Below are 230,686 nucleotides of genomic sequence, written 5' to 3'. Positions count from 1 at the left end.
CGACGTCGACCGCGTGGTCGGCGTGGACGTGGTGCCGCCGCGCGGTGACATCGCGCGCATGCAGTTCGTACGCGCCGACATCCGCAACCCGGTCATCGCCAAGGTGATCGCCCGCGAGGACGTCGACACCGTCGTCCATGCCAGCGTGCTCCCCACCTCGGCCGGTGGACGCTCCTCGATGAAGGAGATCAACGTCATCGGCACGATGCAGCTGATGGCGGCGTGCCAGCGGTCGGCGACGATGAAGCACTTCGTGCTGAAGTCGCACGCCGCGGTGTACGGCTCCTCACCGCGTGACCCCGCCATGTTCACCGAGGCGATCGCGCCGCGACGACCGCCGCGCACGGGGTTCGCGAAGGACATGGCCGAGGTCGAGTCCTACGTCCGCGGTTTCGCGCGGCGGCGTCCCGACGTACGCGTCACCGTCCTGCGCGGGGCCCACATGGTGGGACCGACGCTGGAGTCGCCGATGTCGGCGTACTTCCGGCTCCCCGTGGTGCCGACGGTACTCGGATTCGACGCGCGGCTGCAGCTGCTTCACGAGACGGACATGCTGGCCGCGATGCAGCACGCGTGCGTGACCGACGTGCCCGGCGTCTTCAACATCGCGGGCGACGGCATCGTCATGCTGTCGCAGGCCATCCGTCGCCTGGGCCGCCCGAGCGTCCCGGTGCCGTCCTTCGCGGTGGGGTCGTTCGGGTCGCTGTCGAGGTCGCGATCCTCGGACTTCAGCGCCGACCACGTCGCCTTCCTCTCCCGCGGGCGTGGTCTCGACACCACCGCGATGCGGGAGACCCTCGGCTTCACGTGCGACTACTCCACGCAGGAGGCGCTGGCCGACTTCGGTCGCAGCCTCAGCCAGGGGCTGCCGAAACCGACCCAGGCCGTCCTGGGCACCCGGGCGGAGCCCGGCACGGTGCCGGGCGCGGTGCCCGGACGGGGCGCCGAGGTCACCGAGCTGACGCAGAAGGGACTCTGATGGGCGACGCCGACATCATCCCGATCGGCACCCGGGGCCGCCCCGGGCGTGGCAGCGGCAACGCCCGACCGAGCACCGCAGCCCGGGGGCTGGCCCCCGGCGCCACGCCTCGCGTGAGCGGGCGCGATGCCGCTCAGGACGACCTGGACACCGTCGAGGGCGCGCAGTCGGGCGTGGACGAGCGGCCGACCGCCGACGCGACGACCGACGTCGGGGGCGAGCCGGCGGCAGCGCGGGAGGTCGCCGAGTCCTCGGACGCTCCTGCCGCACGGCTCGACGCGACCCCCGCGTCGCCGTCGCGAGGCATCCCGGTCGTCGAGTGGATCAACGCGGCCACCGCGGCCGCGCGCGAGACGTTCGGTGATCACTGGGAGCCGCGGCTGGCCGAGATGCTGGCGTTCCTGCGCCGCCGCGTGACCGGTGAGTACGTCGTCGACGAGTACGGCTTCGACCCCGAGATCACCGAGCGCTTCTTCCTCGCCATGCTGCGCCCGATCAAGGACCGGTGGTTCCGGCTCGAGGTGCGCGGCGCGGAGAACATCCCCTCGGTGGGCGGCGCGCTGATCGTGTCGAACCACTCGGGCACCGTGCCCGTCGACGGTGTCATGACCGGCGCCGCGATCCACGACGAGACCGGACGATTCCTGCGTCCCCTCGGCGCGGACCTCGTCTTCCAGCTGCCCGTGATCAGCGAGCTCGCTCGCAAGAGCGGTGCCACCCTCGCCTGCAGCGAGGACGCCGAGCGCATGCTCGGTGGCGGCGAGCTGGTCGGTGTCTGGCCCGAGGGCTTCAAGGGCATCGGCAAGCCGTACGCCGAGCGCTACAAGCTGCAGCGGTTCGGCCGCGGCGGCTTCGTGGCCGCTGCGATCCGCACCGGCGTGCCCATCGTGCCGGTCTCGGTCGTGGGTGCGGAGGAGATCTACCCGCTCGTGGCGAACCTGCCGTCGCTGGCGCGCCTGTTGGGGCTGCCGTACCTGCCGATCACGCCGCTCTTCCCGCTGCTCGGCCCCCTCGGGCTCGTGCCGCTGCCGTCGAAGTGGCTCATCGAGTTCGGCGAGCCCATCCGCACGGACTCCTTCGAGCCGCGCGCGGCCGAGGACCCCATGCTCGTGTTCAACGTGACCGACCAGGTGCGGGAGTCGATCCAGCAGACGCTCTACTCGCTGTTGATGCAGCGCACGTCCGTCTTCGGCTGATCCGCCCCTCCGGTCCGGACTGCCGGCTCCCGAACGCCCGCGTACGCGGGTGTCCGGAGCCTGCGCGGGGTTGTGAGCCCGCGTAGGTCCGGAGTTGCCCGCGTACGCGGGCGTTCAGGGAGCGGTGCGGGGGAGACCGCGGGGGACCGTCAGGGCAGGAGGCCGCCGAGGCCTGTGCCGCCTGAGCCGCCTGAGCCGCCCGATTCTCGGCTGCTGCCGCCGCCGGTCAGCCCGCCCAGGGTGTCACCGAGGCGCTTGCCCAGATCGTCGGTGAGGGTCCCGACCTGCTTCTCGACCTCGCGGACGACCTGCTTCTCCACGACGTCGGTGACCTCCTCGAGCGTCGAGCCGACCACGGGGACCTCGGAGAGCGGGAGGTCGGAGACGGCGGGCAGGCGCGGACGTGACGGGGCGGTGGGGCTTTGCGCGGGCTGCTGCTGACGAGGGGTGTCCGCGCGGTCGCCGGGCCGTGATCCGCCACGGTCACCGCGGGCGCCGGCGCGGCCTTCGCGCTCGTCGACCTCGACGCGCGGGGTGTCTGCGGCGATCCGCTCGGCGGCCTCGCGCCTGGTCTCCTCGGCGGTCACGTCCACGCCGGAGACCCCCATCAGGATCCGGCTGGCCTGCTCGACCGCCTGGGCGAACGGCGCCAAGGGACGCGCCTCACCGGTGCACGTGGGACACAGGGCGTCGACCTGGGCGTCGAGGACGTACACGGTGTCGGCGGCCGTCTTCAGCGCCGTGAACAGGTCGCCGTCCGCGTTCTCCGACAGCGTCACCAGCTGCTGCCGGGCGTCGCGGGCGAACGCGCGGACGTCCTGGGCGGCGCCGGCCTCCCCGTCGACGTCGGCGGCGAGGAGCGCTGCCCCGCCCTGGGTGGCGCGGGCCGAGAAGTCGCTGACGGCCTCACCGGCGCGCTCGACGTCGCCGGGATCGTTGCGGGCGACCAGCTCGGCGGCCTCCGCGAGGCGTGTCGCGGCGTGGTCGAGCCGCTCGCGTCCTGCCTCGGCCGGGCTGTCGCCGACGAGCGAGAGACGCTCGACGCCGAGCTTGACCGGGTAGAGCGCCTCGCCGGGCAGCGCGCCCTGGGCGCCCACGGCAGCGGCGGCACCGGTGGTGGCGAGGATCGCCGCAGCCGTGAACCCCGCGACCAGGCGCGGCCGGCGGGTCGTGGGGCGTGCGAGCTGCAGGTCGGGACCCGTACGCACCGTCTGCGTCCGCGCGGTCGGCACGACGGCCGCGCGCTCGGCAGCCAGGCGCTCGGCCTCCGCGACGAGACGGATGCGCAGGGAGGAGGCATACGCGGGGTCCGGAGCGACGTGCTCCTCCATCGACGGACGCGCGGCGAGGAGCGTGCCGGCGGCAGCGAGCTCGGAGGCGGGCACCCTGCGTGCGGACGACTCGTCGGCGTCGCGACCGGTGAGCATCGCCTCGATCGCCTCGTCGAGGCGGTCGGCGGCACGGCGGTCCTGCCACGGCGTCATCGGCGTGCTCCTGCTCGACGGGCCGACCCGGTGCGGGTCGGCGGGTGCTCGACGGGTCGGGGTGCGACCTGTGTCCGTCTCAACGACGACCGACTCGCGGAGGTTACGGGCGGAACGAGCCGGTCTGCGAGGCTCGTGCGGCGGCTCATCGCAGGCCCTCGGGGAGGCGCTTGGCCAGGTTTCGTACCGCCCGCAGCTGCAGCTGCTTGACGGCCCCGTCGGACCGTCCGAGCGCGGAAGCCACCTCGGCGATGCTGTGTCCCTGCAGGAACCGCATCACGATGCAGGTCTGCTGCTCCTCGGGGAGGGTGCGGACGACCTCCAGCAACGTCTCGTTCGTGAGCTGCGCGAGCACCGCGCTCTCGGGCCCGTCGGTGGGGGCGTCGAGAACCCACGAGTCCTCCGTCGGCTGCTCGAGCCGGCTCCGGGCGGACTTGAAGTGGTCGGTGACTAGGTTCCGGGCGATGGTCGTCAGCCAGGCGCCGAAGTCCTTGCCCTGCCAGGTGAACCCGGTGATGTTGCGCAGGGCGCGCACGAACGCCTCGCTCGTCAGGTCCTCGGCGAGCGGCACGGACCCGGTGCGGTAGTAGACGAAGCGGTAGATCTGGGGGTGGTAGTGGTCGAAGAGCGCACCGAAGGCGTCGGCGTCGCCCTCACGCGCCTGCTCGACCAGTGCGATGAGTCTGGCGGCCTCGGTCGGGTCCGCGACGGAGGAGGTGGCGTCCTCGGCGTCGTCGCGATCACCCGGGCCGGTCTGCTGCGGCACCCGCCCGCTGCCCCCGCTCGCGCCGGCTGCGTCCCCCGTGCCTCGGTGGGGGCCGTGCGGTCGGGCGTCGGTGGTGCCCGCTCCGGTGGACGAGGCGAGGACCCACCCGGGCGAGAGGCGGCCGCGCCTGCTCGGTGCGAGGGTCGCCGACGTCGTGCCGAGCGACAGGGCGGGCTCGGCGAGGACCTCGGCGAGAGCGCGGCGCAGGGCGTCGAGACCGGCGCGGTCGTACGCAGGACGCGTCGTCATCGCAGCAGCCCCCTTCCCCCTCGCGGCCACCGAGAATGGTAGTGGCGCCGGCGGGGTCCTGTCCGGCTCATCGGACGATTGTGCAGGCAGTGCCCAGACAGTGCGCCGCAGGCGGTCGGGACGAGGTCGACCGCGGCTCAGCCGAGGCGGCGGCGTACGGACACCCCGGCCGCGACCGCACCCGCGGTCGCCCCGGCGACGGTGGCGCCGAGCAGGCCCACGCGGGCCGCCTTGCGTGCCGTGCGGTAGTCGCGGACGCGCCAGCCGTGCTCGCGGGCGTGGTCGCGCAGCACCTTGTCGGGGTTCACCGCACAGGGGTCGCCGACCAGGCTCAGCATCGGCAGGTCGTTGGAGGAGTCGGAGTACGCCGAGCACCTCGACAGGTCCAGCCCCTCCCGCTCGGCGAGGGCCTTGATCGCCTCGGCCTTCGCGGGCCCGTGCAGCATGTCCCCGACGAGCTCGCCGGTGTAGATCCCGTCCTCGTGCGCCGCGACCGTCCCCATCGCCCCGGTGAGCCCGAGGCGGCGGGCGATGATGCGGGCGATCTCGATCGGGGCGGCAGTCACCAGCCACACACGCTGCCCGCGATCGAGGTGGAGCTGGGCCATCGCGCGGGTGCCGGGCCAGATGCGGTGGGCCATGGCCTCGTCGAAGATCTCGTCGGCCATCTGCTCCAGCTCGGCGACGCTCGCCCCCTTGATGAACGCCAGCGCCTCCGCCCGCGAGGCGGCGACGTGCTCGGGGTCCTCGACGCCGGCGACCCTGAAGTACATCTGCTTCCACGCCGCCTTCACCAGGTCGCCGGTGGTGAAGAACTCGCGGCGGTGCAGCCCCTTCGCCAGGTGGAAGATCGAGGCACCCTGCATGACCGTGTTGTCGACGTCGAAGAACGCGGCGGAGGTGCGGTCCGGCTCGACCTGCAGCGCCACCTCGACCTCGGCGGCGGACGCCGCGGCCTGCCCCGCGAGCACGGAGCGCTGCTGCAGGTTGGGGCGCGAGGGGACGGGGTTGACGCTCACCTGGCCGACCCTAGTGAGCGGACCGGCCCAGCGACAGGTCACGACGACAGGGTCGTCCGCGGGTGGCAGGCTGGGACCGTGACCAGCACGGGCGCCGCCATCACCCGGCACGGGCCCGAGCCCGTCCGCGTACGTGTGCTCACCCGGGTCGGCTGCCACCTGTGCGAGACGGCCGAGCAGGTCGTCGCCACCGTCTGTGCCGAGCAGGGCGTCGGCTGGGAGGCCGTCGACATCGACCGGGCGCCCGACGCGGACGACCTGCTCGACGAGCACGGGGAGGAGATCCCGGTGACCTTCGTCGACGGTGTGCTGCACGACTACTGGAGGGTGGACCCGTCACGGCTCGCGGCAGCCCTCGGCCGCTGACCCACCACCCCCTCCGGTGAGTCGCGTCACCATGTGGTAGCCCACCGTGGCGGTTGCCACTTCTCAGTTTGGTCGCAGCCGCTCCGCGCTCCTAGAGTGAGCCTCACCTGAACGCGATTGCGCGGTCGGGACGACGTCCCCGATGCCCCGTGGCCTGCTCCGCAGGTGGGGAGCCATCGTCTCGAGCTGGCCTCGAGCCACCGGTCGACACCGTCGCCCGGGACCTGTGTGGACGACGTTCCGGACGTCCCACCGATCCCACACCGTCCCGCCTGCGAGGAGGACCCGATGAGCGTCCTGGTCGTCGGCATCTCGCACGCCTCCGCCCCGGTCGAGCTGTTGGAGCGCGTCGCGGTCGACCGCACCGCGCTGCCGGTGCTCCTGGGCGACGTCGCCGCCACCGAGCACGTCAGCGAGGCGCTGGTGCTCGCGACCTGCAACCGCGTCGAGCTGTACGCGGGCGTCGAGCGCTTCCACGGCTCGGTCGAGGCTCTCACCGGCATCCTCGCCGGTCGCGCGGGGGTGCCGGCGGAGTCGCTGGTGCCGCACCTGTACGTGCACTACGACGACGGCGCCGTCGGCCACCTCTTCCAGGTCGCCGCCGGGCTCGACTCGATGGTCGTCGGCGAGGGGCAGATCCTGGGCCAGGCCCGTGAGGCGCTGCGCGTCGGACAGGCCGAGGGCACCGTCGGCCCCTCGTTGAACGCGCTGTTCCAGCAGGCGCTGCGCGTCGGCAAGCGCGGGCACGCCGAGACCGACATCGACCACGCCACCCCCTCGCTCGTGGGGGTGACCCTCGAGCGCGCGGCGGCGTGGGTGGACGGCCTCGAGGGGCGTCGTGTAGTGGTCGTCGGGGCCGGGTCGATGGCGGCGCTGGCCGTCGCCACCGCGACCCGTGAGGGCGCCTCGGTGATGATCGGCAACCGCACCCGCGACAACGCGGATCGTCTCGCGGCCACCCACGGCGCCCGAGCGTTCGACATGACCGACCTGGCCGAGGCCGTCGTGGAGGCCGACGTCGTCATCTCCTGCACCGGCGCCACGGGCACGGTGCTGGAGCCCGGCCACCTCGCCGGTCGCGACGGCGCCCGGAGGGTGGCGGTCGTCGACCTCGCCCTGCCCCACGACGTCGACCCGCGTGTCGCGCAGCTCCCCGGTGTGGACCTCGTCAGCCTGGCCGACCTCGCCCGCGAGCGTCCCGAGGAGGGCGCCGGTGTCGGGGACGCGGGCGCGGAGGACGTGGCCCGCGTCCGCAAGATCGTCGCCGAGGAGACCGACGCTTTCCTCGCCGCCCGGCGCGCCGCCGCCGTCACCCCGACGGTCGTCGCGCTGCGCAGCATGGCCGGCGAGGTCGTCGAGGCCGAGATGACCCGGCTGACCTCGCGGCTGCCCGACCTCGACGAGGTCCAGGTCGACGAGGTGCGTCGCACGGTGCAGCGCACGGTCGACAAGTTGCTGCACGGCCCCACCGTGCGGGTCCGCGAGCTCGAGGACACCGGCTCGGTCACGTACGCCACCGCGCTCGCCCAGCTCTTCGCGCTCGACCCCGACGCCGTGCAGGCCGTCACCAAGGCCGAGGGGGGAGCGCGATGACCGCCGTCGTCGACTCCGGCACCCGCACCCTGCGCGTCGGCACGCGGGCGTCGCTGCTGGCACGGACGCAGTCGACCACCGTCGCCGAGCAGCTCACCGCGGCCACCGGTCGCGTCTGCGAGCTCGTCGAGATCACCACCGAGGGCGACACCAACCGCGCGCCGCTGGCCACCCTGGGTGGCGCGGGGGTCTTCGTCGGCGCGTTGCGGGACGCGCTGCTCGACGGGCGCGTCGACGTCGCCGTGCACTCGCTCAAGGACCTGCCGACGGCACCGGCCGACGGGCTCACCGTCGCCGCGGTCCCCCCGCGCGTCGACCCGCGCGACGCCCTCGTGGCCCGCGACGGGCTCACCCTGGGTGAGCTGCCGCCCGGCTCGAGGGTCGGCACCGGCTCGCCCCGGCGCGTCGCGCAGCTGCACGCACTCGGCCTCGGGCTGGAGGTGCACGGGCTGCGCGGCAACGTCGACACCCGCCTCGGGAAGGTCGCGGGCGGCGACCTCGACGCCGTGGTGCTCGCGGCCGCCGGTCTGCGCCGCATCGACCGGCACGCCGTCGTCACTGAGTGGCTCGACCCGCTGCAGATGCTCCCGGCCCCCGGGCAGGGCGCCCTGGCGGTGGAGTGCCGCAGCGACGACCTCGACGTCGTCGCCGCCGTCGCCACGCTCGACGACCACGCGACCCGTGCGGCCGTCACCGCCGAGCGCCAGGTCCTGGCCACGCTCGAGGCCGGCTGCTCCGCGCCCCTCGGGGCGCTCGCGGAGGTCGTCGAGGGCGAGGCGGGGGACGAGCTCTGGCTCCGCGCCGTGGTCCTGCGGCCCGACGGTGCCGTGGCCATCCGCCGCTCGACCAACGGTCCGGTCGACCGCGCCGCATCGCTCGGCGCCGACCTCGCCGCCTCCATGCTCGCCGAGGGCGCCGCTGCGCTGATGGACGAGCAGCTCGGCGACGACGAGCTCCCCCCGACGCAGCCGCACGACTCCTGAACTCCCACCCGCCGACGCCGGCGGGACCCGTACGCACCCCGAACCACCGACGAGAGGTCGAGACATGACCAAGACCGCCACCTCCAAGGGCGCAGCCCGTACGCCGGCGACGCCCGGCTGGGTGTCCTTCGTGGGCGCCGGCCCTGGCGACCCCGACCTGCTCACCGTGCGGGCCGTCGAGCTGCTGCGCGCTGCTGACGTCGTCGTCGTCGAGCTGCCTGGGCACCGCGGACTCGTCGAACAGCTGCTCGCGCCCGCCGACGACAGCCCGGCGCCGCTGTCGGGTCAGGTCGAGCCCACATTGCCCGAGGTCGTCGACGGCGGCTTCGGTGAGGACGACCAGCCCCTCACCCACGCCGCCCGCTCGAAGGTCGTCACCAAGCAGGCCAAGGCGGGCAAGCGCGTCGTCCGCCTCCTCGCCGGCGACCCGTTCCTGTACGGCTCGGGCCCCGAGGAGGCCGCCGCCTGCGTGAAGGCCGGCATCGGCTTCGAGGTCGTGCCGGGTGTCTCCTCGGTCTCCGGCGTCCCGACGTACGCCGGGGTGCCCCTGACCACCAAGAGCGACCGCGAGGTCGCCGTTGTCGGCTGCCGCGACGGCCGCATCGACTGGAGCCGGTACGCCGGGTTCTCCACCCTGGTGCTCGTCTCCGCCGTCAAGCGCCTGCCCGAGCTCTCCGAGGAGCTCGTCGAGGCGGGCCGCGACCCCGAGACCCCGGTGGCCGTGACCACCGTCGGCACGACCACCGAGCAGCGCACCCTGGTCTCCACGCTGCGCGACGTGGCCGTCGACGCCGCCGAGGCGCAGATCGCACCGCCCGCCATCGTCGTGGTCGGCAAGGTCGTCAACCTGCGCGAGACGCTGTCGTGGTTCGAGACCAAGCCGCTGTTCGGGTGGCGGGTGCTGGTGCCTCGCACCAAGGAGCAGTCCGGCTCGCTGATGAGCACGCTGCGCGGCCACGGCGCGGTGCCGGAGCAGGTGCCGACGATCTCCGTGGAGCCCCCGCGCAACCCCGCCCAGATGGACAAGGCCGTCCGCGGACTCGTCGAGGGCCGCTACGAGTGGATCGCCTTCACCTCGGTCAACGCCGTGCGCGCGGTGCGGGAGAAGTTCGAGGAGTACGGCCTCGACGCCCGCGCGTTCTCCGGTCTCAAGATCGCTGCGGTCGGTGAGAAGACCGCCGCCGCGATCGCCGCCTGGGGCCTGCGGGCCGACCTGGTGCCCTCCGGGGAGCAGTCCGCCGCCGGCCTGCTGGAGGACTGGCCGCCCTTCGACGACGTGCTCGACCCCATCAACCGGGTGTTCCTGCCGCGCGCCGACATCGCGACCGAGAACCTCGTCGCCGGTCTGATCGACCTCGGCTGGGAGGTCGACGACGTGACGGCCTACCGCACCGTGCGGGCCGCCCCGCCGCCGGCGCCGACGCGTGAGGCGATCAAGTCCGGCAAGTTCGACGCCGTCGTCTTCACCTCGTCCTCGACGGTGCGCAACCTCGTCGGCATCGCCGGCAAGCCGCACCCCTCCACGATCATCGCGGTGATCGGCCCTGCCACGGCCAAGACGGCCGAGGAGCATGGCCTGCGCGTCGACGTGATGGCGCCCGCGCCGTCCGTGGAGGACCTCGCGGCGGCCCTGGCGGACTTCGGCGCCGAGCGGCGCCTGGACTTCCTCGAGGCCGGTGAACCGGTGACGAAGCCGAGCGAGAAGAAGCCCGCCAAGACGACGAGTCGGCGCAAGAGCAGCTCGTGACCGGTCCCGGCACGGTGCCGTCAGGTCCGTCAGGTCCGTCAGGTCCGCCGGTGCCGCCCGTGCCCCCCGTGGTGCGGCCGCGGCGACTGCGGCGTACGCCGGCCCTGCGGTCGATGGTCGCCGAGACGTCACTTCGCGCGGGACAGCTGGTGCTGCCCGTGTTCGTGCGCGAGGGACTCACCGAGCCGCAGCCGATCACCTCGATGCCCGGCGTCGTGCAGCACACGCGGGACTCCCTCAAGGCGGAGGCCGCGCGGTGCGCGGAGGCCGGCCTCGGCGGGATCATGCTGTTCGGCATCCCGGAGACCAAGGACGCCACCGGGTCGGCCGGCCTGGACCCGCAGGGAATCCTCAACGTCGCCCTCGCCGACGTACGCGCCGAGGTCGGTGACGCCGTGACGGTGATGAGCGACCTGTGCCTGGACGAGTTCACCGACCACGGCCACTGCGGCCTGCTCGACGCCTCCGGTGCGGTCGACAACGACGCGACGCTGGCGGCGTACGCGGAGATGGCGGTCGTGCAGGCCGCCAGCGGATCCGCGATGGTCGGCCCGAGCGGGATGATGGACGGCCAGGTCGCGGTGATCCGGGACGCGCTCGACGACACGGGCCACCAGGACGTGGCGGTGCTGGCGTACTCGGCGAAGTACGCCTCCGCCTTCTACGGCCCGTTCCGCGAAGCGGTCGACTCCTCGCTGCAGGGCGACCGACGCACCTACCAGCAGGATCCCGCCAACCGGCTCGAGGGTGTCCGCGAGGCGCTGCTCGACGTCGCCGAGGGCGCGGACCTGGTGATGGTGAAGCCGGCGCTGGCCTACCTCGACGTGCTGCGCGAGGTGCGTGACGCCGTCGACGTGCCGGTGGCTGCGTACAACATCTCGGGCGAGTACGCGATGGTCGAGGCCGCCGCCGCGAACGGCTGGATCGACCGCGACGCCGCGATGATGGAGACGCTGCTCTCGATCCGCCGGGCGGGCGCCGACGTGGTGCTCACCTACTGGGCGCTCGACGCCGCCGCCCACCTCCGCTGAGCGGAGGTCGGCGGCGAGCCGGGCGTCGGGTCAGGTCGTCGGGTCAGGGGGTGAAGACGACCTTGACGGTGCCGTCCTGCTTCTTCTGGAACCGCTCGTACGCGCCGGGCGCCTCGCTCAGCGGCAGCCGGTGCGTGGCGAAGTCCTCAGTGCCGAGCGGGTCGGAGTCGTCCAGCAGCAACGGCATGATGTCGTCGACCCATGCCTTGACGTTGGCCTGCCCCATCCGCAGCTGGATCTGCTTGTCGAACATCGTCATCATCGGCATGGGGTCGCTCTGGCCGCCGTACACGCCGATCAGCGAGACGGTGCCGCCTCGACGCACGGCGTCGATGCCGGTGTAGAGCGCCCCCAGCCGGTCGACGCCCACACGATCCATCAGGGCCGAGCTCAACCGCTTCGGCAGCATGCCGAACAGCGCCTGCCCGGCCGCCGCGACCGGATTGCCGTGGGCCTCCATGCCGACCGCGTCGACGACGGCGTCCGCACCCCGGCCGGCGGTGCGCGAGCGCACCTCCTCGCCGACGTCGTCGACCTCGTCGAGGTGGATGGTCTCGGCCCCGCGAGCCGTCGCCCGGGCGAGGCGCTCGGGCACCCGGTCGACCGCGATCACACGCAGCCCCTGGTGCAGCGCGATGCGCGTGGCCATGTCGCCGATCGGCCCGAGCCCCAGCACCAGCAGGGTCCCGCCGGCGGGCGTGTCCGCGTACGCCACGGACTGCCAGGCCGTCGGCAGCACGTCGGAGAGGTAGACGAAACGGTCGTCCGAGGGGCCCTCGGGCACCTTGATGTGCGTGAACTGCGCCTGCGGCACGCGCAGGAGCTCCGCCTGCCCGCCCGGCACCTCGCCGTAGAGCTTGCTGAACCCGAACAGCGCGGCACCGGTGCCCTGCTCGCGCACCTGGGTCGTCTCGCACTGGGTGAACAGCCCGCGGTCACACATCCAGCAGTGCCCGCAGCTGATCTGGAACGGCACCACGATCCGGTCGCCGACGCGCAGGTCGCCGGTCTCGGAGCCGACCTCCTCGACGACGCCCATCGGCTCGTGGCCGAGTACGTCGCCCTCGCCCATGTACGGCGTGAGCGTCTCGTACAGGTGCAGGTCCGAGCCGCACAGCCCGGTGGAGGTGAGCCGCACGATCGCGTCGGTGGGCTCCTGGATCACCGGGTCGGGCACCTCCTCCACGCGTACGTCCCGTCGTCCCTGCCAGGTCACTGCCTTCATCTCGTCGATCCTCTCGTCGTTCGTCTGGTCGTCCTGTCGGGGCGGGTCACGCGATCGAGGCCTCGAAGCGCTCCCACACCCGGTGGGCCGGCATCAGGTCGAGCAGCGCCGCCCAGGCCTGGTCGGCCGAGCCGGTCGTACGCACGCCGGCCGCGTCGTCGCCGATGCCCGCTGCCTGCAGCGCCTCGACGCCGTCACGGGACGCCGAGAGCGGCTTGCCGTGCCGGAAGCACTCGGCCAGCAACAGCTCGACCCTCGGGTCGACGGCTGTGCCCTGCCCGCCGCCCGCCTTGGCGTCCCGCAGGGTGATCGCGTCCGGCGCCGGGGAGGGCGAGGCGAGCAGCAGCACGGCGTCGAACTCGACCGAGCGAGCGGTGGCGAACGTACGCTGCACCGCGCTGCCGGCGATCCGGCCGCCGTGGGCGCCGAGCACCAGCGGCACGACGCCGGCCTCGAGGACCGCGTTGCGTACGCCGGCCAGCTCGTCGCTGTCCACGTCCTCGTCGACCAGCACGGCGACCATGCGGCCGGCCACCGGCCAGGTGCCGCCGTGCTGCGACAGCGCCGGGCTGGGCTCGGGGTCCTCGAGCGCGACCGTCGGCTCGGGTGCCGTCAGGCCGAGGCCGGTCGCGACCTCGCTGCACAGGGTGGCGTCGATGTTGGCAAGCGCCTGCAGCTGCCGCACCTTGATCGCCTCCTCGAAGCACTTGCCGAGCTCGAAGGTGTACGCCCGGATCGTGTGCTCCTGCTCCTGCGGCGACAGCGACCGCCAGAACAGCCGGGCCTGGCTGAAGTGGTCGTCGTAGCTCGCCGGTGCCGAGCGTGTCTTGCGCGCGGCGGGCACGTTCGCGGCGATGTCGACGAACGCGCGGCGGGTCTCCTCGTCGACCGCCTCGTCCTGTCCCGCGGCGCTGAACGGGCAGCCGCCGTCGAGGGAGTTGGGGCGGTACGGCGCGACGCCGCTGTGCACGGCGTGCTGGTGGAAGCCGTCGCGCTGCATGTCGTTGACCGGGACGTGCGGCCGGTTGATGGGCAGCTGGTTGAAGTTCGGACCCCCGAGGCGGGTGAGCTGGGTGTCGAGGTAGGAGAAGTTGCGGGCCGCCAGCAGCGGGTCGTCGGTGTGGTCGATGCCCGGCACGAGGTGGCCGGTGTGGAAGGCGACCTGCTCGGTCTCGGCGAAGTAGTTCGTGGGGTTGGCGTCGAGCACCAGCCGGCCCAGCGGCTGCACCGGGGCGATCTCCTCCGGCACGATCTTCGTCGGGTCGAGCAGGTCGATGCCCTCGTACATCTGGTCGTCGGTGTCGGGGAGGACCTGCACGCCGAGCTCCCAGGCGGGGTACGCGCCGGACTCGATCGCGTCGGCGAGGTCGCGGCGGTGGAAGTCGGGGTCGATGCCGTTGAGCATCTGCGCCTCCTCCCAGGTCAGGGAGTGCACGCCCAGCTCGGGCTTCCAGTGGAACTTCACCAGGGAGGTGCTGCCGTCCTCGGCGACCGTGCGGAAGGTGTGGACGCCGAAGCCCTCCATCATCCGGTACGAGCGCGGGACGCCGCGGTCGGACATGTTCCAGATGGTGTGGTGCTGCGCCTCGGTGTGCAGCGAGACGAAGTCCCAGAAGGAGTCGTGGGCGCTCTGCGCCTGGGGGATCTCGCGGTCGGGGTGCGGCTTGCCCGCGTGGATGACGTCGGGGAACTTGATGCCGTCCTGGATGAAGAAGACCGGCATGTTGTTGCCGACCAGGTCCCAGATGCCCTCGTCGGTGTAGAACTTCACGGCGAAGCCGCGGGTGTCGCGCACGGTGTCGGCGGAGCCGCGCGATCCGAGCACGGTGGAGAAGCGCGTGAAGACGGGCGTGCGCCGCCCTTCCTCGAAGACGCCCGCCATGCTGATCGACGCGGCCGTGCCGTAGCCCTCGAACCAGCCGTGCGCGGCGGCCCCGCGGGCGTGCACGACGCGCTCGGGGATCCGCTCGTGGTCGAAGTGCATGAGCTTCTCGCGCAGGTGGTGGTCCTGCATCAGCACGGGACCGCGCTCACCGGCCTTCAGCGAGTGGTCGGTGTCGCGCAGGCGTACGCCGGTCGCGGTGGTGTGCCAGGGTCCCTGCTGACGTCGCGGCGTGTCGGTTGTCCGCGGGTCGGCGCCGGTGGCGGTGCGCAGGTCGGGTGCCGTCTGGTCGGACGTCGCGAAGCCGCCCTCGGCGGGTCGGCTCGGCTCGGCGACGGGAGGCGTCTCGGGCGTGGGGGCGCCGGGGATCGCGGCGTCGGCGGTCTCGTGGTCGGGGGTCCGGGACGTGGAGGACATGGCGCTCCTTCGCTGGTGCGTGGCGGCCGGGAGGTGCGGCCGATGGCGTCGAACACAGAACGTCCCCGTGACGAAAAGGGCATAACGACCCTCGCGGGTGGGTGGACTCCCGTCCTCGGTGGTGTACGCGCGCCCGCGCAGCCGCCGCGCGTGGACGGCCCCCGGGCGTGCGGCACGATGGGCTCGTGAGCGAGGAGAACCCGACCGTGTCCGGTGAGACCGAGGACCACTACTTCACGGCCGACCCCCGGGCGCCGTTCAAGCGCGTGCCGGTTCGCGCCAACGTCTGGGGCACGTGGCTGGAGCTGACCTCGGGCTCCGGTGTCTTCTCCCAGGGTCGCCTGGACTCGGGCACCGCCGTCCTGCTGCGTGAGGTGCAGCCGCCCGAGGGTGCCGCCGAGGTGCTGGACCTGGGCTGCGGCTACGGCGTCATCGCACTCGCCGTCGCCGTCGCGGTGCCCGACGCCCGGGTCACCGCCGTCGACGTGAACGAGCGGGCCCTCGCCCTGACGCGTGAGAACGCCGAGGCGATCGGTGTCGCCGACCGCCTCGAGGTCGCGCTGCCGGACGACGTCGACCCCGGGCGCACGTACGACGAGATCTGGAGCAACCCGCCGATCCGCATCGGCAAGCAGGCGCTGCACGACCTGCTGCTGCAGTGGCTCCCCCGACTGCGACCCGGGGGCCGGATGGTCATGGTCGTCGGCAAGAACCTCGGCGCGGACTCGCTCGCCGACTGGTTGACCGAGCAGGGCTACCCGACAGAGCGGCTCGCGAGCGCCAAGGGCTTCCGGGTGCTCGAGGCGCGCGCCGCGGACGAGTGAGACTGGTCGACCCGCGTACGCCGCTGCACCGCTTCCTGACCGATCGCGACCACATCGTGCGGTGGGCGTGGCGTACGCAGCCCTTGGTGGCCGGCCAGCTTGCTGACTACCTGGCGCGCCGGCCGGGGCTGACCGTCGTGAGAATGCGCAGCCACAACGAGGCGTACGTCTGGCTCGGACGGGTCGCGCAGGCCTGAACCGCCAGTGCCAGCCCTCAGTCGGCCGGCTCGCGCTGCACCATGGGCGCGGTCCCTCGGCACCCGGTGACGCGCGCCCGCGCAGACTGCTCGCAGTATCCGTCGACGAGTTCGCGCTGTCCGAGCGGCGCCTCCAGCTCGGCGACCACCTGCACCGGCACTCCTACGTCGCTGCACGCGCCGGCGAGGGACAGCTGCCGGACCGTGACGACGACCCGGTCGGGCCCCTCGTCGACGTCGACCGTCGTGCGATCCGCGCAGGCGCCGCCGGTCGCGACGAGGGTGAGCAGGGTGCCGTCCGCCGAGAGCGTCGCCGGCTTGTTCCAGCGCAGCGCCTCGCCGCGCAGGAACATCGCTGCGACGCCGGCGAGCCCTGCGATGAGCAGGACGATCGTCGCGATCGCCATTCTTCTCCTCGTCGCGACCATGCCGGTGTGACGTTCGAGAGCCGCGATCGGTTCCTCAGATGAACTGCGTCGGGTCGAACTCGTCGATCGGGATGATCCGCACACGGGGCAGCGGGGTGCGGAACGCCTGCACGTCGTACTCGAGGTCGATGAGCTCGACGCCCCGGGCCTTGAGGTCGTTGAACCCGGCGTTGCGGAACTCGGTGAAGCCGATGACGGCCAGACGCCGCTCGCCGTCGACGAGCTCGCCCATGCCCTCGAGGAAGTCGCCGTCTCCCGAGACAAGGACGACGTCGCCCTCGCGCTCGCGCAGCGTCTCCATCGTGCGGATGATGGCGATGTCGACGACCTTCTGACCGGGGTCGCCGGACAGGGGCACCGGACGCCAGTCCATGGCGAGCAGCGCCTGCACGAACGACATCGGGAGCTCGCCGTTGGCAGCGAGGAAGAACAGACCGGTGACCTCGGTGCCGAAGGACCGCTCGACGTACTTCATCAGGCGGTCCCACCGCGGGCGCTCGCCGGGAGCGGGACGGTGGCCGAGGATCGAGGTGCCGAGGGTGGCGTCGATGTTCTCGCCGTCGACGAGCACGTAGACCGGGCGGGCAGGTGCCTCGGCGTCGTCCTCCTCGACCGGGTTCAGGGCCTCGCGCGCCCGGGCGGCCAGCGCCATGTCATCTTCCCCGGGCTGAGCGTCTCCGACGGGCCGAGCGTCCTCAGCAGGCCGAGCGTGCTCGGGCGTCCCCGGAACCGGTGTCTCCGCAGCCTGCTCGGTCATGGCCCGGACTCTAGCGGCCGCCTCGGCCGAGGCGTCGTCCGTCGGCTCGGGCGTCGCCGGCAGCGGTGAGGCGGCAGACGTCGGCGGCCCCGCGGGGCGGGCTGCGCGACGGCGCGTACGGCGGACGACCACGGCCTCATCCAAGCACGACGCCCCCGCCCCGAACCGGGACGAGGGCGTCGGTGCCGTACGGACGATGCGATCGCCGCGAGGACCGCCGGGTCAGGCCCAGCGCTCCTCACGCGGGGTGAAGGTCAGGTCGTGGTCGCCGACGTAGACCTGCTTGGGACGCGCGATCTTCTGGTCGGGGTCCTGCACCTGCTCGAGCCACTGGGCGAGCCAGCCCGGCGTACGCCCGATCGCGAAGAGCACGGTGAACAGCTCGGGCGGGAACCCGAAGGCCTCGTAGATGAGGCCGGAGTAGAAGTCGACGTTCGGGTAGAGCTTGCGGTCGACGAAGTAGTCGTCCTCGAGGGCGATCTTCTCCAGCTCCAGGGCAATGTCGAGCAGCGGGTTGGTGCCGGTGACCTCGAAGACGTCGTCGGCGGCGGCCTTGATGATGCGGGCGCGCGGGTCGTAGTTCTTGTAGACCCGGTGGCCGAAGCCCATCAGGCGTTCGTCGCCGTTCTTCACGCCCTTGATGAAGTCGCCGACCTGGCTCTTGTCACCGATGCGCTGCAGCATCTCCAGCACCGCCTGGTTCGCGCCGCCGTGCAGCGGGCCGTACAGGGCGGAGACGCCGGCGGAGACCGCGGAGTACGGGTCGACGTTGCTGGAGCCGACCGCACGCACGGCGTTGGCCGAGCAGTTCTGCTCGTGGTCGGCGTGCAGGATCAGCAGGGTCTCGAGCGCCTTGGTCAGCCGCGGGTCGGTCTCGTACTTCGACTCCGACATCTTGAACAGCATCGAGAGGAAGTTCGTGGAGTAGTCGAGGTCGTTGTCGGGATAGACGTACGGCTTGCCCTGGTTGTGACGGAACGACCAGGCGCCCAGCGTCGGCATCTTCGCGATCATGCGGACGATCTGCAGGTGCCGGTTGTCTGGGTCCTTGATGTCCTTGGCGTCGGGGTAGAACGTCGAGAGCGCCCCGACGGAGGCCTGCAGCATCCCCATCGGGTGGGCGTCGTAGCGGAAGCCCTCCATGAACGTGCGGATGTTCTCGTGCACGAACGTGTGGTACGTGATCTCGTGCACCCAGGTGTCGTACTCCTCCTTGCTCGGCAGGGTGCCGTTGAGCAGGAGGTAGGAGACCTCGAGGAACGTGGACTTCTCCGCGAGCTGCTCGATCGGGTAGCCGCGGTACTCCAGGACGCCCTTCTCGCCGTCGATGTAGGTGACCTCGGACCGGCACGACGCGGTGTTCTTGAAGCCCGGGTCGTACGTCTTGAGGCCCTCCTCGCCGTCGACCACGGTGATCTGGCCGAGATCGGCGGCCTTGATCGCGTTGTCGGCGATCTGGATCTCGTACTCGCGCCCGGTCCGGTTGTCACGGATCGTCAGGCTGTCCTTGCTGGACTCCTCGGCCACGGTGCTCTCCTACTGCCCTGGGGGCGCTCGACGTGCAAGGGTTGGCTCCGGGTCACCCGTTCCCCCCGAGCAGGGCGGTAACCGCACCGCTCAGCATGCCGCAGCCTCGTTTTGACCGCACTCCACGGGGCGGGCTACGATTCAGAGTCGCTGAGTGCACCTCTGTCGAGTGTGCGCCGACAGCCGCTGCCACCTCGACGTGGCGAGTCGCGCTGAGTCACCACGACTCGTCCCGCGCGGCGACCACCAGAGACTTCGTCACACCACCGATCGATCGTGAGGCCTGCACCCGTGCGTACGTACAGCCCCAAGCCCGCTGACATCCAGCGCGAGTGGCACGTCATCGACGCCACCGACGTCCGCCTCGGCCGGCTCGCCGTCGAGGTCGCGACCCTCCTGCGCGGCAAGCACAAGCCGACCTACGCCCCGCACATGGACTCCGGCGACTTCGTCGTCGTGGTCAACGCGGAGAAGGTCGGCCTGGCCGGCGACAAGGCGCAGACCAAGATGACCTACCGCCACTCCGGCTTCCCGGGCGGCCTCACCACCACCGCCATCGGCGACGCCCTGGCCAAGGACGCCCGCGGCGTCATCGAGAAGGCGGTGTGGGGCATGCTCCCGAAGAACCGTCTCTCCCGTGCGCAGATCAAGAAGCTCAAGGTGTACGCGGGTCCCGACCACCCGCACGCCGCGCAGCAGGTCAAGCCCTTCGAGATCACCCAGGTCGCGCAGTAAGCGCCACGCGCGCACCCGGGCGTCCGTCGACGTCTCGCACACCCGCCCAGAACCATCAGTGAGGATCTGTCTTGTCTGAGAGCACCACCGAGGTCGAGGAGACCTACGAGACCAACGAGCAGGGCGTCGCCTACAGCTCGGAGAGCTCGCCGTCCGCCGACGCTCCCGAGCGTCCCGCGACGATCGCCCCCGGCGCGGCCACCGGCCGCCGCAAGGAGGCCGTCGCCCGCGTACGCATCGTTCCCGGCACCGGCGAGTGGACCCTCAACGGCCGCTCCCTGGAGAGCTACTTCCCCAACAAGCTGCACCAGCAGGTCGTGCGCGAGCCCTTCACCGCGCTCGGTGTCGACGGCCGCTTCGACGTCATCGCCCGCATCTCCGGCGGCGGCATCACCGGCCAGGCGGGTGCGCTGCGCCTCGGCGTGGCCCGTGCGCTGAACGCGATCGACGTCGAGGGCAACCGCCCGACGCTGAAGTCGGCCGGGCTGCTCACCCGTGACGCCCGCGCCATCGAGCGCAAGAAGGCCGGTCTGAAGAAGGCCCGCAAGGCGCCCCAGTTCTCGAAGCGCTGATCCGAGCGGGGGCGGCCACCGCCCCCGCCCGACGCGTACGCGACCCACGATCCCCCATGGCACGGCTCTTCGGCACCGACGGAGTCCGCGGTCTGGCGAACGGCGACCTCACCGCCGAGCTGACCGTCGACCTCTCCGTCGCCGCAGCCCACGTCCTGGGGGATCGTGGTGCGTTCGAGGGTCACCGCCCCGTCGCGGTCGTCGGCCGCGACACCCGGATCTCCGGTGAGTTCCTGGAGGCGGCCGTCGTCGCGGGTCTCGCCTCGGCCGGTGTCGACGTCAAGCTCGCCGGTGTCGTGCCGACGCCTGGGCTGGCCTACCTCACCGGCCATCTCGGCGCCGACCTCGGCGTCATGCTCTCGGCCAGCCACAACCCGATGCCCGACAACGGCATCAAGTTCCTCTCCGCAGGCGGTGTGAAGCTCGACGACGCCATCGAGCAGCAGATCGAGGCCCGCCTGCGCGAGCACTGGGACCGGCCCACCGGCCGAGACGTCGGCACGGTACGCCGCCACGACACCGCGCTGGAGGACTACTGCGCCCACCTCGTGTCCACCCTCGGTGACGGCGCCGCGAAGCCCCTGGCCGGTCTGAAGGTCGTGCTCGACTGCGCCGAGGGCGCGGCGTACGAGGCGGGGCCGTTGTGCCTGCGGGAGGCCGGGGCCGAGGTCGTCGCGATCCACGCCGACCCCACCGGCCTCAACATCAACGAGGCCTGCGGGTCGACGCATCTGGAGTCGCTCCAGGCCGCCGTGGTCGCGCACGGTGCCGACGCCGGGTTCGCCGTCGACGGCGACGCGGACCGGTGCCTGGCCGTGGACGCCTCCGGCCGCGTGGTCGACGGCGACCAGATCATGGCGATCCTCGCGCTGGCCATGCGAGACGCCGGCACGCTCGCCGACGACACGGTCGTCGCCACCGTGATGAGCAACCTCGGCTTCGGGCAGGCGATGGAGCGCGAGGGCATCGATGTCCGCCGCACCAAGGTCGGCGACCGCTACGTGCTCGAGGCCATGAAGGCCGAGGGATTCACCCTCGGGGGCGAGCAGTCCGGCCACGTCATCATGCGACGTCACGCCACGACGGGCGACGGTCTGCTCACCGCGCTGCACGTGCTGCACCGCATGGCCGCCACCGGACGCGACCTCGCCGACCTCGCCGCCGTGATGACCCGGCTGCCGCAGGTGCTCGTCAACGTCTCGGGCGTCGACAAGGCCCGTGTGCACGACGACCAGCTCGCCGCAGCCGTCGCAGCGGCCGAGGCGGAGCTCGGCTTGGAGGGGCGGGTGCTGCTCCGGCCCAGCGGCACCGAGCAGCTCGTACGCGTCATGGTCGAGGCGCCCACGCAGCAGCGCGCGCAGCAGGTCGCGGACGACCTGGCCGACGTGGTCCGCGTCCGGCTGGCGCTGTGAGGTCCGGCGCCCTCGAGGCGCCGCGTACGCAACACCGTCGTCATGCGACCGTCGTAGCCTGACGGCATGGCCAAGGAACCGGACCCGAACAGCCCCCGCTCCAAGGCGCACGTGGTCGTGCTGTTCGGCGCGGCCGGTGACCTGGCTCAGCGCAAGCTGCTCCCCGGGCTGCTGCACCTGCACGAGGCCGGGCTGCTCGACGACACCCGCATCGTGGGCACGTCCCTGGAGGACCTCGACGACGACGGCTTCCGTCGTCTCGCGGCCGAGGCCTGCCGGGAGTACGGCGGCCACGCCACGGACACCGCGACGTGGGAGGAGTTCGCCGAACGGCTCTCGTACGCGGCCCACGACGGCGGCCCCGAGGGGCTGCGCGAGGCCGTGCTGCAGCAGGAGAAGGCGCTCGCCGACTCCGGCAAGGACATCTCGCGACTGCACTACCTCTCGGTCCCGCCCAAGGCGGCCCTCTCGGCGGTGCGCGCCATCGACGAGGCGGGGCTGGCCGAGAACTGTCGGATCGTCATGGAGAAGCCGTTCGGCACCGACCTCGCCTCGGCGCGGTCGCTGAACCACGAGCTCCACAAGGTCTTCGACGAGGACCAGATCTTCCGCATCGACCACTTCCTGGGCAAGGAGGCGGCGCAGAACATCCTGGCGTTCCGGTTCGCCAACGGACTCTTCGAACCCATCTGGAACCGTCAGTTCATCGACCACGTGCAGATCGACGTGCCGGAGACGCTGGGACTGGAGACGCGCGCCGACTTCTACGAGAACACGGGCGCCTACCGCGACATGGTGGTCACCCACCTGTTCCAGGTGATGGCGTTCATGGCGATGGAGCCGCCGACGGACCTGGCCCCCGGCCCCATCAGCGACGAGAAGAACAAGGTGTTCCGCTCGATGCTGCCCATCGACCCGTCCAACGTGGTGCGGGGGCAGTACTCCGGCTACCGCGACCTCGACGGGGTCGACGAGGACTCCGACACCGAGACCTTCGTGGCGCTCAAGGTCGAGATCGACAACTGGCGCTGGGCCGGCGTGCCCTTCTACCTGCGCACCGGCAAGAAGCTCGCCGACGGTGCCCGCATCATCTCGATCGCCTTCAAGGAGCCGCCGCGCTCGATGTTCCCGCAGGGGTCGGGCGTCGGGCTGCAGGGGCCGGACCACCTGACCTTCGACCTCGCCGACGAGTCCCGGGTGTCGCTGTCGTTCTACGGCAAGCGGCCCGGACCGGGCATGCGGCTGGAGAAGGCGTCGATGCAGTTCGCGATGGAGGAGACCGACACGTCACGGTGGGCGCTGGAGGCGTACGAGCGGCTGATCCACGACGCCCTGCGCGGCGACCACACGCTGTTCACGACCTCCGAGGGCATCGAGACGTTGTGGGACCGGTCCGCCTCTCTGCTGGAGGACCCGCCGCCCGTACGCCGCTACCGTCCCGACACGTGGGGTCCCAACGCGATGCACCAGATGATCGCCCCGCGGGCGTGGCGGCTGCCGTTCGAGCGCGAGTGGCGCGAGAACGAGAAGGGCAGCCGGCGCCCCTGACGGTCCGTCGCGCCCGACGGCTCAGAGCTTGCGGAGTCGCACGTACCGCACGGAGTGGTCGGCGTCCTTGCGCAGCACCAGGGTGGCGCGGGCACGGGTCGGTGCGACGTTCTCCCGCAGGTTCGGGCCGTTGATCGAGTCCCAGATCTCGCCGGCCAACTGGGAGGCGGCGGCCTCGGAGAGCTCGGCGTACCGGGTGAAGTACGACGCCGGGTCGCGGAAGGCGGTCTCGCGCAGCCGCAGGAAGCGCTCGGTGTACCACCGCTTGATGTCGGCCGCCGCGGCGTCCACGTAGATCGAGAAGTCGAAGAAGTCGCTCAGCGCCAGCCCCATCCGGCCGTCGTCGCGGACCCGCGCTGGCTGGAGCACGTTGAGACCCTCGATGATGACGATGTCGGGGGACTCGATGACCTCGGTGCGGTCGGGCACCACGTCGTAGGTCAGGTGGTCGTAGATGGGTGCCTCGACCCGGTCGCGGCCGGACTTGATGTCGATGACGAAACGCAGCAGCGCCTTGCGGTCGTAGCTCTCCGGGAACCCCTTGCGCTGCATCAGGCCGCGACGCTCCAGCTCGGCGTTGGGGTGGAGGAACCCGTCCGTGGTCACCAGCTGCACCGAGGGGTCACCGGGCGCGTGGCCGAGCAGCTGCTGCAGCACCCGGGCGGTCGTGGACTTGCCCACCGCGACCGAGCCGGCGAGTCCGATCACGAAGGGCGTACGCGGCGGGGTGGGTCGCTCCAGGAACGTCTCCTGGGCGCGGTGCAGGTCGCCGGCCGCGGCGACGTACTGGTTCACCAGTCCCGAGATCGGCAGGTAGATCTGCTCGACCTCGCCGAGGTCGAGCGAGTCGCCCAGGCCCTGGAGGGCCTCGATCTCCGCAGCCGTCAGGGGTGACTCGGTGCGGTCGCCGAGCTTCGCCCAGTCGGCGCGGTCGAGCTCGACGTACGGCGAGGTCTCGCGGGAGCCGGGGGTCTCGCTCATGGAGCGCGACTTTTCCACACCGAGGGGGGAGGGCGCCGTACGCCGCGTCACGTCCGCGTCACGTCATGGCGTCGGTGGGGGTCCCGCCGGGCCCGGCGGGGACGTGGCGGCCCCGACGCGCCCTAGAATCCCGGTCCATGTGCGGAATCGTGGGGTACGTCGGCAGCAAGCAGGCCTGCGACGTCGTCGTCGGGGGGTTGCGGCGTCTGGAGTACCGCGGGTACGACTCCGCGGGCGTCGCGATCGTTGCCGACGGGGAGATCTCCTGCGACAAGCGTGCGGGCAAGCTGGCCAACCTCGTGGATGCCCTCGACGCCGCGCCGCTGCCGGCCTCGACGACGGGCATCGGCCACACCCGGTGGGCCACCCACGGGCCGCCGACCGACAACAACGCGCACCCGCACCTGGGCAACACCAAGCGGGTCGCGCTCGTGCACAACGGCATCATCGAGAACTTCTCCGCCCTCACCGCCGAGCTGGAGGCGGCGGGGCACGACCTGCTCAGCGACACCGACACCGAGGTCGCGAGCCACGTCGTCGAGGTCGAGCTGGAGAAGAGCGGTGACCTCACCACGGCCATGCAGGCGGCCTGCCGGCGGCTGAGGGGTGCCTTCACCCTCGTCGCGGTCGATGCCCAGGACCCGAGCCGGGTGGTGGCGGCCCGTCGCAACTCACCGCTCGTGGTGGGTCTGGGCGACGGGGAGAACTTCCTGGGCTCGGACGTGGCCGCCTTCATCGAGCACACCACCGAGGCGCTGGAGCTGGGGCAGGACCAGGTCGTCACCATCACCGCCGACTCCGTGGAGGTCACCGACTTCGAGGGCAAGCCCGCCGAGGGCACGCGCTACTCGGTCGACTGGGACCTCACGGCGGCGGAGAAGGACGGCTTCGACTGGTTCATGCGCAAGGAGATCTTCGAGCAGCCCCGCTGCGTCGGGGACTCGTTGCTGGGGCGGCACGACAACCGCGGCAGGCTGCAGCTCGACGAGATCCGGATGAGCGAGGAGGAGCTGCGCGACGTCGACAAGATCATCATCACCGCGTGCGGCACCGCCTTCTACGCGGGTCTGGTCGCGAAGTACGCGATCGAGCACTGGACGCGCATCCCGTGCGAGGTCGAGCTCGCCCACGAGTTCCGCTACCGCGACCCGATCCTGACCCGCAACACGCTCGTGGTGGCCATCAGCCAGTCCGGCGAGACCGCCGACACCCTGATGGCGATCCGGCACGCCAAGGAGCAGCGGGCGCGGGTGCTGGCGATCTGCAACACCAACGGAGCCACGATCCCGCGCGAGTCCGACGCGGTGATCTACACCCACGCGGGGCCGGAGATCGGCGTGGCCTCGACGAAGGGTTTCCTGACCCAGCTGGTGGCCTGCTCGTTGCTGGGCCTGTTCCTGGCGCAGGTGCGCGGCACCCTGTACGGCGACGAGATCGCCTCGATGGTCGAGCAGCTGCAGCGCATGCCGGACCACCTGCAGACGGTTCTCGACGACGCCGAGGCGGTCTACGAGCTCGCGCGTGAGCTGGAGAACGCGCAGACCGTGCTGTTCCTCGGCAGGCACTCCGGCTACCCGGTGGCCCTCGAGGGAGCCCTGAAGCTCAAGGAGCTGGCGTACATCCATGCCGAGGGTTTCGCCGCCGGCGAGCTCAAGCACGGACCGATCGCCCTGATCGACGAGGGCATGCCGGTCTTCTGCATCGTCCCGCCCCCGGGTCGCGACGAGCTGCACGACAAGATGATCTCGGCCATCCAGGAGGTGCGCGCCCGTGGCGCCCGCACCATCGTGCTGGCCCAGGACGGCGACGTCGACGTCGAGCGGTACGCCGACACCTTCATCCGTCTGCCGCGGGTGCCCACGTTGCTGCAGTCGCTCGTGGCCGTGGTGCCGCTGCAGCTCTTCGCGTGCGAGCTCGCCACCGTCAAGGGTCACGACGTCGACCAGCCGCGCAACCTCGCGAAGTCGGTCACCGTCGAGTGAGCCGCGCGTGATCGTCGGCATCGGGGTCGACGTCGTCGACCTGGCGCGCTTCGAGCGCGCCCTGGCGCGTACGCCCGAGCTCGCCGCGCGGGTGCTGACCCCCGCGGAGCGCGCGCTCGCCGTCGAGTCGCAGGCGGCGCGGTTCGCCGCGAAGGAGGCGCTCGCGAAGGCTCTGGGTGCTCCCGCGGGCATGGCGTGGCACGACTGCGAGGTGGTCCTCGAAGCCTCGGGAGCGCCGCGGTTCACCCTGCGGGGCACGGTGCAGGAGGCGCTGGAACGGGCGGGCGGCTCGCGTACGCACCTGTCGTTGAGCCACGACGCAGGGATCGCGACCGCCTACGTCGTCGTCGAGTCGGCCTGACCCACCCGGGTCGTGAGTCTGCCGACGCCGGGTTCCGGTGCTGTCGGACTCACGACTCGATGATCGGGACGCCAAGTCGACGCAGATCATCGGCGAGTTCGCCCGTCTCGTGCCTGACCTCGAAGGGCGTGCAGCGCACGATGACCCGGTCCTGCGTGGTCAGCCCGCGCGTGCGCTTGATGTCGACCTGCCACGTCCGGGCCTCGCGATGGAGATGACCGTCGACTTCGAGGACGAGGGTGCGCCCGTCTGCCAGCTCCCACTCGCAATCGGTCCATCGTCGGACGCCGTGGGCGTCGGCGCGGGAGATCTGACGGCGGGGCGTGACGAGACCGTGGCGGCGACAGAGGATGAGCACGTCCCGTTCGTTTGCCGACTGCGAGCCGCCCGCCAGATCCGTCAGCCACTCCCTGATGTCGGCGGCTCGCCGCAGCGGGGCGAGGGCGGTCAGCTCGGCGTGGAGCCTCACCGGGTTGGTCGAACGGTGGTCCGCCAGGTCGTGGAGGGACCGACGGGTGCGCCGATGACGGGCCCAGGGGGCGGGGCGCACAGTCGTGCGAGCGGGCACGAGCACGTCGATCGACTCGCGAGACCAGCCGCGCAGTCCGCGTGCCTCGAGAGCAGCCAGACCCGTGAGGAGCGCCGGCTCGGGAGGGTGCAGGACGGCGCCCCACCGGCGCTGCTCGCGCGTGGGTCGACCCGTGGTGGTGCAGACGACCTGACTGGAGGCGCGAACCCACCGACCACTGTTCAGCCGGCGAGCGACGACCCGTGAGTCGATGCCCAGCGCACGAAGCTGTCGTCTGGCGACGATGCCGTCCTGCTGTTCGACCAAGTGCCCGAGGTTCATGTCCGAGAGTGTGGGTCCAACGCGGCAACGGTCGGCCGACTCATCCACAGGCCGTGCATCTGGTCGGAGTCGTGAGTCCAACACGGCCGAGAGACGGTGGCTGTGGACTCACGACCCCGACGTGAGTCGCGGAGGAGAGCCCTGGGCACGGTGGGGTCATGCGTGATGCCCACACCGTCGAGCAGGTCCGTGCCGCCGAGTCCGACCTGATGGAGCGCCTGCCCGAGGGCGCCTTGATGCAGCGCGCCGCCACCGGCCTCGCGCACGAGATCGCGCGGTTCCTCACCGAGTGCGCGGGCGGCACGTACGGCAGGCAGGTGCTGCTGCTCGTCGGGTCCGGCGACAACGGCGGCGACGCGCTCTTCGCGGGTGCCTGGCTCGCCCGACGCGGGGTCGGGGTGGAGGCGCTCCTGCTCTCGCCGGACAAGGCTCACGCGCAGGGCCTGGCGGCGCTGCGAGCTGCCGGGGGTCGCGTCACCGAGCAGGCGGCAGCCACCCGGACGCCCCACGTGCTCGTCGACGGCATCGTCGGCATCGGTGCGACGGGCGGGTTGCGAGAGGACGCACGAGCCGTCGTCGCGGGGGTGCGTGAGAGGCACGGCGGACTGCCTCCCGTGGTCGCCGTCGACCTTCCCTCGGGGCTCGGCGTGGACGAGGGCACCGTCCCCCGGCACGACGACGGCTCACCCGATCCCGCGGCGGTGCTCGACGCCGACCTCACGGTCACGTTCGGCACGCACAAGACCTGCCACCTCGTGGAGCCCGCGGCGAGCCGGTGCGGGCAGGTGCGCCTCGTCGACATCGGTCTCGAGACACCCGCGGCCCCGGTGACGGCGCTCGGTCGCGACGACGTCCGCCGCCTGCTCCCGCGCGCGGGACGCCACGACCAGAAGTACGGGCGGGGTGTCATCGGCGTACGCACCGGGTCGGCGGAGTTCCCGGGCGCGGCGGTGCTCAGCGTCGGCGGGGCGAGCTGCGGGCTGGCCGGCATGGTGCGCTACGTCGGAGGCGCCCGCGACGAGGTGAACCGGGACCACCCGGAGGTCGTCGGGGCCGGTCGGGTGCAGGCGTGGACGGTCGGCTCCGGCGGTGGCGCCGACGCCGCACAGGCGCTCGAGGAGGCACGCGGCGACGAGGTGCCGCTCTGCATCGACGCCGACGCTCTCGCGCACCTCGACGGTCCACCCGGCGTGCCGGCGGTGCTGACCCCCCACGCGGGCGAGCTCGCCGCGCTGCTGGGCGTGGAGCGCGCGGAGGTCGAGGCCGAGCCGCTGGCCCACGCCCGCCGGGCGGCCGAGACCTTCGACTGCACGGTGCTGCTGAAGGGCCCTCGTACGCTCGTCGCCCGCCCCGACGGAGCCGTGCGGGTCAATACTACCGGCACCCCGTGGCTGGCGACCGCGGGCTCCGGCGACGTGCTGGCCGGACTCGTCGGTGCGCTGCTCGCCGCCGGGCTCGACCCCTTCGACGCGGGCTCGGTCGGGGCCTGGGTCCACGGACGGGCCGCGGAGATCTCCCGGCGGCGCTCGCCTGCCGGCCCGCTGGTCGCCGGCGACCTCGTGCCGGGCATCCGTACGGTGCTGCGCCGGCTGGCCTGACGGACAGGCGGCCCGCGTGGCCGCCGCCACCCCACCCGAGGGCACGCGACCTGGGAGGATGACCTCCATGCCCGGCCTCGACCCCGCCTACGCCCCTGGCGAGATCGTCGTGGATCTCGCGGCGGTGAGGCACAACGTACGCCTGCTTCGACAGGTCGCCGGGGTCCCGCTGATGGTGGTGGTGAAGGCCGACGGCTACGGCCACGGCATGGCCGAGGTCGCCGCTGCCGCCCGACAGGCGGGGGCGGAGTGGATCGGTGTCGCCACGCTCGGCGAGGCGATCGCCCTGCGGGAGGCGGGCGATGAGGGCCCGCTGCTCGCGTGGCTGATCCCACGTCACGTCGAACGGTCGCCCGCGGTCGAGACGGGCATCGACGTCGCGGTCTACAGCAGGTCCGAGCTGCGGTCGACGGTCCAGGCGGTCGAGGCTGTCGGCGTCCCCGCGCGCATCCACATCAAGGTCGACACGGGCCTGACGCGCGGAGGCGAGGCGCGGCGCTGGTGGCGCGAGCTCTTCGAGGCCTGCCGCTCGGCGCAGGATGCCGGCCTGGTCGACGTCGTCGGCCTGTGGTCGCACCTGGCGTGCGCCGACGAGCCCGGGCACCCGGCCAACGCGGCGCAGCACGCGGCCTTCGAGGAGGCGTGCACCCTCGCTCGTGACGTCGGGCTGGAGCCCCGCGTACGCCACCTCGCGAACTCCGCCGGCACGCTGCACCACCCGTCGTTGCGGTACGACCTCGTGCGCTGCGGCATCGCGATCTATGGGCGTGCGCCGGCCCCCGCCGTGGCGACCTCGGAGGATCTCGGACTGCGGCCCGCGATGACCGTGCGCAGCAGGCTCGCGCTGACCAAGAGAGCTGAGGCGGGCGACGGGGTCTCCTACGGGCACACGCACGTGCTCGAGGAGCCGACCACCGTCGGCCTGGTGCCCGTCGGGTACGCCGACGGCGTGCCACGTCATGGCCCGGCGCCGGTGCCCATGCTGGTCGCCGACGAGCAGCGCACGGTGCTGGGCCGCGTGTGCATGGACCAGGTGGTGCTCGACGTCGCCGACCTGCACGCGGCGCCCGGGGACGAGGTCGTGCTCTTCGGCGACCCCGCGACCGGCGCACCGAGTGCCCACGACTGGGCGGTGGCCGCCGGCACGATCGACTACGAGATCCTGACCGGCATGGGCGGACGTCTCGCCCGCCGGTTCATCGACAGCGAGGAGGACTCATGAGCGCCCGCGGCCGGATCGCCGGCGGACTGGCAGCACTCGGCGTCGCCGGCGTCGGTGTCGCGGTGGGCGGCGTGGCCCGGCAGAGCCGGCGCATCGCCGCCCGCGAGGGGCACGTCGAGGACCTCGGGTCGCTGCGTGGTGAGGTCAGCACGGTGGTGGCGAGCGACGGTGTCGGCCTGCACGTCGAGATCGACGAGCCCGACGAGGCGGCGACCGGCCCCACCGTCGTCCTCGTGCACGGCTACGTGCTCAACCTGGACTGCTGGCACTACCAGCGCGCTCACCTGCGCGGGCGCCACCGGGTCGTGCTCTACGACCAGCGCTCCCACGGTCGCTCGGACAGCTCCGAGGACGAGAACGCGACGATCGACCAGCTCGGCGACGACCTGCACCGGGTCCTGCAGCACGCCGCCCCGGACCAGCCGGTCGTGCTGGTGGGCCACTCGATGGGCGGCATGTCGATCATGGCGTACGCGGAGGAGCACCCCGAGGCCTTCGGCCCGGTCGTGAAGGGGGTGGCTCTCATCAGCACCACGGCCGGGGGCCTCACCCCCAGCAAGATCGTCGTGCCGTGGCTGCCCCGCCGGCTGACCTCGAAGGTCGCGGACCAGGGGGTGGCCACGCTCGCCCGGGGCTCGCGGTTCGTCGACGTGCTGCGCAAGACCGGCTCCCCGGTGCAACGCGTCATCACCGACCACTACGCCTTCGGCTCCGATGTGTCGACCGAGGTGCTCGACTACGTCGACGACATGATCGGGCAGACGACGTTCGACGTCATCTCCTCGTTCTTCCCGAACTTCGGAGACCTCGACAAGTACGACGTGCTGGACGCTCTCTCGGAGGTGCCGACCTCGATCATCTGCGGCACCGACGACAAGCTCACCAGCATCGAGCACAGTCGCACGCTCGCCGAGATGATGCCGTGGGCCGAGCTCGTCGAGGTCGACGGGGCGGGCCACATGGTGATCATGGAGCGGGAGCACACCGTCGACCGGGCCCTGGACGACCTCCTGGCGGCCGTGGAGCGCGGTGAGCACGATGCGACGACGTGGCGGGACCGCCTACGCCGACGCAAGCGCCGTGACAGGTCGGACGGCTCGGGGTCGTGACACCCGCGCCGCCCCCTCCCATCGAGGTGCTCGCCGCGACGTCGGCGGACGCCGAGGAGGTCTTCGAGGTCATCCGCGCCGCGTTCTCCGCGCGTCCGGCTGTCGACCCGCCCCCGCCGGCGCTGGTCGAGGGACTCGAGGTGGTGCGCGCGCGGCTGGACGAGTCCGGCGGTCTCATCGCGCGGCAGGACGGCCGCACGGTCGGGGCGCTGCTCTTCAACGACCACGGCCGTCTGCTGAGCCTCGAGCGGGTCTCGGTGCACCCGGGTGTCCAGGGCGGCGGTGTGGCGGGGCGGTTGACCCGGGCCGCCGCCTCGCACGCACGCCTGAACGGCTACGAGGGCATGCACATCGTGGCCCGCGCGGACCTCCCGCAGACGGTCGCGTTCTGGCGGCGTCAGCTCTACAACGTCACGGGGCGTACGGGGCCCTTCCTGTCGATGACCAGGCTGTTCGCCGTGGAGGTCACGACCCACACCGCGGAGGAGACCCGCCGCCTCGGCCGTCGGCTCGCCTGGCGGCTGCTGCCGGGCGACCTGGTGATCCTCACCGGCGACCTGGGGGCCGGCAAGACGACCTTCACCCAGGGTCTCGGGGAGGGGCTGCGCGTACGCGGACAGGTCACCTCGCCCACCTTCGTGATCTCCCGGGAGCACCGCGCGTCCGGCGACGGTCCGTCCCTGGTGCACGTCGACGCGTACCGGCTCGGTGGTGCCCCCGAGCTCGACGACCTCGACCTCGACACCCGATTCGACGAGGCCGTCACGGTCGTGGAGTGGGGGGAGGGCGTCGCCGAGGACCTCGCCGACGCCCGGCTGGAGATATCGATCACCCGGTGGCGCGGGGACACCCGCCCCCACGCACACCGAGGCTCGACGCCCAGCGCACCGTCGGCGGAGGGGCGCCTCGGGCCCACCGAGGACCACCCGGACGCGGTCGACCTCACCGCCGAGGAGACCTTCGACGACGAGCCGCGACGCTTCCGCATCAACCCTGTGGGCGACCGGTGGATCGGGGCGGGCCTCGCGGCACTGGTCCGATCGATCGAGGACGCGCAGCCGGTCGAGGAGCCCGTGCGCCGGCCACCGGCCTGACTCCCTCGCATAGCCTTCCCGTCGTGCTGCTCGCTCTCGACACCTCGACCGCGCTGGTGACCGCTGCCGTCCACAGCGGCCGCGTCGAGGAGGCGGGCGAGGGCAGCGGCGAGGTGCTCGCCGAGGCCGTCGCGGACACCCCGATGCGTCACGGCGAGCTGCTGGCGCCGCTGCTGGAGCAGGTGATGACCACCGCGGGCGTCGTACGCACCGACCTGGCGGGGATCGCGGTCGGCACCGGGCCCGGCCCCTTCACCGGGCTGCGCGTCGGCCTGGTCACCGCCCGCACCCTGGCAGCGGTGCTCGGCATCGAGGCGTACGGCGTGTGCTCGCTCGACGTGCTCGCCGCGCAGGCGCAGGCGGAGGGAACGGTGCGCGGCCGCTTCCTCGTGGCCACCGACGCGCGGCGCAAGGAGGTCTACCACGCGGTGTACGACGCGCAGGGCCGTCGCGAGGGCGACCCGTCGGTGGCGCGGCCGGCAGACCTGCCCGAGGAGCTGCGTACGGTGCCGTGCGTCGGCGCCGGTCCGGCGCTCTACCCCGACGACCTCCTCGACGCCGGGGGACCGCAGCGCCCGTCGGCGGGCTGGCTCGCCCGGGTCGTCGTCGAGGGCCTGGCACCGCGCACCGCGCCGGACCCCCTCTACCTGCGCCGTCCCGACGCGGTCGCCTCCCACGCCCGGAAGCTGGTCTCGTGAGCCTGCCCGGTCTGCGCGCCGCCGTCCCCGCCGACGCGACGGCGCTGGGAGCGCTGGAGTCCGCCACGATGGGCCGCGAGGCGTGGACGGCCGACCAGGTGGCCGAGGAGCTCGCGCCGGCCACCGGGAGAGTCGTCTTGCTGCTCCCCGACGACGACCGCTCGGTCGCCTGGGTCGACCTGGCCGTGAACGGTGAGGTCGCCGACCTCCTGCGTCTCGCCGTCCATCCCGACCGTCGACGGCGGGGGATCGGGGCGTCCGTGCTCGGCGTGGGCATCGCGGCGCTGCCTGCGACGGTGGAGCGGGTGCTGCTGGAGGTCTCCGCGGCCAACGCCGCGGCGGAGGCGACGTACGCCGCTGCGGGCTTCGTCCCGATCGCCCGCCGGGCCGGCTACTACCGCGACGGTGCCGACGCGCTCGTCATGCAGCTGACGCTGCACGAGGCGAACGTGGCAGGAGGGACACGATGACGCAGCCCGACGGCCCGCTGGTGCTCGGCATCGAGACCTCGTGCGACGAGACCGGGGTGGGCGTCGTGCGCGGGCGCACGCTGCTCGCCGACGCGGTCGCCTCCAGCGTCGATGAGCACGCCCGCTTCGGCGGGGTCGTCCCCGAGGTCGCCTCCCGGGCGCACCTGGACGCGATGGTGCCGACCATCGAGCGGGCGTGCGAGGAGGCGGGCGTACGCCTCGCAGACCTCGACGCCGTGGCGGTCACCAGCGGTCCCGGTCTCGCCGGTGCCCTGCTGGTCGGGGTGGCCGCCGCGAAGGCGCTGGCCCTGGGGCTCGGCAAGCCGCTGCACGGGGTGAACCACCTCGCCAGCCATGTCGCGGTGGACCAGCTCGAGCACGGTCCGCTGCCCGAGCCGTGCCTGGCGATGCTCGTCTCGGGCGGGCACTCCTCGCTGCTGCACGTCAACGACGTCACCCGCGACATCGACCCGATGGGCGCCACGATCGACGACGCGGCCGGCGAGGCGTTCGACAAGGTGGCGAGGCTGCTCGGGCTGCCGTTCCCCGGAGGCCCCTACATCGACCGGGCGGCACGCGAGGGCACCGTGACGATCGACTTCCCGCGCGGCCTCACCTCGCGCCGCGACCTGGAGCGGCACGAGTTCGACTTCTCCTTCTCGGGCCTGAAGACCGCCGTGGCCCGCTGGGTCGAGGCCCGCGAGCGCGAGGGCGAACCGGTGCCGGTCGCCGATGTCGCGGCGTCCTTCCAGGAGGCTGTCTGCGACGTGCTCACCCGCAAGGCCGTCGCCGCGGCCACCGCCCGCGGCATCGACCACCTGCTGATCGGCGGCGGCGTCGCGGCGAACTCGCGACTGCGGGCGATGGCGACCGAGCGCGCCGAGGCCGCCGGGCTGCGCGTACGCGTGCCACGCCCCGGCCTGTGCACCGACAACGGGGCGATGGTCGCCGCCCTCGGAGCGGAGGTGGTCGCGCGTGGTCTCGCACCCAGTCCGCTGGACCTGCCCGCCGACTCCGCCATGCCCGTGACGGACATCCACAACGACTGATACCGGCCGTACGCTGACCCGATGAGTGAGAACGAGAGAGCCTCACGCCCCAGGGTGCCGGCGGCCGCGGCACGGCTGACGCCCGGCTCGGCGCCGCGAGCCGAACCCGATGGTGGACTGCAGAACATCGCGTGGATCACCGGCGCGACGGGCGTGCTGGTGCTGGCAGCGACGCTCGCGATCGTCGAGGCCGACGCGGCCCTGGTGTGGCTCGTGATCGGTTTCGCGCTGCTGCTGGTGACCATCTGTCTGCTCGTGGGAGTGGCCATCAACGAGCAGCGCGCGATCCTGCGTGAGCAGCGAGGGCTGCTGCGACAGCTCGCGTCACGGCTGCCCGGCGACGGCTGACGCCGCCGGGCTTCCTGCGCTGCCGTATGCGTGGCTAGTGTGAGGCGGGCCACCACCCACCACACGCAGGAGGCAGAAGTGCCGCAGCAGGTCAAGGCCGTCGTCGCCATGTCGAAGGGCGCCCCGGTCGAGGTCGTCACCATCAACGTGCCGGACCCGGGTCCGGGCGAGGCGGTGGTGCAGATCCAGACGTGCGGGGTCTGCCACACCGACCTGCACTACCGCGAGGGCGGCATCAGCGACGAGTTCCCCTTCCTCCTCGGACACGAGGCGGCCGGCATCGTCGAGGCCGTCGGCGAGGGCGTCACCGACGTCGCCCCCGGCGACTTCGTGGTGCTGAACTGGCGTGCGGTGTGCGGTGAGTGCCGCGCCTGCAAGCGCGGCGACCTGCACTACTGCTTCGCGACCCACAACGCCGAGCAGAAGATGACGCTCGAGGACGGCACCGAGCTGTCGCCCGCGCTGGGCATCGGCGCCTTCGCCGAGAAGACGCTGGTGGCCGCGGGGCAGTGCACGAAGGTCGACGAGTCCGCCCGCCCCGCCGCGGTCGGTCTGCTGGGCTGCGGCGTCATGTCCGGCATCGGCGCCGCCATCAACACCGGCAACGCCGGCCGCGGCAAGTCCGTCGCGGTCATCGGGTGCGGTGGTGTCGGCAACGGTGCGATTGCCGGCGCCGTGCTTGCCGGGGCGTCCCCGGTCATCGCCATCGACATCGACGACCGCAAGCTCGCCCACGCCAAGGACCTCGGCGCCACCCACACGCTCAACAGCAAGGAGGAGGACGTCGAGTCGCGGGTCAAGGAGATCTGCGGCGAGCTCTACGAGGGCGCCGAGGGCGCCGACGTCGTCATCGAGGCGGTCGGTCGCCCGGAGACCTGGAAGCAGGGGTTCTACCTGCGCGACCTGGCGGGTGTGCTCGTGCTCGTCGGGGTGCCGACTCCCGACATGAAGGTGCCCGACATGCCGCTGCTCGACGTCTTCGGGCGTGGCGGGGCGCTGAAGTCCAGCTGGTACGGCGACTGCCTGCCCGAGCGCGACTTCCCGATGCTGGTCGACCTCTACCAGCAAGGACGCCTGGACCTGGACAAGTTCGTGACCGAGGAGATCGAGCTCGACGCGATCGAGGCGGCCTTCGACAAGATGCACGGCGGCGACGTGCTGCGTTCGGTGGTGGTCCTGTGAGCGCCGGCATGGGCCTGCGGGTCGACCACACCGTCACCTCGGGCACCTTCAGCCTCGACGGTGAGACCCACGAGGTCGACAACAACGTGTGGATCCTGGGCGACGACGACGAGTGCATCGTCATCGACGCTCCGCACGACGCCGCGGCGATCGTGCGGGCGGTGGGCGGTCGTACGGTCAAGGCGATCGTGTGCACCCACGCGCACGACGACCACGTACGCGTCGCGCCGGAGCTCAAGCGCACCGTCGGTGCGCCGATCCTGCTGCACCCGGCCGACGCGGAGGTGTGGGACCTCACCCACCCCGACGAGCGATGGGACGCGGACCTCGAGGACGGGCAGTCCATCAAGGTCGCGGGCGCCTCGGTGCAGGTGCTGCACACGCCCGGTCACGCGCCGGGCGCGGTGTGCCTGTACGTGCACGACCTGGGCTGCGTGTTCTCCGGCGACACCCTGTTCCAGGGTGGACCCGGGGCGACGGGTCGCTCATTCAGCGACGAGGACCTGATCAAGGAGTCGATCCGGGCCAAGCTGTTCGCGCTGCCGCCGGAGACCGTCGTGCACACCGGGCACGGTCCGGACACCAGCATCGGCGAGGAGCAGCACAACCTCGACGGCTGAGGTTGATGGGCGCTGCCTCGACGGCTGAGGTCGGCGCGACACCCCGTCGCGGGTTTGGGTGCGCCGGCCCAGCCGGTGAGGATGGGGCCGTGGCACGAGGGCGGAGCAGGACGAGGCGTGCCGTCTCGGCCGCGGTCACCGTGCTGGCGTTGGTGCCCGCGGGCGGGTGCGTGCTGCTCGACGACGAGTCCGCACCGCCCCCCGCCGTGGACACCGGTGCCGGGGGCGGTGGGCCCGAATCCGCCGAGCCGCGTCGCGACCCGATGCTCGGCATCACCACCGGGTGGGGGCCCTCCGCCGCGCAGATCGAGCGCGCGGTGCGTCTGGTCCGCGCGATGCCGTTGCGCGACCTCGCCGGCCAGGTCATCGTGGCCGACTACCCGGGGCGTACGGCGCCCACGGCCCTGGTGCGTGACCTGCACCTGGGTGGGGTGATCGTCTTCGACCAGAACGTCGGCGCGAGCCGCGCGCTGCGGAACGAGCTGCGGACACTGCGCCGCGGCGTGGACCGACCGTGGCCGTTGTGGGTCTCGGTGGACCAGGAGGGCGGCCTGGTCGAGCGGCTGCAGGACGACCTGACCCGCTTCCCGACGTTCATGTCCGCCGGTGCGGCCGACCGCGACCGGGTCACCAGGGCCGCAGCCCGCGGCAGCGCCCGGGAGCTCGCCTGGCTCGGCCTGACCGCCGACTTCGCCCCGGTGGCGGACGTGACGGCGGGTCCCGGTGACCCGACCATCGGGTCGCGGTCGGCCTCGGAGTTCGCGCAGCGCGCGTCCCGTGCGGTGACCGCGGCGGGCAGGGGCTTCCTCGACGCCGGCGTCGTGCCCGTGCTGAAGCACTTCCCCGGCCACGGGTCGGCCCCGGCGGACAGCCACGTCACGTTGCCCGTGCTCGACCGCCCGCTGAGCGGGCTGCGGCGCATCGATCTCGCGCCGTTCCGTGCCGGCATCGCCGCGGGGGCCCCGGCGGTCATGGTCGGTCACCTCGACGTGCGCGCCGTCGACCCGCGTACGCCCTCCTCGCTCTCGCGCCCCGTCGTCAGCGGACTGCTCCGTGACCGGCTCGGGTTCGGTGGTCTGGTGGTCAGCGACGCGCTCGACATGGCCGCCGTGACCCGCACCGCGGGCTCGTCGCGACCGGCGGTGCGGGCCCTGCGAGCCGGGGTCGACATGCTGGTGATGCCCCCCTCACCCCGGCTGGCGCGCGACGGGATCGTGGCCGCCGTACGCTCCGGAGCCCTCCCGTTGCGCCGACTGCAGCAGGCTGCCGCCAGGCAGGGGGCGCTGATGCTGCACCAGCGGGCGCTGACCCGGGAGGCGCGCGACACCACCGGCCCGCGCCCGCCGGGCAGCGCGCGTGGGGCCTCGTGGCGGCTCTCCCGGGCGGCCGTCACCCAGGTCGCGGGGAGGTGCGGCGTACGCCACGTGGGCGACCGGGTGCTGCTCACCGGCCCCGCGGACGACGTGGCACGGCTGGGCTCGGCGTTCCGCACCTACGGTGTCGACGTGGTCGAGCCGCCTCCGGCTGCGCCTCGGCGCCGCGGACCTGCACGGGGCGACGGTCGCCCGGCCACGACACCACCGCCTCCGGATGCGACCCGCGTCGCGGTGACCGGCTACCGCGGCGGACCGGTCTCGGGCGACGTCGTCGTCGCCACCGACAGCCCGTGGGCCCTGGGGTCGAGCACGGCGCCGGTGAAGATCGCCGCGTACGGCGACACCACCGGGGCCATGCGCGCGGTCGTGCAGGTGCTCCTCGGCCGTGAGGCGCCCGGCTCGCTGCCGGTCCGCGTGACCGGGGTGGACCGGGGCTGCTGAGAGGTCTCGCCCGCTCAGGACGGGATCTCGACCTCGGGCTCCTCGACCTCGGGCTCCTCGACCTCGGGATCGTCGTCGCAGGCATCCTGCAGCTGCTTCCAGGTCGACTTCAGCTCGTCCCACTCCGCCTTGAGCTCACGCCGCTGCTGCTTGACCAGCACGATCAGCTCGCGCCGGTCGGCCTTGAGCGTCATCCGGACCTCACGCATCTCCTCGCGCGCCGTCCGGAAGGCCTCGAGCGCGTCCTCGAGCGTCAGGACCTCGTCCTGGGACCCGTCCTCGGCCTCGACCGCCATGGTCGGCCTGCCACCCCGCGGGACGTCCGCCGCCGGGCCACGGCCGCCGGGCCCGCCCGCCGACGTCCCGGCGCGACGGGCCTCGCGCACCTCGGCGCGCGCGTCCTTCACGGCCTGCCGTGCGTCCGCGAAGCCTCGCCGCGCGTCCCGGCGCTGCTCCTTGGCGACCTGGGCGACCGGCCCGCGCAGGGACGTGAAGGCGCGACGCGCATCCATGGATGCGGCCTTCGCCGCCGCGACCGCAGCCGTGTCGCATGCCTCGGACTCGTCGCCGGTGTCCTCACCGTCCCCGGTCGCCTCACCGTCCCCGGTGTCGGTCGTGGTGGACGTGTCGTCCAGCACGGCGTCGTCGGCCCCCTCGGCCGAGGCAGGTGCTGCTGTCCCCACCATCGCCAGCGTCGTGACCGCCGCGACGGCGAGTGACGAGATGCGTCGTACCCTCATGGTTTCCCCCTCGGTTGTCGGTCCTCCCGGACCGGTCGTCGTCCCATGGTGGGCAACCGGGAAGGAAGGGTCGAGGGGAGCGCGGCGATTTTTACCGTCCGGGACCACAGTCCTGCGGTATCGACCGCCATCGCTTGCTCAGCCGGCGTCCACGGCATGCCGGGGATCGACGGGGTCGACCAGGAACGCCCGCGCCCCCTGGGGCGTCCGTGCCAGCACGAGGGTGGCCTCGGCGTCCCCACGCAGCGCGAGGCGAGGACGCAGCTGCTCGGGCGTGACCTGCACGCCACGCTTCTTGATCGACAGCCGCCCGATCCCGCGCTCGCGCAGCGCGGCCCGCAGCGCCTTCTCCCGGAAGGGCACCTCCTCGCGGACGCGGTAGCTGCGCGCCAGCGAAGAGACGACCGGGGCCTCGGCCGTGACGTAGGCGAGGTGGGGGTCCACGAGTCGGCCTCCGGCAGCCGCGGCCAGCGCGGTCACCAATCCGGCGCGTACGACGGCGTCGTCAGGCTCGAGCAGGAACGCTCCCACCGGCCCGGTGCCGACCGCCTCGGGTCCCGGGTCGTCGGCGTCGGTCAGCGTCGCGGGGACGTGGTCGCCGAGCACCGTCGCTCGCCGCCGACAGGTCGCCAGCGGCCCGGACCACAGCGCCGCCTCCTTGAGCGAGCCGCCGTCGCTGACGAACTCGGCCTCGACGCCGTCGGGCACCGCGTCGTGCGGCAGGCCGGGGGCGGCCTTGACGACCGCGGTGCCGGTGAGGAGCCGCTGGACGAACGACCACGGGGGGCTCCACGCGTCGGGCGACCAGGTGCGTCCGGTGCCGTCGCGCCGCGCGGGGTCGCACAGGGCGACGTCGAAGCGCCCCACGTCGACCTGCTCGGCGTCGGCCACCGTGACGGCGCCGGGTAGCGCCAGGTCCTGCAGGGTGGCGGCGGCGCAGGCGACGCGTACGGGGTCGCGGTCGACGCCGGCGACGACGAGCCCGGCTCGCGCCGCCGCGACCAGGTCGCCACCAACGCCGCAGCCGAGGTCGACCAGCGACCAGGTCGCGCCGGCAGCGCGCGCCGCCAGCGCCAAGCGGGTGGCCCGGTGGGCGGCGACGGCGCCGCGGGTGGCTTGCTCGAGCGCCTCGGCGGTGAACCACATCCGCGCGGCGTCGGCCCCGAACTTCTCGACCGCGCGCGTACGCAGCTGCACCTGGGTGAGAGCGGCCGCCGCCTGCTGCGGCTCGTACCGGCGTCGGAGCGCGGTCGCCACCGCGAGGTCGTCCGCACCGCCGGTCAGGCCGGCCCGGGCCTCGGCCAGCGCGGCAGCCCCGTCCGGCGTGCGCAACCAGGCCAGCGTCTCGACGTCCACCCCCCGATCCTCCCAGCCCCCACGCCGTCTTCTCCGCCGCGTGGACGCCGCGTGGACGCCGCGTGGACGCCGCGTGGACGCCGCGTGGACGCTGTGTGGGCGCTGTGCCGGCGCCGGGTCGGCGCCGTCGACGCAGACGGCGCGACACGCGCGGGATGCGCGCGCCGAGCTGGTCACCCGGATGAAACGCCGGGCGGCGGGGCACGGCCGGGACGGCCCCGCACACATCCCGCACCCACTCCCCAGGCAAGGACCCCACTCATGACCGCAGTTCTCTTCGGCTCCATCAGCACGATCGCCGACACCTCCGAGATGCAGCGTCACGCGTTCAACGACGCCTTCGCCGAGCACGGCCTGGACTGGAGCTGGGACCAGGACGAGTACCGCCGCATGCTCACCAGCAACGGCGGTCGCGACCGCATCGCGGCGTACGCGGAGGACCGCGGCGAGTCCGTCGACGCCGACGCCGTGCACGCCACGAAGTCACGCCTGTTCCAGCAGGCGCTGGCCGGCACCGATCTCGAACCCCGGTCGGGCGTGGTACGGACGGTGCGCGAAGCCCGCGAGGGCAACCACCAGGTCGCCCTGGTCACCACGACGTCACCGGAGAACGTCGAGGCGCTCCTCACCGCGGTCTCGGCGCACCTCGACCGCGACTCCTTCGACCTCGTGCTCGACCGCGAGACCGTCGACGGCGAGGGCAAGCCGGACCCGGCCGCGTACACGCAGGCACTCGAGCGGCTCGGAGCCGGCTCGTCCGACGCCGTGGCCGTCGAGGACAATGCCGGTGGCGTCTCCGCAGCGGTCGCTGCGGGCATCGTCTGTGCCGCCTTCCCGAACCAGAACACCGCGGACCACCAATTCCCGGGCGCAAGCAGCGTGCTCGACCACCTCGACCTCCACGCCCTGCGAGGGCTGACCCAGAGCTGACCGAGAACCTGAGAGGCCACCCATGACCAGCACGCCCGTACGCCCGGACCAGACCGCCGACCAGGCCCCCACCGAGACGCACGTACGCACCGAGGCGCAGCCCTTCGCGCCCGGCACGGCGTCCTCGACGCTGACGGCGACCCCCACCTCGATGCACGTGCACGCGCTGCACGAGGTCGACTACTCCCTCGACTTCGTCGACGGCGTCTACGACCCGGCCAACACTGCCCTGGCCGACTGCTACCGCGACTGGGGTCGCTGCCTCATGGTGGTCGACGACGTCGTCGACGACCTGCACGGTGAGGCTGCCCGCGCCTACTTCGAGCACCACGGCATCGACCTGACGGTGTTCCGGCTCGAGATCGACGAGACGACGAAGACCTGGGAGACCGTCGAGAGCATCGTCGACGCCTTCGCGGAGTTCGGGCTGGTCCGCAAGGAGCCGGTGCTGGTGGTCGGTGGCGGTCTCGCGACCGATGTCGCGGGCTTCGCGTGCGCGGCGTTCCGTCGGTCGACGCACTACATCCGCATCCCCACCACCCTGATCGGCCTCATCGACGCCTCGGTCTCGATCAAGGTCGCGGTCAACCACGGCAAGTACAAGAACCGGCTCGGTGCCTTCCACGCCAGCTCGAAGGTCCTCATGGACTTCGACTTCCTGCGGACCCTTCCCACCGACCAGGTGCGCAACGGCATGGCCGAGCTCATCAAGATCACCACCGTCGGTGACAGCGCCACCTTCGACCTGCTCGAGAAGTACGGCGAGGAGCTGCTGGAGTCCCGCTTCGGACGCGTCGAGGGATCCCGTCCCGAGCTGCGCGACGTCGCCGACGCGATCACCTACGACTCCGTACGCCGCATGCTCGAGCTCGAGACGCCGAACCTGCAGGAGCTCGACCTCGACCGGGTCATCGCCTTCGGCCACACCTGGAGCCCGATCCTCGAGCTGAGCCCCGACGTGCCGTTCTTCCACGGTCACGCCATCAACATCGACATGGCGTTCTCGGTGACGCTGGCCGAGGAGCGCGGGCTGATCGGGGCGGGCGACCGCGACCGCATCTTCGCGCTGATGAGCGGTCTGGGCCTCGCGCTGGACTCGGCGCACCTGACGCCGGAGCTGCTCGAGCGCGCCAACGACGCGATCCTGCAGACCCGCGACGGCAAGCTGCGCGCCGCGGTGCCGGACCCGATCGGGGAGTGCACGTTCCTCAACGACGTCACCGTCGAGGAGCTCGTCCGCACCCTGGAGGTGCACCGTGAGCGGGTCGCGTCCTACCCGCGCGGGGGTGGCGGCGTGCAGGCCTTCATCGACGGTTCCGACTCCGCCGGAGTCGGCGAGTCGGTGGCGTGACGACGACGGGCACCCGCCCGGTCACCCCGGTCGGTCTGCTCGACCAGCAGCTCGGGACGTTGACGGGCAAGGCCCGGGCGGCGGCCGCGTCGCTCGCCCGGGCCGGGGCCTCACCCGAGCGCGACGCGGCCCGCGCGGAGGTCACCGGCCTGCTAGACGACCTGGTCGTCGGGCTGGAGCACGCGACACGTCTCGCCGGGGGGCTGGACCCCTACCTCGTCGCCTGCACCACGCCGGAGTCCCCGGACCTCGCAGCGCTGGCGCGGCGCACGGTCGACCACGACTGGACGGCCGAGCGCGTCGACGCCCGCGTCGCGGTCGAGGCCGAGATGCTCTCCGGCCACGTCGAGGGTGAGCTGCTGGCCACGCTGGTCGCGGTGACGGGTGCGGTCGAGGTGCTGGAGATCGGCATGTTCACCGGCTACGCCGCACTGGCGATGGCGCAGGCGCTCCCCGAGGACGGTTCGGTCGTGGCCTGCGAGCTCGACCCCGGCGTGGCCGCGTTCGCCGCGGAGTGCTTCGCCGGAGCCGGCGCCGGCGACCGTGTCGACGTGCGTGTCGGGCCTGCCGGAGACACGCTCGCCGCGCTCGCGTCGGACGGTCGCGTCTTCGACCTCGTCTTCCTCGACGCCGACAAGCGCGGCTACCGGGCGTACGTCGAGACGCTCCTCGACGAGGGTCTGCTCGCCCGCGACGGCCTGCTGGTCGTCGACAACACCCTGATGCAGGGCGAACCGTGGGCGGCCGGGCCGGGAGCCGTGAGCGACAACGGGGAGGCCGTCGCCGCGTTCAACACCTGGCTCGCGCAGGAGCCCCGCGTACGCCAGGTGCTGGTCCCGTTGCGTGACGGCGTGACCCTGGTGCGCTGGGCGGACACCACCGACCGGACGGCCGGACGCGTGAGGGAGCGTGAGTGAGATGAGAGTGCAGCCCACCGAGCCGCTCGGGGCGAGACTGAACGGCGTCGACCTCGCCGAGGCCGACGAGGTTCTCGCCGCCGAGGTACGGAGCCTGCTGGCCGAGCACGGCGTGCTGGTCGTCCCCGACCAGCACGACCTCGACGACGACCAGTTCACCGCGTTCCTGCGGCTGCTCGGCGAGCTCGTGTTCACCGTGGGCGAGACACCGGTGCCCGGGCACCCGGACCTGAACGTCGTCTCCAACGTCGGGCGCACGACGCCACCACGCAGCCGGTTCCACGTCGACACCTCGTACGTGTCGGTGCCGCCGGCGTACACGGCGCTGCGCGCGGTGCAGGTGCCGGCCGAGGGTGGCGCGACGCTCTTCAGCGACCAGTACGCCGCCGCCGCGACCCTGCCGGCCGCGCTGCGTGAGGAGGTGCAGGGACGCACCGCCACCCACGTGGTGACGGGGCTGACCCCCGAGCAGCTCGGACCGGACGCGCAGACCTCCGCGCAGCACCCGCTGCTGCGGCGGCACCCGGTGAGCGGCCGGGAGACGCTGTTCCTCTCCACGCCGCAGCGGCTCGCGGCCGTGTCCGGGCTGGAGGACGAGGCCGCGGCCGACCTCGTACGGCGGCTGCTGGACCACTCCCTGCGCGAGGACAACCTGTTGCGGCACGCCTGGTCGCCGGGGGACGTCGTGGTGTGGGACAACGGCGCGGTGATGCACCGGGCCGACCACTCCGCCGTGGTCGGGGACCGCGTGATGCACCGCGGCATGGTCGCGGGCACGGGCGACGGCACGGGCGCCGGGTGAGCAAGGCGTCGGCCCGTCTGCGCAGCCTCGGGATGCTCGCGGCGCTCACCGTCGCGCTGCCCGTGGACGCCGCCGTCCTCGCCGCGGCGCTGGTGCGCCCGGCGGCCCGGCATCGTCCACCCGACCTCGGCCCGGAGCGTCTCACGGTGCTGGTATCCGGCGGCAAGATGACCAAGGCGCTGCAGCTGGCGCGCACGTTCCACGGCGCGGGCCACCGGGTGGTGCTGGTGGAGATGGAGAAGTACCGCTGGAGCGGTCACCGCTTCTCCCGCGCCGTCGACGTGTTCCGCACCGTGCCGGCACCGGACGACCCGGCGTACGCGGAGGCCCTGGAGGCGGTCGTGCGCGAGGAGGGCGTGGACGTCTACGTGCCGGTGTGCAGTCCCGTGGCCAGCTACCACGACGCCGTCGCCGGAGAGCGCCTCGCCGGCCTCTGCCGGGTGGTGCACGGCGCGCCCGAGACCATCGCCGCGCTGGACGACAAGGCCACCTTCACCGCGATGGCCGACGAGCTCGGACTGCCCGTGCCCGACTCGGTGCGGGTCACCAGCGCCGAGGAGGTCCTCGCGGCGCTCGAGGACCCGGCGCGGGCGGCACGGGTCGCGGACGGCGCGCGCTACGTGCTCAAGTCGATCGCGTACGACCCCGTGCACCGGCTCGACCTCACCCCGCTGCCACGGGAGACGAGGGAGCAGACGTACGTCTTCGCCGCCGACCGCGAGGTCTCGCCCGACCGCCCTTGGGTGGTGCAGGAGCTGATGCCCGGGCCCGAGCTGTGTGCCCACACGACGGCGGTCGCGGGGCGCGTCCAGGCGTACGTGTGCTGCTGGTCCTCGGCGTTCCAGGTCAACTACACCCACGTCGACGTGCCGGCGGTGCGCGAGTGGGTGACGCGGTTCGTGGGGGTCCACGGGTTGACCGGGCAGTACTCCTTCGACTTCATGCTCGACGCCGCCGGGGAGCCCCGGGCGATCGAGTGCAACCCGCGGACGCACTCGGCCATCACGGTGTTCCGGCACGACGACGAGGCGCTCGCGGCGGCGTACCTGGAGCGGGATCGTCCGATGCTCGAACCCGGCCCATCCGCGCCGTCGACCTACTGGCTCGCGCACGAGGTCTGGCGCCTGGTCACGGGGCAACGCACGCCGGCGGAGGCGTGGCGCGTGCTCACCGGTGGCGTGGACGCGTTGCTGGACCCCCGTGACCCGATGCCGTTCCTGACGGTGCCGCACGTGCAGATCGCCTCGCTGCTGCTGGTCGCGCTGCGCCGGGGCACCCGGTGGATCCGGGTCGACGTCAACATCGGCAAGCTCGTGGAGGCCGGGGGTGACTGACACCGGCGCCGGTCGACCGGTGCGCGTGCTGCACCTGGTCGGGTCCGCGGTCTCCGACGAGCTCGCCGACCTCTCGCTCCTCTACGCCCGCGACGCGCTCGCGACGCTGTCGCAGCCGGGGCTCGCGTACGAGCACCTCCTCGCCCACGTCGAACCGGACGGTGCGTGGTCGTTCCCGCGCGACCTCGGCCCCGCGGCGCTGGCCGCGGCGCCCCGGGTCGGGACGGGTGAGGCGCTCACGCACCTCGTCGGGCTCGAGGTCGACCTCGGGCTGCCGCAGATGTTCTGCGTGCCGGGGATGACGACCTACCGCGCCCTCCTGGACCTGCTGGGCATCCCCTTCGTCGGCAACACGGCGACGGTCATGGCGCTCGGGGCCCACAAGCAGCGGGCCCGCGCGCTCGTGGCGGCCGGTGGCGTACGCGTGCCCGTGGGCCGGTTGCTGCGGCGCGAGGAGGTGGCCCTGGAGGGGTCCCAGATCCTGGAGGACGCAGACCTGGCGGGCGACGTGGTGGTGAAGCCGGCCTCGGCCGACAACTCGACCGGGGTCACGCTGGTGCGCGCCGGTCCCTCGCGGGACACGGAGCTGCGGGCCGCTCTGGCCAGGGCCTTCGCGGTGGACGAGGAGGTGCTCGTCGAGCAGTTCGTGCCTCTGGGGCGTGAGGTGCGGTGCGGGGTGTGGGAGACCGCGGACGGTCCGGTGGCGCTGCCGCTGGAGGAGTACGCCGTCGACGCCGTGACCAAGCCCGTGCGCGACGAGGCCGACAAGCTGCGCCGCGCCGAGGACGGGTCGTTGGAGCTGGTGGCGAAGGACGAGACGTACGCCTGGATCGTCGAGGCCGGACCCGAGGACCCCGTGGTCGCCGCCGTGCAGCAGGCAGCCCTGGCGGCCTTCGAGGCGTTGGGCTGCCGGCACTACGGGCTCTTCGACTTCAGGATCGACCCGGCGGGTGATCCCTTCTTCCTCGAGGCCGGGCTCTACTGCTCCTTCGCGGAGCAGTCGGTGCTGGTGGCGATGGGACGGGCAGCGGGTTCGGACACGGCGTCGATGTTCGCCGTCGCAAGCGCTCTCGTACGCCAAGCCTGACACGTTTCGGTAGCGCGCAACGGAAACGACCTTCGCGGCCTGGTGGTCCCGCTCCGCGTCTGTCACCGTCGTGACCGGACCCCGCTCGGGGTCGCGCCGACAGGAGGGTCGATGGTCGTCGAGGCCGCTCAGCTGCAGGAGCGTGAGCGCTACGCCCGCGACCACACCTCACCCGGCTCACGAGACCTGGCGAAGGTGGAACGACAGGCCCACGAGGACGCCCCCGCGCGCGTGGTGGCCGAGCTGCTCGCGACCCTGGTGCACGTCGGGTCCGCACGGCGCGTGCTCGACCTCGGGCTGGCCACGGGCGCGTCCGCGCTCGCGATGGCCACGGCGATCGGCGAGGCGTACGAGGGTGACGCCACCGCCGCCCGCAGCCTCGCGACCTCGCGCTCGGTCGTGGCCTGTGCGCCGCACCCCGCCGCCCTCGGCGAGGTGCGCCGTGCGCTGGCGCAGGCCCGTCACGGCGACCTGGTGCGGGTCGTGTCCTCCCGGCCCGAGGCGGTGCTCGCGGAGCTGCTGGAGCCCGTGGACCTCGTCCGCGTCGTCCTCGGCGAGGTCCCGGGCGGGCTCACGCCCGAGCGGGCGCGGGTCCTGGTGCGTACGCTCCTGGACCGCACGCTGCTCGGCCCCCGCGGCCTGCTGGTCGTGGAGAACACCCAGGACCCGACCTCGTTCAACGAGTGGCTGCACGGGGAGCAGCGGTTGCGGCAGGTGCTGATGCCGCTCGCGGCCGGACTGACCCTGGCGCGGCCAGCACGCTGAGCGGGAAGGCGGCCCTTTGGCACTCGGGATGAGTGAGTGCTAAGTTCAGACCTGGCACTCTCCTGGTGAGATTGCCAACCGCCATCCCTCCCGCGACCCCCGCGACGGCGCGGCGAGACCGGTGGCGACCACCACTCGTCCACGTACACAACACATGGAGGTCGACAACGTGTCGGTCAACATCAAGCCGCTCGAGGACCGCATCGTCGTCCAGACGCTCGAGGCCGAGGAGACCACCGCCTCCGGCCTGGTCATCCCGGACACCGCCAAGGAGAAGCCCCAGGAGGGCGAGGTCGTCGCCGTCGGCCCGGGCCGCATCGACGACAAGGGCAACCGCGTGCCGGTCGACGTCAGCGTCGGCGACAAGGTCATCTACTCCAAGTACGGCGGCACCGAGGTCAAGTACTCCGGCCAGGACTACCTGATCCTCTCCGCCCGCGACGTGCTCGCGGTCGTCGGCTGACCCAGCCGCACTTCTTCACCACCGCGTCGACCCCGGTGCCCGCTCCCGGGGGCCGGGGTCGACGCGCGTCCGTGCCCGCACGGACGACCCCCGTTCCAGCACCACCCCCCGTACACGTGAGGAGCATCAACACCGATGCCGAAGATCCTGGAGTTCGACGAGGAAGCACGCCGCTCCCTCGAGCGTGGCGTCAACAAGCTCGCCGACGCCGTCAAGGTCACCCTCGGCCCCAAGGGCCGCTACGTCGTGCTCGACAAGAAGTGGGGCGCACCGACCATCACCAACGACGGTGTGACCGTCGCCCGTGAGGTCGAGCTCGACGACCCCTTCGAGAACATGGGCGCGCAGCTGGCGAAGGAGGTCGCCACCAAGACCAACGACGTCGCCGGTGACGGCACCACCACCGCGACCGTGCTGGCGCAGGCGATGGTCCACTCGGGCCTGCGCGCCGTCGCTGCCGGCGCCAACCCGATGGGCCTCAAGCGCGGCATCGACCAGGCCGTCGAGGCCGTCGGCAACGCGCTGCGCGACGCGGCCCGCGACGTCGACAGCCGTGAGGACATGGCCGCCGTCGCGACCGTCTCCTCCCGCGACAGCCACATCGGCGACCTGCTGGCCGAGGCCTTCGACAAGGTCGGCAAGGACGGCGTGATCACCGTCGAGGAGTCCAACACCATGGGCACCGAGCTGGAGTTCACCGAGGGGATGCAGTTCGACAAGGGCTACCTCTCGCCGTACTTCGTCACCGACCCGGAGAACATGGAGGCCGTCCTCGAGGACGCCTACATCCTCCTGCACCAGGGCAAGATCTCCGCGATCGCGGACCTGCTGCCGCTGCTGGAGAAGGTCATCCAGGCCGGCAAGCCGCTCTTCATCCTCGCCGAGGACGTCGACGGCGAGGCTCTCTCGACGCTGGTCGTCAACAAGATCCGCGGCACCTTCAACGCCGTCGCGGTCAAGAGCCCCGCGTTCGGTGACCGCCGCAAGGCGATGATGCAGGACATCGCCGTCCTCACCGGCGGCCAGGTCGTCGCTCCCGAGGTCGGCCTCAAGCTCGACCAGGTGGGTCTCGAGGTGCTGGGTCAGGCCCGTCGCGTGGTGGTCACCAAGGACAACACCACGATCGTCGAGGGCGCCGGTGACGCCTCCGAGGTCTCGGGCCGCGTGAACCAGATCAAGGCCGAGATCGAGAAGTCCGACTCCGACTGGGACCGCGAGAAGCTGCAGGAGCGCCTGGCCAAGCTGGCCGGCGGCGTCTGCGTCATCAAGGTCGGCGCCGCCACCGAGGTGGAGCTCAAGGAGAAGAAGCACCGCATCGAGGACGCCGTCTCCGCGACGCGCGCCGCGATCGAGGAGGGCATCGTGCCCGGTGGCGGCTCAGCCATCGTGCACGCGGCCGCCTCCCTCGAGGACGGCCTCGGCCTCTCCGGTGACGAGGCGGTCGGCGTACGCATCGTGCGTGAGTCCGTCGCCGAGCCGCTGCGCTGGATCGCCGAGAACGGTGGCGACCAGGGCTACGTCGTGGTCTCCAAGGTCCGCGAGGGCGGCGCCGGGCACGGCTTCAACGCCGCCACCGGCGAGTACGGCGACCTGCTCGCCCAGGGCATCCTCGACCCGGTCAAGGTGACCCGCTCCGCGCTGGTCAACGCCGCCTCGATCGCCGGCCTGCTGCTGACGACCGAGACGCTGGTCGTCGACAAGCCGGAGGACGAGGACGAGGCCGCCGCCGGCGGTCACGGCCACGGTCACGGCCACTGATCCACCCTCACGAGCCCCCACCCGCCTCAGCGGGTGGGGGCTCGTCTGCGTCCGGTGGCCGGCGACCGCTCGAGGTCCCTGGCGACCCGCTGTCGGGGGTCGTCAGTCGCGCGAGCGGGACGGCAGCGCGCGACGGAGCACATCAGGCCGCGTGGAGCAGCCCCGAGTGCTTCACGATCGCGTGGTGGATGCGACGACGTGCAGCTGCTCGCCCGGCGCCCCACACATCGCCCCACGTGAGGCGGATGACCACGAAGCCCTGTTCTCGCAGCCAGTCCTCGCGTCGCTTCTCGTCCCAGAGGACGTCGTCGACGGGGCGACAGTCGCCGAAGGGTCGGTCGCGGGCGTACTTCCATCGACCGTCGAACTCGATCAGCAGGCGCCCCACACGCAGATCGGCATACGCGGTGCGCGAGCCCCGTATCTCGAACTGCGTCTCCGGGGAGGGGATGCCCAGTGCTGCAGTCACCTCGGTGACAAGAGCGCGGGCGAGGGTCTCACCCGGGTTCTCCGCACCCGCGTCGGCCTGGCGGAGCAGCCGGTCGAAGCACGCGGTGCCCGGCAGCCCACGCTGTCGAGCGAGTGCCTCGGCGAGATCGACGGGTTCCATCCCGGAGCGAAGCGCCTGATCGGCGACGACCAGCCCGGCGAGCAGACCGTCGCAGCGCGCGATGTCGGCGACCGTGCGGCCTGGTGTCGTCGTGCGGAGACCCTGCACGAGAGTCACCTCGTCGTCCTCGAGTCGACCACCGTGCACGAGATGGCCCGAGCACCTTTTCACCGTGCTGGAGCCGGGCCGCGTGAGATGCACCGTCTCGATGCTCTTCCGCAGAGTCGCGAGATCTCTCATGGTGGCTGCACTTCCGTGACTCGAGGCCGTGGAGTCGTTCGCGCGGCGAAGGGCTGCGGCCGTGCGCAGCCGGTGCTGCTCGCCTCGGGAGAGCGTGGCCCACGTGTCGCGCTCGACGAAGAACCCCCGGCCGACCACGACGAGGTCGCCGGAGGGTCCTCGGCGGCGCCGGAGCTCGCTCTCCGTGTGGCCGGCTGTCAGCAGGGCGGCGCGAGACTGGAGAGTTATCGCGGCGAACGTCGACTCTTCGTGCATGCATGCATCCTCGGTGTGCCACGAAGGCGGCGAGACGACTTATCCACAGCGGGGGGCCTCGGCGCCGGCATCAGCCGACTGCCGACCCCTCGAGAATGCTGGAGACCCGTGACGTGAGGTCGCCGGTCACGGGAAGGGGTCGCCAGTCGATGTCGAGGCTGAGTCCGATCGAGGTATCGACGGGCGACGCTGACAGCGTTACTGTCAATGAATGGAACGCGACTTCTGGCTTAGGCGCATCGCGACGCTCGACCCGGTGCAGGACGCGCACGAGATCTACCGCATCAGCGCCCTGCACGAGCTGCCCTGGGACACCAACCAGGCGTTGAGCTTCGCGCTGTTCCGCACGTACGCGGTGCCGTCGATCGGTTCGTTGCTGGCCGCGACGGGGGAGTTCACCGAGCGCGTGCAGAAGCGCTACGACGACACCGGCCTGTTGCTCGACGAGGTGATGGCCCACGGGCTCGGGCCCGGACCCGGGCGGCGCGCGGTGAAGCGGATCAACCAGATGCACGCCATGTACGACATCGCCGACGACGACATGCTCTACGTGCTCTCCACGTTCGTGACGGTGCCGATCCGCTGGATGGACGACCACGCCTGGCGGCCCATGACCGAGGCGGAGAAGGTCGCGGCGTCCACCTACTACACCGACCTGGGTGAGCACATGGGCATCCGCGGCATCCCGGACGGCTGGCGGGATTTCGGGGAGCTGATGGATGCGTACGAGAGGCAGCACTTCGCCTACGACCCGGGTGCCCGGGCCGTCGCCGACGCGACGCTGGAGCTGATGTGCACCTTTCCGCCCAATCACCTCGCGCCGAGCGCGGCGGTGAAGCGGTTCTCGTACGCGCTGATGGACGGCCCGCTCCTCGACGCGTTCGGCTACCCGCACCCGGCGGCGTGGGAGCGACGGGCCGCGCGGGCGGCGCTGCGGGCGCGGTCCGCGTACGTGCGTCGCACCGCCCCGCGCACCTCCTCGTTCCGGTTCGCCGACCTGCCGGGGTCGCGGAGCTACCCGCACGGCTACGACATCGAGGGACTCGGCACGCACCGACCCGCGACGCTGGGCTGCCCGGTCGTCCATCACGCCTGACACCGGGCCGACCGAGCCCGGGCGAGGCGTTCACCCGGCCGTTACACGCGCGCACATGACCTGGAACACAGCCTCGGCACGCTCGCCCCATGATGTGGCGAGTACGCGTGACGCTGGAGGACCGCCCGGGGGCGCTCGCGCGCCTGGCCGAGACCTGCGGCGCGGCCGAGGTCAACATCGTGGCGCTGCAGGTCTTCCCCGGTGGGACGCAGGTGACCGACGAGCTCGTTCTCGGGGCGCCGAACGAGTGGACGTCCGAGGACGTCGTCGAGCTGCTGCAGCGGTCGGGTGCTCGGGACGCGGCGGTGGCTCCGTGCTCGGACGCGGCGCTGATGGACCAGCCGGTGCGCTACCTGCACGCCGCCCGCCGGCTCGTGGCCGACCCTCGGCGCTTCACGGAGATCGCCACGGAGCTCTTCGACGCCGACCTCGACGTCGTCGAGGCGGCCGAGCACGGTGACGCCGACCTCGACGTGATCGAGATGGCCGTGGGGGGAGTGCTGGTGCAGGTCAGGCGGCCGGCGCCCTTCACGCAGTCCGAGCACGCGCGCGCGGCGGCGCTGGCCGCCCTGGCCGACGAGGCCCTCTCGCGCAGCCGTCGGCCCGCATCCGTCGTGCCGGGCGAGGCGACGGGGCGGCCGAAGCTGAGCACGCGCGGGGAGGACCTGGTGGTCGCGCACGTCGACGGGCACGTGGTCGGCCGGGCGCAGCTGCACGGGGCCGTGGGGGAGGACCGGTCCCACGGCGAGAACAGCCTCGGCCTGTCGGTCTCGGTCGACGCGGCATGGCGACGGCGCGGGATCGGGAGCATGCTGCTGCGTCAGGCCGCGGGCCTCGGCAAGGCGCGCGGGGCGGGCGAGCTGGTGCTGCGGGCGGAGGCGCAGCACCCCGCGGTGCTGCCGATGGTTCTCGGCACCGGGCTCTCGGGTCGCATCAGCGTGCAGGACGAGGAGCTGGTCGTACGCCTGCCGTTGGCGCGGGTCTCGGCGCTGCGGGGGCCGCGTACGCCGGGCTCACCGCGAGCCGCCTCCTGAGGCAGCCGCGAGACACCCCCCGGAGACCCGCAGCAGGGTGACGAGGGCGACGCGCGGCCCGCCGCCGCACCCCTCGGGACGGACCTAGACTGGGCGCATGGCTGCGAGGACTGGCAACGACGACGACGGCGGCGCGGTGGGCGTGCCCGACAAGTTCGCGGCGATGGGCCTGACCTACGACGACGTGCTGCTGCTGCCGGGCGAGTCCGACCTGGCGCCGACCGACATCGACACCACCACCCGGCTGACGCGTGAGCTGACGTTGCGTACGCCGCTCGCGAGCGCCGCGATGGACACCGTGACCGAGTCGCGCATGGCGATCGCGATGGCCCGCGAGGGCGGGCTCGGGGTGCTGCACCGCAACCTGTCCACCGAGGACCAGGCCTACCAGGTCGACCTGGTCAAGCGCACCCAGACCGGCATCATCTCCAACCCGGTCGTCATCGGCCCGGACGCGACGCTGGAGCAGCTGGACGAGATCTGCGGCGAGTACCGCGTCTCCGGACTGCCCGTCGTCGACGGCGACATGCGGCTGCTGGGCATCTGCACGAACCGCGACCTGCGCTTCACGCCGGTCGCGGAGTGGTCGACCACGAAGGTCGACGAGGTCATGACGCCGATGCCGCTGGTGACCGGCCGGGCGGGCATCAGCCGTGAGGAGGCCACGACGCTGCTGCGCCGCCACAAGCGGGAGCGGCTGCCGCTGGTCGACGACGACGACCGTCTCGTGGGCCTGATCACCGTGAAGGACTTCGTCAAGAGCGAGCAGTTCCCGAAGGCCTCCAAGGACGCCGACGGTCGCCTGATGGTCGGTGCGGCGATCGGCTACTTCGGCGACGCGTGGGAGCGCGCCGGCACCCTGATCGAGGCGGGCGTCGACGTGCTGGTCGCGGACACCGCGCACGGGCACGTACGCCTGCTGCTGGAGATGGTGGAGCGCCTGAAGTCCGACCCGGCGACGAAGCACGTGCAGGTCATCGGCGGCAACGTCGCGACCCGGGCCGGGGCCCAGGCGTTCGTCGACGCCGGCGCCGATGCCGTGAAGGTCGGCGTCGGGCCGGGCTCGATCTGCACCACCCGCATCGTCACCGGTGTGGGCGCGCCGCAGGTGACCGCCGTGTACGACGCCTCCCTCGCCTGCAAGCCGGCCGGTGTGCCCGTGATCGCCGACGGCGGGCTCCAGCACTCCGGCGACATCGCGAAGGCGCTGGTGGCCGGGGCGGACTCGGTGATGGTCGGGTCGCTGCTGGCCGGGTGCGAGGAGTCGCCGGGCGACCTGGTGTTCGTCAACGGCAAGCAGTTCAAGGCCTACCGCGGCATGGGCTCGCTGGGGGCGATGAGCAGCCGGGGCAAGAAGTCCTACTCCAAGGACCGCTACTTCCAGGCCGAGGTCGACAGCGACGACAAGCTCGTGCCCGAGGGCATCGAGGGCAAGGTCGCCTACCGCGGCCCGCTCTCGGCGGTCGTCCACCAGCTCGTGGGTGGTCTGACGCAGTCGATGTTCTACGTCGGGGCCCGCACGGTGCCGGAGCTGCAGGACAAGGGCCGCTTCGTCCGCATCACGCAGGCATCGCTGAAGGAGAGCCACCCGCACGACGTGCAGATGGTCGCGGAGGCCCCGAACTACAACATGTGACCTCTCGGTCCGCCGTCGCCGGCGCTCTCCGGCATGTAACCCCATGTTGTGGTTGCTCCGCGCGCCGCCGGGGCCGCGCGAAGCAGCGAGAACATGGGGTTACATGCAGTCTGGGTCAGAGCTCGCCGGTGAGGAACTGCGCGCGACCCATGCCGAAGGACCAGTCGGCCTGCTCGTTGGCGTTCACGGAGACGACGAGGTCCTCCGGGCGTACGCCGACCTTGCCGAGCCGGTCGGCGAGCGTGGCGTAGAGCGACTCCTTCTGCGAGGTGTCACGCCCCTGCTGGAAGACCTGGATCAGCATCACCTCGTCGGTGCGGTCCAGGCCCAACCCGGTGTCACCGAAGATGATCTCGCCGACCTCGTGCTGGGTGACCACCTGGTAGCGGTCGCCGGGCGGGGCGGCGAAGACGTCCTCCATCACCTGCTGCACGACGTCGGCGATCTCACGGACCTGCTCGGGGGAGCGGCCCTTCTGCATGTCGATGCGTACGAGTGGCATGCCTGATTCCTGCGCCGGTTGCGCGCAATGCAAACCCGTCGGGGATCAGCCGCCGTCGCTCAGGCCACCGATGCCGAAGCCGCCGAGCAGACCGAGGCCGGCGTAGCGCATGAAGCCCGGGTCCCCGGCAGGTACCGGCTCGCCGAGCGCCCGCGGGTCGATGGGCTCGCCGTGGCCACCGGGCGCGTACAGCGGCTCGGGGTCGCCCCGCTGCGCGCGCCGCACCCGGTCGGGCAGGGCGGCGGTCAGGGCTGCGTACGCCCGCTCGCTGCAGGCGATGGTGAAGGCGAGCGCCTCGTCGACGTCCCAGGCGACGAGCCAGGCGCGGTCCGCGGGCCAAGCCAGGTCCGGCGCCGGTCCGTGATCGACGAGATCGTCGCCCGACCACGCGAGGGCCGGCACGTCGCGCAGATCGCGTGAGGCGACCTCGAAGAGGAACATCCGTCTTTCCGGCAGATCGACGACGGGAGCCTCGAGGAGTGGGGTGTCCGGGCCGGACCGGCCCTCCCAGACGGCCGCGAAGCACTCGTCCGGGGTCGAGGTGTGGTCGGCGAGCGTCGGCAGCAGAGCGGTCAGGAGGCGTTCGGGATCGGCCTCGTCGTCGTGCCCGTCCCGCGCGTCGAAGTCGACGCGAGCGTACACCTCGAAGCCGCGCGGGCCCCAGCGGACGGTCTCGCTCCAGTCGTCGAGGGCGTCCGACATCAACCACTGCGCCGGTTCGACGCTCGCGGCGGGACGGACGGTACCGGGGGTCTCCATCGCCCCACGATACGCCGAGAACCCGATGTCAGGTAGCGCCGATGCGGCCGTCGAGGTCGATCCTGTCGGCGCTGTCGGCGTCGGGGCGTGAGCTCTCCAGCACGAGATAGCGCGCCGCCGGTCGCTTGCACCGGGGCATGATCATGACGACGCGGTCCCGCTTGGGGAGGACCCGCACCGACATGGGCTTGGGGCAGGTCTCCATCGAGCCGCCGAAGCTGGGCTGCCACGTCCACGAGGTGCCGGTGGCGCCTGAGGGGTACCTCGTGACGACCGCGCTGTGGGCGTAGCCGCGGGTGTCGTCAAAGCGCAGGGTCAGCTGCAACGCGCCACGGGCGCGGAGCCCTCGCACCTGCACGGTGGCCCGCAGCCGCTCGCGGGTGTTGGAGAAGGTCACCTGCCGCAGGTCGAGTCGCGGCACGACGGCGTCGCGACCGTCACGGACGCTGCGTGTCTGCGCGTCGGCCGGACCGGCCGTGAGCACGGCGCCGGCCATTGCGGCCACCACGGCCAGGCAGGCGGCGCCGCTGACACGACGGACCAGCCGTGACGGACGGGTACGGGGCGGGGAGGACGGCATGTCTGCTCCTCACGTGCTCGAGGACGGTGTCCGACACGATGCACGATCGTGACCTGATTGTGAAATGCGCCCGAGGGCGCAGCGTCCAGAACCCGCACACAGCAGGCCCGCGCCGGGGCCAAGTAGCCTTCGGCGGGTGGAGATCGAGATCGGCAGGGCCAAGCGCGGCCGGCGCGCGTACAGCTTCGACGACATCGCGATCGTCCCGAGCCGGCGCACGCGCGACCCCGAGGAGGTCTCGGTCGCCTGGCAGATCGACGCCTACCGCTTCGAGATGCCGGTCGTGGCGGCGCCGATGGACTCGGTGATGAGCCCCGACACCGCCATCGCCATGGGCCGCGCCGGCGGCCTGGGGGTGCTGAACCTCGAGGGCCTCTGGACGCGCTACGAGGACCCGACGAGCCTGCTCGAGGAGATCGCCGAGCTCCGCGGCGCCGCGGCCACCGAGCGCATGCAGCAGATCTACGCGGCCCCGATCCAGCCCGAGCTGATCACCGCCCGCCTGAAGCAGATGCGGGAGGCCGGCGTGACGGTGGCCGGGTCGCTCAGCCCGCAGAACACCAAGCAGTACGCGGACATCGTCGTGGCCGCCGGCGTCGACATGTTCGTCATCCGCGGCACCACGGTCTCGGCCGAGCACGTCTCGAGCCAGTCCGAGCCGCTGAACCTCAAGAACTTCATCTACGAGCTCGACGTGCCCGTCATCGTCGGTGGTTGCGCGACCTACCAGGCGGCGCTGCATCTCATGCGTACGGGCGCCGCCGGTGTGCTCGTCGGCTTCGGCGGCGGTGCCGCTCACACCACCCGCACCGTGCTCGGTGTCGCAGTTCCCATGGCGAGCGCGGTGGCCGACGTCGCCGCGGCGCGGCGGGACTACCTCGACGAGTCCGGCGGCCGGTACGTGCACGTCATCGCCGACGGCTCGATCGGCCGTTCCGGTGACGTCGCCAAGGCCATCGCCTGCGGCGCCGACGCCGTCATGGTCGGGTCGCCGCTGGCCCGCGCCGTGGAGGCGCCGGGGCGGGGCTTCCACTGGGGCACCGAGGCGCACCACGAGGACCTGCCCCGCGGCGAGCGCGTGCAGTTCGAGACCATCGGCTCCATGGAGGAGATCCTCTTCGGCCCCTCCCGCGTCGCCGACGGCACGATGAACCTGGTCGGGGCGCTGCGCCGCTCGATGGCGACGACCGGCTACACGGACCTCAAGGAGTTCCAGCGCATCGAGGTCGTCATCTCGTGACCCTGCGGGTCGCCGCCGGGCAGGCGACCACCGTCGTCGACGATGTCGCCGGCAACGTCGCCGTGGCTGCGGCGCTGACACGCCGCGCCGCGACGGCCGTCGCGCAGGTGCTGGTGCTGCCCGAGGCCTTCCTGGTCGGGTACGCCCCGGGCGCCGGGCGGGAAGCCGTCGGGGAGCACGACGTACGCCTCGTGCCCTTGCTGCGGGCCGCACCCGAGGTGCTCGTGCTGGTCGGCACCGTCCGCGCGCGCCCCGACGGCGTACGCACGCTGGCTCTGCTCGCGGTGCACGACGGTCGGGCGGAGCACGTCTACGACAAGGTCCACGTCGACGCCGACGAGGCGCCTCACTACGCCGCGGGTGGCGGAGCGGTCGTGCTCGACCACCCTGCGCTGGCGACGTCGGGTCACCGGCTCGGCCTGGCCGTCTGCGCGGACGCGAACGAGCCGGCGCACGTCGCGGCGTGTGCCGAGGCGGGCGCGACCGCGTACGTCGTCTCCTCGGCGTGGTTCGCCGGCCGCGAGGAGGCGCGCGACGCGACCTTCGCTGCACGGGCGCGGGAGTCCGGGCTGCCGGTGGTCGCCGCGGTGGCGACCGGGGAGTCGTACGACGGCCGGGGGTTCACCGGCGGCAGCTGTGTCGTCGCGCCCGACGCGCGGGTGCTCGGCTCGGCCGGGCGTACGGACCCCGGGCTGGCCGTCGCCGACATCGCGGGAAGTGACCCCTCGCGGGAAGTGACCCCTCGCGGGAAGTGACCCCTCGCGAGAAGTGACCTCTCGCGGGATGTGGCCGGATGGTCACATACGTGGACATCGCGGGCCGATGTGTAAAGCATCACCCCGACATACCCCTGGTACGACGAGACGCCGGTCACTTACCCTGAGCCCATGAGCGCCCACCCCTCCCTCGAGACCGGCCCCCACGACCCCGAGCACGACCCGCGGGCGGCACTGAAGCTGGAGCCGGCGTACGCCCAGTCCCTCACCTCTCGCGTCGTCTCGAGCACCGGCCGCAGCGTCGACGTGTCCTCACCCATCGACGGGGCGCCGCTCGCCTCGATCCCGCAGAGCGACGAGTCCGACGTCGCCGAGGCGTACGACCGCGCCCGCGCCGCGCAGCCCGCCTGGGCCGCGATGTCGTACGCCGAGCGCGGCAAGGTGCTGCTCGACCTCCACGACCTGATCCTCGACCGCCAGGTCGAGATCATCGACATGATCTGCCTGGAGTCCGGCAAGGCCCGCAAGAACGCCTTCGACGAGACCCTGCACGTCGCGCTGACCGCGCGCTACTACGGCCGCACGCTCGGCAAGCACCTGCGCTCCGAGCGCAAGCTCGGCGCCATCCCGATCGCGACCCGCATCGACCTCAACCACGTGCCCAAGGGCGTCGTCGGCGTCATCTCGCCGTGGAACTACCCCTTCACGATGGCTCTGAGCGACGGCATCGCCGCCCTCGCCGCCGGCAACACCGTCGTCACCAAGCCCGACGCCCAGACGATGCTGACCGCCCTCCTCGGCGCCCAGCTGCTCGAGGACGCCGGCCTGCCGAAGGACTGCTGGAACGTCGTCGCCGGCCCCGGCCGCGAGCTCGGCACGCCGATGATCCAGCGGTCGGACTACGTGCAGTTCACCGGCTCCACCGCCACCGGCAAGATCATCGCCACGCAGTGCGCCGAGCTGCTCATCGGCTGCTCGCTCGAGCTCGGCGGCAAGAACCCCTTCCTCGTGCTCGCCGACGCCGACGTCGACCGCGCGGTCGAGGGCGCGATGCGCGCCGCGTTCGGCAACTCCGGCCAGCTGTGCGTCTCCTCCGAGCGCTTCTACGTCCACGAGGACGTGTACGACGAGTTCAGTGCGAAGTTCGTCGAGCGGACCGAGGCCATGCACCTCGAGGCGTCCCTGCGCTGGGAGTCCGACATGGGGTCGCTGATCAGCCAGGACCAGATCGACACCGCGGTCGACCACACCGAGGACGCGCGCAGCAAGGGCGCGACCGTGCTGACCGGCGGCAACCTGCGCACCGACCTGAGCCCGTTCTACTTCGAGCCGACCATCATGGAGGGCGTCACGCCGGACATGAAGGCGTTCGGGGACGAGACCTTCGGCCCGGTCGTCAGCCTTTACCGGTTCTCCGACGAGGACGAGGCGGTCGAGCTCGCCAACTCCGGCGAGTACGGCCTCAACGGGTCGGTCTACACCCGCGACACCGCCCGCGGCCGCGACGTCGCCCGGCGCATCAAGTGCGGCACGGTCAACGTCAACGAGGCGTACGCCGCGACCTTCGGCTCCATCGACTCCCCGATGGGCGGCATGCGCGAGTCCGGCATGGGGCGCCGCCAGGGCGCCGAGGGCATCCTGCGGTTCACCGAGAGCCAGTCGGTGGCGACCCAGCGCTTCATGCGGTTCGCGCCGATGCTCGGCATGAGCGAGAAGCAGTACGCCCAGTTCATGACCGTGAGCCTGCGGGCCCTCAAGGCGATCCGCCGCGCCTGACCGCGCCCCCACCCCGACCCGTACGACCAGAGGAGCGCGACGATGACCGGCGCGGACAACGACTTCGACTACGACGTGCTCGTCATCGGCAGCGGCTTCGGCGGCTCCGTCACGGCCCTGCGCCTGACCGAGAAGGGCTACCGGGTCGGCGTGATCGAGGCGGGGGCGCGCTTCGAGGACTCCGACTTCAGCACCGGCACCACCGACCTGAAGTCCTACCTGTGGGCGCCGTGGATCGGGTGCTACGGCATCCAGCGCATCGACGCGGTGCGCGACACGATGATCGTGGCCGGAGCGGGCGTCGGCGGCGGCTCCCTGGTGTACGCCAACACGCTCTACGAACCCCTCGACGCGTTCTACCAGGACCCCCAGTGGTCGGGCATCACCGACTGGAAGAGCGAGCTCGCCCCGTTCTACGACCAGGCCAAGCGCATGCTCGGCGTCGTGGAGAACCCGGTGCGTACGCCGGCCGACGACGTGATGGAGAAGGTCGCCACCGACCTCGGCGTCGGGGAGACCTTCCACCCCACGCCCGTCGGGGTGTTCTTCGGTGGCCCGGGTGCGGACCCGGACACGCCCGTCGCCGACCCGTACTTCGGCGGCGCCGGGCCCGACCGGAACCCCTGCCGCAACTGCGGCGAGTGCATGTCGGGTTGCAAGCACAACGCAAAGAACACGCTGGTCAAGAACTACCTCTACCTCGCCGAGCAGAACGGTGCACGGGTGATGCCGCTCAGCACCGTCACCCGGGTGACCGAGCGGGGTGAGGCCGCGGGGGGCGGCTACGACGTACGCATCAAGTTCTCCAAGGCGCGCCGGTCCACCCCGCGCACGACCCGGACGCTCTCGGCCGAGCACGTCGTCTTCGCCGCCGCCTCGCTCGGCACCCAGAAGCTGCTGCACCGCATGAAGGACGAGGGGCACCTGCCGCGGCTCTCGGACCGGCTCGGCTACCTCTCGCGGACGAACTCGGAGTCGATCCTCGGCGCGATCTCACCGAAGGACGACACGACCGACTACTCCTACGGCGTCGCGATCACCTCGAGCTTCCACCCCGACTCCGACACCCACATCGAGCCGTGCCGCTACGGCAGGGGCCACAACACGATGGCGTTGATGCAGACGGTGCTGACCGACGGCGACGTGCCGGGACCGCGGTGGCGCAGCTGGCTCCGCGAGCTGTGGACGCAGCGGGCGAGCCTGACCCAGCTGTACGACCTCAAGCACTGGTCCGAGCGCACCGTCATCGCCCTGGTGATGCAGAGCCTGGACAACTCGATCACCACCTACGGCAAGAAGGGTCGCTTCGGCACCTGGCGGATGACCTCGCGGCAGGGGCACGGGGCGCCGAACCCGACCTGGATCCCGGCGGCCAACGACGCCGTCAAGCGCATCGCCGCTCACCTGGGGGGTACGCCGGGCGGCAACATCGGTGAGCCCTTCAACATGCCGTTGACCGCTCACTTCATCGGTGGTTGCACGATCGGCGAGACCGCCGCGACGGGCGTGATCGACCCGTGGCAGCGGGTGCACGGCTACCCGGGACTCCACATCGCCGACGGCTCGGCGATCTCGGCGAACCTCGGCGTCAACCCGTCGCTCACGATCACCGCGCAGGCCGAGCGGGCGATGGCGTACTGGCCCAACAAGGGCGAGGCCGACCCGCGACCCGCGCCCGGGTCGGCGTACGCGCCCCTGGAGCCGGTGCGCCCCGCCCACCCGGTGGTGCCCGACCACGCCCCCGCGGCGCTGCGCCTCCCGATCGTCGCGGTCTCCTGAGAGGTCTCACCCGGTCACGTGGCAGGTCACGGACTCCGAAAGTAAAGAAACCCGAGGCCGCGTAACCCGCTGGGTGACCCGTCGTTGAGGCAGTGACGGACGGCAGACCTCCCTCCTCCCACGTCCGGTCGTCCACGGCGCGGATCCCGACCCCCCTCCCTCCCTCGGTCGGGATCCGCGCCGAGTCACGTCGCCCGCGGTCGATACGATCGGTCGGTGAGCACCGAGGATGTCGCCGTGAGCGATCTGCCCGAGCACGACCTCGTGCTGGTCGTCGACTTCGGCGCGCAGTACGCCCAGCTCATCGCGCGCCGGGTCCGCGAGGCTGACGTCTACTCCGAGATCGTGCCGCACACGATGCCGGTGAGCGAGATGCTCGCGAGACAGCCGAAGGCGATCGTCCTCTCGGGTGGACCGTCCTCGGTCTACGAGCCGGGCGCTCCCCAGGTCGACGCCGGCGTCTTCGAGGCCGGGGTGCCGGTCTTCGGCATGTGCTACGGCTTCCAGGCGATGGCGTCCGCCCTCGGCGGCACGGTGGAGCGCACCGGGGTCAGCGAGTACGGACGGACGCCGGTCTCCGTGACCGAGGGCGGCACGCTGCTCGCGGGCATGCCGGAGACCCACCGGGTGTGGATGAGTCACGGCGACTCCGTGACCGCCGCACCCGACGGCTTCACCGCCCTCGCCACGACGCAGGCGTCGCCGGTCGCGGCCTTCGAGGACGTGGCCCGCGGACTGGCGGGCGTGCAGTGGCACCCCGAGGTGCTGCACACCGAGTACGGGCAGGAGGTGCTCGACCACTTCCTCCACGACATCGCCGGCTGCCGCCGCACCTGGACGAGCGCGAACATCGTCGAGGAGCAGGTCGCCCTGATCCGCGAGCAGATCGGCGACGGCAAGGCCATCTGCGGGCTGTCCGGAGGGGTCGACTCGGCTGTGGCGGCCGCGCTCGTGCAGCGCGCGATCGGCGACCAGCTGACCTGCGTGTACGTCGACCACGGGCTGATGCGCAAGGGAGAGTCCGCGCAGGTCGAGCGTGACTTCGTCGCCGCCACCGGTGTCGACCTGCACGTCGTGGAGGCGCAGGACCGGTTCCTCGACGCCCTCGCCGGCACCTCCGAGCCCGAGGCGAAGCGCAAGATCATCGGTCGCGAGTTCATCCGGGTCTTCGAGGCGGCTCAGGCCGACGTGCTGGGTGCGGCGGCCGCGGACGGCGACACGGTCGCGTTCCTCGTGCAAGGCACCCTCTACCCCGACGTCGTCGAGTCCGGCGGCGGCGCCGGCGCCTCCACCATCAAGTCCCACCACAACGTCGGCGGCCTGCCCGACGACCTCGAGTTCGAGCTCGTCGAGCCCCTGCGTGCGCTGTTCAAGGACGAGGTGCGGCTCGTGGGCGAGGAGCTCGGTCTCCCCGCCGACATCGTGTGGCGCCAGCCGTTCCCCGGTCCCGGACTCGGCATCCGCATCATCGGCGAGGTCACCCGTGAGCGGCTCGACATCCTCCGCGAGGCCGACGCGATCGCGCGCGAGGAGCTCACCGCCGCCGGCCTCGACCGTGACATCTGGCAGATGCCGGTGGTGCTGCTCGCCGACGTGCACTCTGTCGGTGTGCAGGGCGACGGGCGCACGTACGGCCACCCTGTCGTGCTGCGACCGGTGACCAGCGAGGACGCGATGACCGCCGACTGGGCGCGGCTGCCGTACGAGGTCATGGAGCGCATCTCCACCCGCATCACCAACGAGGTGCGCGAGATCAATCGCGTCACCGTCGACATCACCTCCAAGCCGCCCGGCACGATCGAGTGGGAGTGAGGCGTGGCTGAGACCCCGCCGCCGCTGGAGCAGGTCGAGAGCCCGAGCCGCTCCAGGAAGTTGCTGCCGCTGGACCTCCTTCGGGGCTTCCTGATCGGCTGCGCCGAGCTCGTGCCCGGCGTCTCCGGTGGCACCGTGGCGCTGGTCGTCGGCGTGTACGACCAGCTCATCGACTCCGCCTCGCACGTGCTCGGAGCGCTGCGGCGCCTCGTGACCGGCCCGGACCGGGTGGCTGCCGCGCGCGTCGAGGTGAGGCGTACGGACTGGTGGCTCATCGTGCCGGTGCTCCTCGGCATGGCGACGGCGGTCGTCACGATCGCGGGCCTCCTCAGCGGCTTCGTGTCCGGTGAGCCCGAGCTCGCCCGCGGCCTCTTCTTCGGGCTGGTCGCCGTCAGTGTCGTCGTGCCCCTGCGGATGCTCCCGGCCGCACACCGCCCTCCGTGGGTCGACGCGCTCGTCGCGGTCGCGTCCGCCGTCGTCGCGTTCCTGCTCGTGGGCCTGGCTGCAGGCGCCGACACGGGCGGCGGGGGAGACGGGCCGCCGCTCCTCGTGGTGCTGCTCGCTGCGGCCGTGGCCATCAATGCGCTCGTGCTGCCGGGAGTCTCCGGCTCGTTCTTCCTGCTCGCGGTGGGGCTCTACGGGCCCACGCTGGCCGCGGTGGACGACCGCGACCTCGCGTACGTCGGGGTGTTCGCCGCCGGCGCGGCCGTCGGTCTGGCGCTGTTCGTGCCCGTGCTCCGATGGGCGCTGACCCAACACCGGCGGACGACGCTGCTCGTCATGGCGGGCCTGATGGTCGGCTCGCTCCGCGCCCTGTGGCCGTGGCAGTCCGGAGAGGGCGAGGACGTCGGCGGGCTCGTGGCGCCGTACGCCCCGGTCTGGGGGCCGGTCGGGCTCGCGCTGCTCGGCGCCGCCGTCGTGGCCGCGCTGATCGTCGTCGAGGCGCGCCGCGAGAGCCGCGACCGAGGATCAGCCGCGCACGAAGTCCACGAGCCGTGACGCGAGCTCCGGCCCCTGGTCCTCCTGGATGAAATGACCTCCGGGGATGCGGTCGTGCGGTTGTCCCGCCGCCCCCGGCACGTGCTGGATCAGCGGCTCGTCGAGCTTGCCGAGCACGAAGTCGTCCTCGCCGAAGACGCACAGGAACGGCTTGTCGTAGCGCCCGAGGCCGGCCCACGCCTCCCGCTGGACCTCGATCTCGGCGTGGTCCGGGTCGGTGGGCACCAGCGCCGGGAACACCCGCGAGGCGGCGTCGTAGCGTCGCGACGGGAAGGGCGCGGCGTACGCCCTGAGGTCGGCGGGTCCGAGCCAGCGCTTCGAGGCGACCGTGACGACCGCCGGCGCCGGGAGGATCGGGGTCCACCGTGCGAAGGCGCGCCAGGCCTTGAAGCCGCGGCCCATCGGCACGGCGTCGTTGGGGAGGATCCCGTTGCTGATCATGATGCGCGCGAAGCGGTCGGGCTGCAGGCCGGCGATGCGTAGGCCGATGAAGGACCCCCAGTCCTGCCCGAAGAGCGTGAGGTCGTCGGCCAGGTCGAGCTGGTCGAGCAACGACAGCAACCAGTCGGTGTGCCGCTGGTAGGTGTAGTCGCTCGTGCGCCTCGGCTTGTCGGAACGCCCGAACCCGATCAGGTCCGGCACCACGACCCGCAGCCCGGCCTCGAGCAACGTGGGCACCATGTGGCGGTAGAGGTAGCCCCACGTCGGCTCCCCGTGCAGCAACAGCACGGTCGGGGCGTCGCGGGGTCCCTCGTCGACGTACGCCATGCGGACCTCGGGCAGGTCGTCGGTTCCGCCGACCTGGGCGTAGCGGGTCTCGTGGTCCCACCCCTGGATCCGGTCGAAGCGGGAGTCAGGCGTACGCAGCACGTCGATGCTCATGGACGGCTCTTACCCACCGTCCGCCCCGGTGGCCACTGTGAACGCCGGCACGGCAGAGTGGAGGTCGTGCGCAACCGGGACGTGGTGACCTACGCAGAGCTCTTCCGTGACCTCGGCTTCGCCGCCCTCGCGGCGCTGGCCCTCATGGTCGTCGTCCACCTGGTCTTCCGGATCTCCGGGCGCAAGTGGTGGGTGGCGGGCGACTTCGCCAAGCACGTGCGGATCCCGTTCCGGTTGCTGGTCCTGGTGCTCGCCTTCGGGTTCGTCGTGGACGCGGTGCGACCCGAGGCGATCCGGCCCGGGGACTGGAACGGCATCGGCCTCATCCTGCGGATCGCCTCCATCGGCGCCGGTGCCTGGCTGATCGGCGCGACGCTGCTCTTCTTCGAGGACCTCCACCTCGCCCGGTGGAACGGAGACGACGACAGCAAGGCGCACAGCAAGCGGGCGCGTACGCAGGTGCTGGTGCTGCGCCGGCTCACCGTCGCCGCCGTCGCGGTCGTCGCCGTCGGCGCCGCGCTGCTGAGCTTCCCGGGCGTACGCGCGCTCGGTGCCTCCGTGCTCGCCTCGGCCGGTCTGATCTCGATCGTGGCGGCGCTGGCCGCGCAGTCCGTGCTGGCCAACGTGATCGCCGGCGCGCAGCTGGCGTTCTCCGACGCGATCCGGCTCGACGACGTCGTCGTGGTCGACGGCGAGTGGGGCCGCATCGAGGAGATCACCCTGACCTACGTGGTCGTCCGCACCTGGGACGAGCGCCGCGTCGTGCTGCCCTCCACGTGGTTCATCGGCAACCCCTTCGAGAACTGGACGAAGTTCGACACCTCCATGACCGGCACCGTCGAGCTCGACCTCGACTGGGAGGTCGACGTCGACGAGGTGCGCACCGAGCTGGACCGGGTGCTGGAGGGGAACCTGCTCTGGGACGGCCGCGCGAAGGTCGTGCAGGTCACCGACGCCACCGAGGGCTGGCTCACCGTGCGGGTGCTGGTCACCGCCGCCGAGCCCGGCAGCCTCTTCGACCTGCGGTGCGCGGTGCGCGAGGACCTCGCGGCCTGGATCCGGCGGGAGCGTCCCGCCGGGCTGCCGCGACAGCGCGTCGAGCTGCGTGAGGCGAGCGGGGCCGGTGTGGGCACGCGCGAGGTGGGTGCGCGACTGCCCGAGGAGACGCCGCGTCCCACGGCGCAGCGGCACGCCGCGCGCACCTCCGACGACACCCGCAGCACCCGCGTACGCGGCGAGCCGACCGACGACGGGGACGGCGACGCCTGAGCTCCGGCTCAGGGCCCCGATCACGCCGCGATCAGGCCTCCGGCGACTGCCGTCGTCGCAACGCCACGACGATCCCGCCGACGACCACCACCGAGACCGCCGCGCCCGTTGCGATCAGCGGGGCGACGCTGCCGGAGTCGGCGGTGGAGACGGCGGGCATCCCCGCGGGCCGCAGCTCGGTGTCGGCGCAGGGGCCTGCGGCCAGGGGGTCCTCGGCAGCGCCGTCGACGACCTCGAAGACGTACGCGCTCTCGGCGACCGCGCCGTCGGGGCTGTCGAGCCGGTAGGCGACGGTGTAGATGCCCGGGTCGAGCGGCTCGGTCCGCGCGCACACCGTGGCCGCGTCGGGGAGCACGAGCGCTGCGCCGACAGGCTGTACCTCGCCGCCGGTCTCCGACAGCTCGACCACCGCGCGGCTGCCGGGGTCGATGTCGACGAACTGCAGCGTCAGCGTCGTGCTGCCGGCCGCGATCGCGTCGCCCGGCCCGGGCGAGCCGGTCTCGAAGTCCCCGTGGGCGTACGCCGCGGGCGACGAGGCGCCGACGACCGCGACGGTCGCCGCCGCGAGGCCCAGACCTGCCGCGACCCTCACAGGTCGGCGCAGGCGAGCTTGTTGTCCATCGCCGCGGCCGGGTGGATCACCGACGCCTTCACCCCGTCGCCGACGGCGGTCTCGTTGGTCACGGTCGCCTCGCCGTTGCCCTCGGAGTCGGTGGTGAACCCGATGTGCACCTCGTTGGGGGGCACGTCGGAGCCCGCCGGGTCGAACTTGAAGTGGTCGCCGCCCGCGTCGTCGCCGCAGGCCTGCTCGTGGAGGTGCCCGACGTACTCCGTGTCGGGCTGCAGGCCGGCGAGCCGGACAGTCCAGGTGGTGCCGGGTGCTCCGGGGGCCTCGGTCGCGACGTAGGAGGTGCCGCTGACGCCCTCGCTCCCCGGCGGGGCCGTGTCGAGCACGGCGAACTCCCCGGTGCGCAGCGCGGCGCCGGGCAGCTCGTCGGCAGCCGTGGCGGTCGGGTCGTTCATCGTCATCCCCGTCATGCCGCCCATGGAGTTCGTCTCCTCGACCGTCGACGGGGTGGTCTCGGCGTCCTCGTCGCCTCCGCAGGCGGTCAGGAGCGCCGCGGCCAGAGGCAGGGCGACGAGAGCGGACAGGCGGCGGGAGACGGTGCGGCTCATGCCCCGATCCTACGGTCGGCTCAGGCCTCCCGCGCGGGCGCGACCTGGGCGTCGGCCAGCGCCTTGGTGATGCGGCGGCGCACCAGACCGGCGCCGGGGATCGACTCGAGCTGGTCGAGCGTGATGGTCGTGAGCCCGACCAGGGTCTGCAGCGTCTCCACGATCAGGCGTACGTCGTCCTGGGTGCGCGGCAGCGTCTCGAGGCGGGCCAGCGTGGCGTCCAGGTCGTCCAGCAGGCCGCGGTCGAGGGCGTCGCCGATCTTCGGCACCAGCGGCCGGGCCTCGCGGACGAGACCCGTCACCTCCTCCAGCAGGCCCTGCTCCACGGCCGCGACCACGGCGGGCACCAGCGGCCGGATCTCGCCGAGCAGCGCCAGCACCTCGTCGAGCAGCAGCTCGACCTTGCCGGTGAGGCGGCGTACGAGCGCGGTCATCTCGCCCGCCGGCACGGCGACCCGCGTCGTCCACGTCGTCCCCGCCCGCTGCGCGACCGCGACCACGAGCAGCGGGCGGCGGTCCCGAGGTGGGCGTGCCCTGCGGTGCGTGGGCGGCTGCGAGAGGCGCGAGGAGGAGTCGAGATCCGGCTCCACCAGCTCGAGCAGTGCGGTGGCCATGGTCACCGAACGTACGCGCCCGAGCTGTCCCGAAGCGGCTGCGACCCGCTCAGATGCCCGCTCAGATGCCCAGCGAGCGGCCGATGATCTCCTTCTGGATCTCCGTCGTGCCGCCGTAGATCGTCTGGATGCGGGCGTCCTTGTAGTCCCGTGCGATCGGGTACTCGTTCATGTAGCCGTAGCCACCGTGCAGCTGCACCCCGTGGTTCACGAGCTCGACCTGCAGCTCGGTGGTCCACCACTTGGCCATCGAGGCCAGCTTGGTGTCGAGCTCGCCCTTGTTGTGCCGCGTCACGCAGTCGTCGACGAAGACCTGGCAGATGTGGGCCTTCGTGGCCATCTCGGCGATGAGGAACCGGTTGTGCTGAAACTTGCCGATCGGCTTGCCGAAGGCCTCGCGCTCCTTCGCGTACGCCAGGCACAGGTCGAGGGTGCGCTGGCAGGAGGCCGCCGCGATCATCGCGATGGACAGGCGCTCCTGGGGGAGGTTCTCCATCAGGTAGATGAAGCCGTGGCCCTCCTGGCCGAGCAGGTTCTCCTTCGGCACCATCACGTTGTCGAAGAAGAGCTCGGCGGTGTCCTGGGCGTGCAGGCCGACCTTGTCGAGGTTGCGGCCGCGCTCGAAGCCTTCCATGCCGGTCTCGACGACGAGCAGGCTGAAGCCCATGTGGCCCGCGTCGGGGTCGGTGCGGGCGACCACGACGACGATGTCGGCCATGATGCCGTTGCTGATGAAGGTCTTGGACCCGTTGAGCACGTAGTGGTCGCCCTTGTCGACCGCGTTCGTGCGCAGCCCCTGCAGGTCCGAGCCGGCGCCGGGCTCGGTCATGCCGATCGCGGTGATGATGTCGCCTGAGACGCATCCGGGCAGCCAGCGCTGCTTCTGGTCCTCGGTGCCGAGGGCGGAGATGTAGGGAACGATGATGTCGGTGTGCAGCAGGAAGCCGGGGCCGCTCACGCCGGCGCGGGCGAGCTCCTCGCACACGACCTGGTTGTAGCGGAAGTCGTCGATGCCGAGGCCGCCGTACGCCTCCTCGACGTCGAAGGCGAGGATCCCGGCCTCGCCCGCCTTCTGCCACACCTCGCGGCTGACCTGGCCGTCCTTCTCCCACTGGTCGTGGTGGGGGACGCACTCGCGCTCGACGAAGGTGCGCACGGTGCTGCGGAAGTCCTCGTGCTCGGGCTCGAAGATGTCTCGGCTCATGACATGGAACTGTGACAGTGAAACTGTCACGGTGCAAGCACCGAGGCCCGCGAAAAATCACGAGGCCCGTGGAACCCCGGCTGCCACCCACCGCGTCGGTTCGGTGTGAGGCTTGGCCAGGTGAGCAGCGGCGCCGACACGGGCGGGACGGACGCGGATTTCGACGCGTACGTCCACGCCCGCTGGCCACGTCTCGTGCGGACGGCGGTGCTGCTCGGGGCATCGCCGTCCGAGGCCGAGGACGTCGCCCAGGAGACCCTCACGCGGTGTCTGCTCAAGTGGGACCGGGTCAGTGCGGCGGAGAACCGCGACGCGTACGTGCACCGCATCCTGGTCAACCTGTTCACCTCGATGCGCCGCAGGCGCTGGTGGGGCGAACGGCCGGTCGAGCACCTGCCCGAGCCGCCGGGTGGGGAGGCCCTCGACCCGATGGCGTCGGTCGACGAGGCGGACTTCCTGGCCCGCGCGGTGGCCGGTCTGCCCGAGGCGCAGCGCGCCGTCGTGGTGCTGCGCTACTACGCCCACCTCGGTGAGGCCGAGACCGCGGAGGCGCTCGGGATCGCCGTGGGCACCGTCAAGAGTCGTACGTCGCGGGCGCTGGCGGCCCTGGCCGCCCACCCCGCGCTGATCGAGGAGCGTGGTCGCTGATGAGCAGCCGTCATCACGACGACATCGAGAGTCGGGTCGCCGCGGCGCTGGAGCGCCAGGCGGAGCGGCTGCCGGTCGCAGCGGCACCGGTGGCGGAGATCCGCCGGGACGCGAGCCGTCCGGGACGGCGGGTCCGCAGCGAGGTCGTGCGCCGCCCCTGGGTGGCCGCCCTGGCGGTCGCGGCGGCCAGCGCCCTCCTCGTGGGAGGGGCGGGCATCGCCGCCGAGAGCCTCCTTCCGGCCGCCTCCGACCGTGCGACGGACGCCGGACCGGCCGAGGGCGGACAACCACCCCTGCAGACGGAGCGCCGCCTCGGGGCCCCGCCGATGGGATCGGTCTGGTTGGGCGTCGGACCCGTCGTCGTCTCGGTGCCGAGCGAGTGGGTGCTCGACGCAGGGGACGGCCGCGCCTGCCCGCGCGACGCGGCGTACGTGACCTCCGGTGCCGACCCGCAGGACGACGCCGACGCGTGCGACCTGCTCGCGAGCCGCCTGGAGCGGGTGACCGTCGGGCCGGTCGACGACGACACACCCGGGATGGAGCAGGACAGGGTCGTCTCCGGGGAGCCGGCCGGCCGCGCCGGCGTCTTCTGCTTCCAGACCCGCCCGCCGCAGTGCGGGGCATCGGTCGTCTTCGACGAGCTCGGGCTCGAGGTCGGCGCACGGTCGACCACCGACGCCCGCACCGTCGACGACATCCTCGACCGGGTGCGCGTCGTCGACGACCACGCGGGCGTGCCGGCGTACGAGGGGCTGGGCGTGGAGACGTACGTGCGACTGCTCGAGTCCTACGGCCTGGTGGCGATGCCGGTGCCCGTGGCCCCGAGCGAGGGGGAAACCGGGACCGTCGTGAGCACCGACGTGGAGCCCGGCACGGTGGTGCCTCGTGGCGCCGCCGTCGAGGTCACCTACGTCGCCGACAGCGAGGACCCGGTGGACTTCACCTCGCCGACCGCGGCGACCGACGAGGACCTGGTGGGCACCTGGCGGCTCGTCGACGTGGCGGGTCAGCCGCCGCTGCCCGGGACGCTGGGGCGCATCGTCCTCACCGGGCGCACGGTGACCTGGAATGACGGTGTGAACCGCCACGTCAGGCAGTACGACGTCGGGCCCGACGGCGCCCTCTCGACCTCTGCCGGCTCCGAGGAGCGCACCGGGTGCACGCCCCGCCGTCGGTGCGAACGTCCCGCCGGCGTCGGCGTCGAGCAGGCCGACCGCGTGCTGGTCGGCCCGCAGAGCCTGATCCTCATGGACGGCGGTCGTGAGCTCGCCCGCTACGAGCCGGTGCCCTGAGACCTCGTCCCCGCGGTCGATCCGGGCCAGGACATGACCTCGATCCACCGCGGGGGTCCGGTCGCGCCATACCCTCGACCCATGGCCGAGCCGAGCACCGAACCCGCGTCCGCCGGTGAGCTGACGATCGACGAGCTCGCGCAGGTCACCGGGGTGACCGTGCGCACGACGCGCTACTACGCCTCACGCGGACTGCTGCCGCAACCCGTACGCCGGGGTCGCGTCGCCTTCTACACCGCCGAGCACCGGGCCCGGCTCGAGCTGGTGCGTGCCCTCCAGGACCACGGGTTCACGCTCGCCGCGATCGAGCGGCACCTCTCCTCGATCCCGTTGGAGGCCAGCGTCGAGGAGCTGATGCTGCAGCGCACGATGCTGACCAGCTGGTCGCCCGTGCCCCGCACGGTGCTGACCCGTGAGGCGCTCGAGGCCGAGGTCGGCAGGCCGCTGGCCGAGGAGGAGCTCGACCGGCTGGTGCTCACCGGAGCGGTCAGCGAGACCGGTGGGGGCTGGGCCCCGACCCCGGGCTTCGAGGTCGGCGTGCAGATGCTCGAGCTCGACATCCCGACCGAGTCGCTCGTCGAGGCGGCCACCGCGATCAACCGCCACATGGACGCGCTCGCCGACGAGCTCACCGAGATCGTCCGGGAGCGGGTGCTGCGGCCCCGGCGTGCGGGCGCCGGCGACGCACGCACGACGGAGGCGACGTACGCGCGGCTGCGTGAGATCACGCTCGCGGCGGTGGTCTCGGGCTTCCAGCGGGCCGCGGACGAGGTGATCACCCGGTCGTTGGCCCGCTGAGCACCGGCCGGTGGGGTCGGACCGGCGAGGTCAGAGGATCGGCAAGGTCCTGGTCAGCGATCCCACGGGGAGGGCACCGGTCAGCTCGGTCACGGTCATCGTGACCCCCAGCGCGCCCAGCGGCAGACCGGTCAGCGGGAGCAGCAGACCACCGAGCGGGCTGGTCGCCCCCTGCGGGATGGTGAAGGGCAGGCTCGCGAGGGGCAGGTCGCCGAGCAGGGTCGAGACCGTGGCGGTCAGCACACCGGTCACCTCCGTCGGGGCGGCGCCGTCGAGCGAGAGCGGCACCGGGAGTCCACCGGGGAGCAGGCCGGTGAGACTGCCGGGCAGCGTGCCGAGCGACAGTCCGGGCAGCGGCTCGGGGTCCGTCCCGGGGTCCGGGAGGACGTCGGGGAGGGTGAGCGTACGCGTCAGGTTGCCGGCCGCGGCGCCCGTCAGCTGGGTGACGGTGACGGTCAGGGCGCTGCCCCCGACCGGGAGGTTCGCCAGCGGCAGGAGCAGGGTGCCCGTCGGCGAGAGCGACCCCTGCGGGATCGTGAAGGGGATGCTGGCCAGGGGCAGGTCGCCGAGGACCGTGGACACCGTGGCGGTGAGCACACCGGTGACGTCGGAGGTGCCGACCTTGCTGAGCGACAGCGGGATCGGCAGCGAGCCGCCGAGCCCGAGCAGGTCGGTCAGGTCGGTGGGCAACGAGTCGCCGAGTCCGAGCGAGGGCAGCTGGCCGGTCGCCGGCCCGCCGTCGCCGTCGTCCGCTCCGTCGTTGTCGAGAATCGTCAGGGGCACGGTCGCGAGCGCGGACCGGTAGGCCCCGGAGACGACGGTCAGCACGAGCGAGGCCCTCTCGTCGGGCTCGGCGAGGTCGTCGTCGACGGTGGGGATCGAGAGCACGCGGGAGAGGTCGGTGGTGCCGAAGGCTGTCGAGCCGGCGCGCTCGCCGAAGTCGGCGGCGTCGGCGCTGCCGGGCACGACCTCCCAGAGCACCTCGAGGGGTCCGAGGGGCAGCGACGTCAGCGTCAGCGGCAGACGGACGGGCAGTCCCTCCAGCACGGTGAGGCCGGTGGGGAGTCCGACGAGCCCGGGCGGCGGCGCGGGCACATCGGTGTCGGCGTCGAGGATCCGGACGCGGCCGATCCGCTTGCCGACCTTCGCGCCCTTGACCTTCGTGATCCTCACGCGCAGCTCCTTGCCGCCGTCGACGGCCGCGTCACCCAGCACCGGCACCCTGATCAGCGTGGCTCGCGAACCCGCGCGGATGATCGCGCGCCCGCTCCGGGGCGTGAAGTCCTCCCCGGCGACGGCGCTGCCGCCCGCGGTGCGCCACCGCACCACGACGGTGCGGTCGACCGCACGGCTCAGCACGGCTCGCAGCGTGGCGAGCGCCTCGCCGCCGGACGGCTCCTGCACGGTGACGTCGCGCAGCGACACCTTCGGCGCGCCGGCGGCGGACGCCGCCGGCACCCCGAGGCCGCCGAGGACGAGCCCGCCGGCCGCAACGGCGGCGGCGGTGACGGTCAGGGCGCGTGGACGGTTGCTGGACCGGCTGATGGCATGACGACGCACAGGCATGATGACGGACTTCCCCCGAAGTGGTGCGCCCGAGTGGCGCAGGTGCCGCACGTGCGGGACCCGCCCCTCACGGTAGGAGCGGTGACGCGGCGTCGGGCGTGATCCGCTCAGGCTTTGCCGAGCCCTTCGACCTCGTCGGCCCCGGGGAGCCCCAGCAGCAGCGGGCCGGGCACCAGCAGCTTGGATCGGCGTACGCCCGACCCGAGCACGACGACCTCCTGCGCGGCCAGGGAGGCGTCGACCAGGAGGCGCCACTCCGGGGGCAGCCCGACCGGGGTGATGCCGCCGTACTCCATGCCCGACTCGGCCACGGCTCGTTCGGTGGCCAGGAAGGTGGCCTTGCGGACGTCGAGGGTGCGCTTGACCAGCCCGTTGACGTCGGCCCGCGTGTCGGCCCGCACGACGCAGGCGGCCGTCCGCTCCTCACCGGCGCGCTTGCCGGTGACCACGACGCAGTTGCCCGAGGCCGCCAGCGGCAGGTCGTACGCCTCGCACAGCGCCGCCGTGTCGGCGAGGCCCGGGTCGATCGCCACCACGCCGACGTCGTCGGCGCCGGGCCACGCTTGCAGCGCCGCGACCGTCGCCGGGGCGAGCAGGTCGGGGCGCTCCAGCGCGGGAACGGTCGTGAGGCGGCCGAGGGAGGGAGTGGTCACTCGCTGAGTGTGCCGCGGCGCCGGGTGGCCAGGCCGACCAGGCCGACGATCCCGGCGAGGAGCAGCATGGAGGGCAGCACGACGCCGAGGTCCTCGACGCCCAGCAGGGTGCTCTGCGCGAGCGCCCAGGTCGCGACCCCCCCGAGGTAGAGGACGCCCAGCACGAGCGCGACGGGGCGTACGTCGCGGACCTCCTGGACGTCGCGGTCGGGCTGGGTCAGCGTCTCGGTCGGGTGCTCGTCGGTGGTGTCCATGGGGTCCTCGGTCTGGTCGATCTCGTCGGTGGGCGTCATCAGCTCGTGCAGCGGTCGGGTCTCCTCCTCGCCGGTCATGCCTCAGGCACCACGCGGATCACGCCCGCGGTCAGGGTCAGTCGCAGGTCCAGCGGGTCGGACACGGCGTCGGGCGATCCGCCGGTCCCTTCCCCGTCCGGGGTGAGGAGGGTGTCGACGCGGCAGTCGAAGCCGCTGCAGCCGGCGTCCGAGCCCACGACGAGGATCTCGCCGACCACGTCGACCACGCCTCGCAGACGCACCGGTACCGAGGCCGGCAGGAGCACGTCGATCTGACCGAGGGACCCCGTGAGGGTGATGTCGCGACCCGCGAGGTCGGCCGGGTCCATGCCGCGCAGGTCGAGCACGTAGTCACCGCTCCCGACGGTCGTCGTCACCGGCAGCGCGGACACCTCGGTCGGGGCCACCCGGGTGGTCTCCGCGTCGAACGCGCCGCTCTCGGCCGCCGACGTGATCGCCAGGGCGACTGACATGGTGAAGCCGAGCAGTCCGAGCAGCAGCGGGCGGCCGCGCCAGGCGCCGAGCACGAGCAGGGCCCCGGCGACGGTCAGGCCCACGGCGGGGTAGATCGAGCCTCGCACGTCGGTACCCAGCGCCTCGAGCAGGCCGAGGGCGCCCCACGCGACGGCGATCAGCGCGAGCGCGGGCCACAGCAGCAGCGGACCGGTGCGCCGGGGACGTCGGGGCGCGGGCGGCGCCAACGGCGCCGGGGGGGTGGCGTACGCCTCCGGCGGCACCGGCCGCGGTCCCGCTCGCCGCGATCGACGTTCGCGCACGAAGAGCACCGCCCCCACGACGAGAGCGAGGAGGACCAGCGGTCCGGCGTCGCCGAGGCCCATCACCGGACCGAGGAGGAACAGGGCGCTCAACCCGGCCACGGCCACCACGATCCAGCCGCGTGTGGAGGGGGAGGTCCGGACGGCAGCGGCTCCGGTGGCCTCGTCGGGGAGCAGGAGCCACAGGGCGACGTACAGCGCGACCCCGACACCGAAGAGCCCCAGCACGACCAGCACCACCCGCACCAGCAGCGGATCGATCGCCAGGTGCCTGGCCAGACCGCCGGCCACACCACCGAGGTAGCGGTCCTCGTGGGACCTGGTCAGCTGCGAAGCGCGCTGGACAGGCCCCGGTGGTTGGGGCTGTGGTCGGGGCTGTGGCTGGGGCCCGGGGTCCGTCATGGTGTCGGAGTCGGGTCCGGGGCCGGGGTCATGGGTCTCGTTCATGGCTCCATCGTCGGCTCGCGGACCGGCCGGCCACATCAGGGACTTCCCTGATTCCCACCCCGGGTCCGCTGCGCGACCATGGGGGTGTGACCACGACGGCCCCCGCCTCGGCGCCCCCTCACGGGGAGGTGCCCCGTGCGTTCCGCAGCACCTCCGACCGGTGGGTCGGGGGTGTCGCCGGAGGCGTGGCGGAGCACCTCGGCGTCCGGTCCGAGCACGTGCGGTGGACGTTCGCGCTCCTGGTGCTCGCGAGCGGCTTCGGGCTCGTGCTGTACGCCGCGCTGTGGCTGGTGCTGCCCAGCGACCGGGCGGTCCGCCGCGACCGTGCCGCCGCCGAGGCCCCCGGTCTGGTGGCCGCCGAGCGTGCAGGCCTGCGCACCGGGCGACGCACTCCCCTCGCGGTCGCGGGGGCGTGGGCGGTCGTGGGCGCGCTCGTGCTCGGCGGGGTCGGGCTGTTCGGAGCGCTGACGGGCACGACCGGGTTCGTGTGGCCCCTTTTGCTGGCCGGCGCCGGGCTCGCGGCGCTCTGGCGGCAGGCCGACGTGGCGGAGGAGGAGCGGCTCGCCGGTGGACGTCTGGGCATCCTCGGGCTGCTGCTCGGCCGCGGTGGGCTCCCTGCGTACGCGCGTCTCGTCGGCGGCGTCACGTTGTTGGTGGCGGCGCTCGCGGTGCTGCTGGTCGGCCGCAGCTCCCTGGGCGGCGGGCTGCTCGTCGTGGTGGTCGTCGGGGTCGTCACAGGCCCCTGGGTGGCCCGGCTGGCCCGGGGATACCTCGAGGAGCGCGCCGAGCGGGTGCGCTCGGAGGAGAGGGCCGACGTCGCGACCCACCTGCACGACTCGGTGCTGCAGACGCTCGCGCTGATCCAGCGCAGCGCCCACGACCCGGCGACGGTCTCGAGGCTGGCGCGCGGCCAGGAGCGCGAGCTGCGGACGTGGCTGTTCGCGGACCGGCCGACCGGTGGTGCGCTCGACCTGGCCGAGGGGCTGCGTACGGCCGCCGCGTCCGTCGAGGACGGCACGGGGGTGACCGTCGACGTCGTGGTGGTCGGGGACCTGGCGGCCGACGACCCGCTCGTGGAGCCGCTGGTCGCCGCCGCCCGCGAGGCCGTGACCAACGCGGCACGTCACTCCGGTGCGCCCAGCGTCGACGTGTACGCCGAGGTGGCGCCCGATCTCGTCGAGGTGTTCGTCAGGGACCGTGGTCGCGGTTTCGAGGTCACCGAGGTCGCCGAGGACCGCCGCGGTCTGCGGCACAGCATCGCCGGACGGCTCGAGCGCGCCGGGGGCACCTCGCACGTCCGCACCCACCCCGGCTGGGGCACCGAGGTGACCCTCCGGGTCCCGCGACCCGCGGAGGCGGCCCGGTGACCGGCCCCGGGGCGGCCGAGCGGCCCTCGCCGACCACACCCACGAGGGTCGTGGTGGTCGACGACCACGCGATGTTCCGCGCCGGGGTGCGCGGGGAGCTCGCCGGGGCGGTCGAGGTCGTCGCGGAGGCCGAGGACGTCGAGGGCGCCGTGGCCGCCGTGCTCACGCACCGTCCGGAGGTGGTCCTGCTCGACATCCACCTGCCCGGCGGGGGCGGGGCGAGCGTCCTGCAGCAGGTGGGGGCCCGCGCGCCCGGCACCCGGTTCCTGGCGCTGAGCGTCTCCGACGCCGCCGAGGACGTCATCGGTGCCATCCGTGCCGGAGCGCGCGGCTACGTCACCAAGACGATCTCCCGCGACGAGCTGCTGGACGCCGTACGCCGGGTGGCCGACGGTGACGCGGTGTTCTCGCCCCGGCTCGCCGGATTCGTGCTGGACGCCTTCGCAGGCGCCGGCGCGGCGCCCCCGACCTCCCTCGACCCCGCATTGGACCGGCTGACCGAGCGTGAGCGCGAGGTGATGCGTCTGATCGCCCGCGGCTACTCCTACCGCGAGACCGCCGCCGAGCTGTTCATCTCGGTCAAGACCGTGGAGAGCCACATGGGCGCGGTGCTCCGCAAGCTCCAGCTCTCGAGCCGCCACGAGCTGACGCGCTGGGCCAGCGAGCGCCGTCTGCTGTGACACGGTCGCGGGCCCCGGTCGGGACACACCTAGGCTGAGCCCATGACCGTCGTCTACTGGCTGCTGCTCGTGGTGCACCTCGTGGGTCTGGCCGGGGTGCTGTTCGGACTGCTGCGACAGCTGAAGTCCGAGGCGAAGGTGATCGACGCGATCATCCTGCACTCGATCAACACCCAGCTGGTGGCCGGTCTGCTGCTCGTCGGCGTGCTCGAGGGCATGGACGGCGAGGACGTGAACCACACCAAGATCGGTGTGAAGCTGGCGATCGCCCTGGTGCTGGCCGTGCTCGCCTGGGCGAACCGCAAGAAGCCCTCGATCCCCGAGGGGCTCTTCTACGGCTTCCTCGTGCTCGAGGTGCTGAACACCTTCGTCGCCCTCTTCTGGTGACCGACCCGGTGATCCACAGGCGGCTTCCCGCCCCGGCCGGGAGCGTCGGCGCGCGACCGTAGGCTGGCGTACGCGATGACTGCCACCAGCGAGACGACCTCAGCCACCGGGAGCACCGAGACCGGCAGGGCCGCGCGGGCCTCGGGTCCGACCCCCGACCAGCTGCTCGCGGGCCTCAACGAGCCGCAGCGCGAAGCGGTGCAGCACGCCGGTCCGCCGCTCCTCGTCGTCGCGGGCGCGGGCTCGGGCAAGACGCGGGTGCTCACCCGGCGCATCGCATGGCTGATCTCCCAGCGCGGCGCCCACCCGGGCTCGATCCTCGCGATCACCTTCACCAACAAGGCCGCCGCCGAGATGCGCGAACGCGTCGAGGACCTGGTCGGCCGCCGCGCCCGCATCATGTGGGTCTCCACGTTCCACTCCGCCTGCGTACGCATCCTGCGCCGCGAGATCGGGCGGCTCGAGATCAAGCCGACCTTCACGATCTACGACGCGGCCGACTCGCGACGGCTCATGACGCTGGTGTGCAAGGAGCTCGAGCTCGACGCCAAGAAGTTCCCGCCCCGCTCGGTCCTGGCCTGGGTCTCCAACGCGAAGAACGAGCTGAAGGACGCAGAGGACTGCGCCGAGGAGGCCACGAGCGACGTCGAGCGGGCGCACGCGAAGGCGTACGCGCTCTACCAGCGACGCCTCGTCGACGCCCACGCGCTGGACTTCGACGACCTGATCATGACGACGGTGCGCCTGTTCCAGACCTTCCCCGAGGTGCGCGAGGCCTACCGGCGGCGGTTCCGTCACGTGCTGGTCGACGAGTACCAGGACACCAACCACGCGCAGTACGCGCTGGTGCACCAGCTGTGCGGCTACGACCCCGAGAACCCCGCCGGCGACCCGCTGACCGCGAGCGGCGGTGAGGCCGACCAGCCCGCCGAGCCGCGGGTGGAGCCGTCGGAACTGATGGTCGTCGGCGACGCCGACCAGTCGATCTACGCCTTCCGCGGTGCCAACATCCGCAACATCATGGACTTCGAGTCCGACTTCCCCGACGCCCGCACGGTGATGCTCGAGCAGAACTACCGCTCCACCCAGACGATCCTGACCGCGGCGAACTCGGTGATCTCCCGCAACCGCGGTCGCAAGGACAAGCGCCTGTGGTCCGAGGCCGGCGACGGCGAGAAGATCATCGGCTACGTCGCCGACGACGAGCGCGACGAGGCCCGCTTCGTCGCCGACCGCATCGGCACGCTGACCAAGGACGAGGACGTGCGGCCCGCCGACGTCGCGGTGTTCTACCGCACCAACGCGCAGTCCCGGGTGTTCGAAGAGGTCTTCATCCGGATGGGCACGCCCTACAAGGTCGTCGGCGGGGTGCGCTTCTACGAGCGCGCCGAGGTCAAGGACGCTCTCGCCTACCTGCGCATCCTGGTCAACCCCGACGACGAGGTCTCCCTGCGTCGCATCCTGAACACGCCACGTCGCGGCATCGGCGACCGGGCCGAGGCGATGGTGGCGGCGTACGCCGAGCGCGAGGGCACCAGCTTCTGGGGCGCCCTGACCCGCGCCGAGAAGGCGCCGGGCATCGCCTCGCGGTCCCTGTCGTCCATCCGGTCCTTCGTCGCGGTGGTGGAGGAGCTCACCCAGATGGTCGACGCGGGCGAGCGCGCCGACGTCGTGCTCGAGGCGATGCTCACCCGCACCGGCTACCTCCCCGAGCTCGAGGACCGCATCGCGGAGACCCACGACCCGCAGGACGAGACCCGCGTGGAGAACCTCGCCGAGCTCGTCGCGGTCGCGCGGGAGTTCGCCGACGAGGCCGCCGCGGAGGCGGCACGCGCCGCGGCCGGGACCGACGACGGTGACGACGGTGACGACGCGGACGCCGACGCCGACGCGACGGACGACGACGAGCCCGAGCTGCCCGGTCTGTCCGCGTTCCTCGAACGCGTCGCCCTGGTCGCCGACGCCGACCAGATCCCCGACACCCCCGCCGAGGGCGACGGCCCCGAGCCGGGGGTCGTGACGCTGATGACCCTCCACACCGCGAAGGGACTGGAGTTCCCGGTCGTCTTCCTGACCGGTCTCGAGGACGGCATCTTCCCCCACCAGCGAGCCCTCGGCGACCCCGCCGAGCTCGAGGAGGAACGACGCCTGGCGTACGTCGGCCTCACCCGCGCCGAGCGCAGGCTCCACGTCTCCCGGGCCCTGATGAGGTCGGCCTGGGGGGCGCCGGCGCACAACCCGGCGAGCAGGTTCCTCGCCGAGCTGCCCGTCGACCTGGTCGACTGGCTGCGCACCGAGGCCGAGCAGACCTCGTGGGGCCGGCAGGTCGCCCCCGGCGGCTCCGCGATCGGGGGTGGCGACGGGCGTACGCCGATCCGACCCCTCACCCGGCGGGTCAACCGGTCCTTCGACTCGGCCTCGCTGCGTGCCGACGCCGCGGCCAAGGCGAGCAAGGGCCGCGACGTGCCCGTGCTGGAGCCCGGCGACAAGGTCTCCCACGACTCCTTCGGGCTCGGCACCGTCGTCGCCGTCGACGGCTCCGGCCAGCAGTCGACCGCCTCGATCGACTTCGGCTCCGCCGGGGTCAAGCGGCTGCTGCTGCGCTACGCCCCGGTCGAGAAGCTCTGAGGCCCCCGCGGCCCGAGACGCGGCTCAGGGGTTGACGCCGCGCGAGACCAGCGCGGCGAACGGGTCCACGGGGTCCCCGCCGCCGGGTCGCACCTCCAGGTGCAGGTGCGGTCCGGTGCTGTTGCCGGTCGTGCCGACCTTGCCGATGGTCTGACCTGCGACGACCTGGTCGCCGACCTGGACGCCGTAGGCGGAGAGGTGGCAGTAGGAGAGCTCGATGCCGTCGGGCGTACGGATGATGATGCGCTCCCCGTACGCGCCGGCGTAGGACGCGGAGATCACGCGGCCGGGGGTGATCGAGCTGAGGATCGTGCCCTCGGGCGCCGCGAAGTCCAGCCCCGTGTGGCGGCTCGACCACAGCGCGCCGCCCTGACCGAAGAACGCCGTGAGGCGGTAGCTCTGCAGCGGCAGCTTCCAGGAGTTCTGCGGCGTGCGGTTCGCCGTCTCCTGGGCCGCCTGGGCCAGCTCGGCGAGCGCCGCGTTCGACTGCTTGGCGACGGCACCGGACGCGGGACGCAGCTCGGTCCTCGAGGACTGGCCGAGCGCCTGACGCTCGGAGTCCCGGCTGACCGGAAGGCCGCGGTCCAGCAGCACGGCCTCGCGGATCGGGGTGCTCGAGCCGGTCACGGCCCGCGGCGACAGGGAGGCGTACGAGCCGAACGCTGACACGGGCGACGCAGCCGTCAGGGCCATGGGGGGTGTCGTCATCGGGGCCGGGCCCGAGGTGGGCGAGATCGCCGCGCTGTCGGCGGCGGTGCCGCCACCGATGACCGAGAACACCGCGAGACCGGTCAGCAGGGGGACGGTGACGGCTGCGCGCGTACGCGTCCGCATGACCTGTCGACGGCCCGTGCCGCCGGCGGCCCTGCGTCGCGCGCGCCCGGGTGCGCGGTGCGAGGTCGGTCGCTCGTGTCCCATGTACGTCCTGTCTGTCTCCGAGGTCACACCGTCGGATCGGGTGCCCCCCGGGTCGACCGGGGCGTCAGGGGGAAACAACGACCACGGTAACGGCTTTGTCACGGGTCCAACCATGTGACGGTCGCCTCTGTGGAGAACCGCAGCGGGCGTACGGGCCCTCCGGTGGTTAGTGTCACACCCATGAGCAGTGTGAAAACGTCCACGGCTGTACGCATCGTCGTCGCGAAGCCCGGGCTCGACGGTCACGACCGCGGCATCAAGGTCGTCGCGCGTGCGCTCCGCGACGCCGGCCACGAGGTCATCTACACGGGGCTGCAGCAGACGCCCGAGCAGATCGTCGCGGCGGCGATCGCCGAGGACGCCGACATGATCGGCCTCTCGGTGCTCTCCGGTGCCCACCTGACCCACTTCCGCAAGGTGATGGCGCTGCTCGAGGAGAACGACGCCCGCGACATCGTGGTCTTCGGCGGCGGCATCGTGCCCGAGGAGGACCTGCCCGAGCTCGAGCGTCTCGGCGTGGCGCGCATCTTCACCCCGGGCACGCCGACCACCGAGATCACCGACTGGGTCGCCGGCTCCGTCACGCCTGCCTGAGCACCTGCTCGGCCACCTGGTCCGCCACCCAGCCGGGGCGTACGCGGGGCAGCCAGTGGCCCTCGTCGACCTCGACGCGGCGCAGGTCGGTGAGGTGCCGGTCGAGCCCGTGCAGGGACGCGGTGCTGATCCACGGGTCGTCGGTGGCGATGAGCAGCTGCGTGGGCACGTCGCTGCGCCAGTCCCGCGGGTCGCGGATGCGCTGGGTGACGTTCGCGCGGTAGAGCTCGAGGCCCGGGCGTGCGTTCGCGGCGACCTGGGGGCCCCAGTCGAGCAGTCTCGTGGTGTCGTCGAGCAGCCGGATGACGCGGCGCAACCACCACGGCTGCCGGGTCCACAGCCACTCGGGCAGTCGCGGGAGGTGGAAGAGCCAGACGTACCAGCTGTGCAGCACGAGCTGCTTGAGCAGGCGCCGCAGTCCGCCGCGGCGCCGCAGGGAGAGTCCGAGCTCGTCGAGGCTGGGTCCACTCATGGCGGTGTAGGAGGCCACGCGGCCCTGCAGGGAGCTCGGCGCGTGCTGGTCGATCGCGGCCCAGGACTGGATGGCTCCCCAGTCGTGGGCGGCCAGGTGCACCCGAGCGCCGTCGGGGACGCAGCTCTCGACGACGGCGGCGATGTCGCCGACCAGGCATGAGATCGCGTACGCCTCCCGCCGGGCCGGGGCCTCGGACCCACCGGCACCGCGCACGTCGTGCCGGACGACGTGCCAGTCGGGCGGCAGGTGGTCGACGACGTCGTCCCACATCGAGGCGTCGTCGGGATAGCCGTGCACCAGGAGCAGGTGGACGCCGTCGGGGCCGCCGTCGGCCGGGCCGGACTCGGTGACCCGAAGGCGTACGCCCCCCGCCCCCGCCACGTCGCGTCGCCGCGAACCGGTGGGCCCGCCGCGGCGTCCTGGTGCAGGTCCGCTCGTCATGGGCAGGACTCTAGGCGGCCCCCGTCGCCGTCACCCATCTCACGTGCCCCTGGCTGCGACCAGGCTGCACGGCGAGGCGCACGAGGACTAGGGTCGCGATGTTGTCCTCCGGCCCGAGGCCGGACCCGAGAGAAGACAGGCTGTGAACCAGTGGACCTGATGGAGTACCAAGCGAAGGAGCTCTTCGCCAAGCACGACGTGCCGGTCACCATGGGCAGGGTCGTCGAGAACGCCGAGGACGCCCGCGCGGCGGCCGAGGAGCTCGGCGGCAAGGTCGTGGTCAAGGCGCAGGTGAAGGTCGGTGGACGAGGCAAGGCCGGCGGCGTCAAGCTCGCCAAGACCCCGGACGAGGCGGTCGAGAAGGCCGGCGAGATCCTCGGGATGGACATCAAGGGCCACACGGTGCACCGCGTGCTGCTGGTGCCGATCGCCCAGATCGACGAGGAGTACTACTTCTCCTACCTGGTCGACCGCACCAACCGGTCCTACCTGTGCATCGCGTCGGTCGAGGGCGGTGTGGAGATCGAGGAGGTCGCCAAGACCGACCCCGACAAGATCGCCCGCGTGCAGATCGACCCGCTCGAGGGTGTCACCGACGAGGTCGCCGACCGCATCATCGCCGAGGGCAAGTTCCCCACCGACATCGCCGACGGGCTGCGTGAGGCGTTCAAGGCGCTGTGGGAGTGCTTCATCGCCGAGGACGCCTCGCTGGTCGAGGTGAACCCGCTCGGTCGCGTCGACGGAGACAAGGTCGACGCGCTCGACGGCAAGGTCACCCTCGACGAGAACGCCGACTTCCGGCACGCCGAGCACGCGGACTTCGTCATCAAGGAGGACGCCGACCCGCTCGAGCAGAAGGCCAAGGACAAGGGCCTGAACTACGTCAAGCTCGACGGCCAGGTCGGCATCATCGGCAACGGCGCGGGCCTCGTGATGAGCACCCTCGACGTGGTGGCGTACGCGGGCGAGAAGCACGGCGGCATGAAGCCCGCCAACTTCCTCGACATCGGTGGCGGTGCCTCGGCGCAGGTCATGGCCGACGGCCTCGACGTGATCGTCAACGACCCCCAGGTCAAGAGCGTCTTCGTCAACGTCTTCGGCGGCATCACCGCCTGCGACGCGGTCGCCGACGGCATCGTGCAGGCCCTGGAGATCCTCGGCGACGACGCGAACAAGCCGCTGGTCGTGCGGCTCGACGGCAACAACGTGGAGGAGGGTCGTCGCATCCTGAGCGAGGCGAACCACCCGCTCGTCACGATGGCCGAGACCATGGACGGTGCGGCCGACAAGGCCGCCGAGCTGGCCGCACAGGCCTGAGAGGAGACGACACCATGGCTATCTTCCTGACTGCAGACAGCAAGGTCATCGTCCAGGGCATGACCGGCTCCGAGGGCATGAAGCACACCCGCCGCATGCTGGCCTCGGGCACGAACGTCGTCGGTGGCGTGAACCCGAAGAAGGACGGCGAGACCGTCGACATCGACGGCACCGAGGTGCCCGTCTTCGGCTCGGTCGAGAAGGCGATGAAGGAGACCGGCGCCGACGTGTCGGTCCTCTTCGTGCCGCCGGCGTTCACCAAGTCCGCCGTGAAGGAGGCCGTCGACGCCGGCATGCCGCTCGCGGTGGTCATCACCGAGGGCGTGCCCGTGCACGACACGGCCGAGTTCTTCGCGTACGCCCAGTCCAAGGGCACCACGCGCATCATCGGCCCGAACTGCCCCGGCCTGATCAGCCCCGGCGCCTCGAACGCCGGCATCATCCCCGCCGACATCGCCTCCGGCGGCAAGGTGGGCCTGGTCTCCAAGTCCGGCACGCTGACCTACCAGCTGATGTACGAGCTGCGCGAGTTCGGCTTCACCACCGCCGTCGGCATCGGCGGTGACCCGATCATCGGCACCACGCACATCGACTGCCTCGAGGCGTTCGAGAACGACCCCGAGACCGAGGCGATCGTGATGATCGGCGAGATCGGCGGCGACGCCGAGGAGAAGGCGGCGGAGTACATCAAGGCTCACGTCACCAAGCCGGTGGTCGGCTACATCGCCGGCTTCACCGCACCCGAGGGCAAGACGATGGGCCACGCGGGCGCCATCGTCTCCGGCTCCTCGGGCACCGCGGCGGCGAAGGCCGAGGCCCTCGAGGCCGCAGGGGTGAAGGTCGGTCAGACGCCGACCGAGACCGCCGAGAAGCTCAAGGAGATCCTGGGCGGCTGACCACGGTTGCTCTACCCGACAGAGCCCCCGACGGACGCCGTCGGGGGCTCTGTCTCGTCAGCGGGGCGCTTCAGGAGGACGGCTGGTCGCCGGCGGCGGCGAGGCGTGCCTGCGCCCGCACCACCACGATGTCGAACTGCTCCCGGGTCATGTCGTTGTCGGGACCGGGCACCAGGGTCACCCGCGCGACGCCGGTGTCGTTGCGCACGACCGCGGTGCGGAGGAAGATCCGCTCGTCCTGCTCGTTGTCGTAGGCGAGGGCGTACACCGCCGACTCCATGACACCGGGGGCCCGGCCGGCCGGTCCCGTCGTGAGGTCCTCGCCGAGATTCGCGACGACGGCGGACCCCACGCGCTGCGAGCAGGTGCCGAAGCCCTCGACGGTGTCCGCGACGTACTGGTCGGCCAGGTCGGGGGTGGCGAAGGTCGCGACGGTCTCGGCGAGCCCGAAGTAGCTCGGCAGGTCGGGGTCCCCGGGCACCGTGAAGGTGCGGGAGTAGATGTCGCCCGCGCCCGCGGTGGCGAGGTCGGCGGTGTCGCACGGCGTCGTGGCGTCGGTGTCGTCGCTGGGTCGCAGCTCACCGTCGGCCGAGACGGGCGGACTGGTCGACCAGGGTTCCGCGAGGTCGCCGGCGGGCGGCAGGTCGACGGTGGCGAGCAGGCCTCGGCTGCCGGGCGGGTCGGGCGGGGAGATGCGCTCGACGGACACGGAGGTCGGGGCGTCGGTCGTCTCGCAGTCCGCGGCCTCCGCGGCGCAGGCCGTCGCGACCGCGTCGGCGAGCACCGAGGCGGCCTCCTGCGGGGTGCCCGGCTGCTGCTCGTCCACGGCGACCGCCTCGACAGCGCTCGCGACGGGATCGAGGGAGACCAGCGAGACCGTCGCGGCGCCGGCCCGGGCGAGGCCGACGACGTAGGAGGCGGTGGGGTCGGCCCAGTCGCGCAGGGTCAGCACGATCGCCTCCTCGCCGAGCTCCGGCACCGCGTAGGCGCCCTGGAGCAGCGCGGTCACGTTGGTGCACCCGGTCCACCAGCCGACCGCGCGCTCGTACGTCGACGCGGCGAGCTCGACCGAGCGGGACACCACCACCGTCTCCTCCGCGGCGGCCGACCCGGAGGTGAAGCGACGCGACTGGACGCCGAGCGAGGCGGGATCCGCGCTCGCGGCGAGCTGGCACAGCGAGCCGGGTCCGGCGTCGACCGGCGCGGAGGTCGTCGCCGACTCGACCCAGCCGCCCGGACCGAGGTCCTCGAGGGCGGACGGGCCCAGCAGGACGCGGGGGGTGACCGTGTCCTCGGCCGCGGCGGGCCCGTCAGGAGTCGCCGGGCCCTCGGCGTCCGTCGCCGAGACGACCGCCCACCCCGTGGCAGCGACGGCGACTGCTCCCGCCGCCGCTGCGACGGGAAGGAGCGCGCGGCGACGGCGGCGCGCCGGGTCCGGGCCGCTCGCGCGCAGGCGGGGCGGCGTCGGCAGCGACACCACGTGAGCCAGGTCCTCGAGCACCACGACCACGTCCTGGCTGGTCCACGGCTGGTGCGCGGGCGCGGACGTCGCCGAGGAGTCGCCGGTGGCGGAACCGAGAGGGTCGGCCAGTGTCGAGCGCGCCGCCGCCAGCTCGCGGCGGACGGTCGCCGAGGGCAGGTCGAGCTCGGCCGCTGCCTCGTCCGGGCCGAGCCCGGCCACCTCCACGAGGGCCCACACGGCGCGCTGGTCGACCGACAGCGTCGCGAGGGTGGCGAGCAGGGCCGCCTGCTCGTGGTCCGGGGTCGGGCTCGAGGGCGAGTCCGCCGAGGTCGGGGGCACGGTCGTGCCGCCCGTACGACGCGGCGCGGCGTACACCTGCGAGCGCACCCAGCGCTCCGGCGCCCCGTCACGCCCGTCCGCCCCGTCACGGCCGAGCTTGCGCCAGCGGCGCCACGCCTGCTCGTACGCCCCGATGGTCACCGCCGTGGCCTCGGGAACCGTCGCGGTCAGCACCAGGCACTGCAGGAGCACACGACGGCGCGTACGGCCGTAGAAGGCATCGAACTCCGAGATCTCAGACATGTCAGGTCGACGGTAGGGCACCGAGGCACACCCGGGGGGTGGCTTGGGCGCGACGGGCCGTGACGAGGGGCACGGTTCGGACTCCCGTGCGGGCGTGGCGCCCCGCCGGCAGCGCCTGCAGCGCCGACCATGGACGGATGAGCGACACGGCCCTGGACGAACGATCCGACGCCGACGCCGGCGCCTCGACCGGCACCGGACCCGGAGACGGGTCCGGCGCAGTGCCGGGGGAGGAGACCGGCGCCTGGCACACCGCCCGCGCCTCGGTCGCAGCGGTGGCCGACGGCGTGCTGGCGGCCCTGTGGGTGCTCGCGGCGCTGGCGGTGGTCTGTCTGATGGGCTGGTTCAGCGCTGACGCCGGGCTGCGGTGGGAGCCTCGCGCCGCCCTGCGTGTCGCCGCCGACGCGTGGGCGCTCGGCCAGGGGGCGAGCCTGGTGCAGCCCTGGGGGGCCGTGAGCGTCGTCCCGCTCGGCGTGACGCTGCTCAGCGTGCTGGCCACCCGCCGGGCGGGGCGCCGGGTGGCGGCGCGGGCCCAGGACGAGGTCGGTGACCTCGACGTCGCCATCGCCGGGGCACTGGTGCTCGGCGGCTACCTCGTCGCGACGCTGGTGGTCGTCGTCCTCGCCGGCGCCGAGGAGACCGGCCCCTCGCTGCTGCGCGCCCTGCTCGGGGCCGGCGCTGTCGTCGTGCTCGGCGCCTTCCCGGCCCTCGCGGCCGGCACCGGACGCCAGGACGCCCTGCTCGCGCGGGCCCGTACGCTCCTGCCGGCCTGGGTGCCCGGGGCCCTGCGGCGTGGCGTCGCGATGGCAGGCCTCCTGCTTGCGCTCGCAGCCCTGCTCCTCGGTGCGCTGCTCCTGCGCCACGCCGGTGCCGGTGCGGAGGCCGTCTCGGCACTGCAGCCGAGTCCGCTCGACACCGTCGTGCTCGGCATCGCCTCCCTGCTCGTCCTGCCGGTCCTGGTGGTGTGGGCGGCGGCCTGGCTCGTCGGTCCGGGCGTCGTGGTCGGATCCGGCACGCTCGTCTCCCCGACGGTCGTCACGCTCGGTCCGCTGCCCGCGGTGCCCTTCACCGCCGCCCTGCCCACCACCGGACCCCCGTCGTGGCTCGTCGCCGTGCAGGTGACCCCGGTGCTGGTCGGGCTGGGAGTCGTGCTGCTGGCCCGTAGGGAGCGTCCCCACGGCACGGCCGCGGCGATCGCCCAGGCCGCGGCGGCGGCGGTCGTCGCCGGCGTGGTGCTGGCGGTGCTCGGCCTGACGGCCTCGGGGTCGGTCGGCCCGGGGCGGCTCGGCGAGGTCGGCGTACCGGTGCTCGAGCTGTTCCTCGTGTCCGTCTCGGCGCTGGGGGTCGGGGCCGTGTCGGGCGCCGGCCTCCTCATCCTGCGCGACCGTCGCGGCGGAGCCTCTCCCGCCGGTGGCTCCACCGATGAGGAGGAGACCGTCGAGATCGTCGTCGAGAGGCACGGCGCACGCGCCTTCACCCCGTCGGGGTGGCGCCGGGTCGTGGCTCCGACCGCTGGGGACGCCGGCCGCGACGGTCGGTAGCCTCGGGGGGTGCCTGACGCCCCCGCTCGCCTCGTCGTCCTGGTCTCGGGCGCCGGCACCAACCTCCAGGCGCTGCTCGATGCGAGCGCCGACCCGGCGTACGGCGCCGAGGTCGTCGCGGTCGGCTCGGACCGTGAAGGGGTGCAGGGCCTGGCCCGTGCCGAAGCGGCCGGTGTCGCGACCTTCACCGTACGGCTGGGCGACTTCGCGCACCGCGACGAGTGGGACGAGGCGCTGGCGCGCGAGGTGCTCGCGCACGAGCCCGACCTGGTCGTGCTGGCGGGCTTCATGAAGCTCACCGGGCCTGCGTTCCTGGCCCGCTTCGGCGGACGCACCGTGAACACCCACCCGGCGCTCTCGCCCTCCTTCCCCGGCATGCAGGGTCCGCGCGACGCGCTGGCGTACGGCGTGAGGGTCACCGGCGCCACGCTCTTCGTGGTCGACGCCGGCGTCGACACCGGCCCCATCGTCGAGCAGGTGGCCGTACGCGTCGAGGACGACGACGACGTCGACGCCCTGCACGAGCGCATCAAGGTCGCCGAGCGGGCCATGCTGGTCGAGCAGGTCGGCCGACTCGCCCGCGAGGGATTCACCATCACCGACAGGAAGGTCCGGTTCGGACAGTGAGCAGCAGCCTTTCCCACCCGATCGATCCCACCGGGGACGTCCGCGTGCCCCTGCGCCGCGCGCTGGTCTCGGTGTACGACAAGACCGGCCTCGAGCAGCTGGTGACCGCGTTGCACGAGGCGGGCGTCGAGCTGGTCTCCACCGGTGGCTCCGCACGACTGATCGAGGACGCCGGGCTCCCGGTGACGAGGGTGGAGGAGCTCACCGGCTTCCCGGAGTGCCTGGACGGCCGGGTGAAGACGCTGCACCCTCGGGTGCACGCGGGGTTGCTCGCCGACCGGCGGCTCGAGGCCCACCGGGCCCAGCTCTCGGAGCTGCAGGTCGCGCCGTTCGACCTCGTGGTGTCCAACCTCTACCCCTTCGCCGAGACCGTGGCCTCGGGCGCCGACGCCGACGCCTGCGTCGAGCAGATCGACATCGGCGGCCCCTCGATGGTGCGCGCGGCCGCGAAGAACCACCCCTCGGTCGCGATCGTGACGAACCCCGAGCAGTACGCCGCGGTGCACGGGGCCCTGGCCGACGGGGGTTTCACCTACGACCAGCGCAAGACGTTGGCCGCGGCGGCGTTCGCGCACACGGCGGCGTACGACGTGCAGGTCGCCTCCTGGATGGCCTCGACGCTCGCCCCCGACGGCGACTCGGCCTTCGGAGGGTTCACCGGCGCGGCGTACACCAAGGCCGCCGACCTGCGCTACGGCGAGAACCCGCACCAGGCCGCCGCGCTCTACGTCGACGGGTCGGGCGGGCTCGCCGGCGCCGAGCAGCTGCACGGCAAGGAGATGTCCTACAACAACTACGTCGACACCGACGCCGCCCGGCGGGCGGCGAACGACTTCACCGAGCCCGCGGTCGCGATCATCAAGCACGCCAACCCGTGCGGCATCGCGGTGTGCGGCGAGCACGAGGACATCGCCGAGGCCCACCGCAAGGCGCACGAGTGCGACCCGGTCTCGGCCTTCGGCGGTGTGATCGCGGTCAACCGTCCGGTCACGGTGGCGATGGCCGAGCAGGTGGCCGAGGTCTTCACCGAGGTCATCGTCGCGCCGGCGTACGAGGGGGGCGCCGTCGAGGTGCTGACCCGGAAGAAGAACATCCGCATCCTCCTGGCCCCCCTCGAGGAGCAGCCGCAGCAGCGGGAGTTCAGGGCGGTCTCCGGTGGCCTGCTGGTGCAGCAGGTCGACCACGTCGACGCCGACCTGGACGGCGCCGGCGACGACCCGGCGTCCTGGACGCTGGCGACGGGCGAGGCGGCCGACGAGGCGACGCTCGCCGACCTGGCGTTCGCCTGGAAGGCCTGCCGTGCCGCCAAGTCCAACGCGATCCTCCTCGCCGCCGACGGCGCCTCGGTCGGCGTCGGGATGGGGCAGGTCAACCGGGTGGACTCCTGCCGGCTCGCGGTGTCGCGGGCGGGTGAGCGCGCCAAGGGTGCCGTCGCGGCCTCCGATGCGTTCTTCCCGTTCGAGGACGGTCCGCAGATCCTCATCGACGCGGGTGTCCGCGCGATCGTGCAGCCGGGGGGCTCGGTGCGGGACGAGCTCACGATCGAGGCGGCGAGGGCCGCCGGCGTGACGATGTACTTCACCGGCACCCGCCACTTCTTCCACTGACGCCGAGAGGGCAGAAGATCACGTCCTCTCGGCAGAACAGGAGCGACACGATGACCGCACAGATCCTCGACGGCACCGCCACCGCGAAGGCGATCAAGGGCGAGCTCACCGAGCGCGTCGCCGCGCTGGCGTCCCGCGGCATCACCCCGGGACTCGGCACGGTGCTGGTCGGCGACGACCCGGGCAGCCGCTGGTACGTGAACGGCAAGCACAAGGACTGCGCGGAGGTCGGCATTGCCTCGATCCGCGTCGACCTGCCGGAGACCGCGACACAGGCCGAGGTCGAGGACGCCGTACGCCGCCTCAACGAGGACCCGGCCTGCACCGGCTACATCGTGCAGCTGCCGCTGCCGAAGGGCATGGACGAGAACGCGGTGCTCGGCCTGATGGACCCGGCGAAGGACGCGGACGGCCTGCACCCCACCAACCTCGGCTGGCTGGTCCTCGGCCGGGAGGCCCCCCAGCCCTGCACCCCCTCGGGCATCATCGAGCTGCTGCGTCGCCACGGCGTCGAGATCGCCGGGCAGCACGTGGTCGTGGTGGGCCGTGGTGTGACGGTGGGGCGCCCGATGGGCCTGCTGCTGACCCGCCGCAGCGAGAACGCGACCGTCACCCTGTGCCACACCGGCACCCGCGACCTCGCCGCCGAGGTCGCCCGGGCCGACATCGTCGTCGCCGCGGCGGGCGTGCCGGGCATCATCACCGCCGACATGGTCAAGCCGGGCGCCGCGCTGCTCGACGTCGGTGTCTCCCGGGTCGACGGCAAGATCGCCGGTGACCTGGACCCGGGGGTCGCCGAGGTGGCCGCCTGGGTCTCGCCCAACCCGGGCGGCGTCGGTCCGATGACCCGCGCGATGCTCCTCGCCAACGTGGTGGCGCTCGCCGAGCGCGACGCCGGCTGACCTGCGCCCCGCCCGGTCTCCTTCTGGCCTACGGTGGCGACCATGGGCGTACGGGGTCTGCTGCGGGTGCAACGCCCCGAGCACGCCGGCGGCGTCGTCTACCTGCTGGTGCTGGCCGCGTCGGTGCTGGGCGTCGTGCTGGCGGCTGCCGGACCGTGGCGGGCCGGCGTGTCCGTCGTCGCCGCGACGCTCCTGCTCGCCGCCCTCGCACGCCTCCGGCTGCCGCAGGAGGAGGCCGGGATGCTGGGTGTCCGCGGCAAGCTCGTCGACGTGGTGATGCTGCTGGTCGTCAGCGGCTCGCTGCTGCTGCTCGTGGTCGGGATCCCCGAGCAGCTGGGTCCCTAGTCCGTCTGCGACGGCGCGTGAGAACGACTCCGGACGGGGCACGGTGACGGGGTAGTCACTCATCCGCTCGACCCGCAGAACCAGGAGCACCCCGTGTCGCAGTCCACCGAAGGATCCACCGCCGCCTCGCCCGAGGAGCCGGCCAACGTCGCTGTCGTCGGCCTCGCGGTGATGGGGTCCAACCTCGCCCGCAACCTGGCCTCGCGCGAGGGCAACAAGGTCGCGGTCTACAACCGCACGACGTCCAAGACCGACCAGCTCGTCGACGAGCACCCCGAGGCCGGGTTCGTGAAGGCCACGACGTACGCCGAGCTCGCCGAGAAGATGTCGACCCCGCGCACCGTCATCAGCATGGTCAAGGCCGGGCCGGGCACCGACGCGGTCATCGACGACCTGCTCGAGGTGCTCGAGCCGGGCGACATCATCGTCGACGGCGGCAACGCCGACTTCCACGACACCATCGCCCGCGAGGAGCGGATCCGGGAGACCGGCATCCAGTTCGTCGGCGCCGGCATCTCCGGCGGCGAGGTCGGGGCCCTGGAGGGTCCGTCCATCATGCCGGGCGGCTCGGCGGAGGCGTGGGAGACCCTCGGTCCCATCCTCGAGAAGATCGCGGCCAAGGCGGGGGAGTCCGGGGACGTGCCGTGCGTGACGCACCTCGGCACGGACGGCGCCGGGCACTTCGTGAAGATGATCCACAACGGCATCGAGTACGCCGACATGCAGCTCATCGGGGAGGCGTACGACCTCATCCGGCGCGGCACCGGCAAGACGCCGTCCGAGATCGCCGACGTCTTCGACCGGTGGAACGACGGCGAGCTGGAGTCCTACCTGATCGAGATCACCGCCGAGGTGCTGCGTCAGGAGGACGCGGAGACCCAGCAGCCGCTGGTCGACGTCATCCTCGACCAGGCCGGCGCGAAGGGCACGGGCGCCTGGACCGTGATGAACGCCTGCGACCTCGGCGTACCGGTGTCGATGATCGGCGAGGCGGTCTTCGCACGGTCGTTGTCCAGCAAGCCGGCGGCCCGCGAGGCCGCCGCCGATCTTCCCGGCCCCGAGGGCTGGACGGCCGACGACGCCGACCAGCTGGTCGCCGACGTCGAGCAGGCGCTGTACGCCTCCAAGATCGTCGCCTACTCCCAGGGGTTCGACGAGATCATCGCCGGCGCCGAGCAGTTCGACTGGAGCATCGACAAGGGTGAGGTGGCGAAGATCTGGCGCGGCGGCTGCATCATCCGCGCCCGCTTCCTCGACCGCATCACCGAGGCGTACGACGAGGACCCCGACCTGGTCGCGCTGATGCTCGCGCCCTTCTTCCGCGACGCGCTGGTCGAGGCCCAGGAGTCCTGGCGCCGCGTGGTCACGACCGCGGTGGACGCAGGTGTTCCCGTGCCGGCGTTCTCCGCCGCGCTCGCGTACTACGACTCGCTGCGCGCGGAGCGACTGCCTGCGGCGCTCATCCAGGGCCAGCGCGACTTCTTCGGCGCGCACACCTACAAGCGCACCGACAAGGAGGGCACCTTCCACACCCTGTGGTCCGGCGACCGCACGGAGGAGCAGCAGGATGACTGAGGTCTCCGCCCACGCCGTGCTCCGCGACTCCTTCGTCCGCGTCCACGAGCTGGTGCCGTCGGTGCTGGAGTGGATGAGCCCCGACGACCTGACCTGGCGGCCGGGTGCCGAGGCGAACCCGGTCGGCTGGCTCGTCTGGCACCTCGCGCGCGTCCAGGACGACCACGTGGCCGACCTGGCGGGACGCGAGCAGGTGTGGACGGCTCGAGGCTTCCACGATCGGTCCGGGCTGCCGTACGACCCCGACGACATCGGCTTCGGGCACTCCTCCGAGCAGGTCGGGGCGTGGCGGGTCGACGACCTGTCCGTGCTGACCGACTACCACGAGGCCGTGCACACGATGACCCTGGAGGTGGTCGGGGCGATGAGCGAGGCGGACCTCGCCCGCGTCGTCGACGAGCGGTGGGACCCGCCGGTCACTGCCCAGGCGCGGCTGGTCTCCGTCATCGGCGACACGACCCAGCACGTCGGGCAGGCGGCGTACGTGAAGGGTCTGCTGAGGCGACGCTGACGACCGGTCGGGGGTCAGTTGCCGCCGGTGAGGCCTCCGACGACGCCGCCGACGGTGCCCTTGACGCCGTCGACGGCGCCCTTGGTCGTGTCGAGCAGGCCGGAGACGAGGTTGTTCACGGCGCTCGCTCCACCGCTGAGGTAGGCGTCCACGCACTGCTGCAGGCTGGCGGGACCGGTGTCGGTGTTGCGGCAGTACTCCTGTGCCTTCTGCAGCGGCGTCAGCGTGTCCTCGACGGTCTCCTGGACGTTCTTGGTGGCGTCCTTGACGGTGCCGCCGACGTTCTCGGTCGTCTCCTTGACCGTGTCGCCGACGGAGCCTCCGCCGGTCTCACCGCCGGTGACGACACCGCCGCCGGAGCCGCCCGAGCCGCCGGAGCTGCCACCACCGCCGAACAGGCCACCGGAGCCACCGCCGTTGCGCGTGGGCTTCGGCTTGGGCTCGGGCACGTTCTTGGCCTTCTTCGGCTTGCCCTTGGTCTGCTTGGTGACGACCGAGTCGGACGGTGCGGGGAAGAAGGTGGCGCCGGAGTAGACCTCGTTCGGCGTGGTGGTGAAGTCACCGGCCTGGTAGGCGCGCATCAGCGAGAGCACGAGGTCGACGTAGTCGTTCGAGCGGTTGTAGCGGAACACCGCCGACCGCTGGCCCTGCTCGGTCGACAGGTCCTCGCCGCCGGAGCAGAGGTAGACGGCCGTGGCCAGTGCCGCGTCGTCGATGTCCTGCGGGTTGCGCTCACCGTCGCCGTCGGAGTCCACCCCGACGATCGACCAGGTCGAGGGGATGAACTGCATGGGGCCCATCGCGCGGTCCCAGACCGCGTCGTTGTCGAACTCGCCGCCGTCGGTGTCGGCGATGCGGGCGGTGCCGTTGGTGCCGTCCAGCGGGATGCCGTAGATGCCCGGACGCGCCACACCGTCGGCGGTGAGCACGTTGCCGCCGTAGCGGCCGTGGTCGGACTCGACGCGGCCGATCGCGGCCACGAGCTGCCAGGAGATGTTGCAGGCCGAGTCGGCGGCGTTGATGACCTGGGCGGCTCGCTGGTACGCGGCGACCGCGGCCGAGGGGATGCCGTTGATGGAGGAGTCCGCGGTGATGCTCCGCGCCACGGAGCCGTCATAGCCGCCGGAGCCGAACGAGTCGGGCGAGGAGACGCTCGCGGGCGCCTCGATGGCCTGCGTCGGGACGCTCGTGCCATCGGGCAGCATGCCGGACCCCTCGGTCGACGCCGCCGCCTCGCTCGACGTGGCCTGCAGGGTGTCGGTGTCGCTGTCGGCCGGGACGGCGAGCGTCGCCGTCCACGCCCCGGACGCCGCAGCCAGCGGCACCAGGACGACGGCTTTCTGCCACCGCGACAACGTCTTCTTCGCCATGCGCTCTGCGTCTCCCTCGCTCACGTGTGACGTGCACCATGCCCCCCTCAGGCATCCTCACGCCGGTTTCCGGTCACAACGTCCGGGATCCCAGGACGTCATGGCGGTACGGACCGGTGCGGGCTGTGAGGCCCGTCACCGGTTCGTCACAAGTGTGACACGGTGCACCGCACATGTCGCCCGCTGTGAGCAAGGCGACCCCCGGGCCGATCGGGTGCCGTTGCGGCCTCAGGGATGATGGGTGGGATGCCTCCACTCGACGTCTCCGGATCGCACGCTCTCTTCGACCGCGCCCACCAGGTCACGCCCGGGGGTGTGAACTCGCCGGTGCGCGCGTTCAACGCGGTCGGCGGCACGCCGCGCTTCATCAGCTCCGCCCGCGGGCCCTACCTCGTGGACGTCGACGGCAACGAGTACGTCGACCTGATCTGCAGCTGGGGTCCGATGCTGCTCGGCCACGCCCACCCCGAGGTCGTCGCCGCCGTCGAGGCGCAGGTGCGCCGCGGCTCGTCCTTCGGCACCCCGACGGTGCCCGAGGTCGAGCTCGCCGAGGAGATCGTCGGACGCACCTCGGTCGAGAAGGTCCGGTTCGTCTCCTCCGGCACCGAGGCCACGATGTCGGCGATCCGCCTCGCACGCGGGGTCACCGGCCGCGAGACGATCGTCAAGTTCGCCGGCTGCTACCACGGGCACGTCGACTCCCTCCTCGCCGCGGCCGGCTCGGGCCTGGCGACCTTCGCCGTTCCCGGGACCCCTGGGGTCCCGGCGGCGTCGACCGCCTCGACGCTCGTGCTGCCCTACAACGACCGCGCGGCGGTGGAGGCGGCCTTCGCCGAGCACGGCGACTCGATCGCGTGCCTGGTCACCGAGGCGATGCCCGGCAACATGGGGGCGGTGCCGCCGGAGCCGGGCTTCAACCGGTTCCTGGCCGAGACCTGCGCAGCGCACGGGGCCCTGTTCGTCTCCGACGAGGTGATGACCGGTTTCCGCCTCTCCGCGAGCGGCGCGTGGGGTCTCGACGGGGCCGTCGAGGGCTGGGCGCCCGACCTCGTCACCTTCGGCAAGGTGATGGGCGGCGGCTACCCGGCGGCTGCCTTCGGCGGCCGCGCCGACCTGATGAGCCATCTCTCGCCGGAGGGCCCCGTTTACCAGGCCGGCACGCTCTCGGGGAACCCGGTCGCGACCACCGCCGGCCTCACCACGCTGCGGTTGGCCGACCAGGGCGTGTACGACCACGTCGACGCCGCGGCGCTGCGCCTGCAGGAGGAGCTGCGCTCCGCGCTCACGGCGGCCGGGGTGCCCCACGTGGTGCAGGCGGGCGGCTCGATGTTCAGTGTGTTCTTCACGCCCGAGGGCACCGAGCGGGTCCGCGACTTCGCCGGCGCCTCCAGCCAGGAGGTGCACCGCTACACGGCCTTCTTCCACGCCATGCTCGAGGCGGGGGTCTACCTGCCCCCGAGCGCGTACGAGGCGTGGTTCCTCTCCGCCGCTCACGACGACGCGGCGCTCGACCGCGTCGTCGCGGCCATGCCCGCCGCCGCGGCCGCCGCGGCCGCCGCCACACCCGAGGAGGCGCGATGACGTCCCAGCCCCTGGCCGCCGACGACGACGCCTCGGGCGACACCGTCGTCCACGTGCTGCGGCACGGCGAGGTGCACAACCCCGACGGCATCCTGTACGGCCGCAAGCCCGGCTTCCACCTCTCCGAGCGCGGGCAGGCGATGGCGCAGCGCATCGCCGACACCATCGGCCACCGCGACATCACGCACGTGATCGCCTCGCCGCTGGAGCGCGCGCAGGAGACCGCCGCCCCGACGGCTGCGGCCCGGGGGCTCGAGGTGCTCACCGACGACCGCGTCATCGAGTCCGAGAACGACTTCGAGGGCACGCCGTTCTCCCTCTCCTCGCTGACGCAGCCCCAGATCTGGCCGAAGCTGTGGAACCCCTTCCGACCCTCGTGGGGCGAGCCGTACGCCGACATCGCGCGTCGGATGTCCTCGGCGATCAAGGACGCCCGCGACGCCGCCGACGGGCACGAGGCCCTCGTGGTCTCCCACCAGCTGCCGATCTGGATCGCACGCCTGGCGGCGGAGGGCCGTTGGTTCGTCCACGACCCGCGCTCACGCCGGTGCAGCGTGTGCAGCCTGACCTCGTTCCACTTCCGCGGCGGTCGCCTGCTGCGGGTCGTGTACTCCGAGCCGGCCGCCGACATGATCCCGATCTCCGAGCGCGGCAAGAACTTCAGCTCCGGCGGACGCGGCGCCGCCCAGGAGCAGGCGTCGTGACCGGCCGCGGGCGTCTCGGCGCCGCCCTCGGTGCGGTCGTGCTCGTCGCGGGAGCCTCGGCCTGCACCGGTGACGACGACGTCGCCGGCGGCACCCAGCAGGGCTTCGTCTCCGCCGAGGGCAACGTCGCGACCTTCGCGGGGGACGACCGCGTCGAGGTCGCCGTGGACCAGGTGAGCGGCGAGAGCCTCGAGGGTGCTCCGCTCGGCCTCGCCGACGCCGTCGCGACCGGCGACCAGGTCACCGTGGTCAACGTGTGGGGCTCGTGGTGCTCGCCGTGCCGGGCGGAGGCCCCCGAGCTGGTGGCGGCGTACGACGAGCTCGGCGCGGGTGCCCCCGGCAGCGACGCCGACGTGGCCTTCCTCGGTATCAACACCCGGGATCCGAGCCCGGCCCCTGCCCTGGGGTTCGAGCGCAACTTCGAGATCCCGTACCCGAGCCTGTTCGACCAGGGCGGCGAGACCCTGCTCGCCTTCGGCAGGCCGCTGGTCATCCCCTCGACGCTGGTGGTCGACGCCGACGGGCGCATCGCGGCGTCGGTGATCGGCGAGCTGCCCTCGACCCAGACGCTCGTCGACCTCGTCGAGGACGTACGCGACGGCGGGTCGACCGGCAGCGCAGTCGGCAGCGGCTGAGGCGATCGGGGATGGGCGAGTTCTTCAGTCAGACGGCGGCCTCGGGGTCGCTCCTGCTCGCGATCCCGATCGCGGTATTGGCGGGGCTCGTGTCGTTCCTGTCGCCGTGCGTGCTGCCGCTGCTGCCGGGCTACCTCTCCTACGCCACGGGGCTCTCCGGCGCCGACCTCGCGGACGCGCGGCGGGGTCGCATGGTGCTGGGGTCGACGCTGTTCGTCAGCGGCTTCGCCGCGGTGTTCGTGGCGTACGGAGCCCTGTTCGGGTCGGTCGGCTCCTGGCTGGCCCAGGGCGACAACCGGCGGGTCCTCACGGTCGTCATGGGGTCGCTGACGATCCTGCTCGGCGTCGCCTTCATGGGGTTCGTGCCGTTCCTGCAGCGCGACGTGCGCGTGCACGCCGTGCCGAAGGTGGGGCTCGTCGCCGCCCCCTTCCTCGGCGTCCTGTTCGGCATCGGCTGGACGCCCTGCGTCGGCCCGACCCTGGGGGCGATCCTCACCCTCGGCATCACCGAGGGCGGAGCCGGGCGCAGTGCGCTCCTGAGCGCGACGTACGCCCTCGGCCTCGGCCTGCCCTTCATCGTGGCGGGCCTGGCCTACCGCCGTTTCCTGGGCGCCGTCGGTGTGATCCGGCGCCACCAGCAGTGGGTGACGCGGCTCGGCGGTCTCATGCTCGTCGCGGTCGGGGTGCTGCTGGTGACCGGACTCTGGGACCTGCTGATCGGGCAGCTGCAGGTCTCGGTCCAGGGATTCACCCCCGGCATCTAGGCGGGAACCACCGCGCACGAGCAATCGTCGAGCAGGACAGGAGGACAGATGAGCACCACGGAGCTGCAGCGCAGCGACAGCGACCGGGCCGCGGGCGGCCCCGGCGGACCGGGTGACGGCAGGGGGCCGCGGGACGGGCTGCAGCCGGGTGACCTCGGCCCCCGAGAGCTCGCGCGGTGGACGTGGCGCCAGCTGACCTCGATGCGTACGGCGCTGCTCCTGCTCCTCCTGCTCGCGCTGGCCGCCGTGCCGGGATCGATCATCCCGCAGACCGGCGTCGACGCGTTCGCGGTCGGGCGATGGAAGGACGACCACCCCCAGCTGACGCCGATCTACGAGGCGCTCGGCCTCTTCGACGTGTACTCCTCGCCGTGGTTCACGGCCGTGTACGTGCTGCTGATGGTCTCGCTCGTCGGCTGCATCGTGCCGCGCATGGTGGTGTACGCCAAGGCGCTGCGCGCCCGCCCGCCCCGCGCCCCGAAGCGCCTGGGCCGCCTGCCGCACTCGGCCACGCTGACGCTGCCGGCCGACGCCGACGGCACGGCCCTGGAGGAGGCGCGGCGCGTGCTGCGCGGACGCTCCTACCGTGTCGTCGCGGACGAGGGTGACGCCGCCGGTGCGTCCTCGCTGGCTGCCGAGCGCGGCAAGCTGCGCGAGGCCGGCAACCTCGTCTTCCACGTCTCCGTCGTGGTCGTGCTCGTGGCCGTCGCCTTCGGTGGTCTGTTCGGCTACAAGGCGGGCGCGATCATCCCGGTCGGGCAGACGTTCTCCGACCAGGTCAGCCAGTTCGACGACTTCGTGCCCGGGGCGCTCTTCGACCCCGCCGACCTGCCGCCGTACTCCTTCACCGTCGACAACTTCGACGTGGACTGGATCTTCCAGGGGGCGGCGGCCGGCCAGCCCGAGGACTTCCGGGCGGCCCTGACCACGACCGCCGAGCCGGGTGCCGAGCCGCAGCAGCAGATGCTGAAGGTGAACGAGCCGATCTCCTTCGGCTCCTCGCAGGTCTACCTCGTGGGCCACGGCTACGCGCCCGTCTTCACCGTGCGCGACGGCAACGGCGACGTCGCGTTCTCCGGGGCGGTGCCGTTCCTGCCCAGCGACCAGACCTTCGCCTCGATCGGCGTCGTCAAGGTGCCCGACGCGCGGCCGACCCAGCTGGGGTTCGAGGGCGGCTTCTACCCGACGTACGACTTCACGATGGAGCGCGGCCCCTTCAGCCGCTTCCCGGCGGCGCTCGACCCGGTGGTGAGCCTGCAGGTGTACGAGGGTGACCTCGGGCTCGACGGAGGCGACACCCAGTCGGTGTACGTGCTCGACAAGGACAACCTGAACGAGATCGACAACCCCGACTCCGACGCCCCCTTCCGTGTCGACATGGTCGTGGGACAGACCAAGCAGATCCCCGGGGGGCTCGGCTCGATCACCTACGACGGTGTCGAGCGCTACGTGAAGCTGCAGATGGCCTCGAGCCCCGGCGCCGCGTACGCCCTGGCAGGCGTCGTGGTCGGCCTCGCCGGCCTGATGCTGAGCCTCTACATCCGACCCCGACGCGCCTGGGTGCGCCTGCGGCCGGCGGGTGACGCCCCGGGCGGCGCCGACGGCCCGTACGAGCTGGACGTCGCCGTGCTGGACCGCACCGAGGGCGGCGACCCGCGCGCCGAGCTCGAGGAGCTGGTGACCGCGCTCACCGCGGCGACCGGTGGGACCCTGGCGCAGCCGGGCGTAGGCTCAGGCCAGGCAGCGACGTCGGCTGGGCAGACACATCGAGCAGACGGTGACGCGTCGCAGGTCCCCACCAGCAGCGAGGAGTCCTCGTGATCGACCACGTCTTCTTCGGCGTCATCAGCAACAACGCCATCAACGCGGCGGGAGTGGTCTACTTCCTGGCCTTCCTGGCGTTCGCCGCCGATCTGGCGATCTCGCGTACGCGACGGGCCGCGCCCGTGGCCGAGCGTGCCCTGGTCGGGGCGGGTGCGTCGTCGCTGGAGGCACCGGGCGACGTCTCGGCCGACTCGGCGCCGTCGTCGTCCGCCGCCGAGCGAGCCGACCTCGCCGCGCGCATCGGCATGTCGCTGACGGTGCTCGCGACGGTCGTGCACCTGCTCGGCGTGGTCGCCCGGGGTCTGGCGAACGACCCGGTGCGGGTGCCGTGGGGCAACATGTACGAGTTCACGATCAGCTCCGCTGTCGTCGTCTCGCTGGTCTACGTGGCGCTGGTGCGCCGCTACAAGCTGCGCTGGCTCGGTGTGGTGGTGACCGGCTTCCAGCTCGTGGTGCTGATGGCCGCGGTGCTGTGGCTCTACCTGCCCGCCGCCCCGCTGACGCCGGCGCTGCAGTCGCCGTGGCTGGTCATCCACGTGGTCGCGGCGATCATCGCCACCGCGGTCTTCACGATCGGCGGCATGTTCTCGGCGCTGTACCTGGTGCGGGAGCGGGCCGAGAAGCGTGGGTCGCTGAAGCCCGGCGGGTTCCTCGCGCGGGTGCCCGACCTGCCGACGCTGGACCGGCTGTCCTACCGGATGCACGCCATCGGCTTCCCGATCTGGACCTTCGGGGCCCTCATCGCGGGTCCGATCTGGGCGCAGGAGGCCTGGACGCGCTTCTGGGGCTGGGACCCCAAGGAGGTCTGGGCGTTCATCACCTGGGTCGTGTACGCCGCCTACCTCCACGCCCGCGCGACCGCCGGCTGGAAGGGCCAGGCCGCGGCGATCGTGGCACTGGTCGGGCTGGCGACGCTGTGGTTCAACTTCGTCGGCATCAACTTCTTCTTCGGCGCCGGCAGCCTGCACTCCTACGCCGAGTAGCCGGACCTCGGCCCCGGAGGTCCCGGGCCTCAGACGGGCTCGGGACCCGGCTTGCCGGTGCCGGCAGGACCCCCGGGGTCGCGGCCCTCGTCGGAGCGTCGCTGCGCGTCCCGGCGGCGACGCTCGATCTCGCGCAGGAACGCGGGGTCGTCGTCGGGTCCGGTCACGCGGGGAGGACCCCCGGGGCTCGGACGCTGCGGTCGTACCGCGCGACCCGAGCCACCACCACGGCCGCCGCGCTGTGCTCGGCGGCGTTCGAGAAGCCAGAAGAGGGCGTACGTGGCCGCTCCGATCAGCGCCAGCCCCAGCAGGATCTTTCCCACACCTCAACGGTACGACGAGCGCGCAAGCGTACGACCACCGCGGCGTAACCTGGGAGACGTGAAGCCGTTCCTCGTCTACACCGGTCTGCGCCTGATGCTGTTCGTGACCTCGCTGGTCGTCATCGGGGGTGTGGTCGTGCTGGTCGCACGGCTGTCCGGCCGGGAGGTCGGGTCGGGCACCGTGTTCGTGGCCGTGGCGGCGGCCGCCGTCGTCTCGGCGATCGGCTCGTGGAAGCTGCTGCGTACGCAGCGCGAAGCGCTCGCGCAGGTCGTAGAGGGGCGTGCCGCGCGCGCCTCCGACGCGTTGGAGCGCAGCCGCAGCAAGGAAGACATCGACTAGATGAGCGGGCCGACCCCTCGCGTCCGGCTCCGTCTCCTCGCCGTCGGGGCGGCCCTCGTCCTCACCGCCTGCTCGCCGGGCGGCGCGTCCGGCACGGCCGAGCAGAGCCCCGCTCCGACCCCGGGCACCTCGTCGGCTCCCTTCCCCTCACCGACGGACTCCACGCCGACGGACTCCGCACCGAGCCCCACACCCGCGGAGTCGAGCGGGACCGCGTCGGCGGACCGTCCGCGCGTGCCCCGGCAGCGGCTCCCACCCGACCCGCGGTGGCTCTACTTCGAGGACGACCGGACCCGCTACGCCTCGCCGTGGTGGACGGGTCGCCACCGACTGCAGATCGCGTACGGCTGCACACCGGCGCCCTACTACGTGCTCGACCCGCGCTGCGACGGCACGGGCTTCCACCACGGCTACGACTTCGCGATCCCCTGCGGCACACCCCTGCGCGCGGCTCGGCCGGCGCGGGTCGTCTCCTCCGCGGCGCTGGGACCGGCGTACGGGGAGAACTCCCTGCTGCTCCGCATGAGGGACGACGACGGCGTCACGCGCGACGTCGTCATCGGTCACACCCGGCGCAACCTGGTCGCCGAGGGCGACACGCTGCGCGCGGGGCAGCGGTTCGCGTACGCCTCGGACTCCGCGGTGTACACGGGGTGCCACCTGCACTTCGAGGTGCGACCCGCCGGGGGCTCGGTCACCTCGGCCGTCGACCCGCGGCCGTTGCTCGAGCTGCGCCCCCGTCGCGACGAGCTCTGAGCAACCGCGACAGGCCTCAGAGAGCCAGGCCGACGAGCAGCCCGACACCGAGGAACAGCTCGGCGCGCCCGGTGACGCCCAGCACGGGCACGAGCGCCCGCCCGGTCGCCGCCTCGCGGCCGATTCCGGCGACGGTGCGTACGCCCTGCAGCGCCAGCGGCCCGTGGACCAGGCCGAGCAGGGCGAACGGGCCCGTCACCACGGCGAGGGCGAGCGTGCACACGGCCGGGGTGAGCATCAGCAGCGCGTAGAGCGCGCGCGTCCTGGAGTCACCGAGGCGTACGGCGAGCGTCGTCTTGCCGGCCTCGGTGTCGGTGGGCACGTCCCGCAGGTTGTTGACGACGAGGATCGCGCAGGCGACCGCGCCGATCGCCACCGCGGCGAGCAACGACGGCGCCAGCATGCCGTCGCCGAACGACTCCGTCTGCACGTACACGGTGCCGACGACCGCGACCAGGCCGAAGAACAGGAAGACCATCACCTCGCCGAGCCCGGCGTAGCCGTAGGGCCGCGACCCGCCGGTGTAGAACCACGCCGCGGCGATGCACAGCGCCCCGACCGGCACGAGCCACCAGGCGGTCAGCACGGCGAGCACCAGGCCGGCGACGGCGGCGACCCCGAGGGAGGCGTACGCGGCCCGCTTGACCGCTTGCGGCGCCGCGAGGCCCGAGCCGACCAGCCGGAGCGGTCCCACCCGCGCGTCATCGGTGCCTCGGACCCCGTCGGAGTAGTCGTTGGCGTAGTTCACGCCGACCTGCAGTGCCAGGGCGACGACGAGCGCCAGCAGCACGGGTCCGAGGGCGAAGGAGTCGAGGTGCAGGGCGACGCCCGCACCGGCCGCGACCGGCGCCACGGCAGCGGGCAGGGTCTTCGGTCGTGCGCCCTCCAGCCACTGGCCGGGGGTGGGGGAGAGGGTCTCGGTGCTCACCCGTCCAGTCTCGCAACCACCCCTGGGCGCGGCTAGGTTGGGCGGGTGCCCCGCCCCCGGTCCGACCAGCCCCCCGCGGTGGTGCGCGACCAGGTCGCCGACTGGCTCCGAGAGGCCCGTCCCCAGCCCCTCGTCGTCGAGACGTCGGGGTCGACGGGCGACCCCAAGCGGGTCGTCCTGACCCGTGAGGCCGTGCTCGCGAGCGTCGAGGCCACGCACGAGCGGCTCGGCGGTCCGGGTGCCTGGCTCCTGACGCTCCCACACGCGTACGTCGCGGGTGTGCAGGTGCTCGTCCGCTCGCTGCACGCCGGCCACGCGCCGGTGCTGCGCGGTGAGGGGGAGTCGCTCGCCGAGGCCGTCGCTCGCCTGGAGGGGCCGCGCCGTTACGTCTCGCTCGTGCCCACCCAGCTGTACCGACTGCTGGAGGCCGTCGAGCACGACGGGCCCGAGGCCCTCGGCCACGCCCTCCAGGCCCGCCGCGACCTGGCCGCGCTGACGGGCCTCGATGCCGTGCTGCTCGGGGGCGGGCCGGTCGACGTCGACCTCCGCCTCCGCGCGGCACGGCACGGCATCGAGACGGTGGCGACGTACGGGATGGCCGAGACCGCCGGCGGCTGCGTCTACGACGGGGTGCCCCTCGACGGGGTCGAGGTCGTGACCGACGACGACTCGCGCCTGCGCATCGCCGGCCCCATGCTCTTCGGCGGCTACGAGGGCGACCCGACCGCGACCGCCGCGGTGCTCCGGGGCGGCTGGTTCCGCACCGCCGACCTCGGCGAGGTGCAGCCGGCCACGGCGGACCGGACGGTCCGCGTCCGGGTGCTGGGCCGCGCCGACGACGTCGTGGTCACCGGCGGCGTCAACGTGCCCGGGCCGGTCGTCGCCGCCCGGCTTGCGGAGCACCCGATGGTCGAGGCCTGCGAGGTGATCGGCGTCGAGGACGCGGAGTGGGGACGGCGCCTCGTGGCGTACGTCGTGCTCGACGAGAACCACCCCGAGCCGACCGGCGAGGCGACCGCCGACCGGCCCACCGCCACGGAGCTGCGTGACTGGGTGGCGCTCGTCCACCCGCGGTCCTGGGCGCCTCGCGAGGTGCTCGTCGTGCCGCGCATCCCGCGCACCGATCGCGGCAAGGTCGACCGCGCGGCGCTGCTGGCCCGAGGGGACGAGCGGTGAGCCGCGGCGAGGTCTTCTCTCTGCCCCTGCGGACGCGCTTCCGCGGCATCACGGTCCGCGAGGGCGTCCTGCTGCGCGGCGAGGCCGGGTGGGGGGAGTTCAGCCCGTTCACCGAGTACGACGACGCCACGGCCCTGCCCTGGCTGCGCGCCGCGCTCGAGGCCGCCGACGAGGGCTGGCCCGACCCGGTGCGCGACAGCGTCCCGGTCAACGTGACCGTGCCGGCCGTCGCCCCCGAGCTCGCCGCCGACGTCGTGCGCCGCTCCGCCGGCTGCCGCACCGCGAAGGTGAAGGTCGCCGAGCCGGGGCAGTCCCTCGCCGACGACGAGGCGCGCGTGGCCGCGGTGCGCGCGGCGCTGGAGGAGGCGGGCCCCGGGGCCGCTCCCGGGCGCATCCGCGTCGACGCCAACGGAGCCTGGACCCCCGAGCGGGCCGTGACGGCCATCCGCGCCCTGGACCGGGCCGCCGGGGGGCTGGAGTACGTCGAGCAGCCCTGCGCCGAGGTCGAGGAGCTCGCCGTGGTGCGCCGCCGCGTCGACGTGCCGATCGCGGCCGACGAGTCGATCCGCCGCGCCGCGGACCCCTACCGCGTCCGCGACCTGGAGGCCGCCGACATCGCGGTGCTGAAGGTGCAGCCGCTCGGCGGCGTCCGGGCCTGTCTGCGCATCGCCGAGGACATCGGGCTCCCGGTCGTCGTGAGCTCGGCCCTGGAGTCCTCGGTCGGCATCGCCGCGGGCGTCGCCCTGGCCGCGGCGCTGCCGGAGCTGCCGTACGCGTGCGGTCTGGCGACCGTGCAGCTGATGGTCGAGGACCTCGCGGAGGACCCGCTGCTGCCCGTGGACGGTGCCCTGCCGGTGCGCCGCCCGCAGGTCGACCTCGCCGCCCTCGAGCGCCTCGGCGCCGACGACGGGCGCGCGACCTGGTGGGGCGAGCGCCTCGACCGGGTCCGCTCCCTGGCGGGGGCCCCGTGAGCACCCCGGGTCGCCCCGTACGCAACGCCGCGACGGCTGCGGCCACCACGGTCCTCGACGCCCTGGTGGCGGGCGGCGTCCGCGACCTCGTGCTGTGCCCCGGCTCCCGCAGCGCGCCGTTCGCCCTGGCCGCGCACGACCGCGTACGCACCGGCGCCCTGCGACTGCACACCCGGCTCGACGAGCGCACCGCTGCGTTCCTCGCGCTGGGGATCGCGAAGACCTCGCGCCGGCCGACTGCCGTGCTGACCACCTCCGGCACCGCGGTCGCCCACCTGCACCCCGCGGCGCTGGAGGCCGCGCACGCCGGAGTCGACCTGGTGCTGCTCACCGCTGACCGGCCGGCGGGCGTGCGTGGCACCGGGGCCAATCAGACGACCGACTTCGCCGTCGGGTTCGGACCCGCCGCGGTCGTCTCGGTCGACGTGCCGGCCGGCGTGCCGGGCGGCCTCGACGACTGCACGGTGCAGGTGCGCGCCTGGCGCGCCCACGTGCACGACGCCCTGCGGGCCCAGCGGCGTACGCCCGGGCCGGTGCACCTCAACGTGCAGCTGCCCGAGCCCCTGGTGCCGGATGCACCCGACGGGTGGACGGAGGTCCACGAGCAGGACACGGCCCCGGGGCCCGACCCCGCGTCGTCCTCCCCGCCGCCCCCGGTGACGGTGCTGCCCGGCGGTCCCCGCACCGTGGTCGTCGCCGGCGACGACGCGGGACCCCCCGCGCGGCACCTCGCCGAGCGGTCGGGGTGGCCCCTGCTGGCCGAGCCGTCGTCGGGGTCGCGCACCGGCGAGCACGCCCTGCGCTCCTACCGGCTGCTGCTGGAGGTGCCGGAGCTGGCGGACCGGATCGAGCGGGTCGTGGTGGCCGGCCACCCGACGTTGTCACGCCCCGTGAGTCGGCTGCTCCGTCGACCCGACATCGAGCACGTGGCGCTGCTGCCGCGTGCCCACCACCCCGGCTGGCCCGGCCGCCGCGCCGTCACCGACCTCGCCGGGCTCGTGTCGCTGACCGCACCCGCCCTCGCGGTCGAGGAGCCTGACGGCTCCGGGTGGTTCGAGAGCTGGCAGGCCGCCGACCGCGCCGCGAGCCGCGCCGTCGACCACTTCCTGGGCGCCGCTTCGGGGTTGCTGCCGCACCACGTCGCGGCCGCCGTCGGTGCCGCCCTCCCACCCTCGGGCCTGCTGGTCGTCGGTGCCTCCAACCCGATCCGCGACCTCGACCTGGTGCACCGCCCGACCGGCGTGGGCGAACGGCGCCTCGTGCTCGCCAACCGCGGACTGGCCGGCATCGACGGCACGGTCTCCACGGCGATCGGCGCCTCGATCGCGCGGCCCCACTCCTCGCGCAACCTCGCGCTGATGGGAGACCTGACCTTCCTGCACGACCACGCCGGGCTGCTGCTGGGCCCGTACGAGCAGCGTCCCGACCTCACGATCGTCGTGGTCAACGACCGCGGCGGGTCGATCTTCGCGGGGCTGGAGCAGGGGGCGCCGGCGTACGCGGACTCCTTCGAGCAGGTCTTCGCCCTGCCCCACGAGGTGCACCTGGAGCAGCTGTGCGCGGCGACACGGACGCCCTACGCGCTCGCCACCTCGCGCGGGGAGCTCGAGGCCCTGCTCGCCTCGCCGAACGGCGGCATCGAGGTGGTCGAGGCGCGCGTCGACCGGGCGGGCCGCCGGGAGCTGGACCAGCAGCTGCGTACGACGGGCATCGCCGCCGCGAGCGAGGCACTGCGCAGCTGACGGTGACCGGGGCCCGTCCGCAGGTGACAGGCCGACAGCGCCGACTAGCTCAGCGCGTCGGTGACCGGCACGAGCTTCGCGTCGGACTCGGCCAGCTCGGCCTCGGGCCGTGACCCGGCGACGATGCCGCAGCCGGCGAAGAGGCGTACGCCCTCCTCGGTCACCTCGGCCGAGCGGAGCGCGATGCCCCACTCGCCGTCACCGCGGGCGTCCATCCAGCCGACGGGGCCGGCGTAGCGGCCGCGGTCCATGCCCTCGAGCTCGGCGATGAGCTCGACCGCGACCTCGGTCGGGGTGCCGCCGACGGCGGCAGACGGGTGCAGCGCGGCCGCCAGGCGCAGCGCGGAGGCGTCGTCGGAGGAGACGCCCGCGACGTCGGTGGCCAGGTGCAGCACGTTGGGCAGCTCGAGCACGAACGGCCGCTCGGGCACGTTCATCGACGTGCAGTGCGCGGCCAGGCGGTCGGCGACCGAGCGTACGGCGTACTCGTGCTCCTCCAGGTCCTTGCTGGACCGCGACAACGCTGCCCCGAGGCTCAGGTCGCGCACCTCGTCGCCGGACCGCTGGATCGTGCCGGCGAGCACGCGGGAGGTGACCAGGCCCCGCTCGAGCCGCACCAGCATCTCCGGGGTGGCGCCGAAGAGGCCGTCGACGTGGAAGGTCCAGCAGGTCGGGTAGTCCTCCGCGAGACGGCGCAGCGGCCACCGCACGTCGAGCCGGCCCTCGTGGCGGGCGTGCACGTCGCGCGCCAGCACGACCTTCTCCAGGCCCCCGTCCTCGATGCGGGACACCGCCTCGGCGACGGCCCCGGTCCAGCGGTCGCGCCCGGCGGCGTCGTCGTCGACCTCGAGGTCCCCAGGCGGCCGGGGTGCGTCAGTGGGGCGCAGCCGGGGCGCGGGACCCAGCGAGGTGCCCGTGGTCGAGACCCAGACCGTCTCACCGCGCCTGCCCACCACGACCTCGGGGACGACCAGGATGCTGCGGCCCGGCTCGTCGGCGAAGGCGAAGCTGCCGAAGCAGACCAGGCCCGTGCCGGGCACCCCGACCTCGTCGCGGACGACGGCCGCCTCGGTCGCCTCCCGCCACCAGCGGTCCGCCGCCTCGAAGCGGTCGGCGCCGGCGAACTCGACGCGCGCGGCCTCGCCCCAGCCGACCAGGCCGTCGCCGCCGCGCAGCCAGGCACACGCGGCATCGGCTGGCAGCAGGTCGAGGAGCGCTCCGGGGTCCTCGACGCCGCGGGTCCGCGTCACCAGCGTCGGAGCCGGTGCCGCGAGACCCCGAGGGGCGGGGGCGTCGGTCACGAGATCGGAGCCTAGTGCGCCGGTGGCCTGCACCGGAGGCGCCCGGGAGTGCCGCCGGTCACGGCCGCGGGGGAACGCCGCCCGGGCCGACTAGGGTTGGCCCGTGACGCGCGCAGACCTGGACAAGCAGCCCGCCGAGGTCGCCGCGATGTTCGACGGCGTCGCCAAGCGCTACGACCTGACCAACGACGTGCTCTCGCTCGGGCAGGACCGCCGCTGGCGTACGAAGGTCCTGCAGGCGGTCGACCCGGCGTACGGCGACCGTGTGCTCGACCTCGCCGCCGGCACCGGCACCTCCTCGGAGCCCTTCGCCGAGCGCGGCGCCACCGTCGTGCCGTGCGACTTCTCCCTCGGCATGCTGCGGGTGGGCAAGCAGAACCGCCCCGACCTCCCGTTCACCGCGGGCGACGGCACCAGGCTCCCCTTCGGGGACGAGACCTTCGACGCGGTCACGATCTCCTTCGGGCTGCGCAACATCGTCGACCCCGCAGCGGGTCTGCGCGAGATGGCGCGGGTGACCCGGCCGGGGGGCCGGCTCGTGGTGTGCGAGTTCTCCGACCCCACCTGGAGACCGTTCCGCACCGTCTACCTGGAGTACCTGATGAAGGCGCTCCCGGCGGTGGCGCGCAAGGTGTCCTCGGCCCCCGACGCGTACGTCTACCTCGCCGAGTCGATCCGCGCCTGGCCGGACCAGCGCGGTCTGGCGGCGATGCTGGACGAGGCCGGGTGGGGCGAGGTGCGCTGGCAGAACCTCTCGGGCGGCATCGTCGCCCTGCACACGGGCGTCAAGCCGCCCTCCTGAGGACGCGCTGAGGGTGCCCTGAGTCGCAGGCGTGCCACGTCCGTCCTAGACTCGACGGTGGCAAACCGTGCGCTGGGCCACTGAGAGGCTCGGGGGGCGCACGCGGCAGCAACCACCGACGAGGAGCTGACGGATGGACCTCTACACACCGGTCCTGGGACTCCTGATCCTGGGGGCGGGCTTCGCGGTCTTCTCCGTGGCCGTCAGCAGCCTGACCGGCCCCAAGCGCTACAACCGCGCCAAGCTCGACTCCTACGAGTGCGGCATCGAGCCCTCGCCGCAGGCGCACGACGGCGGCCGCTTCCCGGTGAAGTACTACACGGTCGCGATGACCTTCATCATCTTCGACGTCGAGGTGATGTTCCTGATCCCGTGGGCCGTCTACTTCGACCAGCTCGCGTGGTTCGGCTTTGCCGCGATCATCCTGTTCCTCGCCAACATCACCGTCGCCTACGGCTACGAGTGGCGTCGAGGCGGGCTGGAGTGGGACTGATCGGCACCTCCGTGGACGCAGCCCGCGACAGCGCGGCTGCCCAGCACGCATCTCGCGCGTCCAGCACCGGCGCGCACCGAGGCCGAGCGCCGCACCACGGCGTCCGGTTCGACCAGAAAGTCGGGTGATCTCGATGGGTATCGAGGAGAAGCTCCCCAGCGGCGTCCTGCTCACCACCGTCGAGGGCGTCGCGGGCTACATGCGCAAGGCGTCCTTCTGGCCGGCCACGTTCGGGCTGGCCTGCTGCGCGATCGAGATGATGACCTCGGGCGGGCCGCGCTACGACCTCGCGCGCTACGGCATGGAGGTCTTCCGTGCCTCCCCGCGCCAGGCCGACCTGATGATCGTCGCGGGCCGGGTGAGTCAGAAGATGGCCCCGGTGCTGCGGCAGATCTACGACCAGATGGCGGAGCCGAAGTACGTGCTGGCGATGGGCGTGTGCGCGTCCTCGGGCGGCATGTTCAACAACTACGCGATCGTCCAGGGCGTCGACCACGTCGTGCCCGTCGACATGTACCTGCCGGGCTGCCCGCCGCGGCCCGAGATGCTCATCGACGCGATCCTGAAGCTGCACGACAAGGTGCAGGACACCAAGCTCGGCGCCCACCGCACCAAGCAGATCGACGAGCTCGAGGTCGCGGCGCTGCGCGAGCTGCCCAGCCAGGAGATGAGGGGCCTGCTCCGATGAGTCCCGACATGCCCCAGGAGCCGGAGACCTCCGGCAGCCAGAACGCCGGCCGCGGCGTCGGTGAGGGCCGGCAGAACCTGCCCGCCGACCCTGCCACCTCCTCCGTCGAGGTCGTCGCCACCCGCGACGGGTCCTTCGGCGTGCACGGCCCCGGTGACACCACGGGCTACGCCGGACTCGTCACCACGGTGGTCATGCCGGGCGCCACGCCGCGCCCGTTCGGTGGCGTGCACGACGAGGTCGCCGACGCGCTCGAGGCGGGACTGCGCCGCTCCATGGAGGCCGGCGCCGCCGACGAGGCCATCGAGAAGGTCGTCATCCACCGCGACGAGATGACGGTCTTCGTACGCCGTCAGCACCTCGTCGCGGTCGCCCAGGTGCTGCGCGACGACCCCGACCTGCGCTTCGAGTGGTGCGGCGGCGTCTCGGGGGTGCACTTCCCCGACGACCGCGACCGCGAGCTGCACGCGGTCTACCACCTGCTGTCGATGACCCACAACCGTCGGCTGCGCCTCGAGGTCGTGGCGCCCGACACCGACCCGACGATCCCGTCCCTGGTCGCGGTCTACCCGACCAACGACTGGCACGAGCGCGAGACCTGGGACTTCTTCGGCATCGTGTTCGAGGGCCACCCGGCGCTGACCCGCATCCAGATGCCCGACGACTGGCCGGGCCACCCGCAGCGCAAGGACTACCCGCTGGGCGGCATCCCGGTGGAGTACAAGGGCGGCACCGTCCCGCCCCCGGACCAGCGGAGGAGCTACAACTGATGAGCACCACGCACGATTCCCCGGGCTCGACCACCTCCGACGCGTACGCCGACCCCTCGGCCGCCTCCTCGAGCGAGACGACGCAGGGCCGCGTCTTCACCGTCACCGGTCAGGACTGGGACTCGGTCTCCCAGGCCATCGGCGAGCAGGCCGAGGAGCGGGTCGTGGTCAACATGGGCCCGCAGCACCCCTCCACCCACGGTGTGCTCCGCCTGATCCTCGAGCTCGACGGCGAGACGGTCACCGAGGCCCGCTGCGGCATCGGCTACCTGCACACCGGCATCGAGAAGAACATGGAGTTCCGCACCTGGGTGCAGGGCGTCACGTTCTGCACCCGCATGGACTACCTCTCCCCGTTCTTCAACGAGGCGACGTACTCCCTGGGGGTGGAGCGGCTCCTCGGCATCGAGGACGACATCCCGCAGCGCGCCAGCGAGATCCGCGTGCTGATGATGGAGCTCAACCGCATCTCCTCCCACCTCGTGGCCATCGCCACCGGAGGCATGGAGCTCGGGGCCCTGACGGTCATGACGATCGGGTTCCGCGAGCGCGAGCAGGTGCTCGACCTCTTCGAGCTCATCACCGGCCTGCGGATGAACCACGCGTACATCCGCCCCGGCGGCGTCGCCCAGGACCTGCCCGACGACGCGATCGGCCGCATCAAGGACTTCATCGCCCTGATGCGCAAGCGTCTCCCCGAGATCGAGGCGCTGTGCAACGCGAACCCGATCTTCAAGGGCCGTCTCGTCGACGTCGGCTACCTCGACCTGGCCGGCTGCATGGCCCTCGGCATCTCCGGTCCGATGCTCCGGTCCACCGGCTACGCCTGGGACCTGCGCAAGACGCAGCCGTACTGCGGCTACGAGACCTATGACTTCGACGTGCCGACCCGCGACACCTGCGACTCCTACGGCCGCTTCCGCATCCGGGTCGACGAGATGTTCGAGTCGCTGAAGATCGTCGAGCAGTGCGTCGAGCGGCTGGAGAAGTCCGCCGGTCAGCCGGTCATGGTCGCCGACAAGAAGATCGCCTGGCCGAGCCAGCTCGCGATCGGCTCCGACGGCATGGGCAACTCCGCCGAGCACATCAAGCACATCATGGGCGAGTCGATGGAGGCTCTGATCCACCACTTCAAGCTGGTCACCGAGGGCTTCCGGGTGCCGTCGGGGCAGGCGTACGTGCCGGTCGAGAGCCCCCGTGGCGAGCTCGGTGCCCACGTGGTCTCCGACGGCGGCACGCGGCCCTACCGTGCGCACTTCCGCGACCCGAGCTTCAACAACCTGCAGGCGACCTCGATCCTGGCCGAGGGTGGCCAGGTCGCCGACGTCATCGTCGCGATCGCCTCGATCGACCCGGTGATGGGAGGCGTCGACCGATGAGCCTGAGCGAGACGACCGTCGCGGAGCTGCGCGAGATCGCGGCACGCTACCCCCAGGCCCGGTCGGGCCTGCTGCCGATGCTGCACCTCGTGCAGTCGGTCGAGGGCCAGGTCACCGCCGAGGGCATCGCGGTGTGCGCGGAGATCCTCGACATCACGCCGGCCGAGGCAAGCGGCGTCGCGACCTTCTACACGATGTACAAGCGGCACCAGGTCGGCGACTACCTCGTCGGGGTCTGCACCAACACCCTGTGCGCGGTGATGGGTGGCGACGAGATCTTCGAGCGGCTCAAGGACCACCTCGACGTCGGCAACGACGAGACCAGCGAGGACGGCAGGATCACCCTCGAGCACGTCGAGTGCAACGCAGCCTGCGACTACGCCCCGGTCATGACCGTGAACTGGGAGTTCATGGACAACATGACGCCCGACACGGCGGTCGACCTCGTCGAGGACCTGCGGGCCGGCAAGGAGGTCGCCTCGACCAGGGGCGCCCGCCTGTGCACCTGGAAGCAGGCCGAGCGCGTGCTCGCCGGCTTCCCCGACGGTCGCGCCGACGAGGGTCCCGCGGCGGGCGCACCGTCGCTGCTGGGTCTGCGCATCGCGACCGAGCGCGGCTGGACCGCACCCGACGGGGACTACCCCGGATCGCTTCCCGAGGGCCACGCGAGCAACGCCGTGGCCACCGAGGACGCCCAGCAGGCGTCCGCGGACAGCTACGCCGACCGTTCGTACGCCGAGACCCAGATCCAGGAGTCCGACGTCGAGGTCGACACCGACACGGAGAAGGGCGGCAACCCGTGACCGACACCCTGACCCCCGTGCTCAGCGCCAACTGGGGCGACGAGCACCCCTGGAAGATCGAGAACTACGAGGCCCGCGGCGGCTACCGGGCCTTCGACAAGGCGCTCGGCATGGCGCCGGACGACATCATCGCCGCCGTGAAGGACTCCGGTCTGCGCGGCCGGGGCGGTGCGGGCTTCCCCACCGGCATGAAGTGGGGCTTCATCCCCAAGGACAACCCGAACCCGAAGTACCTGGTCGTCAACGCGGACGAGTCCGAGCCGGGCACCTGCAAGGACACCCCGCTGATGATGGCGAGCCCCCACACCCTGGTGGAGGGCGTCGCGATCTCGAGCTTCGCGATCGGCGCCAACGTCGCCTTCATCTACGTGCGCGGCGAGATCCTCCACGTCGTCCGCCGGCTGCAGCAGGCGGTCGCCGAGGCGTACGCGAAGGGCCACCTCGGGCGTGACATCCACGGCACCGGCTACGACCTCGACGTCGTCGTGCACGCCGGCGCCGGGGCGTACATCTGCGGTGAGGAGACGGCACTGCTCGACTCCCTCGAGGGGCGCCGCGGTCAACCGCGACTGCGGCCGCCGTTCCCGGCCGTCGCCGGCCTGTACGCCTGCCCGACCGTCATCAACAACGTCGAGTCGATCGCCAGCGTGCCTGCGATCATCGCCAACGGCGCCGACTGGTTCTCCGGTCTCGGCACCGAGAAGTCCACCGGGTTCGTCCTCTACTCGCTGTCGGGCCACGTGAGGACGCCCGGTCAGTTCGAGGCGCCGCTGGGCATCACCCTGCGCGAGCTCATCGACCTCGCCGGCGGCATGCGCGAAGGTCACCGGCTGAAGTTCTGGACGCCCGGCGGGTCGTCGACGCCGATCCTCACCGAGGAGCACCTCGACGTGCCGCTGGACTACGAGGCCGTCGGCGAGGCGGGCTCGATGCTCGGCACCCGAGCCCTGCAGATCTTCGACGAGACGACCTGCGTCGTCCGTGCGGTGCTGCGGTGGACCGAGTTCTACAAGCACGAGTCGTGCGGCAAGTGCACCCCGTGCCGCGAGGGCACGTGGTGGCTGGTGCAGACCCTCGCCCAGCTCGAGAAGGGCATGGGCAAGGAGGAGGACATCGACCTCCTGCTCGACCAGTGCGACAACATCCTCGGCCGCTCGTTCTGCGCCCTCGGCGACGGGGCGACGAGCCCGATCACCTCGGCGGTGGAGTACTTCCGCGAGGAGTTCCTCGAGCACCTGCGTCACGGCGGGTGCCCCTTCGACCACCACGCGTCCACGCTGCACGCCGACCCCGCGGGGCTCGACGCGCGCCGTGAGGCCCAGATCGCGGGAGCGTCTGCATGACGGTGACCAACGACCGCACAGGCAAGGCCGTCGAGGCCGAGAACCTGGTCACGCTGACCATCGACGGCATCGAGGTGAGCGTGCCGAAGGGCACGCTGGTCATCCGTGCCGCCGAGCAGGTCGGGGTCGAGATCCCGCGTTTCTGCGACCACCCGCTGCTCGAGCCGGTCGGCGCCTGCCGCCAGTGCCTGGTCGAGGTGGCGACACCGGGTCGGGACGGCGAGCTGCAGACGATGCAGGGTCCCCCCGGGCGCATGAAGCCGCAGGCGTCCTGCACGATCGCGGCGACCGAGGGCATGGTCGTCAACACCCACCTCTCCTCCGAGGGCGCGAAGAAGGCCCAGGAGGGCGTGCTCGAGTTCCTGCTGGTCAACCACCCGCTGGACTGCCCCGTGTGCGACAAGGGCGGCGAGTGCCCCCTGCAGAACCAGTCGCTGTCGCACGGCACCGGCGAGTCGCGCTTCCACGAGAACAACGGCACCAAGCGCACCTTCCCCAAGCCGATCAACATCTCCGCCCAGGTGCTGCTCGACCGCGAGCGCTGCGTGCTCTGCGCGCGCTGCACCCGCTTCTCCGAGCAGATCGCCGGTGACCCCTTCATCGCGCTGGTCGAGCGCGGTGCGCTGCAGCAGGTCGGCATCTACGAGCAGCAGCCCTTCGAGAGCTATTGGTCGGGCAACACGATCCAGATCTGCCCGGTCGGCGCGCTGACCAGCGCCGACTACCGTTTCCGGTCGCGCCCCTTCGACCTGGTCTCGACCCCCTCGGTCGGTGAGCACGACGCCTGTGGCGCTGCGCTGCGCACTGACCACCGCCGCTTCAAGGTGATGCGCCGCCTCTCCGGTCTCGACGCCGACGTCAACGAGGAGTGGTGCTCGGACAAGGACCGCTTCGCCTTCCGCTACGCCATGGGCGAGGACCGCCTGACCCGGCCGATGGTGCGTGACACCGACACGGGCGAGCTGCGCGTGGCCTCCTGGGCCGAGGCGTTCCACGTCGCCGCGAAGGGACTCGAGCGGGCCGGCGCCGTCGGCCTGCTGCCCGGTGGCCGCCTCACGGCCGAGGACGCGCTGGCCTGGTCGGCGTTCGCCCGCATCGGGCTGGGCACCAACGACATCGACTTCCGTGCCCGACCCCACTCCGCGGAGGAGACCGAGTTCCTCGGTTCGGTCGTCGTCGGCCGTCGCGACGTCGACTACGCCGCACTCGAGGGCGCCCGCACCGTCGTGCTCGCGGGGCTGGAGCCCGAGGACGAGGCCGGCCTGATCTTCCTGCGTCTGCGCAAGGCGGCGAAGAAGGGTACGAGCGTCTGGTCGATCTCCTCCCACACCACCCGAGGCATGGAGAAGGCCAGCACCCGCCTGATCCCCACCCGCCCCGGTGACGAGGCCCAGGTGCTCGCCACGCTCGACACCGCCGAGCAGCACGACCAGGTCGTGCTCGACGAGGGTGCCGTCATCCTTGTCGGCGAGCGGCTGGCGGGCGTGCCGGGTGCGCTCTCGGCCGCGGCCGCGCTCGCGGAGCGTACGGGAGCCCGGCTCGCCTGGGTGCCGCGTCGCGCCGGCGACCGTGGGGCGCTCGAGGCAGGCTGCCTGCCCACCCTGCTCCCCGGTGGCCGACCGGTCGGCGACGTCCAGGCGCGGGTCGACGCGGCCGCGGCCTGGGGTGTGGACACGCTCCCCGAGACTCCTGGCCGCGACGGTGAGGCGATCCTCGCCGCGCTGCGCGAGGGTGTGCTCAAGGGCCTGGTCATCGGCGGTGTCGACCCCGTCGACCTCGCCGACCCCGCCGGTGCGCGCGCTGCCATCGACGCCGCCGAGTTCGTGGTGAGCCTCGAGCTGCGCGCCTCGGAGGTCACCGAGCGCGCCGACGTCGTGCTGCCCGTGGCCCCCGTCGCGGAGAAGGCCGGCACCTTCGTCACCTGGGAGGGGCGTACGCGCCCCTTCGACGCCGTGATGGCCAAGCCGTCCGCGATGCCCGACACCCGGGTGCTGGCCGGCATCTCCGAGGAGATGGGCCGCAGCATCGGTTTCCGTACGACCGACCAGGCCCGCACCCGGCTGCTGGACTTCACCGACTGGGACGGCGACCGACTGCCCGCCCCGCGCCACGAGCCGGGAACGGCCCCGCGCGAGACGGTCGTGCTCGCGAGCTGGAAGCAGATGATCGACGACGGACGCATGCAGGACGGCGAGGAGCACCTGCGCGCCACCGCGCGGCGTCCCGTCGCCGTCGTCTCGGCGGCGACGGCGAAGGCCCACGGCCTCGCCGAGGGCGACCCGGTGACGATCACCTCCGACCGTGGCGCGGTGACGCTGCCGGTCCTCCTCGCCCCGGAGGCGGCCGATGACATGGTGTGGGCGCCCGCCCACTCCGGTGGCACCGCCGTGCACAGCACCGTCGGACCGGCAGGCACCCCGGTCCGCCTCGAGAGGAGCACCTCGTGACCGGTCTCGACGCCTTCGGGCAGGACCCCGTGTGGGTCATCGCGCTGAAGTGCCTCGCCGCGTTCGTGCTGCTGGTGCTGCTGACGCTGTTCAACATCTGGTTCGAGCGACGCGTGGTCGCCCGCATGCAGCACCGCATCGGCCCCAACATGCACGGTCCGGCCGGTCTGCTGCAGAGCCTGGCGGACGGGGTGAAGCTCGCCCTGAAGGAAGACATCATCCCCAAGGGCGCGGACAAGATCGTCTACCTGCTGGCACCGACCATCGCCGCCACGACCGCGTTCCTCAGCATCGCGGTGATCCCGCTCGGCCCCGAGGTGCGGGTCCCGTTCACCGACATCCTCACCCCGCTGCAGGTCACCGACATGCCGGTGGCGGTGCTGTTCATCCTCGCCGTCGCCTCCATCGAGATCTACGGCATCGTGCTGGCCGGGTGGAGCTCGGGCTCGACGTACTCCCTGCTGGGCGGGCTGCGGTCCTCGGCGCAGATGATCTCCTACGAGATCGCGATGAGCCTGAGCCTGATCGCCGTCTTCATCTACGCCGGGTCGATGTCGACCTCCGACATCGTCGCAGCCCAGGAAGGACGCTGGTTCGCCTTCGTGCTGATCCCCTCCTTCGTGATCTTCGTGATCGCGATGGTGGGGGAGACCAACCGCGCCCCCTTCGACCTGCCGGAGGCAGAGGGCGAGCTCGTCGGTGGCTTCCACACCGAGTACAGCTCGCTGAAGTTCGCGCTGTTCTTCCTCGCCGAGTACATCAACATGGTCACCGTCTCCGCGCTCGCCGCGACGCTCTTCCTCGGCGGCTGGATGGCCCCCTGGCCGATCAGCCAGCTGTGGGAGGGGTCCAACCAGGGCTACGTGCCGGTGATCTGGTTCCTCGGCAAGGTCATGTTCTTCATGTTCATCTTCATCTGGCTGCGCGGCACCCTGCCGCGGCTGCGCTACGACCAGTTCATGGAGTTCGGCTGGAAGCGCCTGATCCCGTTCGCGCTGGGGTGGACCGCCGTGGTCGCCGCGCTGCGTCTCACCGTCACCGACGGGGCGAACGAGGACGTGAACCGCTGGCTGCTCGGCGGCTTCGGCGCGCTGGTCGCGGTCGTCCTCGGCTACCTGTTCCTCTCCGGCACCTCCACGATCGCCGAGGAGGGACCGCACGGCGAGCCGATCGACACGGAATTCGACCGCTTCGCAGGCGGCTACCCCGTGCCGCCGATGGACTCCGCCCGCCAGCACTGGACCGGTGAGGCACCGAGCGAGCGCTCGGGTCGTACCGGCACCATCCCCCCCGGCCCCAAGGGAAGCCGCAAGGCTTCGAAGGAGACCGTCTGATGTCGTTCTTCTCAGACCTCAAGGAGCAGGTCGTCGACCCGGTCGCCGGGTTCGGCGTGACGTTCCGGACGATGTTCCGCAAGGTCGTCACCGAGGAGTACCCGAAGGAGAAGAAGCCGACCGCACCGCGGTTCCACGGCCGCCACCAGCTCAACCGGTGGCCCGACGGACTGGAGAAGTGCATCGGCTGCGAGCTCTGCGCCTGGGCCTGCCCGGCCGACGCGATCTACGTCGAGGGCGACTCCAACTCCGAGGACGAGCGCTTCAGCCCCGGTGAGCGGTACGGCCGCGTCTACCAGATCAACTACCTGCGGTGCATCCTGTGCGGACTCTGCATCGAGGCCTGCCCGACGCGCGCGCTGACGATGACCAACGAGTACGAGCTCGCCAACGACAGCCGCAAGGACCTGATCTGGGAGAAGTCCGACCTGCTCGCCCCGATGCTGCCCGGCATGGAGCAGCCGCCGCACCCGATGCGGCTCGGGGAGACCGAGAAGGACTACTACCGCGGCACCTACAAGGAGGGCGTCGAGCAGCCCGCCACGACGCCGGGCACCTGGTCGGCGACGCCGGGCAAGGACGCTGAGGAGACCTTCGGATGATCGGCTTCTGGCTGCTGGCACCGTTCATGGTGGCTGCGGCACTCGGCGTGGTGCTGGTCCGCAAGGCGGTGCACTCCGCGCTGCTGCTCGCCTCGGTCATGGTGATGCTGGCGGTGATGTACCTGACGCTGGACGCGCCCTTCCTGTTCGCGATCCAGATCATCGTCTACACCGGCGCGATCCTGATGCTCTTCATCTTCGTGCTGATGCTCGTGGGCGTGGACGCCTCGGACTCCCTCGTGGAGACGATCCCGGGCCAGCGTCTGGCTGCCGCGGTCCTGGGCCTGGTCTTCGGCGCCTCGGTCGTCATCGCCGTGTCACAGGTCGGCTTCGCTGCCGTCGTGGGCTTCGAGGACGCCGAGCTCGGCAACGTCGAGGGTCTCGCCTCGCTGCTGTTCAGCCGCTACGTCATCGCCTTCGAGCTGACCGCGGCCCTGCTGATCACGGCGTCGGTGGGCGCGATGGTGCTCGCCCACCGCGAGCGTCTCGAGCCCAAGCTCACCCAGGCCGACCGGTCGCGCCAGCGGATGCGCGACTTCGCCGAGACCGGCGCCTCGCTCGGCGCCATGCCGAGTCCCGGCGTCTACGCGCGGCACAACGCGGTCGACACGCCCGCTCTGCTCCCCGACGGCACCCCGGCCAGCGCGTCGGTGTCGGCCTCGCTGACGGCGCGTGGTGACATGCGTCCGGCCGCCGACCTCGCCGACGACCTCGAGGAGCTGACGCGCGAGATGAACCACGAGAAGACCCAGGGCACCCACCGCGCCCGACGCGGTGGCGCCGGCGGCACGACGGAGGAGCTGCAGTGAGCCCCGAGCCGTACCTCGTCCTGTCCGCGCTGCTGTTCAGCATCGGCGCGGTGGGCGTGCTGGTGCGCCGCAACGCGATCGTGGTCTTCATGTGCGTCGAGCTGATGCTCAACGCGACGAACCTCGCGCTGGTCACCTTCGCCAAGGTGCACGGCAACCTCGACGGCCAGGTCGGCGCGCTGCTGATCATGGTCGTGGCCGCCGCCGAGGTGGTCGTCGGGCTCGCCATCATCATGACGATCTACCGCACCCGTCGTTCCGCCTCTGTCGACGACGCCAGCCTGCTGAAGTACTGAGAGGGCACCTGACGTGTCGAACCTGTTGATTCCCCTGGCCGAGGGCGGTGCCCCTCCGGTCCTCGAGCCCGTCGCGGGCACGGGTGTGCTCGGCCTCCTGTGGCTGATCATTCTCCTGCCCCTGGCAGGCGCCGTCGTGCTGCTGGTGGGCGGTCGGCGCACCGACGCCTTCGGTCACCTGCTCGGCACCGCGACCACGGCCGGCTCGTTCGTGCTCGGCCTCCTCGCCTTCCTCGGCCTCCAGGGCCTCGAGGAGGGGGAGCGCACGGTCAGCCAGACCGTCTTCACCTGGTTCGCCACCGGCGACTGGACCGTGCAGCTGAGCCTGCTGCTCGACCCGCTCTCGGTGCTCTTCGTGCTCCTGATCACCGGCGTCGGCTCGCTGATCCACCTGTACTCGATCGGCTACATGGAGCACGACGTACGCCGCCGCCGCTTCTTCGGGTACCTCAACCTCTTCGTCGCCGCGATGCTGATGCTGGTCATGGCAGGCGACTACCTCGGCGTCTTCCTCGGCTGGGAGGGCGTGGGTCTCGCCTCCTACCTGCTCATCGGGTTCTGGCAGCACAAGACCTCCGCGGCGGTGGCGGCCAAGAAGGCGTTCGTGGTCAACCGTGTCGGCGACATGGGTCTCGTGCTGGCCGTCGGCCTGCTCTTCGCCACCTTCGGCACGACCTCCTTCGCCGAGATCTCCGCGATGGCCGGCGAGGCGTCCCAGGGCGTGATGACGGCGGTCGGGCTGCTGCTGCTGCTCGCGGCCTGCGGCAAGTCCGCCCAGGTGCCGCTGCAGTCGTGGCTGCTGGACGCGATGGAAGGACCGACCCCGGTCTCGGCCCTCATCCACGCCGCGACCATGGTCACTGCCGGGGTCTACCTGGTCGTCCGCTCGAACTTCATCTTCGAGTACACCCCCTCGGCGCAGACGGTCGTGGTCGTCGTCGGCTGCGTGACGCTGCTGTGGGGTGCGGTGATCGGTTGCGCCAAGGACGACATCAAGAAGGTGCTCGCCGGCTCGACGATGAGCCAGATCGGCTACATGATGCTGGCCGCCGGTCTCGGCGTGGTCGGGTACGCGTACGCGATCTTCCACCTCATCACCCACGGCTTCTTCAAGGCGCAGATGTTCCTCGGCGCCGGTTCGGTGATGCACGCGATGGACGACGACGTCGACATGCGCCACTACGGTGCGCTGCGCAAGGCCATGCCGATCACGTTCGTCACGTTCGCGGCGGGCTACCTCGCCATCATCGGCTTCCCGGGCTTCTCGGGCTTCTGGTCCAAGGACAAGATCATCGAGGCCGCGTTCGAGGTCAGCTACGTGGCGGGCGCCGCCGCGCTGATCGGCGCCGGCGTCACGGCGTTCTACATGACGCGGCTGATGATCATGACCTTCGGCGGCAAGAAGCGCTGGGACGAGAAGGTCCACCCGCACGAGTCGCCGCTGACGATGACCATCCCGCTGATCGTGCTCGGTGTCGCCGCCGCCATCGGCGGTCTGCTGATCCTCGGGGACTGGATCTCCGAGTGGCTGGCGCCGGTCGTCGGCGAGCACGGCGAGGCCGAGCTGTTCGTGCCGATCTGGGTGCTGACGACCATCGTCACGGTGACCGTCGCGATCGGCATCGCGGTGGCCTGGATGCTGTTCGGGCGCAAGGAGATCCCCCGCGAGCAGCCGCAGGACGTCTCCGAGCTCACCCGCGCGGCGCGGGCCGACCTCTACGGCGACCTGGTCAACGAGGAGATCTTCATGCGGCCCGGTCAGGCGCTGGTCGGTGGCCTCGCCACCTTCGACGAGAAGGTCGTCGACGGGGCGGTCGAGGGTGGGTCGCTCGGCATGGGCGGCCTCTCCGATGCGGCCCGGCGCCTGCAGAACGGCTTCGTACGCTCCTACGCCGCGGGTCTGCTCGGCGGCGCGCTGGTGCTGGTGCTGGCCATCGCCCTGGTGACCGTCGCATGAGCCCGGGCCGCGTGTCCCGTCCGTTCCCCCTGCCCGAGACGACTTCAGAAGTGGTGGCGTCGTGAGCTTTCCCTGGTTGACCGCAGCGCTGCTGCTGCCGCTGGTCGGTGGCGCCGTCGTGGCGCTGCTGCCGCGCAGCGGCAGCCGGCTGCCCAAGCTGATCGCGCTGGGAGTCTCGGTGGTGACGCTCGGCGTCGTCGTCGCGATGACCACGCAGTACGACGTCGGCGGCGGCATGCAGTTCGTCGAGGAGCACGTCTGGATCCAGGCGTTCGGCGCCTACTACGCGCTGGGCGTGGACGGCCTCGGCCTCGCGATGGTGCTGCTGACCGTCATCCTCACGCCGCTGGTGATGCTGGCGTCCTGGGACGACGCGGACGAGGGCCGGTGGTCGACCAACGCGTTCTTCGGGTGGATGCTCGCCCTGGAGGGTCTCGCCATCGGCGTGTTCGCCGCGACCGACGTCTTCCTCTTCTACGTGCTCTTCGAGGCCACGCTCATCCCGATCTACTTCCTGATCGGCGGGTTCGGCGGCCCCGAGCGCGCGCACGCGGCACTGAAGTTCCTCATCTACTCGCTCTTCGGCGGCCTCATCATGCTGGCCGCGGTGATCGGCCTCTACGTCGTCTCCGCCGACTCCGAGGGCGGGCCGACGTACCTGCTGCGGGAGCTGTCCCAGCTGCCCATCGAGGAGACGACCGGCCGGTGGCTGTTCGTCGGCTTCTTCATCGCGTTCGCGGTGAAGGCCCCGATGTTCCCGGTGCACACCTGGCTGCCCGACGCGACGTCGCAGGGCACCCCGGGCACCTCGGTGCTGCTGGTCTCGATCCTCGACAAGATCGGCACCTTCGGCATGCTCCGCTTCTGCCTCGGGCTCTTCCCCGAGGCCTCGCGCTGGGCGACGCCGGTGGTGCTGGCGCTCGCCGCCACGTCGATCCTGTACGGCGCCCTGCTCGCGATCGGGCAGAACAACATCCCCCGCCTCATCGCCTACACCTCGATCAGCCACTTCGGCTTCATCGTGCTCGGCATCTTCGTGTTCAACAGCCAGGGGCACGCCGGGGCGATCCTCTACATGTTCAACCACGGGCTCTCCACGGCCGCGCTGTTCCTGGTGACCGGGTTCCTGATCAAGAGACGCGGGTCGCAGCTGATCAGCGACTTCGGCGGGGTGGAGAAGGTCGCGCCGGTGCTGGCGGGCCTGATGCTCGTCGCGGGGCTGAGCTCGCTGAGCCTGCCGGGGCTCGCTCCGTTCGTCTCCGAGCTGCTCGTCATGGTGGGGGCGTTCGTCTACTCGCCGCTGCTCGCGGCGGTCGTGGTGCCGGCGATCATCCTGGCCGCGCTCTACATCCTGCTGATGTACCAACGCACCATGACCGGGCCGACGGTCCCGGCGGTGGAGGGCATGGCGGACCTGCGGGTGCGTGAGGTCTCCGCGCTGGCCCCGCTGGTGCTCCTCATCGTGCTGCTCGGGTTCTACCCCCAGCCCCTGCTCGACGTGATCAACCCGTCGGTGGCCGACACGCTCTCCTACGTCGGCGTCACCGATCCTGCGCCCGCTGTCGCGGGTGGAACGGAGGCCGGCCAGTGACCGCCCTGACAGCAGGCGGCGCTCTGGTGCGCGCCGCCGACTTCCAGGCACCCGAGCTCGACTACGTCGCGCTCTCGCCGCTGTTCGTCGTGCTCGGAGTCGCCGTGGTCGGTGTGCTCGTCGAGGGCTTCGTCCCTCGGTCCGCCCGCTACGCCAGCCACCTCGCGCTGGCCGGTGTCGGCATGCTGGCGGCCCTGGCACTGACCGTGTACGTCGCCACCGGCGCCGCTGCGGTCGACGGCGCCGACGCGTTCGGTTCGGTGACCGGACTGGGATCGGTGGCCATCGACGGGCCGACGCTCATCATGTGGGGCCTGCTGCTCGTGCTCGGGCTGATCAGCGTGATGCTCTTCGCCGAGCGCAGCCTCGACGGCGGCGTCACGGCCTTCGCCGGTCAGGCAGCGGCGCTGCCGGGCAGCCAGGCCGAGCGTGAGGCGTCGGTCAAGCAGCTCGAGCACACTGAGGTCTTCCCACTGCTGATGTTCGCGGTCGGCGGCATGATGATCTTCCCCGCGGCCAACAACCTGCTGCTGCTCTTCGTGGCGCTGGAGGTCTTCAGCCTCCCGCTGTACCTGCTCTGCGGCCTGGCGCGTCGTCGTCGTCTGCTCAGCCAGGAGTCGGCGATGAAGTACTTCCTGCTCGGCGCCTTCTCCTCCGGCTTCTTCGTCTACGGCATCGCCCTGATCTACGGCTACGCCGGCACGATGGAGTACGCCGGCATCGCCGCCGCGATCGAGGGCACCAGTGGCAACCCGGGGCTGCTCCTCGGTGGCATCGCGCTGATGGCGGTCGGCCTGTTCTTCAAGGTCTCCGCCGTGCCGTTCCACACCTGGACGCCCGACGTCTACCAGGGCGCTCCGACGGCGGTGACCGGTTTCATGGCCGCCGCCACGAAGGTCGCCGCCTTCGGTGCCATGCTCCGTCTCTTCTACGTCGCCTTCGGGCCGGCGCGGTGGGACTGGCTGCCGCTGTTCTGGGCCGTCGCCATCCTGACGATGGTGGTCGGTGTCGTGCTGGCGCTGACCCAGGCCGACGTCAAGCGGCTCCTGGCGTACTCCTCGATCGCCCACGCCGGCTTCATCCTCACCGGGCTGCTGGGCGTCCAGCAGCTCTCCGAGGTCGGCGGCACGAGCATCACCTCGGTGCAGGCGGTGCTGTTCTACCTGGTGACGTACGGCTTCATGACCCTCGGTGCCTTCGGTGTCGTGACACTGGTGCGCGACTCCGGTGGCGAGGCCAACCACCTCTCCCGGTGGGCCGGGCTCGGCAAGGAGGCGCCGGTGCTCGCGGGCGTCTTCGCCTTCTTCCTGCTGGCGATGGCGGGCATCCCGCTGACCTCCGGCTTCACCGGCAAGTGGGCCGTGTTCGCCTCGGCCCTGTCCGGGGGTGCCTGGCCGGTCGTCGTGGTCGCCGTGGTCATGTCCGCGGTCGCCGGCTACTTCTACATCCGGCTCATCGTGACCATGTACTTCGACGAGCCCGTGGGGGCCGGGCCGACGGTCACCGCCCCGAGCGCACTCACGCTGGTCGCGATCACGGTCGGCTTCGCGGTCACCCTGGTGCTCGGCATCGTGCCGGGTCCGGTGCTCGACCTCATCGGCAACGCGGGTGAGTTCATCCGGTGACCGATCTCGCGCTCCCCGTCGTCGACGAGGAGCTGAAGCAGCGCCTGGTGGACCGGATGGCCGAGGTCGAGGCGGAGCTGCACCGTCACACGGTCGCGAGCACCGACTTCGTCACCGACGCCGCCCAGCACCTGCTCGCCGCAGGCGGCAAGCGCTTCAGGCCGCTGATGGTACTGCTGGCCGCGGAGACCGGCGATCCCCTGGGCGACGGGGTCATCACCTCGGCCTGCGTCGTCGAGCTCACCCACCTGGCCTCGCTCTACCACGACGACGTGATGGACGAGGCCGACGTACGCCGTGGGGCCGACTCGGCGAACGCGCGCTGGGACAACCTGCTGGCGATCCTCACCGGCGACTTCCTCTTCGCGAAGTCCTCGGAGCTGACCGCCGAGCTCGGCCCGGACGCCGTACGCATCCAGGCGCAGACCTTCGGCCGCCTGGTGGAGGGACAGATCCTCGAGACGGCCGGCCCGGCCGAGGGTCAGGACCCGCTCGAGCACTACCTGCGGGTGATCGCCGGCAAGACCGGGTCGCTGATCGCGACCTCCGCGCTCTACGGCGCTCGGTTCGCCCGTGCCTCGCGGGAGGTCGAGGAGGCGTTGGCGGCGTACGGGGAGCGCATCGGCGCAGCCTTCCAGCTCTCCGACGACATCCTCGACGTCGCGAGCGAGTCCGAGGAGTCGGGCAAGACGCCGGGCACCGACCTGCGCGAGGGCGTGCTGACGCTGCCGATGCTGCTGGCGATGCGTTCCGAGGACCCGGCCGACGACCGGTTGAAGTCCCTGCTCGGACGCCCGTTGAGCGACGACGCGGAGCACGCCGAGGCGCTCTCGCTGCTGCGTGCCCACCCGGCGATGGACCAGGCCCGCGCGTACGTGGCCGCCGAGGCCGAGGCGGCGCGCAGGCTGCTCGAGGTGGTGCCCAACGAGGGTGTCCGCGAGGCCCTGGACAACTTCGCGACGGTGCTGACCGAGCGCTCCGCCTGAGGCGTCCACGATTCACGGTCGGTTGCGCATCGCCACTAACCTGAGCCGGTGAGCGAGACACGCAAGGGGCTGCTGCTCGGCTTCTCCGCGTACGCGATGTGGGGGCTGTTCCCGCTCTACTTCCCGCTGATGGAGCCGGCCGGGGCGGTCGAGGTGCTGGCCCACCGCATCGTCTGGTCGTTGGTGACGATGACCGTCGTCGTCCTGGTGCTGCGTCGCCGGCGCCAGCTGGTCGCACTGCTGCGCGAGCCGCGCGCGCTGCTGTGGCTCGGCACGGCGGCGGTGGTCATCGGCGTCAACTGGGGCGTCTACATCTGGGCGACGACCAACGAGCACGTCGTCGAGGCGTCGCTCGGCTACTTCATCAACCCGCTGGTCAGCGTGCTGCTGGGCGTCGTGTTCTTCGCCGAGCGGCTGCGGGGCCTGCAGTGGGCGGCGTTGGCCCTGGCGACGGCAGCCGTCGTCGTCCTGACGGTCGAGATCGGTGAGCCGCCGTGGGTCTCGCTGGCCCTGGCGTTCAGCTTCGGCACGTACGGGCTCGCAAAGAAGCGCGCGAACCGCGGCGCTGTCGAGGGACTGACCGTCGAGACCATGCTGCTGGCGCCGATCGCATTGGCGTACCTGCTCGTGCTGAACCGCACCGGCGAGGGCACGTTCACCTCCGAGGGCACCGTGCACGTGCTGCTCCTGCTGACGCTCGGGGTCGTCACCGCGGTGCCGCTGCTCTGCTTCGGCGGAGCGGCCACGCGCGTGCCGCTGACGGTCATCGGGTTCCTGCAGTACGTCACCCCGATCCTGCAGTTCCTGATCGGTGTCGTGGTGTTCTCCGAGGAGATGACCCGGGGACGCTGGATCGGGTTCGCTCTCGTCTGGCTGGCGCTGGTGCTCTTCAGCGCGGAGTCGCTGCGTCACCACCGCCGGCAGCGACGGGCCGTACGCCGCAGCGCGGTCGCCCCCGTCGCCGCCTGACGCCCAGAGGGCACAAAATGACGGCGAGAGGGCACAAAATCACGCTCACGGCGTGATTCTGTGCCCTCTCGGCGGGTCAGGAACGGTGGGTGACGACCACCGAGGGGCGCGGGAAGTCCGTCGTCCCGGGCCAGGTCGAGGCCGGCGCCGTGAAGGTCGCACCGTCGGACTCACCGGGGTGCTGGACGGCGATCCAGACCGCGGCTCCGTTGTCGGTGATGAGAGGACCGCAGCACTCCGCGCCCGTGGGCACCGTCAGGAACTGCTCCACGTGGCCCCGCTTCGGCCCCTCGACCGGCACGCGGAACAGCCCGTCGTGCGAGCCGAGCACGTTGCCGTCGGTCGCGACCCACAGGTTGCCGACATCGTCGAAGGCGACGTTGTCGGGGCAGGAGATCGGGCTGACGAGCTGCTTCGGGAACCCGGCGAAGTAGGTCTCCTGGGCGCCCGGGTCGCCACAGACGAGCATCAGGTCCCAGGTGAAGGTGTCGGCGGTGTCGTCGCCGCGGCGCGGGGTGATCTCCAGGACGTACCCGTTGCGGTTGCCCGTCGTCTCCCGCAGCGGAGCGCCGAGCTCGTCACGCACCGAGCTCGTCGCCAACGGGTTCGCCTCGTCGACCTCGAAGCGGGACCCGCGCTGGGAGTTGTTGGTCAGGGCGCAGTAGACCCTCCCGTTCACCGGGCTGGGCTCGATGTCCTCGGGACGGTCCATCTTGGTCGGGCCGACGGTGTCGGCTGCCAGCCGGGTGTCGATGAGGACGTCGGCGACGCTCATGCCGGGCACGAAGGACGTGGTGTCGCTGGTCAGCGGAAGCCACTCGCCGGCGCCGTCGTACACGCCGTCCTCGGTGCCGTCGCCGTCGAAGCGCGCGACGGAGAGGGTGCCGTGGCTGAGCAGGGTGAGGTTGCGGCGGCGTGCGGCCTTCCCGGGCCGGGAGTCGAAGCGGTCGCGGGACACGAAGCGGTAGATGTAGTCACCGCGCTCGTCGTCGCCCATGTACGCCACGACGCGACCGTCGCGAGCGACGGTGACATTGGCTCCCTCGTGCTTGAAGCGACCGAGCATCGAGTGCTTCCGCGGTGTCGAGGTCGGGTCCATCGGGTCGAGCTCGACGACCCACCCGAACCGGAACGGCTCGTTCGGCTCCGTGGTGAGGTCGAACCGGTCGTCGACCTCGCTCCAGCCGCGACCGCTGCCGTCGATGCCGTAGCGGCCGTAGGACTCCGCGTACCGGCTGTCGAGCTCGCCCGAGGCGTCGAAGTAGCCGTTGAAGTTCTCCTCGCCCGAGAGCACCGTGCCCCACGGGGTCATGCCGCCGGCGCAGTTGGCGAAGGTGCCGAGGACGCGGCGTCCCGACGGGTCCGCGGACGTGCGCAGCCGCGGGTCGCCCGCCGCAGGCCCGGTGACCCGGAAGGGGGTGTCGGCGGTGATGCGGCGGTTCAGGCGCGCGGCACGGTGGTTGCGCGTGCGGTACCTGCCGCTGTCACCGGCCCGCTTCATCTCGACGACGGCCATGCCCACGCTGGCCTTGGTGATCTCGGCGATCTCCGCGGTGCTGTAGCGGCCCTCGGGGAACATGATGACGTCGTTGGTGTACTCGTGGTTGACCACGAGGAGCGCGTCGTTGCCGGTCCGCGCAGGCTTGCCGCCGCGGCGGCGCTTGCGTCCCTTGCCGCCCCTGCCCCCACGACCCCGGGAGTCCTCGAGGGGGAAGACGCCGACGTAGTCGTTGTTGTAGCCGAACTGCTTCGCAGCGGCCTCGCCCGACTGGTCGTCCACGTCGAAACGGGGGGCGTCGGGCAACACGGGGTCGCCCCAGGAGATGACCACGTCGGCGGTGTAGCCCTTCGGGACCGTGACCTTGTCGTTGGTGTTCGGCGGCACGACCGCGAACGACGCGGTGGCGACGCCCCGGCCGCGGGGCTTCCTGCCCTTGCCGGGCTTGCCCCTGCCCTTCCCGCCGGGACCGCCCGAGCCCGGCGCGGCGGCGGCGGGTGCTGCGTTGACCCCGGCGACCGCCAGCACGCCGAGGCCGGCCCCGGCACCCTTCAACACCGAGCGGCGGGCCAGCGCCGCCGCCGCCACGTCGCGGAACTCGAGGTTGTCGGAGGTGTTGGGGACGGGCTTGTCACAGGCGTTGCCGCAGCGGAACTCGCACGTCATGTGCGAGCGGGAGCCGTGGCGTGGTGCTCGGGCACCGATGGGGGTGAGCGGGAGGAGCGTACGAGGGGACACGGGGCGGACCTTCCGGACGGAGACTGACGACTCCGCCATCCCAGACCGCGACGGTGTCCTGCGCGCCTTCACCAGGTGAACACCGGATGAGCAGACGCCGCGGTCCATCCCTCTCGCGAGAAGTGACCTCTCGCGGGGAGTGACCTCTCGCGGGGAGTGACCTCTCGCGGTCAGACGACCGTCCAGGTGTCGCTGCCGTGCACCAGGCCCATGAGCGCCTGCTTGCGCTCGGCGCTGTCCAGTCCCGTCCCGGCGGAGGCGACCTGCACCTGCTCGCGCGCCTGGTCGTCGTAGGTGCCCCGCTCGACCTGGCGGAAGATGCCGATCGGGCTGCGGTGCAGCACCCCGGCGTCGGTCAGGCGGGAGAGCGCGTACGCCGTGGTCGGGTCCTCGTCGTGCGCGTCGTGCACCAGCAGCGCGTCCTCACCGACGTCCGCCACCTCGACGACCTCCACCCCGCCGTCGGCGGTGCGGCGGACGCCGAGCCGGCCGGCCCCGTCCTCGCCGGGGGTGCCGAAGCGGATCGGCTGTCCGTGCTCGAGCGGGATGACGGCCTCGGCCCTGGTGTCGCGGTTGGTGATCGCGTCGAAGGCGTTGTCGTTGAAGATCGGGCAGTTCTGGTAGATCTCGACCAGCGAGGTGCCGCGGTGCGCGGCGGCGGCGGAGAGCACCGAGGTCAGGTGCTTGCGGTCCGAGTCGACCGTACGCGCCACGAAGGTCGCCTCCGCGCCCAGCGCGAGCGAGACCGGGTTGAACGGCTGGTCGACCGACCCCATCGGGGTGGACTTGGTGACCTTGCCGGGCTCCGAGGTCGGGGAGTACTGCCCCTTGGTCAGACCGTAGATGCGGTTGTTGAACAGGAGGATCGTCATGTTCACGTTGCGGCGCAACGTGTGGATCAGGTGGTTGCCGCCGATCGACAGCGCGTCGCCGTCACCGGTGACGACCCAGACCGACAGGTCCTCCCGCGCGGTGGCGAGCCCGGTCGCGATGGCGGGGGCGCGGCCGTGGATGGAGTGCATCCCGTACGTGTCGAGGTAGTACGGGAAGCGGCTCGAGCAGCCGATGCCCGAGACGAACACGATGTTCTCGCGGCGCAGACCCAGGTCGGGCAGGAAGCCCTGCACGGCCTTCAGCACGGCGTAGTCGCCGCACCCGGGGCACCAGCGCACCTCCTGGTCGGAGGTGAAGTCCTTGCCGGTGAGCACCTGCTCCTCGGCGCGGGCCGGCACCCCGGCGGTGCCGGAGGGGCCGACGGTGGGCAGTCCGATGTCGATGGTCATGAGGCGTCCTTCAGGAGGTCGAGGATCGCGGTCTCGAGGTCGGCGGCCTTGATCGGCATGCCGTTGACCTGGTTGAAGCCGATGGCGTCGACGAGGTACTCCGCGCGCAGCAGCATGCGCAGCTGACCGAGGTTCATCTCGGGCACGAGCACGGTGTCGTAGCGGCGCAGGATGTCGCCGAGGTCGGCGGGGAACGGGTTGACGTGGCGCAGGTGCACTTGGGCCACGTGGTGGCCACGGCGTCGCACCCGGCGTACGGCGGCACCGATCGGGCCGTACGTCGAGCCCCAGCCGATCACCAGCGTGCGTGCCTCGCCCGAGGGGTCGTCGACCTCCAGCGGCGGCAGACCCTTGGCGATGCCGGCGACCTTGGCGGCACGCGTACGCACCATCAGCTCGTGGTTGGCCGGGTCGTAGGAGATGTTGCCGTGGCCCTCGCCCTTCTCCAGGCCGCCGATGCGGTGCTCGAGACCCGCGGTGCCCGGCACCGCGAGCGGCCGGGCCAACGTCTCGGGGTCGCGCAGGTAGGGCCAGAAGTCCGGCACCGTCTCGCCCTTGACGGTCTTCTCGTGGTTCGGCTCGGTCGCGTACGCCGGGTCGATGACGGGCAGGTCCTCGGCGTCGGGCAGCGACCACGGCTCCGAGCCGTTGGCGAGGTATCCGTCGGAGAGCAGCATCACCGGCGTGCGGTAGGTGATCGCGAGGCGGCAGGCCTCGATCGCGGCGTCGAAGCAGTCCGCCGGCGACTTCGGCGCCACCACCGGCAGCGGCGACTCGCCGTTGCGGCCGAACATCGCCTGCAGCAGGTCGGCCTGCTCGGTCTTGGTGGGCAGACCCGTCGAGGGCCCGCCGCGCTGCACGTCGACGATGACCAGCGGCAGCTCGGTCATCACCGCGAGGCCGATGGTCTCGGCCTTGAGGGCGACACCGGGGCCGGAGGTGGAGGTCACGCCCAGCGCACCGCCGTAGGACGCACCGAGCGCGGCGCCGACGCCGGCGATCTCGTCCTCGGCCTGGAACGTCGTGACGCCCAGGCTCTTGTGCTTGCTGAGCTCGTGGAGGATGTCGGAGGCCGGGGTGATCGGGTAGGTGCCGAGGAACAGCGGCAGGCCCGCCTGTACGGCCCCCGCGACCAGCCCGTACGCCAGCGCTGTGTTGCCGGTGACGTTGCGGTAGGTGCCGGGGGCGATCTGGGCGGGCTTGACCTCGTAGCGCACGGCGAACGCCTCGGTGGTCTCACCGAACGCCCAGCCGGCGCGGAACGCGGTGAGGTTGGCGTCGCGGATGTCGGGCTTGCCCGCGAACTTGCGCTCGAGGAAGCCCTCGGTGCCCTCGGTGGGGCGGCCGTACATCCACGACAGCAGGCCCAGCGCGAACATGTTCTTGGCCCGCGAGGCGTCCTTGCGGGACAGCCCGAACTCCTTCACCGCTCCCACCGTCATGCCGGTCAGGTCGACCTCGTGGACGGCGAAATCGGCCAGCGAGCCGTCCTCGAGCGGGTTCTGCTCGTACCCGGCCTTCGTCAGGTTGCGCGAGGTGAAGTCGGCGGTGTCCACGATGAGCGTGCCGCCGGCCGGCAGGTCGCCGACGTTGGCCTTGAGCGCCGCCGGGTTCATCGCGACGAGCACGTCGGGGCGGTCGCCGGGGGTGAGGATGTCGTGGTCGGCGAAGTGCACCTGGAAGCTCGAGACGCCCGCCATCGTGCCCTGCGGTGCGCGGATCTCGGCCGGGAAGTTCGGCAGCGTCGACAGGTCGTTGCCGAAGCTCGCGGTCTCCTGGGTGAAGCGGTCGCCGGTCAGCTGCATGCCGTCGCCGGAGTCGCCGGCGAACCGGATGATGACCCGGTCGAGCTGCTGGACCTCCGCCGTGGGGTCGGTCTTCTCCTGCGTCGTCACCTGCTCAACGATAGTGCGGCCGGAGGGGGTCACCCCAGGCTGCTCAGCCCGTGGACGGCCCCGGCGGCGTGAGACGTGACACGCCACGGCGACCTGTCGCCCATCTCAGTCGGGCGGACCGGTGTCGAGGCGGTAGACGCGCACCGCGACATCGTGCAGCAGCGCCTGGGGGTCGGCGTCCGCACCGAGCGCGTCGAGCACGATCCGTACGGTCGCGGGGAGCGTCATCCGCGGCTTGTCCACCGGGAAGTTCGAGGCCCACATGGTGCGGTCGGAGCCGAAGACGTCGTGCGTGTGCCGCACCAGCGGTGCGGCGGCCTCGAGCAGGGCATCGTACGCCGCGGAGCCGACCGTGCGGGGACGAGCCACCTCGCCGGTCGGGGAGCCGAGCGCGCCCATGCCGAGCCCGGACTGCTTCGCGACGACGTTGGGGCGGGCGCCGAGGGCGGCGACGGCGTCGCGCCAGCGCTCGAGCAGCCCGCGACGCCGTCGGGCGTCGCGTCCGGTCCCGGCACCGACCGGTCCGAGCACGCCCGCCGGCGTGCCGTGGTGGTCCAGCACGAAGGTCGTCTCGGGATAGGCGTCGACGAGCGGCAGCGCGTCGGGCAGCTGGTGGGCATAGCACCACAGCTCGCTGGAGAGGCCGCGCTCGGCGACGGCAGCGAAGCCGTCGCGCAGCGTCGGGTCCGCGAGCAGACCGGCGGTGTCGGTGAAGTCACGGACGCCGGGGTCGGGGTGGTGGGTGGTCTTGAAGCGCACTCCGCGGACGAGAGGAGAGGCATCGAGGTGCGCGTCGAGGACCGCGCCCGCCTCCTCGCTGCGGGGGTCGACCGCGACGACGATGCCGCCGAGCCTGGGCGCCCCGTCGCGCTCCCACGGGAGACTCGCGACCCAGCGGGTCTCCTCGACGGTCTCGAAGGGTCCGGCCGCGTCCCAGGAGGCCTCGACGTGCACGACCGTCCCCACCGGCACCGCACCGGCGCTGTCGCCCCCGCGACCTGTTCCGCGGGTGTCGGAGAGGTAGTCGGCCGGCAGGTAGGGGCGCAGCAGGTGGTGCGGGTCTCCCGCGAACTCGCGGTCGGCGAGGGGCAGCAGCCACCGCGCTGCGCGCGGCACCCGGGGCAGCGGCCGCAGCAGCCGCGCCTCCTTCGAGACCACCCGGGGCGTGGTGAAGGGGTCCCACTGGTGGATGTGCGGGTCGATCACGTGAGCTGGGAACCGCATCCCGCCAGCCTGCCCGGCCGGCGCTGCCGGAACCGCCCGACACGACCGATCGGCCCGGCAGCCACGCTCCGACATAGCGGACGAACGCCGCATACGTGGCGAGCTGCTGTACGGTACCGGCGTCGATCAGGTCCTCGGACCGCCCGTCGAGCGTGAGGTGACATGTCGGAGCGTGGAGCAGCGGCCGCCTCGCTGCCTCTCGGGCGGCGCGCGGTCGTGCGTGGTCTGACGGCAGTGGGTCTGACGACCTTCGTGCCTCTCGTCGACGGCTCGTCCCGACCCGTGTACGCACGCGGTGCCGCCGCGACGTTCGCTCCGTCGGCGGCCGGCGCGGTCGGAGGCCCGGTCACGCAGCACTGGCTGGGACCGGACTGGTGGACCAACCGACCGGGTGACTGGGTGGCCCGCGGAGGCCGCATCGAGAACGTGGCGCCGGCGGCGGACCGTCGCGGACGCATCGCGAGCAACCTCAGCGCGGAGCTGACCGGCGGCCCCGCCGTGCTGCGTGTGCGCACGGGGACGGCGCGCACGGGTGCCGGGTTCTCCGGCATCGTCCTCGGCACCGGCGTCCGCGGTGAGGACACCCGGGCACGTGCCGTGCTCGGCAGCGCGTCCGGCGTCGGCGGCGGCCTCATGGCCACCTACGAGTCGGACGGCCGGGTGCGCCTGCGCGACCACACCGACGAGCGGGCTCAGTTCGCGTACGAGGTGCTTGCGACCGGGAACCGTCGGGTGCGCCACCGCCGATCCCGTGCGGAGGACGTCGAGCTCCTGGTGCGCATACGCCGGGCCGGCGGCGGACGTCGCCGGCTGGTGGTGACGGCCCGGGACGTACGGCGCGACAGGGTGCTGAGCGTCCTGCGGACGGTGGTGCCGAGGCGCCGCGTGCTCGGCGGCGTCGCGCTCGTCTCCTCCGACCGGTCGCGCTCAGGGGCGCGGCACTGGTTCGAGGACTTCAGGGCGCAGGGCCCCGGCGTCGACGTCGACGCCCGCCGCAGGCTCGGACCTCTCGTGAGCACCCTGTTCACCTGCGTGGGCGGCAGGCTGCGCATGACCGCTCAGCTGATGCCGGTCGATCCGTCACGCTCGGGCGTCGTCACGCTGGAGCGCAAGGTCGGCGACACGTGGCAGAAGGTCGCCACGAGCCCGGTGCTCCCGGCGTTCATCGCTCGCTTCGACGTGCCGGGGTGGGGCAGCAGCGCGGATTCGATCTTCCGGCTGCGGTTGAGCTCCTACCCCGCGAGGCCGCTGTACGGGGTGGTGCCCGCCGAGCCCGTCGGCCGCGACGTGGTGATCGGCAGCATGTCGTGCGCCAAGGCGACGCACCGCCCCGTCGACGGCCCCAGCAGTGGTGCTCCCACCCGTCCCGGCGAGCAGTTCCTCGGTCTCTACTCGCGGCGCAACGTGTGGTTCCCGTTCGACGACGTGGCGGACCCGCTCGTGCTGCTGCGACCGGACCTGGTCGTCGCCCACGGCGACCAGTACTACGAGAGCTCACCGACCCGCTACCAGCGTGAGGACGGGCAGCTCTTCGACATCCTGGGTCGCTACCTGCTGTGGTGCTGGGCCTTTCGCGACGTCACACGACGCACGCCCACGGTCGTCCTGGTCGATGACCACGACGTCTACCAGCCCAATCTGTGGGGAGCCGGGGGCGTACGCGTCGAGGACCACGCGGACGGCGGCTACATCCGCAGCACGTCGTGGGTGAATCGGCTCCAGACCATGCAGTGCGGGCACAACCCGGTGCCGTACCGACGACGCACCGTCGGGGACGGGCTGCGGACGTACTACACGACCTTCACCTACGGCGGAGTCGACTTCGCGCTGCTCGAGGACCGCAAGTTCAAGGCGAGCCCGCGCGACCCGCGACCCGAGGTCGAGCTGCCGCAGCTCGGTGCCGACCAGGAGCAGATGCTCGCGCGGTGGGCAGCCGATGACTCGGGGCGGCCGAAGGTGGTGCTCAGCCAGACCAGCTTCGTCGCCCTGAACACCGACGCGTTCTCCGAGCCGGTGCCCGACCAGGACGCCAACGGCTGGCCCAAGCCCGCGCGAGACCGCGTCATCGACTCGCTCGCGGGTCGCCGGGTGCTCATGGTCGCCGGGGACCAGCACAGCGGCGCGGTGCTTCGTCACCAGCACCCTGCGGGAGGGCCCTACCAGTTCGCGGCACCCGCGGTCGCCACCACGTTCCAGCGCTGGTTCGAGCCGCGTGGCGACCAGGACGACGTCACCGGGCCCTGGACCGACGCCTTCGGCAACCGCGTCCGGGTCCTCGCGGTCGTCCAACCCGTCATCACCCGCCGGGAGTACGCGCAGGCCTTCCCGGGCCTGGCCGGCGCCTACGGGCAGCAGCGATTCCAGCGTCGGGGCTACGGCGTCGTCCGGATCGACCCGACGTCCCAGCGCGCCGAGCTCGCCATCTGGCCGCCGGCTCGCGGGGCGAGGTCTGGCAGTCCCTACCCGGGCTTCCCGATCACGGTGTCGCTCGAGGAGCCCGCTGAGCCCGACGCGTGACGTCCCCTCGGCGTGGACCCCGCAAGAACGGCGTACGCCGCCGATCCGTTGCCTACCCTGGCCCCGTGACGACGACTGCGCCCCCGCGGGACCCCGCCGTCTGGTGGCAGTACTTGCTCGGTCGGCGGCGGCTGCTCGCCGCCTCCGGTGCCGCCCTCGCCGGCACGACGCTGAGCCCGCTCGCGCAGGCTGGGCTGCGGAGCCCCGCCGCTGCGGCTGCCGGGAGCACCCCGCCGATGGTCTGGCTCGGCCGGTCCTGGTGGTCGGTGCGCCCCGGTGACTGGCTCGCCGTCGACGGGCGGATCGAGCAGCACGCACCCGCCCGCCGGCGGACCGGCCGCGTGGTGAACCGGCTCACCGAAGACCTCACCGGGGGCCGGGCGACCGTCTCGGTGGTCACCGGCACCCTGCAGCGCGGCCGCGGGTTCTCCGGGCTGCTCCTCGGCACCGGCACGCGGGGGCTCGATCCCCGCGCCCGCGCGCTCGTGGGTCCCGCGTCGGGCACGGGCGGGGGGCTGTTCGCGACGTACGAGGCCGACGGGCGCGTACGCCTGCGCGACCACCGTCGCGAGGCCACCGACCGCCGGCGTGGGCGCGGGGCCGTGGACCCGCTGAGCTATCCCGTGCTCGCCACCGGCACCGCGGGACGGTCGCGGCGTACGGGGGAGCGGGTGCGTCTGCAGGTGCAGGTGCTGCCCACGGGCGCGCGGCGCGTACGCCTGGTGATCACCGCGCGCGACGCCGCCGGCGGGAGGGTCCTCTCCCGGCTGACCACCACCGTGCCCCGGGGAGCGGTGCGCGGCGGGCTCGGCCTCGTCTCCAGCGAGCTCGACGGGTCCGGCGCCAGGCACTGGTTCAGCGACTTCACCGCCCGGGGACGTGGTGTCGCACGGCACCCCGACCGCGGCGTCGGTCCGATCGTGTCGACGCTCTTCACACGCACCTCCGGGCGGCTGCGGCTCACCGCCCAGCTGACGCCCGTCGACCCCGACCACGCGGGTCCCGTGCGCCTCGAGCGCCGCGCGCTCGGCGGCTGGCTGCCCGTCGCGACCAGCCCGGTCGAGCCCGGCTTCTGTGCGCGCTTCGACGTGGTGTGGCCGAGCGCGTCCGCGACCGACTTCCGGGTCGTGGCGACCGGCTACGAGGGCACCCCCGGTGCCTCGTACGAGGGCACGGTGCCCGCCGAGCCCCGCGGGTCGCTGCGGCTCGGCAGCATCTCGTGCGCCCGGGCGACGTTCCGGCTGGTCGACCTCGCCACCCGCGGCATCCTCGGTGTGCGTCCGCGCCTGCCCGGCGAGCGCCGGATCGGTCTGTACTCCCCGCAGAACCTCTGGTTCCCCTTCGCCGGCACGGTCGCGGGGCTGGCCGTCCAGCGGCCCGACCTGCTCGTCGCGCACGGCGACCAGTTCTACGAGGACACCCCGGCCGGTGCCGAGCCGGAGGACGCGGACCTGCTCGACGTGATGGGCCGCTACCTGCTGTGGTGCCAGGCGTTCGGGGAGCTGACCCGCCGCATCCCCACGGTGGTGCTGGTCGACGACCACGACGTCTACCAGCCGAACCTGTGGGGAGCAGGTGGCGTACGCGCGCCGCGGGGGCCGGCGTCCGGCGGCTTCACCCGCAGCATCGACTGGGTCAACGCGCTGACGCAGATGCAGTGCGGGCACAACCCTCCCCCGGCCGACGACACACCCGTCGGCGACGGGGTGCGGCCGTACTACGCCTCGTTCACCTACGGCGGCGTCGACCTCGCGATCGTGGAGGACCGCACCTTCAAGTCGGCCCCGAGCGACCCGCGCCCCGACACCCAGCTGGACATGCTCGGTGCGGCGCAGGAGCGCTTCCTCGCGCAGTGGGTGAGCGGTTCGTCGCGGCCCAAGGTGATGCTGAGCCAGACCGTGTACGCGTGCGTGCAGACCGGGGTCGACGGGCGACCCGACCCCGACAAGGACTCCGGGGGGTGGCCCCGCCCGGCGCGGGACCGCGCCATCGACGTGCTCGCCGGCCACGGCGTGCTCATGGTGGCGGGGGACCAGCACATGGGGTCGCTGGTGCAGCACCTGCACCCCGACGGGGGCCCGTGGCAGTTCGCGTCGCCCGCGGTCGGGGCGGGGTTCCAGCGGTGGTTCGAGCCGGGCGGTCGACGCCGGCTGCCCGACCGGTGGACCGACGCGTTCGGCAACGCCGTCCGCGTCGCCGCGATCGTGCAGCCGAGCACGACGCGGTCGGCGTACGAGCGTGCCTACGGCGGCACCGGCGTGTACGGCCAGCGCGGCCGCCTCAACGAGGGCTACGGCATCGTCGACGTGGACGTCTCCGGTCGGCAGGCGACCGTGGCCGCATGGCCCGACGACGTCGACCCGACGCGAGCCGGCGCCTCGCCCTACCCGGGCTTCCCGGCGACGGTGTCACTGCGCTGAAGGGTCCTGTCCGTGCTCCACCCCCGGTGCGGGTGCTCCACCCCGGGTGCGAAGGGGGTGGAGTGACGGTTCCGGGGGTGAGCTGCCGGGCGTCAGGCGTCGTGGGTCAGCGAGGTGCGCCGGCCACCAGGCCGACCGCGAACCCGAGCGTCATCGACGCCGCGAGCACGCGGCGATGGTGGTACGGCAGCCGCCGCCCTGGGCGGGGCGTGGGAGTGATCGACATGAGCCGAGCATGCGCGCGTCAGGCGACGGGGCGGTGCCCTCTAGATGGCTCTCCGGTGAATCCCGTGCGTACGTCACCTGAGGACCCGCGGCGACGTCGGTCGCCCCTGGAACCGGGACTCGTGGGCGAGAGCCTCAGCGGTAGTTGGTGAACTGCACCGCGAAGTCGTAGTCCTGCTGCTTCACCAGCGCCTGCACGGCCTGCAGGTCGTCGCGCTTCTTCGAGCTCACGCGCAGCTCGTCGCCCTGCACCTGCGCCTTGACGCCCTTGGGCCCCTCGTCACGGATGAGCTTGCCGATCTTCTTCGCGTCCTCGGTGGTGATGCCCTCCTTCAGTGCGATGGAGATGCGGGTCTCCTTGCCGGACTGACGCGGCTCGCCGTCGTCGAGGATCTTCAGCGACTGGCCACGCTTGACCAGCTTCTCCTTGAAGACCTCGAGCACGGCCTTGGCGCGCTCCTCGGCGTTCGCCTTGATCTCGATCGCCTTCTCACCCGACCAGCTGATCTCGGCGCCCGTGCCACGGAAGTCGTAGCGCTGCGAGACCTCCTTGGCGGCCTGGGAGAGGGCGTTGTCGACCTCCTGACGGTCGATCTTGCTGACGATGTCGAACGACGAGTCGGCCATGAGCGGAGGTCCCTCCCGGGTTCGTGCGCGGAGATCGGTCTGCGCTATCCTTCCTGTCTGTCGCGCCGGCCCACAAGCCGGGGTGGCGACCTGGCAGGTTGCCCGAGCGGCCAATGGGAGCGGACTGTAAATCCGTCGGCTTTTGCCTTCGAAGGTTCGAATCCTTCACCTGCCACCGACGAGCCCCGGGGACGAGTTCCCCGGGGCTCTTCTGGTCACGGGCTCCCCGGGCCACGGGGCGGACAACACGGGGCACACCGGACCGTACGAACCCCCATCCCGCGGTCTCCTGACGTAGACCGTCCTGATCTGGGAACGTACGACAGGACGCCACCGCGTCACCCGGACCGAGGAGCCACGTGTGAGCCACCTGCTCGTCGGCGCTGTCAGCGCCGTCGGACCGCCCGTGGGCGTGGCGGCCCGGGTGCTCACCGTCGAGGAGATCGGCGAGAGGGAGCATCGCCTGTGGCGCCGCCTCGCGGAGGAGGCGGCCGTCTCCTCCTGCACGAACGTGTTCTTCGGCCCCGACATGCTCCTGCCGGCGTGGCGGCTCCTCGACGACGCCGCCGGCGTCGAGCTGCTCGTCGTCGAGCGCGACGACCACGGGGAGGAGGACGGACGTCGATGGGTGCTGGCCGTCCCCCTGGCGAGTCCGTCGCGTCCGTGGCGTCACCCGGTGAGGATGCGTGGGACCTGGCAGCACAGCCAGGCGTTCCTCGGGTCCCCCCTGGTGCTGCCCGACGCGACCGACGCCGAGTGGTCCGCCCTGGTCCGGGCGGTCGCGGGCACCGGCGCGGCCGCCTGGCTCGCCACCGACCTCGACGGGTCCTGCGCCCGACGGCTCGAGCAGGCGGCGGCGCGGCTGGGTCTCCCCACGCGTCGCATCGACGACCACCGACGCGCCGTCACCCGACGGCGGGAGTCGAACGACTACGCGACCCTCACGATCTCCGGCAAGAACCGCAAGGAACTGCGTCGGCTCCGCCGCCGGCTCGGCGACGAGGCCGACGGCGTGGAGACCGTCGACCTCGCCGAGGGCGCGGGCGCGGATGACGTACGCGACGCCGCGCGCCAGTTCCTCGACCTGGAGGCGAAGGGCTGGAAGGGCGCCGACGGCGGCGCCATGGCCTCCCACGACGACCAGGCGCGCTTCTTCGAGGAGGCCTGCGTCGCGCTGGCGTCGCGCGGTGACCTGCAGCTGCTGTGCCTTCGCGTCGGGGACGGGAGTCCCGCCGCGATGGGCGTCAACGTTCGCAGCGGAGCGACGGTGTCGACGTGGAAGATCGCGTACGACGAGCGCTGGTCCGCCTACTCGCCCGGCGTGCAGCTGACCCTGGACTGCTTCAGCAGCTTCCACGACTCCGGCGCCGACGTGCTCGACTCCTGCGCCAAGCCCGGGCACGACATGGCCGAACGGCTGCACCCGGACCGTCGACGGATCGCCACCGTCGCCGTCGGCCTCGGGCCTGCCCGCGGCACCGTGTCCGTCGGCACGCTGGTGCCCTGGCTGCGCCTGCGTGACCGTGCGCGGCGGGCGCTCGTTGCCATCAGGACGCACCGGCCCGACCGGCCCCGGGGCCGGCACCAGGCCTGACACCCCCACGACCAGCTCCGTCCCTACGTCTCGAGGAGATCCACATGTCCCTGCTGCAGCTCGACCAGACCTCACGGGAGGCGCTCCGTGCCGCCGGCGCGGACATGTCGCCGTACGAGATCGACCACCACCTGACCTCCCACGAGCTCCTGACACTGGAGGCCCTGGCGGACCTCGCGGCCTCGCTGCCGGAGTCCTCGGTCGAGCACAACATCGGTGACCTGCCCGACGTGGTCGCCGACGGCAACGCACCCAGCCTCGACATGCCGATCCGGGACCTGGTGATGACGATCCCCGAGAACGGCGCCTGGGCCGTGCTGAAGAACATCGAGCAGGACCCGCGCTACGCCGCCCTGCTCGACGAGTGCCTCGACGAGATCGAGACGCTGGTCACCGGTGAGGACCTCTCCATCTCCCGCGAGGGATTCGTGTTCCTGTCCTCGCCCGGCTCGGTCACCCCGACCCACATCGACCCGGAGTACAACGTGCTGCTCCAGGTGCAGGGCGAGAAGACGATGACCACCGGCACCTGGCGCAACCGGGAGGACCGGCAGGTCGAGGCGGAGCGCCTGCGTGCCGGCGGCCACCGCAACCTCGACGCCCCGCTCGCCACGCGGACCGACCACCCGCTCTCACCGGGCCGCGGCGTGTTCGTGCCGCCGTACACCCCGCACATCGTGAAGAACGGGCCCGCGCCCTCCATCTCGCTGTCGGTCACCTGGAACACCCAGGGTCTCACCGACGAGGCGCTGCTGCACCGCATCAACTCCTACGTGCGACGCACCGGCATGTCACCGAAGGAGCCCGGTGCCCGCAACGGCGTCGACCGGCTCAAGCTCGGCTCCTTCCGCCTGGCGCAGCGCGCGAAGCGCGTGGTGCGCTGAGACGGACCGGCCCTCAGCCGCAGCCGCGCAGGTAGTCCGTGAGGGCCTCGGCGACCGGCTTGGGCGTGAGGTCGCGGCGCAGCAGCCCGAAGGAATCGATGCGCTCGTCGCCGGAGTCACGGTCGCGGGCGTTGTACCAGTAGGCACGCTCCACGTACGGGTACTCCTCGCGCATCAGCCGCAGGGCTCGGACGAGGTAGTCCGCCTGCTCCGCCTCGGTCACCCCGCGGTCGGTGCCGGTGGCGTCCTCGGGGCTGTCGAAGGCGCTCCACCCGAACTCGGTGAACCACACCGGGACCCGGGCGTCGCCGTTCGCGACCATCAGCTCGCGCACGGCCTCGACACCGCGCAGGCGGTACTGCGAGTCCTCGCCGGAGGCCGCCTCGAGCTCAGGGGGCTCGTCGCCGACAGCCTGGTACGCGTGGGTCGACATCACGTCGAAGTGGCCGTGGGCCCCCGCGGCGTACACCTGCTCGATCCAGCTCGTGTCCTGGTAGGAGGTACCACCGAAGATGATGCGGACGTCACCGCGGGCCCGGTGCGCCTGGTGGAACGCCTCCTCGAGCAGACCCGCGTACGCCACCGGGTCGGCCCCGACGAGGAAGTCCTCGGAGTTCGGCTCGTTCCACACCTGCCAGTCGCGCACCTCGGGGAATCGCTGCACCGCCCAGGCCATGATCTGGCCGTATGCGATCGGGTCCGAGGGCGGCACCCGTTCGCCGCGGTCGCTGTTCGCCCAGCCCGGCGTCAGCCACAGCATCACCAGCGGATCGAGACCTCGCTCGGTGACCTGGTCGACGACCCGCTGCAGCCGGTCGACGGCCTCCTGGTCGTACTCGAACTGCACGGGCTCGAGCTGTGCCCAGGAGACGTCGATGCGCACCGTGCGGACCCCGAGCTCGACCATCCCGTCGAGGATCTCGGCGCGGCTCTCGCTGTCCACGTCGGACCAGATCGCGTGGACCTGCGCGCCGACCATCGGTCCCGCGCAGCGCGGGAAGCCGACGTCGGCCACGGTCGTCGGGGAGGCGAGGGCGCGGACGCCGAGCACTCCGACCACGAGCAGGGCGAGCGCGCCGAGCAGGGCCGTGAGCCGTCTCACTCGCTGCTCCGATCCGTGGGACAGGGCCGTGGGGGTCGCCGGTGCGTGCCGCCCCCGGGGCCTCGAGGAGGATGCGGCCAGTCTTGCAGCGCCTGCCAACGACAGCCGCCAGAATGGTCGCCGCACGACCGTGTGCCCCCCGAGTCCTCCCAGGAGCGTCGCCTCGTGAGTCCCGACAGCCTCCTGCTCCGCGCCGAGGACGTGAGCGCGGACCACCTGCTGGCGTGGCGGTCGCTGAGTGAGACCTCGAGCATCGGCAACGTCTTCCACGGGCCCGACCTGCTGCTGCCCGCCCTGCGACACCTCGCGACGTCGGGGACCCGCCTGGTCGTGGTGCGCGACGACGCCGGCCGCTGGATGCTCGCGGTGCCGGTGGAGGCACGGCGTCCCTTCTACCGCCATCCGGTCGCGGCGGCGCAGACCCTCGAGCACCGACAGATGCCCTTCGGGTCGCCCCTGGCCCACCCCGAGGCGGCCCCGGAGCACTGGGACGTCCTGCTCGACGCGGTCGCCGGACTCGGCTCCCGGTGGTGGGTCGCCCACCTCCTCCACGCCGACCACGCCGCGCAGCTGCAGCGCGCCGCGGCACGACGCGGCGCCCTCGCCCGTCGCGTGCTCACCCATGAGCGCGCCATGGCCCGACGGCACGAGGACTCCGACCCGGTGACCCGCGTCCTCTCAGGCAAGCGGCGACGCGAGCTGCGCCGCAGGTTCCGCCGGCTGGGCGACCAGCTCGGCGGTGAGCCCGTCGTCCGCGACCTGCTGGTGGGTGACCGGTGGACCCCGGGTCGAGTGGCCGAGGCCTTCCTGAGCCTGGAGGCGTCGGGCTGGAAGGCGCCCGACGGCGGCGCGATGGCCCTCGACCACCACGAGGCGACGTTCTTCCGTGAGTCGGTCGACGGTCTCGCGGCGCGGGGGGCGTTGCAGGCCTGGGCGGTGCAGGGACCGCAGGGCGCCATCGCGGCGATGGCGCTGCTCGTGCACGACGCGCACACCTTCTACTGGTGGAAGATCGCCTACGACGAGGCGTACGCCTCCGGCACGCCTGGTGTGCAGGTCGCCGTGCGCAGCCTGACCGCCTTCGCCGAGAGCGGCGCCTCGGTGCTCGACACGTGCACGGTGCCGGGCCACCAGCTCGCCGCACAGCTCACCGAGGACAGCCGTACGCTCACGACGCTGCTGGTCGGTCTCGGCACGGCGACCGGCAACGCCGCCGTACGCACCGCCCCGCGCTGGCACGAGTTCCGGCTGCGGCTCGACGCTCGACTGGGACGCCGATGAGCGCCCGGCTGCTGACCCCCGCCGAGGTGCTGACCGCCTGCGACCCCGGTGCCCGGGACGACGCGGAGACGCAGCGGCGGTGGCGCGAGCTGTCCGCGCGGGCCCAGGTGCCCAACGTGTTCCTCACCCCCGAGCTGCTGCTCCCTGCCCTGCGCCACCTCGCGCGCGACCGGGTCGGCCTGGCCGTGGTGAGTCGGGGCGGGCGGTGGCGTCTCCTCGTGCCGCTGCAGCTGCGTACCCGCCCGTGGCACCACCCCGTGCGCGGAGCCACGACCTGGGAGCACGAGCAGGCGTTCCTCGGCACCCCCCTGATCAGCCCCGACGCCGAGGAGGAGGACTGGGCCGAGCTGTTCGGGCTCGTCGCGACCGCCGGGGACCGCTGGCTCGTCATGCGGCAGGTCGACACCGGCGTCGCGGAGCAGGTGCTGGCGGTGGCCGATCGACTCGGCCAGGACGGTGTCGTCGTACGCCGCACCGACCGCGGACTCTCCAGCGCCCGCGACGGCGAGAGGCTGCACGTCGACCTCTCCTCCAAGCGCCGTCGCGAGCTGCGTCGGCAGCGTCGCCGACTCGACGCGAAGGTCGGCACGCAGCTCGTCGTCGAGGACCTCGCCCGCCGGCGCCCCGGCGAGGACACGGACGCACGCCGTGCCCGCGTACGCGCCGACCTGGCCCACTTCCTCGCCCTCGAGCGTGCCGGGTGGAAGGGCGAGGACGGCGGAGCGATGGCGGTGCGTCCGCCCGAGGCGGCCTTCTTCGTCGAGGCGTGCCTCGCGGCACTGGACCGCGGCGTGCTGCATCTGCCGGCCCTGCACGACGGCTCGCGCCCGGTGGCCGTCGCCGCGCTGGTGCGCGACCGCGACGTGGTCTCGTGGTGGAAGACCACCTACGACGAGGCGTACGCGGAGTTCTCGCCGGGGTGGCTCGTGGCCGTCGAGAGCTTCGCGCTGCTCGAGGACGGTGTCCGTGTGCTCGACAGCTGCACCGACGCCGACAGCCGACTCGGCACCTCCTTGACCTCGGGACGGCGTGAGCTGGTGACGCTCGCGGTCTCCACCAGGGGTTCCCTCGGCCGGTCGGTCGTCCGTCGTCTGCCGCGCTGGCTGGCCGCTCGCGCCCGCACCGCCCACGCGCTCGGGGAGGCCGCGGCACGGGTCAGGCGAGCTCCGGCGGGAATCCGCCCGTCGCGACCGGACTCCACGACTCCGGTGTGAGCCGCAGCAGCGACTTGCCCTGCGCGACCATCGCCTGCCGGTACTCCTGCCAGTCGTCGTGCTCGCCGGCCACGGCCCGGAAGTAGTCGACGAACGCGTCGAGCGCCGCCTCGTCCGGCTGACCGTCCTCGCCGACGGCGTCGAGCACCTCGCACGGGCCGTCGACGTGCACCCAGGCGTCCTCGAAGTCGTCGGAGAGAACCAGCACGGCGGCGGATCCGTGCCGACGCACGTTGCGCACCTTGGCCCGCTGCGGGTAGGAGGCGACGACGAGGCGTCCCTCGGGGTCGACCCCACCGGTGACGGGTGAGGACTGCGTGCGGCCGTCGCGTCGCGGCGTGATGAGCACGAACTTGTGCCGGGGGCGCACGAAGTCGAGCAGCGACTCCCGGTCGACGTCGGTGGTGGTCGCGATGGTCCTGGGCATGGCAGGACCCTAGTGGGGCACGGTCTCCCCGACCCGATCTCTCCCGTCACCGATCTCGTTCCCGTCCCGAGGAGCCTCCGTGCAGGTCCTGCTCAACACCACCACCGACGTCGCCGGCGCCGACCTGACCGAGGAGGCCGTGGCTGCGGCGTACGCGACGGAGAGGCAGACCTCGCGCCACGGCGACGGCTCCTGGTGGCGCTCGAACTTCATCTCCTCCGTCGACGGGGCCATCACCGGCGCGGACGGCCTGTCGGTGTCGATCCGCACCGACGCCGACGGTCGCGTCTTCGGCGTGCTGAGGGACTGGGCCGAGGTCATCGTGGTCGGCGCCGGCACGGCGAGGGAGGAGGAGTACGCGGTGAACGAGAAGCCGATCGTGCTCGTCTCCCGCTCCGCCGAGGTGCCCGAGAGCCTGCAGGGCGCCGAGCGGGGGGCCGTGCTGATGGCGACGGTCGCCTCCTCCGACGGCCTCGCCGACGCCCGCCGCGAGCTCGGGGAGGAGCACGTCGTCGTGTGCGGGGAGGACGACGTCGACGCAAGCACGTTGCGTACGGAGCTCACCGACCGCGGCTGGCACCGCGTGCTGGTCGAGGGCGGCCCCCACGTGCTCGGTGACGCCCTCGACGCAGGCGCGCTCGACGAGGTGTGCGCGTCGGTCGCGCCGAAGGTCGTCGCCGGCGAGCACAGCCGCATGGCCAGCGGCCCGGACGTCTCGGTCGACCTCCGGCTCGGGCTGCTCCTCGAGGAGAACGGCACCCTGCTGGCGCGCTGGCTGCTCTGAGCAGGGCCGGGCCGCCCGACCTCAGGCGGGAGCCACCGTGGCCGGCGGCGCCACCGGCAGTGCGTCACCGACCGGGTCGACCAGCAGACAGAGCCCGCCGAAGGGACCCAGCACGGCGGTGAAGGTGCCGAGGTCGTCGACCTCGCCGTAGTCGACCCCGTCGAAGGCGTCGGTCAGCGAGGCCCCGGCCGGCAGGTGCTCGGAGTGCACCGAGCCGGTGATGTACTCCTCGGAGAAGTTCAGCACCGTCACCTGCAGCCGCTCGTCGGGCAGGCGGTGCACCAGCACGAGCATCGCCCGCTGCGAGACCGGGGGCACGTCGAGCTGCTCGGCCAGGGCGATGTCGTGCTCGTCGCGCACCGCCAGCACCCGGCTCAGTCGCGACGCGAACGACGCGGGGTCGTCCAGCTGGTCGGGGAGCGGGCCGTACAGGGCGCGGCCGGCCGGCATGCCCGCCGCACTGAACTCGCCGCCGTAGCCCATGAGGTCGTACGCCGACCGGTGGATCCAGCGTGTGTCGCCGTCCTCCAGCAGGTGGGAGACCTGCTCACGCGGCAGGGTCAGCGATCCGCACAGGTCCCAGCCGGACAGCGCGAAGACGCCCGGCTGGAGCGCGTTGAACATCGCCAGGAGCAGGTGGGCGCGGCGGATGCGGTCGACGGCCTCGTCGTCGATGGAGTCCAGGTCGGTGATGCCCAGGGCGGCGGCGACGACCGTGGCGGTGGTGGAGGCGATGCCGTTGGTGGTGAAGGTGGCGTTGTAGGGGCCCGCGTCCCCCGTGAGACGTTCGGTGAGGTCGGCCCGCACCTGCACCGCCAGGTCCTCGCCACGCCACGTGGCGCCGCGGAAGGTGAACTCCGCGTCCCGGTGCAGCGTCGCGAAGTGCACCAGCTCGTAGGTCAGCTCGTCGTGGTTCTGCAGGGCGTGCACCAGCTGCACGGGGCGGACCCCGTGGGCGAGCGAGGCGTTCAGCGTCAGCCGCAGGAACTCGGTGTCGCCGCACGCGAGGGCGTGGTGGTAGGCGGGGCGGTTCACGAAGTCGTAGGAGAGGTCCGCGCCGGCGGCGGCGGTCTCGCGGATGTCGTCGATGGTGAGGTTGAGCTCCTGGAAGGTGAAGCCGCCGACCTTGCGGACCATCGAGGCGATGAGGTGGTTGGCCGCCTCGGACAGCGGGTGTCCCTCGGACCACGCGGCCTGGCCCACGGTCGAGGACTTCTCGACACCGAGGAAGCCGTTCGCGTCGAGCCGCAGGGCGCCGGTGCCGAGGTCGCCGAGAGAGTGCAGGGCGTCGCCCATGACCAGACGCATGCCCGCGAAGCTCGGGTCGAGCCAGTTGATCGAGGGCTGCCCCGCCTTGAAGTAGTGCAGGTACACCCAGCGGCGTTCCTCGCCGTCGGGGCCGAGCACCGGACGCGTCGCGGACCAGTTGGTGTCCTTCACCCCCGGCTCGAAGAAGATGACGCGCTGCAGGGCCCCGATGATGTAGCCGGCCTCCTCGAGCGCCGCCTCGGTGGGGGCGTCGAGGTTCGCCGAGTCCCGGCCCCGCGGCACGTCCGGCAGCAGGTGCCAGTCGTCGGGGTCGATCTGCACCATGTGGAAGATGCCGGGGTAGTCGTCGACGCCCATCTCGGCGAGCCGGAAGTCGGGCCCCTTGCCCGTGTGACCGGGCACGATGTCGTCGATGATCGTGCCGCCGTGGTGCGCAGCCACCTCGCACATGGCCCGGAACTCCTCCTCGCTGCCGAACGCGCCGTCGATCTGGGTGGAGATGCGGTCGAAGTGGCCGTCGACACTCGGGGTGGGGGTCCACCCCTCCAACCCGCCGGCGCGCTTGACCGGGCCGGTGTGGAGTCCGTCGATGCCGATGCGTGCGAAGGCCGCCCACAGGTGCGGGTCGGCGAGGGTCGCCAGGAACGAGGTGCGGAACGGCGTCACCAGCGAGATCGGGTAGGCCGTGAACCACACCGAGGCGCTGCGGATCGCCGCCTCGGGGTCGGGCTCGGCGTACGGGTTCTGCCACATCGAGCCGCGTCCGGTGAACTGCCGGGCCAGCAGGCTGGCGTCGCGCAGCATGGACTGCTCGCGCAGCCAGGCGACGTACGCCGGGTTGGCCCCGGTCGGCTCGCCGTCGTGCTCTTCGCCGGCCAGCGGACCACCCTCGGGGCGCAGCCGGGCCCGTGGCCGCAGGGCACGGGGGCGCGCGGGGTAGAAGTGGTCGGAGAAGCTCGGCTCGACCGGCGAGTCGTGGTCCGCTGAGGCTGCCATGCGCCGACGCTACCGAGCCCTCAGCGGGTCGCGCCCAGCCAGGTGGCCTGCTGGTGCCGGTCGACGCGGACCACGGGGCACGGACAGAACCGCAGCAGCACGGCCGGGTCGAGCGGACCGGAGCCGTCCTCCTCGCCCCCGAACACGACCAGGTCGGCCCGGCTGCCGGCCCCGGCCAGGGCGAGCTCGAGGCGGCCCTCCGTGGTCGAGACCAGCACCGGGACCCGCGTGCCGACCCCCATGAGGACTTCCGAGGCCCAGGCCTGCACCTCCCACCGCTGTCCCTTGCGCGCCGCGTCGGCGGCCTCCGACGCGTCGGCGTCGGAGGTGTCGTCGTGAGGTCGGGAGTCCAGCACCATGACGTGGCCGTCGCCGCGCCGCGCGCGGCGCATCGCCCACAGCAGCGCCGCGCTGCCCAGCGCCGAGACGTCGGCCCCGACCACCACGCGACCGGTGCGCCCGTGGTCGGTCTCGACATCACTCTGTGCGTCGCGGTCCTCGTCCTGCGTCGTGCGGTCTGTCACGGAGCCATCCTGCCTGCTCACGGGGTGGCAGCGCCGTAGAGTCGACAGGGTGAGATCGCCGTCCGCCTCACGGCCCGCGCTGCTCGAGGCCGCCCTCGACATCGCCGGCTGTGTCGAGGAGGCGCAGCTGTGGGACGTTCTCGTCGACCACGCCGCAACCCTCCTCGACGCCGATGCCGCGGTGCTCGGCAGGTTCGGCCTCGGAGGTCGGGTGTTCGACCTGATGGCGGGCTCGGGCCTTCCGGCGGGTGAGGCCGCGGACGCGGCGGTCGAGAGGGCGAGACGGGCGTACGCGAGCCTCTCGCGGCACGAGGCGCCGACCTGCCTGGTCGCCGGGACCGGGCGGCGGGCCGCGGCCGGGAAGGCGTGGGCGCTGCACCCGATCCACGTCGGCGGCGACGTGGTCGCACGCCTCCACCTGATGCGGGGCGCGGACCGTCCGTTCGTCGACGCCGACGTCGTCGACCTCGACGTGCTCGTCCGCGCGGCGGAGGTGCGCGTGGACCAGGTGCGTCGCGAGGACGGCCGGCAACGACGTCTGCGCGCGCTCGAGGCGACCGCGAGCATCGCCGAGGTGCTCGCACCCCCGACCCGCGTCGACGAGGGACTCGCCCACGTCGCTCAGGCGGCCGTACGCATGATCGGCGCGAGCGCCGTGGCCGTGCTGCAGGAGTCGGGCCACGGGAGGCCCGACATCCTCGCGGTCGCCGGGCCCGCGGCCCGCACGGTGCCGGACCTGCTCTTCCGCGTCGACCCGCAGGTGCTCGCGGCGACGGCCGAGACCGACGTGGTGCTCGTGCCCGACGGTCGCGACCGGCTGATGGTGCTCGTGCCGCTCAACGCCCACCTGTCCTTCTCGGGCGTCCTGATGTGCCTCCTCGAGCGCAGCGACGGCCTCCGGTCCGACGAGACCGAGGCGTTGGGCAGCTTCGCCGACCAGACGGCCCTGGCCCTGGACCGTGCGCAGGCCGTCGCCGACCGGCAGGAGCTCATGCTGATCAGCGACCGCGACCGCATCGCCCGTGACCTCCACGACGTGGTGATCCAACGGCTCTTCGCCACCGGCCTGCGGCTCAAGGGCCTGGGGCGACACCTCACCGACGAGCTCTCCGGGACCCGGCTGCACGAGGCGATCACCGACCTCGACCTCACGATCACCGACATCCGCGGCACGATCTTCGATCTCAAGCAGGCGCCCGGCAGCCAGGCGCGCGACACCGTGCGCGGCATCGTGCGCGAATACATCCCGCTGCTCGGGTTCACCCCGGTCGTGCGCACCTCGGGCCCGGTCGACACCGTGGCGCACGGTGAGGTGCTCGACCAGGTCTCGGCGGTGCTGCGCGAGTGCCTCTCCAACGTGATGCGTCACGCGGCTGCGGGGTCCGTCGTCGTCGAGCTGGAGGCGACGGGCCGCGGGGTGGTGCTGCGGGTCACCGACGACGGGGTGGGCCTGCCCGCCACGGTCGACCGGCGCTCGGGCCTGGCGAACATGACCGCCCGGGCGCGCGCCCTGGGAGGCGGGTCGCGGGCATACGACGGGGAGCCCGGCGGCACCGTCGTGGAGTGGTGGGTGCCCGTGGACGGCGGGGAGCCGCCGAGGGACGCCGCCGCCGAGGTCGGTGCCGCGGAGCACTAGGATCGGCCCGTCTGCCGTCCAGCCCCCGACCCGCTAGGAGCCCCCGTGGCCCGTGTCGTCGTCGACGTCATGCCCAAGCCCGAGATCCTCGACCCGCAGGGCAAGGCCGTCGCCGGTGCGCTGCCCCGGCTCGGCTTCTCCGGCGTCCTGGACGTGCGCCAGGGCAAGCGGTTCGAGCTGGAGCTCGACGGAGAGATGACCCCGGCGCGACTGGAGGACGTGCGACGCATGGCCGAGACCCTGCTCAGCAACCCGGTCATCGAGGACTACGAGGTGCACGTCGAGGGGCCGGACGCGTGAGGGTCGGTGTCGTCACGTTCCCCGGCTCGCTCGACGACGTCGACGCGGCGCGCGCCGTACGCCTCGGGGGCCACGAGCCCGTCGCGCTGTGGCACGGCGACGCCGACCTCCACGGTGTCGACGCCGTGGTGCTGCCCGGTGGGTTCTCCTACGGCGACTACCTGCGCTGCGGGGCGATCTCTCGCTTCGCACCGGTCATGGAGCGGATCGTCGACGGGGCTCGCGACGGGCTGCCGGTGCTCGGCATCTGCAACGGGTTCCAGGTGCTGTGCGAGTCCCACCTGCTGCCGGGTGCGCTGATCCGCAACGAGCGCATGCAGTTCGTGTGTCGCGACCAGCGGCTGCGCGTGGAGAACGCGACGACGGACTGGACACGGGCGTACGCGCCGGGTCAGGAGCTGACGATCGTGCTGAAGAACGGCGAGGGGTGCTTCGTCGCCGAGGAGTCGGTGCTCGACGCGCTCGAGGGCGACGGTCGCGTCGTCGTGCGCTACGTCGGCGGCAACCCCAACGGGTCGCTGCGCGACATCGCCGGCATCACCAACGCCGCCGGCAACGTCGTCGGCCTGATGCCGCACCCGGAGCACTGCGTCGAGGACCTCACCGGCCCCGGCACGGACGGCCTGGGCTTCTTCACCTCGCTGCTGGAGAAGGTGGCCTCGTGAGCGGCGTCGACACCGTGAGCGTCGCGGCGGGCGACCCCGACCGCACGCAGCCGTGGGCCGACCTCGGGCTGAAGGCCGACGAGTACGCCCGGATCCGCGAGATCCTCGGTCGTCGGCCGACCGCCGCCGAGCTCGCGATGTACTCCGTGATGTGGTCCGAGCACTGCTCGTACAAGTCGACGAAGGTGCACCTGAAGCAGTTCGGCGACCTGTCGCACCAGATCCGCGCGCAGGAGCCCGGCGTCGGCCGGATGCTCGCCGGCATCGGTGAGAACGCGGGTGTCGTCGACATCGGCCAGGGCTACGCGGTGACCTTCAAGGTCGAGTCGCACAACCACCCCTCGTTCGTCGAGCCGTACCAGGGCGCGGCGACCGGCATCGGGGGCATCGTGCGCGACATCCTCGCGATGGGCGCCCGTCCGGTCGCGGTGATGGACCCCCTGCGCTTCGGGCCGCTCGAGGCCGAGGACACCGCCCGTGTCCTGCCCGGGATCGTGGCGGGCGTCGGCGGCTACGGCAACTGCCTGGGCCTGCCCAACATCGGTGGTGAGGTCGTCTTCGACGAGACCTACCTCGGCAACCCCCTGGTCAACGCCCTGTGTGTCGGGGTGCTGCGCCACGAGGACCTCCACCTCGCCAAGGCGTCCGGTGTCGGCAACCAGGTCATCCTGTACGGCGCGCGCACCGGCGGCGACGGGATCGGCGGCGTCTCGGTGCTGGCCTCGGAGACCTTCGACGCAGACGGCCCCGCGAAGCGCCCCAGCGTGCAGGTCGGCGACCCCTTCATGGAGAAGCTGCTCATCGAGTGCACCCTCGAGCTCTTCGGCGCCGGTCTCGTCGCCGGCATCCAGGACCTCGGCGGCGCCGGCCTCTCCTGCGCCACCTCAGAGCTGGCCAGTGCGGGCGACGGCGGCATGAGCGTCGAGCTCGACCGCGTGCCGCTGCGCGACTCCACGCTCAGCCCGGAGGAGATCCTCATGAGCGAGAGCCAGGAGCGCATGATGGCCGTCGTCGAGCCCGGCGACGTCGAGGCGTTCCTCGCGATCTGTGCGCGATGGGACGTCGAGGCCGTGGTCGTCGGGGAGGTCACCGACGGCGACCGCCTCGAGATCACCTGGCACGGGGAGACCGTCGTCGACGTGCCGCCGCGGTCGGTCGCCCACGACGGGCCGACGTACGAGCGTCCGTACGCACGACCCGCCTGGCAGGACGACCTGCAGGCCGACCGCGCCGAGTCGCTGCGCCGACCTGCAGGCGGCGAGGAGCTGCGCGAGACGCTGCTGCGTCTGCTCGGGTCCCCCAACCTGTGCGACCGGTCGTGGGTGACGGACCAGTACGACCGCTACGTGCGCGGCAACTCCGTGCTCGCCCAGCCCGAGGACGCCGGCATGGTGCGGGTCGACCCCGCCACGAACCTCGGCGTCGCGGTCTCCACCGACTGCAACGGCCGGTTCGCCAAGCTCGACCCGTACGCCGGGGCGCAGCTCGCGCTGGCGGAGAGCTACCGCAACGTCGCGACCACCGGTGCGCAGCCGCTGGCGGTCAGCGACTGCCTGAACTTCGGGTCGCCCGAGGACCCCGACGTGATGTGGCAGTTCGCAGAGGCGTGCCGGGGGCTGAAGGACGCCTGCCTCGCGCTCGGTGTGCCCGTCACCGGCGGCAACGTCTCGCTCTACAACCAGACCGGCGACACGGCGATCCTGCCGACCCCCGTCGTCGCCGTGCTCGGCGTCGTCGAGGACGTGACGCGGCGTACGCGCTCGGGGTTCGCCGCGGCGCACCAGACCGTGCTGCTGCTGGGTGTCACCGGGGAGGAGCTGTCGGGCTCGGAGTGGGCGCACGTCGTGCACGGTCACCTCGGCGGCACGCCGCCGCAGGTCGACCTGGGCGCCGAGAAGTCGCTGGCCGCCCTGCTCGTCGAGGCGGGGCAGGGTGGGCTGCTGGCCGCCGCGCACGACCTGTCCGACGGAGGTCTCGGTCAGGCACTCGCCGAGGCGTGCCTCCGCCACGAGGTCGGCGCCACGATCGACGTCGCCCGGGTGCACCCCGAGCCGGCCGTCGCGCTGCTCAGCGAGTCGACCGCACGCGCCCTCGTGGCCGTGGACACCGCGTCGCTGGACGAGGTCGAGCGGCTCGCCGGCGAGCACGGCGTACGCGTCACCCGGCTCGGCGAGACCGGCGGTGAGGAGCTCGTGGTGCGCTCGGGTGAGGACGACCTGTTCAGCGTCTCGGTGGAGCAGCTGCGGGCGACCTGGACCGCGACGCTGCCGGCCGTCCTCGGCTGAGGCGACCGGTCAGGACCAGCCGGCGAGCAGCCGCTGCCAGGTGGCGGTGTCCGCGACGCCGGTCTGGGGCAGTCCGCGACGCTTCTGGTAGCGCGTGACGGCGTTCATCGTGTCGAAGCCGAACACACCGGTGATCGGCACGGCGCGACGCGTCGCGTTCAGCGCGCGCTGCAGCCGCCACACCGCGGGACCGCCGGACCCGATCTTGACGACGTCCACCTCGGTGCGGTTCGTGCCGCGGGCGAGCAGCGAGACCCACGTGCGCCGGTTCGTCGTGCCGTCGGCACGCAGCCCGCGGTCGGTCTGGTAGCTCACGAGCGCGCTGGTCAGCCGGGGCAGGAACTCGGGGCGGATGCGGCCCTTGTAGTAGCCCGCGTGGCGCAGGTGGCACTGCATCGCCTCGACGCGCTCGTCGACGGAGCCCTGGGCGAGCCGCGGGTAGGTCGCGTGGTCGAGGCTGGTGCGGCACCGCTTGCCCTGGCGTCCCGGCCGCGTGCCCTTGCCGAGGTCGATCCAGTTCTTGTCGATGTGCATGCCGAGGCCCCCGTAGGTGGCCAGCACGTCCAGCTCGTACTGGTGCATCAGGCCCTTCGGCCAGTGGCGCTCGTCGCCGTAGGGGCCCAGCTCGACGTCGGCCTGCTTGTTGCCCCAGGCGAACCACAGCTGGTCGGGGCCGGCCCAGGAGGGGTCGGCGTCGAGACGTCGGCTGGCCGAGAGGATCGCGGCCGAGGCCGAGGAGTACATGCCGGCGACGTAGCCCGCGTCCCGGGTGGCCTCGGACCACGACTCGATGAAGGCGAGCGTGGACTTGTCGCAGCGCGTCTTGGAGCGGTCGTACCACTCGATGTCGAGCCACAGCGTCGAGCCCTTGGCGATGCCGAGCGCCTGCACGGCGGCCACGGACTCGGCGGACTCCTCCACGCCCTGGGCGCGGGCCTGGGCGAAGCCGCGGGTGCGGTTGTTGGAGATGCGCGCCCAGCTCTTGTAGCGATCCACCGGCGAGCACGCAGCCTGGCGCCCGACCGTGATCGGCAGGATGCGCCAGCCGGTCTGGGACTGACGGGCGACCCACTCGCGGGTGAGGTCCGGCTGGTCGGCGCAGTAGCGGTTGCGGCCCGAGGTGTAGACCCCGACCGCCTGGTACGGCGAGCTCTCCCACCAACGGTCCATCTCGGCCTGGGTGGGGGTCATGCACCGGTCGAAGCCGTAGCCGGTGAAGTCGCCCGGGTGCACGCTCACACCGGCAGCGCTGCTGGAGCCGGTGAGGCCGAGCGTGAGCCCGGAGGTCAGCAGGGCTGCGCCCGCCAGGGCGACGGCGCTCGTACGCGCGTGACGGAGGAAGCGTCGCAAGGAGGTCTCCAGAGATCGGTGCGGCGTGTGACGGGTGGGGCTCGAGTGGCAGACGTGACTGGCGTGACACGAACCGGAGCAGGCTAACCCGGTTGTCGGGCCCGTGGGTCGATGCGGGCGAAACGGTCGCGATCGCAGCGGTCCGCACAGTTCTCGGGCGGGCCTAGGCTCCTCGGGTGGCTTTCCGCGTACGCACCGCCGATCCCGACGAGCTCCGTGACGCGCTCGCTTCTCACCGTGCGGGCACGGCCGATCGCGCAGCGACGCGCACCTTGGTGAAGCACTTCCTCGCGGTGCTGGCGCAGCGCGCACCGGGTGCGGCGGTCGAGGTGCGGGTGCCCCCGTACGCCGCGGTGCAGTGCATTCCCGGCGTACGCCACACCCGTGGCACGCCACCGGCCGTGGTGGAGACCGAGGCCGCGACCTGGCTTGCGCTGGCCCTGGGGGAGACGAGCTGGGAGCAGGCGTACGCGGCCGGGCGGGTACGCGCCTCGGGGGAGCGCTCGGACCTCACGCCGTGGCTGCCGCTGGCGTGAGGGACTCGATCCCGACGCCCGATGGCGGAATCTGGACTGACCAATCGGTCAGTGACCGATGCGCCCTGTCTGATTCTCACCTAATGTCTGGTCAGGCCGTGACCGCCACCACAGACGCTCGTTGTCGGTAGCGGCACACACACGAGAACACGATGCGCCGCCACGCCCTCCGGGCAGCGGCTGCGCCGGGCAGGAGGCCCCAGTGACGCACGTGCAGGAGAACCAGGCAGCGGACCAGGCGCTCGAGGAGTCGCAGGAGCAGGTGCTCGACGCGCAGGCGCAGGCCGCCCTGGGCGTCAGCCGGCGGGGCTTCATGGGGTGGGTGGTGGCTGCCTCGACCGTGGTCGCGGCAGCCGACCTGGGTGCCGGGTGGCTCGGGTCCTCCGCGGACGCCGTCGTCCCCTCGCCGCCGCAGGTGGCCGAGCTCTACGACCTCAACGAGTTCCTCACCGATGCCGCGCGGCCGACGGCGAACCTCATCACCGTGAAGATCGAGCGCGACGGCACGGCCTCCTTCGAGCTGCCGCGCGCCGAGGTCGGCCAGGGCATCGTCACCTCCACCGCGATGCTGATCGCCGAGGAGCTGGACCTGCCGCTGGACAAGGTGGACGTCACGCTCGCGCCGGCGCGTCCCGAGCTGAACTTCAACCAGCTGACGGCTGCGTCCAACACCACGATCTCGACCTACGTGCCGATCCGCATCGCCGCCGCCGCCGCCAAGCTGGCGCTGGTGCAGGCGGCCTCGGACCTGCTGGGCGACGCGGTCGAGTCGCTGACCACGCGCGACGGCGTCGTCTCGGGCCCGTCGGGCTCGTTCTCCTACGCCGAGCTCACCACGAGCGCGGCCGCGATCGAGACGCAGGCGGTCAACGTCGTGCTGAAGAGCCCGGCGGACTTCCGCGTGATCGGCACCCCGCGTGGCCGTACCGACGCCCGTGAGGCGGTGACCGGCACCAAGGTCTACGCGATGGACAAGAAGGTGAAGGGCGCGAAGCCGACGATGGTGGCCCGCCCGCCGACGCTGAACGGCTCGCCGCGCAGGATCCGCAACAAGAAGAAGGTCCTGAAGATGCCGGGGGTCACCCACGTGGTGAAGATCCCGACCGGCGTCGCGGTGCGCGCGAAGACCTTCGGGCAGTGCATCGAGGCGATCCGCGCGCTGAAGGTCGACTGGAACCCCGGGTCGGTGGAGGGCCTGTCCGACAAGGACATCGTGCGTCGTCTGCGCAGCAGCGAGCTGCCCGTCCCCGACCTGCCGCTCGACGCGCTCCCGGGCACGAAGGTGATCGACAACCGCTTCACGTTCTACTTCAAGAGCAACTCCTCGCTGGAGCCCAATGGTGCGATCGCCGATGTGAAGCCCGGCCGGGCGCGCATCTGGGGTCCGTGCAAGTCGCCGATCGTGGCGCAGCAGGAGATCGCGAACGACCTCGGCATGCGCCAGGACCAGGTCGAGTTCACCGTCATGCAGGCGGGCGGCTCGTTCGGTCGCAAGCTGTTCTTCGACGCGGCGCTCGAGGCGGCACGGATCAGCAAGAAGATCGGCAAGCCGGTGAAGCTGATGTGGCACCGCGCCGACGAGCCCCGCCAGGGTCGTGCCCACCCCATGGCGATCTCGCGCGTGCGCGCCACGATGGTCGGCGACGAGGTGATCCAGTTCGACCAGCGCCACACCAGCGTCGAGACCGACTACCGGCACGGCCTGGGCGACATCATCTCCGCCACCGCGGCGAAGCTGCCTGCCGGCACCGGCAACCTCGGGTACGCCCAGACGGTCTTCGTCCTCACCCAGGAGGTGCCGTTCAACTTCGGTGCGGTCACCCAGCTGCTCGGCGAGACCGACCTGCGCTTCAACACCGGGTCGATGCGCAACATCTACTCACCCGACGTCCGCATGGCCGTCGAGCTGACGATGGACGAGATGGCGCGCGAGATGGGCATGGACCGGCTCGCCTTCCGCCGCAAGTTCGTGAAGGACGACCGCACCCGCACGGTGCTCAACAAGGTCGCCAAGGAGGGCGGCTGGGGTCGACGGCTGCCCAAGGGCGTGCACCAGGGCATCGCGATCCACAAGGAGTACAAGGGCGTCACCGCGGCACTCGTCGAGCTCGACATGCGTCCGCGCACCGTCGACCGCGACATCCGCGACGCCGTCACCGGGCCACGCGTACGCCGCGTCACCTTCGCCGTCGACGCCGGTCAGGTGGTCAACCCGAAGGGTCTCGAGGCCCAGATGATGGGCGGCATCAACGACGGCATCGCCATGGCGCTGACCTCCTCGATGCACCTGCGCAACGGGCGCTTCCTCGAGGCCAGCTGGGACAACTACTTCTACACCCGGCAGTGGAACACGCCGCCGCGCGTGGACATCCACATCATCGACACCGACATCGAGGAGCCGGGCGGTGCCGGCGAGGCCGGTGTCGCCGCGACCTGCTCGGCCGTGGCGTGTGCGTACGGGGCCGCGATCGGCCGCACGCCGACGTACTTCCCCATCAACCACCGCGACGAGATCGCCTTCAAGCCGAAGACGTTCGTGCCGCCGGTGCCGCCCTCGCCGAAGAACGGCCTGCGGTTCGCCCGCTGAGCCCCGCTGAGCCACTGTCACCGTCCCTCGAACTCGAACTCGAACTCTCAGGAAGCTGGAGGACACCGTGCCCAAGAAGCGCACGCTCCGCGTCAACGGCCAGAAGGTCACCGTCCGCGCCGGCAAGAACGAGCGCCTGCTGTGGGTGCTGCGTGACCGCCTCGGCGTCACCGGCCCGAAGTACGGCTGCGGCATCAACGTCTGCAAGGCCTGCACCTCGCACGTCAACGGCAAGGCCGTGAACCCGTGCTCGATCCCGGTCGGCAAGCTCGGCCCCCGCGACGAGATCACCACCATCGAGGGCCTGCCGAAGACCGTCGGCGGCGGGCTGCACCCGATGCAGCAGGCCTGGATCGACCACGACGTCTCCCAGTGCGGCTACTGCCAGCCGGGCCAGATCATGGAGGCGGTGGCGCTGGTCAGGCGCACCCGTGAGGAGCGGCGTCAGGTCACCGAGGCCGACCTCGACGCCATCCGCAACATCTGCCGGTGCGGCACGTACCAGCGCATCCGCGCCGCGATCAAGGACGGCGCCAGCCGGATGTGAGGCGACGCAGCGGTGCTGCGGAGCCGCTCCTGAACGACTCTTAGGGTGGTCGTCATGAGCAATGACACCACGCAGCGGCTCCGCGACGCCGTGACGGATCTCCTTCCCGGCGTACGCGCCGACCTGGAGGACCTCGTACGCATCCCGTCGGTCTCCGCCTCTCCCGCGCACGCGGGTGACGTGCAGCGGTCCGCGGAGGCCACGGCTGCGCTGCTGCGCGCCGAGGGGCTCGAGGTCGAGATCCTGACCGTCGACGGCGGCGCCCCGGCCGTGCTCGGCACCTCGCCCGCGCCGGACGGCGCGCCGACGATCCTGCTGTACGCCCACCACGACGTGCAGCCGGTCGGCGGCGAGGCCGACTGGGACTCCGCACCCTTCGAGCCGACCGAGCGGGGCGAGCGGCTCTACGGCCGGGGGGCAGCCGACGACAAGGCCGGCATCGCCGCGCACCTCGCCGCGCTGCGTGCCCACCGTGCCGTGCACGGCGAGCTGCCGCTCGGGGTGACCGTGCTCGTCGAGGGCGAGGAGGAGATCGGCTCGCCGACCCTGGCGGCGTTCCTCGAGGCGCACCGCGACCGGCTGGCCGCCGACGTCATGGTGATCGCGGACTCGACCAACTGGGACATCGGCGTGCCTGCTCTCACCACCGGCCTGCGCGGTCTCGCCGACTGCGTCGTGGAGCTGCGCACGCTCGACCACGCGGTGCACTCCGGCATCTGGGGCGGCCTGGTGCCCGACGCGCTGACGAGCCTCGTCCGCCTGCTGGCGACCCTGCACGACGAGACGGGCGCCGTGGCCGTGGCCGGCGTGGGCAGCTACCCGGCCGCCGAGGTCGACTACCCCGAGGAGCGCTGGCGCGCCGAGTCCGGGATCCTCGACGGCGTCGAGACCCTGGGGGAGGGGCCGGTCGTCGAGCGGCTGTGGACCCGACCGGCGATCAGCGTCGTCGCGCTCGACGCGCCCCGGGTCGCCGATGCGTCCAACACCCTGATCCCGGTGGCCCGCGCGAAGGTGTCGATGCGGGTGGCCCCCGGCGACGACGCCGAGGACGCCCTCGCGGCGCTCGTGCGGCACCTGGAACAGCACACGCCGTACGGGGCCGAGGTCACGATCACCCCCGGCGACACCGGGCAGCCGATCAGCATCGACGCCACGGGTCCTGCGTACGACGCCGCCCGCGAGGCGTTCGCCGACGCCTGGGACGGCACGCGGCCGGTCGACATGGGCATCGGCGGGTCGATCCCGTTCATCGCCGCGTTCACCGAGGCGTTCCCCGACGCGGCGGTGCTGGTGACCGGCGTCGAGGACCCCGACACCCGCGCGCACGGAGCGAACGAGGGGCTGCACCTCGCGGAGTTCGAGCGGGTCTGCCTCGCCGAGGCCCTCCTGCTGCAGCGCGTCGCCGACCTCTGACCCAGGCCGCCCCCCGCCTGACCCCGGCCCGAACGCCCGCGTACGCGGGCGTTCAGGTACCTGCGCGGGTCTGTACTCCCGCGTGAGTCCGGGAACACCCGCATACGCGGGCGTTCAGGAGCGGGCGGCGGAGGCGTCTCAGGCGTCGAGCACGAGGCGTACGGCCTCCCGCGCCTCGGTGGGGTCGCCCGCCTCGAGGGCAGCCTTCGCGGCCTCGGCGCACTGCGCGTCGGTGACCGAGGCCAGACGGGCACCCACGGGGCGTACGGCGGCCGCCGCCATCGACAGCGACGTCACGCCCATGCCGACCATGACGGCGGCGAGCAGCGGGTCGGCTGCCGCCTCGCCGCACACGCCGACCGGCTTGCCGGCCTCGCGCCCCGCCCGTGCCGTCATCTCGATCAGGCGCAGCACGGCCGGCTGCCACGGGTCGGTGAGGTGCGCGAGGTCGCCTGCCATGCGGTCGGCGGCCATGGCGTACTGGGTGAGGTCGTTGGTGCCGATGGACAGGAAGTCGACCTCGGCGAGGATGCGCGGGGCCAGCAGCGCCGCGCTGGGCACCTCGACCATCACGCCCGCCTGCAGGCCGTGCCCGCGCACCACGGTCGCGAAGTCGCGCGCCTCGGCGACGGTCGCCACCATCGGCGCCATCACCCAGGTCGGCGCGTCCGTGCGCGAGGCCGCGCCGGCGATCGCCTCGACCTGACGCTCGAGGAGCCCGGGGTCGGAGAAGGAGAGCCGCAGGCCACGTACGCCCAGTGCCGGGTTCTCCTCGCCCTCGTGCGTGGCGAAGGCGACCGGCTTGTCCGAGCCCGCGTCGAGGGTGCGGACGACCACGTGGTCGGCGTCGACGAAGTGCTCGAGCACGCGTGCGTACACGTCGGTCTGCTCGGCGACGTCGGGCTCGTCCTTGCGGTCCAGGAAGCACAGCTCGGTGCGGAACAGGCCCACCCCCTCGACCGGGGCCTGCGCTGCGGACGCCGCGGACGACGCGTCCGCGACGTTGGCGAGGATCTCCACGCGGGTGCCGTCGGCCGTACGTCCCGGGCCCGTCCACGCCTCGGCGGCCGCGCGCTGCAGCCGGTCGCCCTCGATGCGCTTCTCGGCCATCGCCGGGTCGGGGTCGAGCACGATCTCACCGGTCGTGCCGTCGACCATCACCGGCGTGCCGTCGGTCAGCTCCATGACGCCCGCGGCGGCGACGACGCACGGGATACCGAGCTGCCGGGCGATGATCGCGGTGTGGCTGGTGGGTCCGCCCCGCTCGGTGACGAGCGCGGCGACCAGGGTCGGGTCCAGGCCGGCGGTGTCGGCCGGGGCCAGGTCCTCGGCCACCATCACCGACGCCACCTCAGGGACCGGCAGGCCGGGCTCCGGCTGGCCGGCCAGCCGCGCCAGCAGGCGGCGGTTGATGTCGCGCAGGTCGGTCACCCGCTCGGCCATCAGTCCGCCCATCTGCGTGAAGAGCGTGGCGAACTGCTCGACGGCGGCCTCGAGCGCGTCCATCAGGTGGTGCCCGGCGACCAGGTTCTTGCGCACCGCGCTGCGCAGGCCCTTGTCGCGCACCAGTCCCGCGGTCGCGGTGAGCACGCCGGCGGCCGACCCGGAGGTCAGCTCGGCGCGAGCCAGGAGACCGGCGTGCACCGTCGCGACCGCCTCGTCGTACGCCTCGAGGGACGCCTCGAGATCCATGCGCGTCGCGCGGAACCGCTTCAGGGCGCGGACGTCGATCGCGGTGCGGACCACCAGGACCGGCGCGAGCGTCGTGCCCGGGACGACAGGCGTCCCGGTCAGTCGGCCTGTGTGGATCTCTGTGGACTCGTTGGGGTGCATGTCACATTTCTAGGCCCGAAACCCTTGACAGTCAACATCCCGGGCGGCAAAACTGCGAGAGAAGCCACAGAAAACCACGTGATCAGTCAGGAGCGGGCATGTACGCCGAGGAGCGTCAGAGCGCGATCGTCGAGGAGGTCGCCAGCGCCGGCCGCTGCGCCGTCGTCGACCTGGCCTCGCGCTTCGGCGTGAGCGCCGAGACCGTGCGCCGTGACCTGCTCATGCTCGAGCGGGGCGGTCACCTGCGACGGGTCCACGGTGGCGCCGTCGGCTCGGGCACACCCCTGGTCACCGAACGACCCGTGCCGGTCCGCACCGAGGAACGCGCCGCGCAGAAGCAGGCGATCGCCGACCGCGCCGTCGACCTGCTCCCCGCTGCGGGCTCGGTGCTGGTCGACGCCGGCACGACCACCGCGCGCTTCGCCGCGACCGTGCCCGCGACGGCGAGGCTGACGATCATCACCCATGCGCTGCCTGTCGCCGCCACGTTGGGCGAGCACGCCGGCTGCGAGCTGCGGCTCCTGCCCGGCCGCGTCCGCAGCACCACCCAGGCGGCAGTCGGCGCCGACACGGTCGAGGCGCTCTCGCGGTTGCGCGTCGACCTCGCCCTGGTCGCCACCAACGCGCTCGGCCTCGAGCAGGGCCTCACGACCCCCGACCACGACGAGGCGGCCACGAAGCGCGCCCTCGTACGCGCGGCACGCAAGGTCGTCGTGCTCGCCGACTCCACCAAGCTCGAGCAGGAGTCCACCGTGCGCTTCGCCGACCTCGCCGACGTCGACACGCTCGTCACCGACGCGGGCATCAGCGACGCGCTGGTCGAGCGTCTCGAGCAGGCCGGGGTGGAGGTGCTGGTCGCGTGATCATCACCCTCACCGCGAACCCGAGCGTCGACCGCACCGTCGACCTCGCCGGCCCCCTGGAGCGGGGCGCCGTGCTGCGAGCCACCGGTGTGGGCAGCCAGGCCGGCGGCAAGGGCGTCAACATCTCCCGCGCGGCCACGCAGGCAGGTGTCCCCACCGTCGCCGTGCTGCCGGCGGCCGAGCAGGACCCCTTCCTGACCGGTCTGCGCGGCGACGGCATCGCCTGCCGTGCGGTGCCGGCGGGGCCCGTCCGCGTCAACCTCACCCTCACCGAGCCCGACGGGACGACGACGAAGGTCAACACCCCCGGTGGGCCCGTCGACTCCCACCTCCTCGGCGCCCTCGCCGACGCCGTCGAAGAGACGCTCGAGACCACCCGGACGCGCCCGGGGCTCGACGCCGGACCGTCCTGGGTCGTGCTGGCCGGCTCCCTGCCGCCCGGTGCCCCGACCGACTGGTACGTCGACCTCGTCCCGGGTCTGCGCGACCGGGGCGCGTACGTCGCGATCGACACCAGCGACGCCCCGCTCGCGGCGCTGGGACGCGCGATCGCCGACCCGGCCCGCGCGGCCGCTGTGGCGCCGGACCTGCTGAAGCCGAACGGGGAGGAGCTCGCCGCGCTCGTGCGCAGCCTCGGTGGCACCGCGACCGGCGAGGAGCTCGAAGCCGACGCGTACGCCGCCGCCGCCGCCGCCACCCGGCTCCTCGAGCACGGCGTCGGTGTCGTGCTCGCCACGCTCGGCGCCCGCGGCGCCGTGCTGGTCACCACCGACGCCTCCGGCCGTACGCGCTCCTGGCACGCCACGCCGCCACCCACGACCGTGCTCAGCACCGTCGGCGCCGGCGACTGCAGCCTCTTCGGCTACCTGCGCGCCGCCCTTGAGGGCGGCACCCCGCCGGAGCGCCTGGCCTCGGCCGTCGCCTGGGGCGCTGCCGCAGCCGGGCTCCCCGGCACCACGATCCCCGCACCAGAGCAGGTCGACATCGACCTGGTCACCGTCCGCGAGCTCGAGCTCGCCACCACCCCGGGAGGGACCGCATGACAGACCTGATCACCCCGACCCTGGTGCGGCTCGATGCCGCGCTGGGGCACGACAAGCACGAGGTCATCCGTGCCCTCGCCGCGGTGGCGGGCGAGGCCGGACGGACCGAGGACGTCGAGCGCCTCGCCGCCGACGCCTTGGCCCGCGAGGAGACCTCGGCCACCGGCATGCCCGGCGGCATCGCGATCCCTCACTGCCGCACCGAGGCGGTCACCGAGCCCACCCTGGTCTTCGCACGGCTGGCACCGACGGTCGACTTCGGCGCCAAGGACGGCGCCGCCGACCTCGCGTTCCTGATCTGCGCCCCGGCCGGAGGCGGCCAGACGCACCTGAAGATCCTCACCCAGCTGGCCCGCTCCCTGGTGAAGAAGGACTTCGTCGAGGGCCTTCGTGCCGCGGCGACCCCCGAGGCCGCCGTCGCGCTGATCCAGGACGTCGTCACCATCCCCTCCGAGACGGGTGCCGCCGCGCCCGCCCCGGGCGCCCCGGCGGCGCCCGCCGTCCCCGCGCAGGCGAGCTCCGAGGTGCGCCGGCTGGTCGCGGTGACCGCCTGCCCGACCGGCATCGCGCACACCTACATGGCCGCCGAGGCGCTGGAGGCCGCCGCCGGGCGCGCCGGCGTACGCCTCGACGTCGAGACCCAGGGATCGGCCGGCGCCACGCCGCTGCCGCCCGAGACGATCGCGGCCGCCGACGCGGTGATCTTCGCTGTCGACGTGGGCGTACGCGACCGCGCCCGCTTCGCCGGGAAGCCCCTGGTCTCCTCCGGCGTCAAGCGCGCCATCGACGACAGCGACGGCATGATCAGCGACGCGCTGCGTGCCGCCCACGACCCGTCTGCCCGACGCGTCGAGGGGGGAGGCGGTGGAGATGCCGCCTCGACCGCGACCGGGGGCGGCGACAACGAGTCCTGGGGCGCACGCACCCGGCGGGTCCTGATGACCGGCGTCTCCTACATGATCCCGTTCGTCGCCGCGGGCGGTCTGCTGATCGCCCTGGGCTTCCTGTTCGGCGGGTACGAGATCACCGGTCCTGGCGTCGACATCGCGACCAACAACTCGCTGTTCAACCTGCCGGACGTGGCGGAGCTCGGCCTCGACCACGCGCTGTTCGGCAGCAGCCTGATGGCCTACCTCGGGGCGTTGTTCTTCGCCCTCGGAGCAGCCGCGTTCGGCTTCCTCGTGCCGGCTCTGGCGGGCTACATCGCGTACGCCATCGCGGACCGTCCGGGCATCGCACCCGGTTTCGTGATGGGCGCCCTCGCCGGCACGCTCTCGACCGGCTTCCTGGGCGGCATCATCGGCGGTGTCCTCGCGGGTGTGGTCGCGAAGTGGATCTCCGGCTGGAAGGTCCCGGCCTGGGCCCGCGGCCTGATGCCGGTGCTGGTCATCCCGCTGGGCGCCACGCTCATCACCGGGTTCGTGATGGTCGTCGTGCTCGGCCGCCCGCTCGCCGCCCTGATGCAGGGCCTCACCGACGGCCTGAACTCGATGACCGGCACCTCGGCGATCCTGCTCGGCGTCATCCTCGGCCTGATGATGGCCTTCGACCTCGGCGGCCCCCTCAACAAGGTGGCCTACACCTTCGCCACCACCGGCCTCGCCGCGGCGGCGACGGCCACGGACGCCCCGCAGCTCAAGATCATGGCCGCGGTCATGCTCGCAGGCATGGTGCCGCCGCTGGCGCTCGCCCTGGCGACCGTCGTCCGGCCCCAGCTGTTCAACCAGGCGGAGCGCGAGAACGGCAAGGCCGCCTGGCTCCTGGGCGCCTCGTTCATCTCCGAGGGGGCGATCCCGTTCGCCGCGGCAGACCCGCTGCGTGTCATCCCGGCGGTCATGCTCGGCGCCGGTGTCACCGGCGGCCTCTCCCAGGCGCTCGACGTCGGGCTGCGGGCGCCGCACGGCGGCATCTTCGTGCTGCCGTTCGCCGTCGACGGGATCCTCGGCTTCCTCATCGCGCTCGCCGTCGGCACCGTGGTCGCCGCCCTCGCCGTCGTGGCGCTGAAGTCGATGGGTCGTCGACCCGCGGCGGTCACGACTCCGGCGGCGCGCGAAGCCGTGGCGGTCTAGCGTCGGTGGCGGGCGGTCGGCAAGACTGCCCGCCACCACCCGGGTCGCCACGACGACGCCCGTCGTACGGTCTGACCCACTGCTGCGACCCAGCGACACCCACCCGCCACGACCTGGAGGACTCCTCATGGCCAGCAAGACCGTCACCGTCGGATCGGCCGTCGGCCTGCACGCCCGCCCTGCCGGCCTGATCGCCGACCGCGCGGCCGAGCTCGGCTCCGACCTGTTCATCGGCACCCCCGACGACGAGCCCGTCGACGCCAGCTCGGCGCTGATGATCATGACGCTCGGTGCGGCCCAGGGCGACCAGGTCGTCGTCTCCGGCGAGGAGAAGGCGCACGTCGAGGAGATCGCCGCGATGGTCGAGAAGGACCTCGACGCCTGATCGGAGGGAACCGCATGGGCTCGCTGCGTGCGCGTGCCGAGGAGCTGGCGCGGGACGAGGCCGAGCAGCAACGGCTGCGAGCCCGGCTGGGCCGCACCCGCCGTGAGCTGGAGGAGGCCGAGCGGACGATGGCGGCCGCTGTCGAGCGGTCCGAGGCGGAGGCCGACGACGTCGCGAAGCTCGAGTCGTGGAGCCCCACCCGGCTCCTGGCGACCATCCGCGGCTCGCGCGACACCGACCTGTCCCGCGAAGCCGCCGAGTCCGAGCGAGCCGCGTACGACCTGGCGCGTGCGCGGCACGACCGCGACCGGCTGGCGGACGAGGCGGTCGACCTGGAGCGGCGAGCCGACGCGCTCGGTGACGTGTCGACGCAGCGCGACGCCCTGCGCGGGGAGGTGCTGCAGCGGGCGGCGGCCGCCGACGGCGCGGCCGCGCAGGAGGCGGCGGACGTCGCCGCACGGGTGGGGTTCCTGCGCGACCGGCTGCAGGAGATCGCCGAGGCGCGCGAGGCGGCTCAGTCAGCCTCCATCAGCCTCGCCCGGGCTGAGGAGGTGCTCGGTTCGGCCGGCTCGTGGTCGACCTACGACACGTTCTTCGGTGGCGGGATGATCAGCGACGCGGTGAAGTACGACCGGCTCGACCGCGCACAGGCCCTGCTGCAGGCTGCGGACCGTGACCTCGCCGCGCTCTCACGCGAGCTCGCCGATGTCGGTGAGGGGCCGGTCGCCGATCTCCGGATCTCGGTCGGACTGTCCTTCTTCGACACGTTCTTCGACAACATCGTCAGCGACTGGACCGTCCGCAACCGCATCGCCGACGCCTCCGACCGCGTCACGCACATGCGCCACGAGGTGGACAGCGTCCTGCAGCGACTGCGCGGGGCGTACGCCGAGACGGAGGGCGACCTGCAGGAGGCGCGACGTCTCCGCGACGCCACAGCGGACGCACTGATCGACTGACGGGATCGAGCGCGGCGTGCGCTCGTGAGGTCAGGCCCCCAGCACGTCGCCGAAGGCGGCGACCAGGCGGTCGATGTCGTCCTCGTCGGCCACGATCGGCGGCGCCAGGCGCACCGTCTGCCCGTGCGCCTCCTTGCTGAGGATGCCCCGGGCCAGCAGCCCCTCGGTGACATCACGGCCGGTCATCACGTCGTCGGTGATGTCGGCGCCGGCCCACAGGCCGCGGACGCGCACGGCGTCGAGACCCTTGCCGACGTAGGCCGTCAGGCCCTTCTCCAACCGCTCGCCGAGCTCGGCCGCGCGGGCCTGGAACGCGCCCTCACCGAGCATCTGCACGACCTCGTGCCCGACGGCCGCTGCCAGCGGGTTGCCGCCGAAGGTCGACCCGTGGGTGCCGGGGGAGATCACACCGAGCACGGACTCGTCGGCGACGACGGCGGAGACGGGGTAGAGACCGCCGCCCAGCGCCTTGCCGAGCACGTACATGTCGGGCACGACGTCCTCGTGGTCGCAGGCGAAGGTGCGTCCCGTGCGCGCCAGACCCGACTGGATCTCGTCGGCGATCATCAGCGCACCGTGCTCGGAGCAGACCGCGCGCACGTCGCGGAGGAAGCCCTCCGGCGGGATCACCACGCCGCCCTCGCCCTGGATCGGCTCGAGCAGCACGGCGACGACGTCGTCGTCCATCGCCTCGCGCAGCGCCTCGACGTCGCCGTAGGGGACCATCGCGAAGCCCTGGGTGTACGGCGCGTACTCCTTGCGGGCGACCTCGTCGTTGCTGAAGCTGATGATCGTGGTGGTGCGACCGTGGAAGTTGCCGGCCATGACCACGATCTTCGCCGCGCCGTCGGTGATGCCCTTGGTGCGGTAGCCCCACTTGCGGGCGACCTTCACGGCGGTCTCGACGGCCTCGGCGCCGGTGTTCATCGGCAGCACCATGTCCTTGCCGGCGAGCGCGGCGAGGTCGCGGGTGAACGGGCCGAGCTGGTCGTTGAAGAAGGCGCGCGAGGTCAGCGTCAGCGTCGACAGCTGCTGCTGGGCCCGCGCGAGCAGTCGTGGGTGGGAGTGCCCGAAGTTCAGCGCCGAGTAGCCGGCGAGGCAGTCGAGGTAGCGGCGCCCCTCGACGTCGGTCACCCACGCCCCCTCGCCCGAGGCGAGCACGACGGGCAGGGGATGGTAGTTGTGGGCCGCGTGCTTCTCGGTGAGCGCGATGTGGCCCGCGCTGTCGAGGCTCCCGCCGAGGTCGGGACCGCCCGCCGGGTGCTCGACGGTGGTGCTGTCGGAGGTCGTGGCAGTCATGTCCCCACGGTGTCACAGGCCGCCGCGCAGGGCTAACCCGTCGGGCTCGCAGGCAGCCGAGGGCGGCCGTTAGGCTGGTCCGTGTGCCCGGGAGACGCGGCGGCGACGGCCGCCTGACCACCGCCCTCGACCCGACCGATCTCGGTCCTCAGGACGCCTGTGGCGTCTTCGGGGTGTGGGCGCCCGGCGAGGAGGTCGCGAAGCTCACCTACTACGGCCTGTACGCCCTGCAGCACCGCGGTCAGGAGTCCGCCGGCATCGCGGTGAGCAACGGCCGTCAGATCCTCGTCTACAAGGACATGGGCCTGGTCAGCCAGGTCTTCGACGAGCCGACGCTCGCCACCCTCCAGGGCAACCTCGCGATCGGACACAGCCGCTACTCCACCACCGGCGCCTCGACCTGGAACAACGCGCAGCCGACCTTCCGGCCCACCGCACACGGATCGCTGGCCCTGGGGCACAACGGCAACCTGATCAACACCTCCGAGCTGGCGGCGATGCTCGCCGAGCTGCCGAGCGACTCCGGTGAGATTGAGCTGAGGATGAAGGAGTTCTCGACCAACGACTCCTCGGTGCTGACCGGCCTGCTGGCGCACCACCCGCACGAGTCCCTCGAGGACCGGGCCGCCGAGCTGCTGCCGCTCGTCCGCGGCGCCTTCTCGCTGGTCTGGATGGACGAGCACACCCTCTACGCGGCCCGGGACCCCCAGGGCATCCGCCCGCTGGTGCTGGGTCGTCTCGAGCGCGGCTGGGTCGTCGCGAGCGAGACCGCGGCGCTCGACATCGTCGGTGCCTCCTACGTGCGGGAGGTCGAGCCCGGCGAGATGGTCGTCATCGACGCCGACGGCCTGCGTACGCGCACGTTCGCCGAGAAGGCGCCGAAGCACTGTCTCTTCGAGTTCGTCTACCTCGCCCGCCCCGACACCCGCATGAACGACCAGCGCGTGCACTCGGTGCGTGTGGAGATCGGGCGTCGCCTCGCGCGGGACTTCCCGGCCGAGGCCGACCTCGTCATCCCGGTGCCGGAGTCGGGCACGCCCGCGGCGATCGGGTACGCCGAGGAGTCCGGCATCCCGTACGGCACCGGCCTGGTGAAGAACTCCTACGTCGGTCGCACCTTCATCCAGCCCAGCGACACCATCCGACAGCTCGGCATCCGGTTGAAGCTCAACCCGTTGCGCGACGTCATCGAGGGCAAGCGCCTCGTGGTCGTCGACGACACCATCGTCCGCGGCAACACGCAGCGCTCCCTGATCCGCATGCTGCGCGAGGCCGGCGCGGCCGAGATCCACGTCCGCATCTCCGCGCCGCCGGTGAAGTGGCCCTGCTTCTACGGCATCGACTTCGCCACCCGGGCCGAGCTGATCGCCAACGGCCTGAACACCGAGGAGATCTGCCGCAGCATCGGCGCGGACTCCCTCGGCTACGTCTCCCTCGAGCAGCTCGTCGAGGCGACGAACACCCCGTACGACAACCTCTGCCGTGCCTGCTTCGACGGGGAGTACCCCGTGGCCCTGCCGGAGCCGGCTCTGCTCGGCAAGAGCCTGCTCGAGTCCGACGGCCGTGCCCACATCGACGTCGACGGTCTCGCGACCGTCACCCCGGGCGGCGGCAGCACCGCCTCCCTGCGGCACCCCTGAGCCCCCACCGACGCCCCCACCACCGACGGGAGTCCCCGTGAGTCAGAGCGACCCGCAGCGAGACGGCGCGACGTACGAGGCCGCCGGTGTCTCCATCGACGCCGGCGACAAGGCCGTGGAGCTGATGAAGGTCTGGGTCGAGAAGGCTCGACGGCCCGAGATGATCGGTGGCATCGGCGGCTTCGCGGGGCTCTTCGACGCCTCGGCGCTGAAGGCGTACGACCGACCGCTGCTCGCCTCCTCCGCCGACGGCGTCGGGACGAAGGTCGCGATCGCCCAGGCGATGGACACCCACCACACGATCGGCTTCGACCTGGTCGGGATGCTCGTGGACGACCTGGTGGTGTGCGGGGCGGAGCCGTTGTTCCTCACCGACTACATCGCGACCGGCCGCGTCGTGCCGGAGCGCATCGCCAGCATCGTCCAGGGCATCGCCGAGGCGTGCGTGGCGGCCGGCTGTGCGCTCGTGGGCGGCGAGACCGCGGAGCACCCAGGGCTCCTCGGGCCGGACGAATACGACGTCGCCGGCTCCACCACCGGCGTGGTGGAGGCCGAGCGCCTGCTCGGGCCGGGCCGCGTACGCCCAGGCGACGTGGTGCTCGCGATGGCCTCCTCGGGGCTGCACTCCAACGGCTACTCGCTGGTGCGCCACGTGCTGCTCGAGCGGGCCGGCTGGAGCCTGGACCGTGACGTGCCCGAGCTCGGCCGCACGCTGGGGGAGGAGCTCCTGGAGCCGACCCGGGTGTACGCGAAGGCATGCGTGGACCTGACGCGCTCGGTCGGCGTGCACGCCATGAGCCACGTGACCGGTGGAGGTCTGGCCGAGAACCTCGCGCGGGTGCTGCCCGAGGAGCTGCACGCGCACCTCGACCGTGCCAGCTGGACGCCCGCTCCCGTCTTCGACCTCGTGCGCCGCGTGGGCGACGTCGAGCTCGCCGACCTCGAGCGCACGCTGAACTGTGGAGTCGGCATGGTGGCGCTGCTCCCCGCCGACCAGGTCGATGCCGCCCAGGCGCTGCTGACCGGGCACGGGGTCGACACCTGGGTCCTCGGCGAGGTCCGCGACGCGGGCGAGGCCGAAGCTGGGGGCGTCACGATGCACGGCGCGTACGACGGCTGGTGAGAGGCGCTGGACGCGACCGGGTCAGGCGTGGGAGCGTCTGTGACGCGTGACGCCGTGTGCCCGGATACGGAAACCAGGGCACGGCAGGTAGAGTCCAGGCCACGGACGAAGGCACACGATCGAGGGGGTCGACCCTATGGGGCGCGGCCGAGCGAAGGCTAAGCAGACGAAGGTCGCTCGCAACCTGAAGTACCAGACCCACGACACCGACTTCGGTGCACTGGCGCGAGAGCTGCGCGGTGAGTCTGGCGAGCAGGTCGAGGAGCAGGAAGACACCGGCGCTGACCCGGACGGCGATGCCGATCCGTGGTCGGACTACGCCGAGCGCGACTGAACGCGCGCGCACGACGCCGGGCACCGCGGTGATTCTTTGCCGAGGTCCCCGGCGTCGACGTGTCTCGTGAGCAGTGAGACGGTCGTACCGCGTCGTTCTGGACCAGTCGTCCGGTTCGTCCCCGTCGCATCCGGGGCGCTCCGGGTGATCGTGATCAAGTCGGAACTGTCCGATTCATGGCGATACGTCGGGTGAGATTGCTAGATTTCACCGTGTGCGCCCCGAGCGTCTTGACGTAATCGGTGAACGTCGTCCCCGTCGAGGTGCCAGACTCGTGCACGCCGAGAGGTATCCGCCCAATGACCGAGATGTACTGCTCACCGCTAGGAGAATCCCATGAACTCGCGCCCCAGTGAGACCGAAGCGCTCCTGACCCCCGCTGAGGTTGCTGCGATGTTCCGCGTCGACCCCAAGACCGTCACCCGGTGGGCCAAGGCCGGCAAGTTGAGCTCGATCCGCACGCTCGGTGGCCACCGCCGCTACCGCGAGTCCGAGGTACGCAAGCTGCTCGAGGGCATGGGCGGCGTCGCGGGCTGATCCCGCTGCCCGCTCGGTGAGCGGACTCTCTCGCGCTTTCGACCTCTCGAGGGCGTCACCCTGCACGGGTGGCGCCCTCGTGGTGCGTCCGGAGCGGATCCGGACGGGGCCCGTGCCGGACTGGTAGACCAAGGGCATGAGCAGACCCCTCGTCGTCGTCACCGGTGCCGCCGCCGGCATCGGCCGTGCCACCGCCCTACGCTTCGCCCGCGAGGGGTACGACGTCGGCGCGTACGACCTCGACGAGTCCGGTCTCTCCACTCTCGGCGACGAGCTGTCCGATCTCGGGGCGGCCTGCACCACCGGCGTCCTCGACGTGCGTGACGCGGACGCCTTCTCCGCCGCGCTCGGGCAGGTGGTCGCGGAGCGCGGCCGCCTCGACGTCCTGGTGAACAACGCAGGCGTCGCCACCTTCGGGCGGTTCGCCGACGCAGACCCCGCGGACCTGCACCGGCAGGTCGACGTCAACTGCAAGGGGGTGCTGAACGGTGCGCACGCAGGCTTCGAGCACCTGCGCCGGACGGCGGCGGAGCACGGCACCGCGACGATGGTCAACATGGCCTCGGCGTCCGCGATCTACGGTCAGCCGGAGCTCGCCTGCTACTCGGCCACCAAGTTCTTCGTCCGCGGCCTCACCGAGGCGCTCGACCTCGAGTGGGGTCCTCACGACATCCGGGTGGTCGACGTGTGGCCGCTCTTCGTGGCGACGGCGATGACCGACGGGGCGGCGAGCGGCGCGATCGACCGGCTGGGGATCCGACTCGGGCCCGACGACGTCGCGGCGGGGGTGCTGGCGGCCGTCCGCCCGAGCCGGCTGCGTCGTGCGACCCGTGCCGTGCACCACCCGGTGGGACCCCAGACGAAGGTGCTGGCAGGGGTCTCGTCGGTCTCACCGGGGTGGGCCTCGCGGCTGGCCAACAAGCTCATCACCCGCAGCTGACCCCGGGCCCGGTCGTGCGCAACCAGGTCGCGGCATGCAATGAGGTTGCCAGGGGCAACATCCGTCCATGACGTCCGTCGCCCCCACCGCCGAGCCGCGGACGCGCTTCCCCCTGCAGCTGCCGGTCGCGGCCCTCGTGGCGCTGCCGGGCTCCTACCTCGGCCTGGCCGCCTATCTCGGCCTCCCCGCCCCCGACCTCCCGGCGCCGATGCTGGCGGTGGTGTACGGCGTCGCGATCGTCGGCGCCGCGTTCCTGCTCTCCTGGGCCGCGGAGGCCATCCAGGTCGACATCAACGCCGGGCTGGCGCTCGCGCTGCTGGCACTGCTGGCCGTGCTGCCGGAGTACGCCGTCGACTTCGTGTTCACGGTCAAGTGCGGTGGCACGGTGGGCGACGGTGGTGGCGGCGGCAGCGGGGTGCCGAACGTGTGCGGCCTCGCGCTCGCCAACATGACCGGCGCCAACCGGGTGCTCGTCGGTGTCGGCTGGCCGCTGGTGGTGCTGGTCGCGGCGATCGCCGTCGCGCGTGCGCGCCGAGGTGGGGCGGACGCATCGCACAGCCAGTCCGCCTCGACGCGGTCCGGTGAGGTCCGACTGCCGCGCACCATGTCGGCCGAGGTCGCGTTCCTCGGCCTGGCGACGGTCTACTCCCTGACCCTGCCGCTGAAGGAGTCGGTGACGCTCCTCGACTTCTGTGTCTTCGTCGGCATCTTCGTGGCGTACGCGTGGCGCCTGACCCGTATCCCCGCCGAGGAGCCGGACCTGATGGGCACCTCGCTCTACCTCGGGAGCCAGCAGCGCCGCCGACGCCGCCTCACGGTGGCCGGCATGTTCGCATTCGCGGCGCTCGTGATCCTGTGCAGCGCCGAGCACTTCGCCGAGTCGCTGGTGGAGACCGGCACGGACCTCGGGATCAACCAGTTCGTGCTCGTGCAGTGGGTCGCGCCCCTGGCCAGCGAGTCGCCCGAGCTCATCGTCGCCTGCCTGTACGCCGCGCGCCTGAAGGCCTCGAACTCCCTCGGCGCGCTGCTGTCCAGCAAGGTGAACCAGTGGACCCTGCTGGTGGGTGGGCTGCCGCTTGTCTTCGCGCTGTCGGCCGGCACGTTCGACGGCCTCCCGCTGGACACCGAGCAGCGGTTCGAGCTGCTCATCACCGCCTCGCAGTCGTTGTTCGCGGTCTCGCTGCTCATCGAGCGCCGGCTGGGATGGCGGGGAGCCGGAGTGCTGCTGGCGCTCTTCCTGACGCAGTTCACCGTCAGCATCGCGTTGCCCGACTGGAACCGCACGGTCATCATCGCGCTGTCGGTGGTCTACCTCGCGATGGCGATCGGACGCATGGTGTGGCGACGCGGTGACACCTGGCGCGTGGTCCGCGACGGCTTCACCGGCGACATGACGGTGCTCGCGGAGGACGACGACCACGAGGCCGCGGAGTCCGGGTTCGCCCGCTGAACACAGCACGCTGGACCCCAGGAGTCGGCGACCTCAGGCCTGCTCCGCCGAGCACCACCAGGTCGTCCGGCTGCCGACGGTGCCCTTCACCATCTCCGCTCCGCACCGTGGGCACGCCGCCCCGGCCTGGCGGTGGGGGATGATCTCGCCGTGGTGCACGCCGCCGGCGGCATGGGCGTCCCGGATGGCCTTGCGCATCGCTCGGCGGACGGCGTCGGCCTCGTCCTCGGTGAGGTCCTCGGCCGGACGGTGGGGGTCGAGCGCGCACTGCCACAGGATCTCGTCGGCGAGCAGGTTGCCGATCCCGGCGAGGGCGCCCTGGTCCATCAGCCGGGTCTTCACCGCGGTCGAGCTGGCTGCCAGCAGAGCGCGGAAGTCGTCCCGTCCGACGCGCTCGGCGTCGGGACCGAGCGCCTCGAGGTCGGGATCGAGCACCACGCGACCGAGTCGGCGCTTGTCGAAGAGCCGCAACCGGCCGCCGTCGACGAAGTCGAGCGAGAAGCGGTACCACTCCTCCTTGCGCGCCCGGTGGGCCTGGCCGTCGGAGCCGAGGTAGTCGCCCCCCTCGACACCGTCGGACCCGTCAGGGCCGCTGACGAGGATGCGGCCGCTCATCCCCAGGTGGATGCCGAGCGTCGCGCCCGGCGTGCCGTCGGGCTCGGCCGTGGCGAGGAAGATCTGCTTGCCGACCCGGTTCGCCGCCACCACGTGCAGCCCGACCAGGGCGTCCTTGATCTCGCCCGGGTCGTGGGGGCGGCACTCGTAGGTGTCGTGGTCGTCGACGTCGCTGATCTCGCGCTGCAGCGCGTGCTGCTCGACGACCGAACGGGCGGCTTCGACCTCGGGCAGCTCCGGCATGGGCACCTCGTGCCCCCGCCGCGGTGTCAGTAGTCGCCGTCGTCCTCGTGTCCGTCGTCCTCGATGGAGGACCGGCGTGGGCTGCCGTGGGCCCGGCGGTGCCGCACCAGATGCGTACGCCGGGCCAGGCGGATCGAGGGGCGCACGGCGAGCTGGACCGACCCGATGAGGAAGAGCCAGGTGCCCGCCGTGGCCGTCGCCTCGTCGAAGAAGAGCACGCTGCCGACGATGAACCACACCGCGATGAGGAGGTCGTTGAGGATGCTGGCGGTCTCGTAGCGACGTCGCAGCACCAGCTCACGGTCGCCACCGGGCAGGTCGATCTCGAGCGGGTTCACGCCTCTCCTCCCACGACGGGTTCTCCGACCTCGGGTTCACCGGAGTCAGGGCCGTGCCACTGTACGAGCAGCAGCGTCGCGTCGTCGTCGAGGCGCCCGCCGCAGTGCTCGAGCACCGACCGCGAGATGCGCCTCATGATCTCCTGGGCCGCGAGACCGCTGGACAGGTGCGCTGAGACGCGGTCGCAGAGACGTTCGACCCCGTACTGCTCGCCCTCGGCGTCGCGGGCCTCGGTGACGCCGTCGGTGAAGAGGAGCACGGCGTCGCCGGGCTGCAGCATCGCGTGGCCCATCTCGAGCTCGCGGGGCTCCTGCCCGTCAACCTCCTCGGCCGTCATCGCCAGGGCCAGGGGCCGCTGCCGCTCCCGGGCCAGCAGCGGTCCCGCGTAGCGGGTGTCACGGAACAGCAGCGGATCGAGGTGGCCGGCGTTGACCCAGCGGACCGTGCCGTCGTCGAGGTCGAGCTCGGCGAGCACGGCGGTGGTGAAGCCCTCCTGGACCAGCAACGTCTCCCGCAGCACCTGTTCCAGCGCCGTCGCGAGCTCGGGCAGGACCAGGCCCGCGCGGCGGCGGTTGCGGTAGGCGTTGACGGTGAGCGAGGACATCCGAGCGCTCCCGAGTCCGTGGCCCATGCCGTCGAAGATGCCCAGGCTGACCTGCCGCCCGTCGACGTTGTAGTCGACCGAGTCGCCGGCGACGTCGTACGCCGGCTCGAGCACGGCCGAGACGGTCACGCGGCGGTCCTCCCAGCTCAGCGGCGGCATCATCGACCACTGGATCTCCGCCGCGAGACCCATGGGCTCGGTGCGCCGGGCGCGCACCAGGGCGTCCGAGACGACCGCGGTCGAGGTGACGACGTGCACGAAGGCGTCGAAGAGGTCGTCGAGCCGGTCCAGCGTCTCGGCGCGCAGCGGCTCGGCCGACCGGACCCGGGCGACGCCGAGGCGCTCGGCGCCCCGGCGGAGCGGGAACCAGCTCTCGGTGGACCTGCAGTCCCCCGAGGCGTCTTCAGCAGGGTCCTCGACGCCGCTGACGACGACCGTGCCGTCCTGGTAGCACCGCCCTGCGAGGGTGCCCTCGAGCGACATCGGCGCGGAGGTGGACCCGCCGGACCGGGCGGGGAACGGTTGCAACGACTCCTGCTGCACGTCGACGAGCCACACCTCGGCGACGAGAGCGCCCTCGCGCGCGACGTGGTCGACGAGCACCTCGACGATCTCCTCGGGGGGCCGTTGCCGAGCCTCGGCGAAGAATCCCGACCGAGAGGTCGGACGCGGACCGTCAGCCGGATCCGCCCGGAGGCCCCTGCGTGGCTCAGCGACATCGACCATTGCCCGACCGTAGCGACGACAGGACCTCGCAGGTCGGTCGGGCGCGGCAGGGGCACCCGAGGGTGTGGGTCGGGAAGCGACACGAGGCACCGAATCGGCCAGGCTTGTCGTCAAATCACCCAGATGCGCGGCTTCTCCCTCCATCATGTGGCTCACACCCCTGGTCAAGACCGGTCCGAGGATCGGCGACGACGCCGCCCGCACGAGGAGTCCCCGTGAGTCGCAGTCCCCGCTCCGCCCGTTCCCGCCGCCTGCTGGCACCCCTTGCGGGCATCGCCCTGGCCGCGACCACCGCGACCACCGCGACCACCGCGACCGCCGTCGTCGGCTCGGCCGCGGTCCCGGCAGCCGGGGAGCAGACCCGCGCCGCCGACGCGACCATGGAGGAGTCTCCGGTCTCGCTCGTCCGGGTGCTCACGCCCCTGCGGTCGGATAAGGAGCGCCTCCAGGCCCTGGGGTTGGACCTCACCGAGCACGCCGGCCGCGACTACGTCGAGGTGGTGCTGCACACCGTGGCCGACCGGCTCGCGCTCGAGGCGGCGAAGTTCGACTACGAGGTCGAGATCCGCGACCTGGTGCGTCGCGCGGTCCAGGTCGCACGTATGGACAAGGCGTACGCGGCTGCCACGCGCCGCAGCGCGCTGCCCTCGGGGCGCACGTCCTACCGCACGCTCGCCGACTACAACCGCGAGATGAGGCAGCTCGCCCAGAAGAACCCGCGCCTGGTCTCGCTCATCGAGCTGCCGCACGAGTCCGTCGAGGGACGCACCGTCTACGGCGTCGAGATCGCCCGCAACGTCAAGCGGGTCGACGACGGGCGGCCCACGTTCCTGCTGATGGGCGTGCACCACGCCCGCGAGTGGCCCTCCGGTGAGCTGGCGATGGAGTTCGCCCGCGACCTGGTGAAGAACGTCGGCTCGAACAAGCGCATCACACGGTTGGCGAGCCGCGCGCGGACTGTCGTCGTCCCGGTCGTCAACGTCGACGGTTTCCGCCTCTCGCGCACCGACGGTGAGTTCGTGGACCTGCGCGACGCCAACGACATCGACCCGCTGGACGGGAGCACGTCGGTGCTCGCGACGCCGGGACAGGCGTACAAGCGCAAGAACTGCAGCGTGGCAGGGGTGACGAGCCTCCCGGCCGGCTCGTGCCGGGCCACGGTGACGAGTCCCGGCGGGTTCGGCGTCGGCACGGACCTGAACCGCAACTACTCCGGCTTCTGGGGCGGACCAGGAGCGGCGGGGGACACCCCCGACACCGGCGACAGCCTCGGTGGGCCGCTGAACCCGACCTATCGAGGGCCTGCGCCGTTCAGTGAGCCGGAGACGCAGAACATCCGTGACCTCGTCGCCTCGCGGCAGGTGACGATGCTCATCTCGAACCACACCTTCTCCAACCTCGTGCTGCGGCCGAACGGCGTCGCGCCGACCACGATCGGTCCTGACGGCGACCCCGTCGGTGACGCCCCGGACGAGCGGGCGCTTCGGCAGCTCGGTCGGAGGATGACCGAGGCGAACGGCTACCAGAACATCCACGGGTGGGAGCTCTACGACACCACGGGCACCACCGAGGACTGGTCCTACAACGCCACCGGAGGCTTCGGCTACACCTTCGAGATCGGCGAGGACGAGTTCCACCCACCGTTCGCGGAGGTCGTCACCGAGTACGCCGGGGACGGCGCCCTGGAGGGCAACCGCGAGGCGTACCTGCTGGCGCTCGAGCACGCGGGCGACACCGACGCATCCGCCGTGCTGCGCGGCACCCTGCCGAGGAAAGCGGTGCTGCGGCTCCGCAAGACCTTCAACACCCCGACGTGGGAGTCCTCGGTGAAGGAGTCCATCTCCTCGACGCTGCGCAGCCGCGGCGGCGCGTTCCGATGGGTGGTCAACCCGTCGACGCGGCCCGTGGTGAAGGGGCGCACGGTCGAGAGGCTGGCGCGGACCCCGTTCAAGTCCGTCACCGACAACGGCACGGTGCCGGCGCCGTCGGCCCACACCGACACCGCGCTGACGGTGTCCCGCCGCACGGACCTGCTGCGGGTGGGGCTGTCCTGGCCGCTGCCCGACGATCTGGACCTCGAGGTCTACCGCCGTGACGGCGCCGACCTGACGCTCGTGGGCTCCTCGGCCAACGCCCCCGGGGAGAAGGAGAGCGCGGAGGTCGTCGACGCCAGGGCGGGGGAGTACGTGCTCCGGGTCGTCAACTACACCGCGGTGCCGGGACAGCGCTACGCCCTGACCAGCGACCTCTTCGACGCACGGACACGGACGACACGTGACCGTCGGGAGCGCTACACGCTCACCTGCGGCGTCAAGGGCGAGGTGTTCACCCGGACGAAGGTGTACGTCGACCGCGGTGACGACAAGCGCCTGTCGCTGGCGTCGTGCGCGCGTCAGGTGCGCGCCGGCCGAGGCTGACCGGGGTTCGCCGGGCTCCGGCGCGGCGCACCTCCTCAGGACGCGAGAACGTACGTCGATCTCGTTGCCCCGGCACCGGTGTTCGCGGTAGAACGAGGAGCTGACCTGCCACGTCGTGCCGGGCGGCCCGACCAGAAGGTGCCGCCGTGCGACCCATCGTGCCCGTCCTCGTCCTGCCCGTGCTCGCATTGCTCGCGGGGTGCTCCGCCTCGTCGGTCACCCAGGCCGACCTCGAGCAGCAGGTCAGCAGCCAGCTCGCGCGGCAGGTGGGGCAGGAGCCCGACTCCGTCGACTGCCCCGGCGACCTCGCGGCAGAGGTGGGCGCCGAGACCACCTGCGTGCTGGGCGCCGGCGGCGAGACGATCGACGTCATGGTGCAGGTCACCTCGGTCGAGGGCGACACCGTGCGCTTCGCCATCGAGGTCGCGCAGCAGGTGAACTGACGACTGGGGAGGAACCGGACACTGCCGGACATGACGAGGGCCGCAGTGGATCACCACTGCGGCCCTCGTGCTCGTGGGCAGGGGCGGGGTCGAACCGCCGACCTTCCACTTTTCAGGCGGACGCTCGTACCAACTGAGCTACCTGCCCGAGCGAGGGGAACGATACCGCACGCGGTCGGGGCGCATCGGCGAGGGCTCCGGTCTCGCACCCGGACCACCGCCGGAACCGGGCAGCAACGAGACAGCGCCCCGGACCGTGTGGTCCGAGGCGCTGCGATGGCGACCCCGACGGGACTCGAACCCGCGGCCTCCGCCGTGACAGGGCGGCGCGCTAACCAACTGCGCTACGGGGCCTCGTACGTCCGGCACACAGCTCTCGCCGTGTCGCGCGGACGGATGGAACTCTAACCCACGGCCCGCCAGGGCCGCGAATCGCACCCCCAACGGGATTCGAACCCGTGCTACCGCCGTGAAAGGGCGGGGTCCTGGGCCGCTAGACGATGGGGGCCGGGACGTGCCCAGCATAAGCGAACGGGCCCGGCGAGGGGCGCCTGGGAGGATGCGGGAGTGATGACCGAACGCGACGGACCGCCCACCGTCGGGGTCGAGATGTCGCGCGAGCGGTTCGAGCAGCTCGTGGCCGACGCGCTCGACACGCTGCCTGCCGAGCTCGCCGCGATGATCGACAACGTCGCCGTGCTCGTCGAGGACGAGCCGCCGGCCGACGACCCGGACCTGCTGGGCCTGTACGTCGGCAACGCGCTGACCGACCGCGGCGACACGTACACCTTCCAGCCGCCCGACGTCGTGCTCGTCTACCGCGGACCGACGTTGCGCTACTGCGAGGACGAGGAGCACGTCGCCGAGGAGATCCGGGTGACCGTGGTGCACGAGCTGGCGCACCACCTCGGCATCGACGACGACCGGCTCCACGAGCTCGGCTGGGCCTAGGACGTCAGGACGTCACGGGCGTCAGGGCACCCGTCGCGAGGAGACCCACCGTGGCGAGCGACAGGCCGCCGAGGAGCGTCGCCGCCAGGTACGCCACCGCGAGCGCCGGCCGCCCCCGCAGCAGCTCCACCGTCTCCACGGCGAGCGTGCTCCAGGTGGTGAACGCGCCGCAGACGCCCGTCCCGAGCACGGCGTACGCGGAGCCGGTCGTCACCAGCAGGCCGGTGAGCAGCCCCAGGGCGAGACTCCCGAGCAGGTTCACCGCCAACGTCCCGGCCGGGAGGTCGCGCGGCGCACGGGACGAGACGAACCGGTCGCACAGGTAGCGGCCGGCCGCCCCGACGGCCCCGCCGAGCATCACCAGCAGCGCTGTCACGACGGCCCCCGCCGACCCAGCAGCCTGCCGGCGGCCAGTCCCACGCCCGCCGCCGCGACGGCGCCGACGACGGTGAGGGCGACGTACGCCCCGGCCGTGGCCGTGTGGTCGGGCAGACGCAGGGACGTGTCGACCGCGAAGGTGCTGAAGGTCGTGAACCCGCCGAGCACGCCGGTCCCCACGGTCGGCTTCAGCCACCGCGGGCCGGGTCGGACCGTCAGCCGGCCGACGAGCAGACCCAGGAGGAGCGACCCGGCCACGTTGACCGCAGCCGTCGACCACGGCACGGCCGTCAGGGGCAGGGCCTCGGAGGCGGCCTGACGGAGCAGGGCGCCGAGTGCGCCCCCGGCGGCCACGAGCGCGGCTGTCGACGCCACCGGTGAGGCGGGGTCCTGCTGCGCCGGGTCCTCGGGTGCGCGGTCAGGCACGGGCGTCGACGGCCTCGTCCCAGGCACAGGGGGCCCGTCCGGCCACCTGGGAGACCACCTGGTCGACGAACCAGATCACCGCGGCCCGTTGGCGCTCGGTCAGGGCGAGGGTGAGGAGCCGCTCGCGCCGGCAGAACTCGTCGGCCTCCAGGAACAGGGCCACGGTGCGGGCGAACACGGCGGCGTCCGCGGGGGCGACCTCGTAGTCGAGGTCCGCGTGGTCACGACCGACGAGGACCGCCTGCTCGACCTGCTCGACCCCCAAGGCCCGCAACCGGTGCAGCTCGGGGTGGGCGGCCTGCTCGAAGAGGTGACGGGGCAGCGTCGCGGCGGCCCGACCGTACTGCAGGCCGATCAGGCGGATCTCGCGCTGCAGGTCGTCGTAGTGGCTGCGGACGGCGGCGATCAGCCGGACGGGCGCGTTCACCAGGCGTACGTGCCGCATCACCTGTGGCCCCGTCGCCGGAGACAGGTCGTCGAGCGACCGGCGTGCCCGCGGCAGCGGCAGGGTCTCGTCCTCGATCGTCTCGAAGACCTGGATCTCGTTCGGTGCGTCCGTCCGTGGCTCGGCCGAGGGCTCGAACCAGACCGTCTTGCACCCGGTCGTGCGATGGATGCCCCACGCGGCGCTGTAGGTGATCACCAGCCGGATTCCACGACCCCCCATCGAGAGCAGGTCGAGCTCCTCGCGGAGCAGGGCGTCGACCTCCTCCGGGGCGAAGGTCAGGGCGCCACCTGCAGGCAGAGCGCCGGTGGGACGCACGGCCTCGGTGAGGGGGAGCGGCGCCTCGGGCAGCCGGGGCAGACGCATCGACGCGTCGCTGATCTCCACGCGCGGATGGGCGCGTGTGCCGCGGACGCGGGCGGTGACCGGCGCGACCCCGTGCAGGAGGGCGTTGGTGACGAGCTCGGAGACCACGAGCTGGGCGCTGCCGACGAGGTCCTCACGACCGAGGGAGTGCAGCGTCGCGGCCACCATGCGCCGCGCCTGCCCCACGCTGGCGGGGACCGCCTCGAGGTGGAGCTCGTCGTGCCCAGGGTGCACGGTGGTCCTCCCGATCCGCCTCGCACTCATCGAAGGGTCCCAGTCCGACCCGAGGCATGGACATGCACTCGTCGAGGAGTAAACCACAGCGAATCGGCCGAGATGCGGCGAATGCGCCTTACTTGGGGCGCTGTTCGAGACCCAGCAGGGCGTTCTCCACGAGCTCGGGGAGGGCGGGGTGGATCCAGTACTGGCCGCGGGCCACCTCCTGCGTCGTCTGACCCAGGCTCATCATCTGGATCAGGGGCTGGATCAGGGCCGAGGCCTGGGGGCCGATCAGGTGCGCACCGAGCAGCAGGCCGGTGTCGGGGTCCGCGAGCAGCTTGGCGAAGCCGGTCGTGTCCTCCATCGCCCACCCGTAGGCGATGTCGGCGTAGTCCTGCACCTTCTTCTCGTACGCGCGCCCCTGCTCCACCAGCTCCCGTTCGGTGGCGCCGACCGACGCGATCTGGGGGTGGGTGAAGACGGCGTGGGGGACGGGGAGGTCGGGCAGCGCGCGCATGTCCTCGGGGGAAGCGAGGTTGTCGCCGACCAGACGCGCCTCGAGGTTCGCGACGTGCTTGAGCTGCCAGGGCGTACGGCAGTCGCCGAGCGCGAAGACACCCTCGGCGGCGCGGAGGAACTCGTCGGTCACGATCAGTCCGTCGTCGTCGACCTCGACCCCGGTGAGGTCCAGGCCCATGTCGTCGGTGTTCGGGTCGCGCCCGGTCGCCACCAGGATCGTGTCCGCCTCGAGCGTCTCCCCGTTGCTCAGGTGCAGCACGTGGTCGGCGCCGTCGCGCCCTGGCTCGACCCGGTCGACGGTGACGCCGAGGCGCACGTCCCACGCGCGGCACGCGATGTCGGTGATGCGCGCCGAGACGTCGTCGTCCTCCGCCATCAGCAAGCGGGGTCCCCGCTGCACCTGCACCACCTCGGTGCCCAGGGCGTGGAAGACGTGCGCGAACTCGCACGAGACGAACCCGCCGCCGATGATCACGATCCGTTCGGGCTGGGCGTCGAGCCGCATCACGGTGTCGGAGGTCTCGTAGCCGGCCTCCTCCAGCCCCTCGATCGGCGGGACGGAGACCCTGGAGCCGGTGGCGACCACGATGCGGTCGGCGGTGATCTCGCCCTCGGGGCTGCCGGTCACGTCCTGACCGTCGGTGTCGGTCACCGTCAGCCGTCGGTCACCGACGAACCGACCGTGACCCCGGAGCACCTCGACGTTCTCGAGGCTGTCGCGGTACTGCAGGCCCGAGTGCGAGATCGCGTCGATGCGACCGAACACACGGTCGCGGATGTCGACCCACCGTGCGCCCCGCATCGCGGTGTCGACACCCAGGCGCGGGCCGTCGCCCGCGTAGGCCGCGATGTCGGCCGGCCAGACGTACATCTTCGTCGGGATGCACCCGACGTTCAGGCAGGTTCCGCCGAACGTGGAGCGCTCGACGATGGCCGTCCTCAGGTTGTCGAACCGGCTGTCGAGCAGCATGTTGCCCGAACCCGAGCCGATCACGAGCAGGTCGTAGTGCGTCACGGCGACCATCCTGCCCGCCGGGCCCGCACTCACCCCCGGGTCATGCCGTGTGCCGCGGGACGGTGACCGACGACATCTGATCCGGGCGTACGCGGGCGCGGGAGGATGGGTACAACGCGGGTGCGGCCTGAGCCGCGGCACCACACGAGCGAGGACCCCGACGGGTCGAGGAGTGAGCATGGCCGAGCAGCAGCCCGAGCAGCAGCACAGCACCGTGGCGACCGCCCGCGAGCACGACAAGCACCGCGTGGTGGTGATCGGCTCGGGGTTCGGTGGGCTCTTCGGCACGAAGGCGCTCAAGCGGTCCGACGTCGAGGTGACGATGATCGCCAAGACCAGCCACCACCTCTTCCAGCCGCTCCTCTACCAGGTCGCGACCGGCATCCTGAGCGAGGGCGAGATCGCGCCCCCGACCCGGGAGATCCTGGCCAAGCAGAAGAACGCCCGGGTCCTCCTCGGCAACGTCGTCGACATCGACGTCGAGGAGCGCACCGTCACCCACCAGGTGCTGGGCCGCGAGACGGTGACGCCGTACGACTCCCTGATCGTCGCGGCCGGTGCCGGCCAGTCCTACTTCGGCAACGACGAGTTCGCGCAGTTCGCGCCCGGCATGAAGTCCGTCGACGACGCCCTGGAGCTGCGGGGTCGCATCTTCGGCGCCTTCGAGCTCGCCGAGCTCTCCGACGACGAGGAGGAGATCCAGCGACTGCTGACCTTCACGATCGTCGGCGCCGGCCCGACCGGCGTGGAGATGGCGGGCCAGATCGCGGAGCTGGCGCACAAGACGCTGCCGAAGGACTTCCGGCACATCAACACCCGTCACGCCCGGGTCATCCTCGTCGATGCGGCCGACCAGGTGCTGCCTCCCTTCGGTGAGAAGCTCGGCGCCTGGTCGCAGAAGTCGTTGGAGAACCTCGGAGTCGAGGTGCAGCTCGGGGCGATGGTCGTCGACGTCGACGAGCAGGGCCTGGTCGTGCAGGACAAGGACGGCACCAAGCGCCGCATCGAGTCGGTCACCAAGGTGTGGGCCGCGGGCGTGCAGGCTGCTCCGATCACGAAGGTGCTGGCCGACAAGACGGGTGCGACGCTCGACCGCGCCGGCCGCATCGGCGTCAACCCGGACCTGACCCTGCCCGGTCACCCGGAGATCTTCTGCGTCGGCGACATGATCGACCTCGACAACCTGCCGGGCGTGGCCCAGGTGGCGATCCAGGGCGCGAAGTACAGCGCGAAGGAGATCGACCGCCGCCTGAAGGACAAGAGCCCGCAGAAGCCTTTCTCCTACTTCGACAAGGGCTCCATGGCCACGATCTCGCGGTTCAGTGCCATCGCCCTGGTCGGCAAGATCAGGATCACCGGCTTCATCGCCTGGTTGATGTGGCTCGCGGTGCACCTGATCTACCTGACGGGCTTCAAGAACCAGCTCTCCGCACTGGGCCACTGGGCGATCACCTTCGTGCTCAACGACAGGTCGGAGCGCACCGCCACCGAGCAGCAGATCTTCGCCAGGCAGGCGCTCGGCATGCTCGAGCGCGGCACCACCGACCTCGTCAGCGAGCCGGGCGAGTACGCCGAGCAGCGCGCGCGCCTGGAGGCCCAGGCGCGGGAGGAGATCCGTCTGACCGACAACCACGAGCGCGGGGTCCGCGAGGAGTCGTTGGTCGAGACCGCCTGACCGTACGCGTCGTGAGGCGGGCGCGAGGGTGAAGTTTCACCGATTCGGGCCCTCCGGCCCGTTCGCGCCGCCCACACTGCGGGCGTGCCCCGCTACCGTCCTCGCCCTCGCCGGGCGACGTACGTCCCGAGCCGGCTGGGGCGTCACTACCTGACCCGGCTCGGCACCGGCCTGGGCGCCCAGGCGTACGCCGACCTCCGTGCAGCGGGCAGCCCCGCCGCGTGGCTCGAGCGGCAGCTGCAGCCCGAGAGCGTGCCCGAGTCCCCGCGGGTCGCCGAGGTCGAGTCCTGGTTCGCCGACCAGGCCTGGAGCGCGGCGGCGAAACGGGACAGCAACGACAGCCGGCGCAAGGCCGCCTGGGAGTTCGCGCGGGACTTCGGCAACCTGCAGCTGCTGCGCAGGACGTACACGCGGCGCGTCGTCGCCGAGACGATGACCGACTTCTGGGCCAACCACCTGCACGTGGGAGCGGCTGCCGACCTGGCCTGGATGCACCGCTACGACTACCAGTCGGTGCTGCGTACGCACGCCCTCGGCCGCTTCGAGGACCTGCTCGTCGCGGCCTCGACCCACCCGGCCATGACGCTGTTCCTGGACAACTGGCGCTCGGCGCGGGGCGCGGTCAACGAGAACCAGGGCCGCGAGCTCCTGGAGCTGCACACCGTCGGGCTGGTCGCCGGCTACTCCGAGCAGATGGTCAAGGACTCCGCCGTCATCCTCTCGGGGTGGGACGTCGCCCACGACGGCGGCTGGGAGGGGCGCTACACGCCCTCGAAGCACACCACCGTACCGGTGAGCGTGCTCGGCTTCACCCACCCCAACGCCGACGCCGACGGTCGCGCGGTCTGCGACGCCTACCTGCGCCACCTGGCCCGCCACCCGGCGACGGCCCGGACCATCGCCACCAAGCTCGTGCTCCGCTTCGTCGACGACGACCCCCACCCCGAGCTCGTCCGGGACCTCGCTGCGACCTACCTCGCCGAGGACACCCGGATCGCCCCCGTCCTGCGGCGGCTGGTCGCCTCCGCGGAGTTCCGGCGCTCGGTCGGCGCGAAGGTGCGGACGCCGCACGAGGACCTCGTCGCGACGTTGCGGGTGCTGGAGCCGCGGCTGAGCGCCCCCGGGGGCGAGGAGAGCTTCGCGATCACGATGGCCTGGACCCACGGCAGCGTCGCCGCCTACCAGTGGCCGCGCCCCGACGGGCCGCCGGAGCGCAACGACCCGTGGTGCTCCCCGACGCGCATGGTCAACAGCTTCGGCTTCCACTGGGCGATGACGGCGGGGTGGTGGCCCCGTGAGGGGGTCGCCTACCGCACGCCCGAGGAGTTCCTGCCCGGCCTGCCGCTGCGCTTCGACCAGCTGGTGGACCACCTGTGCCGCACCCTCCTCGGACGACGCTCCACCCGCCGGCTCCTCGCAATGGCCTGCCAGGCCACCGACACCCCGCCCCGCGAGATGATCACCCCCGGTCACCAGGTGCTCAGCCAGGGGTGGATCTGGGTGAAGCTCGTCGGCGCCCTCCTCGACTCACCGGAGCACATGACGCGATGACCTCCTCCACTCCTCCGCTCGGGCCCGGCGACGACTGCTGCGACGAGCTGGCTGCCGTCGAGGGCCTCTCGCGGCGACGCTTCCTGCAGGCAGCGGCGGCGACGGGCATCGCCACCACCGCGGTCTTCGGCGACACCGTGCGTCAGACGGCGTACGGCGCCTCCAGCGGCGGCAACGTGCTGATCGTGCTCAGCCTCCGCGGCGGCATCGACGGCCTCGGCATGGTCGTGCCGCACGGCGACCCCGCGTACGCCGCGGCGAGGCCGACGATCGCCGTGCCGACCCGCAGCCTCCTGGCGAAGGACGCGATGTTCGGCCTGCACCCCTCGCTCGCGCCGCTGCAGCCGATGTGGGACACCGGCCGTCTGGCCGCGGTGCACGCCGTCGGTCTGGAGATGCCCAACCGGTCGCACTTCGCGGCGATGGAGGCGGTCGAGGACGCGGACCCCACCTCCCGGGAGCGCCGCGGGTGGGTGAACCGCATGGTCGGACTCGACCCGACCGTGCAGCCGTGGCAGGCGATGCACCTCAACGCCTCGATCGTGCCGACGATGATGAGCGGTCCGGTCCCGACCGTGGCGTGCAGCAACCTGGACGGCTTCGAGATCTCCGGGCTGGACGAGGACTCCTCGATGCCCACGCAGCGACGGCGCAGCCTCGCGCGCGCCTGGGCTCGCGACAAGGGCCCGCTGGGGCGCGCAGCCCGCACGGCGGTCCGCGCCAGCACGCGGCTGGCGGCGGTCGGGGACGCGGCGTACGCGCCGGCCGCGGCGTATCCGACCAGCTGGCCCGGCAAACCGCTCGGCGACGCGCTGCGCGACACCGCGAAGCTCGTGAAGGCCGACATCGGCGTCGAGGTGGTCTCGCTGGACTACGGCTCCTTCGACCACCACGCCAACTACGGCACCACCGAGTGGGGTCCCATGCAGGACAAGCTCGGTGGGATGGCGCTGGCCGTCGACGCCTTCTTCCGTGACCTCGGCCCGACAGCGGACCGCGTCACGCTCGTGACCATCAGCGAGTTCGGGCGACGGGTGGCCGAGAACGGCTCCCGCGGTCTCGACCACGGTTGGGGCAACGCGATGCTCGTGATGGGTGGTGGCGTGCGCGGCGGGCGCTACCTCGGCGAGTGGCCCGGCCTGGGACAGGGGTCCCTGATCGACGGGGACCTGCAGGTCACCACGGACTACCGGCAGGTGCTCGGGGAGGTGCTCACCCGGCGCTTCCCGGACCGCTCGGTGGCGCGGGTCTTCCCCGGGCTCTCGTACGCCCCCCTCGGCCTCATGGCCTGACGCGCCGAGAGGTCACTTCTCGCGGACCGCGAGAAGTGACCTCTCAGGGGCGCGGGATCAGATCAGGCCGAGACCCTTGACGGCGTCGCGCTCCTCGGCGAGCTCGCCGGTGCTGGCGTCGATGCGCTCGCGGGAGAAGTCGGAGATCGCGAGACCCTCGACGATCTCCCAGTCGCCGTTGCGGGTGGTCACGGGGAACGAGGAGATGAGGCCCTCGGGCACGCCGTAGGAGCCGTCGGACACGACCGCCATCGAGACCCAGTCACCCTCGGGGGAGCCGTGCAGCCAGTCGCGGGCGGCGTCGATCGTCGCCGAGGCGGCCGACGCAGCAGAGGACGAGCCCCGGGCCTCGATGATCGCGGCGCCGCGCTTCGCGACGGTGGGGATGAAGTCGTCGGCGATCCACGCCTCGTCGTCGATGACCTCGGCGGCCGGCCGGCCGCCGATCTCGGCGTTGTAGACGTCGGGGTACTGCGTCGCGGAGTGGTTGCCCCAGATCGTCATCTTCGTGATGTCGCTGACGGCCGCGCCGGTCTTGGTCGCCACCTGCGACAGGGCGCGGTTGTGGTCGAGACGGGTGAGCGCGGAGAAGCGCGACTGCGGGATGTCGGGAGCGTTGGTCATCGCGATCAGCGCGTTGGTGTTGGCGGGGTTGCCGGTCACGCCGACGCGGATGTCGTCGGCGGCGACCTCGTTCAGCGCCTTGCCCTGGTCGGTGAAGATCGCGCCGTTCTGCTCCAGCAGGTCCGCCCGCTCCATGCCCTTGCCACGCGGCTTCGCGCCCACGAGCAGCGCCAGGTTCGCGCCGTCGAAGACCTTGCGCGGGTCGTCGCCGATCTCGACGCCGGCGAGGGTGCCGAAGGCGCAGTCGTCGAGCTCCATGACCACACCCTCGAGCGCCTTGAGGGCCGGGGTGATCTCGAGCAGCTGCAGCTGGACGGGGGTGTCCTTGCCGAGCAGCTCACCCGCAGCGATGCGGAACAGCAGGCTGTAGCCGATCTGGCCGGCGGCACCGGTCACGGCGATCTTGACGGGAGAGGTCACGGGGTCTCCTGGAGCTTCGATGTCTGGACGGGGTCTGGACTGTGTCGGGAGTGCGATGGCTGATCGGCTCGACGCTAGCAGCGCCGACCGGGGCCGTACCGGTGGAGTAGAAGGGAGGCGCCGGGATACCGTCGTGAGCGTGAGCGACAACGCCAGCCCAGGCCAGGAGGCCGACGCCTCCACCATCATCTACACCGAGACCGACGAGGCGCCGATGCTGGCGACCTACTCGTTCCTGCCGGTGATCTCCGCGTACGCCTCCACGGCCGGCGTCGACGTCGAGACCCGCGACATCTCCCTCGCCGGCCGCGTGATCGCGCAGTTCCCCGAGCGGATGAGCGACGAGCAGCGCATCGACGACGAGCTCGAGAAGCTCGGCGAGCTCGCGAAGACGCCCGCGGCCAACATCGTGAAGCTGCCGAACATCTCCGCGTCGCTGCCGCAGCTCAAGCGCTGCATCGCCGAGCTGCAGGAGCAGGGCTACGACCTCCCCGACTACCCCGAGGAGCCGAAGACCGACGAGGAGCGCGAGACCAAGGCGAAGTTCGACGTCGCCAAGGGCTCCGCGGTCAACCCGGTGCTGCGCGAGGGCAACTCCGACCGCCGTGCCCCCGAGTCGGTCAAGGGCTACGCCCGCAAGAACCCGCACCGGATGGGTGAGTGGAGCAAGGACTCCGCGACCGACGTCGCCACCATGGAGGCCGACGACTTCGCCCACACCGAGCAGTCGCACGTGTGCGAGGCGGCTGGCACCGTACGCATCGAGCTCCACCCCGCCGCCGGCGAGCCACAGGTGCTCAAGGAGGTGCAGGTCGAGGCCGGCGAGGTCGTCGACGCCGCCGTGATGCGCGCCGCTGCGCTCGACGACTTCCTCGCCGAGGCGATCGCGGAGGCCAAGCGCCGCGACGTGCTCTTCTCGCTCCACCTCAAGGCCACGATGATGAAGGTCAGCGACCCGATCATCTTCGGCCACGCCGTCCGCGCCTTCTTCCCCGCGCTCTTCTCCGAGCACGGCACCACGCTCGAGCAGCTCGGCTACTCCGCCAACGACGGCCTCGCCACGCTGGAGAAGGAGCTGGACGCCCAGGACCCCGAGGGTCGGCAGGCCATCGAGCAGGCCATCGAGCAGGGCAAGGAGCAGGGACCCCGGCTCTCGATGGTCGACGACCGCAAGGGCATCACCAACCTGCACGTGCCGAGCGACGTCATCATCGACGCCTCGATGCCGGCGATGATCCGCAACGGCGGGCAGCTGTGGGGCCCGACCGGCGACACGGACGACACCCTCGCGGTGATCCCGGAGAGCTCGTACGCGGGTCTCTACCAGGTCGTCATCGACGACTGCCGCGAGAACGGCGCGTACGACCCGGCCACCATGGGCTCGGTACCGAACGTCGGTCTGATGGCGAAGAAGGCCGAGGAGTACGGCTCCCACGACAAGACCTTCGAGATCTCCGAGGCCGGCGCCGTCAAGGTCCTCGGCACCGACGGTGAGACCGTGATCCTCGAGCACGAGGTCGCCCCCGGCGACATCTGGCGCATGTGCCAGACCAAGGACGAGCCGATCCGCGACTGGGTGAAGCTCGCCGTCAGCAGGGCCCGTGCCACCGGCGACCCGGCGATCTTCTGGCTCGACCGGGAGCGTGCGCACGACGCCAACCTCATCGCGAAGGTCGAGACCTACCTGGCCGAGCACGACACCGAGGGCCTCGACATCACGATCGACGACTACGTCGGGGCCACCCGCACCTCGGTCTCCCGCATCCGCGAGGGCAAGAACACGATCTCGGTGACCGGCAACGTGCTGCGCGACTACCTCACCGACCTGTTCCCGATCCTCGAGCTGGGCACGAGCGCCAAGATGCTCTCGGTGGTGCCCCTGATGCGCGGCGGCGGGCTCTTCGAGACCGGCGCGGGCGGATCGGCGCCCAAGCACGTGCAGCAGCTGGTCGACGAGAACCACCTGCGGTGGGACAGCCTGGGCGAGTTCCTCGCGCTGAGCGAGAGCTTCGGTCATCTCGCGGAGAAGACCGACAACGCCCGCGCCCGCATCCTCGGCGAGACCCTCGACCGCGCCACGGGCACCTTCCTCGACGAGGACCGCTCGCCCAAGCGTGGTGTCGGCGAGCTCGACAACCGCGGGAGCCACTTCTACCTCGCCCTGTACTGGGCCCGTGAGCTCGCCGGCCAGGACGAGGACGCAGACCTGGCCGAGGCCTTCCGCGAGGTCGCGGACACCCTCGGTGAGCACGAGCAGAAGATCGTGGAGGAGCTCAACGCGGTGCAGGGCCAGTCGGTCGACATCGGTGGCTACTTCCGCCCGGACCCCGAGAAGGTGTCCGCGGTGATGCGCCCGTCGGAGACCTTCAACAAGGCACTGGCAGACCTCGAGCAGCGCTGAGGCAGGCGTCCGGCCGCGCCGGACGGCCAGCACCGGCCCCACGTCCACATGGTGGACGTGGGGCCGGTGCTTTTGTCGTCCTTGTGAGGAGCGTCCGCGAGAGATCGGGCACGATCTGGTCCCGGCTTGCTGTACGCGGCGTGCAGCGGGGAAGAAGAGCGCCAGAATGGTGCGGCCGGGCACCGCGAGGCTGCCCGCGAGCGAGACCTGTGTCGGGGAAGGGAGGCCGCATGAGCGTGGACCAGTCGACGTCGCCCTCGGCGGACTCCGTCGAGGCTCCTGCGCGACGGCCCGGCGGGTCCCACCGTGCCGCCCGTCGCGGGCCGAGCCCCGTGGTGCTCCTGTCGATCCTCGGCGCCCTGGTCGTCGCGGGCGTCGTCGTGGCCTTCCTGCTCCTCGGCGGGTCCGAGGGCGGGTCCGAGGGCGGGTCCGAGGCCGGCCGGCAGGCCGACCGGACCTCGGACACGGAAGCCGGGCCGCCTGCGGGCTCCGACGGCTCGGACGGCTCGGAGGTGGAGCTGGCCAGTGAGCCGTCCGCCGTCGGGCCCGGTGAGTCGCTGGCCGCCAACCAGCGGCTCGAGCTCGGGGCCACCGAGCGCACCGACCTCGAGGAGGGACGGGTCGACCCTCGGGTGCTCACCCTGCTCGCCCTGCTCGCAGCCGACTACGACATCGATGTCGCCGACTTCTCCGCCCCCGACAGCGAGGACGGGGAACGCACCGCGTACGTCGTGGACATCGACGGCGTCGATGGCCAGCCGGTCGACGCGGCCGCCGGTCGCGACCTCGCTCGCGTGGCGGCCGACCAGTTCGGTGTCTACCGCCCCCAGGACGTCAGCCGCGCCGACGGCGTCATCCGGATCGCGTACGAACCTGCCGACATCGCCGACCTCGACGACCTGCCACCCGTCCCCCTGCCCTGACGCGACGAAGAACCACCACCGGGACCGACCCGCACGGCGTCCCGCCCGCAGCCCCACCGAAGGAGCACCACCGATGACCGACCCCCACCGCCGTCCCGGCCTGCTGCGTCGCCTGGCGCCCCGTGCCGTCGCCCTCGCCGCCGCGGCGCTGGTCGCGACCGCCGTGCCCGCGCTCGCAGCACCCGGGGACGACGAGGCCCTCGTCCGTGCCGGCCACCTCTCGGTCGGCGTCGGCGAGGCCGACGTGTGGATGGTCCCCTTCAGCGGCGGGGACCCGATGGTCCTGCGCGGCATCGCCTACCGCGACGTCACCGACTACGCCCCGGTCGACCCCGGCCAGTACACGGTCTCGGTGCGTCCCGCCGGTGCACGCGCCAACTCGACCCCGATGATCTCCGCGACCGTCGACCTCGGAGCCGGCACCGCCACCAGCGTCTTCGCGGTCGGCGACAAGGACGAGATCCGTGGTCGCGTCTTCACCGACGACCTCTCGGCGCCGCCCCGCGGCGAGGCGAAGGTCCGGCTGATCTCGGCCGCTCACGACGGTCAGTCGATCAACGCGCAGCTCGTCGGCGGTCCCGACCTCGGCGACGACATCCAGGTCGGCGACGCGAGCCCGTACTACGACGTCGAGGCCCGTGACTGGACCGCGAAGCTGGAGGTCTCCGGCGTGCAGGCCGCGAACCTCAGCCGCACCGTCACCGTGCAGGGCGGCGGCGTCTACACCGTGCTGGTGCTCCCCGACGAGGCCGGTGGCCTCCAGCTGAAGGCGATCGCCGACGCCACGGGATCGCAGACCATGCCCGCCCAGGGCACCGGTGTCGACACCGGCGGCGGCGCCCTCGCCCCGGCCGACTCCGCCCAGGGCGTCCCGCTGAGCGGTCTCGGCGCGATCGCGGCCCTGGTGGTGCTCGCCAGCACCGCCGGCACCCTCGCGCTGCGCAGGGAGCGCGCCGACCGCCGTTGAGCGACACCCTGCGCGCGCACGGCAACCTGGCGCGTACGTCCGTGGTGGTCGCCGTGGCGACGCTCGGGTGGGTGCTGTCCGCGTGCGGCGCACCAGGTGCGCGTGACGGCCTCGCCGAGCCCGCGTACGCCGGCCTCGTCGAGCCGCTGGCGGCCCCCGGCGCCGTGGTGGACCGGCCGGCACCCGGGGAGGCGGGCCCGGGTCTGCCCGGGCCGCTCGCCGCACGCACCTGGGACCGGGCGTTGCGCGTCGGGGCGCCCGGGGGCGATCCCGGCGCGCTCACGGTGGCGCCCGCGAGCCCCGAGTCGGACCCTGCACCGGGCACGGCGCGGACGGGGACACCCGACCGGTCGGCCGAACGCACCCGACCGGGCTCGGCCATCTCGCTGCCGACAGGTGTCGGGGAGGACGACTACGGCACCGTCGCCGCTCCCGTCCGGGTCGAGATCCCGCGCGTCGGCATCGAGTCCGACCTCGACGACCTCGGGCTGCAGGGTGACGGCGAGCTGGAAGCTCCTCCGCGGTGGGGAACGGCGGGCTGGTTCGCGGGCGGACCGCGACCGGGGGAGCGTGGCCCGGCGGTGATCGCCGGACATCTCGACTCCCCGTTCGGTGCAGCGGTCTTCGCCTCGCTGCCGCTCCTGGTCCCCGGCGACACCGTCCGCGTGACCGACGCGCTGGGTCGGGCCCACGTCTTCGAGGTCACCCGCGTCGCACGGACGCCGAAGCAGGGTTTCCCGACCCGTGAGGTGTACGGCGCGGTGCCCGGCGCCGAGCTGCGCCTGATCACGTGCACCGGCGCGTACGTGCCGGGGGCGGGGGGCTATCAGGACAACCTGCTGGTGTTCGCCAGACTGGTGCGGTGACGACCCCCGCAGCACCAGCGACGCCGCCCCCACCGACACCACCCACACCCGCGTCGTCCCCTCCGCCGGGCGGGCGCGACCGGCTCCGGGTCGGCCCGCGCCGCGTCGCGGCCGCCACGCTCGCCCTCGCCACGGGTGGCTTCGCGATCGGCACGACGGAGTTCGTCACCCTCGGTCTGCTGCCGGACATCGCAGGCGATGTCGGGGTCTCCATCCCCGCTGCCGGTCACCTGGTCTCGGCGTACGCCCTGGGAGTCGTGGTCGGTGCGCCGGTGCTGGCCGCCGCGTCGGCGCGGATGCCCCGCAAGGGCCTGCTGCTGGCGCTCGTCGCGGTGATCGTGCTGGGCAACCTGGCCACCGTCCTCGCGCCGGCGTACGGCTCGCTCGTCGCGGCGCGGTTCCTCGCCGGACTGCCGCACGGCGCCTTCTTCGGCGTCGCGTCCCTCGTCGCGGCCTCCCTGGTGGCGCCGGAACGGCGCGGCCGCGCGGTGAGCCGGGTGATGCTGGGCATCCCGGTCGCGGTGCTGGTGGGGGTGCCGGCCGGCACGGCGCTCGGTCAGCAGGTCGGCTGGCGCGCCGCGTACGTGGTCGTCGTCGGCCTCGGCCTGCTCACGCTCGCCCTCGTCGCGGCGACCGTGCCACGGGCACCGGGCGACGCCTCGGCGAGCGGTCGCAACGAGCTGACGGCCCTGGCGCGTCCGCAGGTCTGGTACTCGATGCTCATCGGCGCCGTGGGCTTCGGCGGGATGTTCGCGATGTACTCCTACATCGCCCCCACCGTCACGGACCTCGCCGAGCAGCCCGCCACGACCGTCCCGCTGGTCCTGCTGCTGTTCGGCATCGGCTCGACCGTCGGCACCGTCATCAGCGGACCGCTGGTGGATCGCTCGATCGAGCGCAGCGTCGTCGGGGGCCTGGTCTGCGCGGTCGCGGGCCTGGCTGCCTTCGGTGCGCTGGCCGACGGGTTCGTGGCGTTGCTCGTGTTCGGGTTCGCCGTGCAGGTGGCGGCGTCGGTGCTGGTGATCGGGCTGCAGCTGCGGCTCATGGTGGCCGCGGGGTCGGCGCAGAACCTGGGCGCCGCCCTGAACCACGCCTCGATCAACGTGGCCAACGCGCTCGGCGCCTGGATCGGCGGCCTGGTGCTCACGCTCGGGCTGGGCTACCGCGCACCGGCTCTCGCCGGCGCGGCGCTCGGCGTCCTGGGCCTGGGGCTGGCGTACGCGGCCATGCGCGGCCGGGGTGCCGGCCGACGACCTCGGGCAGAGGCGTCCGCGGCCCGGTGAGAGGATGTGGGCCGTGTCAGAGCAGCCCGCGCAGTCCCCGTCGTCGTCGCGTCAGAGCCCGACCAGCCGTCCCCGGGTGCTGTCGGGCATCCAGCCGACCAGCGACTCCTTCCACCTCGGCAACTACCTCGGCGCGGTGGTGCAGTGGGTGGCGCTGCAGGAGGACCACGAGCCGTTCTTCTTCATCGCCGACCTGCACGCGATCACCGTCGAGCAGGACCCGAAGCTGCTGCGGGAGCGTACGCGCCGGTCGGCGGCCCAGCTGATCGCGGCCGGCGTCGACCCGGAGCGCTCGGCGATCTTCGTGCAGTCGCAGGTGCCGGCGCACGCCCAGGCGGCCTGGGTGCTGCAGTGCCTCACCGGGTTCGGCGAGGCGCGGCGCATGACGCAGTTCAAGGACAAGTCGGCGAAGGGCGGGGAGGGAGCGGCGTCGGTGGGGCTGTTCACCTACCCGGTGCTGCAGGCCGCGGACATCCTGCTCTACCGGCCCGCGTACGTGCCCGTCGGTGAGGACCAGCGCCAGCACCTGGAGCTGACCCGCGACCTCGCGCAGCGCTTCAACGGGCGCTACAAGAAGACCTTCCGGGTCCCCGAGCCCTACATCCTGGAGTCGACGGCCAAGATCTTCGACCTGCAGGAGCCCACCCGCAAGATGTCGAAGTCGGCCACCTCGCCCGCCGGCACCATCAACCTGCTCGACGAGCCGCGTGCCACCGCCAAGAAGGTCCGCTCGGCGGTGACGGACTCCGAGACCGAGGTGCGCTTCGACGTCGAGGCCAAGCCGGGCGTCTCGAACCTGCTCACGATCTTCAGCACCCTCACCGGGCGCAGCACCGAGGAGCTCGAGCAGGCGTACGCGGGCCGCGGCTACGGCGACCTCAAGGGCGACCTCGCCGACGTGGTCGTCGACGTCGTGACCCCGTTCCGCGACCGCGTCACCGAGCTGCTGGAGGAGCGTGCACAGCTCGACGACGTGCTCGCCGCCGGAGCGGACCGGGCGGAGGCCGTCGCGTCACGCACGCTGGCCGATGTCATGGACCGGGTCGGGTTCCTGCCGCGCGTGCCGGGCAGCCGCTGAGGTGCTGAGGCTCGGCGTCGCTGTCGAGGTGCCCGAGCCGTGGGCGTCGCGCGTGCAGGGGTACCGCTGCGCGCTCGGCGACGACGCGGCCGGCGTGCCGACGCACATCACCCTGGTGCCGCCCACCGACCTCGACGACCGCCCCGGCGTCGTCGAGTCCGTCGTCGCCACCCTGACCGAGGCCGCGACGGGGTGCCCGCCGTTCTCGGTGCGCCTGCGGGGCAGCGACAGCTTCCGGCCGGTCTCGCCCGTGGCGTACGTGGTGGTCGCGGACGGCGCGGGCTGCCTGGGGCGCCTCGCGAGCTCCTCGCGCACGGGTCCCCTCGACAGTCCCGCGGCGTTCCCCTTCCACCCCCACGTCACGCTCGCCCACGGCGTGGCGGAGGCCGACCTGGACCGCGCCGTGGCGGACCACGCCGACGTGGACCTCCGCTTCACCGTCGAGGCGATGACGCTCTACCGGCACGACGGCGCCGCGTGGGAGCCCTGGCGCCGGTTCCCGCTGACGGGCTGACGCCGGCAGGCGGTGCGGAGACGGCGACGGCCCCGGACCAGCAGGTCCGGGGCCGTCGTGATGCGCCGATCGCGGGGCGTGCGAGGGCGGTCTGCGGTGCTGCTCAGACGTGACGCAGCGCGGTGCGGAGGTCCTTGTTGAGCTGGCTGATGACGTCCAGCGGGATCTCCTTGGGGCAGGCGGAGGCGCACTCGCCGATGTTGGTGCAACCGCCGAACCCGGCCTCGTCGTGGGCGGCGACCATGCCGATGACCCGCTCGTGACGCTCGGCCTGGCCCTGCGGCAGCTCACCCAGGTGGGTGATCTTCGCGCCGAGGAACAGCGAGGCCGAGGCGTTCGGGCACGCGGCCACGCAGGCACCGCAGCCGATGCAGGTCGCGGTGTCGAAGGCCCGGTCGGCGTGCTCCTTGCGCACCGGCATCGCGTGCGCGTCCGGTGCGGCGCCGGTGTTGACCGAGACGTAGCCGCCGGCCTGGATCATCGCGTCGAACGCCGAGCGGTCCACGACCAGGTCCTTGACCACCGGGAACGCCGCGGCCCGCCAGGGCTCGATGGTGATCGTCTCGCCGTCCTTGAACGTGCGCATGTGCAGCTGGCACGTCGTCGTGCGCTCGGGGCCGTGGGGGAGACCGTTGATCATGAGCCCGCACGAGCCGCAGATGCCCTCGCGGCAGTCGTGCTCGAACTCGACGGGCTCCTCGTCCTGCTCGATGAGCTGCTCGTTGAGCACGTCGAGCATCTCCAGGAACGACATGTCCTCGGTGACGTCGTCGAGGTGGTAGTCCTTCAGGCCGCCCTGCGCCTCGCGCGAGGCCTGGCGCCAGATCTTGAGGTTGACCTTCACTTGTAGCTCCGGTTCTTCATCTCGATGTTGTGGTACTCGAGGTCCTCCATGTGGAGGACGGGCTGCTCGCCGTCGCCGGTGAACTCCCAGGCCGCGACGTAGGCGTAGTCGTCGTCGTGACGCAGCGCCTCGCCCTCCTCGGTCTGGCTCTCGGCACGGAAGTGGCCGCCGCAGGACTCCGAGCGGTTGAGGGCGTCGATGCACATGAGCTCGCCCAGCTCCAGGAAGTCGGCCACCCGGCCGGCCTTCTCCAGTGACTGGTTGAGAGTGTCGGCGGCGCCGAGCACCTTCACGTTGCGCCAGAAGTCCTGGCGCAGGTCGCGGATGGCGCTGATGGCCTTGTTGAGGCCCTCCTCGCTGCGCTCCATGCCGCAGTAGTCCCACATGATCTGGCCGAGCTCCTTGTGGTAGCTGTCGACCGTGCGCTTGCCGTTGATCGAGAGGAACTTGTCGATGCGGGCCCGCACCGACTCGCGGGCCTCGACCACGGCGGGATGGTTCTCGTCGAGCTTCTCGAACGGTCCGTCGGCGAGGTAGTGGCGGATGGTGTTCGGCAGCACGAAGTAGCCGTCAGCGAGACCCTGCATGAGCGCCGAGGCGCCCAGACGGTTCGCTCCGTGGTCGGAGAAGTTCGCCTCGCCGGCGACGAAGAGCCCCTCGAGGTTGGAGTGCAGGTCGTAGTCGACCCACAGTCCGCCCATCACGTAGTGCACGGCGGGGTAGATCCGCATCGGGACCTCGTACGGGTTCTCACCCGTGATCCGCTCGTACATGTCGAAGAGGTTGCCGTACTTCGCCTCGACGGCCTCCCGGCCCAGACGCTCGATCGCGGAGGCGAAGTCGAGGTAGACGCCGAGGCCGGTCTTGCCGACGCCCTTGCCCGCGTCGCACTGGTACTTCGCGGCGCGCGAGGCGATGTCGCGGGGCACCAGGTTGCCGAAGGAGGGGTAGATGCGCTCCAGGTAGTAGTCGCGCTCGTCCTCGGGGATGTCGCGCGGGTCCTTGTCGGCGTCCTCGGCGTTCTTCGGCACCCAGATGCGGCCGTCGTTGCGCAGCGACTCGCTCATCAGGGTGAGCTTGGACTGGTAGGACCCGGAGACCGGGATGCAGGTCGGGTGGATCTGCGTGTAGCAGGGGTTCGCCATGTACGCGCCCTTGCGGTGCGCCCGCCAGGAGGCGGTGACGTTGCAGCCCATCGCGTTCGTCGAGAGGTAGAAGACGTTGCCGTAGCCGCCGGAGGCGAGCACGACCACGTCGGCGAGGTGGGTCTCGATCTCACCGGTGACGAGGTCGCGGGCGATGATGCCGCGCGCCTTTCCCTCGACGGTGATCAGCTCGAGCATCTCGTGCTTGGTGAACGTCTCCACCGTGCCGGCGGCGACCTGACGCTCGAGCGCCTGGTAGGCGCCGATCAGCAGCTGCTGACCTGTCTGGCCGCGGGCGTAGAAGGTGCGCTGCACCTGCACGCCGCCGAAGGAGCGGTTGTCGAGCAAGCCGCCGTACTCGCGGGCGAAGGGCACGCCCTGCGCGACGCACTGGTCGATGATGTTCGCGCTGACCTCGGCCAGGCGGTAGACGTTGGACTCGCGGCTGCGGTAGTCGCCGCCCTTCACGGTGTCGTAGAAGAGGCGGTAGACCGAGTCGCCGTCCTCCTTGTAGTTCTTCGCGGCGTTGATGCCGCCCTGGGCGGCGATCGAGTGGGCACGACGCGGGGAGTCCTGGTAGCAGAACGACTTCACGTTGAAGCCCGCCTCGCCCAGCGTCGCCGCGGCCGCGCCACCGGCCAGGCCGGTGCCGACGATGATCACGTCGAGCTTGCGGCGGTTGGCGGGGGCGACGAGCTGCGCGTCGAACTTGCGCTGGGTCCACTGCCGCTCGATGGGGACGTCGGGCGCCTTGGTGTCCGCGATGGGATGCCCGTGGCGGAAGTAGTCCGCGGCGTCGCCGGTCCCGGGGCTGGTCTCGCCCGGGCTCAGGTTCTGGGTGTTCTGGGTCATCAGCTCAACCTCACTCGACGATGCCGACAAGGACGGACAGGGGGATGATCGCGAAGCCGCCGGCGATGACGACGGCGAGCACGAGTCCGGCGGCGCTGGCGCGGGCCTGCGCGGCCGGGGTGGTGGTGAGCCCCATGGTCTGGAGGGCGCTGTAGGTGCCGTGACGCAGGTGCATGCCCAGCGCCACCTGGGCGGCCAGGTAGATCACGGCGATGTACCAGTACTCGGGCTGGAAGCCCGCGACGAGACGCTGGTAGATCGACTCCTCGGGGCCCGGTCCGACGGTCTTCGTCGTCAGGTGGAGGATGTGGAACACGATGTAGAGGAGCAGGGCCGTGCCACCCCAGCGCATCGTGCGCGAGGAGAGGGTGGAGGTCGTGGCCTTCTTCATCGAGTACTTCACGTTGCGGGCACCGGAGGCGCGGGCCCACAGGGTGTACGCGGCGTAGACGTGGCCGATGATCGCGGCGATGAGGACGACACGCACGATCCACAGGAAGCCCGCGTACGGCAGCAGCGGCTCACCGAAGGTGCGCAGGAACTCGGCGTAGGAGTCGAACTTCTCCTGGCCCTGGAACACCTTCAGGTTGCCGAACATGTGCGCCGCCACGTAGGCGATGAAGATGGCGCCGGTCACGGCCATGAGGAGCTTCAGGGCGATAGTGCTGCGCCGCGCCTTCGCGGCTTCCAACGTCGTCGTCACGACCCCACGGTACCCACTCGTCCTGCCCGGGTGCGTACGACTGTGACGTGCTTATCCCCAGGCGCCTCTCAGGCTTGGTTCAGACGCGATGCAGGTCACCTGCCCTGGCAGGGGGGTCGGCGGCCCTTCTAGGGTGCGGCCATGAGCTCAGCACCGCAGGACGAGGGCCCGCTGCGGCTCGCCGTGGAGGACGCGGGCGACCGCAGCGCCTGGGAGGCCGCGGCCGCGGGCGTGCTGCGCAAGTCCCGCCGCATGACCGAGGACGACCCCGACGCCGACGTCTGGGCGGTGCTGACGCGCACGACGCTGGACGGCATCGAGGTCACCCCGCTCGGCCTGCCGACCGACACCGAGGAGCTGAGCACCGAGGTGCCCGGCGAGGCTCCGTTCACCCGCGGCGCGCCCGAGTCGCTGGTCGTCTCGGCCGCGGTCGAGGCGGGGGAGGTGCGCGGCTGGGATCTCCGTACGCCGGTCTTCGCGACTGACGCCGCCGCCGCCCACGAGGACGCGCTCGCCGACCTGGAGAACGGTGCGACGTCGCTGTGGATCCCGCTCGTCGAGGGCGGCCTCGACGCCGGCCACCTGGACGTCCTGCTCGCCGACGTGCTGCTCGATCTGGCGCCCGTGGTGCTCGAGGCCCCCAGGGACCCGCTCGGTGCGGCGCACGCGCTGTGCTCGGTGCTCGACGAGCGCGGCACAGACCCGCACCCCGACACCAACCTGGGCGGGGACCCGCTGGGTCAGCTGCTGCGCCGGGTGGCGCTCGGCGAGGACGCTCCGGCCGACGAGGGCGCCGCCGACCTCGTCGACGAGCTGGCGGCACTCGCCCGGGCTCGCAGCATCCGCGCGGTCGTCGTGGACGCGACCGCTGCGCACGACCTCGGCGCCTCCGACGCGCAGGAGATCGGCTGGAGCCTGGCGGCGGGTGCTGCCTACCTGCGGCTGTTGACCGAGCACGCGGAGGTGACGGTCACGCAGGCCGCGGACCTGATCGACTTCCGCTACGCCGCCACCGACGACCAGTTCGCCACGATCGCGAAGCTCAGGGCGGCCCGGCGGGCGTGGGCGCGGGTCTGCGAGGCCTCCGGGGTCGAGGACGGTTCCGCAGGGCAGCGGCAGCACGCGGTGACCTCGCGGCCGATGATGACGCGGTACGACCCGTACGTGAACATGCTCCGCACCACCGTCGCGGCCTTCGCCGCCGGAGCCGGCGGCGCCCAGGCCGTCACGGCCCTGCCGTTCGACGCCCCGCTGGGCGTGCCGGGTGAGCTGGGTCGCCGCGTCGCCCGCAACATCTCGCACCTGTTGATCCACGAGTCCCACGTCGGCGCGGTCGCGGACCCCGCCGGTGGGGCGTACGCCGTGGAGCGGCTGACCGGAGACCTCACGCAGGCCGCCTGGGCCGAGCTGGGGCGCATCGAGTCGGCGGGCGGCGCTGCCGCCGCGGTCGCGGAGGGGTCGTTCGTCGGCCGGGTCCGCGAGGTCGCGGCGGAGCGTGAGAGGCAGGTCGCGCACCGTACGCGTCCGCTGACCGGGGTGAGCGAGTTCCCGAACCTCGCCGAGGAGCTGCCGGACCGACCGGCGTGGCCGGACGGCGCCCTGGCGGTGCGCTCCTACGCCGCGGCGTACGAGGAGATGCGCGACGCCCCGGCACCGCAGCCGGCGTTCCTGGCCACGATGGGCACGCTGGCCCAGCACACGGCGCGGGTCACCTTCGCCGCCAACCTGCTGGCCGCCGGCGGGGTCGACACCGTCTCGGGCGGCCCGAGCGAGGGTGTCGACGACGTGGTCGCGGCATGGCGCGAGCAGGGCGAGAGCCCGGTCGCGGTGCTGTGCGGGCCCGACCCGATCTACGCCGAGTGGGGTGCGCCGCTGGTGGCGGCGCTGAAGGAGGCCGGCTGCGCGTACGTCTGCGTCGCCGGCAAGCCGCGCGAGCTGGAGGTCGACGACCACTGTGCGGTCGGCATCGACGCGGTCGCCTTCCTGGGCCGTGTCCGCGAGCAGCTGGGCGAGACCTCAGAGGAGCAGTCATGAGTGGTCAGGGCATTCCCGAGAACTTCGCCGACGTCCCGCTGGAGGGTGACGGCTGGTCGATGTCGTGGGGCAGTGAGCCGCAGCGCGAAGCGTGGACCTCCCCCGAGGGCATCGCGGTCAAGCCGTTCTACACCGCCGACGACCTCGAGGGGCTCGACGCCCTGGACACCTGGCCCGGTCTCGCGCCGTTCCTGCGCGGGCCCTACTCCACGATGTACGCCTCGCAGCCGTGGACGGTGCGGCAGTACGCCGGCTTCTCCACCGCCGAGGAGTCCAACGCGTTCTACCGCCGCAACCTCAAGGCCGGCCAGAAGGGGCTCTCGGTCGCCTTCGACCTCGCCACCCACCGCGGCTACGACTCCGACCACCCCCGCGTGCGGGGCGACGTCGGCATGGCCGGTGTGGCGATCGACTCGATCTACGACACCCGCACGCTGTTCGAGGGCATCCCGCTGGACCAGATGTCGGTGTCGATGACGATGAACGGCGCGGTGCTGCCGGTGATGGCGCTCTACGTCGCCGCAGCCGAGGAACAGGGGGTGAAGCCGAACCAGCTGGCCGGGACCATCCAGAACGACATCCTCAAGGAGTTCATGGTCCGCAACACCTACATCTACCCGCCGCAGCCCTCGATGCGTATCATCAGCGACATCTTCAGCTACACCGCCACCGAGATGCCGCGGTTCAACTCGATCTCGATCTCCGGCTACCACATGCAGGAGGCCGGGGCGACCGCCGACCTGGAGCTGGCGTACACGTTGGCCGACGGCGTGGAGTACATCCGCGCCGGCCTCGACGCGGGCCTCGACATCGACGCCTTCGCCCCGCGGCTGTCGTTCTTCTGGGCGATCGGGATGAACTTCTTCACCGAGATCGCGAAGCTGCGTGCCGCCCGCGCGCTGTGGAGCCGACTGGTCGGCCAGTTCGACCCGAAGAACCCGAAGTCGCTGTCGCTGCGCACGCACTCCCAGACCTCGGGCTGGTCGCTCACCGCCCAGGACGTCTTCAACAACGTCGGGCGGACGTGCATCGAGGCGATGGCCGCGACCCAGGGCCACACCCAGAGCCTGCACACCAACGCGCTCGACGAGGCGATCGCGCTGCCCACCGACTTCAGCGCCCGCATCGCCCGCAACACCCAGCTCCTGCTGCAGCAGGAGTCCGGCACGACCGGCACGATCGACCCGTGGGGCGGCTCGTACTACGTCGAGCGGCTCACCCACGAGCTCGCCGAGAAGGCGTGGAAGCACATCCGTGAGGCCGAGGACGCCGGCGGTATGGCGAAGGCGATCGAGCAGGGCATCCCGAAGATGCGCATCGAGGAGGCCGCGGCGCGTACGCAGGCCAAGATCGACTCCGGGGCGCAGAAGCTGATCGGCGTGAACACCTTCCGACCCAGCGAGGTCGACGACCTCGACGTGCTCCGCGTCGACAATGACGAGGTGTACCGCGCCCAGGTCGCGAAGCTCGAGCGGCTGCGCGAGGAGCGGGACGCGGGCGACGTCGAGGCGGCGCTCGAGAAGCTGACGAACGCCGCCGAGCGCGGCGGTGACAAGGGGGGCCAGGGGCTGGACGGCAACCTGCTGGCCCTGTCCATCGAGGCCGCACGCCACAAGGCGACCGTCGGCGAGATCTCCGATGCGCTCGAGAAGGTGTACGGCCGCCACCGCGCGACGATCCGTACGATCTCGGGCGTGTACCGCTCCGAGGCCGGCTCGTCGCAGGGTGTCGCCGACGTGGTCGCCGCGACCGAGCGCTTCGAGGAGGCCGAGGGTCGCCGTCCCCGCATCCTGGTCGCGAAGATGGGCCAGGACGGCCACGACCGCGGCCAGAAGGTCGTCGTCACCGCGTTCGCCGACATGGGCTTCGACGTCGACGTCGGCCCGCTGTTCTCCACGCCGGAGGAGGTCGCCCAGCAGGCCGTCGACGCCGACGTGCACATCGTGGGCGTCTCCTCCCTGGCGGCCGGCCATCTCTCGCTCGTGCCGGCACTCAAGCAGGCGCTGGCCGACCAGGGAGCTCCCGAGGTGATGGTCGTCGTCGGGGGCGTGATCCCGCCCGACGACGTGCCGACGCTGAGGGAGATGGGTGCCGCAGCGGTGTTCCTGCCCGGCGCCGTGATCGCGGAGTCGGCGCTGGACCTGCTCGGCAAGCTGGCCGAGCAACTCGGTCACGAGGGCGTCGCGGGCGCCTCCGGGACGGCATGAGCGTGGACGTGGATGCCCTCGTCGAGGGCGTCCGCGCCGGCAAGCGCGCGGCGGTGTCGCGGTCGATCACGCTGGTCGAGTCCTCCCGTGCCGACCACCGGGCCGCGGCTCGGGAGCTGCTCACCGAGTTGACGCCCCAGACCGGCGGCGCGGTGCGTCTCGGCATCTCCGGCGTGCCGGGGGTCGGCAAGTCGACGTTCATCGAGGCACTCGGCGGACACCTCACCGGCCAGGGCAAGAAGGTCGGCGTGCTCGCGGTGGATCCGAGCTCGGTGCGTACGGGCGGCTCGGTGCTCGGCGACAAGACCCGCATGCCGGACCTGTCGGTCGATCCGCACGCCTACATCCGTCCGTCGCCGACCGCCGGCACGCTCGGCGGGGTGGCGCGGGCGACGACCCAGGCGATGATGGTGCTCGAGGCTGCCGGCTACGACTGCGTGCTGGTCGAGACCGTCGGCGTCGGGCAGTCCGAGGTGACCGTCGCCGGCATGGTCGACACGTTCCTCTTCCTGACCCTGGCCCGCACCGGTGACCAGCTGCAGGGCATCAAGAAGGGCATCCTCGAGATCGCCGACGTCATCACGGTCAACAAGGCCGACGGGCCGGGGGAGCAGTCGGCCCGCGAGGCGGCTCGTGATCTGGCGGGGGCGATCCGGCTGGTGCACGGGAAAGCCGTCGACGGCCAGTGGGTGCCGCCTGTGCTGACGTGCTCGGCCCTGGAGCACACCGGCATCGACGAGGTCTGGCGGCACGTCGTCGCCCACCGCGAATCGATGGGCGAGGACGGGCTGGCGGACAAGCGCGCGGAGCAGCAGCTGGACTTCACCTGGTCGCTCGTGCGCGACGAGCTCGACCAGCGGCTCAAACGCAGCGAGGGTGTGAAGGCGGTGCGCGAGGACGTACGCGCCGCGGTGCTCTCCGGTGAGCTCGCGGCGCCTCTGGCGGCCGACCGGCTGCTCGCGGCGTACGACGGCACCCAGGCGTGAGCGGCTGGCGGCCGGAGTAGCCTGGCGAGATGCCCGAGGACCTCCACGACCGCGTCGACGCGACGCTGGAGAACCTGCACGACGAGCTGGTCGCCGTCCGCCGCGACATCCACGCCCACCCCGAGCTCGCCTGGCGCGAGGAGCGCACCACCGCGCTGGTCGCGAAGCGGATGCTCGACGCCGGCGGCCGGGTCACCGAGCTTCCACGCAGCGGCCTGACCGTCGACCTCGGTCCCGAGGCGACCGCCGAGACGCCCGTCGTCGCCTTGCGCGCGGACCTCGACGGCCTGGCGATGGCCGACCGCGGCGACACCGGCTTCGACTCCACCCGCGTGGGCGTCGCCCACAGCTGCGGGCACGACGTGCACACCACCGGTCTGCTGGGCGCCGGTCTCGCCCTGGCGACATTGGCCGACGAGGGCCTGCTGCCGCACGGCGTACGCCTCGTCTTCCAGCCCGCCGAGGAGACGATGCCGGGCGGCGCCCTGCACGCGATCGAGTCCGGCGTGCTCACCCACGTGCGCCGCATCTTCGCCCTGCACTGCGACCCCACCCTCGACGTCGGTCAGGTCGGCCTGCGCGAGGGGGCGCTCACCGGCGCCGCGGACCAGGTCGTCGTGCAGCTCACCGGCGAGGGCGGCCACACCTCGCGACCGCACCTCACGCAGGACCTCACCTACGCCATGGCCAAGGTCGTCACCGACCTCCCGGCCGCGCTGTCCCGCCGCCTCGACCCGCGCGCCGGCGTCAGCCTCGTGTGGGGCACCGTGCGCGCGGGCGACGCCGTCAACGTGATCCCGTCGGGCGGTCACCTCGGCGGTGTCCTGCGCATGCTCGACGTCGAGGCGTGGGACGTCGCCGAGCAGCTCGTCCGTGAGCTCGTGCAGCAGCTCGTGGCCCCGTACGACGTGCGCGCCGAGGTGATCTACCAGCGCGGCGTGCCGCCGGTCGTGAACTCGGCGGCCGGCATCGCGGCGCTCTCCCGGGCCGCTCACCGCGTGGTCGGCGAGGCCGGCGCGGTCACCAGCGTGCAGAGCCTCGGCGGCGAGGACTTCGGGTGGTACCTGCACCACGTCCCCGGCGCGATGGCCCGGCTCGGCACGAGGACCCCGGGCGGGCGCACCTACGACCTGCACCAGGGCGACTTCGCTGTCGACGAGCGTGCGATCGGCGTCGCCGCGGGCCTCCTGGCGCACACCGCGCTCGACTGCTGACCCGCGAATGACAACGCTTCGGTAACGGAACGAAGCTTCACGGTGTAACTCGCCGTCCGGGTTTGCACGGAGGAAACGTTTCGGCCCTAAGGTGACCCGGTCCCAGCCCGTTCGCCGGGCTCCGTCATGAACCAGGAGGCCCTCTTGCGTCGTACGACCAAGATCGCGGCACTGCTCTCGACCGCCGTCCTCGCCCTCAGCGGCTGCGGCAGCGACAGCAGCACCCCCAGCAACAACAACGAGTCCGGCGGCAGCGGCGGCGACGCCCCGAGCTCCGACGTCATGGTCGGCCTGGCGTACGACGTCGGCGGCCGTGGCGACCAGTCCTTCAACGACTCGGCCGCGGCCGGTCTCGACCAGGCCATCGAGGAGTTCGGCTTCAGCGCCGAGGAGTCCGAGGCCGCCGACGGTGAGGCCGAGTCGGCCCGCGAGGAGCGTCTGCGCACCTTCGCCGACAACGGCTTCAACCCGATCATCGCGGTGGGCTTCGCCTACTCCGAGTCGATCGCCACGGTCTCCGAGGAGTACCCCGAGGTGGACTTCGCCATCATCGACGACGAGGCCGCCGCCGCGGACAACATCGCGAACCTGGTCTTCGCCGAGGAGCAGGGCTCCTTCCTCGTCGGTGCGGCCGCCGCGCTGAAGACCGAGACCGACAACATCGGCTTCATCGGTGGCGTCGAGACCCCGCTCATCCAGAAGTTCGAGGCCGGCTACGTCGCGGGTGCCGAGGCGGTCAACCCCGACATCGAGGTGCAGACGCAGTACCTCACGCAGCCGCCGGACTTCTCCGGCTTCGCCGACCCGGCCCGCGGTCGCACCGCGGCGCAGGGCATGTACGACAACGGCGCCGACATCGTCTTCCACGCGGCCGGCGGCTCGGGTGGCGGTCTCTTCGAGGCGGCCAGCGGCTCGGGCAACCTCGCCATCGGTGTGGACTCCGACCAGTACGAGACGGCCGACCCGTCCGTGCAGGACGCGATCCTGACGTCGATGCTGAAGAACGTCGACGTCGCGGTGTACGAGTACCTCTCGGCGGTCAACGACGGCCAGGCTCCCTCGGGCGTCACCCGCTACACCCTCGAGGACGACGGCGTGGGCTACTCCACCTCCGGCGGCATGGTCGACGACATCACCGACCAGCTCGACGAGTACAAGCAGCAGATCATCGACGGCGAGATCGAGGTCCCGACCTCCTGATCGGCCACTGACCACCGGGGACCCGGATCCGCTGCGTGCGGACCGGGTCCCCGCGTGGTTGAGTCAGCCCGCAGCATCCGTACGCACCTCAGCCAGCTCGAGCCAGGAGGACCCGTGGCACGCACGGCCGCCCGTGAGGACGGGAGTCAGATCGCAGCAGGGGACCCGGTCGTCCGCCTCCGCGGCATCGGCAAGCGGTTCCCCGGCGTCATCGCCAACGCCGACGTGGACGTCACCATCCGCAAGGGCACGGTGCACGCGCTGGTCGGCGAGAACGGCGCCGGCAAGTCCACCCTGATGAAGATCCTGTACGGCGTGCAGGCTCCCGATGACGGCACCATCGAGATCGAGGGCCGCGAGCTGCGGCTGTCCTCGCCCTCGGACGCGATCGCCGCCGGCGTCGGCATGGTCTTCCAGCACTTCCAGCTCGCCGACAACCTGACCGTGCTGGAGAACGTCGTGCTCGGCGCCGAGAAGCAGCACGGCATCGGGGAGCGCGCACGGGCCGAGATCCGACGGATCTCCGAGGCGTACGGGCTCGGCGTCGACCCCGACGTGCTGGTCGAGGAGCTCGGGGTCGGCGACCGGCAGCGCGTGGAGATCCTCAAGGTCCTCTTCCGCGGCGCGCGCATCCTGATCCTCGACGAGCCCACGGCAGTCCTGGTGCCGCAGGAGGTGGACGAGCTCTTCGGCAACCTGCGCGAGCTGAAGGCCGAGGGCATGACGGTGCTGTTCATCTCGCACAAGCTCGACGAGGTGCTGAGCGTCGCCGACGACATCACCGTGATGCGGCGCGGCACGACCGTCGCGACCGCCGACCCGGCGAGCACGACGGCGCGCGAGCTCGCCGAGCTGATGGTGGGCTCCGAGCTGCCCTCGCCCGCGGAGGAGAGCTCGACGGTCAGGGAGGCCGTGCAGCTGCGGGTCTCCGGACTCACGCTGCAGGGCACCGGCAGCCGTCGGCTGCTCGACGACGTGTCGTTCGAGATCCGGCAGGGCGAGATCCTGGGCATCGCAGGCGTCGAGGGCAACGGTCAGGCCGAGCTCGTCGAGTCCGTGCTGGGCATGCGATCGGCCACCGGCACCGTCGAGCTGGCCGGGCGCGACCTGGCCGGCTCCGGCACCCGTGACCGACGCGCCGCGGGCATCGGGTTCATCCCGGAGGACCGTCACCGCCAGGCCCTGCTGCTCGACGCCCCGCTCTGGGAGAACCGCATCCTCGGTCACCAGGGGCGCTCGCCCGGCTCCACCGGGCCTCTGATCGACCGGGCCGACGCCCGGGCCGACACCGAGCGCATCATCGAGGCGTACGACGTGCGTACGCCCGGCCCGGACACCCCGGCCCGCTCGCTCTCGGGCGGCAACCAGCAGAAGCTGATCGTGGGGCGGGAGATGGGCGGCGACCCCTCGCTGCTCGTGGCCGCCCACCCGACCCGCGGCGTCGACGTCGGCGCCCAGGCGGGCATCTGGGACGCCATCCGGGCCGCGCGGCGCGAGGGCCTCGCCGTGCTGCTGGTCTCGGCGGACCTCGACGAGCTGATCGGTCTGTCCGACCGCATCCAGGTCATCCTCCGCGGGCGCCTCGTCGCCGAGTTCGACCCCGACGAGGTGACGCCCCAGCAGCTGGGCTCGGCCATGACGGGAGCCGACGCCACGCCCGAGGGGCCGGCCCCGACGACATCCCAGGAGACCGCGCGATGAACCGTGGCACCCGACTCGGCCTGGGCCTCGCCGCCCCGGCCCTCGCCCTCGTGGCCGCCTTCGCGCTCACCAGCCTCGTGCTCGTCATCGCCGGGGACCCGGTCGGCGAGGTCTGGGAGACCATCCTCGCGCCGCCGGGGGCGCGCAACGTCGCGAACATCGTCAACAACGCCTCGGTGCTCTACCTCTCCGGCATCGCGGTCGCGATCGGGTTCCGCATGAACCTGTTCAACATCGGGGTGGACGGCCAGTACCGCATCGCGGCCTTCGCCGCCGCGGTGGTCGCGGGCGAGAACCTGCTGCCGGGCTACCTCAACACCGCTCTCGCGATCATCGCGGCGATGCTCGTCGGGGCCGCCTGGGCAGGCATCGCCGGTCTGCTCCGGGCCTACCGCGGGGTCTCCGAGGTCATCTCGACGATCATGCTGAACTTCATCTCCACCGGTCTCGTGGCCTACTTCCTGCGGCAGGTCGCCGTCCGTGAGGAGGGCTCGAACATCATCGCGACCGCGACGATCGAGAACGGTCGGGTGCCGAGCATCCCCGTGCCGGGGTCGGAGACGACGGAGATCTACGGCTTCGTGGTCATCGCAGCGGTCGTCGGCGCGCTCTACTGGTTCGTGCTGAACCGCACCCGCTTCGGCTTCGACCTGCGCGCCACGGGGGCGTCCCCGACCGCCGCGGTCGCCAGCGGCATCAGTGTCAAGCGGATGACGGTCGTGGCCATGCTGCTCTCCGGTGCGATCGCAGGTCTCGTCGGGCTGCCGATCCTGCTCGGCGACGCGTACGCGTACGGCTCGACCTTCCAGTCCGGCCTCGGCTTCGCCGGCATCGCGATCGCGCTGCTCGGCCGCAACCACCCGATCGGGGTCGCGCTCGGCGCCCTGCTCTTCGCGTTCCTCGACGAGCAGTCCAACGCACTGCAGATCCTCGTGGGCGTCGCCCCGGAGATCGTGCAGATCACCCAGGGCGTCATCGTGCTGACCGTGGTCATCTCCTACGAGGTCGTGCGCCGCTACGCGCGGCGACTGGAGCAGCAGCAGGTCTCGAAGGTCGTCGAGGACGACCGTGCCGGACCCTCCGACGACGCGACGACCACCGAGGAGGCCCGCGCATGAGCGCCCCCGCCACCCCCGCGCAGCCCAGCGGTCCCGCCTCCCCCGGGGGCGGCGCCCGGCCGGGTGACCCGACCGGGCCCTCGCCCACCTGGCGTACGCGGCTCGGCACCATGCCCCGCGCGATGCGCTGGGCCCTCGTCTTCGCCGCCGTCGTGCTCAGCCTGTCCTTCCTGCAGGTCGTCACCGGGGCGCGCGACCTCGTCTCCAGCGGCACCGTGTCCGCGACCCTCATCGCGATCGTCCCGATCGCGATGGCTGCGCTGGGCGGCCTGTGGTCCGAGCGCGCGGGCATCGTGAACATCGGCCTCGAGGGCATGATGATCCTCGGCACGTTCGGTGCCGGTTTCTTCGCCTACCACTACGGCGCCTGGGCCGGCGTGCTCGGCGCGATGGCGCTGGGCGCGGTCGGTGGTCTGGTGCACGCGATCGCCACGGTCGTCTTCGGCGTCGACCACATCGTCTCCGGCGTCGCGATCAACATCATCGCGCTGGGAGCGGTGCAGTACCTCGCGGCACTCGCCTTCGTCGGCCTGCCCGGGGGTGGGTCGACCCAGTCCCCGGGTCTGCCCGACGTCGGCTCCGTCTCCGTCGCCCCGGTCGCGGACGCGCTCGGCAGTCTCGAGGATCAGCAGATCTTCTTCGTCTCCGAGCTGGCGGCGATCCTGCGCGCGCTGACCAGCGGGGTCTCCCTGCTCACGGTGCTGGCGTTCGTGCTGATCGCCGGCAGCGGCTGGCTGCTGTGGCGCACGAGCTTCGGCCTGAGGCTGCGCTCGTGCGGTGAGAACCCGTCCGCGGCCGAGACGCTCGGCGTCGACGTCTACCGCTACAAGTTCATCGCCGTGCTCATCAGCGGCGCCTGCGCCGGTTTCGCCGGCGGCTTCCTCGCCCTGGTCGCGGCCAGCGCGTTCCGCGACGGCCAGACCGGCGGCCGCGGCTACATCGGCCTCGCCGCGATGATCTTCGGCAACTGGCGTCCCGGCGGGCTGCTCGCCGGTGCGGGTCTCTTCGGGTACACCGAGACCCTCGGCCTGCGTCAGGGTGGCGTCTCGGTGCACGCGCTGCTGCTCGCGATCGCGGTGCTCGGGCTGCTCGTGGCGGTCTGGCAGGTCCGACGCGGCGTGAAGGCCTCCGGGCTCGCCGTCGGGGTGCTCGCCGCGCTGGTGGGGCTGGCGTACGCGCTGACCGACACCGTCGCGGGCGACTTCACCACCATGACGCCGTACGTCACCACGCTCGTCGTGCTGGCCTTCGCCTCACAACGACTACGCATGCCCGCAGCCGACGGGCAGACCTACAGACGGGGGAGTGCGGGATGACCGCGACCGGCACGAGCGCATCCGATGCCGAGCTGTGGGAGCAGCTGCGACAGGAGGCGACGGACGCCCGGGAGCAGGCGTACGCGCCGTACTCGGAGTTCCCCGTCGGTGCCGCCGCGCGCGTCGACGACGGGCGCGTGGTCTCCGGCTGCAACGTCGAGAACGCCTCCTACGGCCTCGGCCTGTGCGCCGAGTGCGGGCTGGTCTCGGCGCTGCAGCGCACGGGCGGCGGTCGGCTCACGCACTTCGCGTGCGTCGGCGGCGACGGCGCACCCCTGATGCCGTGCGGGCGCTGCCGACAGCTGCTGTGGGAGTTCGGCGGCCCGGATCTCCTGCTGATGACCGGGCAGGGCGTACGCCCCCTCGCCGACCTGCTCCCCGACGCCTTCGGCCCCGAGGACCTGCTCTGAACGCGAGACCCACCACCACGCTGGACCTCTCCGACCCGGTCGTCTCCGCCGACCCGTACGCCGCCCTCGCCGCCGAGCGGGCAGCGCACGCCGTGGCGTGGCACGAGGGGGAGGGCCGCTGGCTGACCTTCACGCACGCGGCGACCTCGGCGGTGCTCCGCAACCGGGGGCTCGGGCGCCTGTGGATCGATCACGAGCCCGCGGCGCGGATGGAGCCCTTCAACCTCCTGCACCGTCACCAGATGATGGAGAACGAGCCGCCCGAGCACACGCGTCTGCGCCGCGCCGTGGCCTCGGCATTCACCCGCGGTCACGTCGAGCGACTCGGTCCGCGCGTGGAGGCGCTGGCGGACCGTCTGCTGGACGAGGCGCTGACCGAGGGCCGGACCGGCGGCGGGTTCGACGCCGTCGCGGCGTACGCCGAGCCGTTGCCGGTGCTGATGATCGCGGACCTGCTGGGTGTCCCCGCCGCACGGGCGGACGACCTGCGCGCCTGGTCGCAGGCGATCGTCGCGATGTACGAGCCGGCCCCCGACGAGCAGGTGCGCGCTGCAGCCGTCGCCGCGGCCGAGGAGTTCGCCGCGATGGTGGCCGAGCTCGCGGCCGAGCGGTCGCGCTCTCCGCAGGAGGACCTCGTCTCGGACCTGGTCGCGGACGGGTCGCTGACCGAGCAGGAGGTCATCGCCTCGGTGGTGCTGCTGCTCAACGCCGGTCACGAGGCGTCGGTGAACGCGCTGGGCAACGGCCTCGTCACGATGCTCGCGGCGGGCGGGACGCTCGCCGACGCCGTGGGAGAGCACTCGGCCGAGGCGGTGGTGGAGGAGATGCTGCGGGTCGACGCGCCGCTGCAGCTCTTCGAGCGCACGGCCACCCGGGACGTCGAGGTCGGCGGAGTCGTCGTCGCGCAGGGTGAGAAGGTCGCGGCCCTGCTGGGTGCGGCGCACCGCGACCCGACGGCGTACGCGGACCCCGATGTCTTCCGTCCGGGTCGCGAGGGGCCCGCGCACCTGGCGTTCGGTGTCGGCCTGCACCACTGCGTGGGGTCACCGCTGGCGCGGCTGGAGCTCACCACGGCTCTGCGTACGCTGCTGCGCCGCGCGCCGCACCTGCGCCTGCACGGCGAGCCGGGGCGCCGCCCCGGGTTCGTGCTGCGTGGCTACGCCTCGGTGCCGGTCACAGCTGGTCCAGCAGCCACGTCGGGCTGAAGACCATGGCGCCGGCCACCTCGGCGCCGGCGCGCAGGGCACGGTCGGCGGTCACGACGTCCACGCGCACGACCTGGGGGCGGGCGACCGCTGTACGCACCTGCTCGACGATCGCGTCGTCGCCCGAGCCCTTGGCGTGCACGGTCCGCACGTGCAGGTCGCGTCCGGGACGGACGCCTCCCTTGGCCTGACCCTCGAGCACCAGCACGACCTCGTCGTGCGGGACGTCGGCGGTCAGGAGCCGCTCGTGAAGTCGGCGCGCGGCGCCGGCACGGTCCTTCCACCATCCGTCGGGGGTGGCGCCGACGACGTTCGCGGCATCGACGACGAGGACCTGCACCGCACCAGGCTAGGCGTACGCGTCGACGGTCCACGCGGTGCTCGTGGCTGACGGCGTCCGGTGTCCGATTCGCGGCATTGACGGACAGTGCACGACGTCGCATAGTGAGCCACGTCACTTCTGGTACACAATCCGATCGCGGAAGGCACATGTCATGGCTTCGCTCTACGAACGTCTCGGCGGCACGTACGCCATCGCCGGTGCGGTCGACATCCTCGTCGACCGTCTCTTCCTCAACGCCAAGGTCAACGCCAACCCCGGCGTGGCCGAGCACCACGGCCAGCCGTCCAACGCGCCGGGTTACAAGTTCCTCGTCACGGCCTGGTCCATCAAGGCCGCAGGCGGTCCCGACTGCTACCCGGGGCTGGACATGGTGGCTGCCCACGACGGACTCTCGATCACCGACGAGCAGTTCGACGCGGTCGCCTTCGAGATCGAGGCGACGCTGAACTTCGCCGGGGTGCCGGCGACCGAGCGGGACGAGTTCATGGCGATCATCGAGTCCTACCGCGGCGAGGTCGTGCAGGCCGAGGCCGACGGTGAGGAGGCGTCCGGCACCGCCATGCCACCGGAGCCCGCCCTGGCCTGAACCGACGGTTCCCACGCCGGGTGGAGGTGGCAGGCTGCGGGCACACACCACCACCGCCCGAGGGGGACCCGTGCCCGAGAAGTTCGACGCCGTCGAGGTCATCGCGACCAAGCGCGACGGCCACCGTCTGAGCGACGACCAGGTCGACTGGGTCATCGACGCCTACACCCGCGGCGTGGTCGACCCCGAGCAGATGTCGGCGCTCGCCATGGCGATCTTCCTCAACGGCATGGAGCGCGACGAGGTCTCCCGGTGGACGGCCGCCATGATCGCCTCCGGTGAGCGGCTGGACTTCTCCTCGCTCTCACGGCCGACGGCGGACAAGCACTCCACCGGCGGCGTCGGCGACAAGATCACCCTGCCGCTGGCACCGCTCGTCGCCGCCTGCGGTGTCGCCGTGCCGCAGCTGTCCGGGCGCGGGCTCGGTCACACCGGCGGCACGCTGGACAAGCTCGAGGCCGTCCCGGGGTGGCGGGCGGCGCTGAGCAACGAGGAGATGCTGGCGCAGCTCGAGGACGTCGGCGCCGTGATCTGCGCCGCCGGGTCCGGCCTGGCACCGGCGGACAAGAAGCTGTACGCCCTGCGCGACGTCACCTCGACGGTCGAGTCGATCCCGCTGATCGCCAGCTCGATCATGAGCAAGAAGATCGCCGAGGGCACGGGCTCGCTGGTGCTCGACGTCAAGGTCGGCTCAGGCGCCTTCATGAAGGACCGCGACCGCGCCCGCGAGCTCGCCGAGACGATGGTGGCGCTCGGCGCGGACGCCGGCCTGCGCACGGTGGCGCTGCTCACCGACATGTCGACTCCGCTCGGCCTGACGGCGGGCAACGCGCTGGAGGTGCGCGAGTCGGTCGAGGTGCTCCGGGGAGGGGGGCCCGACGACGTCGTCGACCTGACCGTCGCCCTGGCGCGCGAGATGTGCGCGAGCGCCGGGGTCGAGGCGGACCCTGCGGAGAAGCTGGCCGACGGGTCGGCGTACGACGTGTGGTGCGCCATGATCCGCGCCCAGGACGGCGACCCGGATGCCGACCTCCCGACGGCCGCGCACTCCCGCGTGGTCGAGGCCGACCGCGACGGGGTGCTGACCACCCTGGACGCGTACGCGGTGGGCGTCGCGGCCTGGCGGCTGGGCGCCGGGCGCTCGAAGCAGGGCGAGGAGGTCTCCGCCGGGGCCGGTGTCGAGATGCACGCCAAGCCGGGCGACCGGGTGCAGAAGGGGCAGCCGCTGCTGACCCTGCACGCCGACGACGACGCGCGCTTCGACCGCGGTCTCGCCGCGCTCGAGGGCGGCTGGGCGGTCGACCCCGACGCCGACGCGGGCCCGCGCGGTCAGCAGCTGGTCATGGAGCGGATCGCCTCCGACGACTGAGCGGAGCGGGTCCTGGCATCCTGAGACCTGCGCGCTCGTAGCCCAACGGCAGAGGCACCAGGTTTAGGTCCTGGCCAGTGAGAGTTCGAATCTCTCCGAGCGCACCGTCGCCGGCGTGGCTCAGCCGGCCAGGCCCAGGTCGCGTTCCAGCTTCGCGACGTGGCCGGTCGCCTTCACGTTGTACTGCGCGAGCTCGATCTTGCCCTGCTCGTCCACGACGAAGGTCGAGCGGATGACGCCTTCGACGACCTTGCCGTAGAGCTTCTTCTCGCCGAACGCGCCGTACGCCTTCATGACGCTCCTGTCCGGGTCGCTCAGCAGGGGGATGGAGAGGCCGTCGCGCTCGCGGAACGTCGCGAGCTTCTCGGGCTTGTCGGGGCTGATGCCCACCACGGCGTAGCCGGCCTCGACCAGGTCGTCCTGCCTGGCCGTGAAGTCGCAGGCCTGCTTGGTGCACCCCGGGGTCATCGCGGCCGGGTAGAAGTACACGATCACCTTGCGGCCCGCGAAGTCGGCGAGGGCGACGGTCGACCCGTCGTCCGCGATCAGCGAGAAGGCGGGGGCGTCGTCCCCGGGGGCGAGGCGGGTGGTGTCCTGGTCGCTCATGAGCTCTCCGTCGTCGGCTGCGGTCCGGCCGCTGTTGCACATTGTTCGCAAGTACGTAGGGTAGGTGGGTCCGGCCACCCATCCGACCACACCGTCGCGAGGCGCGCAGGTCCGGCCCGCCAGCCCTCACCAGCCCCCGGAGGCCCCCGTGCACGTACCCGACGGATTCCTCGACGCCCCGACGTCGGTCGCCACCGGCGCCGTGGCCGTCGTCGCGGTCGGCGTCGCCCTGCGGGGCGCGCGGCGTGAGCTCGACGACCGCACCGCACCGGTCGCGGGTCTGGTCGCCGCGTTCGTGTTCGCCGCGCAGATGATCAACTTCCCGGTCGGCGCGGGCACCTCGGGGCACCTGCTGGGCGCAGCCCTCGCCGTCGCGCTCGCGGGCCCCTTCACGGCGACCCTGTGCCTCGCGGTCGTGCTCGGTGTGCAGGCCGTCTTCCTGGCCGACGGGGGGCTGACCGCCCTGGGCACGAACATCGTCCTGATGGGCGTCGCCGGCGTCTGGGCCGCCTGGGCCGTGCTCGCCCTGGGCCGCGCGCTCCTGCCCACGCGCGTCGGTGTCGTCGCGCCGCTGGCTGCTCTCGCCGCGTTCGTCAGCGTGCCGGTCGCCGCCGCCGTGTTCACCGGTCTCTTCGCGGTGGGCGGCACCACGACCATCGACGTGGGCTCCGTGCTCGCCGCGATGGTGGGGGTCCACCTCGTCATCGGGCTCGGGGAGGCGCTCATCACCGGTCTGGTGGTCGCGAGCGTGGTCGCCGTACGCCCCGACCTCGTCCACGCCGCCCGGCCGGCCATGCGCGCCCGGCGCGCCGACCTGGCCGCCGCGGCTGCGACCGACCGGACCGTCCCGACCGGGGTCCGCTCGTGAGCGGCGCCGGCCGCCGCGGACCCTCGGGCAAGGTCCTGGCCGCGGTGGCGCTCGTCGTCGTCCTCGCCGTGGCCGGCGTGCTGAGCGGCTTCGCCTCAGGCTCGCCGGACGGCCTCGAGCGGGTCGCGGAGGACCGGGGTTTCGCCGAGCAGGGTCGCGAGTCCGAGGCCATCGGGCCGTTCGACGGGTACGCCGTCTCCGGTGACGACTCCCGGGTGGGCACGGGCACCGCGGGGATCGTCGGCTCCCTGGCCGTGCTCGGCATCGCCGGAGGAGCGTTCTGGCTGCTGCGACGTCGCTCGGACCAGCCGTCCTCCGCTCCGTCGGAGCCGGCGCAACCGGCGCGCAGGGACGCCTGACGTGGCCGGAGGTCACCACCACCTGCTCTACCTCGACCGGGGCTCACCGGTCCATCGCGCCCCCGCCCACCTGAAGCTGCCCGCCCTGTTCGCCTTCGTGCTGGTCGTCGTCGCGACGCCCGGCGCCTGGTGGCCGGCGTTCGGGGCGTACGCGGCCGCGCTCGTGGCACTCGCGGCCGTCGCCCGGGTGCCGGCGCGGCACCTGGCGCCCCGGATGCTGGTCGAGACGCCCTTCGTGGTCTTCGCGGTGCTGGTGCCCTTCGTCGCGCCGGGTGAGCAGGTGCAGGTGCTCGGTCTGTCACTGTCCCGGCCCGGTCTGGCCGACGCCGGCGAGCTGCTCGCGACCGCGACGCTCGGTGTGCTCGCCAGCCTGGTCCTCGCCAGCACGACCACACCGCGCGAGCTGCTGGCAGGGCTCGAGCGACTGCGGCTCCCCGCGACGCTGCTCCTCATCACCTCCCTCATGCTGCGCTACGTCGAGGTCGTCGCAGGCGACCTGGGACGGATGCGGACGGCCCTGGCCGCCCGCGGGGTCGACGGTGGGTCACCACGCCACTGGCCGACGCTGGCCCGCTGCGTGGGGGCGTTGTTCATCCGTTCCTACGAGCGCGGGGAACGGGTGCACCTGGCGATGCTGTCGCGCGGGTACCGGCCGGGGGCACCGGACGGCGCCGGGCTCGCCCGGGCCACCCGATGACGGTGCAGCAGCCGGCAGCCGTCTCGCTCAGGAGCGTCGGACACGTCTACCCCGACGGGCACCGGGCCCTGGAGGCGGTGGACCTGGAGGTGGCGGCAGGGGAACGCGTCGCCCTGCTGGGGCCCAACGGCGCCGGCAAGACCACCCTGGTGCTGCACCTCAACGGGATCCTGGAGGCCTCCGTCGGCGAGGTCGAGATCATGGGGCTGCCCGTCCCCGGACCCCGTCTGGCCGAGGTGCGGCGACGGGTGGGGCTGGTCTTCCAGGACCCGGACGACCAGCTGTTCATGCCGACCGTCTCCGAGGACGTCGCGTTCGGTCCCCGCAACGCCGGCCTGCGGGGCGCCGAGCTCGACGAACGCGTCGCCTGGGCGTTGGCCCAGGTCGGCATGGGCGATGTCGGCGGGCGGCCGCCGCACCACCTCTCCTTCGGCCAGCGACGCCGCGTCGCCGTGGCGACGGTGCTCGCGATGCGCCCCGACGTGCTCGTGCTCGACGAACCCAGCTCCAACCTCGACCCGCTGTCGCGGCGCGAGCTCGCCGAGCTGCTCGAGGACCTGCACGCCCGGCTCGGCCTGACGATCGTCATGGTCACCCACGACCTGCCGTACGCGCTGCGGCTGTGCCCGCGCTCGGTGGTGCTGTCCGGCGGACGTGTCGCCGCGGACCGGCCGACCCGGGAGGTGCTCGCCGACGCCGAGCTGATGCGTACGCACCGCCTCGAGCTGCCCGAGGGATTCGACGCCTCCAGGGTGCCGGGCACGTGAGGGGTTCGCGGCGCCGGGAGGACGGTAGGGTCCGGTGGACCGGTGGCGCCGCTGCCGCCGGGTGAGCAGACGTCAGCGACGAGGAGAGTTCCGTGACCGAGGCCGGACAGTCCCCCGAGGACCTCGAGAGCGAGGTCGAGGCGACCCGTGAGCGGCTCGCGCAGAACATCGACACCCTGCTCTACCGCGCCAGCCCGAAGACCGTCGCCAAGCGCGAGGTGCACGCACTCAAGGCGACCTTCGTCGACGACGACGGCAACGTGCGGGTCGACAACGTCGTGAAGGCAGTGGGCGCCGTCGCAGGCTTCGTCGCGGTCGTCGTCGTCCTGCGGCGCGTCACCCGCTGACGGTCCTGCTGAGACGGGGGCTCGCGCTCGAGATGCGCTGCGGGACCGGCAGCAGACAGGTCACGTCCGTGCCACCCCTGGGGTTCCTCGCCAGGGTGATGTCCCCGCCGTGGGCCTCGATGATCGCCTTGCACAGCGCCAGTCCCAGACCCGATCCCTGCACCTGGGCCTCGTAGACCGATGTCGACCGGTAGAAGCGGTCGAAGACACGCCCGAGGTCGTGCGCCGCGACCCCCTGCCCGTCGTCGTGCACGGTGAGCACGAGGGTGGTGTGCTGGGTGCCGTCATCGGACTCGAAGGGGTTCTCGAGGACGACGAGGTCCACGCGCACTCGACCGAGCTCGGGTGAGAACTTCATCGCGTTGTCGAGGAGCGCGTCGACCGCTCGCGTGAGCTGTGCGGCGTCCCCGCAGATCCGGTGGTCGGTGCGAGGGTCGTCGACGACGTTGCCGAAGGTCACCCGCACCCCCCGGGGAGCCCGCGAGTCGGCGCGGGTGACGGCGGCGAGCACGACGGCTCGCAGATCGACCGGCGCCCGAGGGGTCACCCTCTCCGAGGACTCGAGGGCGTCGAGCAGCACCAGGTCGTCGACGAGGCCGTGCAGCCGTCGGGCGTTGCGGGTCACCGGCTCGAGGAAGCCGAGGAGGTCGGGGGCCTGGCGCTCGAGCTCCTCGGCCAGCATCTCCGCGTAGCCGACGATGCTGGCGATCGGCGTGCGCAGCTCGTGGGAGATGGTCGAGACGAGCTCGTCCTTGAACCGGTCGGTCTCGGTGAGCAGCCGCAGCGACTGCTGGTCGCGCTCCAGCGCGCGCCGGAGCGAGTGCTCGAGCTCCGCGCGCTCGGTGATGTCCGAGGCGGTGATCAACCAGCCGTGCAGCAGTGCGCCGTCACGCACCTCGTCGACCTTCACCTCGAACCAGCGCCAGGAGTCGTCGGGCATGCGGACGCGGTGGTCCCTGGCGGGCTGCGTGCTGGCGCGGGCGAGGATCGCGGGGAGCTCGGCCGCGGTGCACCCCCCGGCGCCCTGTCCATGCGTCTCGGCCAGGTCGAACCACGGCAACGGCAGCCCGACGAGATCCTCGGGTTCGGCGCCGGCGACGGCGGCTGCCGGGCCGTTGGCCTGCTGCACGCTCCCGGTGGCATCGGTGAGCATGATCGCGACGTGGTCGGAGGCGTGGAGAACGAGCTCCAGGCTCCTCGAGAACTGGCGCTCGCGGCCCACGGTGGTCAGGTGCGCGCGCACCACCAGGTCCGGTGGCACGGTGAAGGCTCCCGCCAGCGCGATGAAGAACAGGGTCGAGACCAGGGTCTCGGTGGTCGAGAAGCCGCGGGAGGCCGCCACCGACGCCGGGCCCACCTCGGCGAGCGCCGCGACGTACGCGACGGTGCAGAGCCCGACGGCTTGGAGCGTGACCTCGCGACGACCGGCGCGCAGAGCGCTCCACAGCGCCGGGACGACCAGGGCGACCGGCAGGACGGCGGACCACGGCTGGAGGAGACAGAAGAGGGCCAGGGCGATCAGGAGGCAGCGTTGGGTCCACGCCTCGGCCGGTGCCCAGGTCTGCACCTCGGTCCAGGCCTCGGACCCCCCGCTGCGGAGAAGACGGTGCAGCGGCAGCAGCAGCAGCATGGAGGAGGCCGTCGACGCCAACCTGACCAGGATGACGTCACCGGTCACCTCGACGCCGCCCGAGTGCGCGACCGCGACCAGCACGAGCGCCGAGGTCGAGGCACCGAGCGCCACCCCGACCACGAGCCGGAGCAGGCTGCGGGCGTCGACGACGTCGAAGTCGCTCGGTCCGGGTCGCAGGACCCGGCGGGTCACCAGCGCGCCGGCCGCGATCGCCAGGCCTGAGGCCACCGCGATCGGTGTGCCGCAGCCGCCCAGCAACAGCGCGCCGGCGGCGAACGCGGCGAGCCCGACGGCGGCACCGAGGTCCGCCGGTGTCGGCACCCGCAGCAGGACCAGGCACGCGAGGCCCGCAGCCGGCCAGGTGAGGGCGTAGCCGGGGTGCCCGGCGAAGGCGGCCCCGGCGAGCAGCACGACGAGGAGCACGGCGACGAGGACGGGGGTGGTGGCGCGTCTGGTCATCATGTCTCCTTCCGTGGAGAACCCTGCGACCGCATCCCGACGCGGCGTCCGTGCCGTGTCGACGTCGATGCGGATCCCCTCGATCATCGACGACCCCGCGCTCCCGGTGAGAGGGGTCGGGCCGAATCTTGACCTTGTCCTTGCTTTCGCTACGTTTCGCGCGTGCGGTGCCCTCACTTCGACGCGGCTCGGTGCCGCTCGTGCCGGTGGATGGGCACCCCCTACGCCGAGCAGGTTCACGACGTGGCGGCCATGGCGTCGCAGGCGCTGCCGTCGGTGCCGCCGGAGGTCTGGGAGCCGGTGGCCACCGGCCCCGAGAGCGGCTTCCGCAACAAGGCGAAGATGGTCGTCGCCGGCACCGTCGAGCAGCCCACCCTCGGCATCCTCGACCCGGCAGGGCGAGGCATCGACCTGCGGGACTGCGGTCTGCACGACCCCCGTCTCGTGCAGGCACTGCCGGTGCTGGCCGACCACGTCGGTCTCGCCGGTCTCGTGCCCTACGACGTGCCGGCCCGTCGAGGTGAGCTCAAGCACGTGCTGGTCACCGTGGCGCCGGACGGGGGCCTGATGGTCCGGTGGGTGCTCCGCTCCACCGAGGCCCTGCTGCGCCTGCGCAAGCACCTGCCGGCGCTCCGGGCGGCACTGCCCGACCTCGTCGTCGCCTCGGCGAACATCCAGCCCGCCCACGCGGCGGTGCTCGAGGGGCCCGAGGAGCACCTGCTCACCGACCACGGGACGCTCGGGATCGCCCTGCCGACCTCACACGGGCCGCTGCGCCTCGCGCTGCGTCCGGGCGGGTTCCTGCAGACCAACCACCACGTCGCCGCGCAGCTCTACGACACCGCGGCACGATGGATGCAGGAGTCGGGCAGGAGCGGCCGGCTCCGCCGCGGCACGTGGGACCTCTACTGCGGGGTCGGCGGCTTCGCGCTGGCGACGGCGGCAGCGGGAGCGCTCGCGCCGGTCGTGGGGGTGGAGTCCAGCGGAGAGGCGGTCGACGCCGCCCGTGAGGCTGCTGCGGGCGGTGGCCTCGACGTGGAGTTCCTGCACGCCGACGCCGGTGCGTACGCCGCGTCCGCCGCCCCGGAGGACCACCCCGGCACCGTGGTGGTGAACCCGCCGCGGCGCGGGATCGGCGAGCTGACGACCTGGCTCACCGGGAGCGGCGTGCAGCGCCTCGTCTACTCCAGCTGTCATCTCGGCTCGCTCGGCGCCGACCTCGACCGGCTGCCCGGGTGGACGGTCACGCGCGCGCGCGTCTTCGACATGTTCCCGCAGACGGCGCACGTGGAGACGATGGTGCTCCTCGAACGCAGCGACGGCCCGGACCGCAGCGGTCCGGGCCGTCGAGAGGCGTACGCCATGTAGGACTTGAACCTACAACCCGCTGATTAAGAGTCAGCTGCTCTGCCAATTGAGCTAATGGCGCGTGGAGCGGTAGCAACTTTAGCAGCGGGTCCCGGCGCGACGGAAACCGGGCGAGGATGATGTCCGTGACCCATCCAGGAGGCCCGGGGGGCCGAACCACGGGCGACACCGAGAAGACAGGGGGGCCGATGGCCGCCGACACCGGGCTCAAGCTGGTCCACTCCGCACCGCCGGAGGATCCCGACGCACTCCTCACCCAGGTCGCCCGCGGCGACCGGGCGGCGTACGCGGATCTCTTCGACCTCCTCGCACCCAGCGTCCTCGGCATCGCGCGACGGGTCGTCCGCGACCCGTCCCTCGCCGAGGACGTCACCCAGGAGACGTTCCTGGAGGTGTGGCGCAACGCCACCCGCTTCGACCCCGACCGGGGCCGGGCGAAGACCTGGGTGCTGACGGTGGCGCACCGCCGAGCCGTCGACGCCGTACGCCGCAGTGAGTCCCAGCGGCGCAACGACGGGCACGCGGCCCTCGACGAGATCGACCACGACGCTCCCGAGCAGGCGGCCATCCGCGCCGACGAGCACGCCGAGGTGCGTGGCTGCCTGGACACCCTGACCGAGCTGCAGCTGGAGTCCGTACGCCTCGCGTACTTCCAGGGATACAGCTATCCGGAGGTCGCGGCGCTGCTCGGCAAGCCGCTGCCCACCATCAAGACACGGATGCGCGACGGCCTGATCAGGCTGCGCGACTGCCTGGAAGGACGAGCCTGATGAGCACCGACGTCCACACCCTGTCCGGTGCGTACGCGCTGCACGCCCTGAGCGTGCAGGAGGAAGCCGAGTTCGAGAGCCACCTCGCCGACTGCGACACCTGCCGCGTCGAGACCGAGGAGTTCCGGGCCGTGACGGCGGCGCTCGGGGCGCTCGAGGCGCGGGAGGTGCCGTCGAGCCTGCGTGCGGCCGTGCTGAGGCAGGTCGACGAGCAGCGGCAGCTGCCGCCACTGGTGCCCGCCACCGACGTGTCCAGCGCCCGGTCCGACGACGACCGGTGGGGTGCTCGCGTCGCCGCAAAAGGAGCCTTTCGCTGGCGTCGCGGCCTGGTGGCGGCGGCTGCGGCGGCGGCGCTGATCGGTGGGGCGGGCGTCGTGGCGACCTCGGTCGACGATCCGTCCATGCAGGTCGCGGCCTCGCAGGTCTTCGCCGCCGAGGACGTGCACACGCTCGAGGTGCCGGTTCCCGGCGACGGTGTCCTGCAGGTGGCCGCGTCGGCCGGCACCCGTCGCGTCGCGGTCGACGCCAGCCGCATGCCGCAGCTGGGAGAAGACCGCGTCTACCAGCTCTGGCTGCTCCGCGACGGCACGGCCCGCAGCGTCACGGTGCTCGACGAGCGCGGGACGGCGCTCGACCTGCCCGAGCCGGGCACCGAGCTCGCCGTGACCGTCGAGCCGGCCGGAGGGTCCGAGCAGCCGACCACCGAGCCGGTCGCCCAGGTGGACCCGACCGGCATCTGAGATCGGAGTCGCGGCACCGGCGTCCCGTCAGCCCGAGGCCGTCTCCAGCAGGGCGTGGGCGGCGTTGTGGCCGCCGATGCCGCTGACCGCGCCACCACGGACCGCCCCCGAGCCGCACAGCAGCAGCCGGGGGTGGTCCGTCGCGACACCCCAGGCCTCCGCCGGCGTACGCGGCGTCTCGTCGTCGCTGCGCCACGGCCACCCCAGGTCGCCGTGGAAGATGTGGCCGCCGGGGAGTCGCAGCTGGTCCTCCAGGTCCTGCGGCACGAGCGCCTCGAGGCAGGGCCGCCCCTCGGCGTCGGTGGCGAGGCAGGCGCCCAGGGGCTCGGCGAGGTGCTCGTCGACCGCGGCGATGACGCGGCGTACGGCCTCGTCGCGGACAGCGGCTCGCCGCTCCCCGTCACCGCTGAAGAGAGCGGCGGGGGTGTTCAGGCCGAACCAGGTGAGCGTGTGGGTCCCGCTGCCGCGCAGGTCTGCGCCGAGGATGCTGTCGTCGGTGAGGGAGTGGCAGTAGAGCTCGCCGCACGGCCGGCTCGGCAGCTCGCCCGCCAGCGCCTCGGCCCGGCTCCGGTCCAGCTCGTCCCAGGTCTCGGCGACGTGGAACGTGCCCGCGAAGGCGACCGCCGGGTCGACACCTGAGCGCAGGCGCGGCAGCCGGTCCACGAGGATGTTGATCTTGAGCTGGCTTCCCTCGACCGCACCGGTGGGTCCCGCGCCCGCCGGCCCGGTCGCCGGCTCGCTCACGCCGCGCAGCCGCCGCAGCTCGGCGGGGGAGACGCCTGCGAGCACGTGCGCCGCCCGGACGGTCGAGACGCCGTCGGGCCCGGCGAAGCGCACCGCGACGCCGTCCACGGAGGCGTCCACCGCCTCCACGTCGCAGCCCGTCCGCACCTCGGCGCCGTGCCTCGAGGCGGCCTCGGCCAGCGCCGCGCTCACCGCGCCCATGCCGCCGACGGGCACCCGCCACTCCCCGGTCGCGCCGCCGATCGCGTGGTAGAGGAAGCAGCGGTTCGCCAACCGCTCCGGGGAGTGCAGGTCGGTGAAGGTGCCGATCAGCGCGTCGGTGGCGACCACCCCCCGCACCACCTCGTCGACGAAGCGCTCGACCAGGACGTCGCCGAGGGGACGCTCCACCAGGTCGTCCCAGACCTCGTGGCCGACCGCGTCGCGCAGGTCCGACGCCCGAGGCAGCGGCCGGGTCAGCGTCGGCTCCACGGCGCGGGCGAGTCGCTCCGCGTCGGCGCCCCACCGCTGCCAGGCGTCGTACGCCTCGTCGCCTCCCGTGACGGCCGCGAACGACTCCCGGGTCGCCTGGCCCTCCGGTCGTTCGACGAGCAGACCGCCGGCGACACCGTCACGGAGCACCGGCGTGTAGGACGCCGTACGTCGCGACCTGAGCTCCAGGCGTACGCCGAGGTCGTCGAGCACCCGTTGCGGCAGCAGCGAGACGAGGTAGCTGTAGCGCGAGAGACGGACGTCCTTGCCGGGGAACGGGCTGCCGGAGACGGCGGCCCCGCCGGGCTGGTCGAGCCGCTCGAGGACCAGCACGGAGCGTCCGGCACGACCGAGGTACGCAGCGGCCACGAGGGCGTTGTGACCGCCGCCGACGACGACGACGTCGTA

Annotated in this window: 208 protein-coding genes and 6 tRNA genes (2 of these 214 running past the window's edge); 151 read left to right on the top strand and 63 right to left on the bottom strand. The window is 72.3% G+C overall.

Annotated features, from left to right (window positions below):
• Window positions 1-979, top strand: the 3' portion of a protein-coding gene (locus KLP28_05105; protein ID QWC86812.1) for an NAD-dependent epimerase/dehydratase family protein. Its footprint begins 62 nt before the window's first position; 979 of the gene's 1,041 nt are visible here — the last part of the coding sequence; its start codon lies beyond the left edge, outside the window; its stop codon occupies window positions 977-979.
• Window positions 979-2,175: a 1-acyl-sn-glycerol-3-phosphate acyltransferase gene (locus KLP28_05100; protein ID QWC86100.1), complete on the top strand. Its 1,197-nt coding sequence runs from the start codon at window positions 979-981 to the stop codon at window positions 2,173-2,175. Before KLP28_05105 ends, KLP28_05100 begins: the two co-directional genes overlap by 1 nt.
• A gap of 149 nt (window positions 2,176-2,324) precedes the next feature.
• Here KLP28_05100 and KLP28_05095 read toward each other — a convergent pair whose 3' ends face one another.
• The 3 genes from KLP28_05095 to KLP28_05085 all read right to left on the bottom strand — a co-directional run bounded on the left by KLP28_05095 (window position 2,325) and on the right by KLP28_05085 (window position 5,693).
• Window positions 2,325-3,659, bottom strand: a complete 1,335-nt coding sequence (locus KLP28_05095) for a hypothetical protein (GenBank protein QWC86099.1) — start codon at window positions 3,657-3,659, stop codon at window positions 2,325-2,327.
• A 145-nt stretch (window positions 3,660-3,804) separates the two neighbouring features.
• Window positions 3,805-4,674, bottom strand: a complete 870-nt coding sequence (locus tag KLP28_05090) for a sigma-70 family RNA polymerase sigma factor (GenBank protein ID QWC86098.1) — start codon at window positions 4,672-4,674, stop codon at window positions 3,805-3,807.
• Between the two features lie 137 nt (window positions 4,675-4,811).
• A complete protein-coding gene (locus KLP28_05085; protein QWC86097.1) occupies window positions 4,812-5,693 on the bottom strand; it encodes an HAD-IB family hydrolase in 882 nt (293 codons plus the stop codon).
• Window positions 5,694-5,792: 99 nt separating this feature from the next.
• On the opposite strand from KLP28_05085, the gene KLP28_05080 reads away from it, so the two are divergent.
• The 5 genes from KLP28_05080 (at window position 5,793) to hemB (ending at window position 11,413) form a co-directional block, all read left to right on the top strand.
• Window positions 5,793-6,059, top strand: a complete 267-nt coding sequence (locus KLP28_05080) for a glutaredoxin family protein (GenBank protein ID QWC86811.1) — start codon at window positions 5,793-5,795, stop codon at window positions 6,057-6,059.
• 288 nt (window positions 6,060-6,347) lie between these two features.
• Entirely contained in the window at window positions 6,348-7,652 is a 1,305-nt protein-coding gene (locus tag KLP28_05075; protein QWC86096.1) for a glutamyl-tRNA reductase, read from the top strand.
• Entirely contained in the window at window positions 7,649-8,635 is a 987-nt protein-coding gene (hemC, locus tag KLP28_05070) for a hydroxymethylbilane synthase (protein ID QWC86095.1), read from the top strand. The genes KLP28_05075 and hemC overlap by 4 nt, the downstream gene beginning before the upstream one ends.
• Window positions 8,636-8,699: 64 nt before the next feature.
• Window positions 8,700-10,382: a uroporphyrinogen-III synthase gene (locus KLP28_05065; protein QWC86094.1), complete on the top strand. Its 1,683-nt coding sequence runs from the start codon at window positions 8,700-8,702 to the stop codon at window positions 10,380-10,382.
• 50 nt (window positions 10,383-10,432) lie between these two features.
• Entirely contained in the window at window positions 10,433-11,413 is a 981-nt protein-coding gene (gene hemB / locus KLP28_05060) for a porphobilinogen synthase (GenBank protein QWC86093.1), read from the top strand.
• Window positions 11,414-11,456: 43 nt separating this feature from the next.
• Here the strand turns inward: hemB and KLP28_05055 are convergent, their stop codons facing one another.
• Window positions 11,457-12,638, bottom strand: a complete 1,182-nt coding sequence (locus tag KLP28_05055) for an alcohol dehydrogenase catalytic domain-containing protein (protein QWC86092.1) — start codon at window positions 12,636-12,638, stop codon at window positions 11,457-11,459.
• 46 nt (window positions 12,639-12,684) lie between these two features.
• Window positions 12,685-14,937, bottom strand: coding sequence for a catalase (locus tag KLP28_05050; GenBank protein QWC86091.1), 2,253 nt, complete (start codon window positions 14,935-14,937; stop codon window positions 12,685-12,687).
• Between the two features lie 206 nt (window positions 14,938-15,143).
• Between KLP28_05050 and KLP28_05045 the strand changes: the two genes are divergently transcribed.
• Both KLP28_05045 and KLP28_05040 read left to right on the top strand, forming a co-directional pair.
• On the top strand, window positions 15,144-15,761 hold the full coding sequence (locus tag KLP28_05045) for a methyltransferase (GenBank protein ID QWC86810.1): 618 nt from the start codon (window positions 15,144-15,146) through the stop codon (window positions 15,759-15,761).
• A complete protein-coding gene (locus KLP28_05040) occupies window positions 15,758-15,958 on the top strand; it encodes a hypothetical protein (GenBank protein ID QWC86090.1) in 201 nt (66 codons plus the stop codon). The genes KLP28_05045 and KLP28_05040 overlap by 4 nt, the downstream gene beginning before the upstream one ends.
• Window positions 15,959-15,975: 17 nt before the next feature.
• Here the strand turns inward: KLP28_05040 and KLP28_05035 are convergent, their stop codons facing one another.
• The 3 genes from KLP28_05035 to KLP28_05025 all read right to left on the bottom strand — a co-directional run bounded on the left by KLP28_05035 (window position 15,976) and on the right by KLP28_05025 (window position 18,637).
• Window positions 15,976-16,365: a hypothetical protein gene (locus tag KLP28_05035; protein QWC86089.1), complete on the bottom strand. Its 390-nt coding sequence runs from the start codon at window positions 16,363-16,365 to the stop codon at window positions 15,976-15,978.
• Between the two features lie 55 nt (window positions 16,366-16,420).
• On the bottom strand, window positions 16,421-17,008 hold the full coding sequence (locus tag KLP28_05030; GenBank protein QWC86809.1) for an NYN domain-containing protein: 588 nt from the start codon (window positions 17,006-17,008) through the stop codon (window positions 16,421-16,423).
• 357 nt (window positions 17,009-17,365) lie between these two features.
• The gene (locus KLP28_05025; GenBank protein QWC86808.1) at window positions 17,366-18,637 is read right to left on the bottom strand and encodes a citrate synthase; all 1,272 of its coding nucleotides are present in this window, start codon (window positions 18,635-18,637) and stop codon (window positions 17,366-17,368) included.
• Window positions 18,638-18,961: 324 nt separating this feature from the next.
• Between KLP28_05025 and rplM the strand changes: the two genes are divergently transcribed.
• The 4 genes from rplM to zwf all read left to right on the top strand — a co-directional run bounded on the left by rplM (window position 18,962) and on the right by zwf (window position 22,937).
• Window positions 18,962-19,405 (top strand): 50S ribosomal protein L13, encoded by a 444-nt coding sequence (gene rplM / locus KLP28_05020; GenBank protein ID QWC86807.1) that lies wholly within the window; start codon window positions 18,962-18,964, stop codon window positions 19,403-19,405.
• A gap of 71 nt (window positions 19,406-19,476) precedes the next feature.
• Entirely contained in the window at window positions 19,477-19,977 is a 501-nt protein-coding gene (gene rpsI, locus KLP28_05015) for a 30S ribosomal protein S9 (protein QWC86088.1), read from the top strand.
• 56 nt (window positions 19,978-20,033) lie between these two features.
• Window positions 20,034-21,389: a phosphoglucosamine mutase gene (locus KLP28_05010; protein ID QWC86087.1), complete on the top strand. Its 1,356-nt coding sequence runs from the start codon at window positions 20,034-20,036 to the stop codon at window positions 21,387-21,389.
• A gap of 66 nt (window positions 21,390-21,455) precedes the next feature.
• On the top strand, window positions 21,456-22,937 hold the full coding sequence (gene zwf / locus KLP28_05005) for a glucose-6-phosphate dehydrogenase (protein ID QWC86086.1): 1,482 nt from the start codon (window positions 21,456-21,458) through the stop codon (window positions 22,935-22,937).
• A gap of 21 nt (window positions 22,938-22,958) precedes the next feature.
• On the opposite strand, the gene coaA is transcribed toward zwf, so the two are convergent.
• A complete protein-coding gene (gene coaA / locus KLP28_05000; GenBank protein ID QWC86085.1) occupies window positions 22,959-23,918 on the bottom strand; it encodes a type I pantothenate kinase in 960 nt (319 codons plus the stop codon).
• Between the two features lie 137 nt (window positions 23,919-24,055).
• Here coaA and glmS point away from each other — a divergent pair, with 137 nt between their 5' ends.
• Both glmS and KLP28_04990 read left to right on the top strand, forming a co-directional pair.
• Window positions 24,056-25,900, top strand: coding sequence for a glutamine--fructose-6-phosphate transaminase (isomerizing) (gene glmS, locus KLP28_04995; protein QWC86084.1), 1,845 nt, complete (start codon window positions 24,056-24,058; stop codon window positions 25,898-25,900).
• A gap of 7 nt (window positions 25,901-25,907) precedes the next feature.
• On the top strand, window positions 25,908-26,261 hold the full coding sequence (locus KLP28_04990) for a holo-ACP synthase (GenBank protein ID QWC86083.1): 354 nt from the start codon (window positions 25,908-25,910) through the stop codon (window positions 26,259-26,261).
• A 49-nt stretch (window positions 26,262-26,310) separates the two neighbouring features.
• Here the strand turns inward: KLP28_04990 and KLP28_04985 are convergent, their stop codons facing one another.
• Entirely contained in the window at window positions 26,311-27,111 is an 801-nt protein-coding gene (locus KLP28_04985; protein ID QWC86082.1) for a hypothetical protein, read from the bottom strand.
• A gap of 158 nt (window positions 27,112-27,269) precedes the next feature.
• On the opposite strand from KLP28_04985, the gene KLP28_04980 reads away from it, so the two are divergent.
• From KLP28_04980 to KLP28_04930, 11 genes are all read left to right on the top strand, one after another.
• Window positions 27,270-28,709 carry a bifunctional ADP-dependent NAD(P)H-hydrate dehydratase/NAD(P)H-hydrate epimerase gene (locus tag KLP28_04980; protein ID QWC86081.1) on the top strand — a complete coding sequence of 480 codons (1,440 nt, stop codon included), beginning with the start codon at window positions 27,270-27,272 and terminating at the stop codon, window positions 28,707-28,709.
• Window positions 28,710-28,776: 67 nt separating this feature from the next.
• On the top strand, window positions 28,777-29,931 hold the full coding sequence (gene alr / locus KLP28_04975) for an alanine racemase (GenBank protein ID QWC86080.1): 1,155 nt from the start codon (window positions 28,777-28,779) through the stop codon (window positions 29,929-29,931).
• Entirely contained in the window at window positions 29,928-31,040 is a 1,113-nt protein-coding gene (locus KLP28_04970) for an alpha/beta hydrolase (GenBank protein QWC86079.1), read from the top strand. The genes alr and KLP28_04970 overlap by 4 nt, the downstream gene beginning before the upstream one ends.
• Window positions 31,037-32,134, top strand: a complete 1,098-nt coding sequence (gene tsaE, locus KLP28_04965) for a tRNA (adenosine(37)-N6)-threonylcarbamoyltransferase complex ATPase subunit type 1 TsaE (protein ID QWC86078.1) — start codon at window positions 31,037-31,039, stop codon at window positions 32,132-32,134. Before KLP28_04970 ends, tsaE begins: the two co-directional genes overlap by 4 nt.
• A gap of 23 nt (window positions 32,135-32,157) precedes the next feature.
• Window positions 32,158-32,832, top strand: a complete 675-nt coding sequence (gene tsaB / locus KLP28_04960; protein QWC86077.1) for a tRNA (adenosine(37)-N6)-threonylcarbamoyltransferase complex dimerization subunit type 1 TsaB — start codon at window positions 32,158-32,160, stop codon at window positions 32,830-32,832.
• Window positions 32,829-33,302, top strand: coding sequence for a GNAT family N-acetyltransferase (locus tag KLP28_04955; protein QWC86076.1), 474 nt, complete (start codon window positions 32,829-32,831; stop codon window positions 33,300-33,302). Before tsaB ends, KLP28_04955 begins: the two co-directional genes overlap by 4 nt.
• Window positions 33,299-34,351, top strand: coding sequence for a tRNA (adenosine(37)-N6)-threonylcarbamoyltransferase complex transferase subunit TsaD (gene tsaD / locus KLP28_04950; protein ID QWC86075.1), 1,053 nt, complete (start codon window positions 33,299-33,301; stop codon window positions 34,349-34,351). Before KLP28_04955 ends, tsaD begins: the two co-directional genes overlap by 4 nt.
• Window positions 34,352-34,372: 21 nt before the next feature.
• The gene (locus KLP28_04945; GenBank protein QWC86074.1) at window positions 34,373-34,699 is read left to right on the top strand and encodes a hypothetical protein; all 327 of its coding nucleotides are present in this window, start codon (window positions 34,373-34,375) and stop codon (window positions 34,697-34,699) included.
• Between the two features lie 78 nt (window positions 34,700-34,777).
• Window positions 34,778-35,881 carry an S-(hydroxymethyl)mycothiol dehydrogenase gene (locus KLP28_04940; protein ID QWC86073.1) on the top strand — a complete coding sequence of 368 codons (1,104 nt, stop codon included), beginning with the start codon at window positions 34,778-34,780 and terminating at the stop codon, window positions 35,879-35,881.
• A gap of 8 nt (window positions 35,882-35,889) precedes the next feature.
• Window positions 35,890-36,501 (top strand): MBL fold metallo-hydrolase, encoded by a 612-nt coding sequence (locus tag KLP28_04935; protein ID QWC86806.1) that lies wholly within the window; start codon window positions 35,890-35,892, stop codon window positions 36,499-36,501.
• 89 nt (window positions 36,502-36,590) lie between these two features.
• Window positions 36,591-38,318 (top strand): glycosyl hyrolase family 3, encoded by a 1,728-nt coding sequence (locus KLP28_04930; protein ID QWC86072.1) that lies wholly within the window; start codon window positions 36,591-36,593, stop codon window positions 38,316-38,318.
• Window positions 38,319-38,332: 14 nt separating this feature from the next.
• Here KLP28_04930 and KLP28_04925 read toward each other — a convergent pair whose 3' ends face one another.
• Window positions 38,333-39,058, bottom strand: a complete 726-nt coding sequence (locus tag KLP28_04925; GenBank protein ID QWC86071.1) for a hypothetical protein — start codon at window positions 39,056-39,058, stop codon at window positions 38,333-38,335.
• A gap of 138 nt (window positions 39,059-39,196) precedes the next feature.
• Complete coding sequence (locus KLP28_04920; GenBank protein QWC86070.1) at window positions 39,197-40,414, bottom strand: SAM-dependent methyltransferase; 1,218 nt, start codon at window positions 40,412-40,414, stop codon at window positions 39,197-39,199.
• 261 nt (window positions 40,415-40,675) lie between these two features.
• On the opposite strand from KLP28_04920, the gene KLP28_04915 reads away from it, so the two are divergent.
• From KLP28_04915 to groL, 9 genes are all read left to right on the top strand, one after another.
• Entirely contained in the window at window positions 40,676-41,344 is a 669-nt protein-coding gene (locus KLP28_04915) for an HAD-IA family hydrolase (protein ID QWC86069.1), read from the top strand.
• 22 nt (window positions 41,345-41,366) lie between these two features.
• On the top strand, window positions 41,367-42,695 hold the full coding sequence (locus KLP28_04910) for a sedoheptulose 7-phosphate cyclase (GenBank protein QWC86068.1): 1,329 nt from the start codon (window positions 41,367-41,369) through the stop codon (window positions 42,693-42,695).
• Window positions 42,692-43,612 carry a class I SAM-dependent methyltransferase gene (locus KLP28_04905; protein QWC86067.1) on the top strand — a complete coding sequence of 307 codons (921 nt, stop codon included), beginning with the start codon at window positions 42,692-42,694 and terminating at the stop codon, window positions 43,610-43,612. Before KLP28_04910 ends, KLP28_04905 begins: the two co-directional genes overlap by 4 nt.
• A 1-nt stretch (window position 43,613) precedes the next feature.
• Entirely contained in the window at window positions 43,614-44,414 is an 801-nt protein-coding gene (locus KLP28_04900; GenBank protein QWC86066.1) for a TauD/TfdA family dioxygenase, read from the top strand.
• Entirely contained in the window at window positions 44,411-45,748 is a 1,338-nt protein-coding gene (locus KLP28_04895; protein QWC86065.1) for a hypothetical protein, read from the top strand. Before KLP28_04900 ends, KLP28_04895 begins: the two co-directional genes overlap by 4 nt.
• Window positions 45,741-46,835, top strand: coding sequence for a hypothetical protein (locus tag KLP28_04890; GenBank protein QWC86064.1), 1,095 nt, complete (start codon window positions 45,741-45,743; stop codon window positions 46,833-46,835). Before KLP28_04895 ends, KLP28_04890 begins: the two co-directional genes overlap by 8 nt.
• Before the next feature lie 111 nt (window positions 46,836-46,946).
• Window positions 46,947-47,600 carry a hypothetical protein gene (locus KLP28_04885; GenBank protein QWC86063.1) on the top strand — a complete coding sequence of 218 codons (654 nt, stop codon included), beginning with the start codon at window positions 46,947-46,949 and terminating at the stop codon, window positions 47,598-47,600.
• A gap of 169 nt (window positions 47,601-47,769) precedes the next feature.
• Window positions 47,770-48,063 carry a co-chaperone GroES gene (gene groES, locus KLP28_04880; protein ID QWC86805.1) on the top strand — a complete coding sequence of 98 codons (294 nt, stop codon included), beginning with the start codon at window positions 47,770-47,772 and terminating at the stop codon, window positions 48,061-48,063.
• 135 nt (window positions 48,064-48,198) lie between these two features.
• Window positions 48,199-49,821, top strand: coding sequence for a chaperonin GroEL (gene groL / locus KLP28_04875; protein ID QWC86062.1), 1,623 nt, complete (start codon window positions 48,199-48,201; stop codon window positions 49,819-49,821).
• 142 nt (window positions 49,822-49,963) lie between these two features.
• On the opposite strand, the gene KLP28_04870 is transcribed toward groL, so the two are convergent.
• Window positions 49,964-50,926, bottom strand: coding sequence for a hypothetical protein (locus KLP28_04870; protein ID QWC86061.1), 963 nt, complete (start codon window positions 50,924-50,926; stop codon window positions 49,964-49,966).
• Window positions 50,927-51,137: 211 nt separating this feature from the next.
• Here KLP28_04870 and KLP28_04865 point away from each other — a divergent pair, with 211 nt between their 5' ends.
• The 3 genes from KLP28_04865 (at window position 51,138) to guaB (ending at window position 54,692) form a co-directional block, all read left to right on the top strand.
• Entirely contained in the window at window positions 51,138-52,022 is an 885-nt protein-coding gene (locus KLP28_04865; GenBank protein QWC86060.1) for a DUF2236 domain-containing protein, read from the top strand.
• A gap of 89 nt (window positions 52,023-52,111) precedes the next feature.
• A complete protein-coding gene (locus KLP28_04860; protein ID QWC86059.1) occupies window positions 52,112-53,056 on the top strand; it encodes a GNAT family N-acetyltransferase in 945 nt (314 codons plus the stop codon).
• 97 nt (window positions 53,057-53,153) lie between these two features.
• The gene (gene guaB, locus KLP28_04855; GenBank protein ID QWC86058.1) at window positions 53,154-54,692 is read left to right on the top strand and encodes an IMP dehydrogenase; all 1,539 of its coding nucleotides are present in this window, start codon (window positions 53,154-53,156) and stop codon (window positions 54,690-54,692) included.
• Between the two features lie 115 nt (window positions 54,693-54,807).
• On the opposite strand, the gene KLP28_04850 is transcribed toward guaB, so the two are convergent.
• Genes KLP28_04850 through KLP28_04840 form a run of 3 tightly spaced genes read right to left on the bottom strand, consistent with a single transcriptional unit; the run spans window position 54,808 to window position 56,533 of the window.
• Window positions 54,808-55,194, bottom strand: coding sequence for a tautomerase family protein (locus KLP28_04850; protein QWC86057.1), 387 nt, complete (start codon window positions 55,192-55,194; stop codon window positions 54,808-54,810).
• Window positions 55,195-55,239: 45 nt separating this feature from the next.
• On the bottom strand, window positions 55,240-55,953 hold the full coding sequence (locus tag KLP28_04845) for a hypothetical protein (GenBank protein QWC86056.1): 714 nt from the start codon (window positions 55,951-55,953) through the stop codon (window positions 55,240-55,242).
• A 28-nt stretch (window positions 55,954-55,981) separates the two neighbouring features.
• Window positions 55,982-56,533 carry a hypothetical protein gene (locus KLP28_04840; protein QWC86055.1) on the bottom strand — a complete coding sequence of 184 codons (552 nt, stop codon included), beginning with the start codon at window positions 56,531-56,533 and terminating at the stop codon, window positions 55,982-55,984.
• A 64-nt stretch (window positions 56,534-56,597) separates the two neighbouring features.
• Between KLP28_04840 and KLP28_04835 the strand changes: the two genes are divergently transcribed.
• The 6 genes from KLP28_04835 (at window position 56,598) to KLP28_04810 (ending at window position 64,855) form a co-directional block, all read left to right on the top strand.
• The gene (locus KLP28_04835) at window positions 56,598-57,773 is read left to right on the top strand and encodes a GuaB3 family IMP dehydrogenase-related protein (protein QWC86054.1); all 1,176 of its coding nucleotides are present in this window, start codon (window positions 56,598-56,600) and stop codon (window positions 57,771-57,773) included.
• Window positions 57,770-58,528, top strand: a complete 759-nt coding sequence (locus KLP28_04830) for a carbon-nitrogen hydrolase family protein (protein QWC86053.1) — start codon at window positions 57,770-57,772, stop codon at window positions 58,526-58,528. The genes KLP28_04835 and KLP28_04830 overlap by 4 nt, the downstream gene beginning before the upstream one ends.
• A 132-nt stretch (window positions 58,529-58,660) precedes the next feature.
• On the top strand, window positions 58,661-60,265 hold the full coding sequence (locus tag KLP28_04825) for a succinate-semialdehyde dehydrogenase (NADP(+)) (GenBank protein QWC86052.1): 1,605 nt from the start codon (window positions 58,661-58,663) through the stop codon (window positions 60,263-60,265).
• A 42-nt stretch (window positions 60,266-60,307) separates the two neighbouring features.
• The gene (locus KLP28_04820; protein ID QWC86051.1) at window positions 60,308-62,044 is read left to right on the top strand and encodes a GMC family oxidoreductase; all 1,737 of its coding nucleotides are present in this window, start codon (window positions 60,308-60,310) and stop codon (window positions 62,042-62,044) included.
• Between the two features lie 237 nt (window positions 62,045-62,281).
• Window positions 62,282-63,856 carry a glutamine-hydrolyzing GMP synthase gene (guaA, locus tag KLP28_04815; GenBank protein ID QWC86804.1) on the top strand — a complete coding sequence of 525 codons (1,575 nt, stop codon included), beginning with the start codon at window positions 62,282-62,284 and terminating at the stop codon, window positions 63,854-63,856.
• A gap of 3 nt (window positions 63,857-63,859) precedes the next feature.
• Window positions 63,860-64,855: a DUF368 domain-containing protein gene (locus KLP28_04810; GenBank protein QWC86050.1), complete on the top strand. Its 996-nt coding sequence runs from the start codon at window positions 63,860-63,862 to the stop codon at window positions 64,853-64,855.
• Here the strand turns inward: KLP28_04810 and KLP28_04805 are convergent.
• Window positions 64,826-65,737: an alpha/beta fold hydrolase gene (locus KLP28_04805; GenBank protein QWC86049.1), complete on the bottom strand. Its 912-nt coding sequence runs from the start codon at window positions 65,735-65,737 to the stop codon at window positions 64,826-64,828. The genes KLP28_04810 and KLP28_04805 overlap by 30 nt on opposite strands.
• Before the next feature lie 66 nt (window positions 65,738-65,803).
• Here KLP28_04805 and KLP28_04800 point away from each other — a divergent pair, with 66 nt between their 5' ends.
• Entirely contained in the window at window positions 65,804-67,006 is a 1,203-nt protein-coding gene (locus KLP28_04800) for a mechanosensitive ion channel family protein (GenBank protein QWC86048.1), read from the top strand.
• 31 nt (window positions 67,007-67,037) lie between these two features.
• On the opposite strand, the gene KLP28_04795 is transcribed toward KLP28_04800, so the two are convergent.
• The 4 genes from KLP28_04795 to KLP28_04780 form a co-directional block, all read right to left on the bottom strand.
• Complete coding sequence (locus KLP28_04795) at window positions 67,038-67,598, bottom strand: copper resistance protein CopC (GenBank protein QWC86047.1); 561 nt, start codon at window positions 67,596-67,598, stop codon at window positions 67,038-67,040.
• Window positions 67,595-68,182, bottom strand: coding sequence for a hypothetical protein (locus tag KLP28_04790; GenBank protein QWC86046.1), 588 nt, complete (start codon window positions 68,180-68,182; stop codon window positions 67,595-67,597). The genes KLP28_04795 and KLP28_04790 overlap by 4 nt, the downstream gene beginning before the upstream one ends.
• Before the next feature lie 20 nt (window positions 68,183-68,202).
• On the bottom strand, window positions 68,203-68,796 hold the full coding sequence (locus KLP28_04785) for a hypothetical protein (GenBank protein ID QWC86045.1): 594 nt from the start codon (window positions 68,794-68,796) through the stop codon (window positions 68,203-68,205).
• Window positions 68,797-68,857: 61 nt separating this feature from the next.
• The gene (locus tag KLP28_04780; GenBank protein ID QWC86044.1) at window positions 68,858-70,000 is read right to left on the bottom strand and encodes an acyl-CoA dehydrogenase family protein; all 1,143 of its coding nucleotides are present in this window, start codon (window positions 69,998-70,000) and stop codon (window positions 68,858-68,860) included.
• 120 nt (window positions 70,001-70,120) lie between these two features.
• On the opposite strand from KLP28_04780, the gene KLP28_04775 reads away from it, so the two are divergent.
• The 3 genes from KLP28_04775 (at window position 70,121) to KLP28_04765 (ending at window position 72,738) form a co-directional block, all read left to right on the top strand.
• Window positions 70,121-70,648 (top strand): SigE family RNA polymerase sigma factor, encoded by a 528-nt coding sequence (locus tag KLP28_04775; GenBank protein ID QWC86043.1) that lies wholly within the window; start codon window positions 70,121-70,123, stop codon window positions 70,646-70,648.
• Window positions 70,648-71,940, top strand: coding sequence for a PASTA domain-containing protein (locus KLP28_04770; protein QWC86042.1), 1,293 nt, complete (start codon window positions 70,648-70,650; stop codon window positions 71,938-71,940). The genes KLP28_04775 and KLP28_04770 overlap by 1 nt, the downstream gene beginning before the upstream one ends.
• Window positions 71,941-72,021: 81 nt before the next feature.
• Window positions 72,022-72,738 carry a MerR family transcriptional regulator gene (locus tag KLP28_04765; protein ID QWC86041.1) on the top strand — a complete coding sequence of 239 codons (717 nt, stop codon included), beginning with the start codon at window positions 72,022-72,024 and terminating at the stop codon, window positions 72,736-72,738.
• Between the two features lie 30 nt (window positions 72,739-72,768).
• Here KLP28_04765 and KLP28_04760 read toward each other — a convergent pair whose 3' ends face one another.
• The 4 genes from KLP28_04760 to KLP28_04745 all read right to left on the bottom strand — a co-directional run bounded on the left by KLP28_04760 (window position 72,769) and on the right by KLP28_04745 (window position 76,473).
• Window positions 72,769-74,304 carry a hypothetical protein gene (locus KLP28_04760; GenBank protein QWC86040.1) on the bottom strand — a complete coding sequence of 512 codons (1,536 nt, stop codon included), beginning with the start codon at window positions 74,302-74,304 and terminating at the stop codon, window positions 72,769-72,771.
• Between the two features lie 107 nt (window positions 74,305-74,411).
• Window positions 74,412-74,957 carry a hypothetical protein gene (locus KLP28_04755; GenBank protein ID QWC86039.1) on the bottom strand — a complete coding sequence of 182 codons (546 nt, stop codon included), beginning with the start codon at window positions 74,955-74,957 and terminating at the stop codon, window positions 74,412-74,414.
• On the bottom strand, window positions 74,954-75,289 hold the full coding sequence (locus tag KLP28_04750; GenBank protein QWC86038.1) for a hypothetical protein: 336 nt from the start codon (window positions 75,287-75,289) through the stop codon (window positions 74,954-74,956). The genes KLP28_04755 and KLP28_04750 overlap by 4 nt, the downstream gene beginning before the upstream one ends.
• Window positions 75,286-76,473, bottom strand: coding sequence for a PspC domain-containing protein (locus KLP28_04745; protein QWC86037.1), 1,188 nt, complete (start codon window positions 76,471-76,473; stop codon window positions 75,286-75,288). Before KLP28_04745 ends, KLP28_04750 begins: the two co-directional genes overlap by 4 nt.
• 128 nt (window positions 76,474-76,601) lie before the next feature.
• On the opposite strand from KLP28_04745, the gene KLP28_04740 reads away from it, so the two are divergent.
• The 4 genes from KLP28_04740 (at window position 76,602) to pcrA (ending at window position 81,535) form a co-directional block, all read left to right on the top strand.
• Window positions 76,602-77,840, top strand: a complete 1,239-nt coding sequence (locus KLP28_04740; GenBank protein QWC86803.1) for a PspC domain-containing protein — start codon at window positions 76,602-76,604, stop codon at window positions 77,838-77,840.
• A gap of 71 nt (window positions 77,841-77,911) precedes the next feature.
• Window positions 77,912-78,520: a response regulator transcription factor gene (locus KLP28_04735; GenBank protein QWC86802.1), complete on the top strand. Its 609-nt coding sequence runs from the start codon at window positions 77,912-77,914 to the stop codon at window positions 78,518-78,520.
• Between the two features lie 42 nt (window positions 78,521-78,562).
• A complete protein-coding gene (locus KLP28_04730; GenBank protein ID QWC86036.1) occupies window positions 78,563-78,907 on the top strand; it encodes a hypothetical protein in 345 nt (114 codons plus the stop codon).
• 75 nt (window positions 78,908-78,982) lie between these two features.
• Window positions 78,983-81,535: a DNA helicase PcrA gene (gene pcrA / locus KLP28_04725; GenBank protein QWC86035.1), complete on the top strand. Its 2,553-nt coding sequence runs from the start codon at window positions 78,983-78,985 to the stop codon at window positions 81,533-81,535.
• A 24-nt stretch (window positions 81,536-81,559) separates the two neighbouring features.
• On the opposite strand, the gene KLP28_04720 is transcribed toward pcrA, so the two are convergent.
• Window positions 81,560-82,453 (bottom strand): M23 family metallopeptidase, encoded by an 894-nt coding sequence (locus tag KLP28_04720; GenBank protein ID QWC86034.1) that lies wholly within the window; start codon window positions 82,451-82,453, stop codon window positions 81,560-81,562.
• 180 nt (window positions 82,454-82,633) lie between these two features.
• Between KLP28_04720 and KLP28_04715 the strand changes: the two genes are divergently transcribed.
• The gene (locus KLP28_04715) at window positions 82,634-83,047 is read left to right on the top strand and encodes a cobalamin B12-binding domain-containing protein (GenBank protein QWC86033.1); all 414 of its coding nucleotides are present in this window, start codon (window positions 82,634-82,636) and stop codon (window positions 83,045-83,047) included.
• Here KLP28_04715 and KLP28_04710 read toward each other — a convergent pair.
• A complete protein-coding gene (locus KLP28_04710; protein ID QWC86032.1) occupies window positions 83,034-83,963 on the bottom strand; it encodes an alpha/beta fold hydrolase in 930 nt (309 codons plus the stop codon). The two genes, KLP28_04715 and KLP28_04710, sit on opposite strands and share 14 nt — an antisense overlap.
• 150 nt (window positions 83,964-84,113) lie before the next feature.
• On the opposite strand from KLP28_04710, the gene sucC reads away from it, so the two are divergent.
• On the top strand, window positions 84,114-85,280 hold the full coding sequence (gene sucC, locus KLP28_04705; protein ID QWC86031.1) for an ADP-forming succinate--CoA ligase subunit beta: 1,167 nt from the start codon (window positions 84,114-84,116) through the stop codon (window positions 85,278-85,280).
• 14 nt (window positions 85,281-85,294) lie between these two features.
• A complete protein-coding gene (gene sucD, locus KLP28_04700) occupies window positions 85,295-86,176 on the top strand; it encodes a succinate--CoA ligase subunit alpha (protein QWC86030.1) in 882 nt (293 codons plus the stop codon).
• 70 nt (window positions 86,177-86,246) lie between these two features.
• Here the strand turns inward: sucD and KLP28_04695 are convergent, their stop codons facing one another.
• A complete protein-coding gene (locus KLP28_04695) occupies window positions 86,247-88,220 on the bottom strand; it encodes a hypothetical protein (GenBank protein QWC86029.1) in 1,974 nt (657 codons plus the stop codon).
• 137 nt (window positions 88,221-88,357) lie between these two features.
• Here KLP28_04695 and KLP28_04690 point away from each other — a divergent pair, with 137 nt between their 5' ends.
• From KLP28_04690 to KLP28_04660, 7 genes are all read left to right on the top strand, one after another.
• Window positions 88,358-89,761 carry a hypothetical protein gene (locus KLP28_04690; protein ID QWC86028.1) on the top strand — a complete coding sequence of 468 codons (1,404 nt, stop codon included), beginning with the start codon at window positions 88,358-88,360 and terminating at the stop codon, window positions 89,759-89,761.
• Between the two features lie 9 nt (window positions 89,762-89,770).
• Window positions 89,771-90,388, top strand: coding sequence for a phosphoribosylglycinamide formyltransferase (locus KLP28_04685; GenBank protein ID QWC86027.1), 618 nt, complete (start codon window positions 89,771-89,773; stop codon window positions 90,386-90,388).
• Entirely contained in the window at window positions 90,385-91,995 is a 1,611-nt protein-coding gene (gene purH / locus KLP28_04680; protein QWC86026.1) for a bifunctional phosphoribosylaminoimidazolecarboxamide formyltransferase/IMP cyclohydrolase, read from the top strand. Before KLP28_04685 ends, purH begins: the two co-directional genes overlap by 4 nt.
• Before the next feature lie 50 nt (window positions 91,996-92,045).
• Window positions 92,046-92,897, top strand: a complete 852-nt coding sequence (locus tag KLP28_04675; protein QWC86025.1) for a bifunctional methylenetetrahydrofolate dehydrogenase/methenyltetrahydrofolate cyclohydrolase — start codon at window positions 92,046-92,048, stop codon at window positions 92,895-92,897.
• Between the two features lie 42 nt (window positions 92,898-92,939).
• Window positions 92,940-93,242: a DUF3017 domain-containing protein gene (locus KLP28_04670; GenBank protein QWC86024.1), complete on the top strand. Its 303-nt coding sequence runs from the start codon at window positions 92,940-92,942 to the stop codon at window positions 93,240-93,242.
• A gap of 93 nt (window positions 93,243-93,335) precedes the next feature.
• Entirely contained in the window at window positions 93,336-94,817 is a 1,482-nt protein-coding gene (gene gndA / locus KLP28_04665) for an NADP-dependent phosphogluconate dehydrogenase (GenBank protein ID QWC86023.1), read from the top strand.
• Complete coding sequence (locus KLP28_04660; GenBank protein ID QWC86022.1) at window positions 94,810-95,328, top strand: DinB family protein; 519 nt, start codon at window positions 94,810-94,812, stop codon at window positions 95,326-95,328. The genes gndA and KLP28_04660 overlap by 8 nt, the downstream gene beginning before the upstream one ends.
• Window positions 95,329-95,342: 14 nt before the next feature.
• Here KLP28_04660 and KLP28_04655 read toward each other — a convergent pair whose 3' ends face one another.
• Window positions 95,343-96,698: a lytic transglycosylase domain-containing protein gene (locus KLP28_04655; protein ID QWC86801.1), complete on the bottom strand. Its 1,356-nt coding sequence runs from the start codon at window positions 96,696-96,698 to the stop codon at window positions 95,343-95,345.
• 234 nt (window positions 96,699-96,932) lie between these two features.
• Here KLP28_04655 and hemL point away from each other — a divergent pair, with 234 nt between their 5' ends.
• The 6 genes from hemL to ccsB all read left to right on the top strand — a co-directional run bounded on the left by hemL (window position 96,933) and on the right by ccsB (window position 103,189).
• Entirely contained in the window at window positions 96,933-98,279 is a 1,347-nt protein-coding gene (gene hemL, locus KLP28_04650) for a glutamate-1-semialdehyde 2,1-aminomutase (GenBank protein ID QWC86021.1), read from the top strand.
• The gene (locus KLP28_04645; GenBank protein ID QWC86020.1) at window positions 98,276-98,983 is read left to right on the top strand and encodes a histidine phosphatase family protein; all 708 of its coding nucleotides are present in this window, start codon (window positions 98,276-98,278) and stop codon (window positions 98,981-98,983) included. The genes hemL and KLP28_04645 overlap by 4 nt, the downstream gene beginning before the upstream one ends.
• Complete coding sequence (locus KLP28_04640) at window positions 98,980-99,618, top strand: TlpA family protein disulfide reductase (GenBank protein ID QWC86019.1); 639 nt, start codon at window positions 98,980-98,982, stop codon at window positions 99,616-99,618. Before KLP28_04645 ends, KLP28_04640 begins: the two co-directional genes overlap by 4 nt.
• 11 nt (window positions 99,619-99,629) lie before the next feature.
• Window positions 99,630-100,382, top strand: a complete 753-nt coding sequence (locus tag KLP28_04635; GenBank protein ID QWC86018.1) for a cytochrome c biogenesis protein CcdA — start codon at window positions 99,630-99,632, stop codon at window positions 100,380-100,382.
• A 48-nt stretch (window positions 100,383-100,430) separates the two neighbouring features.
• Window positions 100,431-102,203, top strand: coding sequence for a cytochrome c biogenesis protein ResB (locus KLP28_04630; protein QWC86017.1), 1,773 nt, complete (start codon window positions 100,431-100,433; stop codon window positions 102,201-102,203).
• Between the two features lie 248 nt (window positions 102,204-102,451).
• Entirely contained in the window at window positions 102,452-103,189 is a 738-nt protein-coding gene (gene ccsB, locus KLP28_04625) for a c-type cytochrome biogenesis protein CcsB (protein QWC86800.1), read from the top strand.
• 29 nt (window positions 103,190-103,218) lie between these two features.
• Here the strand turns inward: ccsB and KLP28_04620 are convergent, their stop codons facing one another.
• Complete coding sequence (locus KLP28_04620; GenBank protein QWC86016.1) at window positions 103,219-103,512, bottom strand: hypothetical protein; 294 nt, start codon at window positions 103,510-103,512, stop codon at window positions 103,219-103,221.
• A 58-nt stretch (window positions 103,513-103,570) separates the two neighbouring features.
• Here KLP28_04620 and KLP28_04615 point away from each other — a divergent pair, with 58 nt between their 5' ends.
• Window positions 103,571-103,852, top strand: a complete 282-nt coding sequence (locus KLP28_04615; GenBank protein QWC86015.1) for a DUF4229 domain-containing protein — start codon at window positions 103,571-103,573, stop codon at window positions 103,850-103,852.
• A complete protein-coding gene (locus KLP28_04610; GenBank protein ID QWC86014.1) occupies window positions 103,853-104,608 on the top strand; it encodes a peptidoglycan DD-metalloendopeptidase family protein in 756 nt (251 codons plus the stop codon).
• 16 nt (window positions 104,609-104,624) lie between these two features.
• On the opposite strand, the gene KLP28_04605 is transcribed toward KLP28_04610, so the two are convergent.
• Window positions 104,625-105,536 (bottom strand): 1,4-dihydroxy-2-naphthoate polyprenyltransferase, encoded by a 912-nt coding sequence (locus KLP28_04605; GenBank protein ID QWC86013.1) that lies wholly within the window; start codon window positions 105,534-105,536, stop codon window positions 104,625-104,627.
• A 78-nt stretch (window positions 105,537-105,614) separates the two neighbouring features.
• On the opposite strand from KLP28_04605, the gene KLP28_04600 reads away from it, so the two are divergent.
• The 3 genes from KLP28_04600 to menD are packed head-to-tail and all read left to right on the top strand — an operon-like array spanning window position 105,615 to window position 109,425.
• Window positions 105,615-106,712 carry an AMP-binding protein gene (locus tag KLP28_04600; protein ID QWC86799.1) on the top strand — a complete coding sequence of 366 codons (1,098 nt, stop codon included), beginning with the start codon at window positions 105,615-105,617 and terminating at the stop codon, window positions 106,710-106,712.
• Window positions 106,709-107,683: an o-succinylbenzoate synthase gene (locus tag KLP28_04595; GenBank protein QWC86012.1), complete on the top strand. Its 975-nt coding sequence runs from the start codon at window positions 106,709-106,711 to the stop codon at window positions 107,681-107,683. Before KLP28_04600 ends, KLP28_04595 begins: the two co-directional genes overlap by 4 nt.
• Window positions 107,680-109,425: a 2-succinyl-5-enolpyruvyl-6-hydroxy-3-cyclohexene-1-carboxylic-acid synthase gene (menD, locus tag KLP28_04590; protein QWC86011.1), complete on the top strand. Its 1,746-nt coding sequence runs from the start codon at window positions 107,680-107,682 to the stop codon at window positions 109,423-109,425. Before KLP28_04595 ends, menD begins: the two co-directional genes overlap by 4 nt.
• Before the next feature lie 44 nt (window positions 109,426-109,469).
• On the opposite strand, the gene KLP28_04585 is transcribed toward menD, so the two are convergent.
• Entirely contained in the window at window positions 109,470-110,726 is a 1,257-nt protein-coding gene (locus KLP28_04585; GenBank protein ID QWC86010.1) for an isochorismate synthase, read from the bottom strand.
• Window positions 110,727-110,829: 103 nt separating this feature from the next.
• Between KLP28_04585 and KLP28_04580 the strand changes: the two genes are divergently transcribed.
• From KLP28_04580 to rarD, 17 genes are all read left to right on the top strand, one after another.
• On the top strand, window positions 110,830-111,528 hold the full coding sequence (locus KLP28_04580; protein QWC86009.1) for a demethylmenaquinone methyltransferase: 699 nt from the start codon (window positions 110,830-110,832) through the stop codon (window positions 111,526-111,528).
• A gap of 133 nt (window positions 111,529-111,661) precedes the next feature.
• The gene (locus KLP28_04575) at window positions 111,662-112,021 is read left to right on the top strand and encodes an NADH-quinone oxidoreductase subunit A (protein ID QWC86008.1); all 360 of its coding nucleotides are present in this window, start codon (window positions 111,662-111,664) and stop codon (window positions 112,019-112,021) included.
• Between the two features lie 133 nt (window positions 112,022-112,154).
• On the top strand, window positions 112,155-112,709 hold the full coding sequence (locus KLP28_04570; protein QWC86798.1) for an NADH-quinone oxidoreductase subunit B: 555 nt from the start codon (window positions 112,155-112,157) through the stop codon (window positions 112,707-112,709).
• Window positions 112,706-113,479 carry an NADH-quinone oxidoreductase subunit C gene (locus KLP28_04565; GenBank protein QWC86007.1) on the top strand — a complete coding sequence of 258 codons (774 nt, stop codon included), beginning with the start codon at window positions 112,706-112,708 and terminating at the stop codon, window positions 113,477-113,479. Before KLP28_04570 ends, KLP28_04565 begins: the two co-directional genes overlap by 4 nt.
• Window positions 113,479-114,858, top strand: coding sequence for an NADH-quinone oxidoreductase subunit D (locus KLP28_04560; GenBank protein ID QWC86006.1), 1,380 nt, complete (start codon window positions 113,479-113,481; stop codon window positions 114,856-114,858). Before KLP28_04565 ends, KLP28_04560 begins: the two co-directional genes overlap by 1 nt.
• On the top strand, window positions 114,855-115,661 hold the full coding sequence (gene nuoE / locus KLP28_04555) for an NADH-quinone oxidoreductase subunit NuoE (GenBank protein ID QWC86005.1): 807 nt from the start codon (window positions 114,855-114,857) through the stop codon (window positions 115,659-115,661). Before KLP28_04560 ends, nuoE begins: the two co-directional genes overlap by 4 nt.
• Entirely contained in the window at window positions 115,658-117,004 is a 1,347-nt protein-coding gene (nuoF, locus tag KLP28_04550) for an NADH-quinone oxidoreductase subunit NuoF (protein QWC86004.1), read from the top strand. The genes nuoE and nuoF overlap by 4 nt, the downstream gene beginning before the upstream one ends.
• Entirely contained in the window at window positions 117,001-119,451 is a 2,451-nt protein-coding gene (locus KLP28_04545) for an NADH-quinone oxidoreductase subunit G (protein QWC86003.1), read from the top strand. Before nuoF ends, KLP28_04545 begins: the two co-directional genes overlap by 4 nt.
• Window positions 119,448-120,785, top strand: a complete 1,338-nt coding sequence (nuoH, locus tag KLP28_04540; GenBank protein ID QWC86002.1) for an NADH-quinone oxidoreductase subunit NuoH — start codon at window positions 119,448-119,450, stop codon at window positions 120,783-120,785. Before KLP28_04545 ends, nuoH begins: the two co-directional genes overlap by 4 nt.
• Window positions 120,785-121,387 (top strand): NADH-quinone oxidoreductase subunit NuoI, encoded by a 603-nt coding sequence (nuoI, locus tag KLP28_04535; GenBank protein ID QWC86001.1) that lies wholly within the window; start codon window positions 120,785-120,787, stop codon window positions 121,385-121,387. Before nuoH ends, nuoI begins: the two co-directional genes overlap by 1 nt.
• The gene (locus KLP28_04530; GenBank protein QWC86000.1) at window positions 121,384-122,196 is read left to right on the top strand and encodes an NADH-quinone oxidoreductase subunit J; all 813 of its coding nucleotides are present in this window, start codon (window positions 121,384-121,386) and stop codon (window positions 122,194-122,196) included. Before nuoI ends, KLP28_04530 begins: the two co-directional genes overlap by 4 nt.
• Window positions 122,193-122,492, top strand: coding sequence for an NADH-quinone oxidoreductase subunit NuoK (gene nuoK / locus KLP28_04525; protein ID QWC85999.1), 300 nt, complete (start codon window positions 122,193-122,195; stop codon window positions 122,490-122,492). Before KLP28_04530 ends, nuoK begins: the two co-directional genes overlap by 4 nt.
• Before the next feature lie 25 nt (window positions 122,493-122,517).
• Window positions 122,518-124,449, top strand: a complete 1,932-nt coding sequence (gene nuoL / locus KLP28_04520) for an NADH-quinone oxidoreductase subunit L (GenBank protein QWC86797.1) — start codon at window positions 122,518-122,520, stop codon at window positions 124,447-124,449.
• A 61-nt stretch (window positions 124,450-124,510) separates the two neighbouring features.
• A complete protein-coding gene (locus tag KLP28_04515) occupies window positions 124,511-126,040 on the top strand; it encodes an NADH-quinone oxidoreductase subunit M (GenBank protein QWC85998.1) in 1,530 nt (509 codons plus the stop codon).
• Between the two features lie 5 nt (window positions 126,041-126,045).
• Window positions 126,046-127,665: an NADH-quinone oxidoreductase subunit NuoN gene (gene nuoN / locus KLP28_04510; GenBank protein ID QWC86796.1), complete on the top strand. Its 1,620-nt coding sequence runs from the start codon at window positions 126,046-126,048 to the stop codon at window positions 127,663-127,665.
• A gap of 56 nt (window positions 127,666-127,721) precedes the next feature.
• Complete coding sequence (locus KLP28_04505; protein ID QWC86795.1) at window positions 127,722-128,651, top strand: polyprenyl synthetase family protein; 930 nt, start codon at window positions 127,722-127,724, stop codon at window positions 128,649-128,651.
• Window positions 128,652-128,699: 48 nt separating this feature from the next.
• Entirely contained in the window at window positions 128,700-129,620 is a 921-nt protein-coding gene (gene rarD, locus KLP28_04500; protein QWC85997.1) for an EamA family transporter RarD, read from the top strand.
• A gap of 76 nt (window positions 129,621-129,696) precedes the next feature.
• Here the strand turns inward: rarD and KLP28_04495 are convergent, their stop codons facing one another.
• The 4 genes from KLP28_04495 to KLP28_04480 form a co-directional block, all read right to left on the bottom strand.
• Window positions 129,697-131,895 carry a PhoX family phosphatase gene (locus KLP28_04495; protein QWC85996.1) on the bottom strand — a complete coding sequence of 733 codons (2,199 nt, stop codon included), beginning with the start codon at window positions 131,893-131,895 and terminating at the stop codon, window positions 129,697-129,699.
• Between the two features lie 131 nt (window positions 131,896-132,026).
• The gene (locus KLP28_04490; protein ID QWC85995.1) at window positions 132,027-133,139 is read right to left on the bottom strand and encodes a 2-oxoacid:ferredoxin oxidoreductase subunit beta; all 1,113 of its coding nucleotides are present in this window, start codon (window positions 133,137-133,139) and stop codon (window positions 132,027-132,029) included.
• Window positions 133,136-134,944: a 2-oxoacid:acceptor oxidoreductase subunit alpha gene (locus KLP28_04485; GenBank protein ID QWC86794.1), complete on the bottom strand. Its 1,809-nt coding sequence runs from the start codon at window positions 134,942-134,944 to the stop codon at window positions 133,136-133,138. Before KLP28_04485 ends, KLP28_04490 begins: the two co-directional genes overlap by 4 nt.
• Window positions 134,945-135,139: 195 nt before the next feature.
• Entirely contained in the window at window positions 135,140-136,258 is a 1,119-nt protein-coding gene (locus KLP28_04480) for an amidohydrolase family protein (protein ID QWC85994.1), read from the bottom strand.
• Between the two features lie 162 nt (window positions 136,259-136,420).
• Here KLP28_04480 and KLP28_04475 point away from each other — a divergent pair, with 162 nt between their 5' ends.
• Complete coding sequence (locus tag KLP28_04475) at window positions 136,421-138,775, top strand: alkaline phosphatase D family protein (protein ID QWC85993.1); 2,355 nt, start codon at window positions 136,421-136,423, stop codon at window positions 138,773-138,775.
• 65 nt (window positions 138,776-138,840) lie between these two features.
• Window positions 138,841-141,195, top strand: coding sequence for a hypothetical protein (locus KLP28_04470; GenBank protein ID QWC85992.1), 2,355 nt, complete (start codon window positions 138,841-138,843; stop codon window positions 141,193-141,195).
• A 360-nt stretch (window positions 141,196-141,555) separates the two neighbouring features.
• Here KLP28_04470 and KLP28_04465 read toward each other — a convergent pair whose 3' ends face one another.
• A complete protein-coding gene (locus KLP28_04465) occupies window positions 141,556-142,047 on the bottom strand; it encodes a YajQ family cyclic di-GMP-binding protein (GenBank protein ID QWC85991.1) in 492 nt (163 codons plus the stop codon).
• A gap of 92 nt (window positions 142,048-142,139) precedes the next feature.
• Here KLP28_04465 and KLP28_04460 point away from each other — a divergent pair.
• From KLP28_04460 to KLP28_04450, 3 genes are all read left to right on the top strand, one after another.
• Window positions 142,140-142,222 (top strand) — tRNA-Tyr (locus KLP28_04460).
• Between the two features lie 186 nt (window positions 142,223-142,408).
• Window positions 142,409-143,641, top strand: coding sequence for a GNAT family N-acetyltransferase (locus tag KLP28_04455; GenBank protein QWC85990.1), 1,233 nt, complete (start codon window positions 142,409-142,411; stop codon window positions 143,639-143,641).
• 44 nt (window positions 143,642-143,685) lie between these two features.
• Complete coding sequence (locus tag KLP28_04450; GenBank protein ID QWC85989.1) at window positions 143,686-144,525, top strand: hypothetical protein; 840 nt, start codon at window positions 143,686-143,688, stop codon at window positions 144,523-144,525.
• A 13-nt stretch (window positions 144,526-144,538) separates the two neighbouring features.
• On the opposite strand, the gene KLP28_04445 is transcribed toward KLP28_04450, so the two are convergent.
• Window positions 144,539-145,627, bottom strand: a complete 1,089-nt coding sequence (locus KLP28_04445) for a cellulase family glycosylhydrolase (GenBank protein ID QWC85988.1) — start codon at window positions 145,625-145,627, stop codon at window positions 144,539-144,541.
• A 165-nt stretch (window positions 145,628-145,792) separates the two neighbouring features.
• Here KLP28_04445 and KLP28_04440 point away from each other — a divergent pair, with 165 nt between their 5' ends.
• Both KLP28_04440 and KLP28_04435 read left to right on the top strand, forming a co-directional pair.
• Complete coding sequence (locus tag KLP28_04440) at window positions 145,793-146,908, top strand: GNAT family N-acetyltransferase (protein QWC85987.1); 1,116 nt, start codon at window positions 145,793-145,795, stop codon at window positions 146,906-146,908.
• Window positions 146,905-148,122 (top strand): GNAT family N-acetyltransferase, encoded by a 1,218-nt coding sequence (locus KLP28_04435; GenBank protein ID QWC85986.1) that lies wholly within the window; start codon window positions 146,905-146,907, stop codon window positions 148,120-148,122. The genes KLP28_04440 and KLP28_04435 overlap by 4 nt, the downstream gene beginning before the upstream one ends.
• On the opposite strand, the gene KLP28_04430 is transcribed toward KLP28_04435, so the two are convergent.
• Window positions 148,064-148,549 (bottom strand): PPOX class F420-dependent oxidoreductase, encoded by a 486-nt coding sequence (locus KLP28_04430; GenBank protein ID QWC85985.1) that lies wholly within the window; start codon window positions 148,547-148,549, stop codon window positions 148,064-148,066. The genes KLP28_04435 and KLP28_04430 overlap by 59 nt on opposite strands.
• Window positions 148,550-148,628: 79 nt before the next feature.
• Between KLP28_04430 and KLP28_04425 the strand changes: the two genes are divergently transcribed.
• Window positions 148,629-149,333, top strand: a complete 705-nt coding sequence (locus KLP28_04425) for a dihydrofolate reductase family protein (GenBank protein ID QWC85984.1) — start codon at window positions 148,629-148,631, stop codon at window positions 149,331-149,333.
• Window positions 149,334-149,354: 21 nt separating this feature from the next.
• Here KLP28_04425 and treS read toward each other — a convergent pair whose 3' ends face one another.
• Window positions 149,355-151,598, bottom strand: coding sequence for a maltose alpha-D-glucosyltransferase (gene treS, locus KLP28_04420; protein QWC85983.1), 2,244 nt, complete (start codon window positions 151,596-151,598; stop codon window positions 149,355-149,357).
• Window positions 151,599-151,618: 20 nt separating this feature from the next.
• A complete protein-coding gene (locus KLP28_04415; protein QWC85982.1) occupies window positions 151,619-152,122 on the bottom strand; it encodes a universal stress protein in 504 nt (167 codons plus the stop codon).
• Between the two features lie 49 nt (window positions 152,123-152,171).
• Here KLP28_04415 and KLP28_04410 point away from each other — a divergent pair, with 49 nt between their 5' ends.
• Genes KLP28_04410 through purL form a run of 4 tightly spaced genes read left to right on the top strand, consistent with a single transcriptional unit; the run spans window position 152,172 to window position 157,008 of the window.
• On the top strand, window positions 152,172-153,758 hold the full coding sequence (locus tag KLP28_04410; protein ID QWC85981.1) for a hypothetical protein: 1,587 nt from the start codon (window positions 152,172-152,174) through the stop codon (window positions 153,756-153,758).
• A 45-nt stretch (window positions 153,759-153,803) separates the two neighbouring features.
• A complete protein-coding gene (gene purS / locus KLP28_04405; GenBank protein ID QWC85980.1) occupies window positions 153,804-154,058 on the top strand; it encodes a phosphoribosylformylglycinamidine synthase subunit PurS in 255 nt (84 codons plus the stop codon).
• Window positions 154,055-154,723 (top strand): phosphoribosylformylglycinamidine synthase subunit PurQ, encoded by a 669-nt coding sequence (purQ, locus tag KLP28_04400; protein QWC85979.1) that lies wholly within the window; start codon window positions 154,055-154,057, stop codon window positions 154,721-154,723. The genes purS and purQ overlap by 4 nt, the downstream gene beginning before the upstream one ends.
• Entirely contained in the window at window positions 154,720-157,008 is a 2,289-nt protein-coding gene (gene purL, locus KLP28_04395) for a phosphoribosylformylglycinamidine synthase subunit PurL (protein ID QWC85978.1), read from the top strand. Before purQ ends, purL begins: the two co-directional genes overlap by 4 nt.
• A gap of 9 nt (window positions 157,009-157,017) precedes the next feature.
• On the opposite strand, the gene KLP28_04390 is transcribed toward purL, so the two are convergent.
• Window positions 157,018-158,358 (bottom strand): DUF1906 domain-containing protein, encoded by a 1,341-nt coding sequence (locus KLP28_04390; GenBank protein ID QWC85977.1) that lies wholly within the window; start codon window positions 158,356-158,358, stop codon window positions 157,018-157,020.
• A 176-nt stretch (window positions 158,359-158,534) separates the two neighbouring features.
• Here KLP28_04390 and KLP28_04385 point away from each other — a divergent pair, with 176 nt between their 5' ends.
• The 4 genes from KLP28_04385 (at window position 158,535) to KLP28_04370 (ending at window position 163,441) form a co-directional block, all read left to right on the top strand.
• Complete coding sequence (locus KLP28_04385; protein QWC85976.1) at window positions 158,535-158,894, top strand: hypothetical protein; 360 nt, start codon at window positions 158,535-158,537, stop codon at window positions 158,892-158,894.
• Window positions 158,895-159,207: 313 nt separating this feature from the next.
• A complete protein-coding gene (locus KLP28_04380; protein QWC86793.1) occupies window positions 159,208-161,481 on the top strand; it encodes a molybdopterin-dependent oxidoreductase in 2,274 nt (757 codons plus the stop codon).
• Window positions 161,482-161,548: 67 nt separating this feature from the next.
• The gene (locus KLP28_04375; protein QWC85975.1) at window positions 161,549-162,028 is read left to right on the top strand and encodes a (2Fe-2S)-binding protein; all 480 of its coding nucleotides are present in this window, start codon (window positions 161,549-161,551) and stop codon (window positions 162,026-162,028) included.
• A 54-nt stretch (window positions 162,029-162,082) separates the two neighbouring features.
• Entirely contained in the window at window positions 162,083-163,441 is a 1,359-nt protein-coding gene (locus KLP28_04370) for a dipeptidase (protein ID QWC85974.1), read from the top strand.
• A gap of 138 nt (window positions 163,442-163,579) precedes the next feature.
• Here the strand turns inward: KLP28_04370 and ptsP are convergent, their stop codons facing one another.
• Window positions 163,580-165,274 carry a phosphoenolpyruvate--protein phosphotransferase gene (ptsP, locus tag KLP28_04365; protein QWC85973.1) on the bottom strand — a complete coding sequence of 565 codons (1,695 nt, stop codon included), beginning with the start codon at window positions 165,272-165,274 and terminating at the stop codon, window positions 163,580-163,582.
• Between the two features lie 98 nt (window positions 165,275-165,372).
• Here ptsP and KLP28_04360 point away from each other — a divergent pair, with 98 nt between their 5' ends.
• From KLP28_04360 to KLP28_04340, 5 genes are all read left to right on the top strand, one after another.
• Window positions 165,373-166,137, top strand: a complete 765-nt coding sequence (locus KLP28_04360) for a DeoR/GlpR family DNA-binding transcription regulator (GenBank protein QWC85972.1) — start codon at window positions 165,373-165,375, stop codon at window positions 166,135-166,137.
• The gene (locus KLP28_04355; protein QWC85971.1) at window positions 166,134-167,180 is read left to right on the top strand and encodes a hexose kinase; all 1,047 of its coding nucleotides are present in this window, start codon (window positions 166,134-166,136) and stop codon (window positions 167,178-167,180) included. Before KLP28_04360 ends, KLP28_04355 begins: the two co-directional genes overlap by 4 nt.
• The gene (locus KLP28_04350; protein ID QWC85970.1) at window positions 167,177-169,249 is read left to right on the top strand and encodes a fructose-specific PTS transporter subunit EIIC; all 2,073 of its coding nucleotides are present in this window, start codon (window positions 167,177-167,179) and stop codon (window positions 169,247-169,249) included. Before KLP28_04355 ends, KLP28_04350 begins: the two co-directional genes overlap by 4 nt.
• Window positions 169,250-169,376: 127 nt before the next feature.
• Window positions 169,377-169,634 (top strand): HPr family phosphocarrier protein, encoded by a 258-nt coding sequence (locus tag KLP28_04345; protein ID QWC85969.1) that lies wholly within the window; start codon window positions 169,377-169,379, stop codon window positions 169,632-169,634.
• Between the two features lie 14 nt (window positions 169,635-169,648).
• Window positions 169,649-170,593, top strand: coding sequence for a hypothetical protein (locus KLP28_04340; protein ID QWC85968.1), 945 nt, complete (start codon window positions 169,649-169,651; stop codon window positions 170,591-170,593).
• A gap of 30 nt (window positions 170,594-170,623) precedes the next feature.
• On the opposite strand, the gene rocD is transcribed toward KLP28_04340, so the two are convergent.
• Window positions 170,624-171,892 (bottom strand): ornithine--oxo-acid transaminase, encoded by a 1,269-nt coding sequence (rocD, locus tag KLP28_04335; protein QWC85967.1) that lies wholly within the window; start codon window positions 171,890-171,892, stop codon window positions 170,624-170,626.
• An 83-nt stretch (window positions 171,893-171,975) separates the two neighbouring features.
• Between rocD and KLP28_04330 the strand changes: the two genes are divergently transcribed.
• The 6 genes from KLP28_04330 (at window position 171,976) to KLP28_04305 (ending at window position 177,916) form a co-directional block, all read left to right on the top strand.
• On the top strand, window positions 171,976-173,532 hold the full coding sequence (locus KLP28_04330; protein QWC85966.1) for an amidophosphoribosyltransferase: 1,557 nt from the start codon (window positions 171,976-171,978) through the stop codon (window positions 173,530-173,532).
• A 37-nt stretch (window positions 173,533-173,569) separates the two neighbouring features.
• Window positions 173,570-174,655 carry a phosphoribosylformylglycinamidine cyclo-ligase gene (purM, locus tag KLP28_04325; protein ID QWC85965.1) on the top strand — a complete coding sequence of 362 codons (1,086 nt, stop codon included), beginning with the start codon at window positions 173,570-173,572 and terminating at the stop codon, window positions 174,653-174,655.
• 136 nt (window positions 174,656-174,791) lie between these two features.
• Window positions 174,792-174,989, top strand: coding sequence for a DUF3073 domain-containing protein (locus tag KLP28_04320; GenBank protein ID QWC85964.1), 198 nt, complete (start codon window positions 174,792-174,794; stop codon window positions 174,987-174,989).
• Window positions 174,990-175,325: 336 nt separating this feature from the next.
• Window positions 175,326-175,526, top strand: a complete 201-nt coding sequence (locus KLP28_04315) for a BldC family transcriptional regulator (protein ID QWC85963.1) — start codon at window positions 175,326-175,328, stop codon at window positions 175,524-175,526.
• 136 nt (window positions 175,527-175,662) lie between these two features.
• Entirely contained in the window at window positions 175,663-176,466 is an 804-nt protein-coding gene (locus KLP28_04310) for an SDR family oxidoreductase (protein QWC85962.1), read from the top strand.
• Window positions 176,467-176,533: 67 nt separating this feature from the next.
• Entirely contained in the window at window positions 176,534-177,916 is a 1,383-nt protein-coding gene (locus tag KLP28_04305; protein ID QWC85961.1) for a sodium:proton exchanger, read from the top strand.
• 33 nt (window positions 177,917-177,949) lie between these two features.
• On the opposite strand, the gene KLP28_04300 is transcribed toward KLP28_04305, so the two are convergent.
• From KLP28_04300 to KLP28_04290, 3 genes are read right to left on the bottom strand one after another with little or no spacing between them, the layout of a single operon-like run.
• On the bottom strand, window positions 177,950-178,774 hold the full coding sequence (locus tag KLP28_04300) for a hypothetical protein (protein ID QWC85960.1): 825 nt from the start codon (window positions 178,772-178,774) through the stop codon (window positions 177,950-177,952).
• 26 nt (window positions 178,775-178,800) lie between these two features.
• Window positions 178,801-179,112, bottom strand: coding sequence for a YrhK family protein (locus tag KLP28_04295; protein ID QWC85959.1), 312 nt, complete (start codon window positions 179,110-179,112; stop codon window positions 178,801-178,803).
• Complete coding sequence (locus KLP28_04290; protein QWC85958.1) at window positions 179,109-180,443, bottom strand: serine/threonine-protein phosphatase; 1,335 nt, start codon at window positions 180,441-180,443, stop codon at window positions 179,109-179,111. Before KLP28_04290 ends, KLP28_04295 begins: the two co-directional genes overlap by 4 nt.
• Before the next feature lie 215 nt (window positions 180,444-180,658).
• Between KLP28_04290 and KLP28_04285 the strand changes: the two genes are divergently transcribed.
• Together KLP28_04285 and KLP28_04280 are read left to right on the top strand one after the other, a co-directional pair.
• The gene (locus KLP28_04285) at window positions 180,659-182,860 is read left to right on the top strand and encodes a hypothetical protein (protein QWC85957.1); all 2,202 of its coding nucleotides are present in this window, start codon (window positions 180,659-180,661) and stop codon (window positions 182,858-182,860) included.
• 146 nt (window positions 182,861-183,006) lie between these two features.
• Window positions 183,007-183,303 carry a DUF4333 domain-containing protein gene (locus KLP28_04280; GenBank protein QWC85956.1) on the top strand — a complete coding sequence of 99 codons (297 nt, stop codon included), beginning with the start codon at window positions 183,007-183,009 and terminating at the stop codon, window positions 183,301-183,303.
• Between the two features lie 74 nt (window positions 183,304-183,377).
• Here KLP28_04280 and KLP28_04275 read toward each other — a convergent pair.
• From KLP28_04275 to KLP28_04265, 3 genes are all read right to left on the bottom strand, one after another.
• A tRNA-Phe gene (locus tag KLP28_04275) sits at window positions 183,378-183,451 on the bottom strand.
• A 129-nt stretch (window positions 183,452-183,580) separates the two neighbouring features.
• A tRNA-Asp gene (locus KLP28_04270) sits at window positions 183,581-183,657 on the bottom strand.
• An 81-nt stretch (window positions 183,658-183,738) separates the two neighbouring features.
• Window positions 183,739-183,811, bottom strand: a tRNA-Glu gene (locus KLP28_04265).
• A 62-nt stretch (window positions 183,812-183,873) separates the two neighbouring features.
• Between KLP28_04265 and KLP28_04260 the strand changes: the two genes are divergently transcribed.
• On the top strand, window positions 183,874-184,254 hold the full coding sequence (locus KLP28_04260) for a metallopeptidase family protein (GenBank protein ID QWC85955.1): 381 nt from the start codon (window positions 183,874-183,876) through the stop codon (window positions 184,252-184,254).
• Window positions 184,255-184,258: 4 nt separating this feature from the next.
• Here KLP28_04260 and KLP28_04255 read toward each other — a convergent pair whose 3' ends face one another.
• The 4 genes from KLP28_04255 to KLP28_04240 all read right to left on the bottom strand — a co-directional run bounded on the left by KLP28_04255 (window position 184,259) and on the right by KLP28_04240 (window position 187,622).
• Window positions 184,259-184,630, bottom strand: a complete 372-nt coding sequence (locus KLP28_04255; GenBank protein QWC85954.1) for a CrcB family protein — start codon at window positions 184,628-184,630, stop codon at window positions 184,259-184,261.
• Window positions 184,627-185,058, bottom strand: coding sequence for a CrcB family protein (locus KLP28_04250; GenBank protein ID QWC85953.1), 432 nt, complete (start codon window positions 185,056-185,058; stop codon window positions 184,627-184,629). Before KLP28_04250 ends, KLP28_04255 begins: the two co-directional genes overlap by 4 nt.
• On the bottom strand, window positions 185,051-186,103 hold the full coding sequence (locus KLP28_04245) for an ATP-binding protein (protein ID QWC85952.1): 1,053 nt from the start codon (window positions 186,101-186,103) through the stop codon (window positions 185,051-185,053). Before KLP28_04245 ends, KLP28_04250 begins: the two co-directional genes overlap by 8 nt.
• A gap of 118 nt (window positions 186,104-186,221) precedes the next feature.
• On the bottom strand, window positions 186,222-187,622 hold the full coding sequence (locus KLP28_04240; protein ID QWC85951.1) for a mycothione reductase: 1,401 nt from the start codon (window positions 187,620-187,622) through the stop codon (window positions 186,222-186,224).
• A 178-nt stretch (window positions 187,623-187,800) separates the two neighbouring features.
• Between KLP28_04240 and KLP28_04235 the strand changes: the two genes are divergently transcribed.
• The 3 genes from KLP28_04235 to KLP28_04225 all read left to right on the top strand — a co-directional run bounded on the left by KLP28_04235 (window position 187,801) and on the right by KLP28_04225 (window position 192,140).
• Entirely contained in the window at window positions 187,801-189,297 is a 1,497-nt protein-coding gene (locus tag KLP28_04235; protein ID QWC85950.1) for an NAD(P)/FAD-dependent oxidoreductase, read from the top strand.
• A gap of 84 nt (window positions 189,298-189,381) precedes the next feature.
• Entirely contained in the window at window positions 189,382-190,848 is a 1,467-nt protein-coding gene (locus KLP28_04230) for a DUF1800 domain-containing protein (GenBank protein ID QWC85949.1), read from the top strand.
• A complete protein-coding gene (locus KLP28_04225; GenBank protein ID QWC85948.1) occupies window positions 190,845-192,140 on the top strand; it encodes a DUF1501 domain-containing protein in 1,296 nt (431 codons plus the stop codon). Before KLP28_04230 ends, KLP28_04225 begins: the two co-directional genes overlap by 4 nt.
• A gap of 57 nt (window positions 192,141-192,197) precedes the next feature.
• Here KLP28_04225 and KLP28_04220 read toward each other — a convergent pair whose 3' ends face one another.
• A complete protein-coding gene (locus KLP28_04220; GenBank protein ID QWC85947.1) occupies window positions 192,198-193,184 on the bottom strand; it encodes a malate dehydrogenase in 987 nt (328 codons plus the stop codon).
• Window positions 193,185-193,239: 55 nt separating this feature from the next.
• Between KLP28_04220 and KLP28_04215 the strand changes: the two genes are divergently transcribed.
• From KLP28_04215 to KLP28_04185, 7 genes are all read left to right on the top strand, one after another.
• On the top strand, window positions 193,240-195,585 hold the full coding sequence (locus KLP28_04215; protein QWC85946.1) for an NADP-dependent isocitrate dehydrogenase: 2,346 nt from the start codon (window positions 193,240-193,242) through the stop codon (window positions 195,583-195,585).
• 230 nt (window positions 195,586-195,815) lie between these two features.
• Window positions 195,816-196,508 (top strand): hypothetical protein, encoded by a 693-nt coding sequence (locus KLP28_04210; protein ID QWC85945.1) that lies wholly within the window; start codon window positions 195,816-195,818, stop codon window positions 196,506-196,508.
• Window positions 196,509-196,581: 73 nt separating this feature from the next.
• Window positions 196,582-197,475, top strand: a complete 894-nt coding sequence (locus KLP28_04205; GenBank protein ID QWC85944.1) for a DUF4397 domain-containing protein — start codon at window positions 196,582-196,584, stop codon at window positions 197,473-197,475.
• The gene (locus KLP28_04200; GenBank protein QWC85943.1) at window positions 197,472-198,341 is read left to right on the top strand and encodes a sortase; all 870 of its coding nucleotides are present in this window, start codon (window positions 197,472-197,474) and stop codon (window positions 198,339-198,341) included. Before KLP28_04205 ends, KLP28_04200 begins: the two co-directional genes overlap by 4 nt.
• Window positions 198,338-199,624, top strand: coding sequence for an MFS transporter (locus KLP28_04195; protein QWC85942.1), 1,287 nt, complete (start codon window positions 198,338-198,340; stop codon window positions 199,622-199,624). Before KLP28_04200 ends, KLP28_04195 begins: the two co-directional genes overlap by 4 nt.
• A 4-nt stretch (window positions 199,625-199,628) precedes the next feature.
• Window positions 199,629-200,702, top strand: coding sequence for a tryptophan--tRNA ligase (trpS, locus tag KLP28_04190; protein QWC85941.1), 1,074 nt, complete (start codon window positions 199,629-199,631; stop codon window positions 200,700-200,702).
• A gap of 1 nt (window position 200,703) precedes the next feature.
• Entirely contained in the window at window positions 200,704-201,216 is a 513-nt protein-coding gene (locus KLP28_04185) for a 2'-5' RNA ligase family protein (protein QWC85940.1), read from the top strand.
• Window positions 201,217-201,319: 103 nt separating this feature from the next.
• On the opposite strand, the gene KLP28_04180 is transcribed toward KLP28_04185, so the two are convergent.
• The 3 genes from KLP28_04180 to KLP28_04170 are packed head-to-tail and all read right to left on the bottom strand — an operon-like array spanning window position 201,320 to window position 204,700.
• Complete coding sequence (locus KLP28_04180) at window positions 201,320-202,060, bottom strand: succinate dehydrogenase/fumarate reductase iron-sulfur subunit (protein QWC85939.1); 741 nt, start codon at window positions 202,058-202,060, stop codon at window positions 201,320-201,322.
• Window positions 202,057-204,057 (bottom strand): fumarate reductase/succinate dehydrogenase flavoprotein subunit, encoded by a 2,001-nt coding sequence (locus KLP28_04175; GenBank protein QWC85938.1) that lies wholly within the window; start codon window positions 204,055-204,057, stop codon window positions 202,057-202,059. The genes KLP28_04180 and KLP28_04175 overlap by 4 nt, the downstream gene beginning before the upstream one ends.
• 10 nt (window positions 204,058-204,067) lie before the next feature.
• Window positions 204,068-204,700, bottom strand: coding sequence for a succinate dehydrogenase cytochrome b subunit (locus KLP28_04170; GenBank protein ID QWC86792.1), 633 nt, complete (start codon window positions 204,698-204,700; stop codon window positions 204,068-204,070).
• 201 nt (window positions 204,701-204,901) lie between these two features.
• On the opposite strand from KLP28_04170, the gene KLP28_04165 reads away from it, so the two are divergent.
• From KLP28_04165 to KLP28_04120, 10 genes are all read left to right on the top strand, one after another.
• Complete coding sequence (locus tag KLP28_04165) at window positions 204,902-206,794, top strand: methylmalonyl-CoA mutase (GenBank protein QWC85937.1); 1,893 nt, start codon at window positions 204,902-204,904, stop codon at window positions 206,792-206,794.
• A complete protein-coding gene (gene scpA, locus KLP28_04160; protein ID QWC85936.1) occupies window positions 206,791-209,001 on the top strand; it encodes a methylmalonyl-CoA mutase in 2,211 nt (736 codons plus the stop codon). Before KLP28_04165 ends, scpA begins: the two co-directional genes overlap by 4 nt.
• Window positions 208,998-209,987 carry a methylmalonyl Co-A mutase-associated GTPase MeaB gene (gene meaB / locus KLP28_04155; GenBank protein ID QWC85935.1) on the top strand — a complete coding sequence of 330 codons (990 nt, stop codon included), beginning with the start codon at window positions 208,998-209,000 and terminating at the stop codon, window positions 209,985-209,987. The genes scpA and meaB overlap by 4 nt, the downstream gene beginning before the upstream one ends.
• A gap of 29 nt (window positions 209,988-210,016) precedes the next feature.
• Window positions 210,017-211,201 carry an amidohydrolase gene (locus tag KLP28_04150; GenBank protein QWC85934.1) on the top strand — a complete coding sequence of 395 codons (1,185 nt, stop codon included), beginning with the start codon at window positions 210,017-210,019 and terminating at the stop codon, window positions 211,199-211,201.
• Window positions 211,202-211,345: 144 nt separating this feature from the next.
• Window positions 211,346-212,401, top strand: a complete 1,056-nt coding sequence (locus KLP28_04145; protein QWC86791.1) for a BMP family ABC transporter substrate-binding protein — start codon at window positions 211,346-211,348, stop codon at window positions 212,399-212,401.
• Window positions 212,402-212,551: 150 nt separating this feature from the next.
• Window positions 212,552-214,102, top strand: coding sequence for an ABC transporter ATP-binding protein (locus KLP28_04140; protein QWC86790.1), 1,551 nt, complete (start codon window positions 212,552-212,554; stop codon window positions 214,100-214,102).
• On the top strand, window positions 214,099-215,220 hold the full coding sequence (locus tag KLP28_04135; GenBank protein QWC85933.1) for an ABC transporter permease: 1,122 nt from the start codon (window positions 214,099-214,101) through the stop codon (window positions 215,218-215,220). The genes KLP28_04140 and KLP28_04135 overlap by 4 nt, the downstream gene beginning before the upstream one ends.
• A 110-nt stretch (window positions 215,221-215,330) precedes the next feature.
• Window positions 215,331-216,536 (top strand): ABC transporter permease, encoded by a 1,206-nt coding sequence (locus tag KLP28_04130; protein ID QWC86789.1) that lies wholly within the window; start codon window positions 215,331-215,333, stop codon window positions 216,534-216,536.
• Complete coding sequence (locus KLP28_04125; protein ID QWC85932.1) at window positions 216,533-216,946, top strand: cytidine deaminase; 414 nt, start codon at window positions 216,533-216,535, stop codon at window positions 216,944-216,946. The genes KLP28_04130 and KLP28_04125 overlap by 4 nt, the downstream gene beginning before the upstream one ends.
• Entirely contained in the window at window positions 216,943-218,151 is a 1,209-nt protein-coding gene (locus tag KLP28_04120) for a cytochrome P450 (GenBank protein ID QWC86788.1), read from the top strand. The genes KLP28_04125 and KLP28_04120 overlap by 4 nt, the downstream gene beginning before the upstream one ends.
• On the opposite strand, the gene KLP28_04115 is transcribed toward KLP28_04120, so the two are convergent.
• Window positions 218,120-218,491 carry a hypothetical protein gene (locus KLP28_04115; protein ID QWC85931.1) on the bottom strand — a complete coding sequence of 124 codons (372 nt, stop codon included), beginning with the start codon at window positions 218,489-218,491 and terminating at the stop codon, window positions 218,120-218,122. The genes KLP28_04120 and KLP28_04115 overlap by 32 nt on opposite strands.
• 154 nt (window positions 218,492-218,645) lie before the next feature.
• Between KLP28_04115 and KLP28_04110 the strand changes: the two genes are divergently transcribed.
• The 3 genes from KLP28_04110 to KLP28_04100 all read left to right on the top strand — a co-directional run bounded on the left by KLP28_04110 (window position 218,646) and on the right by KLP28_04100 (window position 220,553).
• Window positions 218,646-219,080: a group 1 truncated hemoglobin gene (locus tag KLP28_04110; protein QWC85930.1), complete on the top strand. Its 435-nt coding sequence runs from the start codon at window positions 218,646-218,648 to the stop codon at window positions 219,078-219,080.
• Between the two features lie 70 nt (window positions 219,081-219,150).
• On the top strand, window positions 219,151-220,449 hold the full coding sequence (locus KLP28_04105) for a thymidine phosphorylase (protein QWC85929.1): 1,299 nt from the start codon (window positions 219,151-219,153) through the stop codon (window positions 220,447-220,449).
• 31 nt (window positions 220,450-220,480) lie between these two features.
• Window positions 220,481-220,553 (top strand) — tRNA-Leu (locus KLP28_04100).
• Window positions 220,554-220,569: 16 nt separating this feature from the next.
• Here KLP28_04100 and bcp read toward each other — a convergent pair.
• Complete coding sequence (bcp, locus tag KLP28_04095) at window positions 220,570-221,055, bottom strand: thioredoxin-dependent thiol peroxidase (GenBank protein ID QWC85928.1); 486 nt, start codon at window positions 221,053-221,055, stop codon at window positions 220,570-220,572.
• A gap of 148 nt (window positions 221,056-221,203) precedes the next feature.
• Here bcp and KLP28_04090 point away from each other — a divergent pair, with 148 nt between their 5' ends.
• From KLP28_04090 to KLP28_04070, 5 genes are all read left to right on the top strand, one after another.
• Window positions 221,204-221,923, top strand: coding sequence for an energy-coupling factor ABC transporter permease (locus KLP28_04090; GenBank protein QWC85927.1), 720 nt, complete (start codon window positions 221,204-221,206; stop codon window positions 221,921-221,923).
• Window positions 221,920-222,282: a PDGLE domain-containing protein gene (locus tag KLP28_04085; protein QWC85926.1), complete on the top strand. Its 363-nt coding sequence runs from the start codon at window positions 221,920-221,922 to the stop codon at window positions 222,280-222,282. The genes KLP28_04090 and KLP28_04085 overlap by 4 nt, the downstream gene beginning before the upstream one ends.
• A gap of 1 nt (window position 222,283) precedes the next feature.
• Complete coding sequence (cbiQ, locus tag KLP28_04080) at window positions 222,284-222,979, top strand: cobalt ECF transporter T component CbiQ (GenBank protein ID QWC85925.1); 696 nt, start codon at window positions 222,284-222,286, stop codon at window positions 222,977-222,979.
• Window positions 222,976-223,746 carry an energy-coupling factor ABC transporter ATP-binding protein gene (locus KLP28_04075; protein ID QWC85924.1) on the top strand — a complete coding sequence of 257 codons (771 nt, stop codon included), beginning with the start codon at window positions 222,976-222,978 and terminating at the stop codon, window positions 223,744-223,746. The genes cbiQ and KLP28_04075 overlap by 4 nt, the downstream gene beginning before the upstream one ends.
• 92 nt (window positions 223,747-223,838) lie before the next feature.
• Entirely contained in the window at window positions 223,839-224,093 is a 255-nt protein-coding gene (locus KLP28_04070; protein ID QWC85923.1) for a DUF3618 domain-containing protein, read from the top strand.
• Here KLP28_04070 and KLP28_04065 read toward each other — a convergent pair.
• Entirely contained in the window at window positions 224,083-226,185 is a 2,103-nt protein-coding gene (locus KLP28_04065; protein QWC85922.1) for a PAS domain-containing sensor histidine kinase, read from the bottom strand. The two genes, KLP28_04070 and KLP28_04065, sit on opposite strands and share 11 nt — an antisense overlap.
• A gap of 162 nt (window positions 226,186-226,347) precedes the next feature.
• Here KLP28_04065 and KLP28_04060 point away from each other — a divergent pair, with 162 nt between their 5' ends.
• On the top strand, window positions 226,348-227,553 hold the full coding sequence (locus KLP28_04060) for a methyltransferase (protein QWC85921.1): 1,206 nt from the start codon (window positions 226,348-226,350) through the stop codon (window positions 227,551-227,553).
• Here the strand turns inward: KLP28_04060 and KLP28_04055 are convergent.
• Window positions 227,542-227,614: transfer RNA gene (locus tag KLP28_04055), tRNA-Lys, on the bottom strand. The genes KLP28_04060 and KLP28_04055 overlap by 12 nt on opposite strands.
• A 127-nt stretch (window positions 227,615-227,741) precedes the next feature.
• Between KLP28_04055 and sigK the strand changes: the two genes are divergently transcribed.
• Together sigK and KLP28_04045 are read left to right on the top strand one after the other, a co-directional pair.
• On the top strand, window positions 227,742-228,323 hold the full coding sequence (gene sigK, locus KLP28_04050) for an ECF RNA polymerase sigma factor SigK (protein QWC85920.1): 582 nt from the start codon (window positions 227,742-227,744) through the stop codon (window positions 228,321-228,323).
• A complete protein-coding gene (locus tag KLP28_04045; protein ID QWC86787.1) occupies window positions 228,323-229,063 on the top strand; it encodes an anti-sigma factor in 741 nt (246 codons plus the stop codon). Before sigK ends, KLP28_04045 begins: the two co-directional genes overlap by 1 nt.
• 27 nt (window positions 229,064-229,090) lie before the next feature.
• Here the strand turns inward: KLP28_04045 and KLP28_04040 are convergent, their stop codons facing one another.
• Window positions 229,091-230,686, bottom strand: partial view of an NAD(P)/FAD-dependent oxidoreductase gene (locus tag KLP28_04040; GenBank protein QWC85919.1) — the 3' portion only. It continues 51 nt past the right edge of the window; only the last 1,596 of its 1,647 coding nucleotides appear in the window; its start codon lies beyond the right edge, outside the window — the gene reads right to left on this strand; it ends in the stop codon at window positions 229,091-229,093.

The organism is Nocardioidaceae bacterium (genome assembly GCA_018672315.1).
GTDB lineage: Bacteria > Actinomycetota > Actinomycetes > Propionibacteriales > Nocardioidaceae > TYQ2.
This window is presented reverse-complemented; position numbering and strand designations above follow the sequence as displayed.

Coding starts and splice junctions, on each gene's coding strand:
- KLP28_05100 (QWC86100.1), top strand. CDS start 979: ATGGGCGACGCCGACATCATCCCGATCGGCACCCGGGGCCGCCCCGGG.
- KLP28_05095 (QWC86099.1), bottom strand. CDS start 3,659: ATGACGCCGTGGCAGGACCGCCGTGCCGCCGACCGCCTCGACGAGGCG.
- KLP28_05090 (QWC86098.1), bottom strand. CDS start 4,674: ATGACGACGCGTCCTGCGTACGACCGCGCCGGTCTCGACGCCCTGCGC.
- KLP28_05075 (QWC86096.1), top strand. CDS start 6,348: ATGAGCGTCCTGGTCGTCGGCATCTCGCACGCCTCCGCCCCGGTCGAG.
- hemC (QWC86095.1), top strand. CDS start 7,649: ATGACCGCCGTCGTCGACTCCGGCACCCGCACCCTGCGCGTCGGCACG.
- KLP28_05065 (QWC86094.1), top strand. CDS start 8,700: ATGACCAAGACCGCCACCTCCAAGGGCGCAGCCCGTACGCCGGCGACG.
- KLP28_05055 (QWC86092.1), bottom strand. CDS start 12,638: ATGAAGGCAGTGACCTGGCAGGGACGACGGGACGTACGCGTGGAGGAG.
- KLP28_05050 (QWC86091.1), bottom strand. CDS start 14,937: ATGTCCTCCACGTCCCGGACCCCCGACCACGAGACCGCCGACGCCGCG.
- KLP28_05035 (QWC86089.1), bottom strand. CDS start 16,365: ATGGCGATCGCGACGATCGTCCTGCTCATCGCAGGGCTCGCCGGCGTC.
- KLP28_05010 (QWC86087.1), top strand. CDS start 20,034: ATGGCACGGCTCTTCGGCACCGACGGAGTCCGCGGTCTGGCGAACGGC.
- zwf (QWC86086.1), top strand. CDS start 21,456: ATGGCCAAGGAACCGGACCCGAACAGCCCCCGCTCCAAGGCGCACGTG.
- coaA (QWC86085.1), bottom strand. CDS start 23,918: ATGAGCGAGACCCCCGGCTCCCGCGAGACCTCGCCGTACGTCGAGCTC.
- glmS (QWC86084.1), top strand. CDS start 24,056: ATGTGCGGAATCGTGGGGTACGTCGGCAGCAAGCAGGCCTGCGACGTC.
- KLP28_04985 (QWC86082.1), bottom strand. CDS start 27,111: ATGAACCTCGGGCACTTGGTCGAACAGCAGGACGGCATCGTCGCCAGA.
- KLP28_04980 (QWC86081.1), top strand. CDS start 27,270: ATGCGTGATGCCCACACCGTCGAGCAGGTCCGTGCCGCCGAGTCCGAC.
- alr (QWC86080.1), top strand. CDS start 28,777: ATGCCCGGCCTCGACCCCGCCTACGCCCCTGGCGAGATCGTCGTGGAT.
- KLP28_04970 (QWC86079.1), top strand. CDS start 29,928: ATGAGCGCCCGCGGCCGGATCGCCGGCGGACTGGCAGCACTCGGCGTC.
- tsaD (QWC86075.1), top strand. CDS start 33,299: ATGACGCAGCCCGACGGCCCGCTGGTGCTCGGCATCGAGACCTCGTGC.
- KLP28_04945 (QWC86074.1), top strand. CDS start 34,373: ATGAGTGAGAACGAGAGAGCCTCACGCCCCAGGGTGCCGGCGGCCGCG.
- KLP28_04935 (QWC86806.1), top strand. CDS start 35,890: ATGGGCCTGCGGGTCGACCACACCGTCACCTCGGGCACCTTCAGCCTC.
- KLP28_04925 (QWC86071.1), bottom strand. CDS start 39,058: ATGAGGGTACGACGCATCTCGTCACTCGCCGTCGCGGCGGTCACGACG.
- KLP28_04915 (QWC86069.1), top strand. CDS start 40,676: ATGACCGCAGTTCTCTTCGGCTCCATCAGCACGATCGCCGACACCTCC.
- KLP28_04910 (QWC86068.1), top strand. CDS start 41,367: ATGACCAGCACGCCCGTACGCCCGGACCAGACCGCCGACCAGGCCCCC.
- KLP28_04900 (QWC86066.1), top strand. CDS start 43,614: ATGAGAGTGCAGCCCACCGAGCCGCTCGGGGCGAGACTGAACGGCGTC.
- KLP28_04885 (QWC86063.1), top strand. CDS start 46,947: ATGGTCGTCGAGGCCGCTCAGCTGCAGGAGCGTGAGCGCTACGCCCGC.
- groL (QWC86062.1), top strand. CDS start 48,199: ATGCCGAAGATCCTGGAGTTCGACGAGGAAGCACGCCGCTCCCTCGAG.
- KLP28_04870 (QWC86061.1), bottom strand. CDS start 50,926: ATGCACGAAGAGTCGACGTTCGCCGCGATAACTCTCCAGTCTCGCGCC.
- KLP28_04865 (QWC86060.1), top strand. CDS start 51,138: ATGGAACGCGACTTCTGGCTTAGGCGCATCGCGACGCTCGACCCGGTG.
- KLP28_04860 (QWC86059.1), top strand. CDS start 52,112: ATGATGTGGCGAGTACGCGTGACGCTGGAGGACCGCCCGGGGGCGCTC.
- guaB (QWC86058.1), top strand. CDS start 53,154: ATGGCTGCGAGGACTGGCAACGACGACGACGGCGGCGCGGTGGGCGTG.
- KLP28_04850 (QWC86057.1), bottom strand. CDS start 55,194: ATGCCACTCGTACGCATCGACATGCAGAAGGGCCGCTCCCCCGAGCAG.
- KLP28_04845 (QWC86056.1), bottom strand. CDS start 55,953: ATGGAGACCCCCGGTACCGTCCGTCCCGCCGCGAGCGTCGAACCGGCG.
- KLP28_04840 (QWC86055.1), bottom strand. CDS start 56,533: ATGCCGTCCTCCCCGCCCCGTACCCGTCCGTCACGGCTGGTCCGTCGT.
- KLP28_04835 (QWC86054.1), top strand. CDS start 56,598: ATGCGCCCGAGGGCGCAGCGTCCAGAACCCGCACACAGCAGGCCCGCG.
- KLP28_04825 (QWC86052.1), top strand. CDS start 58,661: ATGAGCGCCCACCCCTCCCTCGAGACCGGCCCCCACGACCCCGAGCAC.
- KLP28_04820 (QWC86051.1), top strand. CDS start 60,308: ATGACCGGCGCGGACAACGACTTCGACTACGACGTGCTCGTCATCGGC.
- KLP28_04805 (QWC86049.1), bottom strand. CDS start 65,737: ATGAGCATCGACGTGCTGCGTACGCCTGACTCCCGCTTCGACCGGATC.
- KLP28_04790 (QWC86046.1), bottom strand. CDS start 68,182: ATGAGCCGCACCGTCTCCCGCCGCCTGTCCGCTCTCGTCGCCCTGCCT.
- KLP28_04785 (QWC86045.1), bottom strand. CDS start 68,796: ATGGCCACCGCACTGCTCGAGCTGGTGGAGCCGGATCTCGACTCCTCC.
- KLP28_04780 (QWC86044.1), bottom strand. CDS start 70,000: ATGAGCCGAGACATCTTCGAGCCCGAGCACGAGGACTTCCGCAGCACC.
- KLP28_04770 (QWC86042.1), top strand. CDS start 70,648: ATGAGCAGCCGTCATCACGACGACATCGAGAGTCGGGTCGCCGCGGCG.
- KLP28_04765 (QWC86041.1), top strand. CDS start 72,022: ATGGCCGAGCCGAGCACCGAACCCGCGTCCGCCGGTGAGCTGACGATC.
- KLP28_04760 (QWC86040.1), bottom strand. CDS start 74,304: ATGCCTGTGCGTCGTCATGCCATCAGCCGGTCCAGCAACCGTCCACGC.
- KLP28_04750 (QWC86038.1), bottom strand. CDS start 75,289: ATGACCGGCGAGGAGGAGACCCGACCGCTGCACGAGCTGATGACGCCC.
- KLP28_04745 (QWC86037.1), bottom strand. CDS start 76,473: ATGAACGAGACCCATGACCCCGGCCCCGGACCCGACTCCGACACCATG.
- KLP28_04735 (QWC86802.1), top strand. CDS start 77,912: ATGTTCCGCGCCGGGGTGCGCGGGGAGCTCGCCGGGGCGGTCGAGGTC.
- KLP28_04730 (QWC86036.1), top strand. CDS start 78,563: ATGACCGTCGTCTACTGGCTGCTGCTCGTGGTGCACCTCGTGGGTCTG.
- pcrA (QWC86035.1), top strand. CDS start 78,983: ATGACTGCCACCAGCGAGACGACCTCAGCCACCGGGAGCACCGAGACC.
- KLP28_04720 (QWC86034.1), bottom strand. CDS start 82,453: ATGGGACACGAGCGACCGACCTCGCACCGCGCACCCGGGCGCGCGCGA.
- KLP28_04715 (QWC86033.1), top strand. CDS start 82,634: ATGAGCAGTGTGAAAACGTCCACGGCTGTACGCATCGTCGTCGCGAAG.
- KLP28_04710 (QWC86032.1), bottom strand. CDS start 83,963: ATGACGAGCGGACCTGCACCAGGACGCCGCGGCGGGCCCACCGGTTCG.
- sucD (QWC86030.1), top strand. CDS start 85,295: ATGGCTATCTTCCTGACTGCAGACAGCAAGGTCATCGTCCAGGGCATG.
- KLP28_04695 (QWC86029.1), bottom strand. CDS start 88,220: ATGTCTGAGATCTCGGAGTTCGATGCCTTCTACGGCCGTACGCGCCGT.
- KLP28_04690 (QWC86028.1), top strand. CDS start 88,358: ATGAGCGACACGGCCCTGGACGAACGATCCGACGCCGACGCCGGCGCC.
- KLP28_04675 (QWC86025.1), top strand. CDS start 92,046: ATGACCGCACAGATCCTCGACGGCACCGCCACCGCGAAGGCGATCAAG.
- KLP28_04670 (QWC86024.1), top strand. CDS start 92,940: ATGGGCGTACGGGGTCTGCTGCGGGTGCAACGCCCCGAGCACGCCGGC.
- KLP28_04660 (QWC86022.1), top strand. CDS start 94,810: ATGACTGAGGTCTCCGCCCACGCCGTGCTCCGCGACTCCTTCGTCCGC.
- KLP28_04655 (QWC86801.1), bottom strand. CDS start 96,698: ATGGCGAAGAAGACGTTGTCGCGGTGGCAGAAAGCCGTCGTCCTGGTG.
- hemL (QWC86021.1), top strand. CDS start 96,933: ATGATGGGTGGGATGCCTCCACTCGACGTCTCCGGATCGCACGCTCTC.
- KLP28_04645 (QWC86020.1), top strand. CDS start 98,276: ATGACGTCCCAGCCCCTGGCCGCCGACGACGACGCCTCGGGCGACACC.
- KLP28_04635 (QWC86018.1), top strand. CDS start 99,630: ATGGGCGAGTTCTTCAGTCAGACGGCGGCCTCGGGGTCGCTCCTGCTC.
- KLP28_04630 (QWC86017.1), top strand. CDS start 100,431: ATGAGCACCACGGAGCTGCAGCGCAGCGACAGCGACCGGGCCGCGGGC.
- ccsB (QWC86800.1), top strand. CDS start 102,452: ATGTCGCTGACGGTGCTCGCGACGGTCGTGCACCTGCTCGGCGTGGTC.
- KLP28_04610 (QWC86014.1), top strand. CDS start 103,853: ATGAGCGGGCCGACCCCTCGCGTCCGGCTCCGTCTCCTCGCCGTCGGG.
- KLP28_04575 (QWC86008.1), top strand. CDS start 111,662: ATGGACCTCTACACACCGGTCCTGGGACTCCTGATCCTGGGGGCGGGC.
- KLP28_04570 (QWC86798.1), top strand. CDS start 112,155: ATGGGTATCGAGGAGAAGCTCCCCAGCGGCGTCCTGCTCACCACCGTC.
- KLP28_04565 (QWC86007.1), top strand. CDS start 112,706: ATGAGTCCCGACATGCCCCAGGAGCCGGAGACCTCCGGCAGCCAGAAC.
- KLP28_04560 (QWC86006.1), top strand. CDS start 113,479: ATGAGCACCACGCACGATTCCCCGGGCTCGACCACCTCCGACGCGTAC.
- nuoE (QWC86005.1), top strand. CDS start 114,855: ATGAGCCTGAGCGAGACGACCGTCGCGGAGCTGCGCGAGATCGCGGCA.
- KLP28_04545 (QWC86003.1), top strand. CDS start 117,001: ATGACGGTGACCAACGACCGCACAGGCAAGGCCGTCGAGGCCGAGAAC.
- nuoI (QWC86001.1), top strand. CDS start 120,785: ATGTCGTTCTTCTCAGACCTCAAGGAGCAGGTCGTCGACCCGGTCGCC.
- KLP28_04530 (QWC86000.1), top strand. CDS start 121,384: ATGATCGGCTTCTGGCTGCTGGCACCGTTCATGGTGGCTGCGGCACTC.
- KLP28_04505 (QWC86795.1), top strand. CDS start 127,722: ATGGCCGAGGTCGAGGCGGAGCTGCACCGTCACACGGTCGCGAGCACC.
- KLP28_04495 (QWC85996.1), bottom strand. CDS start 131,895: ATGGCGGAGTCGTCAGTCTCCGTCCGGAAGGTCCGCCCCGTGTCCCCT.
- KLP28_04490 (QWC85995.1), bottom strand. CDS start 133,139: ATGACCATCGACATCGGACTGCCCACCGTCGGCCCCTCCGGCACCGCC.
- KLP28_04485 (QWC86794.1), bottom strand. CDS start 134,944: ATGCAGCTGACCGGCGACCGCTTCACCCAGGAGACCGCGAGCTTCGGC.
- KLP28_04480 (QWC85994.1), bottom strand. CDS start 136,258: ATGCGGTTCCCAGCTCACGTGATCGACCCGCACATCCACCAGTGGGAC.
- KLP28_04475 (QWC85993.1), top strand. CDS start 136,421: ATGTCGGAGCGTGGAGCAGCGGCCGCCTCGCTGCCTCTCGGGCGGCGC.
- KLP28_04465 (QWC85991.1), bottom strand. CDS start 142,047: ATGGCCGACTCGTCGTTCGACATCGTCAGCAAGATCGACCGTCAGGAG.
- KLP28_04450 (QWC85989.1), top strand. CDS start 143,686: ATGTCCCTGCTGCAGCTCGACCAGACCTCACGGGAGGCGCTCCGTGCC.
- KLP28_04435 (QWC85986.1), top strand. CDS start 146,905: ATGAGCGCCCGGCTGCTGACCCCCGCCGAGGTGCTGACCGCCTGCGAC.
- KLP28_04430 (QWC85985.1), bottom strand. CDS start 148,549: ATGCCCAGGACCATCGCGACCACCACCGACGTCGACCGGGAGTCGCTG.
- treS (QWC85983.1), bottom strand. CDS start 151,598: ATGGCAGCCTCAGCGGACCACGACTCGCCGGTCGAGCCGAGCTTCTCC.
- KLP28_04380 (QWC86793.1), top strand. CDS start 159,208: ATGGGGTGGGTGGTGGCTGCCTCGACCGTGGTCGCGGCAGCCGACCTG.
- KLP28_04370 (QWC85974.1), top strand. CDS start 162,083: ATGAGCAATGACACCACGCAGCGGCTCCGCGACGCCGTGACGGATCTC.
- ptsP (QWC85973.1), bottom strand. CDS start 165,274: ATGCACCCCAACGAGTCCACAGAGATCCACACAGGCCGACTGACCGGG.
- KLP28_04360 (QWC85972.1), top strand. CDS start 165,373: ATGTACGCCGAGGAGCGTCAGAGCGCGATCGTCGAGGAGGTCGCCAGC.
- KLP28_04350 (QWC85970.1), top strand. CDS start 167,177: ATGACAGACCTGATCACCCCGACCCTGGTGCGGCTCGATGCCGCGCTG.
- KLP28_04345 (QWC85969.1), top strand. CDS start 169,377: ATGGCCAGCAAGACCGTCACCGTCGGATCGGCCGTCGGCCTGCACGCC.
- KLP28_04340 (QWC85968.1), top strand. CDS start 169,649: ATGGGCTCGCTGCGTGCGCGTGCCGAGGAGCTGGCGCGGGACGAGGCC.
- rocD (QWC85967.1), bottom strand. CDS start 171,892: ATGACTGCCACGACCTCCGACAGCACCACCGTCGAGCACCCGGCGGGC.
- KLP28_04320 (QWC85964.1), top strand. CDS start 174,792: ATGGGGCGCGGCCGAGCGAAGGCTAAGCAGACGAAGGTCGCTCGCAAC.
- KLP28_04315 (QWC85963.1), top strand. CDS start 175,326: ATGAACTCGCGCCCCAGTGAGACCGAAGCGCTCCTGACCCCCGCTGAG.
- KLP28_04310 (QWC85962.1), top strand. CDS start 175,663: ATGAGCAGACCCCTCGTCGTCGTCACCGGTGCCGCCGCCGGCATCGGC.
- KLP28_04305 (QWC85961.1), top strand. CDS start 176,534: ATGACGTCCGTCGCCCCCACCGCCGAGCCGCGGACGCGCTTCCCCCTG.
- KLP28_04300 (QWC85960.1), bottom strand. CDS start 178,774: ATGCCGGAGCTGCCCGAGGTCGAAGCCGCCCGTTCGGTCGTCGAGCAG.
- KLP28_04290 (QWC85958.1), bottom strand. CDS start 180,443: ATGGTCGATGTCGCTGAGCCACGCAGGGGCCTCCGGGCGGATCCGGCT.
- KLP28_04260 (QWC85955.1), top strand. CDS start 183,874: ATGACCGAACGCGACGGACCGCCCACCGTCGGGGTCGAGATGTCGCGC.
- KLP28_04235 (QWC85950.1), top strand. CDS start 187,801: ATGGCCGAGCAGCAGCCCGAGCAGCAGCACAGCACCGTGGCGACCGCC.
- KLP28_04225 (QWC85948.1), top strand. CDS start 190,845: ATGACCTCCTCCACTCCTCCGCTCGGGCCCGGCGACGACTGCTGCGAC.
- KLP28_04215 (QWC85946.1), top strand. CDS start 193,240: ATGGCTGATCGGCTCGACGCTAGCAGCGCCGACCGGGGCCGTACCGGT.
- KLP28_04210 (QWC85945.1), top strand. CDS start 195,816: ATGAGCGTGGACCAGTCGACGTCGCCCTCGGCGGACTCCGTCGAGGCT.
- KLP28_04205 (QWC85944.1), top strand. CDS start 196,582: ATGACCGACCCCCACCGCCGTCCCGGCCTGCTGCGTCGCCTGGCGCCC.
- trpS (QWC85941.1), top strand. CDS start 199,629: ATGTGGGCCGTGTCAGAGCAGCCCGCGCAGTCCCCGTCGTCGTCGCGT.
- KLP28_04175 (QWC85938.1), bottom strand. CDS start 204,057: ATGACCCAGAACACCCAGAACCTGAGCCCGGGCGAGACCAGCCCCGGG.
- KLP28_04170 (QWC86792.1), bottom strand. CDS start 204,700: ATGGCCGTGACCGGCGCCATCTTCATCGCCTACGTGGCGGCGCACATG.
- KLP28_04165 (QWC85937.1), top strand. CDS start 204,902: ATGAGCTCAGCACCGCAGGACGAGGGCCCGCTGCGGCTCGCCGTGGAG.
- scpA (QWC85936.1), top strand. CDS start 206,791: ATGAGTGGTCAGGGCATTCCCGAGAACTTCGCCGACGTCCCGCTGGAG.
- meaB (QWC85935.1), top strand. CDS start 208,998: ATGAGCGTGGACGTGGATGCCCTCGTCGAGGGCGTCCGCGCCGGCAAG.
- KLP28_04150 (QWC85934.1), top strand. CDS start 210,017: ATGCCCGAGGACCTCCACGACCGCGTCGACGCGACGCTGGAGAACCTG.
- KLP28_04135 (QWC85933.1), top strand. CDS start 214,099: ATGAACCGTGGCACCCGACTCGGCCTGGGCCTCGCCGCCCCGGCCCTC.
- KLP28_04130 (QWC86789.1), top strand. CDS start 215,331: ATGCCCCGCGCGATGCGCTGGGCCCTCGTCTTCGCCGCCGTCGTGCTC.
- KLP28_04125 (QWC85932.1), top strand. CDS start 216,533: ATGACCGCGACCGGCACGAGCGCATCCGATGCCGAGCTGTGGGAGCAG.
- KLP28_04110 (QWC85930.1), top strand. CDS start 218,646: ATGGCTTCGCTCTACGAACGTCTCGGCGGCACGTACGCCATCGCCGGT.
- bcp (QWC85928.1), bottom strand. CDS start 221,055: ATGAGCGACCAGGACACCACCCGCCTCGCCCCCGGGGACGACGCCCCC.
- KLP28_04075 (QWC85924.1), top strand. CDS start 222,976: ATGACGGTGCAGCAGCCGGCAGCCGTCTCGCTCAGGAGCGTCGGACAC.
- KLP28_04065 (QWC85922.1), bottom strand. CDS start 226,185: ATGACCAGACGCGCCACCACCCCCGTCCTCGTCGCCGTGCTCCTCGTC.
- sigK (QWC85920.1), top strand. CDS start 227,742: ATGGCCGCCGACACCGGGCTCAAGCTGGTCCACTCCGCACCGCCGGAG.
- KLP28_04045 (QWC86787.1), top strand. CDS start 228,323: ATGAGCACCGACGTCCACACCCTGTCCGGTGCGTACGCGCTGCACGCC.